191 protein-coding genes and 1 pseudogene (2 of these 192 cut by a window edge) are annotated in these 230,686 nt (G+C 63.8%); 95 read left to right on the top strand and 97 right to left on the bottom strand.

Features of this window, described 5'->3' with window-relative positions; all coding sequences use genetic code 11:
* Positions 1-437: the 3' portion of a TIGR03557 family F420-dependent LLM class oxidoreductase gene (locus tag ACZ1JC_RS01515; protein WP_465139669.1), read on the top strand. It extends 508 nt beyond the left edge of the window; the window shows 437 of its 945 coding nt (coding positions 509-945); the start codon falls outside the window, past its left edge; its stop codon occupies positions 435-437.
* A 68-nt stretch (positions 438-505) separates the two neighbouring features.
* Positions 506-694 carry a hypothetical protein gene (locus ACZ1JC_RS01510; protein ID WP_465139670.1) on the top strand — a complete coding sequence of 63 codons (189 nt, stop codon included), beginning with the start codon at positions 506-508 and terminating at the stop codon, positions 692-694.
* A gap of 152 nt (positions 695-846) precedes the next feature.
* Here ACZ1JC_RS01510 and ACZ1JC_RS01505 read toward each other — a convergent pair whose 3' ends face one another.
* Positions 847-1,110 (bottom strand): hypothetical protein, encoded by a 264-nt coding sequence (locus ACZ1JC_RS01505; protein ID WP_465139671.1) that lies wholly within the window; start codon positions 1,108-1,110, stop codon positions 847-849.
* Between the two features lies 1 nt (position 1,111).
* Positions 1,112-1,606 (bottom strand): DUF421 domain-containing protein, encoded by a 495-nt coding sequence (locus tag ACZ1JC_RS01500; protein ID WP_465139672.1) that lies wholly within the window; start codon positions 1,604-1,606, stop codon positions 1,112-1,114.
* A 126-nt stretch (positions 1,607-1,732) separates the two neighbouring features.
* On the opposite strand from ACZ1JC_RS01500, the gene ACZ1JC_RS01495 reads away from it, so the two are divergent.
* Complete coding sequence (locus ACZ1JC_RS01495; RefSeq protein ID WP_465139673.1) at positions 1,733-1,936, top strand: helix-hairpin-helix domain-containing protein; 204 nt, start codon at positions 1,733-1,735, stop codon at positions 1,934-1,936.
* Between the two features lie 248 nt (positions 1,937-2,184).
* Here the strand turns inward: ACZ1JC_RS01495 and ACZ1JC_RS01490 are convergent, their stop codons facing one another.
* Together ACZ1JC_RS01490 and ACZ1JC_RS01485 are read right to left on the bottom strand one after the other, a co-directional pair.
* Entirely contained in the window at positions 2,185-2,796 is a 612-nt protein-coding gene (locus tag ACZ1JC_RS01490; protein WP_465139674.1) for a hypothetical protein, read from the bottom strand.
* Between the two features lie 22 nt (positions 2,797-2,818).
* Positions 2,819-3,112, bottom strand: a complete 294-nt coding sequence (locus tag ACZ1JC_RS01485) for a hypothetical protein (RefSeq protein ID WP_465139675.1) — start codon at positions 3,110-3,112, stop codon at positions 2,819-2,821.
* A 131-nt stretch (positions 3,113-3,243) separates the two neighbouring features.
* On the opposite strand from ACZ1JC_RS01485, the gene ACZ1JC_RS01480 reads away from it, so the two are divergent.
* The 3 genes from ACZ1JC_RS01480 to ACZ1JC_RS01470 all read left to right on the top strand — a co-directional run bounded on the left by ACZ1JC_RS01480 (position 3,244) and on the right by ACZ1JC_RS01470 (position 4,596).
* Positions 3,244-3,654 carry a low affinity iron permease family protein gene (locus ACZ1JC_RS01480; RefSeq protein ID WP_465139676.1) on the top strand — a complete coding sequence of 137 codons (411 nt, stop codon included), beginning with the start codon at positions 3,244-3,246 and terminating at the stop codon, positions 3,652-3,654.
* A gap of 374 nt (positions 3,655-4,028) precedes the next feature.
* Positions 4,029-4,229 carry a hypothetical protein gene (locus tag ACZ1JC_RS01475; RefSeq protein WP_465139677.1) on the top strand — a complete coding sequence of 67 codons (201 nt, stop codon included), beginning with the start codon at positions 4,029-4,031 and terminating at the stop codon, positions 4,227-4,229.
* A 157-nt stretch (positions 4,230-4,386) separates the two neighbouring features.
* Positions 4,387-4,596: a hypothetical protein gene (locus ACZ1JC_RS01470; protein ID WP_465139678.1), complete on the top strand. Its 210-nt coding sequence runs from the start codon at positions 4,387-4,389 to the stop codon at positions 4,594-4,596.
* A 203-nt stretch (positions 4,597-4,799) separates the two neighbouring features.
* Here the strand turns inward: ACZ1JC_RS01470 and ACZ1JC_RS01465 are convergent, their stop codons facing one another.
* Together ACZ1JC_RS01465 and ACZ1JC_RS01460 are read right to left on the bottom strand one after the other, a co-directional pair.
* On the bottom strand, positions 4,800-5,462 hold the full coding sequence (locus tag ACZ1JC_RS01465) for a hypothetical protein (RefSeq protein ID WP_465139679.1): 663 nt from the start codon (positions 5,460-5,462) through the stop codon (positions 4,800-4,802).
* Between the two features lie 158 nt (positions 5,463-5,620).
* Positions 5,621-6,088 (bottom strand): DUF7079 family protein, encoded by a 468-nt coding sequence (locus ACZ1JC_RS01460; RefSeq protein ID WP_465148478.1) that lies wholly within the window; start codon positions 6,086-6,088, stop codon positions 5,621-5,623.
* A 309-nt stretch (positions 6,089-6,397) separates the two neighbouring features.
* On the opposite strand from ACZ1JC_RS01460, the gene ACZ1JC_RS01455 reads away from it, so the two are divergent.
* From ACZ1JC_RS01455 to ACZ1JC_RS01445, 3 genes are all read left to right on the top strand, one after another.
* Entirely contained in the window at positions 6,398-6,691 is a 294-nt protein-coding gene (locus ACZ1JC_RS01455; RefSeq protein ID WP_465139681.1) for a hypothetical protein, read from the top strand.
* Between the two features lie 566 nt (positions 6,692-7,257).
* On the top strand, positions 7,258-7,890 hold the full coding sequence (locus ACZ1JC_RS01450) for a tyrosine-type recombinase/integrase (RefSeq protein WP_465140247.1): 633 nt from the start codon (positions 7,258-7,260) through the stop codon (positions 7,888-7,890).
* A gap of 217 nt (positions 7,891-8,107) precedes the next feature.
* Positions 8,108-8,947 carry a hypothetical protein gene (locus ACZ1JC_RS01445; RefSeq protein ID WP_465139682.1) on the top strand — a complete coding sequence of 280 codons (840 nt, stop codon included), beginning with the start codon at positions 8,108-8,110 and terminating at the stop codon, positions 8,945-8,947.
* A gap of 249 nt (positions 8,948-9,196) precedes the next feature.
* Here ACZ1JC_RS01445 and ACZ1JC_RS01440 read toward each other — a convergent pair whose 3' ends face one another.
* Together ACZ1JC_RS01440 and infA are read right to left on the bottom strand one after the other, a co-directional pair.
* Positions 9,197-9,343: a hypothetical protein gene (locus tag ACZ1JC_RS01440; protein WP_465139683.1), complete on the bottom strand. Its 147-nt coding sequence runs from the start codon at positions 9,341-9,343 to the stop codon at positions 9,197-9,199.
* A gap of 32 nt (positions 9,344-9,375) precedes the next feature.
* Positions 9,376-9,645: a translation initiation factor IF-1 gene (gene infA / locus ACZ1JC_RS01435; RefSeq protein WP_465139684.1), complete on the bottom strand. Its 270-nt coding sequence runs from the start codon at positions 9,643-9,645 to the stop codon at positions 9,376-9,378.
* Between the two features lie 311 nt (positions 9,646-9,956).
* Here infA and ACZ1JC_RS01430 point away from each other — a divergent pair, with 311 nt between their 5' ends.
* The 4 genes from ACZ1JC_RS01430 (at position 9,957) to ACZ1JC_RS01415 (ending at position 11,553) form a co-directional block, all read left to right on the top strand.
* Complete coding sequence (locus tag ACZ1JC_RS01430; RefSeq protein ID WP_465139685.1) at positions 9,957-10,130, top strand: hypothetical protein; 174 nt, start codon at positions 9,957-9,959, stop codon at positions 10,128-10,130.
* 312 nt (positions 10,131-10,442) lie between these two features.
* Positions 10,443-10,709 carry an antitoxin Xre/MbcA/ParS toxin-binding domain-containing protein gene (locus tag ACZ1JC_RS01425; RefSeq protein WP_465169056.1) on the top strand — a complete coding sequence of 89 codons (267 nt, stop codon included), beginning with the start codon at positions 10,443-10,445 and terminating at the stop codon, positions 10,707-10,709.
* A gap of 360 nt (positions 10,710-11,069) precedes the next feature.
* Positions 11,070-11,276 carry a cold-shock protein gene (locus tag ACZ1JC_RS01420; RefSeq protein ID WP_465139686.1) on the top strand — a complete coding sequence of 69 codons (207 nt, stop codon included), beginning with the start codon at positions 11,070-11,072 and terminating at the stop codon, positions 11,274-11,276.
* 67 nt (positions 11,277-11,343) lie between these two features.
* Positions 11,344-11,553: a hypothetical protein gene (locus ACZ1JC_RS01415; RefSeq protein ID WP_465139687.1), complete on the top strand. Its 210-nt coding sequence runs from the start codon at positions 11,344-11,346 to the stop codon at positions 11,551-11,553.
* A gap of 29 nt (positions 11,554-11,582) precedes the next feature.
* Here the strand turns inward: ACZ1JC_RS01415 and ACZ1JC_RS01410 are convergent, their stop codons facing one another.
* Entirely contained in the window at positions 11,583-12,035 is a 453-nt protein-coding gene (locus tag ACZ1JC_RS01410; RefSeq protein WP_465139688.1) for a GFA family protein, read from the bottom strand.
* 10 nt (positions 12,036-12,045) lie between these two features.
* A complete protein-coding gene (locus ACZ1JC_RS01405) occupies positions 12,046-13,548 on the bottom strand; it encodes a DUF1254 domain-containing protein (RefSeq protein ID WP_465139689.1) in 1,503 nt (500 codons plus the stop codon).
* A gap of 382 nt (positions 13,549-13,930) precedes the next feature.
* On the opposite strand from ACZ1JC_RS01405, the gene ACZ1JC_RS01400 reads away from it, so the two are divergent.
* Positions 13,931-15,430: an arylsulfatase gene (locus tag ACZ1JC_RS01400; RefSeq protein WP_465139690.1), complete on the top strand. Its 1,500-nt coding sequence runs from the start codon at positions 13,931-13,933 to the stop codon at positions 15,428-15,430.
* Between the two features lie 150 nt (positions 15,431-15,580).
* On the opposite strand, the gene ACZ1JC_RS01395 is transcribed toward ACZ1JC_RS01400, so the two are convergent.
* From ACZ1JC_RS01395 to ACZ1JC_RS01370, 6 genes are all read right to left on the bottom strand, one after another.
* Positions 15,581-16,402 carry a hypothetical protein gene (locus ACZ1JC_RS01395; RefSeq protein WP_465140249.1) on the bottom strand — a complete coding sequence of 274 codons (822 nt, stop codon included), beginning with the start codon at positions 16,400-16,402 and terminating at the stop codon, positions 15,581-15,583.
* 95 nt (positions 16,403-16,497) lie between these two features.
* Positions 16,498-18,849, bottom strand: a complete 2,352-nt coding sequence (locus tag ACZ1JC_RS01390; RefSeq protein WP_465139691.1) for an arylsulfatase — start codon at positions 18,847-18,849, stop codon at positions 16,498-16,500.
* A gap of 693 nt (positions 18,850-19,542) precedes the next feature.
* Entirely contained in the window at positions 19,543-19,977 is a 435-nt protein-coding gene (locus tag ACZ1JC_RS01385; protein ID WP_465140250.1) for a DUF6911 family protein, read from the bottom strand.
* A gap of 191 nt (positions 19,978-20,168) precedes the next feature.
* A complete protein-coding gene (locus tag ACZ1JC_RS01380; RefSeq protein ID WP_465135341.1) occupies positions 20,169-21,371 on the bottom strand; it encodes an IS256 family transposase in 1,203 nt (400 codons plus the stop codon).
* 167 nt (positions 21,372-21,538) lie between these two features.
* The gene (locus ACZ1JC_RS01375) at positions 21,539-21,757 is read right to left on the bottom strand and encodes a hypothetical protein (RefSeq protein WP_465139692.1); all 219 of its coding nucleotides are present in this window, start codon (positions 21,755-21,757) and stop codon (positions 21,539-21,541) included.
* 527 nt (positions 21,758-22,284) lie between these two features.
* Positions 22,285-22,656, bottom strand: a complete 372-nt coding sequence (locus ACZ1JC_RS01370; protein ID WP_465139693.1) for a hypothetical protein — start codon at positions 22,654-22,656, stop codon at positions 22,285-22,287.
* Between the two features lie 258 nt (positions 22,657-22,914).
* Here ACZ1JC_RS01370 and ACZ1JC_RS01365 point away from each other — a divergent pair, with 258 nt between their 5' ends.
* On the top strand, positions 22,915-23,070 hold the full coding sequence (locus ACZ1JC_RS01365) for a hypothetical protein (RefSeq protein WP_465139694.1): 156 nt from the start codon (positions 22,915-22,917) through the stop codon (positions 23,068-23,070).
* Between the two features lie 201 nt (positions 23,071-23,271).
* On the opposite strand, the gene ACZ1JC_RS01360 is transcribed toward ACZ1JC_RS01365, so the two are convergent.
* From ACZ1JC_RS01360 to ACZ1JC_RS01345, 4 genes are all read right to left on the bottom strand, one after another.
* Entirely contained in the window at positions 23,272-24,102 is an 831-nt protein-coding gene (locus ACZ1JC_RS01360; protein WP_465169070.1) for a TonB-dependent receptor, read from the bottom strand.
* Positions 24,039-25,349, bottom strand: coding sequence for a TonB-dependent receptor (locus ACZ1JC_RS01355; protein WP_465139695.1), 1,311 nt, complete (start codon positions 25,347-25,349; stop codon positions 24,039-24,041). The genes ACZ1JC_RS01360 and ACZ1JC_RS01355 overlap by 64 nt, the downstream gene beginning before the upstream one ends.
* A gap of 383 nt (positions 25,350-25,732) precedes the next feature.
* Entirely contained in the window at positions 25,733-27,109 is a 1,377-nt protein-coding gene (locus ACZ1JC_RS01350; protein WP_465139696.1) for a sensor histidine kinase, read from the bottom strand.
* Positions 27,099-27,773, bottom strand: a complete 675-nt coding sequence (locus ACZ1JC_RS01345) for a winged helix-turn-helix domain-containing protein (protein ID WP_465139697.1) — start codon at positions 27,771-27,773, stop codon at positions 27,099-27,101. Before ACZ1JC_RS01345 ends, ACZ1JC_RS01350 begins: the two co-directional genes overlap by 11 nt.
* Before the next feature lie 129 nt (positions 27,774-27,902).
* On the opposite strand from ACZ1JC_RS01345, the gene ACZ1JC_RS01340 reads away from it, so the two are divergent.
* The 4 genes from ACZ1JC_RS01340 (at position 27,903) to ACZ1JC_RS01325 (ending at position 33,679) form a co-directional block, all read left to right on the top strand.
* Complete coding sequence (locus ACZ1JC_RS01340; RefSeq protein WP_465139698.1) at positions 27,903-28,220, top strand: PepSY domain-containing protein; 318 nt, start codon at positions 27,903-27,905, stop codon at positions 28,218-28,220.
* 61 nt (positions 28,221-28,281) lie between these two features.
* The gene (locus tag ACZ1JC_RS01335) at positions 28,282-29,622 is read left to right on the top strand and encodes a TolC family protein (protein WP_465139699.1); all 1,341 of its coding nucleotides are present in this window, start codon (positions 28,282-28,284) and stop codon (positions 29,620-29,622) included.
* Positions 29,619-30,644 (top strand): efflux RND transporter periplasmic adaptor subunit, encoded by a 1,026-nt coding sequence (locus ACZ1JC_RS01330; RefSeq protein WP_465139700.1) that lies wholly within the window; start codon positions 29,619-29,621, stop codon positions 30,642-30,644. The genes ACZ1JC_RS01335 and ACZ1JC_RS01330 overlap by 4 nt, the downstream gene beginning before the upstream one ends.
* A complete protein-coding gene (locus ACZ1JC_RS01325; protein WP_465139701.1) occupies positions 30,641-33,679 on the top strand; it encodes an efflux RND transporter permease subunit in 3,039 nt (1,012 codons plus the stop codon). The genes ACZ1JC_RS01330 and ACZ1JC_RS01325 overlap by 4 nt, the downstream gene beginning before the upstream one ends.
* 3 nt (positions 33,680-33,682) lie before the next feature.
* Here ACZ1JC_RS01325 and ACZ1JC_RS01320 read toward each other — a convergent pair whose 3' ends face one another.
* The 12 genes from ACZ1JC_RS01320 to ACZ1JC_RS01265 form a co-directional block, all read right to left on the bottom strand.
* The gene (locus ACZ1JC_RS01320) at positions 33,683-34,768 is read right to left on the bottom strand and encodes a glycosyltransferase (protein ID WP_465139702.1); all 1,086 of its coding nucleotides are present in this window, start codon (positions 34,766-34,768) and stop codon (positions 33,683-33,685) included.
* Positions 34,768-36,069, bottom strand: a complete 1,302-nt coding sequence (locus ACZ1JC_RS01315) for a lipopolysaccharide biosynthesis protein (protein ID WP_465139703.1) — start codon at positions 36,067-36,069, stop codon at positions 34,768-34,770. Before ACZ1JC_RS01315 ends, ACZ1JC_RS01320 begins: the two co-directional genes overlap by 1 nt.
* A 93-nt stretch (positions 36,070-36,162) precedes the next feature.
* On the bottom strand, positions 36,163-37,356 hold the full coding sequence (locus ACZ1JC_RS01310; protein WP_465139704.1) for a hypothetical protein: 1,194 nt from the start codon (positions 37,354-37,356) through the stop codon (positions 36,163-36,165).
* A 60-nt stretch (positions 37,357-37,416) separates the two neighbouring features.
* Positions 37,417-38,571 (bottom strand): glycosyltransferase, encoded by a 1,155-nt coding sequence (locus ACZ1JC_RS01305; protein WP_465139705.1) that lies wholly within the window; start codon positions 38,569-38,571, stop codon positions 37,417-37,419.
* Positions 38,572-38,574: 3 nt separating this feature from the next.
* The gene (locus ACZ1JC_RS01300) at positions 38,575-39,117 is read right to left on the bottom strand and encodes a DUF2141 domain-containing protein (protein WP_465139706.1); all 543 of its coding nucleotides are present in this window, start codon (positions 39,115-39,117) and stop codon (positions 38,575-38,577) included.
* Positions 39,114-40,040: a hypothetical protein gene (locus ACZ1JC_RS01295; RefSeq protein ID WP_465139707.1), complete on the bottom strand. Its 927-nt coding sequence runs from the start codon at positions 40,038-40,040 to the stop codon at positions 39,114-39,116. The genes ACZ1JC_RS01300 and ACZ1JC_RS01295 overlap by 4 nt, the downstream gene beginning before the upstream one ends.
* A gap of 45 nt (positions 40,041-40,085) precedes the next feature.
* Positions 40,086-41,249 (bottom strand): glycosyltransferase, encoded by a 1,164-nt coding sequence (locus tag ACZ1JC_RS01290; RefSeq protein WP_465139708.1) that lies wholly within the window; start codon positions 41,247-41,249, stop codon positions 40,086-40,088.
* Positions 41,250-41,308: 59 nt separating this feature from the next.
* A complete protein-coding gene (locus tag ACZ1JC_RS01285; protein WP_465139709.1) occupies positions 41,309-42,058 on the bottom strand; it encodes a DUF2334 domain-containing protein in 750 nt (249 codons plus the stop codon).
* Complete coding sequence (locus tag ACZ1JC_RS01280) at positions 42,045-44,369, bottom strand: TonB-dependent receptor (protein ID WP_465139710.1); 2,325 nt, start codon at positions 44,367-44,369, stop codon at positions 42,045-42,047. The genes ACZ1JC_RS01285 and ACZ1JC_RS01280 overlap by 14 nt, the downstream gene beginning before the upstream one ends.
* A 37-nt stretch (positions 44,370-44,406) precedes the next feature.
* Positions 44,407-45,366: a FecR family protein gene (locus ACZ1JC_RS01275; RefSeq protein ID WP_465139711.1), complete on the bottom strand. Its 960-nt coding sequence runs from the start codon at positions 45,364-45,366 to the stop codon at positions 44,407-44,409.
* Positions 45,350-45,973: an RNA polymerase sigma factor gene (locus ACZ1JC_RS01270; protein ID WP_465139712.1), complete on the bottom strand. Its 624-nt coding sequence runs from the start codon at positions 45,971-45,973 to the stop codon at positions 45,350-45,352. Before ACZ1JC_RS01270 ends, ACZ1JC_RS01275 begins: the two co-directional genes overlap by 17 nt.
* 89 nt (positions 45,974-46,062) lie before the next feature.
* Positions 46,063-46,755 (bottom strand): hypothetical protein, encoded by a 693-nt coding sequence (locus tag ACZ1JC_RS01265; protein WP_465139713.1) that lies wholly within the window; start codon positions 46,753-46,755, stop codon positions 46,063-46,065.
* A gap of 164 nt (positions 46,756-46,919) precedes the next feature.
* Here ACZ1JC_RS01265 and ACZ1JC_RS01260 point away from each other — a divergent pair, with 164 nt between their 5' ends.
* From ACZ1JC_RS01260 to ACZ1JC_RS01245, 4 genes are all read left to right on the top strand, one after another.
* Positions 46,920-47,918, top strand: a complete 999-nt coding sequence (locus tag ACZ1JC_RS01260; protein WP_465139714.1) for an endonuclease/exonuclease/phosphatase family protein — start codon at positions 46,920-46,922, stop codon at positions 47,916-47,918.
* 263 nt (positions 47,919-48,181) lie between these two features.
* The gene (locus ACZ1JC_RS01255; RefSeq protein ID WP_465139715.1) at positions 48,182-48,862 is read left to right on the top strand and encodes a Fe2+-dependent dioxygenase; all 681 of its coding nucleotides are present in this window, start codon (positions 48,182-48,184) and stop codon (positions 48,860-48,862) included.
* 23 nt (positions 48,863-48,885) lie between these two features.
* Positions 48,886-49,989 carry an alpha-hydroxy acid oxidase gene (locus tag ACZ1JC_RS01250; protein ID WP_465139716.1) on the top strand — a complete coding sequence of 368 codons (1,104 nt, stop codon included), beginning with the start codon at positions 48,886-48,888 and terminating at the stop codon, positions 49,987-49,989.
* A 58-nt stretch (positions 49,990-50,047) separates the two neighbouring features.
* Complete coding sequence (locus ACZ1JC_RS01245; protein ID WP_465139717.1) at positions 50,048-50,704, top strand: response regulator; 657 nt, start codon at positions 50,048-50,050, stop codon at positions 50,702-50,704.
* Positions 50,705-50,819: 115 nt separating this feature from the next.
* On the opposite strand, the gene ACZ1JC_RS01240 is transcribed toward ACZ1JC_RS01245, so the two are convergent.
* The 8 genes from ACZ1JC_RS01240 to ACZ1JC_RS01205 all read right to left on the bottom strand — a co-directional run bounded on the left by ACZ1JC_RS01240 (position 50,820) and on the right by ACZ1JC_RS01205 (position 63,578).
* Positions 50,820-52,154 (bottom strand): sensor histidine kinase, encoded by a 1,335-nt coding sequence (locus tag ACZ1JC_RS01240; protein ID WP_465139718.1) that lies wholly within the window; start codon positions 52,152-52,154, stop codon positions 50,820-50,822.
* A 138-nt stretch (positions 52,155-52,292) separates the two neighbouring features.
* Positions 52,293-54,713 (bottom strand): TonB-dependent receptor, encoded by a 2,421-nt coding sequence (locus ACZ1JC_RS01235; RefSeq protein WP_465139719.1) that lies wholly within the window; start codon positions 54,711-54,713, stop codon positions 52,293-52,295.
* Between the two features lie 291 nt (positions 54,714-55,004).
* Entirely contained in the window at positions 55,005-55,691 is a 687-nt protein-coding gene (locus tag ACZ1JC_RS01230; RefSeq protein ID WP_465139720.1) for a type IV toxin-antitoxin system AbiEi family antitoxin domain-containing protein, read from the bottom strand.
* Between the two features lie 405 nt (positions 55,692-56,096).
* Positions 56,097-57,443 (bottom strand): sensor histidine kinase, encoded by a 1,347-nt coding sequence (locus tag ACZ1JC_RS01225; RefSeq protein WP_465139721.1) that lies wholly within the window; start codon positions 57,441-57,443, stop codon positions 56,097-56,099.
* Positions 57,443-58,117, bottom strand: coding sequence for a response regulator transcription factor (locus ACZ1JC_RS01220; protein WP_465139722.1), 675 nt, complete (start codon positions 58,115-58,117; stop codon positions 57,443-57,445). The genes ACZ1JC_RS01225 and ACZ1JC_RS01220 overlap by 1 nt, the downstream gene beginning before the upstream one ends.
* Before the next feature lie 9 nt (positions 58,118-58,126).
* Positions 58,127-59,500 carry an efflux transporter outer membrane subunit gene (locus ACZ1JC_RS01215; RefSeq protein ID WP_465139723.1) on the bottom strand — a complete coding sequence of 458 codons (1,374 nt, stop codon included), beginning with the start codon at positions 59,498-59,500 and terminating at the stop codon, positions 58,127-58,129.
* Positions 59,497-62,598, bottom strand: coding sequence for an efflux RND transporter permease subunit (locus tag ACZ1JC_RS01210; RefSeq protein WP_465139724.1), 3,102 nt, complete (start codon positions 62,596-62,598; stop codon positions 59,497-59,499). The genes ACZ1JC_RS01215 and ACZ1JC_RS01210 overlap by 4 nt, the downstream gene beginning before the upstream one ends.
* Entirely contained in the window at positions 62,598-63,578 is a 981-nt protein-coding gene (locus ACZ1JC_RS01205; RefSeq protein ID WP_465139725.1) for an efflux RND transporter periplasmic adaptor subunit, read from the bottom strand. The genes ACZ1JC_RS01210 and ACZ1JC_RS01205 overlap by 1 nt, the downstream gene beginning before the upstream one ends.
* Before the next feature lie 183 nt (positions 63,579-63,761).
* Here ACZ1JC_RS01205 and ACZ1JC_RS01200 point away from each other — a divergent pair, with 183 nt between their 5' ends.
* From ACZ1JC_RS01200 to ACZ1JC_RS01190, 3 genes are read left to right on the top strand one after another with little or no spacing between them, the layout of a single operon-like run.
* Entirely contained in the window at positions 63,762-65,900 is a 2,139-nt protein-coding gene (locus tag ACZ1JC_RS01200; RefSeq protein ID WP_465139726.1) for a TonB-dependent siderophore receptor, read from the top strand.
* Between the two features lie 2 nt (positions 65,901-65,902).
* A complete protein-coding gene (locus ACZ1JC_RS01195) occupies positions 65,903-66,631 on the top strand; it encodes a hypothetical protein (RefSeq protein WP_465139727.1) in 729 nt (242 codons plus the stop codon).
* Positions 66,628-68,076: a PstS family phosphate ABC transporter substrate-binding protein gene (locus ACZ1JC_RS01190; protein ID WP_465139728.1), complete on the top strand. Its 1,449-nt coding sequence runs from the start codon at positions 66,628-66,630 to the stop codon at positions 68,074-68,076. The genes ACZ1JC_RS01195 and ACZ1JC_RS01190 overlap by 4 nt, the downstream gene beginning before the upstream one ends.
* Positions 68,077-68,105: 29 nt before the next feature.
* On the opposite strand, the gene ACZ1JC_RS01185 is transcribed toward ACZ1JC_RS01190, so the two are convergent.
* The 4 genes from ACZ1JC_RS01185 to ACZ1JC_RS01170 form a co-directional block, all read right to left on the bottom strand.
* Positions 68,106-68,237, bottom strand: a complete 132-nt coding sequence (locus ACZ1JC_RS01185) for a hypothetical protein (RefSeq protein ID WP_465139729.1) — start codon at positions 68,235-68,237, stop codon at positions 68,106-68,108.
* 517 nt (positions 68,238-68,754) lie between these two features.
* Entirely contained in the window at positions 68,755-69,408 is a 654-nt protein-coding gene (locus ACZ1JC_RS01180) for a TetR/AcrR family transcriptional regulator (protein ID WP_465148480.1), read from the bottom strand.
* On the bottom strand, positions 69,405-70,373 hold the full coding sequence (locus ACZ1JC_RS01175) for a YncE family protein (RefSeq protein WP_465139731.1): 969 nt from the start codon (positions 70,371-70,373) through the stop codon (positions 69,405-69,407). Before ACZ1JC_RS01175 ends, ACZ1JC_RS01180 begins: the two co-directional genes overlap by 4 nt.
* Before the next feature lie 54 nt (positions 70,374-70,427).
* A complete protein-coding gene (locus tag ACZ1JC_RS01170) occupies positions 70,428-70,751 on the bottom strand; it encodes a hypothetical protein (protein ID WP_465139732.1) in 324 nt (107 codons plus the stop codon).
* A gap of 131 nt (positions 70,752-70,882) precedes the next feature.
* Between ACZ1JC_RS01170 and ACZ1JC_RS01165 the strand changes: the two genes are divergently transcribed.
* Positions 70,883-71,506: a TetR/AcrR family transcriptional regulator gene (locus tag ACZ1JC_RS01165; RefSeq protein ID WP_465139733.1), complete on the top strand. Its 624-nt coding sequence runs from the start codon at positions 70,883-70,885 to the stop codon at positions 71,504-71,506.
* Here the strand turns inward: ACZ1JC_RS01165 and ACZ1JC_RS01160 are convergent.
* From ACZ1JC_RS01160 to ACZ1JC_RS01145, 4 genes are all read right to left on the bottom strand, one after another.
* Entirely contained in the window at positions 71,486-72,163 is a 678-nt protein-coding gene (locus ACZ1JC_RS01160) for a TetR/AcrR family transcriptional regulator (protein ID WP_465139734.1), read from the bottom strand. The genes ACZ1JC_RS01165 and ACZ1JC_RS01160 overlap by 21 nt on opposite strands.
* Before the next feature lie 125 nt (positions 72,164-72,288).
* Entirely contained in the window at positions 72,289-74,787 is a 2,499-nt protein-coding gene (locus tag ACZ1JC_RS01155; RefSeq protein ID WP_465139735.1) for a TonB-dependent receptor, read from the bottom strand.
* Between the two features lie 183 nt (positions 74,788-74,970).
* Positions 74,971-76,566: a cytochrome P450 gene (locus ACZ1JC_RS01150; protein WP_465139736.1), complete on the bottom strand. Its 1,596-nt coding sequence runs from the start codon at positions 76,564-76,566 to the stop codon at positions 74,971-74,973.
* Positions 76,567-76,623: 57 nt separating this feature from the next.
* Positions 76,624-76,941 carry a 2Fe-2S iron-sulfur cluster-binding protein gene (locus ACZ1JC_RS01145; protein ID WP_465139737.1) on the bottom strand — a complete coding sequence of 106 codons (318 nt, stop codon included), beginning with the start codon at positions 76,939-76,941 and terminating at the stop codon, positions 76,624-76,626.
* A 741-nt stretch (positions 76,942-77,682) separates the two neighbouring features.
* On the opposite strand from ACZ1JC_RS01145, the gene ACZ1JC_RS01140 reads away from it, so the two are divergent.
* From ACZ1JC_RS01140 to ACZ1JC_RS01130, 3 genes are all read left to right on the top strand, one after another.
* On the top strand, positions 77,683-80,934 hold the full coding sequence (locus tag ACZ1JC_RS01140) for a glycosyl hydrolase (RefSeq protein WP_465139738.1): 3,252 nt from the start codon (positions 77,683-77,685) through the stop codon (positions 80,932-80,934).
* A gap of 64 nt (positions 80,935-80,998) precedes the next feature.
* The gene (locus tag ACZ1JC_RS01135) at positions 80,999-83,680 is read left to right on the top strand and encodes a glycoside hydrolase family 2 TIM barrel-domain containing protein (RefSeq protein WP_465139739.1); all 2,682 of its coding nucleotides are present in this window, start codon (positions 80,999-81,001) and stop codon (positions 83,678-83,680) included.
* A gap of 32 nt (positions 83,681-83,712) precedes the next feature.
* Complete coding sequence (locus ACZ1JC_RS01130; RefSeq protein WP_465139740.1) at positions 83,713-85,233, top strand: GH39 family glycosyl hydrolase; 1,521 nt, start codon at positions 83,713-83,715, stop codon at positions 85,231-85,233.
* 56 nt (positions 85,234-85,289) lie between these two features.
* Here the strand turns inward: ACZ1JC_RS01130 and manD are convergent, their stop codons facing one another.
* On the bottom strand, positions 85,290-86,498 hold the full coding sequence (gene manD / locus ACZ1JC_RS01125) for a D-mannonate dehydratase ManD (RefSeq protein WP_465139741.1): 1,209 nt from the start codon (positions 86,496-86,498) through the stop codon (positions 85,290-85,292).
* A 93-nt stretch (positions 86,499-86,591) separates the two neighbouring features.
* On the opposite strand from manD, the gene ACZ1JC_RS01120 reads away from it, so the two are divergent.
* Positions 86,592-87,392 carry a FadR/GntR family transcriptional regulator gene (locus tag ACZ1JC_RS01120; RefSeq protein WP_465139742.1) on the top strand — a complete coding sequence of 267 codons (801 nt, stop codon included), beginning with the start codon at positions 86,592-86,594 and terminating at the stop codon, positions 87,390-87,392.
* A gap of 60 nt (positions 87,393-87,452) precedes the next feature.
* Here the strand turns inward: ACZ1JC_RS01120 and ACZ1JC_RS01115 are convergent, their stop codons facing one another.
* Positions 87,453-88,265: an SDR family NAD(P)-dependent oxidoreductase gene (locus ACZ1JC_RS01115; RefSeq protein ID WP_465139743.1), complete on the bottom strand. Its 813-nt coding sequence runs from the start codon at positions 88,263-88,265 to the stop codon at positions 87,453-87,455.
* A gap of 257 nt (positions 88,266-88,522) precedes the next feature.
* Between ACZ1JC_RS01115 and ACZ1JC_RS01110 the strand changes: the two genes are divergently transcribed.
* The 7 genes from ACZ1JC_RS01110 to ACZ1JC_RS01080 all read left to right on the top strand — a co-directional run bounded on the left by ACZ1JC_RS01110 (position 88,523) and on the right by ACZ1JC_RS01080 (position 95,092).
* Positions 88,523-89,275, top strand: a complete 753-nt coding sequence (locus ACZ1JC_RS01110; RefSeq protein WP_465139744.1) for an SDR family NAD(P)-dependent oxidoreductase — start codon at positions 88,523-88,525, stop codon at positions 89,273-89,275.
* A gap of 85 nt (positions 89,276-89,360) precedes the next feature.
* A complete protein-coding gene (locus tag ACZ1JC_RS01105) occupies positions 89,361-90,410 on the top strand; it encodes an NAD(P)H-dependent amine dehydrogenase family protein (RefSeq protein WP_465139745.1) in 1,050 nt (349 codons plus the stop codon).
* A 312-nt stretch (positions 90,411-90,722) separates the two neighbouring features.
* Positions 90,723-92,480: a TolB-like translocation protein gene (locus tag ACZ1JC_RS01100; protein ID WP_465139746.1), complete on the top strand. Its 1,758-nt coding sequence runs from the start codon at positions 90,723-90,725 to the stop codon at positions 92,478-92,480.
* A gap of 367 nt (positions 92,481-92,847) precedes the next feature.
* The gene (locus tag ACZ1JC_RS01095) at positions 92,848-93,411 is read left to right on the top strand and encodes a helix-turn-helix domain-containing protein (protein ID WP_465139747.1); all 564 of its coding nucleotides are present in this window, start codon (positions 92,848-92,850) and stop codon (positions 93,409-93,411) included.
* 63 nt (positions 93,412-93,474) lie between these two features.
* Positions 93,475-93,990: an N-acetyltransferase family protein gene (locus ACZ1JC_RS01090; protein ID WP_465139748.1), complete on the top strand. Its 516-nt coding sequence runs from the start codon at positions 93,475-93,477 to the stop codon at positions 93,988-93,990.
* A 261-nt stretch (positions 93,991-94,251) separates the two neighbouring features.
* Entirely contained in the window at positions 94,252-94,596 is a 345-nt protein-coding gene (locus tag ACZ1JC_RS01085) for an ArsR/SmtB family transcription factor (protein ID WP_465139749.1), read from the top strand.
* Positions 94,586-95,092 (top strand): SRPBCC family protein, encoded by a 507-nt coding sequence (locus ACZ1JC_RS01080; RefSeq protein WP_465139750.1) that lies wholly within the window; start codon positions 94,586-94,588, stop codon positions 95,090-95,092. Before ACZ1JC_RS01085 ends, ACZ1JC_RS01080 begins: the two co-directional genes overlap by 11 nt.
* A 353-nt stretch (positions 95,093-95,445) precedes the next feature.
* Here the strand turns inward: ACZ1JC_RS01080 and ACZ1JC_RS01075 are convergent, their stop codons facing one another.
* Complete coding sequence (locus ACZ1JC_RS01075; protein ID WP_465139751.1) at positions 95,446-96,453, bottom strand: GlxA family transcriptional regulator; 1,008 nt, start codon at positions 96,451-96,453, stop codon at positions 95,446-95,448.
* A complete protein-coding gene (locus tag ACZ1JC_RS01070; RefSeq protein ID WP_465139752.1) occupies positions 96,446-97,591 on the bottom strand; it encodes a DJ-1/PfpI family protein in 1,146 nt (381 codons plus the stop codon). The genes ACZ1JC_RS01075 and ACZ1JC_RS01070 overlap by 8 nt, the downstream gene beginning before the upstream one ends.
* 330 nt (positions 97,592-97,921) lie before the next feature.
* Between ACZ1JC_RS01070 and ACZ1JC_RS01065 the strand changes: the two genes are divergently transcribed.
* Positions 97,922-98,554, top strand: coding sequence for a tyrosine-type recombinase/integrase (locus ACZ1JC_RS01065; RefSeq protein WP_465139753.1), 633 nt, complete (start codon positions 97,922-97,924; stop codon positions 98,552-98,554).
* Positions 98,555-98,625: 71 nt separating this feature from the next.
* Here the strand turns inward: ACZ1JC_RS01065 and ACZ1JC_RS01060 are convergent, their stop codons facing one another.
* Positions 98,626-99,024 (bottom strand): ATP-binding protein, encoded by a 399-nt coding sequence (locus ACZ1JC_RS01060; protein WP_465139754.1) that lies wholly within the window; start codon positions 99,022-99,024, stop codon positions 98,626-98,628.
* Positions 99,025-99,059: 35 nt separating this feature from the next.
* On the opposite strand from ACZ1JC_RS01060, the gene ACZ1JC_RS01055 reads away from it, so the two are divergent.
* Entirely contained in the window at positions 99,060-99,614 is a 555-nt protein-coding gene (locus ACZ1JC_RS01055) for a hypothetical protein (protein ID WP_465139755.1), read from the top strand.
* 199 nt (positions 99,615-99,813) lie between these two features.
* Here ACZ1JC_RS01055 and ACZ1JC_RS01050 read toward each other — a convergent pair whose 3' ends face one another.
* Positions 99,814-101,112 (bottom strand): sigma-54-dependent transcriptional regulator, encoded by a 1,299-nt coding sequence (locus tag ACZ1JC_RS01050; protein ID WP_465139756.1) that lies wholly within the window; start codon positions 101,110-101,112, stop codon positions 99,814-99,816.
* Between the two features lie 24 nt (positions 101,113-101,136).
* Here ACZ1JC_RS01050 and ACZ1JC_RS01045 point away from each other — a divergent pair, with 24 nt between their 5' ends.
* The 6 genes from ACZ1JC_RS01045 (at position 101,137) to ACZ1JC_RS01020 (ending at position 106,703) form a co-directional block, all read left to right on the top strand.
* A complete protein-coding gene (locus tag ACZ1JC_RS01045) occupies positions 101,137-102,438 on the top strand; it encodes an efflux RND transporter periplasmic adaptor subunit (RefSeq protein ID WP_465139757.1) in 1,302 nt (433 codons plus the stop codon).
* A 15-nt stretch (positions 102,439-102,453) separates the two neighbouring features.
* Positions 102,454-103,131 (top strand): ABC transporter ATP-binding protein, encoded by a 678-nt coding sequence (locus ACZ1JC_RS01040; RefSeq protein ID WP_465139758.1) that lies wholly within the window; start codon positions 102,454-102,456, stop codon positions 103,129-103,131.
* An 11-nt stretch (positions 103,132-103,142) separates the two neighbouring features.
* Positions 103,143-105,563: an ABC transporter permease gene (locus ACZ1JC_RS01035; RefSeq protein ID WP_465139759.1), complete on the top strand. Its 2,421-nt coding sequence runs from the start codon at positions 103,143-103,145 to the stop codon at positions 105,561-105,563.
* Positions 105,556-105,933: a TolC family protein gene (locus ACZ1JC_RS01030; protein ID WP_465139760.1), complete on the top strand. Its 378-nt coding sequence runs from the start codon at positions 105,556-105,558 to the stop codon at positions 105,931-105,933. Before ACZ1JC_RS01035 ends, ACZ1JC_RS01030 begins: the two co-directional genes overlap by 8 nt.
* Positions 105,888-106,340, top strand: coding sequence for an MBL fold metallo-hydrolase (locus tag ACZ1JC_RS01025; RefSeq protein WP_465139761.1), 453 nt, complete (start codon positions 105,888-105,890; stop codon positions 106,338-106,340). The genes ACZ1JC_RS01030 and ACZ1JC_RS01025 overlap by 46 nt, the downstream gene beginning before the upstream one ends.
* Before the next feature lie 240 nt (positions 106,341-106,580).
* Positions 106,581-106,703, top strand: coding sequence for an SDR family oxidoreductase (locus tag ACZ1JC_RS01020; RefSeq protein ID WP_465139762.1), 123 nt, complete (start codon positions 106,581-106,583; stop codon positions 106,701-106,703).
* A 795-nt stretch (positions 106,704-107,498) separates the two neighbouring features.
* On the opposite strand, the gene ACZ1JC_RS01015 is transcribed toward ACZ1JC_RS01020, so the two are convergent.
* From ACZ1JC_RS01015 to ACZ1JC_RS01000, 4 genes are all read right to left on the bottom strand, one after another.
* Positions 107,499-110,213 carry a DUF5695 domain-containing protein gene (locus ACZ1JC_RS01015; protein WP_465139763.1) on the bottom strand — a complete coding sequence of 905 codons (2,715 nt, stop codon included), beginning with the start codon at positions 110,211-110,213 and terminating at the stop codon, positions 107,499-107,501.
* 302 nt (positions 110,214-110,515) lie between these two features.
* The gene (locus ACZ1JC_RS01010) at positions 110,516-111,382 is read right to left on the bottom strand and encodes an alpha/beta hydrolase (RefSeq protein WP_465139764.1); all 867 of its coding nucleotides are present in this window, start codon (positions 111,380-111,382) and stop codon (positions 110,516-110,518) included.
* A 72-nt stretch (positions 111,383-111,454) separates the two neighbouring features.
* Positions 111,455-113,377: a CocE/NonD family hydrolase gene (locus ACZ1JC_RS01005; protein ID WP_465139765.1), complete on the bottom strand. Its 1,923-nt coding sequence runs from the start codon at positions 113,375-113,377 to the stop codon at positions 111,455-111,457.
* 66 nt (positions 113,378-113,443) lie between these two features.
* Positions 113,444-114,394: a LysR family transcriptional regulator gene (locus ACZ1JC_RS01000; protein WP_465139766.1), complete on the bottom strand. Its 951-nt coding sequence runs from the start codon at positions 114,392-114,394 to the stop codon at positions 113,444-113,446.
* An 83-nt stretch (positions 114,395-114,477) separates the two neighbouring features.
* Here ACZ1JC_RS01000 and ACZ1JC_RS00995 point away from each other — a divergent pair, with 83 nt between their 5' ends.
* The 4 genes and pseudogenes from ACZ1JC_RS00995 (at position 114,478) to ACZ1JC_RS00980 (ending at position 119,856) form a co-directional block, all read left to right on the top strand.
* The gene (locus ACZ1JC_RS00995) at positions 114,478-115,278 is read left to right on the top strand and encodes an SDR family NAD(P)-dependent oxidoreductase (protein ID WP_465139767.1); all 801 of its coding nucleotides are present in this window, start codon (positions 114,478-114,480) and stop codon (positions 115,276-115,278) included.
* A gap of 48 nt (positions 115,279-115,326) precedes the next feature.
* Positions 115,327-115,410 (top strand): annotated as a pseudogene (locus ACZ1JC_RS00990) (autotransporter-associated beta strand repeat-containing protein); the annotation flags it as partial.
* A 937-nt stretch (positions 115,411-116,347) separates the two neighbouring features.
* Positions 116,348-119,572, top strand: coding sequence for an autotransporter outer membrane beta-barrel domain-containing protein (locus tag ACZ1JC_RS00985; RefSeq protein WP_465139768.1), 3,225 nt, complete (start codon positions 116,348-116,350; stop codon positions 119,570-119,572).
* Positions 119,557-119,856, top strand: a complete 300-nt coding sequence (locus ACZ1JC_RS00980; RefSeq protein ID WP_465169069.1) for an autotransporter outer membrane beta-barrel domain-containing protein — start codon at positions 119,557-119,559, stop codon at positions 119,854-119,856. Before ACZ1JC_RS00985 ends, ACZ1JC_RS00980 begins: the two co-directional genes overlap by 16 nt.
* Positions 119,857-120,098: 242 nt before the next feature.
* Here the strand turns inward: ACZ1JC_RS00980 and ACZ1JC_RS00975 are convergent, their stop codons facing one another.
* From ACZ1JC_RS00975 to ACZ1JC_RS00965, 3 genes are all read right to left on the bottom strand, one after another.
* Positions 120,099-120,455 (bottom strand): gamma-glutamylcyclotransferase family protein, encoded by a 357-nt coding sequence (locus ACZ1JC_RS00975; RefSeq protein ID WP_465139769.1) that lies wholly within the window; start codon positions 120,453-120,455, stop codon positions 120,099-120,101.
* On the bottom strand, positions 120,452-121,855 hold the full coding sequence (locus ACZ1JC_RS00970) for an aldehyde dehydrogenase family protein (RefSeq protein ID WP_465139770.1): 1,404 nt from the start codon (positions 121,853-121,855) through the stop codon (positions 120,452-120,454). The genes ACZ1JC_RS00975 and ACZ1JC_RS00970 overlap by 4 nt, the downstream gene beginning before the upstream one ends.
* 85 nt (positions 121,856-121,940) lie before the next feature.
* Positions 121,941-122,117: a hypothetical protein gene (locus ACZ1JC_RS00965; protein ID WP_465139771.1), complete on the bottom strand. Its 177-nt coding sequence runs from the start codon at positions 122,115-122,117 to the stop codon at positions 121,941-121,943.
* A gap of 493 nt (positions 122,118-122,610) precedes the next feature.
* Here ACZ1JC_RS00965 and ACZ1JC_RS00960 point away from each other — a divergent pair, with 493 nt between their 5' ends.
* Entirely contained in the window at positions 122,611-123,165 is a 555-nt protein-coding gene (locus tag ACZ1JC_RS00960) for a CHAP domain-containing protein (RefSeq protein ID WP_465139772.1), read from the top strand.
* Positions 123,166-123,177: 12 nt separating this feature from the next.
* Here the strand turns inward: ACZ1JC_RS00960 and rfbA are convergent, their stop codons facing one another.
* A complete protein-coding gene (gene rfbA, locus ACZ1JC_RS00955) occupies positions 123,178-124,146 on the bottom strand; it encodes a glucose-1-phosphate thymidylyltransferase RfbA (RefSeq protein WP_465139773.1) in 969 nt (322 codons plus the stop codon).
* Between the two features lie 442 nt (positions 124,147-124,588).
* Here rfbA and ACZ1JC_RS00950 point away from each other — a divergent pair, with 442 nt between their 5' ends.
* Positions 124,589-125,437 (top strand): LuxR C-terminal-related transcriptional regulator, encoded by an 849-nt coding sequence (locus ACZ1JC_RS00950; RefSeq protein WP_465139774.1) that lies wholly within the window; start codon positions 124,589-124,591, stop codon positions 125,435-125,437.
* A gap of 262 nt (positions 125,438-125,699) precedes the next feature.
* Positions 125,700-125,960, top strand: a complete 261-nt coding sequence (locus tag ACZ1JC_RS00945) for a response regulator transcription factor (protein WP_465139775.1) — start codon at positions 125,700-125,702, stop codon at positions 125,958-125,960.
* A gap of 31 nt (positions 125,961-125,991) precedes the next feature.
* Here ACZ1JC_RS00945 and ACZ1JC_RS00940 read toward each other — a convergent pair whose 3' ends face one another.
* The 6 genes from ACZ1JC_RS00940 to ACZ1JC_RS00915 form a co-directional block, all read right to left on the bottom strand.
* Positions 125,992-126,609: a 4'-phosphopantetheinyl transferase family protein gene (locus ACZ1JC_RS00940; RefSeq protein ID WP_465139776.1), complete on the bottom strand. Its 618-nt coding sequence runs from the start codon at positions 126,607-126,609 to the stop codon at positions 125,992-125,994.
* A gap of 118 nt (positions 126,610-126,727) precedes the next feature.
* Positions 126,728-127,720: a glycosyltransferase family 2 protein gene (locus ACZ1JC_RS00935; RefSeq protein ID WP_465139777.1), complete on the bottom strand. Its 993-nt coding sequence runs from the start codon at positions 127,718-127,720 to the stop codon at positions 126,728-126,730.
* A 77-nt stretch (positions 127,721-127,797) separates the two neighbouring features.
* Positions 127,798-134,319 (bottom strand): SDR family NAD(P)-dependent oxidoreductase, encoded by a 6,522-nt coding sequence (locus ACZ1JC_RS00930; protein WP_465139778.1) that lies wholly within the window; start codon positions 134,317-134,319, stop codon positions 127,798-127,800.
* A gap of 4 nt (positions 134,320-134,323) precedes the next feature.
* Complete coding sequence (locus ACZ1JC_RS00925) at positions 134,324-139,063, bottom strand: MupA/Atu3671 family FMN-dependent luciferase-like monooxygenase (protein ID WP_465148482.1); 4,740 nt, start codon at positions 139,061-139,063, stop codon at positions 134,324-134,326.
* Positions 139,064-139,271: 208 nt separating this feature from the next.
* Positions 139,272-140,204, bottom strand: a complete 933-nt coding sequence (locus ACZ1JC_RS00920; RefSeq protein WP_465139779.1) for a glycosyltransferase family 2 protein — start codon at positions 140,202-140,204, stop codon at positions 139,272-139,274.
* On the bottom strand, positions 140,201-141,376 hold the full coding sequence (locus ACZ1JC_RS00915; RefSeq protein WP_465139780.1) for a glycosyltransferase family 2 protein: 1,176 nt from the start codon (positions 141,374-141,376) through the stop codon (positions 140,201-140,203). The genes ACZ1JC_RS00920 and ACZ1JC_RS00915 overlap by 4 nt, the downstream gene beginning before the upstream one ends.
* 281 nt (positions 141,377-141,657) lie before the next feature.
* Here ACZ1JC_RS00915 and ACZ1JC_RS00910 point away from each other — a divergent pair, with 281 nt between their 5' ends.
* The gene (locus tag ACZ1JC_RS00910) at positions 141,658-143,034 is read left to right on the top strand and encodes an oligosaccharide flippase family protein (RefSeq protein ID WP_465139781.1); all 1,377 of its coding nucleotides are present in this window, start codon (positions 141,658-141,660) and stop codon (positions 143,032-143,034) included.
* Between the two features lie 28 nt (positions 143,035-143,062).
* Here ACZ1JC_RS00910 and ACZ1JC_RS00905 read toward each other — a convergent pair whose 3' ends face one another.
* The 3 genes from ACZ1JC_RS00905 to ACZ1JC_RS00895 all read right to left on the bottom strand — a co-directional run bounded on the left by ACZ1JC_RS00905 (position 143,063) and on the right by ACZ1JC_RS00895 (position 147,170).
* Positions 143,063-144,697: an O-antigen ligase family protein gene (locus ACZ1JC_RS00905; RefSeq protein WP_465139782.1), complete on the bottom strand. Its 1,635-nt coding sequence runs from the start codon at positions 144,695-144,697 to the stop codon at positions 143,063-143,065.
* Between the two features lie 2 nt (positions 144,698-144,699).
* Positions 144,700-146,103: a hypothetical protein gene (locus tag ACZ1JC_RS00900; RefSeq protein ID WP_465139783.1), complete on the bottom strand. Its 1,404-nt coding sequence runs from the start codon at positions 146,101-146,103 to the stop codon at positions 144,700-144,702.
* 155 nt (positions 146,104-146,258) lie between these two features.
* Complete coding sequence (locus ACZ1JC_RS00895) at positions 146,259-147,170, bottom strand: WecB/TagA/CpsF family glycosyltransferase (RefSeq protein ID WP_465139784.1); 912 nt, start codon at positions 147,168-147,170, stop codon at positions 146,259-146,261.
* Positions 147,171-147,599: 429 nt separating this feature from the next.
* Here ACZ1JC_RS00895 and ACZ1JC_RS00890 point away from each other — a divergent pair, with 429 nt between their 5' ends.
* From ACZ1JC_RS00890 to ACZ1JC_RS00875, 4 genes are read left to right on the top strand one after another with little or no spacing between them, the layout of a single operon-like run.
* Positions 147,600-148,235 (top strand): polysaccharide biosynthesis/export family protein, encoded by a 636-nt coding sequence (locus ACZ1JC_RS00890; RefSeq protein ID WP_465139785.1) that lies wholly within the window; start codon positions 147,600-147,602, stop codon positions 148,233-148,235.
* Positions 148,216-149,451 (top strand): hypothetical protein, encoded by a 1,236-nt coding sequence (locus ACZ1JC_RS00885; RefSeq protein ID WP_465139786.1) that lies wholly within the window; start codon positions 148,216-148,218, stop codon positions 149,449-149,451. The genes ACZ1JC_RS00890 and ACZ1JC_RS00885 overlap by 20 nt, the downstream gene beginning before the upstream one ends.
* 8 nt (positions 149,452-149,459) lie before the next feature.
* On the top strand, positions 149,460-151,028 hold the full coding sequence (locus ACZ1JC_RS00880; protein ID WP_465139787.1) for a GumC family protein: 1,569 nt from the start codon (positions 149,460-149,462) through the stop codon (positions 151,026-151,028).
* Positions 151,025-151,909 carry a CpsD/CapB family tyrosine-protein kinase gene (locus tag ACZ1JC_RS00875; protein ID WP_465139788.1) on the top strand — a complete coding sequence of 295 codons (885 nt, stop codon included), beginning with the start codon at positions 151,025-151,027 and terminating at the stop codon, positions 151,907-151,909. The genes ACZ1JC_RS00880 and ACZ1JC_RS00875 overlap by 4 nt, the downstream gene beginning before the upstream one ends.
* A 118-nt stretch (positions 151,910-152,027) precedes the next feature.
* Here ACZ1JC_RS00875 and ACZ1JC_RS00870 read toward each other — a convergent pair whose 3' ends face one another.
* Entirely contained in the window at positions 152,028-153,377 is a 1,350-nt protein-coding gene (locus tag ACZ1JC_RS00870) for a glycosyltransferase (RefSeq protein WP_465139789.1), read from the bottom strand.
* Positions 153,378-153,565: 188 nt separating this feature from the next.
* Between ACZ1JC_RS00870 and ACZ1JC_RS00865 the strand changes: the two genes are divergently transcribed.
* From ACZ1JC_RS00865 to ACZ1JC_RS00845, 5 genes are all read left to right on the top strand, one after another.
* Positions 153,566-154,708, top strand: a complete 1,143-nt coding sequence (locus tag ACZ1JC_RS00865; RefSeq protein ID WP_465139790.1) for a cell wall hydrolase — start codon at positions 153,566-153,568, stop codon at positions 154,706-154,708.
* Positions 154,709-154,843: 135 nt separating this feature from the next.
* Positions 154,844-156,091 (top strand): DegT/DnrJ/EryC1/StrS family aminotransferase, encoded by a 1,248-nt coding sequence (locus tag ACZ1JC_RS00860; RefSeq protein WP_465139791.1) that lies wholly within the window; start codon positions 154,844-154,846, stop codon positions 156,089-156,091.
* A gap of 11 nt (positions 156,092-156,102) precedes the next feature.
* Entirely contained in the window at positions 156,103-157,425 is a 1,323-nt protein-coding gene (locus ACZ1JC_RS00855) for a glycosyltransferase family 4 protein (protein WP_465139792.1), read from the top strand.
* A gap of 14 nt (positions 157,426-157,439) precedes the next feature.
* Positions 157,440-158,564, top strand: coding sequence for a glycosyltransferase (locus ACZ1JC_RS00850; protein WP_465139793.1), 1,125 nt, complete (start codon positions 157,440-157,442; stop codon positions 158,562-158,564).
* Between the two features lie 12 nt (positions 158,565-158,576).
* Positions 158,577-159,689 carry an acyltransferase family protein gene (locus ACZ1JC_RS00845; RefSeq protein ID WP_465139794.1) on the top strand — a complete coding sequence of 371 codons (1,113 nt, stop codon included), beginning with the start codon at positions 158,577-158,579 and terminating at the stop codon, positions 159,687-159,689.
* A 5-nt stretch (positions 159,690-159,694) separates the two neighbouring features.
* Here ACZ1JC_RS00845 and ACZ1JC_RS00840 read toward each other — a convergent pair whose 3' ends face one another.
* Positions 159,695-160,348: a DsbA family oxidoreductase gene (locus ACZ1JC_RS00840; protein ID WP_465139795.1), complete on the bottom strand. Its 654-nt coding sequence runs from the start codon at positions 160,346-160,348 to the stop codon at positions 159,695-159,697.
* 193 nt (positions 160,349-160,541) lie between these two features.
* Here ACZ1JC_RS00840 and ACZ1JC_RS00835 point away from each other — a divergent pair, with 193 nt between their 5' ends.
* The 4 genes from ACZ1JC_RS00835 to ACZ1JC_RS00820 all read left to right on the top strand — a co-directional run bounded on the left by ACZ1JC_RS00835 (position 160,542) and on the right by ACZ1JC_RS00820 (position 165,440).
* Positions 160,542-162,440: an FAD-binding monooxygenase gene (locus ACZ1JC_RS00835; RefSeq protein WP_465139796.1), complete on the top strand. Its 1,899-nt coding sequence runs from the start codon at positions 160,542-160,544 to the stop codon at positions 162,438-162,440.
* A gap of 91 nt (positions 162,441-162,531) precedes the next feature.
* On the top strand, positions 162,532-162,996 hold the full coding sequence (locus ACZ1JC_RS00830; RefSeq protein WP_465139797.1) for a MarR family winged helix-turn-helix transcriptional regulator: 465 nt from the start codon (positions 162,532-162,534) through the stop codon (positions 162,994-162,996).
* A 56-nt stretch (positions 162,997-163,052) separates the two neighbouring features.
* A complete protein-coding gene (gene cls / locus ACZ1JC_RS00825; protein ID WP_465139798.1) occupies positions 163,053-164,450 on the top strand; it encodes a cardiolipin synthase in 1,398 nt (465 codons plus the stop codon).
* Positions 164,451-164,531: 81 nt separating this feature from the next.
* The gene (locus tag ACZ1JC_RS00820) at positions 164,532-165,440 is read left to right on the top strand and encodes a LysR family transcriptional regulator (protein WP_465139799.1); all 909 of its coding nucleotides are present in this window, start codon (positions 164,532-164,534) and stop codon (positions 165,438-165,440) included.
* A 10-nt stretch (positions 165,441-165,450) separates the two neighbouring features.
* Here the strand turns inward: ACZ1JC_RS00820 and ACZ1JC_RS00815 are convergent, their stop codons facing one another.
* Positions 165,451-167,211, bottom strand: coding sequence for an SLC13 family permease (locus ACZ1JC_RS00815; protein ID WP_465139800.1), 1,761 nt, complete (start codon positions 167,209-167,211; stop codon positions 165,451-165,453).
* Between the two features lie 564 nt (positions 167,212-167,775).
* Between ACZ1JC_RS00815 and ACZ1JC_RS00810 the strand changes: the two genes are divergently transcribed.
* The gene (locus ACZ1JC_RS00810; protein ID WP_465139801.1) at positions 167,776-169,311 is read left to right on the top strand and encodes an FAD-dependent monooxygenase; all 1,536 of its coding nucleotides are present in this window, start codon (positions 167,776-167,778) and stop codon (positions 169,309-169,311) included.
* Positions 169,312-169,495: 184 nt separating this feature from the next.
* A complete protein-coding gene (locus ACZ1JC_RS00805; protein ID WP_465139802.1) occupies positions 169,496-170,848 on the top strand; it encodes an MFS transporter in 1,353 nt (450 codons plus the stop codon).
* A 20-nt stretch (positions 170,849-170,868) separates the two neighbouring features.
* On the opposite strand, the gene ACZ1JC_RS00800 is transcribed toward ACZ1JC_RS00805, so the two are convergent.
* Complete coding sequence (locus tag ACZ1JC_RS00800; protein WP_465139803.1) at positions 170,869-172,761, bottom strand: bifunctional sugar phosphate isomerase/epimerase/4-hydroxyphenylpyruvate dioxygenase family protein; 1,893 nt, start codon at positions 172,759-172,761, stop codon at positions 170,869-170,871.
* 87 nt (positions 172,762-172,848) lie between these two features.
* Positions 172,849-173,805 carry a LysR family transcriptional regulator gene (locus ACZ1JC_RS00795; RefSeq protein ID WP_465139804.1) on the bottom strand — a complete coding sequence of 319 codons (957 nt, stop codon included), beginning with the start codon at positions 173,803-173,805 and terminating at the stop codon, positions 172,849-172,851.
* A 121-nt stretch (positions 173,806-173,926) separates the two neighbouring features.
* Here ACZ1JC_RS00795 and ACZ1JC_RS00790 point away from each other — a divergent pair, with 121 nt between their 5' ends.
* The 3 genes from ACZ1JC_RS00790 to ACZ1JC_RS00780 are packed head-to-tail and all read left to right on the top strand — an operon-like array spanning position 173,927 to position 176,285.
* Complete coding sequence (locus ACZ1JC_RS00790) at positions 173,927-174,727, top strand: SDR family NAD(P)-dependent oxidoreductase (protein ID WP_465139805.1); 801 nt, start codon at positions 173,927-173,929, stop codon at positions 174,725-174,727.
* Positions 174,728-174,729: 2 nt separating this feature from the next.
* On the top strand, positions 174,730-175,245 hold the full coding sequence (locus tag ACZ1JC_RS00785) for a nuclear transport factor 2 family protein (RefSeq protein WP_465140254.1): 516 nt from the start codon (positions 174,730-174,732) through the stop codon (positions 175,243-175,245).
* Positions 175,242-176,285, top strand: a complete 1,044-nt coding sequence (locus ACZ1JC_RS00780; RefSeq protein ID WP_465139806.1) for a zinc-binding dehydrogenase — start codon at positions 175,242-175,244, stop codon at positions 176,283-176,285. Before ACZ1JC_RS00785 ends, ACZ1JC_RS00780 begins: the two co-directional genes overlap by 4 nt.
* A gap of 57 nt (positions 176,286-176,342) precedes the next feature.
* On the opposite strand, the gene ACZ1JC_RS00775 is transcribed toward ACZ1JC_RS00780, so the two are convergent.
* Complete coding sequence (locus tag ACZ1JC_RS00775; RefSeq protein WP_465139807.1) at positions 176,343-177,644, bottom strand: ATP-binding protein; 1,302 nt, start codon at positions 177,642-177,644, stop codon at positions 176,343-176,345.
* Between the two features lie 497 nt (positions 177,645-178,141).
* Between ACZ1JC_RS00775 and ACZ1JC_RS00770 the strand changes: the two genes are divergently transcribed.
* From ACZ1JC_RS00770 to ACZ1JC_RS00760, 3 genes are all read left to right on the top strand, one after another.
* Complete coding sequence (locus tag ACZ1JC_RS00770; protein ID WP_465139808.1) at positions 178,142-180,592, top strand: TonB-dependent receptor; 2,451 nt, start codon at positions 178,142-178,144, stop codon at positions 180,590-180,592.
* Positions 180,593-180,798: 206 nt separating this feature from the next.
* Positions 180,799-182,334, top strand: a complete 1,536-nt coding sequence (locus ACZ1JC_RS00765; RefSeq protein ID WP_465139809.1) for a DHA2 family efflux MFS transporter permease subunit — start codon at positions 180,799-180,801, stop codon at positions 182,332-182,334.
* Between the two features lie 268 nt (positions 182,335-182,602).
* Positions 182,603-184,774 (top strand): TonB-dependent siderophore receptor, encoded by a 2,172-nt coding sequence (locus ACZ1JC_RS00760; RefSeq protein ID WP_465139810.1) that lies wholly within the window; start codon positions 182,603-182,605, stop codon positions 184,772-184,774.
* Here ACZ1JC_RS00760 and ACZ1JC_RS00755 read toward each other — a convergent pair.
* Entirely contained in the window at positions 184,764-186,155 is a 1,392-nt protein-coding gene (locus ACZ1JC_RS00755; protein WP_465139811.1) for a sensor histidine kinase, read from the bottom strand. The two genes, ACZ1JC_RS00760 and ACZ1JC_RS00755, sit on opposite strands and share 11 nt — an antisense overlap.
* Positions 186,155-186,835, bottom strand: coding sequence for a response regulator (locus ACZ1JC_RS00750; RefSeq protein ID WP_465139812.1), 681 nt, complete (start codon positions 186,833-186,835; stop codon positions 186,155-186,157). Before ACZ1JC_RS00750 ends, ACZ1JC_RS00755 begins: the two co-directional genes overlap by 1 nt.
* Before the next feature lie 268 nt (positions 186,836-187,103).
* On the opposite strand from ACZ1JC_RS00750, the gene ACZ1JC_RS00745 reads away from it, so the two are divergent.
* From ACZ1JC_RS00745 to ACZ1JC_RS00730, 4 genes are all read left to right on the top strand, one after another.
* On the top strand, positions 187,104-188,330 hold the full coding sequence (locus ACZ1JC_RS00745) for a glycosyltransferase family 4 protein (protein ID WP_465139813.1): 1,227 nt from the start codon (positions 187,104-187,106) through the stop codon (positions 188,328-188,330).
* A gap of 6 nt (positions 188,331-188,336) precedes the next feature.
* Positions 188,337-188,999 carry a DedA family protein gene (locus tag ACZ1JC_RS00740; RefSeq protein ID WP_465139814.1) on the top strand — a complete coding sequence of 221 codons (663 nt, stop codon included), beginning with the start codon at positions 188,337-188,339 and terminating at the stop codon, positions 188,997-188,999.
* 117 nt (positions 189,000-189,116) lie between these two features.
* A complete protein-coding gene (locus ACZ1JC_RS00735; protein WP_465139815.1) occupies positions 189,117-189,449 on the top strand; it encodes a hypothetical protein in 333 nt (110 codons plus the stop codon).
* A gap of 43 nt (positions 189,450-189,492) precedes the next feature.
* Entirely contained in the window at positions 189,493-190,203 is a 711-nt protein-coding gene (locus tag ACZ1JC_RS00730) for a LuxR C-terminal-related transcriptional regulator (protein WP_465148483.1), read from the top strand.
* Between the two features lie 33 nt (positions 190,204-190,236).
* On the opposite strand, the gene ACZ1JC_RS00725 is transcribed toward ACZ1JC_RS00730, so the two are convergent.
* From ACZ1JC_RS00725 to ACZ1JC_RS00710, 4 genes are read right to left on the bottom strand one after another with little or no spacing between them, the layout of a single operon-like run.
* Entirely contained in the window at positions 190,237-191,073 is an 837-nt protein-coding gene (locus tag ACZ1JC_RS00725) for a hypothetical protein (protein ID WP_465139817.1), read from the bottom strand.
* On the bottom strand, positions 191,070-192,437 hold the full coding sequence (locus ACZ1JC_RS00720) for a lipopolysaccharide biosynthesis protein (RefSeq protein ID WP_465139818.1): 1,368 nt from the start codon (positions 192,435-192,437) through the stop codon (positions 191,070-191,072). Before ACZ1JC_RS00720 ends, ACZ1JC_RS00725 begins: the two co-directional genes overlap by 4 nt.
* Positions 192,437-193,153 carry a nucleoside/nucleotide kinase family protein gene (locus ACZ1JC_RS00715; protein ID WP_465139819.1) on the bottom strand — a complete coding sequence of 239 codons (717 nt, stop codon included), beginning with the start codon at positions 193,151-193,153 and terminating at the stop codon, positions 192,437-192,439. The genes ACZ1JC_RS00720 and ACZ1JC_RS00715 overlap by 1 nt, the downstream gene beginning before the upstream one ends.
* A gap of 39 nt (positions 193,154-193,192) precedes the next feature.
* On the bottom strand, positions 193,193-193,993 hold the full coding sequence (locus ACZ1JC_RS00710) for a nucleoside/nucleotide kinase family protein (protein ID WP_465139820.1): 801 nt from the start codon (positions 193,991-193,993) through the stop codon (positions 193,193-193,195).
* A 216-nt stretch (positions 193,994-194,209) separates the two neighbouring features.
* On the opposite strand from ACZ1JC_RS00710, the gene ACZ1JC_RS00705 reads away from it, so the two are divergent.
* From ACZ1JC_RS00705 to ACZ1JC_RS00690, 4 genes are all read left to right on the top strand, one after another.
* Positions 194,210-194,878, top strand: coding sequence for a response regulator transcription factor (locus ACZ1JC_RS00705; RefSeq protein WP_465139821.1), 669 nt, complete (start codon positions 194,210-194,212; stop codon positions 194,876-194,878).
* A gap of 10 nt (positions 194,879-194,888) precedes the next feature.
* Complete coding sequence (locus ACZ1JC_RS00700; RefSeq protein WP_465139822.1) at positions 194,889-196,262, top strand: sensor histidine kinase; 1,374 nt, start codon at positions 194,889-194,891, stop codon at positions 196,260-196,262.
* 155 nt (positions 196,263-196,417) lie between these two features.
* On the top strand, positions 196,418-196,762 hold the full coding sequence (locus tag ACZ1JC_RS00695; protein ID WP_465139823.1) for a hypothetical protein: 345 nt from the start codon (positions 196,418-196,420) through the stop codon (positions 196,760-196,762).
* A gap of 215 nt (positions 196,763-196,977) precedes the next feature.
* Positions 196,978-199,416: a hypothetical protein gene (locus tag ACZ1JC_RS00690; protein WP_465139824.1), complete on the top strand. Its 2,439-nt coding sequence runs from the start codon at positions 196,978-196,980 to the stop codon at positions 199,414-199,416.
* A 28-nt stretch (positions 199,417-199,444) separates the two neighbouring features.
* On the opposite strand, the gene ACZ1JC_RS00685 is transcribed toward ACZ1JC_RS00690, so the two are convergent.
* Entirely contained in the window at positions 199,445-201,430 is a 1,986-nt protein-coding gene (locus tag ACZ1JC_RS00685; protein WP_465139825.1) for an OPT family oligopeptide transporter, read from the bottom strand.
* Positions 201,431-201,543: 113 nt separating this feature from the next.
* The gene (locus ACZ1JC_RS00680; protein ID WP_465139826.1) at positions 201,544-203,877 is read right to left on the bottom strand and encodes an arylsulfatase; all 2,334 of its coding nucleotides are present in this window, start codon (positions 203,875-203,877) and stop codon (positions 201,544-201,546) included.
* 97 nt (positions 203,878-203,974) lie between these two features.
* Between ACZ1JC_RS00680 and ACZ1JC_RS00675 the strand changes: the two genes are divergently transcribed.
* Both ACZ1JC_RS00675 and ACZ1JC_RS00670 read left to right on the top strand, forming a co-directional pair.
* Positions 203,975-204,856, top strand: coding sequence for a LysR family transcriptional regulator (locus ACZ1JC_RS00675; protein WP_465139827.1), 882 nt, complete (start codon positions 203,975-203,977; stop codon positions 204,854-204,856).
* Positions 204,857-205,026: 170 nt separating this feature from the next.
* Positions 205,027-207,024, top strand: a complete 1,998-nt coding sequence (locus tag ACZ1JC_RS00670; RefSeq protein WP_465139828.1) for an AsmA family protein — start codon at positions 205,027-205,029, stop codon at positions 207,022-207,024.
* 3 nt (positions 207,025-207,027) lie between these two features.
* Here the strand turns inward: ACZ1JC_RS00670 and ACZ1JC_RS00665 are convergent, their stop codons facing one another.
* From ACZ1JC_RS00665 to ACZ1JC_RS00645, 5 genes are all read right to left on the bottom strand, one after another.
* A complete protein-coding gene (locus tag ACZ1JC_RS00665) occupies positions 207,028-208,320 on the bottom strand; it encodes a glycoside hydrolase family 130 protein (protein WP_465139829.1) in 1,293 nt (430 codons plus the stop codon).
* Positions 208,321-208,528: 208 nt separating this feature from the next.
* The gene (locus tag ACZ1JC_RS00660) at positions 208,529-209,287 is read right to left on the bottom strand and encodes an enoyl-CoA hydratase-related protein (RefSeq protein WP_465139830.1); all 759 of its coding nucleotides are present in this window, start codon (positions 209,285-209,287) and stop codon (positions 208,529-208,531) included.
* 73 nt (positions 209,288-209,360) lie between these two features.
* Complete coding sequence (locus ACZ1JC_RS00655) at positions 209,361-210,611, bottom strand: M24 family metallopeptidase (protein ID WP_465139831.1); 1,251 nt, start codon at positions 210,609-210,611, stop codon at positions 209,361-209,363.
* Between the two features lie 117 nt (positions 210,612-210,728).
* On the bottom strand, positions 210,729-211,832 hold the full coding sequence (locus ACZ1JC_RS00650) for a hypothetical protein (RefSeq protein WP_465139832.1): 1,104 nt from the start codon (positions 211,830-211,832) through the stop codon (positions 210,729-210,731).
* A 103-nt stretch (positions 211,833-211,935) separates the two neighbouring features.
* A complete protein-coding gene (locus ACZ1JC_RS00645; RefSeq protein WP_465169055.1) occupies positions 211,936-212,298 on the bottom strand; it encodes a hypothetical protein in 363 nt (120 codons plus the stop codon).
* A 130-nt stretch (positions 212,299-212,428) separates the two neighbouring features.
* Between ACZ1JC_RS00645 and ACZ1JC_RS00640 the strand changes: the two genes are divergently transcribed.
* The 6 genes from ACZ1JC_RS00640 to trhO all read left to right on the top strand — a co-directional run bounded on the left by ACZ1JC_RS00640 (position 212,429) and on the right by trhO (position 217,495).
* On the top strand, positions 212,429-213,379 hold the full coding sequence (locus ACZ1JC_RS00640; RefSeq protein ID WP_465139834.1) for a patatin-like phospholipase family protein: 951 nt from the start codon (positions 212,429-212,431) through the stop codon (positions 213,377-213,379).
* Positions 213,380-213,455: 76 nt separating this feature from the next.
* Positions 213,456-214,190 (top strand): pyrimidine utilization protein B, encoded by a 735-nt coding sequence (rutB, locus tag ACZ1JC_RS00635; RefSeq protein ID WP_465139835.1) that lies wholly within the window; start codon positions 213,456-213,458, stop codon positions 214,188-214,190.
* Positions 214,190-214,573, top strand: a complete 384-nt coding sequence (gene rutC, locus ACZ1JC_RS00630; RefSeq protein ID WP_465139836.1) for a pyrimidine utilization protein C — start codon at positions 214,190-214,192, stop codon at positions 214,571-214,573. Before rutB ends, rutC begins: the two co-directional genes overlap by 1 nt.
* Positions 214,566-215,348 carry a pyrimidine utilization protein D gene (gene rutD, locus ACZ1JC_RS00625; RefSeq protein WP_465139837.1) on the top strand — a complete coding sequence of 261 codons (783 nt, stop codon included), beginning with the start codon at positions 214,566-214,568 and terminating at the stop codon, positions 215,346-215,348. The genes rutC and rutD overlap by 8 nt, the downstream gene beginning before the upstream one ends.
* Positions 215,349-215,353: 5 nt before the next feature.
* Positions 215,354-216,442 (top strand): pyrimidine utilization protein A, encoded by a 1,089-nt coding sequence (rutA, locus tag ACZ1JC_RS00620; RefSeq protein WP_465139838.1) that lies wholly within the window; start codon positions 215,354-215,356, stop codon positions 216,440-216,442.
* A gap of 90 nt (positions 216,443-216,532) precedes the next feature.
* A complete protein-coding gene (trhO, locus tag ACZ1JC_RS00615) occupies positions 216,533-217,495 on the top strand; it encodes an oxygen-dependent tRNA uridine(34) hydroxylase TrhO (protein ID WP_465139839.1) in 963 nt (320 codons plus the stop codon).
* Positions 217,496-217,613: 118 nt separating this feature from the next.
* On the opposite strand, the gene ACZ1JC_RS00610 is transcribed toward trhO, so the two are convergent.
* Positions 217,614-218,831 (bottom strand): MFS transporter, encoded by a 1,218-nt coding sequence (locus tag ACZ1JC_RS00610; protein WP_465139840.1) that lies wholly within the window; start codon positions 218,829-218,831, stop codon positions 217,614-217,616.
* A gap of 152 nt (positions 218,832-218,983) precedes the next feature.
* Between ACZ1JC_RS00610 and ACZ1JC_RS00605 the strand changes: the two genes are divergently transcribed.
* A complete protein-coding gene (locus tag ACZ1JC_RS00605; RefSeq protein WP_465139841.1) occupies positions 218,984-219,703 on the top strand; it encodes an AraC family transcriptional regulator in 720 nt (239 codons plus the stop codon).
* A 110-nt stretch (positions 219,704-219,813) separates the two neighbouring features.
* On the opposite strand, the gene ACZ1JC_RS00600 is transcribed toward ACZ1JC_RS00605, so the two are convergent.
* The 3 genes from ACZ1JC_RS00600 to ACZ1JC_RS00590 are packed head-to-tail and all read right to left on the bottom strand — an operon-like array spanning position 219,814 to position 225,623.
* Positions 219,814-221,247: an efflux transporter outer membrane subunit gene (locus tag ACZ1JC_RS00600; protein WP_465139842.1), complete on the bottom strand. Its 1,434-nt coding sequence runs from the start codon at positions 221,245-221,247 to the stop codon at positions 219,814-219,816.
* A 2-nt stretch (positions 221,248-221,249) separates the two neighbouring features.
* Complete coding sequence (locus ACZ1JC_RS00595; RefSeq protein ID WP_465139843.1) at positions 221,250-224,462, bottom strand: efflux RND transporter permease subunit; 3,213 nt, start codon at positions 224,460-224,462, stop codon at positions 221,250-221,252.
* A gap of 3 nt (positions 224,463-224,465) precedes the next feature.
* Positions 224,466-225,623 (bottom strand): efflux RND transporter periplasmic adaptor subunit, encoded by a 1,158-nt coding sequence (locus ACZ1JC_RS00590; RefSeq protein ID WP_465139844.1) that lies wholly within the window; start codon positions 225,621-225,623, stop codon positions 224,466-224,468.
* A 116-nt stretch (positions 225,624-225,739) separates the two neighbouring features.
* Here ACZ1JC_RS00590 and ACZ1JC_RS00585 point away from each other — a divergent pair, with 116 nt between their 5' ends.
* Positions 225,740-226,324: a TetR/AcrR family transcriptional regulator gene (locus ACZ1JC_RS00585; protein WP_465139845.1), complete on the top strand. Its 585-nt coding sequence runs from the start codon at positions 225,740-225,742 to the stop codon at positions 226,322-226,324.
* A gap of 823 nt (positions 226,325-227,147) precedes the next feature.
* On the opposite strand, the gene ACZ1JC_RS00580 is transcribed toward ACZ1JC_RS00585, so the two are convergent.
* From ACZ1JC_RS00580 to alr, 3 genes are read right to left on the bottom strand one after another with little or no spacing between them, the layout of a single operon-like run.
* On the bottom strand, positions 227,148-227,495 hold the full coding sequence (locus ACZ1JC_RS00580; protein WP_465139846.1) for a RidA family protein: 348 nt from the start codon (positions 227,493-227,495) through the stop codon (positions 227,148-227,150).
* Between the two features lie 35 nt (positions 227,496-227,530).
* Positions 227,531-228,781, bottom strand: a complete 1,251-nt coding sequence (locus ACZ1JC_RS00575; RefSeq protein ID WP_465139847.1) for a D-amino acid dehydrogenase — start codon at positions 228,779-228,781, stop codon at positions 227,531-227,533.
* Positions 228,778-229,899 (bottom strand): alanine racemase, encoded by a 1,122-nt coding sequence (gene alr, locus ACZ1JC_RS00570; RefSeq protein WP_465139848.1) that lies wholly within the window; start codon positions 229,897-229,899, stop codon positions 228,778-228,780. The genes ACZ1JC_RS00575 and alr overlap by 4 nt, the downstream gene beginning before the upstream one ends.
* A gap of 154 nt (positions 229,900-230,053) precedes the next feature.
* Here alr and ACZ1JC_RS00565 point away from each other — a divergent pair, with 154 nt between their 5' ends.
* Complete coding sequence (locus ACZ1JC_RS00565) at positions 230,054-230,530, top strand: Lrp/AsnC family transcriptional regulator (RefSeq protein ID WP_465139849.1); 477 nt, start codon at positions 230,054-230,056, stop codon at positions 230,528-230,530.
* Positions 230,531-230,562: 32 nt separating this feature from the next.
* Positions 230,563-230,686 carry the beginning of a 2-hydroxyacid dehydrogenase gene (locus ACZ1JC_RS00560; protein WP_465139850.1) on the top strand. Its footprint extends 806 nt past the window's final position, so only the first 124 of its 930 coding nucleotides appear in the window; it begins with the start codon at positions 230,563-230,565; its stop codon lies beyond the right edge, outside the window.

Raw genomic sequence — 230,686 nt, 5'->3', positions numbered from 1 at the left:
TGGGAGTGAGCAGCCCGGCGTCGCTCGAACTGGCAAGATCCAAGGCGGACGGCATCATGACAACCGATCCCAAGGCGCAGATTGCCAAAAGCTCTCCGGAGGGTCCGAGATACGTCGAGGTCGCTCTCGCTTATGCGCAAAGTGAGGAAGAGGGACGCAAGATTGCGCATGGGCGCTTCCGTTTTTCGGCGTTCGACTGGTCGGTCAACAGCGAGATCCCCACGGTGGAGGGCTTCGAAACGGCAACGAAATTCGTGCGCCCCGACGACCTTGCCGACAAGATCCCTGCCGGCCCCGACGCCGACAAGCACCTTCAAGCCATAAGGAAAGCCCTTGATGCTGGCTTCGACCACATCGTGTTGACAGGAATTGGCCCGGATCAGGCCGGGTTCCAGCGCTTTTTCGAGGAAAGCCTGCGTCCCCGACTAGGTGGATAGGCGGTTTGGCACCACCGGCGATTGCAGCGCAAGCCGCCGCGAAGCTTCCAGTTAGAGGATGAAGCGACATGACAGATAACAAGGAAAAGGACCTCGCGCAGGGCGTCGGCTCAATCGTCAAGGGCTATGCAAAGCGACTTGCAGGAGAAATCGCCCCGCGCCCCGACCTTGTGGTGGAAGGCGAAAGGGAACAGACCGAGGGCCTGCGCCGCATCCGCGACGCGCAACAGAAAACACAGGAGCAGAAGGCGGATTGAAATCAGGAGGACAGGACGCAATGTCCATTTCCTCCTCGATAAGTCACCCACCGGGCCAGGGGAAATGCTGCAAATGCGCGGCGCTCTTGATCAACGACATCTACCGGCGACTTGGCGGTTTGACCTAAGGGCCAAGTAGCCTGGCCGGTTAATCAGGCTCCGGTTCGCGCGCCAACGATAAGATAGCGCCATACCCCAACCGCGTTGATTGCGAGCAGGACCAGGTTCTGCCAGCCGATGCCCTCGCTGTCCGGATTTAGGAAGCCCCAGGCGATAAGGGCAAGTGAGCTGGAGACAAATATGACCATCGCCCACCCGGTCCACATCCTGCCCAGATTGAGCGATACAAGCAGCGATGCGACCACTGCGGCGCCCGCGCCGTAATATTGAAGCGCATCTCTCAACCAATCGGACATCTCAAGCCTTTCCACGCGGCACGACGCTGATCTTGCCGCCGCGCTCCAATGTGGCGAGTCCCACGTTTTCGACATGCGCGACCTGTTCCATCCGCAGGCCTTCCATCAGATCGGCTGTGCTGATGCCATGGCGTTTCATGGCTTCTGCGTCGATCCGATCATCTTTGACGAGTACTGTCGAACGGCCTTTGACGAAGCTCGCCAATGGGTTCCAGCGAACTGTGGCCATTGCGAAAAGGCGGTGCAGCACGACCAGCAACAGCGTCGCGGCCAGGGTTGGAAGGAATGGCGCCTTGCCGGTCATGGCGCGACTGATGTTCGATCCCACGATAATGGCCACGACGATATCGAGCGGCGTGAGGCTCGAGAACGTGCGCCTGCCCGCGACACGGATGCATGCAATACCATAAATGAAAAGGATGATCGCCCGGACACAAAGCTGAGCGGTGCCAGGCGATCCTTCGTCCGGACCTATGATCGATTGCAACCATTCCATCTCCGCTCTCCCGAACAATCTACCCGGCGGCGGCCAGCATCGCGGCGTCAGCGCCGGTTAGTGCCTTGGGATCAAATTGGCCGAAGCGCCATTGTTCCCTCGAAGCACTTCACGAGGAGGACAAAAATGCCGGTTCCCGGGACCCTTGATGTCAATGAAGCAACCGCGGAGGAACTCGACGAGGTGCCATGTCTGAAAGGCCGCGGATTCGAAATCGTACGTTACCGCGAGGAAAGAGGTCGGTTCACTGATCGACGGCAGCTTGATGAAGTCCCCGGATTATCAGGGAAGGTGGACCCTTCGGCAAAACTATCGGTACGAACGCGATAACGGCTTGGCGGCCTCGTCCCCGTCAGGGATGCTCAGAAAGTGACACCGACCCCGGACAGCTAAGCTTGTTTCAGTAGAGAGCAATTCCACGGGTTCCCCTAAGAGCGCCCCCTTTCACGACGCGGGGGATGGCGTACCCCAGCGCCGAGGATGGCGCACATCCCCCCTTCACCAAGCGACGTGACAGTTCGCCCCTTAGGAGCGAACTGTCACAGTCCGGGATCAAATTCTCCGCTTGCGTGGGTCAATCAATAGCGAGGCGAGAGTCCGTATCGCACCCTCTCCTGTTCGACCTCCTCAGCCGTGTAGGCAGGAGCATTCTCGTCGAATCGCGTCCAACCATTCTCCCGGTAACGGGCTCCGCGCGCAGCAATATCGACGGAACCGACGGTATCGACTGCAGCATTGGCGCGATCGACTTCGGCATCGTCAACCTTCGCACTCAAAAGCACTCCGCCGCGCCGCACGCCCTCAGAATAGACCTGCGCCTCCTCGTCGCTGTGTCCGGCATGTGTGAGCGCACCGACGATTCCGCCAGCTGCTGCGCCGCCGACTGCGCCAACGCCTGCACCGACCGCAGCAGCGGCCAGCCATCCGGCGGCAACGATCGGACCGAGCCCCGGAATAGCCAGCATACCCAACCCGGCAAGAACGCCGCCAGCGCCGCCCAGCACAGCGCCGGCGGAAGTACCTGCAGCGACTGCGCCGCCCTCGCTCACACCCTCACGGATATGTTCCCCGCGGGAATTGTTGGCAATGACGCTGATATCGTCCCGAGGCACACCAATGCTTTCAAGCTCGCGAATTGCCTCCGCGGCATCCGCATAGTTGTCGAAGAGACGAGTGATTGTCTTTGTCATGATCTTTCTCCGCGCTGGGGGGTCAGTGGACGGTGACATTGCCCTTGTAATCGAGTGCAACCGTCACGGGCTTGCCGTGCCGCATGGCCTTCCCCTGCCAGACGCCATTCTCGTTTTGTGTAAGCTTGCCGATGTTCGTGTAGCCGGCCTTGGCAATCCGGCCTCGTGCCTGATCCTCTGTGAAGGAGTTGTGCCCCTTCGCAGCGTTTCGCGTGGTGGCTACAGTGGGGTCCTTAACCGCCGGGTTGTGCGACTGCGCGTAGGCAGCAGAAGACCCCAGCGCGGCAGCAAGTGCCGCGGCAATTACAATTTTCATGATGTTTCTCCTCTCTGCTGACCTAACGAATCCGCGCGCTGTTGGTTGCCCGGAGAGGTCGCTGCAGAGAAACGTTTTGCCGTCTCGTCGGCTCTTACTGCAGAGGTTCAGACCATCGGCAAGGACCGACTATGGATCAATTGTTCACAAGAATCGCAACGGCAATCGCGGGCGCGGCCGGAAAGCCGATCACGTTTGCTCTGGCCTTGTTGATGATAATCGTTTGGGGCGTATCGGGCCCTGTATTTGCTTATTCCGACACCTGGCAGTTGGTCATCAATACTGGCACAACGATTGTGACCTTTCTGATGGTTTTCCTTATTCAAAACAGCCAGAATCGCGATGCGGCCGCGATGCAAGCCAAGCTTGATGAAATGATCCGCGCGCTTGACGCTGCCCGCGAGCAATTCATCGGAATAGAGCATCTCACTGCGGCGGAGGTCGAAAAAGTGCGCTCAGCGCTTGAGAAAGAAGTGGGCGAGAACGAGCCAATGGCCGGAACTGCGCACGAGAGCGTCAAGAATATGCAAAAGAGGTTTTGAGGTATTTGCGGCGCAGGCTTTGGAATGGGTATTCGTCAGCGATCGAAGAAACGACAAAGCCGCTGACGCGCCGTTCGCCGGTAAGTATGCGCCCGTCGCGGTTGGAGTCAGAAAACGCCCCCATCTCAGTCGTTCGGCAACCATTTTGGCGATCCTATAAGCCGCCTGTCCGCTTTTCTATAGGACTACACCGGGAGCCCAGCGCAGCAGCTGTGCACAGTGTGCGAAACTGCGCAAATTCTGACAGTAGGTTGCGAGGTCTATCGCTTCGGACTCTCGTTCCATCGCACAGTATCTGGACCGGTCCGACTTCAGATTCAAAAAATGATGGGTCGTTTAGTGAAGCGGGCACGGGCCCGTGCGTGGAGAGCGCTATGACGATATATACGCTCAAGTTTGCTGAAGATCGCCACGGTCCTGCCAAGAACATTCAATTCGAAGCCAGCGATCCCGCCGCAGCCCTGCAATTGGCAGAGAAAGAACCTGCCGAACGTCGTGCCGAACTCTGGGAAGGATCCCGTAAGCTCTGCGAGATCAAACGCACGGTCGGGAACGTCTGGCCAGTAGGCAAGTAGGCACGTAGTCCGAAGCCCATCAAGCGCTAATATATCCGTAACGTGACCCCCGGCTTGAATGCTGGTTCTGGCGCAGGGGCAGCGCGTGGGCCGGGAACGAAACAATCAGAAAGAAGATTAGGACCGCGACTGTGGGTATGCAGGTTGGAGGAGAGAGATGAATATCTACACGCTACGGTTTTCAGACGACGAAGAAGGCGTCGCGCAGCGTCTGGAATTCAGGGCAGATGATCTGACCTCTGCGCTGATAATCGCACACCGTGAAGCTGCGCGCAGGAGCGCCGAGCTTTGGGAAGGTGCGAAGAAGCTCTGCACGATCCGCAAGCCGCAGGAAGTGGCCGCGAGTTTGACTCATTACGCTTTCTAGCGGTCCCCCGTCGTTCCAGTGCAACTGGCAGGCCACATAGAGGTACGCCAAACGGAACGACCGCTCCGCTTAACCACGGAAATCGGGTTGTCGACGCAAAAAGCGGGCCCATCCGAGCCACCAGCTATTGCTCAGCCGCGTCAAAGGCTTGCCTGCATGCTTCCATGTGCGGCCAGTTTTCCCGGATCCAAGAGGTAAAACCCTCAAGGGCAGGGAGCATGCTTGCGCCCATTCCGCCTCGCTCTCGTTCTCTGCCGGGCCTTCGCTTTCCAGAGCGGCGACAGCCATTGGACGGGCCGCGACCGTGCAGCCCCCGCAGCGCGACGTGTAGTTGGATGGCGGGAAGGCCATCCAGCGCGGCACCAAGCCCTCTCGCCGGATACGCCCGCCTCGCCTGTAAGATGCCCGCGAATGATCGCGCGCAAGGTCTTCGCCTTTTCGTTTGCATTGGCGTCCGCCACCAGCTTTCCTACTACTTCCGCCACCATGCCCAGCAACACCTCGCGGTTCCGCAGCGTGTCGAGGAAGGCATCGTCCGCCTCCCACCACTTGGCCATATCGGCACCGATTTCGGTACCGACTGCCTCAATTGCCGCGCTTCCTGAATCCAGCGCCCCGCCCATGACGAGGGTCAGGAGTTCCATCACTTGCGAGTCGGGCAGTGCGATCAGGCGGGCGAACAGCCTGCACAGATGGCACTGCGTGCCGCACATCCCGTAGCCCGTTCCGCCCATGATCGTGGATACGTTATCGGGCAGATCGAGAAGCGCCAGAACCGCGCGCCGCCGCTCGTCGAAGACGGCTTCCGCCCAGCTATCGTGAACGCGGGCCTTGACCGCGTCGCTCTTTGCGGTCTGCGGTTCCACTAAGATCCGCCAGAGGGGCAAGCCTGCAATCGCACGGGCCACCATCAGGCGCAGCGCGACCCCCGGCCGCTCTATCAGCCCATCCGGCGCGGGGCATAGAGCGCCATCCCGCCCATGCGGGAGGCGCCAAATCAATCCTCGATCAGATCGGATCGTCCTTACGCCCCGTCGCTGGAAACGCTTCCACTTCCTCCGGCATTTCCAGCCTCCCGGGCAATTCCCTCTTGCCGAACACTGCCGGCCTGGGCCGCCTGGGCGCGGCTACACTCCAGCAATGGCAGGACACGGCTCCATTCCATGAGGACAGCTCTCTTCACGGGCAGCGCAGTCAAGTCCGCCAGCCGCCTCCCGAGATAGCCCCGGCGCTCCGCCTTCTCCATGATCGAACGCACTTCGCTTTCGCTCCAGCTCGTCCATTCGCCGGCAGGAGCAATCAGATTGGGCGCAAAGGCCGGCAAGACCTCTTCGACAAGGATGCGCTCAAGCTCTGGGATTTCGTAGGGCGCACGGGCCAGAAGGTCGGCAACCCGAACGATGTCGCCTAGCGAAAGCTCGGTATCGAGGAAAAGCTGACTGAGCGCTGTCCAGACCGGCAGCCTCTCATCAATGGGACTGCACAGGTTCATGACACAACCATGCCCGTATCCTGCTCCACACGCCAGCGCGATCTCGGCCCGCAATAACCTCGGCTAATCCCTTTGGCTCATTGCCCAAACTGCCAGGGGGTCCATGGTGACATTCTTCGGTGGAGGTGGAGGGCCAACTTCAGCGAAGAGAAAGGGGCTGGGGCGTGCGACCCGACCCAGCAACGGCGGCCGGCTTAATCTTACCCCTGGGCCCGCCGCCGGCCCTGACTTTCCCGGTCATATCGCCTCCGACAGTCGCATGACCAGGCCGGATCGGCGGCATCACCTTGCGTTCCAGCCGTCTTTTGCATGAATGCTGCGATGCACAATTCGACACGGTCAGCACTGACGCTGGGCTGCTCCCTCCTCTTTGCGGCATGCGGCGCGATTGGCCGCTTCACCTTACAGATGGTGGAGACACGCTACCAGATCCTGACATTCTGCCTGCTGGCAGCACTCCTGGAATTGTCGGTTTCGTCGAGAGATCCTGCCCCCGCGGTCTGGCGGATCATGGTGAACTCCACTGCGGCGGCTGTAGCGATCATCGCCGTAAAATGGCACCTCGAGGGCATTTCGCCGCTATTGCTGCAGGTCCTGAGCTAACGCTAGGAAGATCGTTCCGCCCGGAAGGCCGTAATCAGCCCCCCGGACGGATGCAATTCGTCAGAAGTCGGTCCAGTAACCATCGTCCTGAGCCGAAACCCGCGACGCGACAGCCCGTAGAGGCGGCCCTGACCGACGAGACGACGCTGCAAGCGCCGACAACCTGCGGACGGAAGCCAGCAGAGCCGGCGCCGATCTTGAAGTCAGTTGCATGCTCGGAGAGCATGGAAATCTCGCTGGAAAGATTGCGCGCAGCGGCCGAGGTTTCTTCGACCATGGCCGTATTCTGCTGCGTGGACTGGTCCATGGCACCAATGGCTGCGCTGATTTCAATAGTCGCCGTCGATTGCGCCGTTATCCGCCGCCCTGGTGCGGAGCAGGCCGTGGACTTCGCCGAGATCGGCGGCGATGGCCTCGAGCGTCCGGTCATCCTCGGGAAGCAGGCTCAACTCAGATGGCAGCTATCTTGTTGGTGCCTGTCAGAACCACACAAACTGGAAGCGGCCAACGAAAGGTACTCCTCGATAGTTTTCCCTTCGGCCACCACCGGCCACAGGAGAAAATCGATGGGAATGTCTGAATATGATCCCCGCGCGGAAGCGCGCAAGGCGTGGAATGCTGGACGTAAGCTTGGCGCAAAACGGCCGCTGAAGCCCAAACAGGTTTGGGCGATCCGCTTCTTCTTGGATCAGCACGGACGCGTTCGGGACCGCGCGTTGTTCGATCTCGCGATCGACAGTAAATTGCGAGGCTGCGATGTGGCTAAAATCAAGATCGGCGAGCTCGTCGTGGGCGGACAAATCCGGACACGGGCTATCGTAATCCAACAGAAAACGGGACGACCGGTCCAGTTTGAACTGACCGCCGATGCTCGCGGCAGCCTTGAGTTTTGGCTGGATCGTCGAGGCGGCACTCTTGACGATTTCGCGTTTCCAAGCCGCATAGATCACGCCGCCCATCTGAGCACACGGCAATATGCTCGCCTTGTCGACGAGTGGGTGACCGGCATCGGCCTTCGCCGCGAAGAATATGGTACGCACTCGCTGCGACGTACGAAGGCGTCGATCATCTACAAGGCGACGGGTAACCTGCGGGCGGTTCAGATCCTTCTTGGACACACGAAGATCGAAAACACTGTGCGCTATCTCGGCGTTGATGTGGAGGACGCCCTTGCCCTGGCAGAAGGTACGGAAATCTGAGCGACTGGCTCCTCGTCCTGACGAGGAGCCAGATCAACAGCGATCGCCTAAGTCAAAACGTGCAGCATCCTTTTCGTCGATTTCAAGCTGACGGTCGGCTTTGTAGCTGCGGTCGCCCCCCGCAAAGTTGAGTTGCGGTACAGGTAGGATAAACATTCTTTTGAGATCAAACCGATCTGATTGATTGGATATGGAGAGCCACGCGATGAAAGTGTGTATGACCGCAATCGCCGGATTTGCGTCGGCGCTGGCAGCGCAAGTCGCCCTCGCGCAGCCGCCGTCCGGGCTGGCCGATCTTATTGGGGCGCGGGCCGCAGGCGGTGAAACGCAAATGAAGGCACACGGCTACCAATTCGTGAAGGGTGAGAAAGGCGACGATCGAAGCTATACGACATGGTGGAATCCCGAAACGCGTCAGTGCGTCACGGTGGCGACGATGAACGGTCGCTATGATTCGATCGCCGAGACGTTGCCTGTCGATTGCGGACAAAGCGCTGGGCGCGGTGGTTCCGAAGCACGCCATGATGATCGTGATCATGGCTATCATCCTGACATCGGTTATGGCGCATCATCGGGCGGACAGCGCCAGTCGCCAAGTTTCGTTGAGGATCGTGACCGCTATCAGGTGAACAACCGCTACGTCGACCTTGGCTTGGTATGTTTCGGTGACGGCCAAAGGGCCGGAGTATCCACAACGTATGGCTGGTCCTGGAACGCGCAGACCGACCGGTACGATTATGGTAATCGCACCGAGATGACGGGACAGCAGTTCGATGCATCTTTGATGCTTCAGTTCTGGGAAGGCGGCGGTCGCATCCGGCTACCCAAGAAGCTGGTTCCGCCAATCAACAGTCGAGGCAATGACGGCTGGTGGGATCTCTATGATGTAGAAATGGGGTCTGACATCATCCGGGCAAAATACCGGCTGAATGGCCTAAACAAACCGTCGGTGACGATTGACCGCCGCAGCGGCCAGATCAGCGTCCAGGGGATGGCGCCTTACGCATTCCGTGGCACTTGTGACCTGATCGACGGTCGGGAGCATCGCCGTTTCTGAGGGGGCCCAACTGCCCATTTACAAAACCCCCGGTCGCGAGCGCCTCGTTTCAGGCACTCAATAGTCGGCTTCCCCTCCCCGTAAGCCGCCACAACCAGGCCGCCTCCTGATCCGAGTTGACCACACACATTCCAGGGCGATGACCTCGGCCGAATTTGCCGCATCGGCCGGGGTTAAGCCCGACCGATGAATTGCCTGATCCCTTGTTCTGGACCGTGTTAAAACCGGACCAGGGTCAAGAGAACGAGATCAGTCGACCATGGTGGCGACTAACCGCCGAAGGTTGTCGCGGCTAAGAAGGCCGGACGATTTTTGGGGCAGAATGTCACGCCCGATGAGCTGATGGTACGTGGCATTTTCAGGGCGCTTCTGCGCGCCCGATGTGATGATTTGCATGGTATCCTACGGTGCGGAATGTGTTCCGCCTTTTATCTTCTGAAACCGCTGCGCCGTCTGGGCGGCCCTCCGGCCTGACCCGGCGTTCTCTCGCGAAACACGATCCGACCTTTGGTCAGATCGTAAGGCGTCATCTCGACATGCACACGGTCGCCGACCACTGACCGGATGCGGTATTTTCGCATCTTGCCTGCCGTGTAGGCGATAATCTTGTGCTCATTGTCGAGCATGACTGCAAAACGTCCATCGGGGAGGATTTCCTCGATGTAACCTTCCATCGTCAGCAATTCTTCCTTGGCCAATCCATGATGTCCCGAATACGAGCGCGCCAGCCGTCATGCATGCGCAAAACGGCGATCATGAAAGGCAAGCTAATGCTTGAGGAAAAGCCCGCATAATATGCAGGTGAGCGTTCGGTAAATACGACGCAGCGATGTTCATATACACGTAAAAATCCATTTTTCAACAGCTGAGCGTAATTTTAATATTTTCTCCGATTTCCGGAATACGCTCGCTGAATCGCTGAAAATCGCGTACAAGAATTTTATTGTCGGCAATTTTCGCACGTCGACGACTGAGAGACCGAGCGCGCTCCCGCAAAAGGAGAGGCCGCATGGATCTTAATCAGCTACTTTTTCATCATCAGGTTGCGCTTATCGACTACGCTGCGCGCGACAAAAGCGATGATCACTGTGGGTCGCGTTTTGATCTGGTGCGACATTACGAAACACGGATCGCGCGGCTGCGTCATGACATGGGTGTCGCGACATATCCGCGCTGGGCATGAATTGGCCACCGCCAAACTCCTCTACGTGCCTTCGTTCCCGACCGACCGGCGTGGCGCCATGTGGGCGGCTTTGGAGTCGCAGAGCTAGAGCCGATCGATCTTTGCAGCGGCGCAGTGAGATAGTCGGCCTTGCCTTCGCATTGCTTGGCGGTCGCTTAGCTGCGCGGAATTTTCTTTTCAGCCCCGGCCCCGGCTTTGGGCAAACCATGCTTGAAACAGCCACCGCTTCTGAAATCGGTCAAATCCAGATCACCTCTCTGCTCTGGAAGTTCGCCGCGCACCGGATGCGGCCCTATCAGTAGGACATCGAAAGTGGACAACAAGGACAAGCCTGGCCAACCGGCGCGGCCGAAAGCGCGTTGGTCGGATAGTACAAAGCTGGCACCTGATGCGGCGAGGCGGCAAGGTCAGGTGACGAAGCTCGCGTTCGAAACTCTCGGTGGGCGAGACGCGGCTATTGCCTATCTCAACACCCCGTGCAGCACGTTGGGCGGCCGTCCGCTCGATCTTGCGATTGGGTCAGCCGATGGCCTGGACCGAGTGGGGCGCGCTCTTTCAAGCTTTAAGCGAGCAAGCTGATCGACCATCGAGTGTTGGGTCGCGTTTATCTGCGTCAAAATGCGGGATGCCGAGTTTTTGGAACCCTCATCGCAGTTGATCTCATTGAAATTGATCGCCTGTGATTAGACGTATGTTTGAACGGGATTTATGGTTTTGCGCATCATGTCGATGCGATATTTTGGATCAAAGTCGTAAAGATATCTCGAATATACCTATCTAATTTTCTCTCATGCGCGTAGAAGGGATGGGCTGACACGTCGCCTGCGACGGATATCGGGCCGCCAAGGCTCCCCTTTGTCCCTTACTAGCCTCACGAAGCCGGGATGCGCCAACGTTGGCGCATGCCCGTCATACCTGTATTGGGCAAAGGATTCCCAGATGATTACCGGCACCGTCAAGTTCTTCAACGCCGACAAGGGCTATGGCTTCATCGCTCCCGAAGATGGCAGCGGCGACGCTTTTGTTCACATCAGCGCCGTTGAACGTGCAGGGATGAGCACCCTCACCAAGGACCAGCGTGTTTCTTACGAACTCGAAACGGATCCTCGCGGCAAGACCTCGGCAGTAAACCTCCAGTCGGCCTGATCCAGCGTGACCGGCGGGCCTTTTCCAAGGCCCGCCGATTTTAGCCATCAGTGCCGGAGTAGTCGAGATGTCATCGCTGACGTTCTATCGTGAACAAGCCGAATTCCAGATGACTGCGGCCGATGCAGCAAGCTTGCCGCAAGTACGCGGCCGCTGCCTGAGAGCTGCGTCTGCATGGACAGAACTAGCTGACCGTGCTCAGAGACTTGAAGAAGCCCGCAAGGTGAAGGCCGCGCAAGAGCAACTTCGCCTTAGCGAATTGGCTGGGGTGAATTGAGCAGAAATGGCTTTGGGCCTTCGAAATCTCTAATGGCCTCCTGCTTGGCCAGGCATCTGCGCGAACTGGGGCAAGTCGTCGGTAATGGTAAACCAGGGAGCCTTGTCTGCCACAAAGACGTGTACCGCTGGCGCCAAGCCGGGGTCGTCGTCCAGCCCTCCCAATTGAATTCCAAGCATTGAAGGTTCTCCGGCAGGGTTGAAGCTGCCAGAAACCGCGTTCGTGTCGACATGGTTCACGATCGGCGAGCCGCATTCCCGGCAAAACCCTCGACGGGTCCCTGGGGACGATTCGTAGAATTTGACGAGATGTTCGCCCTCGATCCACCGAAAGTCGGCTGCTTTGACTCTGGCCCTTGAGCGGAAAGCTGCTCCATGCTGCTTGCGGCACATCGTGCAATGGCAGTTGGCTGGCCCCAAGATCGGCCCGCTGATGGCGTATTTGACGCCGCCGCAGAGGCAGCTTCCTCTGATTTCTGACATCTTTTACCTCTCAGCGAATACGTTCGACGTTTGGCAGAACATAGCTTCCGCTCAGTATCGCCTCGTTTGGTACGTAAGTGCGCAATAGCACGGCGAACTGGTCATCGGGAGCAGGGAGCCAATTCGCCCTGCCCTCCGCATCGGCGGGCTCCTCATGCGACAACACCAGAGTCAACGAGCCGTCAGCGCCGAACGCCAATTCGTTTGCGTCCAGGCTCACCGTTCCAATGTTGTGCCGCCCATTGGGGCTGGTGGGCATCATGAAATAGTCGCGATCGTACATGGTCAGCGACCAGAAGCCGCCTTTGGCCGTATCGATAGGCGGCAGTTGCCCTTTCTCGAAGCGCATCGTGTAGCGGTACCGGCCTTGCAGCAGCGCCCCTTCGGCATCGGTCCCGCGGATCAGGTAGACCGCTTCGCGGTAGTGGTTGACGTAGATGTAGATCACTGCCGCAAGCGCCCGCCCGTACCAGTCGGTGCCCCAGTCGGCGCCATTCTCCTGCCGCTGCCACCCATTGCCGGCGTCGGTGCCCACCTGATCGTACCGCGCGCCCTCGTAGAGTTCGGCATCGGCGGTCAGCGCAGCGCGGTCCAACAGCGCTTTCCAGCGCGGATCGCTCTGGCGCAATCCCAGCAGAGTCCGCGCCTGAGCCGCCATGGCCGCATCGTTCACGCCCACCTTCGGATTGGCGTCCAGAGCCTTTTCCAGATCGTCCCAGAAGCTCGCACCGTGCACCGGCCGGATACGCAGCAGATCCGGATCGGCGGCCAGCATCTCAGCGGTCAGCCCAGCGGGGTAGACCTTGTTGCGCGCGCTTGCCTCGCAATCGAACTTGCGCCGGCCCGGCGCATCCGCGCTTAGCGGATAAGCCCCCATCTGGTTGAGCACCGCCCGCGCCCTGGCCTTCCCCTCCGGCGTGCGCGCGGCAAAGCTACGCGCCATGGCCACACCGATGTTCGTCGGCGAGCGCAGCACATCCACGAACCCTTCGGGTGTACTGCCCTGCCAATCGGGCCCTACCCATAGGTACTTACCCGCCGGCGTCGCCGATGCCGAGCCCAATTGGTGCGTCACCGTGGTGAAGGCATCGACGATCTGGATCGTCCAGTAATGCCCCTGGGGCACGTCGTCCGGCGTCTGGATAACCACCGGCTCATCGCCCAGATCGGCGAAACAGGCGCCGTAGATCGTGTCATTATTGGGCGTCACCACTTTGCGCTGGGCAGCGGGCAGATAGTCGTCGACATAGCCCATCCAGTTCTTGGGGCAGCCGGGAAAAAGCCCCATCGCCATACCGGGCCCATGCCCTTCCATAAGCGCCCAAGTGCTGGTCCGCCCCACGGTGTTCACCAGTGGATGCCCCCAGACGTAGACCACGCGGGCCAGCGCTTCGACATAGTGCTCGCTGGTCAGGCTGGCGGGCACGCCGGCACCATTGGCCAGCGCCGGATTAGCCGGCGTGAACTGGCGGACTAGGTATGGTGCATTTGAACGGGGCGAGGTGTCGACCATGACGGAAATCTCCTGGCAATCGCTCGCCGGAGCCTATCGACCTTCGTTCACACCAATCATTGGGATCAACCCGCAAAACAGGGCAAAATGTCGTGTAGGAGACAGGCAAATGCACAAGCCTGCCCCGTTCTGATTGCCGGACGGCAAGGCGATTAACTCCGGGTGAGGAAAGCCAAGGACTGCGCTTCCCGATATCCAGCGATGTTTGCGTTTCTCATCACGGCAACGCCTGGGCTGTGAGCACGTCCCTTGAGGCGCAGCCTTCCCGGAAATGACAATCCAAAGCCTCGCCATGGGGAGACGCCTCCCTCCGGCCGGGGGTTTTACCCGATGTTTTTCCAGTCGGCAGCGAGGGAAACAGAGCCGAATGCAGGAGAATGTGATGGCCGCTGATTCCACTCGTCCGAACATCGTCGCGATCATGATCGATGACATGGCTCCCATGGACCTTTCCGCCTACCACCGCGGCCTCGGCGCCGTGAGCACACCCAACATGGACCGTCTGGCCCAGGAGGGCATGATGGTTTCCGACTACTACGCACAGCCGAGTTGCACGGCCGGTCGCGCCGCCTTCCTCACGGGCCAGTATCCGATCCGCACCGGCCTCACCTCCGTCGGCCAGCCCGGCGCCAAGGTCGGCCTTCAGGACGGAGACGTCACGCTGGCCGCGCTGCTCAAGGATCTGGGCTATGCCACGGCGCTGTTCGGCAAGAGCCACGTGGGCGATCGCAACGAATTCCTGCCCACGGTCCACGGCTTCGATGAGTTTCGCGGCTTTCTCTATCACCTCAACATGATGGAGATGCCCGAGCAGCCCGATTTTCCCAAAGACCCGAATTTCGCCGGCCGCCCGCGCAACATGATCCACGCCCGCGCGAGCGATAACGACGATCCGACGGAAGATCCGCGTTGGGGCCGTGTCGGCAAGCAGACGATCGAGGATCTTGGGCCCCTCACCACAGATCGGATGGGCACCATCGACGACGAATTCACCGATGCTTCAATCGAATATATCAAGGCGCAGAAGGGCGCCGGAAATCCGTTCTTCCTCTGGTACTGCCCATCCCGAATGCACCAGCAAATCCACGTGTCACCCGAATGGCTCGGCAAGAGCGGGCACACGCCCTATTTCGATGCGGTGCTGCAACTCGACAGTCTGGTGGGCAAGCTGCTCGATACCCTCGACGCGGAAGGGCTGGCGGATAACACCATCGTGTTGCTGACTTCCGATAATGGCATCAATCTGGCGCACTGGCCGATGGCGGGAACGGCATCGTTCCGCGGCGAGAAAGGAACGACGTGGGATGGCGGCTTCCGCGTTCCCATGCTGATCCGCTGGCCGGGCAAGATCGCGGCGAACAGCTGGACCGGCGAGTTCATGACCAGCGAGGATTGGGTGCCGACCTTGCTGGCCGCCGTCGGCGAGCCGGACGTGAAGGAGCAACTCGTCGCGGGCAAGAGCATCGGCGGGACCGACTACAAGGTTCATCTGGATGGCTACAACCAGATCGACATGCTGACCAAGCCCGATGGCAAATCGCGGCGCCGCGAATTCTTCTTCTTCGCGGAGACCGAGCCGACCGCAGTGCGGATTGACGATTGGAAGATCCACATCGCGATCAAGGACAAGTGGCTCGACGCAGCAACCAAGATTCCGGGCGGCCTGGTGATCGACATCAAGGCCGATCCGTTCGAACGCAGCCCTGATACCGGCGGCCAGTTCCTCTGGATGAAAGAAAAGAGCTGGATCATGCCCGAACTGACCGAACCTATCGCCCGGTTCGTACAGAGCCTGCATGACTTCCCGCCATCGCAGAAGGGAACCGGCATCGGCATGGCCGCGGTTCTTGCGGGGATGAAGGAACAAGCGCCAACCGACTGAAGACGCGCAAGAGCGGGGCTCTGGCCAAGGCCAAGCCCCGCCGTCAGGTCAGGTCGAAATCTAAAAAAGCAAAGCGTGGTCCGTTCATCCTGAACCGGACCACGCTTTGCTTTTGTCGTCGCGTAGTGCGCTGGCAAACTTGAGCCAGCGCTAAACCTCGCTCTTGTGCAACCGCTTGAGAAACGGGATCGCGATCAGCGTATTGACCACCGCCGCCAGAATGATCGCGGCAGGGGCCAGCTTTGCCTCCGGGAAGCTTGTCGTCGCGATGCCGATCGCGACGCCAGGGTGACGGGCAGCGGAAGCCAGCGCCAGCACGATCTGATTGTCCCGATCGTCTCCAGCCAGAAACCAGCCAGCGGCCAGACCGACCAGGCTCATTGCAACCAGCGCCACAATCGTTCCATCACCCAGCAATTTGCCCACCGCCGGCGCCAGCGCGACCAGCAGAGCCAGCACGCTGACCGCAAACAGGACGTTTGCGACTTTGCTGAGCGGCCCCGAGACCGCCGCGGCCCTCGCGTCACCCAGCACGCGCTGGCCAAGCACGCCCAGCAGCAGCGGCAAGGCGATGGTCAGCCCCAGCGTGGTCGCCATGCCGCTGCGGGAGACCTGCGTTTCCACGCCGTAGATCGCTCCTGTCACCGAGAGCCCGATCGGCGCCAGCACCAGCGATGCCAACGCCGCAGCGACCAGAAGACCGGTGATATACGATGCGTCTCCGCCCGCCTTGGCCTGCTTCCTGGGCAAGAGAGGCGGAACCGGCGAGAAGGCCAACGCCACCAGCGCAACTTTCACCGGGCCCTTCAAGTCGAAGACATTCGCCATGAGAATCGCAATAGCTGGCACGACGATGAACATCGCGACCACTGCACGCAAACCAAGGCGCCATTCGCGGAACAGATACAGGAAATCCCCCGCCCTCGCCCGCAACGCGAGGGAAAGGACGGTGAGCATCACGCTCAGCAGCACGAGCAATTTCATGGCCTGCACGAGAGTCATGTCGATCTCCGATCCGGCCCGAAATCGGGTGCGCCGGAATGATTGCCTTTGCGCGTTCCGAAAGCTCACTCGATATGCTGGGCGAAGGCCAGATAGCGTTCGTGCAGTTCGTCTTCCTCGCTCTGGCTGAGGTTCCGGGCCGCGAGCTTGATATCCACCCGCTCGATCTTGCCGCCCTTGAAGGCGAACGGCGGCTTGTAAGCGTCCGACACCGGCGATCCGCTGTCCGCGCCGACTCCGAAAGTATCGATCCCGAATCTGCCGGCGACGGTCTGTTCGATGCGGCCCCGACCTACTTCCTCGCCATTGAGCAACAGCACGGCCTCGCCGCCCTTGCCCAGCCCCCCGCCGTCATAGGCGAAGGCCACTTCGATGGTCGACTTGCCCTTGGGAAGCGGTTTGCTCGACACGACGTTCAGCCGGTCCTTTTCGAAGAAGTTGTAGTGATACACCGGCTTCCCATCGAGAATGTAGATGGAATAGCCGGCCGACCCGCCGCCGGCCGCAAGCAAGACGCCCTCAGCTTTGCCGGAACGGTTGTCGACCGCCACCTTGATCGAGTGCGAGCGGTTCTTGGTGTTAGGCGCGGCCGTCTCCGGCAGGCGCGCGGCACCTTCGTAATAGGTGAAGTCGGTGCGGTTCGGATCCGCGCCGCCCGGTGACGGCTTGGGCTCCGCCAGACGGCCCGCACCACGATCGTCGAGCGGGTAGACGTTGTATTTCTCCGCTTCCTCGTCGAAGATCCGCTTCAGTTCCTCCACCTTGTCCGGGTGCTCGGTAGCCAGATTCTTGGCCTCGCTGAAGTCCTTGTCGATGTTGTAGAGTTCCCAAACGTCGTTTTCCCAGTGGCCCGGTGCGAAGTCCTGCCGCCAAGGGAATGTGTGCTGCGCGCAGGCGATCCAGCCTTTGTCGTAGATCGCCCGGTTCGAGAATATCTCGAAATACTGCCGCTCACGAACGGCATGGGCATCAGCGCTTGCGAACGTGGATTGGATGGACACCCCGTCCATCGGCTTCTGCTCGACGCCGTTGACGTAATCCGGTGCGGGAATGCCGGCCGCTTCCAGCAAGGTCGGCACTATATCGATCAGGTGGCAGAACTGCGGGCGCAAACCACCCTTGTCCTTGATCTTGTCGGGCCACGAAATCACCATGGGATTGCGCGATCCGCCAAAGTGCGAGGCGACCTGCTTAACCCATTGGAAAGGCGCGTTGCCGCTCCAGGCCCAACCGAGCGGATAGTGCGGTTCGCTATCCGGGCCACCGATCTCGTCATAGGCGGCCAGATTGTCCTCGATCGACGAGGGGATGCCGTTGAGGTTCATCACCTCGTTCACGGTCCCGGTCATGCCGCCTTCGGAACTCGCGCCGTTATCGCCGACGATATAGATGATGATCGTATTGTCCGCATCGGGCAGTTCGCGCACGGCATCGATCAAGCGGCCGCATTCGTGGTCGGCGAAAGACAGATAGCCCGCAAAGTTCTCCATGAACCGTGCGAACAGCTTCTTCTCATCGTCCGAGAGGCTGTCCCAGTCCTGCACCCAGTCCGGCTTCGCCGTGAGTTCGGTGTCCGGCGGGATGATGCCGGCAGCGAGTTGCCGCTGATAGGTTTCCTCTCGGACCTTTTCCCAGCCCTTGTCGAACTGGCCCTTGAACTTGTCCCGCCATTCGGCCGGCGGATGATGCGGCGCATGGGCCGCGCCTGGCGCGAAATAGCAGAAATAGGGTTTATCCGGCGCGACAGACTTCGAATAGCGGATCCAGTTGATCGCCCGGTCGGTCATGTCGGTCTGGAAATGGTAGCCTTCTTCCGGCGACCTGTCGGGCTCGACTGCGACGGTGTTCTCGAAGAGGACCGGATAATATTGATGCGTCTCTCCGGCGATAAAACCGTAGAAATAGTCGAAGCCCATGCCGGTCGGCCAGCGGTCGAACGGCCCGGCGACGCTGCTTTCCCAGTCCGGCGTGTTGTGGTTCTTGCCGAACCAACTGGTTGCGTATCCGTTTTCCTTCAGGATTCGCCCAATCGTCGAGGTCGATTGCGGAATCATGTTGTTGTAGCTGGGGAAGCCCGTTGCCCATTCCGAAAGGAACCCCGTGCCGCAATTGTGGTGGTTACGCCCTGTAATCAGCGCCGCGCGCGAGGGTCCGCAGATCGCCGTCGTGTGAAACCGCGTATAGCGCAAGCCGCCACCCGCCAACTTGTCCAGAGCAGGCGTTGGCACCGGCCCGCCAAACGAACTCGTCTGACCGAAGCCCACATCGTCGAGCAATATGAGCAGGACGTTGGGCGCACCCTTTGGAGGCTTGGGCAGTTCCGGCCACTGGCTTTCGGAATCCTGGTAGGTCTTGCCGATCTTGCCGGTGAACGGCGGCCGTGGAAGCGGAAGGCGGCTGCGATCGATCTCGGGCATGGGGCTACTCACATCCTTGGGAAAGAAGACGCATCATGGCGCGTTTGACCTTCGCAGGTATCAGGGATGTCCCTAGTGACGTCAGGTACAAGACCTGAAAGCGGTTACTCGCCAACGCGCTCAGAAGGACTCATACGCCCAGTCAAAAATCCAAGCCTTCCCCCTAACCGTAGCAATGGTAACTATTCTCTATAGTTATCCGTACCAGGCAGGAGTCAGCCAATTTCCGACCAACCGCCACCTCAAAATGCCGATTGAGCTGGGATCCTGCCATTGGGAATATCCCAGAGAAAATATCACAAGAGAGGGGCAGCAGAACGGCAGCTATCCCATGTCGGCATCCAAAAGCTGCCAGACCGTTTACGGCCAGAGTTGGGCGTCCAGAATGGGAAAGCGGTCCGTCCGCACCTGGGAACGAAAAACTGGCTGCTGAACGGCCACAAAGGATCGCCGGCCGATTGGCCGCTGCGCGCCCATTCAAGACGCTCCACAACCATTTCGACGACCCCGAAAGCTGACCTGCGGCTTTGCTTAGACAGCACCTGACTGAACGGCAGCAAATGGCGAGCAGGCTTCTCGGTCCGAATGGCTCGGATGTCGGGGGAAGCGGACCTTACGTTGGACAAAAATCCCATAGGCGCTGCCTAACGGTGCAGCGATACTTTACTTGAATTTTCCGAGCAGCATCCATTGCTATTGGCGCATTGCATTCCATGGCGATCTAAACTTTAGAAACGTTTCATGTTTTAATGAGCCATCCTCACATAACTCATGAAACAGCTCTTTCGTTGAATCTAAATCAATACAAATTGTTCGCGCATCCCAGTCATCATCACCGAAGCGAATGGTTCCTCGAAATAGACTTGGCCCAGCCTCGCACCATTCGAAAATCTCGCTCTTAAAATCTTCGTCTCTGGTGGAGATAACTATTCTGTGCCTTCTTGCAAAGGATGTCATCTGCATTGTCTTAATGTATGAGGTGTCCGGCCTTAGTATCTCTAGGCAAACTCGACCATCATAATAATGGGCATCATTTAAGCTGACTTCAATATCGCTCCAGCTAGGTCTTTCCATTTTCAAAGAAAGCGGCGATTGCATAGATTTATTTCTAGTTATCAACATTAGCATATGCACGTCAAACTCCTCGTATACAGCCAACGATGATAACCGGAAGCGCTATCGTACATTTGAGAATGTCCGCAATGTCAGCGCGTCCGGAACGGCCGGTTTCGGATTAAAACTCTGAAAATCGACTGTGTCCCGGGGCGTGGTGTAGCTGAAGCCGAGGCGCCGCGCATTTCGGCATCCGTCTGGGCCGTTCATGCTCCTGGGACTGCTGAGAGCATGGTGATTGGATTGTCGCTGACCGGCGCCATGGTTTCAAGGGTCATATAGCGGGCACGCTGGACGGCCCATTCGTCTGACTGTTCCATGAGGATAGCGCCGATGAGTCGGGTGATGGCAGCCTCATTGGGGAAGATGCCGACGACATCCGTGCGGCGTTTGATTTCGCCGTTGAGGCGCTCGATGGGGTTTGTGCTGTGTAATTTGGCGCGATGCTCGCGCGGGAAGGTCATGTAGGCCAGCACATCGGGTTCGGCTTCATCCATCAGGTTTGCCAGTTTGGGCAGTTTGGGTCGCACCTGATCGGCCACGGCACGCCATTGCTGGCTGGCGGCCTCGGGTGTTTCCTGAGCGAAGGCGGTGGCGATGAAGGCGGAGACAACCCTGCGGCCGCTTTTACCGGCATGAGCCAGCGCATTGCGCATGAAGTGAACCCGGCAGCGCTGCCACGTGGCACAGAGCAGTTTGGAGACGGCTGCCTTGATGCCTTCGTGCGCGTCGGAGATGACCAGCTTGACGCCGCGCAGTCCTCGGCGCGTCAACTTGCGCAGGAAGGCGGTCCAGAAAGGCTCGGCTTCCGAGGCGCCGATGTCCATGCCCAGCACTTCGCGGCGACCGTCGCTGTTCACGCCTACCGCGACGATCACCGCCACCGAGACGATCCGCCCATTCTGCCGAACCTTCACGTAGGTTGCGTCGATCCAAAGGTACGGCCAATCCCCTTCGATCGGGCGGTCCAGGAAGGTATGCACGCGCTCGTCGAGCTCCTCACATAGGCGGCTCACTTGGCTCTTGGAGATGCCGTCCATGCCAAGCGCTTTGACCAGATCGTCCACTGAGCGGGTGGAAATGCCCTGGATGTAGGCCTCCTGGATCACCGCAGTCAGCGCCCGCTCCGCCATCCGACGTGGTTCGAGGAAAACGGGAAAGTAGCTGCCTTTGCGCAACTTTGGGATCCGCAGCTCGACAGTGCCGGCCCGCGTCTGCCAGTCGCGCTCGCGGTGCCCGTTGCGCTGAACAAGCCGGTCGGGAGACTTCTCGCCGTAGCCAGCGCCAGTCAGGTTGCCGACTTCCATCTCCATCAGCCGCTCGGCGGCAAACGAGATCATCTCGCGTAGAATATCCGCGTCCGGGGTCTTCTCTACCAGCGAACGCAGGTGCATCATCGGATCGGTCATCGTGATTCCTTCCGTCAGGTTCGAGTTTCGCAACCCAAACCTATCCGAAAATCACGGTGACCACCTCAACCCTCAGCTACACCACCTCCCGGGACACGATCTGAAAATCCGCCATTCCGCTTGTTGGAGGCTTTGTGAACTTGCTGCGGCACCTAGGTTGCCAGATATCAGGTGTTATCGTTTGGAATTCCGCGCCAGCAATCCAACACAGTATCATATTTTAGGCGGCCTACAAATTCCAGCTCATTAGGCATGTACAAGATGACTTTCGCCCCATCTCGCTGTTCGGGCGGAATTTGGGAAATATCCTCGCGAGACTGGTCGAACCACAAAATGTAACCACTCTCATGAGTGCCAGCATTGCTATCAAAAAACACGCGGTACATCAGCATTCCCTTTTTTTGGGCCGATGGCCGATCGGTGACGCCTGCGGAATTCGGCAGTTGCTTGAATTTTGTGACAGCGGAACGGCAACGTCGGGGCAGCGAACATTGACCAGCGTGTGCCTCTCGTTCACCCTACGACTATGTTCTATGCAGCGTTCGCGGTCATTCTCGGGCTGTTCTTGCTGACTTGGCCACGTAAGATAGTTGCGTGGGCGATGCGCAGGAGAGCTAACCGGCTTCGCGAGCTGCAGAATGGTAACCCCGAAGAATTCTTTGAAGAGCGGCGCTCTCTCGAAACATACTCCTGCATGCCCCGCCTTTTGCGGTGCGCGTTTTTGGCCGCGCATGGGTGATCTTCGGAATTGTGTGGGTAGTGCGCGCGGGGCATTAACGTCCGCCAAGTCGGCGGGTCCGGAACGGCAAGTTTCAGATTAAAACCTGAAAATCTGCCATTCCGCTTTCGGTAGCGCTGCACGGCGTCTCGGATGACCGGGATGTCGGGGCTAGCGGTCTGTCCGCTGCGTGCTTCAGGTGCGGGTTTTCTTCTCGATCATCCACTCTACTATCGTAAGCGCAATTAGTGTCGCCACGAAGCAGATGAAAATGCCGTTCCCGATAGCCGGGCCGATATGAACCAGTTTCCAGTAGGATGCTGCAAAGATTGCGGAGAAGATCAGACCCATAGCACCGATAATTTGCCGAACCGCTCCCATGCCCAAATCCCTAATGGCGTCATTCAGCGGGCAAATTGAGTGATGGCGTGAAAGTCCGCAAGGTTGGCGTGTCCGGAACGGCGGCTTCCGGATTAAAATCCTGAAAATCTGCCATTTCGCTTTCAGGAGGGGCTGCGGGGCGTCGCGGATGACCGGGCTTATGGGCGAGCGGACATCGCCGGCCAATCGACATTTGATTGGGAAACGCAACACAACCTTCGACTGTCGCGGTACAGCGACATGGATATTAGAATTTTATAGCGTTGCAAGTAGAATCAACATCAATTCATTCCAGCGCGACGATACAATCCAATAAATCGAAGATTTTTACATTTCTGCGACCTCCATCGGCCATTTTGGGAAAAATAACCCCGTCCTCTTCGCGGTTTTGCTTTTGCGATCCCACTTCAGACGCCCAGCAGCAATCGGGCAAATGCCGCAGTGGTGGGCAAGCGGATCGAGAACGTATCGAAATTCTCGGGTTGGATCTTTGCCGAATACCGCGTGCCGGTCGTCGAGGGGCTGCGGGTCTCTGCCGGCATGTTCCATGTCGGCCGGCGCGCGGTGAATGCGCTGATCCAGGCCTTCCTGCCGGGGTAGGAGACGTTCGATCTGGGCGCCAGCTACGGCTTCGACCGTGCCGGCAGCCGCACCACCGTGCGCGTCTATGCCGAAAATGTCACGGGCAAGCGCAATTGGGCGTCCACCGGGTCGAGCTTGCTGGCGCAGGGCCTTCCGGTCAGCAACACCACGCGACCAGTCGCGGCCCGGCGTGAGGAATTTGCCGGGCCGCGAAACGCCTCAGAAGTCGGCTGAGAGGGAGGCCTTAAAGGTACGCGGCTGGCCCTGCAGAACTGAGGTCGAGAACGTGTCGAATGCCGAAGCCCAATAGGCCTTGTTGGCCACGTTATCGACATTCAGGCGCAGGGTGACCGGCACGTCGCCTGCGGCAAGCACGTAGCGGGCACCCAGGTTGAACACGGCCCAGTCAGGCAGCCGGATGGTGTTGGCCGCATCGACCCACTGTTTGCCAGTATAGGTTACGCGCCCGGTCAGCGTCAGGCCCGGGATCATCGGCGTATCCCATTCGACATTGGCGTTGGCCGTCCAGTCCGGCACGCCCTTTGCGTCCTTGCCCTCGGTGGCGGCGACATCGGTATGCACCTGCTTGGCATCGTTGATGGCAAGGCCCGAAATCAGGCGCAGGCCCTTCGCCAGTTCGCCGTTAACGGTAAATTCCAGGCCCCGGTTGCGCTGCAGGCCGAACAGGCCATAGGTCAGGATATCCTGTCCATCGTCAGGCGTCAGGTCGATCGAGTAGGCGTTGGGCTTCTTGATCTGGTAGAGCGCCAGCCCCACGAACATCGGGCCGATCTTGGCCTTGCCGCCAACTTCGTACTGGGTGGACTTGTACGGCGGAAAGATCTCGTTGGCGTTGGTCACGTCCAACGGCGCAGTAGAGCCGGGCTGGAGCGCCTCGATCCGATTGGCGTAGAGCGAAATGCCCGGCACCGGCTTGACCACCAGGCCGACGACCGGCGTGACGGCGTTGGCTTCGTACGTGCTGGTCAGATCGCCCGCCAGATAGCTGCCGTCAAACGCGTCGTTCGCGGCGTAACCCTTGGTCTCGATCGACTGGAGGCGCAGGCCCCGGTCAACAGGATGCGATCGTCCCAGAAGCCGATGGTGTCCGACGCGAAGACAGACCACAGCTTGTTGCGCGTGATCGGGAATGGATCATCAAGATCGCCACCCACCAGAAGCGATGCCGGCAAATCGATCTGCACCGGGTTGTACAGATTGTTGGGCACGCCGTTAAAGCTGGTGCCATAGCGGAAATCATAGGCGTTGCGGTTGACCTGCCAGTTCATCGACGCACCGATGTTGAATTCGTGCGTGATCTGGCTGCCCAGCTTGATGCGGGTGCCGAATTCCAGCGCCTCATTATTGTCGGTGCGGGGCACATAGAGCGCGGTGACGTAACCGTCGCCGGTCTCCGCATCGTTCACCCTCACACCGCCGTAGATGCCCTGTTCCGAACCGTCACGCGCGCCGCCTTTGGCGTAAAGCAGGACGTTGTCCGCCAGATCATACTCGACATTGAGCATGCCGAAGACGTCGCGCAGCTTGGTATAAGTGTAGTCCTGCGCGTAGTTGGCACTGGCCTTGGGCACGCGCGGCAGCGTGGCCGAATTGATCGTCACCTTCGGGCGCAGATTGTCGACGCGGACCTGCTGATAGGCAAGGTCCAGCGAGACGCGCAAGTTGCCACCATCATAGTCGAGGCCAGCGCCCAGCACGCGGGTGCGGCGCTTCTCGTCATTGATGGCCAGATTGCCGTCTTGGTAATTGGCGTTGACGCGGACGCCCCAGCGACCATCGCTCGAACGGCGGGCGACATCGAAGCTGCCGCCGAAATGCGAATCCGACGTGTAGCCGAGCGTCACGCGGTTCAGCGGCTCGTTACCGGCACGCTTCAACAACAGGTTGACGCTGCCGCCAAGGCCGGATCCTCCCGGTGCGGCGCCGTTGAGGAAGGCCGAAGCGCCGTTCAGCACCTGCACGCTCTCAAACAGCTCCGGCGCAATCAGCTGGCGCGGGGTGATGCCGTAAAGGCCATTCAGGCCGATATCATCGCCATAGAGTTCGAAGCCGCGGATCACGAAGCTCTCGGCGGCATTGCCGTAACCGTATGTCGTGCGCACGGTGGGATCGTTGTCCAGCACTTCACCCAGCGATCGGGGCTGCTGGTTCAGAATCAGCGTCTCGTCGAAACTCCGCAGGTTGAAAGGCAGATTTTCGGCCGCTTTGTTGCCCAGCACACCGGCTCCGCCACCGTTTTCGACATGGGTGGCATTCACACGCTGCGCGGTGACCACGATGTCCTCTGACTTCGCAACCAATTCCTGGGCCGCAGCATGACCGGAAAAAGAACATAGTGCTGAAGCGATAAGCAACCCGGCGGAGTGACGACGCATCGCCGGGTTGTTCAAATTACTCATGGGATCCCTCATCATGCTGCGATTCTCGCTATTGCGAATAACTTGCATATATACAGGGTCCGTTCGCCAAAGCTATCCACGCTGCAGAGCGCGGTGGGCCCGACTTTGGCTTGCAGGAACAATCCTTGCCCCACCAATTACACCTCGGCGGCACGCGGCCCGGTGCCTCAACAAACGTACCCGACTCTGCCGCCTTCAAGAATCGACAAGAGACGGCGTCGTGCGCGATATCCGGAGCAGTTTCGGCGCCATCCAGCCCATCAGGAAAGAGCGGACGGAAAAGTTATCCGGACTGTCAGCCCGGCAGCGTGCTGCGGTATAGTGCACGATGCCTTGTGCAGGGCCGCAATCGCAGCGACCAGCGCCAAGCCTAGTCCCGAGCCTTCGGTATGGCGACTGGCATCGAGGCGATAGAACCGCCTGAAGACGTTGGCGCACTCCGATGCGGGAATGCCTTGCCCGGTATCGGATACCTCGGCCACGATGCCACCATCGTCGACGAAGAGCCGCGAGGTGATCGTCGTGCCTGCAGGCGTATGGACGATGGCGTTCTCCACCAGGTTGGTGAAGAGCTGCGCCAACAGTTCGCCGTCGCCGTCCACGACAATACCCGGCGCATGGTCGGCAAGGTAGGTATGCTCCGCATCCTCGGCCACGGGGGCGTAAGCCTGTTGGACGCGGTCCATCAATTCGCTGAGGTCGACCCACGCGAAGCGCCTGCGCCCAACCCCGCCTTCAAGAGTGCCGATCCGCAGCAGGGCCTGAAAGGTCGCAAGGATAGCCGAGGTCTGCTCAAGGGCATCGTCGATCATCGCCGGGTCGCCCTCGGTGCTCTCCTGCATCTGTTCAAGCCGCTGGTACAGGCGGCTGAGCGGCGTGCGCAAGTCGTGCGCGATGTCGGTCGAAACCTGCCGCAGAGCCTCCATCGCAGCCACATTGCGATCGAGCATCCGGTTCAGGTTCCGCGCCAGTTCGTCGAATTCCGGGCCGAGGCCGATCATCGGCAGGCGCTCGGCACGGTCGCCCTCGACGATGCGATCGACTGCGCGGTTCACCCGGTCGAGACGGCGCAGGAATAGCCGGCCGGTAAGGTATCCGCCCAGCAGCGCGAATAGGGTGATGCCAATCCCGCTGAACAGCGTAAATCGGCCGAGCCGGTGGCGCAGCATCTGGACGTCGTAATTGTCGCTGGCCACGACAAGCCTCAGTCCGTCAGGCAGCTGCGCGCCGAGCGTCGTCATGCTTTCCTGGCGCGTGCCTTGCTGGCCCGGTGCGGGCTCCGTTACGTTGACCGTACTCCAGCCGTCCTCCATTGCCGCCGCGGGAAGATCGCCGAACAGGTGGCGGCCTTCGGCATCCAGCAAAAGGTAGCGATAGGGCGCCTCGGGGCGAACCCCTGCATGTCGCGCCATCGCATCGGTCAGCCCGGATTGCCCGAGTTGCGCGTATTCGCCCTTGAGCACGGTCATTTCTGCCTGCAGGCCGCCGTTCGTCGCTTCGGCGGCATAACGCCCGATCTGCTGTTCGACGACGATCAGCAGCGCGGCCGCACCGATAGCAAAGACGCCGGCGAGAAGCAGCGCAAAACGGAAAGCGGCGCTGCGAATCGGGCCAGATGCCCGGCGCTCAGGCGTCACCAATACGATACCCCGCGCCTCGCACCGTCTGGATCAGTTCCTTGCCGAACCCGCGATCCACTTTCGCGCGCAATCGGCTCATGTGGCTTTCGATCACATTGGTCTTGGGGTCGAAGTGAAATGACCAGACATTTTCCAGCAGCATCGCCCGCGTCACCACTTCGCCCGCGTGGAGCATGAGGTATTCCAGCAACTTGAGTTCCTGCTGCTGCAGGTCGATGCGCAGGCCGCCGCGCATCACGGTCCGCTTCACCCGGTCAAGTTCAAGATCGTCTATCCGCAGCAAAGTCTGCAGTTCGACGATCGGCGGACGCCGCGCGAGCGCATTCACCCGCGCGAGCAGTTCGCTGGCCGCGAAGGGCTTTGCGAGGTAGTCGTCGCCCCCGGCTTCCAGTCCCTCGACACGGTCCTCGACGCCGTTCATCGCTGTCAGAAACAGCGCCGGACTGCGCACGCCCATTGCCCGCAGAGCCTTGAGCGCGCCCAGCCCGTCGAGCCCCGGCACCATGCGGTCGAGGATCAGCACCGCATGGTCGCCGGTCGAACCCAGGAAAATCGCATCCTGCCCGGTGGAACAGACATCCACGACATGCCCTGCCGCGCTCAGTACACGGTCGAGGTGCGCCTTGGTCGCCTCATCATCCTCGAGAAGCAGGATCTTCATATCGTATCCTTTCTCGCTCGCATCGGATGCATCTGCAAGTTGGCAAAAAACAATGTTTCAATCATGCTGAGCGAAGGTTCGCCCCATTATCCTCACGCCACGTAGAGCAGTCCCGCTCTTGAGGATGCCATGATGAAAACTTCCAGCATCATCGTCGCACTTGCACTGATCGGCGCCGGATCTTCGACAGCCTCGGCCAAGCCTGCCGCGCTGAAGGGTGCGCAATACGCCTCTCAGGCCAAGGTCAGCCTGGCATCGGCGCGTAACATCGCGCTGAAGGCACGGCCCGGTACGATCACCGACCAGGAACTCGAGAAGGAGAAGGGTGGCAGCGGCCTGCGCTATTCCTTCGACATTACCAGCCACGGCAAGCCGTTCGAGGTCGGTATCGACGCCAAAACCGGCGCAATCCTGGAGAATGCCGCCGAAGGCAAGACTCCGGACTGACACATTCTCGACGGGACGGTTGCGCAGCCGCCCCGTATTTTCGCAAAGACACTCTACCGGTATGGACAGGCATCGTTCTAGGCACTCCGTAGCTATCTTGCTTGCCGTGGCCCTTTCCGGTTGCGCGCGTTACACGCCGCTTCCGCTTTCGGCCGCAGCCCCGCTCGCACCGAGCCTGGGCGCCCTCGATGCGTCGATGTCGCAAGCCCCGCTGACCGTCGATCAGGTGGTGACGCTCGCACTCGCCAACAACCCCGACCTGAAGGCCGCGCGCCTGCAACGCGGCATCGCCGCCGGACAGATGGAGCAGGCCGGACTGCTCGCCAATCCCTCGCTCAGCGCAGCATTCCTGCCGCTGCTGTCGGGTTCGGGAACCGTCCCGGCCTGGAACCTCGGCATCGCGCAGGACATCAAGAGTATCCTGACGTACAAGTCGCGCCAGCGCGCGGCCCGCGCCAGCGAGCGGCAGGTGGATGCCAGCGTCGTCTGGCAGGAATGGCAGGTCGCCGGGCAGGCGCGCCAGATCGCCACCGATCTGATCGTCGGCGCCCGAGGCCGCCAAAGCTATCTCGCCGCCTATCAACTCATGGCCGAACGCAGCGCCAAGCTGGACAAGGCGCTCGCCAGCCAGACCGTCACGCTGGTGACCGTCGCCCCCGATCGCGTAGCGCTGCAGACCGCCCGCTCCGCGCTGGACACGCTCGACCAGCAGCAGCTGAACCTGCGCCACCAGCTCAACGCCTTGTTGGGCCTGTCCCCCGAAGTCGTCGTCCCGCTCGCCACCGAGCCCGACCTGCCGCCATTCGATCCCGCGCAAGTGCGCGCCGAGATCGCCACCCTGCCCGATCGACGACCGGACCTGCTGGCGCTGCGCATGGGCTATGCGGCGTCGGACGAGCAGTTGCGTCAGGCGATCCAGTCGCAGTTCCCCGACCTCATCCTCGGCGGCAGCGTCGCCAGCGACAATGCCAAGGTCATCAACGGCGGTCCGAACCTGCAGATCGGCCTGCCGATCTTCGATCAGGGCCAAGCCGCCGTCGCGACGGCCCGTGCGACACGCGCACAATTGCATGCCGACTACGACGCCCGCCTCTCCGCCGCGATTGGCACGGTCGGCGCGCTGCTGCGTGAATACGAGCAGCTGTCGGCGCAACTGGCGATCGCCACGCGCGACCTGCCGAACGCACGCGTCGCGGCTGCCCACGCGCAGGCCGCGTTCGGCGCATCAAATCTGGACGAGCGCAGCTATGTCGATCTCGTCCTGAACCGCTTCACCAAGGAACAGGAAATCATGACGCTGGAGCTTGCCCTGCTCGATCGCCAGATCGCGATCCAGACGCTCGTTGGCGCCGGGCTGCCGACCATCGATCTTGCATCGACGACTTCGGCGGACGCCCGATGAAAAGGCCCTTCGCTCTCTCGGCCGTGGTACTGCTGGCGGGCTGCGGCTCGAATGCGCCGGCCCCCGCACCCACGCCCAGCGTACTGGTCACGACAATTCCCGCCCGGCAAGGCTCCCTGCCGGCGACGGTGGTAGCCTACGGATCGGTCGGCCCGGCTCTCAACGGCACGATGACCTTCAGCGAGGCGCAGCCCGGACAAGTAACGGCGCTGGCCGTCGCGCCGGGTATGGCCGTGCACGCAGGCCAGGCGCTTGCGACGTTCGCCACCGCGCCCGCATCGCGCAGCGGCTACCTGCAGGCCAAGACCGCCCTCGCCGCGGCACGCAAGCAAGAAGCCAGCACCGCGCAATTGCTGTCCCAGCAGCTCGCCACCCGCGACCAGCTGACACAGGCTACCAAGGCCGTCACCGATGCCGAGACCGCCCTCGCGGCGCTGCAGGCGGACGGCGCCGGACGAGCGAACCACATCATCGTCGCGCCATTCGATGGCATCGTAACGACCGTCGCCGTCGCGCAGGGGGACCGTACGCAGGCGGGCGCGCCGATCCTTACCGTCGCCAGAGCGGGCGGTATCGTCGTGACCGTGGGTGTAGATCCGGCGGCGCGGACCGGGGTCGCCGTCGGCCAGTCCGCCAGCCTCAAGCGCCTTTCCGGCGGCGGCGAGCTGCGCGGCAAGGTGATCCGCGTGGATAGCGCGCTCAATGCGGCGAGCCGTCTCATCGACGTCGATCTCAGCTTCCCCGCCGGTACGCTGCTGCCGGGCGAGTCGATGCAGGTCGCGATCGAGACGGGCGCAGTCCAGGGCTGGGTCGTGCCGCACAAGGCCGTGGTCACCGCCGGGGGTCCGCCTCGCGTGTTTCAGGACGTCGGCGGCAAGGCCAGGGCCGTGCCGGTTCGGATCCTGCTCTCATCCGACAAGGGCGACGTGGTTGAGGGCCAGCTCAACGCCGGCCGTCCGCTCATCGTGGATGGCGCCTATCAGGTCGATGACGGCGGAGCCGTACGCCGGAGCAACCGATGATCGAGAAATTGCTGGGCTCGCAGTCGCGGGCCATCGTTCTGGTCGCGCTGGCAATGGCGCTCGCCGGAATCGCTGCTGCCCTCGCACTGCCGATGGGGCTCTTCCCGCAGGTCTCCTTCCCCCGCGTCGTGATCGACCTCGATTCCGGAAGCCGCCCCGCCGACCAGACAGCGCTGACCGTCACCCGCCCGGTGGAAGAGGCGATCCGCGCCATTCCCGGCGTGCAGAACGTACGGTCGGAAACAAGCCGTGGCTCGGCGCAGATTTCGGTCGATTTCGGGTGGGGCCGCGACATGATCGCCAGCACCCTCCTGGTCGATACCGCCGTGGGCCGGGTCGTGCCCACACTGCCTGCGGGCACGCAGTACGACGTGCGGCGCATGGACCCCACGGTCTTCCCGATCATCTCCTACGCGCTTGTGTCCGACAAGGTCGATCCGGTCGCCCTACAGGATTTCGCCAGGTATCAGATCACCCCCCTGCTCTCGTCGATCAGCGGGCTGGCGCGCATCGGCGTGCAGGGCGGCGACACGGCAGAAGTGCAGGTCCTCGCCGACCCGCACCGCCTGGCCGACTACACCCTGTCGATGACCGACCTCGCCACCGCCATCAGGAACGGCAACGTCCTGAGCGCGGTAGGACAGGTGCAGGATCGCGGCCGCCTTTCGCTGGTGATCGCCGACCGCAGCGTCACCAGCGCGGCGCAGATCGGCGACATCGTGGTCAAGGCCACCCCCTCCGGCATAGTGCGCGTGCGCGACGTCGCGACTGTGCAGGACGGCGCGCTTCCGGTCTGGCAGCGCATCGTCGAGGATGGCAGGCCCGCCGTCCTCTTCAACATCTACGAGCAGCCGGACGGCAACGCGGTGAAGATCGCGCAGGAAGTCGAGCAGAAGCTCGCCGGGCTCAAGCTGCCGCCGGGCGTCAAGCTGGTGAACTGGTACGACCAGAGCCAGTTGGTCACGCAATCCGTCTCCAGCGTTCGCGACGCGGTGCTGATCGGCCTCGTTCTCGCTGGTCTCGTTCTCCTGTGGTTCCTGCGCAACTGGCGCGTGACGCTGGTGGCGGTGATCGTCGTGCCGGCGACGCTGGCCATCACCGTGCTGGTGCTGAGCATTCTGGGGATGAGCTTCAACATCATGACCCTTGGCGGCATTGCCGCTGCGGTCGGCCTGCTGATCGACGACGTCATCGTCATGATCGAGCATATCGCCCGCCGTGCAGGCGCCCGGGACGCCGACGGCAAGCTGGCCGGAGACGCTGCCGTCATGCCCGCCGCGCGGGAGTTCATGGCGCCGCTGACCGGATCGAGCATGGCGACGCTGATCGTCTTCCTGCCGCTCTCTTTCCTGACCGGCGTGACCGGCGCCTTCTCCAAGGCGCTGTCAGTGACGATGGCAACGGCTCTGGCGATCTCCTGGGCCATGACCGCCTTCGTCGTGCCTATCCTCGCCCGCCGACTGGTGGACTTCGACAAGTGGCACGATCCCGGCGAGGCCGGAGAAGACCGGCTCACCCGTGGCCATGAGGGCGCGCTCGATCGCCTGTCCGCCCATCCCTGGCTGCTCGCGGTGATCGCGGTGCCGCTGCTGGTCATCGGCTACGTGGGCTATTCCAATGTGCCCACCGGCTTCATGCCCAAGGTCGACGAGGGCGGTTTCGTGATGGACTACCACACGCCGCCCGGCACCTCGCTCGACGAAACCGGCAGGCAGGTCGGCCAGATCGACGCGATGCTGCGCGCCAATCCCGAAGTCGCGACGTTCTCCCGCCGGCTCGGCACCGGCCTTGGCGGAGACCTTGGCCAGAGCTACCACGGCGATTACTTCGTGCGCCTCAAGCCCGACCACAGCCGCCCCACCGAGGAAATCGCCGCCGCCGTGGCCGACGACATCACCGTCAAGGTACCCGGAGTGCAGGTCGAGGTCGCACAGCTGATCGAGGACCTTATCGGCGATCTCACCGCCGTGCCGCAGCCGATCGAGGTCAAGCTCTATGCCTCCGACCCGTCGATCCTCGAAGGGGAAGCGCAGAAGGTCGCCGCGACGATCAGCAAGATCTCCGGCGTGGTCGAGGTCAACGATGGCGTCCAGCTCGCGGGTGACGCCCTCAACGTCCACGTCGACCCGGTACGCGCCGGGATGGAAGGGGTCGTTCCCGCCGACGTCGAGAGCCAGTTGTCCACCGCGCTGACCGGCACCGTCGCGACAACCCTGGCTCAGCCCAACAAGGCCGTCGACGTCCGCGTGCGCCTGCCCGACGCCATGACCATGAGCGAAGCGGGCCTTGCGCAGCTGCCGATCCGCGCCACCGACGGCCATGTCTTCCCGCTGTCACGCGTGGCGACGATCGAGCCGGTGACCGGACAGCCGCAGATCGGCCGCGAGAACCTGGAACCGATGATCGCCGTCACCGGCCGTATCCAGGGCCGCGGCATCGGCGCAGCGGTCGCCGACGTCACCGCCGCGCTCGACAAGCCCGGCACCCTGAGCCCCGGCGTGCGCTACGAACTGGGCGGCCTCTACCAGCAGCAACAGATCGCGTTCTCCGGGCTCATCAAGGTGTTCGCCGCCGCGCTGGTCGCCGAGCTGGTGTTGCTGCTGGTGCTGTACCGCCGCTTCTGGCTGCCGGCGATCATCATCGGCTGCTCGCTGCTGTCGACCACCTCGGTGTTCACGGCGCTGTGGCTGGCGGGCGTCGATCTTAACATCACGGCGCTGATGGGCATGACGATGATCATCGGCATCGGCACCGAGATGGCGATCTTCTACGTCTCCGAATTCGAGGAACTGGCTCACACCATGCCGCCGGAGCAGGCCACGCGTGAGGCCAGCCGCAACCGTCTGCGGCCGATCACGATGACGACGCTCGCGGCGATCCTGACGCTGCTACCGCTTGCTTTCGCGATCGGGCAGGGATCGGGCATCCAGCAGCCGCTGGCCATCGCGATCATCGCCGGCCTGTTGCTGCAATACCCGCTCGTGCTCTTGGCAATGCCGGTACTGGTGCGGCTGACCCTGCCGAAGACCGTATGACGGTTATCCCAGGCGCGACCAGATGGCCCTGCCAGTCCATTCGAAGCGCGCCTGGGAATATTCGTCCAGCATCTGCGTCCGCGCCTTTCGCCCCAGTTCCGCCAGGGCATCGGGAGCGGACAGCGCCTCGCGCAGCGCGGCGGCAAGCGAAACCGGATCATCGGGCTCCGTAAGCCAGCCGTTGACCCGCGGCTTGACCGAGAAAGCCAGTTCGCCGACGCGCGATGCGATCACCGGGAGTCCGGCGGTCAGCGCTTCGTGAGCGGCGATGCAGAACCCTTCCCGCCGCGAAGGCTGGATGTAGAGGTGCAGGGTCTTGAGGAAGTTGCGGGCATCCGTCGCGTAGCCCACCAGACGCAGTTCATCGACACCGGCCTCGGCAGCCAGCGCTTCCAGCCGGGGGCCTTGCCCGCCATCTCCGGCAATGGCGATCTCGAATGAGACCGAGGGACGAAAACCCTGCGCGCGCAATCTTGCCAGCGCCGCGATCAGCACATCATAGCCCTTTGCCGGGTGGAGCCTGCCGAGACTGCCAAGGCGCAGGACCTCTCCCGGTTGCCAGGACTGCGCCTGCGACATCGCGGGATCGGCGGCATAGATCGGCCAGGTCGCCAGTCGGGTCGCAGGCACGCGGAGCCGTTCTGCCGTGAGGTCCGCGACCACGCGCGAATCCGCCACCCACATCGCCGCGCGCGCCTGAAGCATGCGTAGAAGGCGCTCGTTCCAGGGCTTCAGGTACGCATTATGCTGCCACGCGATCACCGGGATTCCCAGACGCGGCCCCAGCGCCAGCCCGAGGATCGTCGCGCGGCTCAGCGAGGTCCACAGATGGGTCGCGCCCCACCCACGAAGTTCGCGGGTCAGCCACCGCGCGGCCGCGAGATGGTCGGTCTCTCCGCCTTCGCGCACCACCACTTCGAGGCCCGCTGCCTCCATTGCCGGCAATGCCCTGCCGTCACGGCGCGTGAGGGCAAGGACGCGAACTTGCGCACCGGCACCCCGCAGCACCGCGAGGATAGCAGGCACCGGAAGCGCCGCGCCGCCGCCCTCCAGCGAATTGATGACATAGGCGATCCGGGGACCCGTCATCACTGACCGCTGGTGCGCCATACGAGGACCGCGAGCAAGCCGTTTGCCACGATCGCCTGCGCTACCGCCTGAATGCCCGCGCCCATCAACCCGAAAGTGGTCAGGAGCCAGGGAAGAAGCGGCAGAAAAGCGAAGCTTGACAGCAGGTTGGCCCACATGGATCGGGCCGGGTGGCCGAGCGCCGTGAGTGCGGAGGTGCACGGCGGGCCTATCAGCGACACTGCACGCGCGGCGACCAGCGCGATCATTACGCCCGCAGCGGCTCCGAAGGCCGGACCTGCCATCAGCCGGATGATCTGGGCCGGAAAGATCCCGACGATCAGCACGACGGGAACCGCCGCCAGCACCGCAATGCCGACGACCTTTAGAAGCGTATGGCGCAGCGCCCTGCCCCCGTATCCACCCGCAACGATGTGAGCCAGTTCTGCGTAGGACGCATTACCGAGAATTTGTGCCGGCTGCGCAAGAATGACGGTGGCGCGCTGCGCGACTGCGAAGAGCCCCGCCATGGCCGGTCCCATCACCCACCCGATGACCAGCGGTGCGACGCGGCCGGTCAGGTCTCCAAGGGTCACGTCAGCGTTGCTTGCCAACATGAAGCGCCAGATTCCGGCGTTGTCTGCGGTTACCCGGCCGGGTTCGGGGCGCAATATCGCACTGCCGAGACGCCGCACCGCCATCCACAGGCCAAGGCCCCACATCACGCCGAACTCCGCCAGCGCAGCGAGCAGCCATGCGAAGAGGAAGGACTTCACCCCCCAGCCGCAGGCGATGACCACCAGCGTCCCGATCAGGCGCACGGTCGGCTGCACCAGATTGTGCAGGCCCAGAAGATCGAAACGGCCGCACAATTGCAGGTAGCCCGAAGGCGTCGAGCGCACCGACCCGAGTACGGCGAAGGCGTAGTACGGCGCGAAGGCCATCGCCTTGGGCGACCATCCCAGATGAGGGCCGACGAACGGGACCAGCGCCATCGCCGAGATCACCGCCAGAACGCCCCCCGCCAATTCGACCTTTGCCCCGAAATGCAGCAATCGCGAAAGTCGGTGGACTTCCCCATCGCGGTCAGCCTCGGCGCCATAGCGCACGATCGCCTGCCACGAGGGGAATTCGATCACCCCGCACACCGTGGTCACATAGGCATGGACAAGGACCAGCACGCCGTAGTCCTTCGGCCCCAGGTAACGCGTCGCCAGCAGCAGATAGCCCAGGCTCATGATGCCCGCGCCCGCCTTGCCGCCTAATACAAGGCCAAGGCTCGCGAAGATACGGCGGACCCTGCCCGCCGGTCGATCGGTCATCTTTCGAGCATCAGGATTTTCGGCGCGAGGTGCGGTTGCCCATTCATGGTGCGCTTCTAGCGGCTTGCTATCGGACATGACCAGCCTTCGCGCTCATGCCGGAACCAGCTTGAGATGGCGGTTTTCCCGGCGGCGGCGCTCCGCGAAGGCAGCAACGGCATTCGCCGCACGGACGGAGGACGGCGTATCCTGAAGATCGAAGCTCTGCGCGAACAGATCCTGCTGCACCGCGCGGTAGCGGGCCAGGTGAAGCTCTTTGGCGCGCTCCAGCGCCTGCGGCAGCTCTTCGGGCCGGGTGATGACCTCGCCGGCCGTCCAGTGGCGAAAATTGGGATCGCCGCGCCATTCGTGGCCATGGCTGTTGAGGAAGATGCAGGGGCGCGGCTGCAGCAGGAACTCATATATCTGGCTGCTTGCGTCGCCCAGATAGATGTCGGCCGAGAGGGTATAGCTCATATCGGTCGAAGCCCGGCTTCCGAGATCGACCTTGATGTTGTCGCCCCGCAGGAAACGCGGGGGTATCTCTCCCGCCCGATCGACCGTCAGCCTGTCGATGGTGACCACGTACTGACGCTGGAACAGCATGACATGCGGCGCAAAGAGCAACCCCTGGTCCGCGCGGCCCACGAACTGCTCGAAAACACCGTGACCGTGGCGATACCATGAGGAAAGGTGCGGCGACGGGTGCGGGTTGTAGAGCACGACCTGCTCCACGGTGGGAAGGAAACGGACCTGCCGGGTCTCGCGAACGAGATCGAATTTCGGGTAGCCGACGATGGTTATCGCCTCGGGGGCCATGCCCGCTTCCCGAACCAGCCGGTCGCGAATCTTGGGGCCGGAGCACAGGACATGATCGAAGCAGGCGCTCGCCTTGTTGAAGCCGATCGCCCTGTCGCCAGCACCGTGCCGGGTATGGACGATACCCAGATTGGTGAGGCCGTAGCGCTTCTTAAGGATCAGCGAGGTCTTCTCGGCCACGACCAGCACGTCAAGGCTGCGGAAGAACGCTAGATTGTCTCGGTAGATCAGCAGCTTTCCGGCAGGCACCACTTTCCCGAGCAGCGCGTCCACGCGGCGCGACAGCGGCGAAGGTTCCAGTTCCACATGCTCGATCGTCGAGCCGATATGCGTGCCGCCGATGCGTCGCACCTCGGCCGCCAGAGCCGCGTTCGTGGTCGCGACCACGATCTGCCCCCCGAAGCCGATCTCGACGAGGGCCATTGCGATCGGGAGGCTATGGGCGACCTGGTGTATCTGGTCGTGATTGAACAGGAATCCGATGCGCATGCTCGCTTGACTCCGCGACCTGCGAAGACCCGCACCCCGAGCATTGCATTTTTTCCTGTATCACGCGGCCCTGACGCCGCGCCCAAGTTCGCCGTAAGCGCTGAAAAGTCTTTCGAAGTGCTGGACGTTGCTGACGACCCGGCACTGCCCTTGCGAGACGTGCGGGCTCTCGCAGAATTTCACGATCGCGTTCGCCAGCGAAAAACGATTGCCGGACTTGAAGGTCAGCCCGCCGCCGTGCAGCGCATGATCGGCAGCCCCGCCTGCGTCGGGAACGATCACGGTAGTTCCGCTGGCCCGCGCTTCGGCGCCGACCATGCAGAAAGTCTCGGCTTCGCAGCCATGCACGACCGCATCGGCGCTCGCGAGGATCGCCGCGAAGGCGGAGCGATCGCGCTCGGGCTCGAACAGGCGGACGTGGGGATTCCCGGCGATGGCGCCGCGGATCGCGCGTTTTTCGCGGCCCTCGCCGAACAGGACCAGCCCGACCGGCACTTGCGCGCTGGCGGCGGCGACAGCATCGACCACCATCGGCCAGCGCTTTTCGGGCGCCAGCCTGCCCGCCGCCACCAGCAGACGGGCACCGGGATCGAGATCGCACAAGGCCAGCAGCCGCGCCCGTAGCTGCGGATCACGCCGCTGGGGCGTAAAGACACCGGTTTCGACGCCGAGCGGATGAACGCGGACGCCGGACACCCCGCCCTCGCGAAGTCGGCCAGCAAGGTCATGATTGGCACAGACGGTCATGTCGAACGCATGGCCGAGGTCGCGCAAATGATCCCAATAGCGCTCGAACCCGCGATCGATGCGGGCACGCGCGAGGAACGGCTCGAACCAGCGATAGGCGTAAGCGGACAGCGGATCGGCATGCATCACGAGGCTGCGGCGCGCATCGCCCCGCCAGCGGGCGACCATGGCCGGGCTTCGCCAGGGCGAGGACACTTCCACCATATCGGGCCTTTGCGCGTACAGCGCGGCATGAAGTGCGGCCTCGTCGGCGAAGTAGCCATACTTGCGGTCCAGCGGGAACCGGGGCGAAGGCAGGGTCACGATCGATGCGCCGGGGCCACGCTCGACGACGGCGTGCTCCTCCCCCGGCACGATGACGACGATCTCGTGTCCGAGTTGCGGCCCGATCCTCAGCTTCTGCTCGATATAAGTGCGCACCCCGCCGCCCTGAGGACTGTAGAACGCGCAAACATCGACGATTTTCAAAGGTCAGCCCTTTCGCTTGAGCGGCGCGACGCCCATGCCGCTGCGGTAGTTCATCACGATGGAAAGCGGCGTCGGTCCCGCCCCAGCCGAGATCGCGACCTTTGCGGCCTTCGGCTTGCTCCAGCCAAGCCTGGGGTTGCCCGAAAAGCCGATCCCGTCGACGGTCCATCCGAACTTGCGATTGCCATCCCTGTCGTGCAGCAACGACACCGCATAGGTGCCCGGGCCGGGCAGGCGTATGCACAAGCGCACCTCCCCGCTCGGCGGCACCGGAACCTCCACCCGGCGGAACACCTTGCCCGCGTTCAGCAGCACGTTGTCATCCGCGAGGAAGTCTTCGTCGTTGGCGGGGTAGACCTCCAGCTTCAACGTGCCCTGCCGGTCCTTCAGCCCTTCCACACCGACCATCAGCGACGGCCCGTGCTCGTCACGGCGACATTGCCCCTCCTTCTTGCCCAGGTCAGGCGAAGACGGCAGCGTTGCACCGCAAACCAGCAGGCCGGTCATGGAGAACGTCATGAAAAGCAGGGCCGCGCGGATCATCATGCATCGACCGCCCGGCGCAGGAGATCGGACATCACCAGCCCCAGCCCGAGCACGAGGTGCACCAGCAGGATCGCCGAGGCCATCATGGTCATGAGCGCGGCGACATCGGTCTCGTGTCCGAGAGTGAAGACGGCGACGCCCGCAAAAACCACGTCCTTGTTGGGGATGAACGGCAGGCGCGAGATCAGCAACCGCATCGTCGCCAGCAGCAACCACCACATCGCCGGGACCGAGGGGAGCACCATGTGCCAGAGCACTGCCGAGAGGATCGTCGTGATGACGATGCGCCACAGATGCATGATGGTGATGAACCTTAGCGCATCCCGGTCCAGCGAGAATATCCGGCGCCGGAACGCCATCGCCAGGATCGAGGTCGCCAGGACAACCGAAAGCGACAGTATGACCGCGCGGTTCTCGAAGCCGATCGTGGATGAGCCGAGGAATGGCCACAACACCACCAGCAGGACGAGCGTCACCCCGTTGCCCGCCATGGCGGACAGGATCGACACGTCCTTGATCGCTCCGAACGGCGCTGCGGTCATGGTGCTACGCTGGCGCGCCCAGGCGTAGAAGTAGGCCTCGCCCAGATAACCGAGCAGAAGTTCGTTGCACACCAGCTTGCGCAGCAACGCCCCGAAGCCCTCGACGGGCAGTTGCCACAAGCGGCGGTAGATGAACCACTCGCTGCCGGGACCGGCAAGATAGCTGAGCGCGAAGACGATCCAGAACCCCGGATCGCGAGGGACCATGGACAGGATCCTGACCGCGTCCATGCCGCGCAGCTCAAGGACCACCCCCAGCGCGATCAGGATCGAGAACAGCACCGGCAGCAGCGCGGTGCGGCGCTTCCACGAAAGCGTATCCTGTGCACGAAGCAGGATGTTCGGTCGTTCCGCCATGGAAAGAGAAGGTGGCTGAAGCACAAGGAATTCCTTGAGAGTGAACAGGATGACCGGGAAAGCGCGCGATTATCGCAAAGTCGGGGAGGCCATCAGGACCCGCATCCGCCTGGCCGAAGCGATCGCCCGTCGCATCGTCGCCACGTAAGCACCCGCAGCGATCTCGACAGTGAAGCGGTGCGAATACTCGCGCTGCATCGGGCCGGGTCGCGGAAGCTCGTCTGCGCGGGCTATCTCTCGTGCCAGCGCGTCGATGTCGCCCACCGGGACCAGCCTTGCACGCACCCCCCTGCCGGCCAATTCCTGCATGCTGGAGGAACAATCGGTAGCAACGATCTGCAGGCCCGCTGCGATCGCCTCCAGAACGACAGCGGGCACGCCCTCGTAATTCGACGAAAGCAGGAGGCAGTCGGCATCCCGCAGATAAGGGTCCGGATCGATCACGTGACCGCGAAAGCGTACCTTTTGCTCGATCGCCAGGCCGCGCACGAGCGCTTCCAGCCGCTCCCGCTCCGGCCCGTCGCCCACGATCGTCAGTTCGTCCCCCGGCCGGAAGCCGGCCGCGAACGCGCGCAGCATGACTTCGAGGTTCTTCTGCGGCACGAGGCGCGACAGCGCCAGGAACCGATAGCGATGGCGGCTCCTTTGCACCCGAGGGATCGCGGCAAGGCGATTGTAACGCGCCTGGGTCAGCGCCGGATCATGGATGGTCGTGACCCGGTGCCCGCCCACCGACATGCATTTGACGATCTCGCCATGCATGGGTTCGGCCAGCGCCACGAAGCGGTCCAGGGTCATCCCCTGCACGCGCAGCCACAACTGGTAGATGCGGCGCCGGAAGATCGACTTGTCGCTGCGCACCAGATCGTTGCTCACCTTGCTCACGACGGGCGGGCAGCGCTCACCCAGCAGGAGCCGCGCAGCGACGCAGACGATGGCGTAGGTGTTGCCGGGGCAGAAGATCACGTCCACCCGCTCGCGGGACAGGTGCAGGAAGAAGCACCAGATCATCCAGATCGTCTCGAACCGCGCGGTCGGTACGGGGCTCGAGACGATCCGGTAGTCGAGGTCCGCGCTGACGCGGCCCCGATCCGAACCTTCGTCCCTTCCCAGGACGATGCAAACCTGGTGGCCGGTCTGCTGCCAGCGTTCAGCCAGATTGAGAGCCACACGCTCGACCCCACCGGGTTCGAAACTGTGGATGGGTATTGCGATCCGCAAGGGCTCCGTCATGCCCATGGGACTCCGCGTCCCGGCAGGACCCGCACCATGGCGATGCGGGCATAGGCAAATTATTTCAGAAGGTCAGCATAGCGGCCCGGAACGTGGCGGCGGGAAAAGGCGCACAAGGTGGCGTCGATGCTGGCGAAGATCGAGGCCTTGGTGACGTCGCCGGGATGGACGGCCAGCCGCAATGTGCGCAGCGGCTGCAGTGCCGGGCGCGCCAGAGCCGCGAAGGCGAGCGAGGACGCCGTGCGCATCGTGCTGCGCGAAGCCCAGGTGACCACCGGCCCGCGCGCCAGTGGCTTGTCTTCATGCCCCGGCCGCCACACCCGCATGTGGTCCTCGGCGAGGGCAAAGCCGCATTCGCCGAGCGCCTGCATCGCACCCGGGCCGTAGAGCCATGCAGGCGCGATGAAGCCCGCAGCCGGTCGGCCGATGATGTCCTCGACCAGCGCTTTGCCGTCACGCATGCGCTGCAGCGCCTCGCCATGCGAAAGGCCCAGGAACTCGCCCTCGCCCGCCGTCATGTGCCGGGCCTTGAGGCTGGCGGCGGCGCCCTTGTGCTCGGCGGTGTCGCGGTGGAACCAGCCGTGCACGAACATCTCGACCCCGTTTTCCGCCCAGGCGCGCAGGCGGGCCTGGAACGCGCGCGCCTCGGCAAGCGGAGCGCGGCCCCAGTGGTCGGGCACGACCAGCATGGCATAACGCGCCGGGCCGAGCCGCGCCTCGATCAGATCGGCGAGCCGGTCCACCTGGCTTTCGAAGCAGGGGGCGACGTCGTGGATCGAGGCGAGCAGGCGTTTCTCAAAAACTTGCATCGAAACCTATCCTGACCGATCGCGGGCGCATCGGCGTCTGCTGCAGTCCCTCCGCGACGGAGAAGGGATTGCCGTACGCGAAGGTGTTGGCGCGGGTATTGAGCAGGTTGTCGACGTCGAGTGCCAAGCCCCACTTGCCGAAGCCCAGCCGCGCGCCCGTCGAGACGTCGTAATAGCGGCCCTGCCCCAACGCGAACGGCGCCCGGATCGCGAGCTTAGAATGGCCGACATAGCGTACCGCGGCATCGAGCGTGATCCGCGCCCATGAGAGTTCCCGGTCGTACTTGGCCGCCACGCGCCAGCCTTCGTCGGCGATGTTGGGCAAGTCGCGATCGGGCGCGTCCGCAAAGTCGGGCGCGGGCCTGGACAAATCGCTGGAATTGAGGAAGCCCGCCGCCTCGAACGAGAGATGGTCTTGCGCGCGCCATGCCAGCGAGAACGCCACATTCTTCACGCGGCCGGAACCGATGTTGGCGATATACGGCAGCCCGTCCAGGCCCACGAGGTCGGCCTGCACGTCCCGCCACTGCGCCAGCGAGACCGCGAGACTTCCCGAGAGGCGCGTGTCCTTTTCCATCCCGAAGCGGATTCCCGCCTCGACGGTGCGGATGCGGTCGGCGCCGAAACGCTCGGCGCTCTGCGAGTTGGAGGAACCCGTCACTTGCAGTCCGCCAGGACGATAGCCCTGCTGGAAACGACCATAGACGAGCAGCCCCGGCCGCGCCGTCCACGACAGCGCGGCGGAAGGCAGAAACCGCTTCTGGGTGCGTACGGGCTCGAAGTCCTCTGCGGCCATCTGCCCGATGAACTGGCTCGTCTGCCGCACATAGCTCAGCCGCCCGCCTGCGGTCAGCACGAGCTGTCCTGTTACCGGCACTCCGACCTCGCCGAAGCCAGCCAGATCCAGCGTCGTGTTGGACAGACTGGTGAGAAGGTCAGGCGACCCCGGCGTTCCCATGCGCCGCACGACCCGGTCGTCGTTGTGCACGGCGCCAATGCCCGCCAGCCAGGTCCCGGAACCGCCCCAGCCGCCGGACAATCGCGTCTCGTGCGACAGGAGATGCACGGTGATCTCCTCGGTGAACTCGACCGGCGATGCGGATCCAGCCGGGGTCGCGTCGAACGTCGAATCGATCGTGTGATCGGCATAGCCAGTGGAGGATACCAGTTGCACCGCGCCCCAGTCCCGCCGTACCGTGACGTCGGCCAGCCGATAGTCATTGTCGAACGGTTGCGCGATCGCCGCTCGGCGGGTCAGGTCCGGCTCGCCCCGCAAGGTGTATTGCCCGTCGCGAGAGGCAATGTCCTGGCTGAGGACTGACAGGTCAACAGTCCACGCCATGTCCGGCTGCCAGCGCAAACCGGCGCGAAAGCCCGAGGTCTTGTTGCGATTGATGTCGCGCAACCCCCGCTGGAGATCGTCGATATAACCGCCGTCGACGATGTCGTAGGCGACCGCGCGCAGTGCCAGCTTGCCTTTGGCCAGTACGAGATTGCCGGTCATCGCCCCGTCACCGCCCGGCGCGCCGTCCTGCGTCAAGCGAACGCCCGCAGATACGTCAAGGGTATCGGCCTGCAGATCCGGTGCATTGGGTACCAGCCGGATGATGCCGCCCAGCGTCCCCGCGCCGTAAAGCGTACCCTGCGGCCCTTCGAGCACTTCGACGCGGGCTATGTCGTAGAGCGCAAGATCGGGATCGGGCGCGCTGTAGATCAGACGCGTTTCACCCAGGTACTGGCTGATCGTCGCCTGGCTCGCACCGTTGAAGCTGCTGTCGGCGATGCCGCGAATGAACACCTTGTTGCGGCCCGGCCCCAGGTTCGTGGAGGAAAGCTGGGGCAGCTTGCCGAGGATGAAGCCGGTTCCCTTTCCCCCGGCGCGTGCAAGCTCGGTCTGCCCGGGTTCGACGACCGAGATGCTGGCCGGATAGTCGAGCAGGCCAAGACGCTGCTTGGTCGCGGTGACGACAATGTCGGGGCCGGAACCCTCTGGCGGCGGGGTGGAGGAGGACGGGCGCGGCGGGCGCACGATGCTCGTACGCGGCGGCGGGGCCTGACGCACCAGCTTCACGGTCCGGGCATCGACGAACTCGAATCCGTAACCGCTGCCCGCCAATAGCTTGGTCAGCGCCTGCGCCGTGTCATAACGGCCTCTGATACCCCGCGTGCGCAAGATATCGAGGCGGCTGTCCCCGATCGCGATCGAGATACCCGCCTGCTCCGACAGCACGATCAGCGCGTCGGACAAACGCCCGGCCGGGACAGAGAACTGCTGTACGGTGCGCGCCTGTACCGATGCGGAAAGCGCCATTGCAGCAACCGTCGCCAGGTTCGCGCATGCCCATCTGCTACCGCGTAATCGACCAACCATCGGCAGTTGCCGTCACCTTCAAACCAAGCAGAGTGCCGAGGCGTTCTTGCAGCGCAACGTCATCGCCATCAAGCTGAATGACGCCGGAAAACCGGCGCTGCGAAATATCCGAACCCAGTTCAACGCTAATGCCGCGCGCACGGGTGATATCCGCCACGACCTCAACCAGCGGCGCATCGTGATAGACCAGTCGCCCGCGCGTCCAGCCGCCAATCTCCGCCGCCGGCCTGGAACCCTCGACGATGGTGCCGCTGCTCGCATCGAGCGTGTCCCCGGCATTCAGGCGCACGTGCGTCATGCCGTCCTCGAAGCGCACCGCGCCTTCGGCCACCTCGACCCGGATCGCGTCCTTGCCGCTGCGCACATTGAACACGGTGCCCACATCGACGATGCGCTGATCGCCGACCGACAGCGTGAAGGGCCGCGCGGCGTCATGATGGACCGTGAACTGCGCCTCACCGCCCTTGAGCGTGGCGACCCGCGGGTTGGACTTGTCCAGCATGATCTCGGTCCCGCCGTTGAGGACGATCCGAGTACCGTCGGACAGTGCGAAAGTCCGAGTCTCTCCGGGGGCGGTACGCACCGCGTAATCGCTCGCCAGAAGGCCCGATCCGGCCCAGGTGCCGAGAGCCACGAAGGCGACGGAGGCGGCCATCGCCGGCCACATCCAGCGCCGCGCGGCGCGCACCGGCGCGATCTCCGGGAACGGTTCGGCCTTAATGGCGGCGGGGATTTCGATGGTGGCAGCGCGGGCGATCTCCGCCGCCGGCTCCAGCGCCAGGTCGGCATCGCAGACGGCTTCGTAGATGTCGTTATGGCGCGGATCGGCTTCGAGCCAGTCGGCAAAACCGTCCCAGTCCGCGTCCGAACCATCGGTCAGGCGCAGGTGCCAGGCGATCGCTGCATCGCGCATGGTCTGTTCAGCGAGCGGCTGCATCGGTGCCTCCTGCAGTGTCGAGGGCTGACGAGCCCGAACCGGTCGAAGGCATCGCTTCCGGGTTCAGGTGATTGCGGATTTCCAATACGGCGCCGTAGGCCCGCTGGAGATGTTTTTCGACTGCGCTCAGGCTGATGCCAAGGTCCCGCGCGATCTCCTTCTGCGACACGCCTTCGATACGGTATTGTCGGAACACGTAGGCCGTTCGTTCCGGCAGCTTCGCCAGCCGCGCTTCGACGCGGGCCAGATGGTCGCGGGCGAGCAGCGTCTTCTCCTGGTCGGGAGCAATGTCCGCCATCTCGGCATCCGCCGCGACCGGGCCGGAAGGCGCGCCCAGCCAGTCCGCATCGCGGGCCTGCTGGCGCGCTTCGGTACGGCGGCGGGTATGCGCCATGTTGTTTAGCATCTGGTAGAGATAGGCTCTGGGCGAGCGAACCGGTCCGGTGACGCTCGTCTCCACCCGAAGGAACAGGTCCTGCAGCAGGTCATCGACGTCCGCCTCGCTCACCCGGCGCGCGAGCAGGAACCTGCGCAGTTCGGGGCGCAGCGTCAGGCACAACTGGTGCAGGCCGGAATCGGCCGGAACTTCGTGCCCATCGGATGTCATGGCCCGTCCAGTTTCGGCAAATGCATTCTCCCCTCCAAGGTGGACCAGATGCTTACGCGAACGCGCTGCAGGTGTCATCATCGGGTCCATCAGAACATCGACGTCAGGGTAAGCCCAACGTCGCTCGCATGACGCATTCCTGCGCCCGCACCGACCGCGCGGCGGCCCTCGCGAGCCTCCAGCGTCAGCCAGGTGTGCGTTTCGTCGCCCGCATCGCCCAGGTTCATCCGCAAGGCGGCACGCATGCCGCGCGCGGCGGCCGGTTCGCCATTGCCCATCCGCATAACGTCGAAGTCCATCTGCCGGCCGCCCCAGCCGCCCTGCCGAAACCATCCGGTCGAGACGGACCACCTGCCGCGATGATCCCAGATCACTTGCGCAGAGGCGTAGCCGGCTGTCGACTTGGCCGGAAACACCACGGGCGAGATACTGCGGCGACTGGTCTTGCCGATGTCGGCGACCAGCCCAACGGCGTCCCCGTCGCCCACGGCATGCCAGGCCCGCAGCGCCGCCTGATGATTGATAAAACTGTCGCCCGAAGCGCAGCAATCCACGTCCCCGACGCGCGCGGACCGCAAGGATAACAGGTCGAGACTCCATCCCGCATCCCCGCCGTCGACCGCAAGACTGGCGGCCTTGCCACGATCCACGACACCGCGATCGTGCCCGCTCCAGCGCACCTGCTCGGGCAGGAGCGACACCGCGCCGGCGCCGTGCACTCTAGCAGTGCGCGCCTCAACCCCGGCTGGAGCGGTTGCTGCCAGCACGCAGAATAGACTCAATGTTCCGGTTCCGCGCATCCGCACCGCTTCCCTTCCGTTGTCGCCCGCCAAAGCCGAGACGATGATGGGACTCCGCCGCATGCAAGCAACCGCACATCGAATTTCGGGGGTGCGGATCGCACCGGGGCGCGGGGTCTAACGCGTGAACCTGTGGAGTATCTCGCGTGAAGCGCCTGCACATGCTGACCGCCGCCGCCCTGGCGGGGATTCTGACGCTTAACCTGTCCCTGCCTTCACCCGCCGCCGTCTCGCCCGGGCCCGTACACGCCCGTCCCGGCGGCGCCGGAGCGCTTTCGGTCATGACCTACAACGTCAAGGGACTTCCCTTTCCCGCCGCCTACGGCCGCGCGGGCAAACTTGCCGAAATCGGGCAGCGGCTAAGCTACTTGCGCCGCGCCGGCTCCCAGCCGCACGTTGTCTTGCTGCAGGAAGCCTTCATTCCGGAGGCCAAGGCCATCGCCCGGGCCGCCGGATACACCCACGTCGCACTGGGGCCGCAAATCGCGGACGTAGGGAACAAGCCCACGGATCTCGCCGGGAGCGCTTCCTGGTTGAGGGGAGAAAGCATCGGCAAATGGGTGGATAGCGGGCTGGTAATCCTGTCCGACTATCCCATCGTCCGCACTCGCAAGATGGCATTTCCCGCCGACATGTGCGCCGGTTTCGATTGCCTTGCCGCGAAGGGTGTGTTGCTCGCATGGATCAAGGTGCCGGGGCACAATGCCCCCATTGCCATCGCCGACACGCATCTCAACTCGCGCAGCGCTTCCGGTGTCGACTTGGACCGGGCTAACACGGCCTACGGGCTGCAAGTCGCCGCCACGCGGAATTTCATCCGCTCTAACGTGCCCGCAGACGCCGACCTCATCTTTGGCGGGGATTTCAATCTCGGCCATGATCCCCGCCGTATCGCGGACGAGGAAGCCCAGGGCGGCATCGTACCCGGAGCGCAGGAGGCGACGTCTCTCGCAAACGAACGGGCCGGCGCGGCCGCGCGCGATTGCGCCGCTATTCTCTCACGCGCCAAGGACAAACAGTACTTCCGCGCGGGCACCGACGGCGGCCTCACCCTGCTCGATCTGGATATACCGTTCGGGATCAGCAACGGGGGATTCGCGCTGTCCGACCATTTGGGCTTTATCGGCATCTACGCCGTCCATTGACGCTCAGCATCGTACATGGAGCGCTAGATTGTCGCCCCGCCTCCATTGAACGGCCGCGCGGAACTATAATTGCTCCTTGCCGAAAGCAGGCGGTCAATCGCGCAGCGAAGTCCATTTGCGACACCGACCAACGTCAATGCTCAGCCAGGAACAGCCATGGCGCTTCGAATTTGCACGCAGGCGCTTGCGGAAACGCGATATACCGCTACGGCATTTTGCCTGAGATATACGCTGTTGCGTAGGGTAAAATCGGCAAAAAGTCCATGATTCTGCACATTCCCGACCTCTTCAACCCATCTGAAGTTCACGATATTCGCGCGGCGCTGGAAGGCGCAAAATGGACCGATGGACGGAACACTGCCGGGCACCGGGCGGTGACGGTAAAAACCAACCAGCAACTGGCCGGAGAGGATCCTCTGGCGGCAGATCTCGGGAACCGCATCCTCGACCGCCTAGGCGTTTCCCCCCTGTTCATTGCCGCAGCGCTTCCTTTGCGTGTGCTGCCCCCGCGGTTCAATCGATATGCTGGCAATGGCGCGTATGGAAATCATGTCGACAATGCCATCTTGCCCATACCGGGAACGTCGCTGCGCTTGCGCAGCGATCTTTCAGCGACGCTGTTTCTGAGCGAACCGGATAGCTACGAGGGCGGCGAACTTGTGATCGAGGAGCTATCGGGTAGCCAACGGGTCAAGCTTCCCGCGGGGCACATGGTGCTCTATCCCAGCACAAGCCTTCACAGGGTCGAGCCGGTATCCAGCGGCACACGCTATGCGGCCTTTTTCTGGACGCAAAGCCTTGTGGCCTGCGAGATCGAGCGCAAAATGATGTTCGAACTCGACCAATCGATTCAAGATCTGACGGCTGACCACCCGGATCATCCTGCGATCGATCGGTTGACCGGGCTCTACCACAACCTGCTCAGGAAATGGTCGGTCACGTGACGGTGCCGAACGAGGCGGCTCCGATGCCGGCACTGTCCCATATTCCCGAAGACATCGTCACGCTTGCAGACTACGAGCGACACGCTTCTGCCCATGTCGAGCCGGCCTCTTGGAAGCATATCCAAGCGGGCACCGGCGCCGAAGCGACGCTGAGAGAGAACCTTTCGGCGTTCAACCGATTGCGGCTTCTGCCCCATGTGCTGCGCGACCTGCGGCAGGCCACTAGCGAGTTGGACCTGTTCGGCGAACGGCACGCCGTGCCGTTCGTTCTTGCTCCTATCGCTTACCAGAAGCTGGCGCACCCAGATGGGGAACTTGCCATGGTTCGCGGCGCGGTGGCCATGAATGTTGGTGTGACGGTCAGCACGCTTTCCAGTGTCTCACTCGAAGAGATCGCCGATACCGCGCGCAACATGGCGACGGAGCTTGGCCGACAGGTGCCGCCATTGTGGTTCCAACTCTATTTCCAGGCTGATCGGGCACTCACTCTGCAATTGGTACGACGCGCGGTGAAGGCGGGCTACTCGGCCATAGTCGTCACGGTCGACGCGTCGATCAAGCTCTCCAATTTCGCACTGCCCGGAGGTGTCGAGGCAGTGAATCTGCGGGGAATGCCCAGCCAGAACCAAGCATCCAGCCCTGCTGATGCCAATATTCTCTTCGGCACCGCTCTCGCTCAGCAGGCACCCCGCTGGGAGGATCTTGCCTGGCTGCGCGAGCAGACGCGCCTACCCATCATCCTCAAGGGAATCTTGTCGGCCGACGATGCGGAGCGCGCCTGCCAGTTGGGGCTGAACGGCGTTGTCGTTTCAAACCACGGCGGCCGGGTGCTCGACGGGCTACCCTCACCCCTTGCGGTTCTTCCCACGATCGCCGATCGCGTAAACGGCCGGGCGACGGTGCTGTGCGACAGTGGTATCCGCACGGGTACGGACATCGTCAAAGCCATCGCTTCAGGCGCCGATGCGGTACTCGTCGGTCGGCCCTACGTTCATGCGCTGGCCGTAGCCGGGACGCTTGGCGTCGCACATGCGCTTTACCTGCTTCGGGTCGAACTGGAACTGGCCATGGCGCAAATCGGGTGCGCCACCGTTTCGGAAATCGACCGATCACGGTTGTTGCCGTAATGCATACGACCGAAAGCGGCATCTCGGCCGCTCGATAGCAAACAGATGGAAAGGCTAGATGCGCGTCCTCGTTGTTGAAGATGATCAGAAATTGGCCGACGAGATCGCAAAAGCGCTCCGCTCGGAGAATTTCGCCGTCGACCTGGCGAGCGATGGAGAGGATGCGAAGCATCTTGGCGCCACCGAGCCATACGATGCGGTCGTGCTGGACCTGGGCTTGCCGAAGATCGATGGCGTGTCCGTGCTGCAATCCTGGCGCTCGGGCGAAATCATGGTGCCCGTCCTGATCCTCACCGCGCGGGAGACATGGGCCGAGAAAGTCGTAGGATTCAAGGCCGGTGCCGACGATTACCTGACCAAGCCATTTCGCGTACAAGAACTGGTAATGCGCCTGCGCGCGCTGGTGCGCCGTTCGCGCGGCCACGGCGCCAGCCTGATAAAGTGCGGCCGCCTCACATTCGACGTGCAGCTAGGCCATTTCGAGCTGGACGGCCTCGCATTGAGGCTGACCGCCTTCGAATATCGCGTTCTGTCAGAACTCATGCTGCGCAAGGACACGGTGGTGGAACGCCGCGAATTGATCGACAAAGTCTATGAGTATGACGCCGACGTCGATTCAAATTCGCTGGAAGTGATTGTCGGGCGCCTGCGCAGGAAAGTGGGCACCGACCTGATTCATACGGTTAGGGGGCGCGGCTACAGCCTCAACGGCTGAGAACTGCCCACTAGAGCATTTTCCAATCAGATGGAATCATCTGATGACTCGGAAAATGCGTCCAACCAAAAGAGCTTAGAGCAGTCGATCCGACGCAGTCGGGTCGAAAACTGCTCTAGCGCGGCAGATTCAGGCACGCTTCCAGGCCGCCCAGCGGAGAGGCGCCAAACTTCAATCCGCCGCTGTAGAGTTCAGCCAGTTCGCGGGCAATTGGAATGCCAAAGCCATAGCCGTCCTCCTTCTCGTCCAGACGGCCGCCGGGAAGAAGAGCACTGGTCAGCGCTTCCGAACCCAGTCCCGGCCCATCGTCGGCTATGCAGATGCGCAGGCGATTGCCGTCTTCGCGCGCAGTGACCATGACCTTCGTGCGCGCCCACTTCGCGGCATTGTCGAGAAGGTTGCCCAACATCTCGCTCAAGTCCTGAGGGTCGCATTTGACGCCGACGCCGGGCGGCACGTCGATCTGAAAAGTTAGCTGGCGGTCGGCGTGAATGTGGGACAGCGCCCCCACGATCTCGGCAGCAGCCGGTTCAAGCGCGGTAAGCAGCTGGCCGGGAGCGCCGGGTGAAGCCGCGCGCGCGCGGCGTAGGTGGTGGCGGATGGCCCGGTCGATCTCCTCGACCAGTTTACCGAGTTCTCCTTCCGGCTCAGGGTCCAGATCCTCGATCTTGATGGCCAAAGTTGCCAGAGGGGTCTTTAGCGCGTGCGCGAGGTTCGCAACATGGCTGCGCGCCCGCGCGAGGGATGCGGCATTCTCGTCCAGAAGCTGGTTGAGCTCTTGGGTTAGGGGCAGCAATTCCAGAGGCTGATCCTCCGGCACCCGATCGATGGAACCGGAACGGATTCTGCCCAAAGCCTGCTCCAGACGTTGCAAGGGGCGCAGTCCGATACTGAGCTGCAGCCAGGACGCCGCCAGCAGCAGCACCCCCAGCAGAGCCAGCAAGGTCAAGACCGGTGTAACGGCGGCAGTGCGAAGTCGTTCGTAGACCGCGCGCGGCGCCGTGGCCGTGATCGTGACGAGACCCGCCGGTGTTTCCTTTTTCAGGATCCGCACATAGAGGTCGCCCGCGCTGCCGGTCAGCAGGACGTTAGGGGGCGCGCGAAAGTGCCCCTCGCGCCCGCGATCGCCTTCTTCGCGAAAGTCGATCTTTCCGATCTCTTCCGTCGATTGAAAGGTCTGTTTGGGTGTTTCGATGCGCCAGGCCCAGCCACGCCGATATTGGCTGTAAGGGCCGATCTCGCGCAGCATTGCCCTGTCGACAGCGCCGTCCGACCGGACACTTATCGCCAGAAGCCCGATTTGCCCGTCAAGGCTTTGGTTAAGGCTTCGCCGGACGAACCGGTCCAGCACGGTATCTATCGAAATGGACGCGGCAAGCAGAGCCGCTCCGGTCAACAACAGACCTATCAGCAGGAGGCGTCCACGGATCGATATCGGAATGATCTTCATTGCGCCGCGCTTGATCGTGGTTGGATGCCGATTTGTCAAAGCATCGGGTTGTTCAACTTGCAATCGAAGGTGCTCCCCAGCGACAGAGGCCCGCCTTCCGATCGGAAGGCGGGCCAATGAAGGGCTGAAGAGTAGACGTCAGTACTTTACGTTCAGCGTCAGGATCGCGGTGCGACCGGGCGCCTGGCTGGCATAATGCGCCGTATAGGCCTTGTCGTAGTAAAGCTCGTTGAAGACGTTCTGCACGTTCAGCTGAACCTGCGCCATATCGTTGATCTTGTACGACGCGCTGGCATCGAAGCGCCAGTAGCTGGGAACCATGCGCGCCAGGGTGCGCGGCAGGACCAACTGGCCATTGGTGATGGTGCGCGCGCCCACTTCCTGAATGCCGCCGTAGACCTTGCTCATGTAGATGGCGCCGCCACCCACAGTGAAGCGCGAGGTCACGTTGTAATTGGTGAAGGCGGTGAAGCTATGCTTCGGCGTATTGGGGAACGGCGTGCCGGTGCTGACCGCCGGGGCATAGATCGTGACGGTCTGGCCGGTCACGGTGTCCTTCGCAGTCGTCGTGGTGGTGCCGCCGTCGACGATCTTGGCATCCATGTAGGTGTAGCCGCCAAAGACGTTCCATTCCGGCGTGATGTTGCCGTTGAAACCGAATTCGATGCCGCGGATGCGGCGATCGCCTGCGAACACGACCGTGTTATTCTCACCGGTGGTGCGTGCGTTCTTGGTGCGGGTCTGGAATGCAGCAAGGGTCAGTGCAAGGCTGTTGTCGAACAGGTTCCACTTGGTGCCAATCTCGTACGACTTCGTGCGTTCGATCTTGAGCGCGTCGGTCAGATCCTGCGACGTCGTGTTGAGCGCGTTCCCTTCGCTACCCTGTGCGAGGTAGGACCCCGGAGGCGTGGCCGAGCTGGACGTCGAGATATAGATGCTGCTGTCGGCAGTCGGCTTGAAGACGAGACCAGCCTGATAGTTCCAAAGGTTGTCCGTCCGCTCGATCCAGGTGCGATTGGCCGTCGAAGTGGCCGCAAGCCCGGGGCTGACTTCCGTCTTGTAGTGATCGTAGCGACCACCGAGGTTCAGCAGCAGATTGTCGGTGATGGTGACCGTGTCGAACAGCGAGACGCCCCAGCTGTCGACGCGCGAGAGCGTCCAGGTCTTTGGCGCGCTCCGCTGGATAGCTGCCGTCGCGTTCGAGGTGTCGCTGGCGTAGCTCACCCAAGGATCGCTCGGGTTCGGATTGTCGACGGTGGTGCAGTTATAGCGGTCGAGCATCGCGGTGCTGCAGCGGGGGCTGACCGTCGACCCCGTGGCGATCGCCGTGCCGGTTGCCGGATTCGACACGTAAGTGCCGTTTGCCGCCTTTTCGCGCGACCACTCGAAGCTGGCCGCGAAATTGTTCTTCAGCCCGAACGGGGTAACCTCGCCGAAGAGATCGGTCTGATTGATCATGCCTTCGGCATAACCGTATCGCGTATTGGCACGGCGCCAAACCTGACCACCGGGCGCAGTGATGACGCCGGTGGTGGCGTTCTTCACGCCATAGACGTTGCCCTGCTGGTCGTCCGGCTGCGTCCAGACATAGCGCTGATCGCTGCGACCGTAGCGCGAGGTATTCCGCAGCGTAATGCCGTTGTCGAATTCATGTTGGGCACGAATGGTCAGATTGTCGACGTTGCTCTTGCGAAAATCGCGATCCTTTAGCCCGTAGTAAGCACCGCGCGGACGATCGATCTCGACACCGCTGATCGTCGTGTAATGCTCTGCCGGTGCCGTTTCGGTCACGCCCACCGGCACGTTGCCGCTGGTGTAGAGATAGGGAATACCGGAGTCTGGCAACTCGTCCGTTTCGAGGTGATAATAACCGATAGTCAGGCTGGTCGGGCCATTGAGGCCGAGCTTGATCGACGGTGCTACACCCCAGCGCTTGGACCAGATCGCATCGCGCCCCGCGACGTCCTGATCGTGGTACATTGCGGCCAGGCGTACGCCGACAAAGTCGTTGAGCGGCTGGTTCACATCCAGTGTAACCCGCTTGTAATCGTCCGTGCCAAGGCTGCCGCTGGCGGCGGCGAAGCGATCCGCGGTCGGAACCTTGGATACCAGGTTCAGGCTGCCGCCAGCACTGCCGCGCCCGCCCATGGAACTGTCAGAGCCCTTTACGACTTCGATCTGTTCCACGGCGAAGACTTCACGGCTCTGCGCGCCGATATCGCGCACACCATCCAGATAAGTGCTTGCCTGGCTGTCGAAGCCACGGATGAACGGACGGTCACCAAGCGGATTGCCGCCTTCGCCCGCCCCCATGGTGATGCCCGGTACAGTTCGCAGGGCTTCGGTCAGCGACGCCGAGGCGGTGTCCTTGATGACCTGAGCGGGAATGACGGTGATCGAGCGCGGCGTGTCCACCAGCGGCGCTGTATACTTGGGAGAATCGACCTTGTCGGTCTTGTAGCTGCCCTCTTCGATGGCCGTGTCCGAGACCGTCACACCGCCAAGACGCTGCGCGTTGGCGTCCTTGGCGTCCTGGGCGAGAGCCGGTGTAGCCGCCAAGCCGACAACGCCGAGCGCAATGTACGCAGGCGACGAGGCCGAATTCCGAAAACGAGATAGAGACATGAAATCCCCCCTTGTTGCAAATGAGTGTCAAAATCGAACGCGCTAATGCGAACGATTTGCGATTCATTCAAGGATTAATTTCACGATCACGCAAATATGGCTAAATATTGCTACCCAATAACCTCGAAAATGCACAAACAAAAAAGGCGCCTATGGCACAACAGCCAAGACGCTTAGCAAATATATCATTCGCCAGGTTTTAGATTTACTGCATTATCGCAGCAGCTAGATTGTTCTTGACACCTCCCGTTGGAGTTCGGGCCGGCGGTAAAGGCCGTGACTGGCCCGCTCGACATAGCCGTGCTTCACAAGCAAGCTGAGATGGTAACAGTTCAAACCCGCCTTGCTGAACTGCGCAGTCGTAACGAGAGACCTCCCTCCGAACAGCGCCGTGGCCTTGGCCACCGTGTCGCCGTGTACCAGCTGGCGTTTGCTTCCCTTGCGCAGCTGGCTTTCAGCGGTAGGCTGATCACTGTCCGCATCTTGCGAACAGGCCGCATATTCTATTTCGAAGCACGGATTAGCGGACGCATGTTCCTCGCGCACCATAGGGCGAGGCGGAAGCCGCCGGCCGGCATCGGCCAGTGTATCGGCGCATCGTTTCAGGGCCCGCTGAAAAGGGCTCGTGATCAGCCAACGTTCGGACTGCAACGGGCGCTGCATGGCGGAAATGCGATAAACGATCATATTTTCATCGATGCTCGCAAAGGCGGCGCCCGGCGAAAAAACCGTCAGATCGTTTGCGCCGGCTTCCATCGCCAGCTCTGCGAAAGCGGCATGCACGCTTTGAGGTAGATTGTCGTAGGCACGACGCTCGGCCGAATAGGATTCACCGTCCGGGAACATTGACCTGCGCAGAAGAAAGACCACACGGCGCTCGCGAAACGCGAAGGAACCGAGCGGGAAGACCATCAGCCCTCGAGAATGTCTGCCAGACATGGTGCTTCTCACCGCAGCCGGAGCGCAGGCGCAAAGGCGCTCAAACAAACCAGTGCTGGATGCAGAATTTTCGAGAGCGGAAATTCCATTGGCCTTGAAGTCCGAGCGTCAGTCGATCAATTCGTTACCAGACTGCCCCCGATGCACCGTGAATGCGGCCATTCAGATTGGGTTTAACTTTCAAGCCTGAGTTGATCATCAAGCGGCTGATCTCGCTGGAGGCATAGTGCTCCCCTTCCCGACGGCTTCGTCAGTTCAGCACGTTTTGCCCCGCACGCAACAGGGCTGGTTCCACCGCATTTGCCGAACCGGCGGCAAGTTACAGCACGGACGTTGGAGAGTGGGTATCGAGATTAGCCTCCACACCGCGAAAAGGCATCAGACGGTCAAGGGAAAGCTCAGAACAACACTGAAACCCGGCTCGCGAAGGTTCAAATCCGCTCGTCCGCCGTGCGCCTGTGCAATTGCACGAACCAAACTCAGACCCAGGCCATGCCCCGGACTTGAACGGGACTTTTCGCTGCGCGCAAATCGCTCGAACAGGCGCGGACCTGTATCCTCTGCTACTCCCGGTCCATCGTCAGCCACGGCGATCTCTATAGCGTCGGTGACGCGTGCGCCCGTCAACCGAACAGTCGTACCGGGCGGGGTATGCCGAAGCGCATTATCGAGAAGGTTGGCAACGGCCTGACTGACAAGGCGATGATCGCCTGTCATTTCCAGGCCGGTGGCGATATCGACCTCCAGAATGCGCCCGCTGTCTTCCATGTCGGGCCGGTAGCTTTCGACCATCCGCTCCAGAAGGCCCGACAAATCCACCTGATGGCGCCGCATGCGGTCGGAAAGCCCTTCGATCTCCGCCAGACGCAGCAGCGCCGCGAACAATTCGAGCAGATCGGTGGCTTGCGCCTGCGCATCGCTCAGAAGGCGTGCGCGCACTTGGTCGTCCGGCTCCCGCGTCGCCTCATCGAGCTTGTTATGCAGCCGCGTAAGCGGCGTGCGCAGATCGTGGGCAACATCGCTGGAGACCTGGCGCAGATTTTCCATCAGTCCCTCGATCCGATCCAGCATGTGGTTCAGCGTGCTGGCCAATCGATCGAATTCGCTGCCGGAATCGTCCCGAGGAATGCGGCGCGCCAGATCGCCGCCAATGATCGCCTGCGCCGTGGTATCGATCCGGCTGAGCCGTCGCCGCGTCACCCAGCCGATCACAAACGCGGCGCCAAGCCCCAGAGCCAGCATCGCCGCCAGCGAACCCGCGAATAGGGCGGCCAGCGTGTGGTCGATCTCATCAAGGTCGGCACGATCAGCGGCGACGACCAGTGTTCCGCCCCGAACCTGCGTGGTCAGCGCCTGCGCCACACCGCCCTGTCCCCGCGTTCGGTAATGTAGAAACTCCTCGAAACCCGTCTTGCCCGGCACGGTCGCATCCAGCGATCCCGCGACGTGTGCCCCATTCGCGTCCACCAGCAGATAAAACGGACTGGCGGCAGAACGCGCCGCCTCGCGCTGTCGGATCGCGGCCGTCAGCGCGGAGAGCCCGCCGCCCTTCGCTTCCGCCAGCAACCCGGCGGTTTCGGCGGCGATGCGATGGTCGAGTTGTTCTTCAAGCGCCTCGTGCGTGACTTCGTAGGCAATCGCGCCAATAGCCAGCGTCGCGAGCGCAAACACCAGCGCGACGATCCCGACCAGCCCCGATGTGGTTCTCCAGAGCCTGCCCAGCATCACCCGGCCCGGATCATGTAGCCTGCGCCGCGTATGGTCTCGATCGCGTCCTCTTCGAACCCGGCATTGAGTTTGGTCCTGAGGCGGCTGAGATGGGTTTCGACGATATTGGTCTTGGGATCGAAATCGAAATCCCACACCCGTTCCAGCAGCATCGTGCGTGTCATCACGCGCCTGGGATTGCGCATCAATTCGGCAAGCAGCGCGAATTCGCGCGGTTGCAGGACCACCCGCATGCCCCCGCGCTTGACGGTGCGGCGATGGAGATCGAGCACGATGTCCCCCACCGTCAGAACATGCCCCTCCACGCGGGCCTGCGGACGGCGGCCCAGCGCATTGATCCGCGCCGCCAGTTCCGAGAATGCAAAGGGCTTGACCAGATAATCGTCGGCTCCGGCCTCCAGTCCATCGACGCGGTCGGCAATGCCGCCGATGGCCGTCAGCATCAGCACCGGAGTCGCGTCCGCCGCTGCCCGCAGCGCCTTGAGCAGCGAGAGGCCGTCAAGACCGGGCAGCATCCGGTCCATGACGATGACATCGAAGCCGCCGCCGGTCGCCTGAAACAGCCCGTCCCGCCCGTCGCCGCTCAGCACGATGGCGTGGCCCGCTTCCTCCAGCCCTCTGGCGATGAAGCGGGCAGTTTCTTCGTCGTCTTCCACGATCAGGATTCGCATCGGGCCAGCCTAGCGCGCCTGAGGGGCCGTACGCCAGCCGCCGCCAAGCATCCGGAACAGCGTAACTTCCGCGCGGGCGACGGCCAGATCGCTGCGCACTTTGGTCAGACGTGCGCTAGCCAGACCACGCTCGGCATCGACCTTGAGCAAAGCGTCGGCATCACCCAGACGGACGCGTGCCGATGCGCGGCGGGCATAAGCCTGCGCTTCGATCACCGCTTCGGTGAGATCGCGATTGCGCCGCTGCTCGGCATCGTAGGCGGCAAGCGCGGTCTCGACTTCGCGCAGGGCCTTCAGAACCGCGACGTCCCAACCGGCCAGCGCAGCGCGTTCCGCTGCGCGCGCCTGCGCCAGTTTCGCCCGCGCCGGGCCCTGATTGGGGAACGCCCAAGTAACCAAGGGTGAAAGGGCCGCATCGAAACCACCCGACAGCAGGCCCAGCGCGCCGCCCAGATTGACGCGCGGATAGAGATCCGCGCGCGCCACTCCGATCCGCGCCGTCGCGCCTGCAAGCTTGCGCTCGGCTTCGCGTATGTCCGGGCGGCGGAGGAGCAGCGCGGTGCCGTCTCCGACAGGCGCGGGCGATGTCAGGCGCGGCGGCGCAGGGCATTTCAGGCTGTATCCGCGTACCTCGGCAGGCGGGCGCCCCTGCAGCGTGGCGATACGATAAAGCGCATTGGCACGTTCCGCATCGAACGGCGCGATTTCCGCGCGCGAGGACGATGCCAGAGCCGAAGCCTGCGAGACTTCCAGCGGCGAGACCTCACCCGCCGAAAGCTGCTCACGAACCAAGGAAAGCGAGCGAGCCTGCGCGGAAGCGACCGCCCTCGCCTCGCCGATGGCCTGCGTTGCGGCGCAGAAATCGACATAGGCCTGCACGGTATCGGCAACGACCGCCACTCTCACACCGTCGAACGCGGCCTGCTGCGCATCCGCATCGGCACGGGCAGCAAGAGCGCCGGAGCGCAGGCGGCCGAACAGGTCGATATCCCAGCTTGCGGTGGCAGCGATGTCCCAATCGCTGGCCGAAACAGAGGCGGCGCTGGGCTGGTTGCTCGGATCGTCAACGGCCAACGCGCTTTCGAGCGTCATGGCAGGCAGGCGCGCCGCCTGCGCTTGCCGCAGCGCCGCGCGCGATCCTTCAAGGTTGGCGTAAGCCACCCGCAGGTCGGCATTGGCGGCAAGGCTGGCCGCAACAAGCGCATCGAGCGCCGGATCGTCGTAGAGCCGCCACCAATCCTCCGGCACCGGGGCGAGCGTCGCCACCGGCAGGTTCGCGAAGGAGCCTGTTGCGGCAGGCGGAAGGTCCGGGCGAGGCGGCTCGGCCACGGTCATGCAGCCACCCATGGCAAGCGCGGCAAGCGCGATGCTCCAACGGATCATGCCGGCATCTCCCGTCCGGCCACCGGCCGTGCGCGGCGCTCCGCGCCGAAGCGGGCATAAAGCGCGGGCATCAGGAACAGGTTCAGCACCGTCGAGGATATCAGCCCGCCCAGGATGACGATGGCCATCGGATGCTCGATCTCATGCCCCGGCGCATTGCCGGCGACGATCAGCGGAACCAGCGCCAGCCCTGCGCAGGCGGCGGTCATCAGGATCGGTACCAGCCTCTCCTCGGCTCCGCGCAGCACCAGATCGCGGCCGAACGCCATGCCTTCCTCGCGTTCGAGGTGGCGATAGTGCGAAAGCAGCATGATGCCGTTGCGCGCGGCGATGCCGATCACCGTCACGAAGCCCACCAGCGATCCCAGCGACAGCACGCCGCCCGTCAGCGCCACCGCCATGACCCCGCCGACCAGCGCAAACGGCAGGCTGACGGCGACCAGCGCGGTAATCCGGCGCGAGCGGAACTCGATCCACACGAGCAGCAGCACGCCAACCAGACAGAGCGCCCCGGTCGTCCAGAGCCGCTGGCGCGAGTCCTTCAGCGCCGCGTATTCGCCCAGCACTTCGGGATGATAACCCGCCGCGAAGGGCACTTTGGCAACCGCAGCCTCGACACCGCGCGCCACCGTGCCGAGATCCGCACCCGATACGTTCATCGTCACATCAAGGCGGCGCTGGCCGTTCTCGCGCTTCACTTCGTTGGGCGCGGGCACCACTTCCACATCGGCCACGTCGGACAGCCGTACCGGAGCCTCTGCGGGTGACTGGATCATCAGATCACGCAGGGCGTGAATGTTGCCGCGCACCGCAGGTTCACCCCAGAGCGCGACGTCGAACGCCTTCTGGTCGCGGTAGATCTCGCCCACTTTCTGCTGCGCCACCAGCGTCTGCGCCTGACGCCGCACCTCGCCGGCAGTCAGGCCCAGCCGCGCAAGATCCTGCGCGCGGGGGCGGATGCGCAATTGGGGCACCATGACCTGGCTTTCCAGCTTGAGGTCGGAAACGCCCGCCACGCCAGCCACGGCATCGCGAACCCGCTGTCCGGCGGAGCGCAGTTCCTCCTGATCGGGGCCATAGATACGCACGACCACGGTGGCGCCGGCACCGGTTAGCACTTCCTTGATCCGTTCACGCAAGTACGTCAGCACATCGCGGAACAGGCCGGGATAGCCGTCGATCACGCTTTTGATGCGGGCGACCGAGGCATCGTAGTCGGCATTCTCGTCAAGGCTGATCCACAGTTCGGTGAAGTTGGGGCCGACCACTTCATCTGCCTGCTCGGCGCGGCCGATATGCGCGCCGAAATTGCGCACGCCGGGGATGGCGCGCAGTTCCTTGGAGGCCCGCATGGTGATGCGGTCCATCGCTTCGATCGAAGTGCCGGGCTTCTCCACGAAGTGCATGAGGAAATCGGTCTCGCGGAAGTCCGGCAGGAACTGGTCCTTGAAGCTGGCATAGCCAATCCCGCTGAGCAGGAGCCCGCCCGCGACCACGCCAACGGCGGCCCCCGAGCGCGTGACTATGCGCGGCAAGGCAGCGGAATAACCGCGCTTCAGCCAGCGCACGAAGCGGGTATCGCGCTCCTCCTGCATCGGCGCATTTGGCAGCAACAGAAGACACATGGCCGGGGTCACCGTGAGGGCGACAAGCAGCGAGGCAGCAATCGCCAGCACATAGGCGACCGCCAGCGGCTGGAAGAACGTGCCTGCAACGCCGCCGAGGAAGAAGATCGGCAGGAACACCAGCATGACGATCAGCGAAGCGAAAACGACAGCCGAGCGCACTTCGAGCGAGGCGGCCAGAACGACCGCAAAATCGGATTTCGGCGCGCTCGCCTCACGATTGAGCCGCAGGCGGCGGGCAATGTTTTCCACGTCGATAATGGCATCGTCCACCACTTCGCCAAGCGCGATGACAAGGCCCGCGATCACCATGACGTTGATCGTCGCACCGCTCCACAGCAGCACCAATCCGGCACCCAGCAGCGAAAGCGGAATCGCGGTGAGACTGATCGCCGCCTGACGCCAGTCGCGGGTGAACAGGAACAGCACGGCCGCGACCAGCGCGCAGCCGGTGAGCAAGGCGCGGGTCAGGTTGTCGATCGAGCGTTCGATGAAAGTAGCGGGTCTGAAGATCGTTGTGTCGACCTTCACGTCCTTTAGACCCGGTTTCAGTTCCGTCAGCGCAGCCTCGACCGCGCGGGTCAGTTCCAGCGTATTGACGGTCGGTTGCTTCTCGACGATCAACATGATGCCGGGAACGTCGTCGATGATGGCATTGCCGATCGGCGCGGCGTGACCATCGATCACGCGGGCGACATCGACGATCCGGACTGCCGCACCGCCGGACTGGCGCACCACCGCCTGCCCCAGCGTGGCGGCATCCTGCACCATGCCCGTCTGCTGGACGGCAAGGCGCTGGTTCGGAGTATCGACGAAGCCGCCGCCGCCCACCAGCACGGCATCACCTGCCGCCACACGCACTTCGGCCAGTGTCACGCCTGCCGCACGCAGCCGGTCGGGATCGACCAGAACCTGAAGCTGCCGGTCCCGCTGCCCCCAGACCGCGACATTGGCCACGCCCGGCACGGCCATGAGCCGGGGCCGGATGGTCCAGCGCACTAGCTCCGAAAGCTTCATCTGATCGAGCTTCGTGGACGTCAGCCCGATCTTCATCGCCCGGCTGGTGGAGGACAGCGGCGGCATCAGCACCGGCTGACGCGCGGCCAGCGGCAGCCGGGCCTGCACTTGCGCGATACGCTCCCCCACCATCTGGCGCGCGCGCACGACATCGGTCCCGCGCGCAAACAGGATCTGCACCGAGGACAGGCCCAGCACCGACTTGGAACGCAGCGTCATCAGGTCCGGCACACCGTTCACCGCCGTCTCGATCGGCACGGTGACAAGGCTTTCCACTTCCTCGGTGGAGAGGCCCGGCGCCTCCGTCTGGATTTCAACCATGGGCGGCGCGAATTCCGGAAAAACGTCGAGTGGCACGTCCCGTCCGGCTCGCACGCCCAGCACGACCAGCAAGGCCGCAAGCGCAAGCACGAGGACGCGCTGCACCAGCGCGAAGCGAACGAGACCGGCCAGCATCAGTGTGCCGCCCCGAATTCGGTGCCGAACAGTTCCGCCGCACCGACCGTGACGACCTCGGCGCCCGCTTCCAGCCCTCGCGACAGCAAGGCCATGCCCGCGTTTTCAGACGCGACTTCGACGCGCTGCCGCACAAAGCTGTCCCCGGCCACCCGGCGATAGACCCATTCCCCACCGTAAATGTCGCGTACCAGCGCCGAGGACGGGACCGACAGGCCCTGCGTGCGACCGGCAAGCGGCAGATCCAAGGCCACGCGCTGGCCGACCCGGAAGCGGAGATCGCGATTGTCGAGCGCGTAGTAGAGGTCCACCGTTGCCGCCGCGCTGTCAGCGGAAGGCGGTGCCTGTACCGGACGGGCGCTGCGGGGGGTGGCATCTCCGCCAAGAGGCCGGATCATGGCAGATGCGCCACGTGAGATAGTGGCAAGGTCTCCGGCGAAAACCGAAGTCCTGACCCATACCACCGCTCGTTCACCCAGACTGCCGATCGCAGGGCCCAACAGCGCCCGCTGCTGGCGGGCAGCGACGGAGGCCGCCTGCGCCGCGGCAAGGGCCGCCGCCGCCTCGTCCCGCGCGCGGATGCTGCCGGCTTCCTCACGCACGAGATTTTCGGCTCGAGTCAGGGCGATCCGGGCCAATCGTGCCTGTGCTTCCGTTCGTGCCACTTCTCCGTCGGCGGCAGCCTGCTGCGTACCGATCTGCTGCAGGTTGGCCAACGAATTGGTCGGCACACCGTTGGCACTGGTTGGCGGAACCACGATCTCGCCGGACAGGTGCCGCACCTGACCAGCGGCAGCGCTGGCGACTTTGACGGTTTCGATTCCAAGCCTGCGCTGCGCATCGTGCGTCAGCGTGAGCTTCAGCAGTTCGCTTTCGTGGGCAACCGGCTCCGCATGAGCGGGCGAAATCGGCTTTTTCGCATCGGTTTCACCGCAGGCTGAAAGGGCGATGGGAAGGGTGAGATAGACAAGCTGGCGCATGCCTGCGGCCTACCAGCCGTCGATTGGGGCAGGCTGGAAACAACTATACAATTTCCCAATGTACGACGGAAAAATGCCGTTTCGGCGATTGATGCCGCGCTCAATGCAATCGATTCTATTGCAAATAATTCGCAACAGCATTAATCGCAGCGATCAAGAGGGTCGCAACAGGGATTTTTCCGAATGTCAGATTATGCCGTGGGCCGCCGCGCCCACTCGTTCACGCTTGCCTGGGTTCTGGCGCTGGGCGCCGCACTGCCGCAATCCGCTTATGCTGAGGAGTCAGATGCCGCTTCCGATCCGGTGAAATCGTCCGAAATCACCGTACTCGGTCAGCGCAGCGAAGACTACAAGGTCGAGCAGCTCACCACCGCCACCCGCACCGGCACGAACCTCATGGACGTGCCGCAGTCGATCCAGTTCGTGCCGCGCGATGTGATCGACGACCAGCAGATCCTCGACCTGACCAGCGCGCTGCGCAACGTCAGCGGCATTCAGGCGGGCACCAACGCAGGCAACCGCTCGGAAAGCTTCACCATCCGCGGTTTCCGCTCGTCGTACTACGCGGTCGACTCGATCATGCTGAGCCCGGCGATCGAAACCAACGACAGCTACCGCGACATGGCCAATATCGAACGCATCGAAGTGCTCAAGGGCCCGGCCTCGGTGCTCTACGGGCGCGGCGATCCGGGCGGCCTGATCAACATCGTCACCAAGCAGCCGCGTTTCGAACGGGGCATGAACTTCTCGGTACAGGCCGGCAGCAACAATTTCGCGCGCGGCCAGATCGACGTGACCGGCCCGGTCGATGCGGGCAAGACGCTGGCCGTCCGCTTCATCGCCGCCGCCCAGACCGGCGACACTTTCCGCGATATCTTCGTGCCTTATCGCCGCCAGTTCCTCTCCAGCTCGGTGCTGTGGGAGCCGGACGACAAGACCCGCGTGATCGCCAGCCTGACTTACGCGCACCAGTATAACCAGACCGACCGCGGCATCGTTGCCACCACCGACGCGGACGGCGATCTCGTCGTCGATCTGCCGCGCACGCGCTTCCTTGGCGAGAGGTGGGCCACCACCGAATCCGACCGCTACGAATTCAATTACCGCATCGAGCGCGAACTGACCGACTGGCTGACCATCCGCCAGATCGGGCACTACGACGAAGGCAAGCTGGACCTGTTCGGCATCAACTACGGCAACAGCGTCACCACGAACGCCGCTACGGGTGCCCGCACGATAACCCGCACCGCCGTCGAGCAGCACGAGAACAACCACAACTACGACGCGCAGGCCGACATGGTCGCCCGTTTCGGCACTTTCGGCATCAACCATACCGTGGTGCTGGGCGGCGAATACGTGAAGTCCTACCGCTTCCGCACTTTCGCCCGTGCAACGCTGGCAGCCATCGATATCGACAATCCGGCCTATGGCGCGACGCCCGGGACATTCGTGCCCGCGGCCGATCGCAAGGTGCAGGCCAAGTCATGGTCGGGCTACTTCCAGGACCAGATCGACATCGGCGATCACTTCAACCTGCTGGCCGGCGTGCGTTATGACCATGCGCAGCAGTCCGACTTCGGCACCACGCAATATGCCTCGGACGACAAGGCATGGTCGCCGCGTGTCGGCCTGGTCTACAAGCCGATCTCGAACGTTTCGCTGTTCGCCGACTTCACCCGCTCGTTCCAGTCGAAGCCCGAGCCGACCATCGACGGCAAGCCGATCGATCCCGAAAAGGGCAAGCAGTACGAAGCCGGTGTGAAGGCCGAACTCTTCGGCGGTCGCCTTGGCACCACTCTCGCGGTCTATCAGCTGACCCGCGAGAACGTGACGCAGCAGGACCCCAACAACGTTGGCTACAACATCAATGCCGGCGTGCAGCGTTCGCGCGGCGTGGAGCTGGACATGTCCGGCTCGATCAGCCCCAGCGTGAAGGTGATCGCCAACGGCGCCTACACCGACGCGACGGTGCGGGAATCGACCGACTACGCCCGGGGCAACAAGCTGATCGGCGTCCCCAAGTGGAGCGGCAGCGTGTGGCTGACCTGGGAACCGACCGATGGCCCGCTGCGCGACTTCGGCGTGGGCGGCGGCGTGTTCGCGGCCAGCAACCGGCAGGGCAACCTTGAGAACACCTTCTCTATCGGCGGCTATACCCGTCTCGACAGCAGCCTGTGGTACAAGCTGGCCGACAAGGTGCGCCTGACGCTCAACGTCAAGAACATCACCAACGACTACTACATGGAATCCTCGGTTTCCCGTTCGCAGGTCGTGCCGGGCGAAGGCCGCAGCTTCCTCGTCGGCCTGAGTGGGAGCTTCTGACAATGCGAGGGGCACTTGCCGTCGCCCTGCTGCTGGCAGGCGCCATGCTTCCTGCCTCCGCCCAGGCGGCGGAGGCAGGAAAGATCCTGTTCCTGATGCGCGCGGACCCTCCGGGCGGCTCGGCCGATCCGCAGGTGAGGGTGCATCTGGAGCAGCTAGGCTACACGGTCACCGTCAGCGAAGGCCTGCCGGCGATGCCCGATCCCTGCGGGTTCGATCTTATCGTGATGTCCTCAACGGTGCGGTCCAACCAGTTCACCGCGCAGCACCGGAGCGTCGAGCGCCTGCGCGACATGGGCGTGCCGCTCGTTACCTGGGAAAACGACCTGCTCGACGATCTGTGGATGACTGGCCTGCGCCGCGATGCCGACTTCGGCGAACTGGAGGCGGGCCACTACTTCTGGCTGGTGCGCGCGCCCCATCCGATGGCGGCGGGCGTTCCGGCCGGGCTCGGCACCTGGACCGAGGCACGCACACCTGCCGGTTGGGGCAAGCCGGGCCTTGGCGCAGATGTGATCATGACCTGGCCGGGTGAACCGGACAAAGCCACGCTGTTCGGCTACGAAGCCGGTGCGACGATGGACCACGACCACCTCGCCCCGGCCCGCCGCGTCTTCATCGGCATGGAAAACAACAGCTTCTCCCGTATGACCGATACCGGCCACAAGCTGTTCGATGCGGCAATCGCCTGGGCCAAGGCCGGACGCAAAAGCTGCGGAGCGAAGAAATGAATCGGATAGGCAGCATCGCTTTTGTGGTCGCCGGGCTGCTGCCGTTCTGCGCCTCCGCGCAGGAAGGCCCGATCCCCGAGCCGAAGCCGCTGGTGGCCCGTTACAGCACGCAGGACGGTCACCTGACCATCGGTGGCGGCCCTGAAGCCGAACAGGTTGCCGCCGTTCTGGCGGACAGATTAATCGCGCGCATTTCCGGCCCGACCGGTGCGATTCCCTTGCTGACGCAGGGCACCGTGCTGTTGGCCGTGCTTCCGCGCGAACTGACGCCAATCGAAAGCGCCGCTGTCCGGCGCTTTTCCGGCGGAGCGTCGCTTGCCGTGCCGATTATGCAGGATCTGCGCGTCTACGTTCGGCGCGACAAGACGGGTGCGATCGACGCTAAGGTTTTGCCGATCCTCACCGCCCTGCTTGCGGATGGCGGACAAACGGCGCTGGCGAATTCACTGTCGCTTTACAAGCCGCTCACCCCGGCAGAACTCGACGAAACGCGGCGGCTCATAGCGGCTCTTCCCACTGCGACATATCCCGAGGGGCCTGCCGGCTATCGTGCGGCCGACGGCAGCATGGCGATCGTAGGCAGCGACACGCTGACCGAACTGCTCCCCGATCTGCTGCAAGCCTACGCCCGCCATGCGCCGCAAGACCGCTTCACCACGGACTTGCGCGGATCGTCGACGGCAATGCCTGCGCTTACCGCAGGAACCAGCTTGATCGCCCCGATGGGGCGCGAGGCCTGGGATAACGACCTTGACGCATTCCGTCAGGTGAAAGGCTATGCCGCCACCCGCATCCGCATCGCCTATGCCAGCCACGGCCCTCGCCCGGATGGCAAGACACCGCCTGCCATCTACGTGAATGCGGCAAGTCCGCTGAAGGGCCTCTCCATGGATCAGGTCCGGCGGGTGTTCGCTGCCGGAGCGGAAGGCGGCGACATTGGCGACTGGAGCCAGTTGACCGGCTCGCCGGGGCCGATCCACGTCTACGGCGCGCGTGATGACGGCGGTTTCGGCACCGCCATGCGCCAGTCGAAGCTGGACGGCCTCCCGTTCAGCGCCCGCTACCGCGCCATGCCGAGCGGCAAGGCAATCCTCGCTGCAGTGGCCAACGATCCACTCGCGATCGGTTATGCGACATGGATAGACGCGGGCGATGCCCCCGCCGGGGTCCGCGTGGTGCCACTATCGAAGCGACAGGGGCTTCCTTACGTGTTGCCGGAAGCGGGCCCGCATCGCGGCGAATGGCCGATTTCCTACTTCTTCAACGTCTATGTCGACAAGCGCCCCGCCACGCCGCTGACGGACGAGGCCAAGCGCCTGCTGCGTTTCCTCCTCTCCGACGAAGGGCAGGCTGTCATCGCCCGTCACAGCAGTGAAGACGATGGCTATGTGCCGCTCGACAAGGCCGATCTGGCTGCCGAACGGACTCTCCTCGAAGCGCGTTGATGGGAGGCCCTCATGCAGGAGTGCTCCATTCACGTTCTGGGCAACATCAGCCGCACCTGCTCCGGTATGGTCGGCATTACCTGCTGATATTGCAGCACCAGCCCAGCGATAATGGCGATGGCCAACGGTTGCTGGATGCCGAAGCCCTGCCCGATCGCCAACGCAAGTGGCGCAAGGTCAGGATTGCGCCCAATGCCGCCGTGGAGCGGATTTGTCCCGCCGCTCGAAAGCGGTCATTCGTTCTGACTGGCCTCGTGCCCCTGCGGCGAAAAAAGCTGCCTGACGGCAGATGCCCCCATTCCAGTCGTTCCCCGACCGCTTTGATGATCCCAAAACAGGCCCGTCAGCTTTCCGGTCCTGGCCCAAGAGGAATGACTGGATGAAGAGCAGTCGATGACAAGATCATCGCTGACAGTAGGTGTGTGATCCACGTCCGCGACCAGTCCGAGGGGATAAAGTATGTGAATGTCGCAACCCAAACAGTCGGCGCCTATCCATTCCACCGCATGGCGATACTACGCGACGACCGTGCGAGAGGCGGCCCAGCGGATCTCCAAATTGGGGGAAGCCGGGTCCGAGTTCAATCGGCAATCCGAACGATGCCCTGTATCCCCAGCATGGCTTCGCACACTGCATGGCGTTCGAGGATGGCTTCGACATGAGCGTTCCGCCCGCTGGTTAGCGATTGACCCGGTTTGCTGCGGGTCCGATCACCAGATTCTGCAAAGCTTGCACAATTGTCGAGACAGGATAATTCGGACCCTGATCCAGCCACCAGGCAAGGACGTCGAAGACGCCGTGCGCAACAAACGTGGCCGCCAACGCAGGCGGCATATCGGCGCAGAAAGTCTCGAGATCCAAATCCATCCCGATGATCGAGTGAGTAAATTCGTTTCTCATGGATGTTGCCGCTCCATGTGTGAGCAGCAGCTTCCAGAGGTCGCGTTTCCCGTCGACAAGCGCGCAAAGGTCTCGCAGGTCGCCGGCATTGTCAGAACTGACGATTGCCGAACGGATATGCTCGATGACGAACCGAGTCTCATCACCTGCGATGTCGGCGAGCAAAGCCTCTTTCGAGGCAAACTGCCGGTAGAACACCGGCACGGTCACTCCGGCTTTGTCCGCAATGCCTGTGATCGCGATATGCTCAAGCGGAGAGGATTTCAGCAGGTCGAGAAATGCGCTGCGCAAGGCATGATATGATTTCGCGACCCTGAGATCCTCAAACCGGCTCTTTTGCTCGTTGCGGCGGTGGCGGCTTGCATGTGCCGGCTGCGCGGTGGATTTGTCAGCTTGATCGACGTTTTCCGCCGGACTCCGAAATGCTTTCACGGCGATATGGCCACCCCATCGCCGCCTTTGCCGGCCGCATACCGTCTGACGACTTTTCCTTCTGCTACCTGCACTTCCGCTACAGTGTCCCGGCCGGTTTCCGCCACGAGAACTCGATCATCAGAATCGGCAAAAATCGCCGTTACCTGAATCGCATCGACCGCCCCGCTCACGGAAATTGTGCGCAGCAGCTGCCGCCGAGGCACAGAGTAGATACCGAGCGTTCCGGCCCCGATATTTGAGCTGACCGCGGTCTTGCCATCTCGGCTCATCACAACTCGGATCGGCACCGGGTCCGCGGGCAGAACGGCGAGCGTTTTGCCTTTTGCGATGTCGACGACACGCAGGCGCGGCGCCGAGTTATCGCCAACCCAGAGTTCCGTGCCATCTCGGCTGACTGCCAGCCCCTCCGGGTTACCACCCACTTTGAGATCAGAGCGCTTTCGCATTGCACGAAGGTCGACGATGCTGACCGTCCCGGCCACAACATTGGAAACATAGGCGGTCCTGTGATCGGGAGAGAGGACCACCATATGCGATCCCGCCTGCTCAAGGGCTACGGACTGCAAGCTGGCATCAGTCACATCCACAACAACCAGACTGCGCGACTTTTCAGCAGCAACCACAAGGCGCTGGTCCGAAATCCAGGCGATCCCGTGTGGCGCTTTGCCCGGCGATATGTCGATAGTCTTGATGTGCCTTGCTGTGCGGGCATCGAACAAGTCGATTGTCGAGCCACCATAGGCGGCGACGGCTGCAACTTTGCCGTTTGGCGAGATGCTCACCTCGTGAGGCGAAGGTCCGGTCGGCCGGCGAGACCATTCCTTTCCCGTCTCCATATCGATGAAGCTCGCGGTGTTCTCTCCCTTGTTGGCAACTATCATCGTTCGGGCGAGCCCCGTTACGCTTCCTGCAGCCAACGGAAGGACAAGGCCTGCGGCAAACACACGCAAAAAAGGTCCCAAGCGATATCTCCAGCTAGCGGAGCCGGCCACCGGGCTGCCGGCTCCTTCATTGGATCACTTTTGAGCCGGGACCTTCGCGAGTTCAGCGTCGACCTTTGCGAGCACTTCATCGGTGACCGTGTCGGCAGAGTATGACTGAATCTGCTTCAGGGTCATGCCCCGCGCCATCTCGATCTGAGGGTTGCTCACCAAATCCGGGAGATACTTCGTGAGAATGACCTTGGTTGCCGGATTGTCCAGCAGAGTGCCGATCGAGCTGGTCGAGGTCGAAAAGGCCCCGGCTGGTGCCGAGGCTGTAGCGGGCTCGGCGGCGTTGACCGACAGCGGCGCAGCTACGGCGAGAGCGAAGGTTCCGGCGGTCAAAATCTGACGAAGCATAAGTTAAATCCTCTCTTCATTGATATCATCCCGATCCAATTCGATCAGGCATTGACCCTTTTTGCTCGGCCTAGCGTGGCAACCAGCTACCTGCTTGCGCTAACCAGCATTTTTGCGTCACACACGATGGGATGGCCGAGAACAGCAAACCGAATCGCAAGTTGGGCGACACAGTATCGCATAAAACCGAGCCGCTGGCATCATCTAGATCGACCCACGCGCGTGCTTTGCGATCAGGCAAGGCACTGCAGGAAGCCATGTTGGCCCTGCTCCAGCGCAAGCCATTCGACCAGATCAGCGTCCGCGACATCTGCGCCGAAGCCAAGGTCCACTACGCCACGTTCTTTCGGCATCACGAGACCAAAGAAGCGCTGCTCAATGCCATCGCCAAGGACGAAATCGCGCACCTCAACCAGCTGACTCTGTCGATTCGCAATGCCGAAAGCTACGAGGCCGGGTTTGAAGCCTTGTGCGCATACGTCGCCGACCACCGCGCTCTTTGGGCAATCCTTCTCAACGGCGGTGCCGGCAGCGCAATGCGCGAGGAATGGCTGCGGGTCTCCATGGTCGTGGCAAAAAGTGAGAAGCCCATCAACGCCTGGTTGCCTACCGAACTTGGCACGATCTGCGCCGCCACGCTCATTGCCGAAACGCTAGCGTGGTGGGTCGGCCAACCCGAAGAGGCCTACAGCGTCTCCGAAATCGCCAAGATCCTCTACCGACTTCTTTCGACCTCAATCATGGCGCCGGATTGAGTTCTGCGTAGGTACCAGGGTCAGCAACCGCTCAATGGGCCGAAGAACGCGTACTGCTGAATCGTTCTGCCGGTCGTCGGCGGCCAGGTCGATAATGGGGGCCATGTACTGAGCTGCGAATATCATGCTGAGGATGGAAAAAGCGGCAAACTTGGGGGCACCCAGGTCGGAATTCCCGTAACGCTCGGCATCGTGAATGATGGGCAATACCGAAGCGAGAAACGGGCTCCAGATCTTTTCCAGGACGTATTCCTGCCGCTCTCCCGGCTCGGACATCTCGCCTATAAACAGCGGGGATAATTCCGGTATCTCTATGGTAAGCAACACGAAGTGCCGCAGCGCCGCACTGGCGCGATCGGGAAACGGCTGGGCCAGTGCGTAAGTAGAATCGATTGCGGCGCATGCCAAATCGACGCGCTCACCCAATTCATCGACCAGCGACCTCCACAATGCCAGTTTCGAGCCGTAACGATAGAGGATCAAGGTCGGTGCGATGCCCACCGATGCCGCAAGTTCGCGCAGGCCAACATTCTCGAAACCGCGTCGCGAAAATGCCGACAAGGCACAACGCTCAAGCTGCTTGAGATCGGGCCCCTGCCCTTTCCTTGGCCGCGCGCGTTCCCGACGAGAGACAGGACCGCTATTTTGAGTTCGCATTATGGTCCTCCCTGCTCGCTTACCTGTCAAAGCCAGGGGCTCCGCCATCACCGGAGCACATTGCAAATCCAAGGCCGGAAGGACTGCGGTTGGGAGATCCCACAGCCCTTCCGTTCGGAAGCTTCTTACCGCGAGCCGAATGCTGCCCGGAAGGTCACACCGAATTCACGCGGAGCGGTTACCGAGACACCCGCATAGCGGCTGCTGTAGACCGTCGATCCGATGCCCGAGACAGCGAAGGTAGGCGGGCGGAGATAGACGTCGGTGACGGAGGTAAACTGGGCCAGATCGTCCTGACTGATCAGCTTCGTCGTATCGAAGATGTTCTTGGCATAGACCGACACTTCCCAGGCACCATCCTGCGAGCGCAGGCCGCCGAACAAATTGACGATGCCGTAAGCCTTTACATCATCGTAGGGGTTGTTCGGATCCGTCTTGGATTTGCCCTTCCAGCTAAACAGCCCGCGCAAATAGCCATCCATCTTGTTGCCGACGGGCAGAGTGTACTCGGCCCTGAACACGCCCGACCATTCCGGCTGGAAGGTCGCCGATTGTCCGCCGCCGGGACATTGCGCCACGCGCTCATCGCCGTAAGCCTGCTCCATTTGCGCAAGCGTGGGCGTGACCGTATCGGGAACCCCATCCGAACCCACAGCCCCGGTCTGGTTGTTGAGTGCATCGGTACAGGCCAGCAGGGCATTACCGATGCGGCTGCGCGCGAAGTTGACCGTAGCGCCCAGGTTCCAGCGCGATGTCGGCGTGAACGCCAGTTCGGCCTCGACCCCGTTGACCTTGATCGGCACTGCGCTCACGAAATTGAAATTGCCGATCGTCGGCGCGCCCGCCGAGTTGATGTTGATGTAGGCAATACCTGCACCGCCGGCCCGGTAGGGATAGTTCTTGTAGTCCTGGTGATAAGCAGTGAGGTTGAACTGCAGTTTGCGGTCAAACCAATCCGACTTCAAACCGATTTCGTAGGACTTGGAGCTTTCCGATGGCAGCGAGATATGGGCAACTTCGTTGGGCGTGTAATCGGCATGGGTGAAGTTGCCGATGGCCACGACAGGAGGGCGCCACGAACTGCCGGTCGAAGCATAAATCATCAGCCCCGGCGTGAAGCGGTGCTTGATGCTGGCGCTGTAGATCGTGGTGTTTTCGTTGACGTCCGATTGCGTGCCGTTCTGGCGCGTACAATCGCCTGCAGCGTACATGTCCGGCGTACAGCTGATGAACAGCCCGTCCCGATTATCGGTGAAGTGTATGCGCCGCAGTCCGCCCGAAAGTTCGGTGGATTCGGTCAGATGGAATGTCAGGTTGCCGAAGAACGAGTCTTCCGTCGGAGTGCCCTTCGCAATGTAGATGGGCGTGTCGGTAACGCTCGGGGCCGCGATCGGAATGCCGAGACCGGCAAGACGGAGCTGGGTGATGCTGAGATCGCTTAGATTGGTCTGCGACGGGACCGAGTAGCGGAAATAGCCCACCACATAGTCGAATAGCCCTGCGACCCGATCAAGGTTCTGCAAGCGCACTTCGTGGCTGCTGGTCGTCCCCTTGGTATCCGCGATCTGTGCGATCTCGAGGTCAGGGAAGAAGTTGGCAAGGTCGCGCACGCCGTAGCTGTGGTATTTCTGAGACGTAGCCGAACCCACGTAGATGAGGCGCTGCCCCAGGAAGTCCACTTCGGCGTTCCAGTTGTAGAACTGGAACTTTTGCGTGGTCGTGCTTGGGCGTGACTGGACCGAAAGCCGGTCGCTCAGGCCGATCTCGCCATAGTCAGGAGCACCGACGCTGGGCACATAATCGGGATCGTACTGGCTGACGGACCGCACCTGATCGAAGCGGGTCCCGTCATTCTGCATGCCTTCGTACAGGAAGCCCAGGCGAAGCCACTGGATCGGTTCGAAGCGGACCGCTGCGCGGATCGCATTGGTTTCGCTGCGCGGCTTCTCGTCGCTGTTCACGCTTGTCACGCGGTTACCGCGATCGAAGCTGTGCAGTCCTGCCACGCGTATACCCAGTACATCCGCGATAATCGGAATGTTCAGAGCAGCATTGAAATTGGTTGCGGAAGCCGAACCAAGCGTTCCGGCAACATAGCCCCCTGCTTCAACGAGGTCAGGCTCTCTCGTGGTCACGGTAACCGAACCGGACGGTGTCGAGCGCCCCCGCAACGTGCCCTGCGGACCGCGCAGCACTTCGATCTGCCCAACGTCGTACATCGTCTGCATGACGAAGTTCGACGGTACGGGAGCATCGTTGCGGTAGTACTGGATCGTGCCGTTCTCGGCGCTCACGTTCACGTCATGATTGACCCCGCGGATCGAGGACGAGGTTCCGATGCCGTTCGCATTGGGCGTGAGCTGAAGACCAGGGACAACCGAACTGATTTCGGTGAAGTTGCGGATGTTCAGCTTGGAGATCGCATCCGCAGTAACGGCATTCACCACCAGCGGCACGTCCTGCAAGCTCTCGTCGCGGCGCCGAGCCTGAACGATGATCTCATTCACCGCCGTTGCGTCAGCCGGTTCAGCAGGCGCCGCCGAAGTCGCATCCTGTGCAAACGCCGGTGCGGCCATGGCCAGCGTACTCACTCCAACGAATATGAGCGCATTCTTCCTACGCATCGAATCCCCTTCCCTACCTGATATTTTCTATTTGTTATTTTGTGCGCCACACTATCGCATTGGTCAATCCATTTAAGAAATATGGATTGACCTTTCGCTCAGGCGAAGTCTGTTGATCTGGTATTTGAACGGAGCCGGCAGACGCCTCGCGGTTCTGCCGGCTCATCACTCTGATCGTTCGGTTCAATCTGCCGGCAGAGCGGCCAGGTCCCGGTCGGCGGCATCGAGTGCTTCATTGGTGAACTGGCCCGGCGCGAACTTCTGAATAGCCCGCAGCGTCATCGACTTCGCCATCCCAATCCGTTTGTCGGTGGTAATTCCCGGGAAGTGTTGATCGAGCACCGCCTTGGCACCAGCATCCGCCAGGAGAATTGCCAGCTTCGTTGCGCCGGTTGAGTACCCCGCGGTCGGTGCGGCAGCAGGCACGTCAGTTGCTACGGGCGCAGCCGAAGCTACTTCCGACTTCTGGATCACCGATGGCCGGTCCGACGAAAGATCGACGCCGGCGGCCGGCGTCAGCTTGAGGTGCAGTTCCGCAAGACCGCGGATGATGAAGCTCGGCTCGAAGTTGAGCTTTCTTGCGCCGCGCGGGCCATGAACTTCGGAATCGAGATCGATGTCCGAGGTATACTGGAGCAGCTTTTCCAGGATGATCCGCACTTCCACACGCGCAAGCGGTGCACCCGCGCAGGTATGCGCACTGCGCCCGAAAGCCACGTGTTCGCGGATCTTCGGCCGGTCGAGCTTGAATTCCTTCGGATCTTCCCAGCGTGCGGGGTCACGGTTGGCCGCAGCAATCGACAGCATGATCTTGGTCCCGGCCGGGACCGGAATATCGCCGATCTTCGTGTCACGGCGCGCCAGCCGGGCCGTCTGCTTGGTCGAACCCTCGAGCCGCAGCACTTCCTCGATCAGTGCGGGGATGAGTTTGGGATCAGCCCGAAGCTTGTCCTGCAGGCCCGGCTCATCGACGATGTAGCGCATCGCATTGCCGAGGAGCTTCGCGCTGGTATCCTGGCCAGCACCGAACATGAACATGCCCAGCTTTACGATCGCCATTTCGTCGGGAAGCGTGCCATCGGGGTAGAGCGCATTCGCCAGTTCGGAGAGAATATCCTCGCGCGGATTGGCTCGACGATCGGCGACGTATTGGGCGAAATAGCCGCCCATGATCATGAACGGGTGGTCTTCGGCATTGAGGTCGAGTTCGCCGTCAAGATTTCCGGGAGGCGGCGCATCCTGGATAAGGTCGATGAACCTCTGCCGATCTTCGGCTGGAATACCGAGCAGGTCGGCGATGACCAGCGTGACGAAGGGCGTAGCGATTGTCCTGACCAGTTCGACCCCGCCATTCGCCACGGCGTCCCGAACCAGTTCGTCCGAGAAGGCCTGAATGAACTCCTCGTTCGCCTTGAGGCGCGAAGGCGTGAACAGCCGATTGACCAGCGAACGCAGTTGCAGGTGCGGATTGTCGTCGAGATTGACCAGCAGGTCGCCGCCATGGAACTCGTCGCGGTGCGCCTCGACCTGGGCTGTGATGTCGGATCCGTGCGGCGTGAACGGGAGAGGTGCAGAAGCCCCCTGCAGGCCGATGATCGCCGAAAAATCCTCCGAATTGCGCATGATTTCGAGGGTTTCTTCAAACCCCATGACCATCAGATAGTCCTTGCCCTCGGGCTGATAGACCCTGCCCTTGCCCCTCACCGCTTCGAAGTAAGCGTAAGGATCCACGAGGATTTCGTGGTCGGTGAAGTAGTCGCGATCTGCCAGTTCAGTCATTTTTCCCACTCCTGCTTCCTGCCTGCTCTTTCGGCAGGCAAGCGATGTCCGTTCGGTTCAATCTTCCGGTGCGATCCTCACGCGCAGCCCATCGAGCGCATTGGTAATCGGCAACTGACACGACAGGCGCGACTGCCCGCCACGGTGGCTGGACGAGTCGAGAAGGTCGTCCTCGTCGTCGCTCATCAACGCGAGAGCGTCGGCAGGGCCGGCTTCGACATGGACGTGGCAGGTGGCGCACGAACAGCACCCACCGCACAGGGCCAGCATTTCGTCGAAGCCTGCGTCGCGTATGACTTCCATGACGGTCTGTCCGGGCCTTGCCTCGAGAACCTTTTCCTCTCCCGAGACACCCACGACGGTAATTGATGCCATTTCTCAGCCCTCTTCCAGGTTCTGACATATTGTGTGCTCATGGCTGCGATCATTGCCGTCGGTGCGAACTGCACTCCGCCGGCTCGCGGAAGGCCGAAAAGAGCACATCCATTTTTATGCGATACAGTGTCGCATACGTCCAACGCCCTGAGGACGTCAACTGGGAAGGCTTGCGGTCGCGCAATGCAGAAATGGCCCGCTCAAGGGGCATCGGTCCTGATGAAGCCAACCTGATATCGTGGTCATCCGCTTAGAAACTCTCGAACCTAAAGAGCTCCACCGGTCGGGCTGACCGCGTGATTGTTCCGCCGCGAACCTCAGGACCGAATGGCACTTTGACAGGTTTGATCGCTGCAGCGTTATCCATAGCGCCCGAGGTACCTTCCAAGGCCTCCGATGCCGAAACCTGGTGAATGCAGCCCCCTTCTCGGATAGGCACCTTCCAAATTGGTCTGACCGACTTGACAGTATGGACCCGCGATTATAGGCGATACTATGTCGCACAAAGAGGCGATAGTGAGAGAATAGCGGGATGCGCTTCGATCATGCGCGCCCGCTGATGAGAACGTCGGGCGAAAATCAGATATGGCGAAGAACAACCCATTTCGAGCCTCTGCCGTATCGGTGAAGTTGGCGCTTTTGCTGTCGGTCGCTGCGTGCCCATCATTGGCACGCGCGCACAAAGAAGAAGCACCCCCCACCGCATCGGATAATCTCGAAGCGGAATTCTCCGACCCGCCGATGGATGCTCGCCCTCGCGTGTGGTGGCACTGGATCAACGGCAACATCACCGAGGACGGACTGCTCAAGGATCTCGCCTGGATGAAGCGCGTGGGGATTGGCGGCGCGCAGGCGTTCGACGTCAATCTCCAAAGCCCGCAGATTGTAGATCAGCGCCTAGTCTACATGACACCCGCATGGCGAACGGCTTTCAAGGCCGCCGCCCGGGAAGCGGATCGCCTGGGCATTGAACTGGCCATTGCCTCTTCGCCGGGCTGGTCGGAAACCGGCGGGCCATGGGTGCCTTCAGCAGACGGCATGAAAAAGCTGGTCTGGAGCGAAGTGACGGTCAGCGGCGGAGCGCGTGCGCCCTTCAGCCCTCCCGCCCCACCATCCGTGACCGGACCCTATCAGTCGATCGCCGCGACGTCGGGGACCAACTCGACCATCAACGAGAAAGCGCCTGATGTCCCGGCACCGTTTTATCGCGACGCCGTGGTTGTCGCAGTGCCCACTTCGCCCGGAGACACTTCGGCCCTTCCCGCATTCGCCGACGCCGCAGGGAAAGCCATCGATGCAAGAGCCTTAACCGACAGCGATCTCGAGACGGGCATCGCCCTTGCCAAGGCAGGCAAGGGAGCGACGCTCCTTGTCGCTCGTTACCCAAGCGCTCAAACGATCCGCGCGGTCACGCTGTTTGTTCCCGGAGGCGCGGGCAAGTTCATCGGCGCCAACCTCAAGGCGAGCCTCGAAGCGGAAGTCACTGCGGGAAAATGGACCTCCATCGCCGACATTCCGATGGGCCGAGTCCCCACCACGCTCAGCTTCGCGCCCGTGACTGCCCGCAATTTCCGCATTTCGTTTCAGGAGGTCAGCAGCCTTCCCAACATCGCCCCGCCGCCTGCCGGCGTGGACCTCTCGGCACTCGCTGCCGGCTTTTCAGGCGGAAAACCCAACACCTCGATCCGCATCGCCGAATTCGTGCTGACCGGCCAGGATCGGGTCAATCGGGTCGAGGCCAAGGCGGGCTTCGATGTCGTTCCCGATTACTACGCGCTCGACAGCGGCCTTGCCAATTCTGCCGGCGTGGCACCGAACAAGGTCATCGACCTCACCAATCGCCTGAGGCCAGACGGCACGCTGGACTGGACGCCTCCCGCCGGGCGCTGGCGCATCATTCGTTTCGGCTATTCGCTTGTCGGCACGATGAACCATCCCGCTCCGTTCGAGGCGACCGGGCTTGAAGTGGACAAGTACGATGCCGATGCGGTCCGGCGCTACATGGACCACTACCTTTCGACTTACCGCGAAACGGTCGGTCCAGACCTCATGGGCGGCAAGGGCATCCGGGCCATACTCACCGACAGCATCGAGGTCGGTGCCGCAAACTGGACGCCGCAAATGGTGGCCCAGTTCAAGCGGCTGCGCAGCTATGATCCGATCCCCTGGATGCCCGCACTGACCGGGACGATTATCGGATCGCGGCAGGAAAGCGAACGCTTCCTCTACGATTTTCGGCGAACCCTGGCGGACCTACTGGCAAGCGAGCACTACGGTACAGTTGCCAAGGCAGCGCATGACAATGGCCTTGTCGTCTACGGAGAGGCGCTGGAGGATCATCGACCACAGCTCGGCGATGATATGGCGATGCGCAGATGGGCTGACGTGCCCATGTCCGCCATGTGGTCGTTCCAGCGCGACCGCGGGCCCAAGCCGACCTACCTTGCCGACATGAAGGGCGCTGCATCGGTCGCACACGTTTACGGGCGCAAGTACGTCGCAGCGGAATCCCTGACCTCGATGCTCTCGCCCTGGGCATTTGCCCCGAGCGACCTGAAGCGGATGATCGACCTCGAGTTCGTGAGCGGCATCAATCGCCCTGTCATCCATACTTCGGTCCATGTTCCGGTAGATGACAAGAAGCCGGGCCTGCGCCTTTCCATCTTCGGACAGGACTTCAACCGCAACGAGGCCTGGGGCGAACTCGCGCGCCCGTGGATGGACTATATCGCGCGCAATTCCCTCATGCTCCAGCAGGGCACCAATGTCGCCGATATCGCCTATTTCTACGGCGAAGAGGCCCCGCTGACATCGCTGTTCGGCGACAGGCCGGTCGCTGACGTTCCTGCCGGCACCGCATTCGATTTCGTGAACGCCGATGCCCTCCTCGGCGCCCTGTCCAACGACGGAGGCGATCTCGTGAGCAGCGGAGGAGTACGCTACCGCGCGTTCTATCTGGGAGGCTCTGCCGGCAAGATGAGCCTTGGGGTTCTCAACCGGATTGCCGAACTGGTGGAAGCAGGCGCGACGGTCATCGGCCCTCGCCCTGTCAGCGACCCGGGTGTCTCGGCTGATCCTGAGCGCTACCAGGCATTGCTCGAAAAGCTGTGGCCCGGATCGGGCGTGAACCAGGTCGGACGAGGCAGGGTGATCGCGACAAGCGATCTCGCCGGAGCTCTGCCCCAGGCTGGCATCCTGCCCGATTTCGTCTTCGAAGGTGCCCAGCAGGGAGCAGCACTCCCCTTCGTCCACCGCAAGCTGGCGGATGGCGATACCTATTTCATCGCCAACCAGAACGATCGCAGCGAAACGATCACGGCGCGCTTCAGAGTGACCGGCAAGGCCCCTGAACTCTGGCATGCTGAGACGGGCAAATCGGATCCCGTCAGCTTCTCGGTTCAGGGTGGGATGACCACGGTTCCCTTGACTCTGGGGCCGGACGAGTCCGTGCATGTGGTCTTCCGCAGGAACACTGCAGAGACCGAACAAAAAGTCGCTCCGGTCGAGCTGACGGAAGCAGCGATCCTTGGTGGTCCATGGGATGCCGCATTCGAACCGGGTCGCGGCGCACCGCCCCAAACCCGCCTTCCCGAACTGTCTCCGCTGGGCGAAAACGCCGACGCGTCCATCCGCTACTTTTCGGGTATCGCCACGTACACGAAAGAGTTCGCGGCTCCGCGCGGATGGAAGAAGGGAATGCCGCTGTTTCTCGATCTCGGCGAGGCGCGCGAGATCGCAGAGATTAGCGTGAACGGGCAGCGGGCAGGCTATGCCTGGCACAAGCCCTACCGCATCGACATCTCGGGCCAGATGCGTTCCGGCAAGAACCGGCTCTCGATCCGCGTGGCGAACCTGTGGGTCAATCGTCTCATCGGCGACGCACAACCGGGCGCCACGAAAGTGACATGGACCGCGACCCCGACCTACCGGAAGGACGCGCCCTTGCGCCCATCCGGTCTGCTCGGCCCGGTACGGCTGCTGAACAACCGGTAATTCCGAATGAACACAAGTCGGCCGGCCGCAAGCGCGGCCCCTCAACTAACCGGGAGAATGGCAAGTGGGCGATATCAAGCGGGTGCTGAAAACAATGCTGCTGGGCTCGGCCATCGTGAGCGCGGCATTCGCTTCGCCTTCTGTCGTTGCCAAGGATCGCACTGCGGCCCAAACCACCGCCGCCCGGCCCGCAATCGACCTGTCGCATGGCTGGCGCTTTCGTTTCGGCGATGAACCCGCGTCAGTTACGGGAAGCGACTTCGACGACCGCGACTGGCAGCAGGTCTCTGTCCCGCACAGCTGGAACCACATCGGCGCCTATACCCTGACACGCGGCGCCGAGACCGATAACCGGCAGGGGGTGGGCTGGTATCGCCTCTGGGTCGATGGACCCAAGGCGAAGCCGGGCGATCGCCAGTATCTGGACTTTGCCGCGGTCAGCAAGCTGGCCGAAGTGTGGGTGAACGGCCGTCACGTCGGCACCCACATGGGCGCGTTCGCCCGCTTCCGCCTTGACGTTAGCGACGCATGGAAGCCGGGCCAGCGCAATCTGGTCGTGGTCAGTGCCGACAACAGCAAGGTGGAGCCCGGCAGTTCCACCGCCGAAGTCATACCGCTGTCCGGCGATTTCTTCGTGCATGGAGGCATCTACCGCGAGGTTTCGCTGCTCCAGCTTCCGGCTGCCTCGATCGACCCGCTCGATTTCGGCGGCCCCGGGGTCTACGCGCACGCCACAAGGATCACGCCGGAAAGCGCAGCCGTCGAAGTCCGCACGAAGCTGCGGAATGCAGGCCCGACGCCTCGAAACCTCACGCTTGCAACCGAGATCCGCGACGCGCGTGGCAAGATCGTGGCCCAAACGGTTCAGCCCGTCATTTTGGCGCCCGGAGCCAGCGAGCAACACGTAGCGCTGGACATTGCCCACCCCCATCGCTGGGACGGCAGGGCCGATCCCTACCTCTACTCGGTCACCTCCATCCTTACGGACGGCAAGACACAGCTAGATCGCGTGACGCAGCCACTGGGTCTTCGCACGTTCCGCTTCGATGCGAATGCCGGCTTTTCCCTAAACGATCGGCATGTGAAACTACGCGGCGTCTCCCGCCATCAGGACGCGCTAGGCTCTGGCTGGGCTCTCACACCGAAACAGCATGCCGAAGACATGGCGCTGATCGAGGAACTTGGCGCAAACACCATTCGCCAGGCCCATTACCAGCATGCCGACGCCTGGTCCGATCTGGCGGACAAAGCGGGCATGGTCGTCTGGGCCGAGCTGCCTTACGTCACCACGCCCAGCGTATCGGGAGGTAAGGGCTCGGACGCTCTGTGGACCAACGCCGAGCAGCAACTGCGCGAACAGATCCGGCAGAACTACAACCATCCCTCGATCCTGATGTGGTCGGTCGGCAATGAAGTGGATTCGGCCAAGGGCTTCGGCCAGAAGGGCGCGCCGCCGCAGCCGCTCGCACTACTCCAGCACCTCAATGCAATTGCAAAAGAGGAGGATCCGGACCGTCCAACGACATTCGCGGACTGCTGCGAGGGCCTCGGCCTTATCCAGACCGCCGGCGAGAAGCTCGCCGGAACGGCGGACCTCATCGGCTACAACCGCTATTACGGGTGGTACTATCCCAACCCGCTGCAGGCACGGGCGGACCTTGGCGACACGCTCGACAAGCTCCACCGCGACCATCCCGCGCTGCCCCTATCGCTGAGCGAATACGGCGCAGGCGGCGCGATCAGCCAGCACAGCGACGACGTGCTGAGCGGCTTCGTCAATTTCGTCGGCCGCCCTCACCCCGAAGAATATCAGGCATGGGTCCACGAACAGACATGGCCGAGCATCGCCAAGCGTGATTTCGTCTTCGCCAGCTGGGTTTGGGCCATGTTCGATTTCTCCAGCGACCTGCGCAACGAAGGCGATGCCGTCGATCTCAACGACAAGGGTCTGGTCACCGCAGACCGCAAGGAGCGCAAGGACGCCTTCTGGTTCTACAAGGTCGCCTGGAGCGATACCCCTGCCCTGCATTTCGCAGGCAAGCGCTATGTCGACCGGGCCTACCCGGTCATGGATGTGAAAGCCTATTCGACTGCCCCGTCCGCGACCCTCACGATCAACGGCAAATCGATCGGCTCGGCGCCTTGCACCGATTTCGTATGCGAATGGAAGAACGTCGTCCTTCGCCCCGGCGCGAACGCGGCAGTGGTCTCAACGACAACGGACGGCAAGACCCTGCGCGACACGGCCACCTGGAACGGCCCTGATCTCGAACGCAATGGCCTGCGGATCAATACCGGCAGCCTTGCCGGGCTGGACCTTGGCACGCGGCATTTCGGCTCGGACACTTTCGTGAAAGGCGGCAAGCCTGTGGTGCTCAACCTCGTGGGCTTCGGCGGCCGCTCGATGGCGCCGATCCGGCAGGTGCAGGCCGCCGACCCGGCGCTGTTCGACTACTGGCGCGATGGCGATGCCTACGCCTACGACATCCCGCTGCCCAACGGCCGGTGGACGGTAACCCTTCATCTGTTCGAACCGCGCAAAACCGCCTCGCCCGATCAGGCGCTTACCGTGAAGGCAAACGGTCAGGCTGTCATCCAGGGCCTCAATATCCTGAAGGAAGCCGGCGCCCCGCTCAAGGAACTGGTCCGCAGCTTCCCGGCCACCGTCGCCGATGGCCGCCTGATCCTCGATTTTTCAAGCGTCTCGGGAAATGCCGCCTTGGCCGGGATCGAGATTTCGCAGTGAACGCCGCAAGCCCGAATTCCTTGGAGAGCAGCATGTTTGACAGGCGCACCTTTCTGGCATCGAGCGCGGCGGCGGCCGCGCTTTCGGCCGGCGGCGTGAGGGCCGCTAATATTCCCGGTGAAATGGTCCAGGTCGATACCCGCACGATTGCCGGCGCGCTGCCGCATGTCTGGGAGGAATGCGTCGGATCGGACCGCGCGGCGATCACCATGCGCGAGGAATGGCGGCAGGACATGCGCTTGGCGGTGACCGAAGCCGGCATCAAGCGCGCCCGGTTCCACGGCATCTTCAACGATGAGCTCGGCGTCTTCGGCAAGAGCATTCTGGAGATGCGCCGGAACGGCGGGCCGAACTGGCTCAATGTCTACCGTGTCTACGACGGCCTGCTCGATGTCGGCGTCTCGCCTTATGTCGAACTCAGTTTCATGCCCGGCAAGCTCGCTTCAGGCAAAACCCAGTTCGGCTTTTACGGCGGCAATATCACGCCGCCGACTTCCGATGCCGAGTATGCCGCCTTCATCAAGTCGTTCACGGCGGCGATGGTGGATCGCTACGGCATCGAAGCCGTACGCAGCTGGCCTTTCGAAGTTTGGAACGAACCCAACCTCTCCTTCTTCTGGACAGCTGACAAGCAGCGCTACTTCGAGATGTACAAGGCCGCCGCGACCGCCATCAAATCGGTCGATCCGCGCATTCAGGTCGGTGGTCCTGCAACCTCGAAGACAGCGTGGATCGGCGATTTCGGGCAATGGTGCGCTGCGAATAACGCCCCGGTCGATTTCTTCGCCACCCATGTCTACGCCGGCGACGATCAAGACGACGTCTTCGGCAAGGGCAGCCCCCGACGCGGCATCAACGACGTCATCCCCGATGCCCTTGCCAATGCCCGGCGCACGATCGATGCCGGTCCCTTCGCGGGCAAGCCGATGTGGCTGTCCGAATGGTCGTCCGACAGCCCGGCGATGATCGCTCACGTCATCGCCAACAGCATGGTGCACTGCGCTGGCATGTCGCAGTGGACCCTCAGCGGCATGTACGAGGAACTCGGCGTCGACGACTACATGCTCAAGGAAGGCTCTATGGGATGGAGCATGATGATCGACGGCATCGCCAAACCCTCGTTCAGCACCTATCGCCTGTTGCATCGCCTCGGGACGCAGCGCCTCGCCGCTCAGGGGCCGGCACTGGCTTCAAAAGACAGGAACGGGCGGATTTCCGTACTCGTCTGGAACCTTGCGGAAGTCGACCAGCCGGGGGGAATCCCGGGCATGACCTCGGAGCGCAAGATCGCAGGTGGGCCCAAGAGGCTGACTCTGCAGCTTGACGGGATCAAGGACCGCAAGACGGCCGAAGTCCGGTTTGTCGATTGGGAACGCGGATCGCCCATGCCGACCTGGCGGGCGATGGGCTCGCCCCGTTATCCCTCGCGCACCCAGATCGCACAGCTGCGCCAGGTTTCTCGGCCGGTGGTGGAAACCCGCCGTCTGAATGCGGACGGCACCCTCACACTCGAACTGCCTCCAGAGGGCCTCGCTCTCGTCGAGCTCGCCTGACCCATGCGCCCCGGCATCAACCCACGAAGGGATGCTGCCGGGGAGCGGCGTTTGCCTCACCAGTTCCACATCGTTCCGTCGTCAAGGCGCGCCACCGGAAGATAGGCCGGCTTGTACGGATACTTCGCCGCCAGCGCCTCGTCGATGTCGACGCCGTGGCCCGGCGTCTCGCCGCAGAACAACTCACCCTTTTCGAAGCGGTAGTCGTGCGGGAACACCGCGTCGGTCTCTTCGGAGTGGCGCATGTATTCCTGGATGCCGAAATTGGGCACCCAGGTATCGAAGTGCAGCGCGGTTCCCATGGTGACGGGCGAGAGGTCGGTGGCGCCATGGCAGCCGGTCCGGATCTGGTAGAGGCCGGCAAGGTCGGCGATCCGGCGCAAGTGCGTCAGACCTCCGGCACCGACTATCGTGGCGCGGATATAGTCGACCAGCTGGTTCTGGATCAGGTCCTTGGCGTCCCAGATCGTGTTGAAGATCTCGCCCACAGCCAGCGGCGTCGTGGTGTGCTGGCGCACCAGCCTGAAGGCTTCCTGGTTTTCGGCAGGTGTGCAGTCCTCCAGCCAGAACAGCTGGAAGGGCTCCAGGGCCTTGCCCAGGCGCGCGGCTTCCATCGGTGTGTAGCGATGATGTCCGTCGTGCAGCAGGTGATGATCGAACCCATATGTTTCGCGAAGCTTTTCGAACAGCTTCGGCACGTAATTCAGCGCCTTGTGCGTATCCCATCCGGTTACCGAAGGCAGCGCCGCGTCGGCAGGCTCGTAGTAGAGCTTGCCCCGGCCGACACCATAGGCATCGCGGATCCCGGGCACGCCGGTCTGGGCGCGGATCGCCTTGTAACCCATGTCGATATACTGGCCCACCGCCTCCACCGTTTCGGCGATGTCGCTGCCGTTGGCATGGCCATAAACCATCACGCCGTCGCGGCTGCGGCCGCCCAGCAGCTGGTAGAGCGGCATGCCCGCCATCTTGGCCTTGATGTCCCACAAGGCCACATCCACCGCCGCGATCGCGCGCATCGTCACCGGGCCGCGCCGCCAGTAGGCGCCGCGATAGAGGTATTGCCAGATATCCTCGATCCGGCGCGGGTCCATGCCGATCAGACAGGGCGCCACGTGATCCTCAAGATAGGCGACCACCGATTTCTCACGCCCGTTGAGCGTGGCATCGCCGATCCCGTAGACGCCCTGGTCGGTCTCGATCTTGAGTGTGACGAAATTGCGGCCCGGACAGCTCACGATCACTTTGGCCGATTGAATTTTCATGTGTCGACTTGATCCCGGCTAGTTTAAAGCACGCTAGATTGCGTTTACCAGTTAGAGAATATTGGTCTTACCACAACGATAAGGTGGAAAGCTATGCCAGGTATCATGGGGGCGAAGCCGCCGCTTGGAGCGGATCCGGCGGCCGACGATGACGGTCGGCTATACCGCCGCGTGGCCAAGGCGATGATCGCCGAACTGCAATCGGGAACTTATGCGGTGGGCGACCGTATGCCGGCGGAGCGCGACATTGCCATCAGCATGGGCGTAAGCCGGCCCGTCGTGCGCGAAGCCATGCTCGCGATGGAAGTACTGGGCCTTGTCGAGGCCCGGCTGGGTGCTGGCACATTCGTGATCCGCCTTCCCGGCGAAGTCGACAACGAACCGGAATTCGCGGTCAGCCCATTCGAACTCGTGGAAGCCAGACTGCTCATCGAGGGGGAAAGCGCGGCTTTGGCGGCGCGCCATATCAGCGATGAGGAACTCCAGCGACTGGAAGAACTCGTCAAAGCCATCCAGCAGGAGAACGCCGAAGAAAATGGCGGCGAGAATGCCGACATGGCCTTCCACATGACGATCGCCAGGGCTGGCCGAAACAGTGCCATTGCCCGGACTGTCGAACAGCTCTGGACACTGCGGTCCACCTCGCCGGAGTGCCGACTGCTGCTTGAGCAAGCCCGGACGGCCAATGTGAAGCCGGTCGTAGAGGAACACCGCGCCATCCTGACCGCGCTGCGAAAGCGTGATCCCGTCGCCGCACGTGAAGCCATGCACGCCCATCTCAATGCAGTGCTTCAGCATCTGCTGTTCGCCGTAGAGGAAGAAGCGGTCGCCGCTGCACGCCAGTCGGTTGCTGCCACGCGCGAACGGTTCCTGCGCACCGGAAGGGACTCGTAGTCGCTTCAATTCTGCGAACTGCGGGCCCCAGACGCATTGCGCTCCGGGGCCCGGCAAAATTCAGGCAGCCATTCCGCCGTCGAGCAGCAACGTGCTACCGGTCATGAACATGGCCATGTCCGATGCGCAGAAAAGAATGGCGCGGGCGATATCGTCTGCGACGCCGACCCGTCCCAGCCGGCTGCTGCCGATGCCGGGGATCGGGCATGCCTTGATGGTTTCCTCATCCCAGTCGGCAATGAACATGGTCTTCTCGGTGAGCGAGAAGCCTGGGGCGACGCCGAGCACGCGGATGCCTTGCGAACCCAGTTCGATTGCCAGCTGCTTCGTCAGTCCCACGACGCCGTGCTTCGAGCTGCAATAAGCGGCCTGACCTTCGGAGATGCCCCGGACACCGGCCAACGAGGCGACATTGACGATCACGCCCCCCTGCCCCCTTGCAATCATCCGCCGCGCGGCTTCCTTTGCGCCAACGAAAGTGCCGCGCAGATTGATCGCGAGGACGTTATCGAACTCTTCGACGTCGAGGTCGAGCAGGGGAGAAAACGAAGGTATGCCGGCGTTGTTGACCCAGATATCCAGCTTGCCGAACCGGCTTTCGGCCAGTTCCGCAGCCGCAACGATTGACGCGACATCGCCTGCATCCAACCGGGTCGAAGTTACATCGGCCGAGTAGAGTTCAGCCAGTTCCTTTGCCGTCGCAGCAGCGGCATCCTCATCGATATCGGCAATAAGAACGGCTGCTCCAGCCTCCGCAAGGCGCCGCGCAGCGGCTTTTCCAAGCCCCCAGGCTGCACCGGTAACGACCGCGCTCCGCCCCTTGAGAGAGATCAGTTGATCAAGCGAGCGATCCGAAACGTCTGGCACTGGCATCCCCATTTCTCCTGTTTTGTTGAGCCCGGCACGGCTGCAGTATTGTTCCAGGAACTGGGACGCCTGGAGGTCTCCTTGGCCAGTTCCTGACTGCACCGCGAAGTCGAATCGCGGCTCAGGCCTGCCTATCTGCAGGCTGGACAGGTTTCAAGTTGTGCGCCACAATATCGCACAAACTGGCATGACCGAAGATTGTTTGCCGGACACGAAAAGGCGCAGGCGAGCTCTTGCCGAGCGCCACAAACGGGAGAGAAGAAATGGTTGCCAATCGTGTCGTCGTCGTCACGGGCGGAGCGTCGGGCATCGGGCTCGGAGTCTCGCGGCTATTTGCGAGCAAGGGCCACCCCGTCGCAATGCTCGACGTCCAGGAGGAAGCCCTGGAACGCGAAAGTGAAGCGCTCCGGGCGCAGGGCGCGCGCATTGTCGCCCGCAAAGTCGATGTTTCCGATCGGGCGAGTGTAGAAGCCGCTTACGCTGCGGTACGCGAAGAACTCGGCCCGATCGCGATCGTGGTCGCCAACGCCGGCATTTCCGAAGGCATTCGCTTTCAGGACGTGACCGTCGAAACCTGGCAGCGCATGATCGACATCAACCTGACCGGTGTTTTCCATACGGTTCAGGCAGCCCTGCCCGATATGGTCGATGCCAACTGGGGCCGGGTTATCACCATCTCGTCTCAGGCGGCGCAGTCCGGGGCAGCAGACCGCGCGCATTATTCCGCCGCCAAGGCCGGCGTGATCGGGTTGACGCGCTCCCTCGCCCGCGAATTCGCCGGCCAGGGTATCACCGTCAACACCATTCCCCCCTCGGTCGTCGCCACGCCCATGGCCGAAGCCGGTATTGCAGCTGGCACCTTCCCGCCGCTGGAAGTCATCTCCCAGCACATCCCGATCCCGCGCCCCGGTACGCCCCACGATATCGCAGCGGCCTGCGAATACCTCGCCTCGGACGGCGCCAGCTACGTCACCGGCCAGGTACTCGCCGTCAATGGCGGGATGTTCATCGGATAAAGGTGGATCACCGGCGACGGCATCGGGCGAGGGTCTTGCTTGGCACTGTCGCCGTTCCACCTGAAAATGCCTGGGAGCGAATGCAATGAGCAAGCCATCAGAAGCCCGAAAGCTGCGCGTGGTGCAATGGGCCACCGGAACAGTTGGCGCAGCAGCCATGCGCGCCGTTCTGACTCATCCCGACATGGAACTTGTCGGGGTCAAGGTCTACTCGCCCGCCAAAGAAGGCAAAGATGCCGGAGAGCTATGCGGAATGCCGCAAACCGGAATCAAGGCGGTTCACGATCTGGCGTCGGTACTGGCGCTCAGGCCAGACTGCGTACTCTATATGCCCGAGCACACCGATTTTAACGATGTCTGCGCTCTTCTGGAAAGCGGCATCAATATCTCGTCGACGCGGGCGGAGTTCTTCCATCCCGGCAGCATGGATGCGGCCATTCGCGAACGTATCGAGGCAGCCTGCGCCGCAGGGAATGCGACGCTGCACAGCTCCGGCAGCAGCCCCGGCTTCATAACCGAAGCTCTGCCTCTGGTCCTCCTGTCACTGGCCCGGCGCCTCGACCTTCTCACCATCGATGAGTTCGCCAATTGCATCGACGGCTGCTCCGAGGAAATGCTGGTCGGCATTATGGGCTTTGGCGAAACGCCAGAAGTGTTTGCCCAGCGTCCGTTTTACGAGCGCGACGAGGTCTTCAATCACTCATTGCGTGCCCTCGCACAAGCAGTGGGTATCGAGATCGAGCGGTTCGAAGTTTCCAGCGAAGTGGCGCTCGCCAAAGTTCCGGTCAAACTCCATGAAAGCACTATTCCGGCAGGCTCCGTTGCGGGGCAGCGAATGGTCACCACCGGCTATCGCGGCGGAAAGCCCGTCATGCGCTTTCGGTGCAACTGGTTCGTGACCGACCAACTCGATCAGCACTGGGAACTTCGCGGAGACGGATGGCGGGTCACGGTTGAAGGCGACACGCCGCTCGACATCAGCATCGGCTTTCCCATCCCGCATGGTGAACGCCAAGGCACCCTCCCCAACCTGACGGCGCACCGCCCTGTCAACGCAGTACCCGGCATCTGCGCCGCTCCGCCTGGTATCGCCACGACTGCGGCCTTGCCGCAGGTGCTCGCACACTTGGGTTGAACAAACGCCCTTCCGTCTTGGCCCGCATTACCGTGTGGCAATACCAAAAGATTTCCGGAGAGAACCGATATGCCCAGAACCGAGCGTGCGCGCCTGCGCCGACCGGCAGGTCAATCCGCGAGCGTGGCCATTGCATTGGCCTGTTTTGGCGCAGGGATTGCGTCGATTTCCGTCTCGTCGGCCTCTGAAGCAGCACCACCGCCCCCGAAACCCGAACGCGTGGACATCGTAACACTTCCCTTGCCTCCCACCGCGCCATCCGAAGCCGCCGGTGCCTGCTCGTCAGACGTCAATCCGCGAGGAACCGGCTGCATGACCGCCGCCGATGACGGCATTGTCGAAGGCCCTGCCTACATGGGAGATGCCAGACACGTCCTTCTCACCGTCCAGTTTACCGGGGCGCCTGCGGCACCGGGCACTGGCTCCATGTACGATGGCCCACAGGTCATCGCCATCAAGACCGACGGCACAGTGTTTTCCAATGGCGACGCCTGGAAATGCATAACGTGCGGCGTGCCGGCCGAGGCCCGCCGCGACGCGAACCCCGCTTCCACCAACGAACACGGGCGCCGCGTCCCGCAGGGCGCCGGGTGGTTGAGCCTGGACCATCCCCAGGCATTTCCCGGCGATACGAAGATCATCGCGGGGACCAACGTCGTCGACTGCGGCAAATACAAGCTGACGGAGGATCGCTGTACACCCGATCGCATCCGTATCTATCCGATCCGCTGGAATGCAACGGCAGATGGAAGCGGCCCCGGCGGCTCGATGCGCGAATTGCGCCTCAATCCCGATGGCCAGCATCTGATGTGGAGCCATATGAATGCCACCGGGCCCGACATCGACCAGCACGGTCTCGTCGGCAAGCTCAGGTTCAACCCAGCGCCGCGCAGCGGCCTGCCGTTGGCACCTCGCTACGAGCTAGACGATGTCTGGGTACTGACCAATGCCACCTCGCCGGACTTCGCTCCGTTTCGCGAAGACCCCAAAAAGCCGGGTCGCCTGATCCATAATCCGCCCAAAGGCGTGATTGGCGAGGCAAGAGGATGGACGCGTGACGGAAGAAACGCCGTCGGCATGGGCATGCCCGCATCCGGCAACGTGGACATGTTCATCACCAGCCTCCAATCCGGCCAGTCGCAGCGGCTGACATCGGCCCCCGGCTATGCCGATCCCATCCTGATGTCCCCCGACGACAAATGGTTCGTGGTCTTCGATAACCGCACGGTTGATCGGCACATGTACTACGGTGCCATGCAGGACATCCCTCCTCTGACCGATGAGCTGACGCGCATCATCATGCTAAGTGCTCAGTTCGGCTATCGCAACGGCATGCGCCGCTTCTTCCAGCCAATCCTCATCGACAGGTGGGGCGATCGAGGGGACTATCGCGGTCAACAGCTTAATGCTGGCGACGGTGCTCCCGGCAGCCCCAGCGATCCCAACTGGAACGCGCGCGCTGATCCGGCATGGTCGCCCGATGGCACGAATGTCGTCTATTGGCAGGCGCTGGTGACTTCGCCCGACTGCGGCGGCGCAAATCCATTACCCTGCCCGATCTCGAACGAACCGGGCGGAAGGCATACGCGGCTGATGATCGCACGATTGCCCGAGCGCTCCCCCTTACCTCTTGGCCGCAAAGTTGCACCGGCAGTGCTCTCTGTGCCCTGGGGGACTCGATATCGCGCAGGAGATCCGATGCCGAAGCGGTATCCTTCCGCACCCGCTGGAAAGTTCACAATGGAAGGCTGGAAGGGCGGCAAGGCTCTTGTCGAAATCCGCAAGGCCGCGAATGGTCGAATTACCTATGTTTCGGCAACATACAGCGGCTTCACAGACGATGGCACTCACATGATCGATGGAACGGAGAGCGCCGAACTATTGATGCAGGAGGGGCGCCCCCGGATAGTCTGGCATTCGAATTTGCGTTCAAGCGGCGCGCAAACCGGTACAAAAAGGACTTCGGAACCAGGCGGCTTCATCATCAGCCCTCTAGGAGAGCCGTTGGAAGGTGACCTGACTACGACCATCGACGGGAAGACGTTCAGGAAACCTGCTCCGGGGACTTAAATCACCGATCCAGATTTCGGTCAGTGGGATTGATGGTTGGGTTGCACCGACAGGTAATCACCGCCCTCGAAAGAGAAAACCGTAACCTTCGATCCCATACTCCCCCGGATATGCAACACCAATAACTTCCGAGCGGAGATGAGCGCGCGGTCAACCGCCCTCATCCAAGCCAAAACCTGCTGCTCTTTGATGTCTGACGCCTAGTTGCCCGATTGGCTGAGGCTGGGACTTTCCCGCCCGGCAGCTACCCGGAACACCAAAGCGATACCTGCCGCTGCCATTCCGTGGGCTATTTCGAAACCGATGGCATAACGGGCAAAGAAGGCGCCCCCTATCGGAGCCGCCACGTTCACTATAGTAGCAGGGTGTGAACGACCGCGATTTCGACAAGCGCCTCGGCGCCCGCGTACGCACCGAGCGCAAGAGCCGGGGTTGGTCGCTCGATGCGTTGGCGGAACGCGCCTCCGTGTCGCGCGCCATGATCCACAAGGTCGAGAACGGCGACAGCAGCCCGACCGCCAACCTGCTCGGCAAGCTCTCGGGTGCATTCGGCCTCAGCATTTCGACGCTCATGGCGCGTGCCGAAAACGGGCAAGGACGGCTGCTTCGCCGGGCCGACCAGTCAGTCTGGGTCGATCCCGAGAGCGGCTACCGGCGCCAGCACATCTCGCCCCGCTCCGATCTACCGCTCGACCTCGTCGAGGTGACGTTGCCGCCCGGAGCATCCGTGCCGATGCCGGCGTCAGCCTATGCCTTTCTGCGTCAGCTCATCTGGGTGCTGGAAGGCGATCTCGTGTTCCTGGAAGGCGACACCCACCATGCTCTCGGTGCTGGCGATTGCCTCGAACTCGGCCCTCCGACCGACTGCGAATTTCGCAATGCGACCGGCGTGGAATGCCGCTACGCCGTCATGGCGCTTCGCGCGTCATGAGCCTTGCAAGCATTGGTCCACTATATTAGATGGCGATGGCCACTATGATGGACGAGGCCTAGCATGAACATTCGCGATGCCGTTCCGGCCGACGCCGATGCGATCACCGCCATCTATAACGATGCCGTCGCCAACACGACGGCGATCTGGAACGACACGCTCATCGAGCCGGCCAACCGGCTCGCCTGGCTCGCTGATCGCGCTAAGCAGGGCTATCCCGTCCTCGTCGCCGTCGATGAGGCAGACGCGGTGGTCGGTTACGCTTCATTCGGCGACTGGCGGGCGTGGGACGGTTATCGCCACACCGTCGAGCATTCGGTCTATGTGCGCGCCGACCAGCGCGGCGTCGGCATCGGCAAGCTGATGATGGTCGCGCTGATCGATCGCGCTAGCTCGATCGGCAAGCACGTCATGGTGGCCGGCATCGAGGCGACGAACACCGGCTCGATCAAGCTGCATGAAAAGCTGGGCTTCGAGAATGCGGGCGTGCTGCGGCAAGTCGGCATGAAGTTCGGCAAATGGCTCGACCTCACCTTCCTCACCCTGGCGCTGGACGCCCGCCCGACCCCAGACGTCTGATGGCGAGGCTCGTCCTGGCGCTGTTGGTCGCGGCTAGCGCCGCGCTCGTGACGAACTCGGGCGTCGGGCGACTCGTCCTGCCGAATAACCGGACCGTCTGCACCTTGGCACCGGCTTTTGGCGGCTGAGTGACCGACAGGGGTCGAGGACAGCCGATCCTGGGTCCAAATTGGTGTTTGCGATTGCCCGCATTCAACGTCAGCGCGCGCAGGAAAAACTTAGCCATTGATCTAACTTTTCGGACTGGCTATAGTTAGCTATATGGATAACCAATCTGTAGAGCTAGATGGCATTTTCCATGCGCTGTCGGATCCGACACGCAGGGCCGTGCTCGCTCGTCTGGGCAGAGGCACCGCCACAGTCGGTGAGTTGGCGCAGCCGTTCGACATGGCTCTGCCGTCGTTCATGAAGCACATCGGCGTCTTGGAGAGATCGCGCCTGATCGTCTCCCGAAAAGCCGGCCGGGTCCGGACCTGCGCGCTCGATCGTGAGCGACTAATCGCCGCCGAACGCTGGTTCGGCGAACAGCATCTGCTCTGGCAGACCCGCTACAGCAAACTCGACAGCCTTTTGGCGAGCATTAAGGGAGACGATAATGACGTCTGATCTACGGTTCGATTTTAACGCCGACCAAGCGAGCGGTACGCTGACGATCGCACGCGAATTCGATGCCGGGCGCCAACTCGTCTGGGACTGCCATACGAAGCCGGAGCTTCTCGACCAGTGGTTCGCGCCGAAGGGCCTGACCACGCGGACAAAGTACATGGATTTCCGCGACGGGGGCTACTGGCATTACGCGATGATCACTCCGGACGGGCAGAACTTCTGGAACCGCCTCGACTATCTGTCGATCGACCCGATCGACACCTACACCGCCATGGACGGCTTCTGCGACGAGAGCGGCGCGGTGAACCCTGACATGCCGCGATCGAAATGGAGCGTCGCATTCACCGATGCGGATGATCGGACCCTCGTGACGACCATCGTTCAATACGATTCTCCGGACGGCCTCCAGAAGGCAATCGATATGGGCCTAGAGGGCGGCATGGCGTCGACGTTGGAGCGTTTGGATGACCTGCTGCCGGCGCTGAAGGGGCACTGAGCTCGAACCATTCCAGAGTGCACCTGGCCCGCGAAGTGTCTTTCTCTCAAGCCAAGCGAGCGTCCGCTTTTGGCGGCGCTCGTTTGGTCGCTCAATGACCAGCATGGGTCGACGGCGGGAAGGCCGCAAGGCGCCCAAGCCGTCCATTCGGCAGTCATTTTGCCGACCCTGAAAATGGACGGTGAGTTCTGTTAAAGAAGCGTCCGGACGAATGGCTGAAATGGCGAATTGGCTAGCCAGTCCGAACGGCTCGGCGTAAATTCCGACGCTGATTGTCGCGCCTTATCACCGCAAAATGTTACCACGCGGCAGGTCATGCCATCTCGGGCGGGTTTGATCTTCAGGAAAGCGCCCTAGTGACGGGAGAAGCGCGCGCGGTGGGTTGTCGGGGTGGAGCTGAGGTGGCGTTGGAATGCGCGTCGAAGCTTCTGCTCGTCACCGTAGCCTGATTGGACGGCGACACTCTTGAGCGGAAAATTCGTCTCTTCAAGGGCCCTGCATGCAGCCTCCAACCGCATCCGCTCGACCGTTTTGGCAGGCGTTTGACCAACCTTTTTCAAATAGGTGCGCGCGAAGGTGCGCGGAGCCATGCCTGCTTGGTCCGCAAGGCGGGGAACCGACAGGTCCGATGCGAGATTGGCGGCCATCCAGGCGTGCAGCTCGACGAAACCGTTGTCTCGTGTCTGCGCGGCAAGGGGTACGCTGAACTGCGATTGCCCGCCCGCTCGCTTCATGAACACCACCATCTGCCGTGCGGCATCGATCGCTACTCGCGGGCCGAAATCTTCCTCGATAAGGGCAAGCGCAAGGTCAATGCCAGAACTGACACCCGCGGATGTCCATAACGACCCGTCCCGAATGAAGATGCTGTCCGCATCAACTTCGAGCGTGGGATGTCGCCCCTTCAACTTGTCCAGCCATGCCCAATGCGTCGCCACCTTGCGACCATCGAGTTGACCTGCCGCCGCCAATAGAAACGCACCGGTGCACACCGAACACAGACGCCGTACCGAGTCCGCGCGAGCGAGGATGAAGTCGCGCAGCGCCGGGTCGACGTCGTATTCGTCACCCCAGCACCCGCCCGGTGCGATCAGCGTGTCGATCGGCAAGTCTGCGAGAGACGCAGTCGAGACCGTGACCACGGGCAGCCCCGAACTGGTGACGATCGCGCCGCCGAAACCTGACGCGACAATCGTCTCATAGCGGGCGACATCTCCCACAGCGGCGCTCCGATTGGCAGTGGTGAGCGCCTGTAGCGGTCCGGCAAGGTCTAGAAGGTTCATACCGTCATGGGCGAGGAGGACCACCCGCAAGGATCGTGCAGTGCGTCCAACAGGCATGTCGATGGCAGCGTCAATCATGGAAGCCGGGATACTCGAATCCGAGTGCTACACCATAGGCCGTCTGCCTGCCGTATGACCGGGCGATATCGGTCAGTACGTTGTCCAGGGCGAGTGCAGGCTTGTCGGTGGGAACTGCTACGGTGCGCATATTCTGTCCCTCGGCAGGAGCATCGGGCAGAACGGTCAAGCCGTGCAGTGTCTGCACGGGCGCCTGACCGGCACCGATTGCATAAGCCCGCCCCCGGCCGGTGCGGCTATAAGCGTCAGCTGCAAACGCCAAAGCGACCTCGTCCACGCCCGTGCTGACCGGAAACCCGAAGGCCTGCGTCTTGTGGAACCAGCGATTGAAATATTCTGTCACTGCAAAAGCCGACAGATTGCGGCCGAGTTTTGGATGAAAACGCCGACTGTCATGGACCAGGCTCCAGTCCGATGCGCCGATCTTCGATGCAATCGAAGCGGCGCGCTCATGCCCCGCAATCGCCTCTACCAGTGCCAGTGACGTGGGTATGGCGGCACTGATCCCCGCGCTGGAAACTATCGTTCCATCCGCAACGTAGCGGCGGTTATCGACCCAGTGAATATTTGGATATTGCTTGCGGCGATAGCCTGCCGTTGCCCAATGCGCAGTGGCGCGATGTCCGTCCATCACGCCGCTGCCAGCAAGCACGAGTGCGCCGTCGCAGATGCTCACCAGCGTAGCGCCCTTCGCCGCCTGCTCCCGGATCCAGGCAAGCAAGGCAGGGGCATCGCGCCGGGATACCGCCGGGACCACCACATAGTCTGCCCCCTCCGGATATTGCCCATCGAATTCGGCCGTGGAGGCCTGCGGCTGAAGGCGTAGGGCAGGTCGCATCGTCATCGGCTCTTGCTTGGTCGCAACCGCGATAACCTCTCCGATATCGGCTTCGCGCAGAATTCCGTAAGGGATGACATAGTCGGTCAGTTCGGTTCCACTGTTCTCTCCGACGACGGCGATGACAGGCCGCGTGCGGCCAATGCGCGCCTGATAGGGCGTGATACGCTCGTCGACTGTTTGCGGGGCGGCACGATTCTGTTTGGCCGTTGCGCTCGCTGCCATTGAACCGCAACCGATGATCAGGCTTGCTGCGGAGAAGAGAGCCATTGAGGCGCGAACACTGCGGTTGAAATACATGATAGAGCCGTTCCGAGTGAAAGTAGCTACTCTCATGGGCTTAAACACGGACCGCTCAAATGCCGATGTTCCGTCATTTTCTGCCAGTGTGGTCAGCCACAACCACGGCGGAACAGATCAAGCTCAACTTCGGATGGCAGCGGAATGGCACCTGTGCACATATCCCGGGCGAAAAGCTGTCGCGCAGAAAACGGCCATCTTGAGCACCCAGGATCGCAAAGCGGACGGGCTGCACCTAAGAGTCGAAAATTAAGGGCTGAAAGTCTTGAATGGGTCGGCCCTTCTCTCACGCGTTCTACCTGTGGCCATCATGGCCCTAGGAGATGTGTCATGGGACTATCAGAGTTTGATCCCGCCGCTCGCGACCGGGTATCATGGAACGCTGGGCGGAAGGTTGGCGCGAAGCGAGCGCTCAAACCCCGTCAAATCTGGGCAATCCGTTTCTTTCTCGATCAGCATGAACGAGTTCGGGACAGAGCCCTCTTTGACCTCGCCGTAGATAGTAAATTGCGCGGATGCGATCTGGTGAAGATCAGGATCAGCGACATCGTTTGTGACCGGAAAATTCGGACGCGGGCAACGGTGGTTCAGCAAAAAACCGGCAGGCCAGTACAGTTTGAACTGATGGACGATGCTCGTGCCAGCCTACTCAAATGGCTGGAACTGCGGGGTGGGTCCTTGGAGGACTTTGCTTTCCCTAGCCGAACCGATCACGCGGCCCACATAAGCACCAGGCAATATGCTCGCCTTGTTGACGAATGGGTCACGGGAATCGGACTGCCCTGCGAAGATTATGGCACCCACTCTCTGCGGCGAACCAAGGCGTCGATCATCTACAAGGCGACTGGAAATCTCCGCGCCGTCCAGATTTTGCTTGGGCACACGAAGATCGAAAGCACGGTCAGATACCTCGGCATGGACGTGGAGGATGCTTTGACGCTCGCAGAAGGCACTGAAATCTGAGATTGGCTGGCTCCTTGCGGGTGCGAGGAGCCAGGCCCTTGCCGTAGCCGCTACCGCCTATTCTCAGCCATTCAGCGGTTAGGTAATCGATCTTGAAATCCGCCGTTCATGGGAAATGGGGGCCGATCAACAGAATGAGTTCGCTCTGGCAAAAATAAACGAAATATCGTTTGGTCGGCCCGGTGCATCGAGAGTGTCCCGCCATGGGCATGGGCGATCTGGCGCGCGAGGCTGAGGCCGACACCGGTACCTTCAGCCTTGGTCGTGTGGAACGGCCGGAAAATCGCGTTTTCATTGCCGGGCGGGATGCCGTTACCGTTGTCGCGCACTTCCAGACTAGACCCGCGTCTGAGCGGCGCACGGTGATCTCGATGCGTGCACCGCCGCCGCGATCGGTCGCCGCCGCTTCCGCGCCGTTCTGGATCAGCGCCCAGAGAGCCTGACTGACCTGATCGCGGTCCACCGGCCATGAAGATACATCTGCCACGTCAAGTGACAGCGCCACGTGCGGCCAGCGGACCTCGAACAGCCGGGCAATGTCCCCAACCAGTTGCATGATCGGGACCGGACGGATGCTCGGTTCGGGCAATCGCGCCAACAGGCGGTAACCTTCGACGAAACGTTGGAGCCCTTCCACATGGCGAGTCAACGTGCCCATGATTTCGCGCAGCAGCGGCTTGTCCGTAACCGGACGATCGATGGCGGCAAGACCGCTTTCGGCCAGCGAGGCGACCGGGGCGAGGCCGTTCAGCAATTCGTGGCCGAGGACCTGGATCATTTCTGCGGTCGCCCGCGCTTCCGCCGCGCGTTCTTCCTGCTCGATGTCGATAAGGGTGACCACGGTGTGGTTTTCTGCCGGCAGTTGGACCCGATCGATCCGCCAACTACGTCCTTCGTGGCGGAAATGGCTGGTCTCGCCATCGGTCAGCGCAGTCGGCAAGGGCAGCACTCTGTCGTCGGTCGCGAAAATCCGTCGCGCCGCCCGGTTCAGCGCCCGCGCACTCCCGCCCTCAATGGCGAGCATCGGCGTGGGTGCGGCATCGAGCAACAGGCGATGTGAATCGATCCGCTTTGCCAAGGGTGCCGCTGTCATGACTACGGGCGCGCCGTCGAGGCCGGAACGCCAGGCGTGAAGCAGTACGATCCAGACCGCGACCAACCCGGCGCCGGTCAGCGTGCCCCACATACCCCGGTGCCAGGCCTCGCTCGCCACCACACCGCTGAGAGCAAGCGCGATCCCGGTCAGGATCGCTCGTAACCTAGAGCCCATAGCGCGCCATGCGGCGATAGAGAGCCCCGCGGCTGAGACCCAGGGCACTGGCAGCGTGCGTCACATTGTGGCGGTGTTCGCGCAGGGCCGCCTCGATCATCGATTTTTCGGCATCGGTAAGGTCGAAACTGGCTTCCACCACGCCGCCAGCGACCTGCAGCACGGGCAATGCCAGCGCGGCAGCATCAATCGTGCCGTTTTCCGCCAGTAGCACCGCGCGTTCGATGGCCAGAGCAAGACCGCGCACTTCATCCTCCCACACCGTCGCGCGGATCGCCTCTTCGGCCGCTGCCGTCAGCTGGGGTGTGGGCCGCGCGAAGCGTTCCGCCGCCAGGCGCGCAAAGTGCCGGGCCAGCAGGACGCTATCGCCCTCCCGCTGGGCGAGCGGCGGCATCGGGATTTCGATAGTCGCGATGCGCCGCCGCAAGGCCGGCGTCAGGTCGGCAAGATCGTCAGCAATCGCAATGCAGCGGGCGGAAGGCGGCAGGCGATCCAACAGGCGCGCCTGCACCACTTCGCCGAGCTTGTCAGGATAGCGCAGGATCACCGTGCCGACACTGTCCTGCAAGCGGGACCACGCACTCTCATCGCGCAGATCGATCCTTGGTGGCTGCCCCAAGGCCTGCCCCGAAGCGGCATGAACCGCCATTGCCGTAAGCGTGCGTCCGCTACCGGACGGTCCGGTTACCGTCACCCCGGCAGGCGTCGGCCCAACGCGCTGGACAAGTTCGCGCAGAGCCTGCATCGCCGTGCTTTCACCCAGCAAGCGAACGGGTTCTGCATCGACCGCCGTGAAAGTCGGGACGGGGCCGGCAGACGCCTCACGCGCAACGGCAGCCTCCACTTTGGCCACGAGTTCGCTGTTCCGCCAAGGCTTCATGACAAAGTCCCGCGCCCCCGCCTGCATCGCCGCAACCGCGATCCGAATGCCGCTGTGCGCGGTAATGACGACAACACAGGCTGCCGGATCGTCCGCCATGATCCGCGCGAGCAAGGCGAGCCCTTCCTCTCCGTTCGATTGGCCGGGGGTAAAATTCATGTCGAGCAGGATGGCGTCGAACCGCCGACTGGCAAGGCGCGATAGCGCCTCTTCCGGTCCGCCGGCAGTATCGAGCCGGCGCCCGGCCATGCGAAATGCGATCGCCATGGCCCCAGCCACGGCAGGGTTATCGTCGATCAGGAGAATCGCACCGTCGCTTGACAGGCCGCCCGACTGTCCATTTGCGGACAGTGTGTTCGCCAGCGGACGGTCATCGGAACCGGCATGTTCAAAAACTCCAGCATTCATCGGTGTTTAGGCTTTCCGGCGGAGATGAGTGACACTGCCTCCATGATGACCGAACAGCCCGTACATGCAACCGTTTCCCCCGGCGCGGAGATGGATCGCAAAGTTGAGCGCCGCCGCGCTCCGCTATGGCGGCGGCCCGCCGTTCTGGCGATTGCCGGGAGCGTGGTGGCTGCGGTGCTGCTTTGGCGGTTGCTCCCCGCCAGCGGATCAACCGATATTGCTGCTGCCCAGATCGAAATCGGCACCGTAAGCCGCGCGCCTTTCGCCGACTATCTGCCGGTGCGCGCGACGGTCGCACCGAAAGTCACCACGCTGGTCGGCGTGCTCGCAGGTGGGCAGGTTGAGAAACTGCTCGTGCAGGACGGCGCCATGGTTTCCGAAGGTCAGCCGCTGGCCTCGCTGGCTAACCCCGAACTCCGGCTCGACGTGCTGACCCGCGAGGCGCAGATCGCCAGCCAGCTTGGCGGCTTGGCGGGCGAAAACCTCGGCATCGAGCGCAACCGTATCGATCGCGCCGGACAAGTCGCGCAGGCCAATTACGATCTCATCAAGGCGCGCCGCGAACTGGCGATCCGCCAGCAGCTTTACGATCAAGGCTATCTCTCCGACGCCGGCGTGCGCAGCTATGCCGAAGAGGCGGCCTACCAGCAGAAGCGACTGGCCCAGTTGCAATCGGGTAGCACGCGGGAGGCGGGCATCACCGCCACCCAGGGGGCCCGGCTCAATGACACGCGCGGCAGGCTGGAAAGCAATCTCGCCGCCGTGCGCGCCAGCCTTGATGCGCTGACAGTCCGCGCGCCGATGGACGGTCGCCTCACCAACTTCACGATCCAGCCCGGACAGGCACTGAAGCCGGGCGATCCGGCCGGGCAAGTCGATAGCGAAGGCTCGTGGAAGCTGACCGCCGATGTCGACGAATATTACCTGCGCCGTGTCGCCGCAGGTCAGAGAGCCGCTTTGGACGGCGCCCGCCTGACCGTCTCGAAAGTCCTGCCCGCCGTGAAGGATGGTCGTTTCCGTACGGAACTGGACTTCGCAGGCGCCCCGCCCGCCGGGCTCAATCGCGGGCAGACGCTCGATATCCGCATCACTCTGGGCAGCACCGCGCCTGCGCTGGTCGCCCCGGTCGGCGGCTGGCTGGAAGCGAGTGGCGGCACCTCGGTTTTCGTACTCGACGCCGATGGCGCCCATGCTCGCCGCCGTGCGGTGAAAACCGGCCGCCGAAATCCCGAACAGGTCGAAATCCTCTCCGGCCTTCAGCCGGGCGAACGCATCGTCACCTCCAACACTTCGTCGGTCACCGGCGACATCCTCAATCTCCGCTAACAGGGAACTACACCCATGATCCGACTGGAACAGATCCAGCGCCGCTACGTCTCCGACGAAGTGGAGACGACCGCGCTTCGCGATATCGACCTTGAGGTCGCTGCCGGCGAATTCCTCGCCATCATGGGGCCTTCGGGCTGCGGCAAGTCCACCCTGCTCAACACGCTGGGCACGGTCGACCGGCCCACCGGCGGCCGCTATCTGTTTGGCGAACAAGATCTGGCCGCAATGGGCGAGAAGGATCTGGCGAAGTTTCGCGGCTCCACGCTCGGCTTCGTGTTCCAGAGCTTCAACCTGATCGACGAACTGACCATCGAGGAAAACGTCGCCCTCGGCCTCGCCTACCGCGCCAATGGCGGCGACCGCCGCGCGCGGGTTTCGGCGGCGATGGACAAAGTCGGCATCGCCCACCGCGCCCGCCACTTTCCGCACCAGCTTTCGGGCGGCCAGCAGCAGCGCGCCGCCATCGCCCGCGCCATCGTCGGCGATCCTAGGCTGATCCTGGCGGACGAACCGACCGGTAACCTCGACACCGCCAATGGCGAGCAGGTGATGAACATCCTTCAGGCCCTCAACGACGAAGGCGCGACCATCGTCATGGTCACCCACTCGCCCAGCCATGCCGACATGGCCAAGCGCCGTATCGATATGCTCGACGGGCGCATCGTCGCCTCGGCCATGCGATCGATCTGAGGGGGCCAAGGATGAACCGCTTCGCCCTGCTTTCGCTCTACCGCTCGCTCACTCGCCACAAGCTCTATGCCGCGCTCAACGTCGGCGGACTGGCGGTGGGGATCGCGGTGTTCCTCGTCCTCAGCCTCTATGCCCGGTTCGAGACCAGCTACGAAAAATGGCTGCCCCGCCATGACGGCATCTATGTGGTGCAGACCGTGTGGAACATCCCGGAAAGCCCGTTCAACGGCGCCTATTCCTACACGATGGGCGGCCTGCTGGAACAGATGCGCGAGGATTTTCCCGGTATCGTCGGCACCCGCATTCTCGGCGGCGAGGGCGGCGGCGCCGTCATCCGGCGCGGCGCGGCGCATACCGTCGATCTGGCCCTCGTCGATCCCTCGTTCTTCGAGGTGTTCGATCTTCCGATGCTAAGCGGCAGTGGGAAGGCCCTGGAACAACCGGGCAATACGCTGATCAGCGAGACCCTCGCGCATCGCTATTTCGGTGAAAGCGATCCCATCGGCCAGGTGCTGACGATCGGAACCGACAGGACCGAAAACTACCGCGTTGCCGGCGTCTTTCGCGATCTGCCGAAGAACAGCGACCTGAAGCTCTCCGTACTGGTGCCGATGCGTAAGGGAGCGCTGAACGATAACTGGTACAATTGGGGCGGCACGTCCGTCAAAACCTATCTGCGTTTCGGCACGCCCGCCGATGCCCGGGCATTCGCGCAGAAGCTGCCAGCCTTTGTAGACCGCCGCGCGCTCAGGGACTTGGGCAAGGATGCATGGAAAACGCTGCAACTCTCGTTTCTTCCCATCGCAAAGGCCCATCTGGAGCCTGAAGGACGTGCCAGCGCGTCGGGAAAAATCACCGTCGTCACCCTCGCCATCGTCGGTCTGCTGACCTTGCTCGTCGCCATCGTGAACTACGTGAATCTGTCCACGGCCCGCGCCGCCTTGCGCGCACGCGAAGTCGCCATGCGCAAGGTCCTTGGCGGCGACCGCAATGCCCTTTTGCGACAGTTCCTCAGCGAAGCCATGCTAACCGTTGCCGTGGCGGCGCTGTTCGGCCTGATCCTCGCCGAACTCGGCCTGCCGCTGGTCAATGCCGCAGGCGGGCTCTCGCTCGCCATTCCCTACGGGCAGGTCATCCCCGCCCTGGCCGTGCTGATCGTCGTCGTGGGACTGGCCGCCGGTTTCTATCCCGCCATCGTGCTTTCCCGCTTCCCCGCCGCAGCGGTCCTCGCCTCGGCCAGAAGCCCCGGCGGCGGACGATCCGGAACCCGTCTGCGCGAAGCGCTCGTCGTTCTCCAGTTCGGCCTCGCGATAGCCTTCATAATCGCCACGACCGTGCTGGTTACGCAGACACGCCATGTCCGCCAGTCCGATCTCGGCTTCCAGCGCGAGGGGTTGCTGGTAGTGCGGTCGTTCACCACCGATCTCCTAGACGCTGCGCAGCGCCGCGCGATCGTTTCCGAGATGCGCGCTTTGCCGGGAGTTCGCAGCGTCGCCATCGCCAATAGTGCAGCAGGCGGCAGCGGAGAGAACAACGCCATCAATGTCCCGCTGCCCGGCGTCGCGGGATCCGGACCTTCGCTGCGCTGGGTCGCGACAGGCCCTGATTTCTTCGCGGTCTATGGCGCGAGGCTGCTCGCCGGGCGGCTGTTCGACGAGGCTCACCGCGACGACGATGTCCGCTCCCACGGTTCCGGCGAAGCGATCAACATCGTCATCAATCGCCGTGCCATCTCCACGCTGGGCTTCCGCTCCGCGCAGGATGCCGTGGGCAAGACCGTTGGCGGCGGCACCCCCCGCACGATCATAGGCGTCGTCGAGGACATGCGTTTCTTCTCCCCGCGCGAGCCCAACAGCGCGGCTTACTATATCTATTATCGCGAGCCGGAGAGGCTCAGCACGCCGGTCGTCTCCGTGCGTTTCCAGGGCGACCCACGCGTGACACTCGACCGCCTGCGCCAACTGTGGCAGCGGATGGCCCCGCAAGTGCCGTTCGACGCTGCGACCGCTGACACCCAGCTTGGCAAGTTTTACGAGGCGGACGACCGTGCGACCCGGCTTTTCGCCATCGGCGCAGGACTGGCCGTGCTCATCGGCTGCGTCGGTCTCTGGGGGCTGGCTTCCTACAACACCCAGATGCGGATCAAGGAAATCGGCATCCGCAAGACGCTGGGCGCATCCTCCGGCGATATCGCCAAACTGCTGGTCGGCCAGTTCCTGCGCCCAGTGCTGCTGGCCAACCTGCTTGCCTGGCCGCTTGCCTTCGCGGCGATGCGGACCTGGCTGGCCGGGTTTGACGACCGCATCGCGCTTTCCCCGCTCTTCTTCATCGGGGGAAGCCTGTTGGCGACAGTGATCGCGGTGCTGACGGTTTTGGGGCAATCGCTTCGCGCCAGTCGTGCGGCTCCGGCCTGGGCGCTTCGTCATGAATAAGCGAGCGGTATGGTTGGTTGCCCTGCTGATCGCCTCTCCGGCCTCGGCGGAGACACTGGGTGATGCTATCGCGGCAGCATACGAAACCAATCCGCAGCTTGCCGCCGCCCGTGCTCGGCAGGAAGCCTTAGCCGGAACGCCCGAGCAGGAGCGCGCGCTGGCCCGCCCGACGCTGTCGGTCGATGGCGACACCGGTTACGACCGTCAGGGCTATGGCAAAGCAGCATCGCTGACTGCGAATGTTGCTTTACCGATCTGGACCGGCGGCCGGGTCTCCTCGGCGGTGCGTGCCGCAAACGGCGATGTGCCGCCAAGGTTGATAGGGTGCTGCATGACGGAGACACAGTCTCGCTGGGCAATGTCACGCTGACCGCACTCAACACGCCCGGTCATACGCGCGGCGACACCACCTGGATCACCACGGTCACCGATCACGGCCAGAGCTACAAGGTTGTCTGGCCCGACGGGACCAGCGTAAATCCGGGATACCGGGTCACCACCAATCCATCCTATCCCGGCATCGGCGACGACTATCGCCGGACGCTTGCCCGGCTGCAAGCGCTGCGGCCGGACATCTGGCTGGTATCGCACACCGACCGCTTCAATCTGGATGCCAAGCGCGCTCGCGCTGTGAAACTTGGCGCCGCAGCCTATGTGGATCCGGAAGGTTACCGCCAATACATCGCCAGCCAACGCGCCGCCTTCGATCAGGAAGTCGCCCGAGAGAAGGCCTCGCCCTCTGGTGACGACGGTGTGCGCCGCGGCCCCGCTTCATGACCTCTTGCCGCAACTTGGCTGGACCTTCAATTCGACGAACAGCGCGCACAAAATGTAAACCTCGGCTACTTTCTCCGCGCGGAAACCGACACTTATTTTGTGGCCTTTGCGGCGGCAACCGCCCGCATTTCAGACGGTAAACGATTTTTCGGCGATCCTGAAGCCCGCCCGTCAGGCTTAACGGTCAAGCCAGCCCTGCCTTATTTGAAGTCGGCCTTACAGCGATGAGAGGTGCTCTGCATGGCGCAGCCTCGCCATGGCAAGCCCGAGGAAATCGCCAACCTCGTCACCTGGCTGGCCAGCGAGGAAGCCGAATTCGTGACCGCCGGCCTCTACACGATTGATGGCGGCTTCGCGGCTTGATCAGAATGAAATCGGTAAGGTTCAGCTCCCGATCGCCTCTAAATGATCTGTCGATCGGGAGTTCTTCAGCAACAGATGGGCTGGTTTCGGTGCCGAACAGCCTGTCGGCAAGCGCTCCCTCATGACGTTCCGATAATGACTTTGGCTGCCGAGTTGCGGATCGTCCCGTTCATGGCACTGGCCACCATCGCCGATCTCTTTTCCATGGTCATGCCCGAGCGAATGTGTCGGTTTCAAACGTCCGGAGGAAACGGTCGATCACGGTAGCTGCTTTCACCGCGCCTCCGCGCTTCCCATGCGTTTTCTCGCTCCCGTGCGTAAGCCTTTTGCACGCGGACCCTGCTGATACCATACTTCTCGGCAAGCTGCCCGAAGGTCGCCCCATCCATTACGGCAACATAGATTGCCGCGTTGCGCTCTTGCTCCGGACTCGAACCATTCTGTTCCATCAATTCACTCCATCCGAAAGCGTGCTCAGGTCAGCGGTGCCTATCTTGCCCAATTTTCCAGCCGCCATGCTGCCCAGAAACCGGGCCGATTCAGACTCGAACCGGTAGCGGCTCTGCCCAAGTCATCGATCTCAATAATACTACCTTCGGTTTGAACGCGATCCGGCTATTTTTGCCCCGCAAAAGACCGGCATGTTGCAGGAAAGTGCCTCAGGATAGACGCCCTTCCCCCGTCACCACGGCAGATGTCGCCTGCCGATCTGGCCCCGTCGTCAGGCGCGCAGGACGTAATGGCCGCTCATGCCGTAACCGCCGTCGGCGCACTGCGCAAACTGACCTACCCGGTTTAACCGGCTCGAGCGTTTAGGCTGGTTCGCAGCGCGCCTTCTTTTACTCTGATCGCGTATTCCCCAGGGCGCAGGCGGGCCGCTCCTGCTATTTTCCAACGCATGGCATTGTCGTCCGAAATCAGCAGGCGCAAGGTGCGAGCCGGCCCGGCTGAGTGTTCGATCTCGAACCTACATTGATCGAGCCGAGGGCTGACCTGAATGGGCGCGTCAGGCGCGAAGCGGCCGTCGTCAAGCAAGTGAATATCGAGGGAATGCCCTGAGAGCCGCGCATGAAAGCGACGGCGCACACCGTCGCGGGGATAGATCAAAAGCTGATCATTGCGCTCTTCCAGCACACCGGAAAGGGCAATGCGGCCGAACAGCTCATCGTCCACCAGCGTGGTTGCTGCCGCACGCAGGGCTCCGCAGAAGCCGAGGTCGATTTCGCAGGAATAGTACCACGACCCATGCCGATTGGGCTGGTTCAGCCATGTCTCGCTCAGGGCAGCAGGCTCAAAGCCGCCCCCGGCGCCGCCGTCATTGGCCTTGCCAGGGTACCAGTAACCGTAATCGCTCTCCGGCGTGCCGCTGTTCAGAAGTGCCCAGCTGCTCAGCGCCGAGGCATGGCCGAGGCGCAGCAACGGACGGTAATCGGACGCATCGTGGAGGGCATGATCGAGGATGGCCCAGCCGCCCATCTGCGCCATGTAGCTCAAGGTATAGGCATCGCCCGCCTGCGCGCGGTAATCGCTGCCAAGGGTATAGTACGAGGGCTGCAACCACCCCCGGCAGAACAGGTTGGCATCCATCTGACGTTTCGCGAAAGCGTGCGCACGTTCGGGCGGGAAGCGCTCCGGCCGGTCGAGCGCATAGCGGGCAATCGCTTGCGTCGATTCAAAGCCAGTGGAATCGAAAGCGTATTCCGAGGCGAAGAGATCGTCGACCTCGTTCACGAAGTGAGCGACTTTGCGCTCCCAGTGCCCGGCCAGTTCGTCAGCCTGCGCCGTGAGCCCTTCCCGGCGCAGCGCGTCGATCACGTCCGGAATCACCAGTTCGTTATAGAAGCCGGTGGAATCCGCTTCCCAGCCAACGATTTCCTTGGGGATGGTGAACATGGCCCGCGCAGTGCCGAAAGCACGCTCGAGATAGTCGGTTGCGGTGAGGCGGGTGTGGAAGCCGTGCCGGTCGCGTGCTATGCGATAGAGCGCGAAGTACATCAGCGCGATGTGCGGATAGTCGTAAGGGCGCCAAAAGTGCTTGCGGCCCTTGTCGCCCGGATCGGCACTGTCGCGATTGCGCTTCCAGTCCGGAATTCCGTACAGTGCGTAAGGCCATGGCTCTTCGGTCGTGCGCTGAAGTCCGCCCCAGACGAAGTGCTCGACATAGTCATCCAAGGCGTCGATTTCGGCCTGCACCGGATATTCCGCGTTCTTGGCGGCAAGGAAGGCGGGCTTGGAGAGGCCCGGATCATCGCAAGTCACCTCGTAGATACGCCAGCCTTTGATCCGGTCGTAATTGTCCGGGCCGAGAAGGGTTTCGCTCTCCATGTTCCACTCGGCGAGCAGGCCATCGTACCACTTCGCCGGATCGCGATGACGGTGCCCGGCGATGAAGGCCCCGCGCTTGGCGATCATCGTCTCGATCGGTTCGGTTACGAAGAATTCCAGCGTGGTCCGCCCCCCGTCCGCCTGGTGCAGCGTGACGTGGTTTTCGCCAAGACGAGCGAAGCGAAGGCGGAATAGCTTTCGCCCGGCCCGTTCACCCAGTGGGGTCAATTCGGTGTGCGCGGAGTGTTCGGGCTCCAGCCGGACGACCGGTACACTTGAGTCCAGCGAAAGCGTCACTTCCAGATCCGTCGGCACGGTCATGCCGGGAATGACCTCTACGTCGATCAACCCGTGCCGGGCGATGGTCCTGCGCATCGCGGCGTAGCCGTCCACGAGCAGGAAGCGAACGCCTCTTTCAGCGGATTCTCCCGGAGCCAGTGCGAGGCTTGTTGCCGGCAGACGCCAGCGCGAACCCGCCCCCTGAACGGCTGCGACTTCCGCGGCAGCGTGGAAAAATACACGGTAGAGGTCCGGCGAATCCTTGGGGGCATCCCAGTACTCAAGCGCGGCTCCAGCTTCGGGGAGCATGGCAAGCCAAGGGGTGAGACTGTCCCTGCGCTGCCAGAAGATGTGCGAACTGCGGCCGGAAATGAAGCTATGCTTGAGAACCGCGTTAGGATCCTCTTTTGCCGCGTGAATCATGTTTATCGGCAGCGGAAGTGCAAGATCACCGAACTCGATCGGCAAAGCTGTGTCGTTGGAAGGCGTGATGGTCAGGCGTAGCCCATCGCCCCCGAGGACAAGGCAGCAAGTGACGGAGATTCCCGGCGCAAGGAAATAGCGTGCCTGCAACCCATCTTCCGTCGTCCTGACACGCTCGGGCTCCAGCTTGCGCGTGTCGAAACGCTGCCACGGGCCATTTGCGATGCGGTAGGTTCCCGCAGCATTTCCCAAACCGGCGCCAGCGTGGATGAAATCTCCCGGAACACTCTGCGATGCGGCAGAGAGGCTCGTCACGCGCCCGCGGTCGAAGCCCAGCTTGAACGGTTTGCCGGGTCCGCCGAGGATGGAACTGACCGTCCGCGAAACTGGCGGAGGCGACGCCGCGGCCAGCAGCGGCGCTTCAAACGCGGGCAGGAACAGGCCCGCGAGCCCCGCACGGATCAAAGTACGTCGATCATGCATACCCGCAGGCTTGCTGCGCACCTGGCGCTTAGGGGTACTGCGGCTTCTGAACGGTATGTCGAGTGCGTCATCGTCAGCGCTGTCCAAGGCTCACCCCCGCCAAAGACACAAAGGTATATCGTATATTTTAATTCAGGCAACGATGATGATTGCCGTAATATCAAACGATGGCCAAACTGTCTGAACCGCCTCATCGCCGGTCTGTTGCGGACGAGGGATCGGCCGCAAGCCTCGATAGCGGACATTCTGACCTGCTTTGCGGGTTCAACCGGCAATTTTGCGTCAGCATGGTGTTTGGTCAGTCAGAGCCATCGCATGAAGAAGTCCGAAATCACGGCAGCAGCCTCTTCCACCGGGCGCTTCTGGTCATAGAGATCGACGTGCGTGGCACCTTCGATCGTGTGGAGGCATTTGGGTTCCTCCGCCTGATCGAAGGCTTCGTGTGTCATCCATGCCGTCACTGCCTTCTCTGCGGTAATCATCAGGACCGGACGCGGCGCGATCATGCCAATGAAGCGGAAGGCGTCGAATGTCGCCATCCTGTCGATACTGTCCCAAGTGAGCGCCTTGGCCGCACGCGGGTGATCGCCGCGCGGCGTACAGTAATAGTGCCAGCCTTCGAAGACATGCTCTCCGCTGGCGCGCGCCGCGGGTTCGTCCGCAGGGAAGATCGGGAATGCGCCGATTTCGCCGCGCATCGCCGCCTGGGAACGGGCCTCGGCGGCGCTGGCGAGCAATGCGTCGAGGACGGCGGGATCCTGCTGCCCGTCGGCACCGGCGCGAATTTGCCGGCCAACGTCCACTGCCGCGACTGTCGCCACCGCGCCGATGCGCCGATCTCCGGCTGCGGCCTGAATGACATACCCGCCCGACGCGCAAATGCCGAGGATGCCAATCCGTTCCGGCGCCAGATCAGGCAGGGTTCGTAGCCATGACAAGGCCGCCTTGAAATCCTCCACACGCTGGGCGGGATCTTCCAGTCCGCGCGGCTCTCCACCGCTGGCACCCTGATGAGCGGCATCGAACGTCAGCACATGAAAGCCCTGCTCGCAAAGTTTGCTGGCATAGAGCGCGGGCGATTGTTCCTTCGTGGAGCTGCCGGGATGTCCGACGATGAGCGCGCGCCCGTTCGGCAGGTCCGGTGTGTAAAGACACCCCGCAATCGTCATGCCGGCGCTCGTGAATGCAATATCCTGTTTCATGAGATGGTCGTCTTTCAGAGGGGGATGGATGGAACGGCATCACGAACGCGCCGCGAGCGGTAGCAGAACCTCGCTGCGCGCATCGGGTGCATGGAACAGGCGCTGCGTGGCCTTGACGTAATCCCCGGGTGCGGCGCGGAATACATTGGTGACGTAGCTCTGCGGGTTACGGTCGTAGAGGGGGAACCAACTCGACTGGATCTGCACCATGATCCGGTGACCCGTCAGGAAAACGTGGTCCGCATCGGGCAGGACGATATCGTAGCGCTCGACCCGGCCGGGGATGATAGGTTCAGGATGCTCCGGGTTCTTGCGATACCGTCCGCGCAAGATGTTCATGGAGATCGGCAACTGGTAGCCGCCCATGGCGGGCTGCTCTGGCACGGCGGCCGGATAAACGTCGATCAGCTTGACGACCCAGTCCGCGTCGCTCCCGGTGGTCGAGGCATAGAGATGGGCGATCGGCTGCCCGGCAATATGCTGCGGTGCCGTGAGTACGGGCGATGTGTAGGTCAGGACATCGGGGCGCGATGCGGCAAAGCGCTGGTCATCCACCAGCCATGTATCCCAGCTTGAATCCGGGCCGTAGATGGAAAGGTCCGGCTGCGGGCGGTAGGGCACGGGCTTGGCCGGATCGCTGACGTATTCGTCGTAGCCGGAGGATATATCCTGACCGCCGATGGACAATCTGCCATCGGTATCGAGGTAAAGCGGAAGCGCGCTGCCTCCCGGCGCAGGCCAGTCCGGCAGGTTCTCCCAACGGTTGTCACCGCTGGCGAAGGCGACCACCCGCGCGATACCGGTTTGCGGTGCACCGTCCTTGAGATGTTCGTCAAGGAAAGGGATCAGGACATGCGCACGAAACCATTCGGCAGTGCGCTGGCCCCAATCGAGCGGGCCAAGTTTGGCGCCCGAACCGTTCTGCTGCCCGTGATACCACGGCCCCAGTACCAGATGCACTTCGCGGGCATTGGCCTTCACCGCCTGATAGACCGCCGGTGCGCCGTAATTGTCCTCCTGATCCCAGAGCCCGTCCACGAGCATGGTCGGCACCGTCAGCGGCTTGCGTGCCAGAATGCGGTCGAGCGCCTGATCCTGCCAATAGGAGCCGTAATCCGGATGCGCCGCCAGGCGGTTCCAGAACGGCAGTTGGTCCATGCCCATGGCGCCTGCCAAGGCCCCGGCCGAACCGTAATGCAGGAACGTCTTGTAGTCGTCCTGTGCGGTGACGGGCCAGCGCACAGCTGAGTGCTTGTCTGCCGTCTGGTTGTAGATATAGCTCAGCATCTCCTGACGGAAGGCGCCGTTGTGGAACCAGTCGTCGCCTTTCCAGGTATCGACCATCGGGTTCATTGGCACCGAAGCCTTGAGCGCCGGATGCGGATCCACAAGGCTCATCAGCGCGGTGAAGCCATCGTAGCTGCCGCCGATCGTGGCGACCCGTCCATTGCTTTCGGAAATATGCCGGACCAGCCAGTCGATCGTGTCCCAGGCATCGGTCGAATGGTCGGTGCGGGTCGGGTTCAACGGGCCGCGCAAGGGCCGGTTGACCACATAGTCGCCGCCGGACGCGAACTTGCCGCGCACGTCCTGCGCCACGATGATATAGCCGTGCCGCGCAAGGTCGGCATAGCTGGGGAACAGGATATCACCCAGTTTGGGGCCGTCTTGCTGCTTCGTCATCGCATCGGCGCCATAGGGCGTGCGATCGAGCAGCATTGGCGCCGACGTCAGCCCTTTCGGGATGATGACAACCGTGTGCAACCGGATGCCGTCACGCATCGGGATCTCATAAGTGCGGCGCTGATAGTCGCGCTCAATCGCTGGCGGAACGAAGGCCGCGGGAATGTCGGAGGCGGACGCTCTCCCCTGCCCTATGGGCGTCAGGCCGGTCGCGGCGGCCAAAAGGGCTGCACCCAATCCGAGAACGAGCCGGATTTTAGCTTGATAGCGCCGGGACATGGATTGCCTCTGCTGCTGTGGTGGCTGTGGCCCTCCGACTTGGCAAAGGATGGGCAAAAACGCCCGTTATGCTCTGTTAGAAGCTGCGAACGCCTCCGCATCCGCCGCCCGGGTCATGTTGCGGATCACATCGACCAGAGCCCGCAAAGCCGAGGAGGTGTTGCGGTTATGGGGGTAGTAGAGGGAGAGAGGCGGTGTCTGTGGCATCCAGTCGTCCAACAGGCTTCGCAGACGACCGGCCGCCAGCGCCTCTTCGCACACCGATCGGGCCAGATAGGCTATCCCCAACCCCCTGCGAGCAGCTTCGAGAAGCAGCAGTTGATCGTCCAGCACCAGCGATCCGGGCACATCGAGAGCCATGGCTTCTCCTCCGCGCTCGAACTCCCAGCGATAAATCGCCCCGCCGGGCATCATGGCCCGGAGACAATGATGGCGCATCAGATCCGCCGGATGTGTGGGTGCCGGGTGCATGGCCAGGTAGTCCGGCGCCGCCACCACACAGAAATCGAGGCCGAAGGGCAAGGCCACCGAAACCATGTCTGCCGGCACCGAATCCGCGATCCTTATCCCCGCATCGCATTGCCCGTTCACGATATCGATCAGGCGCGTTTCCGTTGTCAGTTCGATGGCGATCTTCGGATATCGCTTCAAAAACGGACCCATGATCGACGAGAGGATCTGATAGGCGCCCGTCACCGAACTGTTGATCCGCAGCACGCCGGATGGTTCGGCGCCCTGATTGCTTGCCTCTTCGGCAGCGCGCTCGATCTCCGCCAGAGCTGGGGAAACCCGCGCCAGAAATGCCTTTCCCGCCGGTGTCAGGGCCACACTGCGCGTGGTGCGATTGAACAGCCTGACGCCGAGCCGATCCTCCAGCGATCGTATGGTGCTGCTGAGCGCCGTGGGCGAAGTTCCCAGCGCCTCTGCCGCTGCCCTGAAGCTGCTCCTGCCTGCGACTTCGAGCGCGGCCTGGATCTCGCCCAGACTGTTCCGACCGATTATCCTGTTATTGCGCATGATGCATCCCGATTAAGTAGCCTAATCAATACAGTCTTCTGCTTCCATTTTCCTGTTCTCAGCAAGAGGCAGGATGCATCTCCATGAACACCAATCTGAATTCCCGCCGTGCCCTCGTAACCGGAGCATCATCCGGCCTTGGCGAAGCGATCGCCCGTATGCTCGCCGAGGAAGGCGCAGCCGTTGTCGTCCATGGCCGGGACGAGGCCCGCGCGCACAGTGTCGCTGATGGGATCAGGGCAACGGGCGGCCGGGCGGATGTCGCGATCGGCGACCTTGCCACGGATGAAGGGGCTGACGTGGTTCTCGCTCAGGCACTTGCCGGCGGCGACGTGGACATCCTCGTCAACAATGCTGGTTCCTATCATCACCATGACTGGCACACCGCCACGCCCGACAAATGGAGCGAGGCATATGCAGTGAATGTCCTGTCCGGCGTCCGCATGATCCAGCGGATCGTCCCAGCCATGGTTTCGCGCGGATGGGGCCGGGTGATCCAGATCGGCGGCGGGCTGGCCGAGCAGCCCACGGCTATGCTCCCGCATTATCAGGCTTCGCTGGCCGCACGCCACAATCTGGCGGTATCGCTGGCACGCAGGCTGAAGGGCACTGGGGTCACATCGAACGTCGTCGCGCCGGGGGCCATCCTTGTGCCTGCGGTGAAGACCTTTCTGGAAAACATGGCGCCGCAGCAGGGGTGGGGCGAGACCTGGGAAGAGATCGAACGCGGCTGCGTGGCCGACATTGTTCCGAACGACGTTGGCCGGCTTGGTCGGCCGGAGGAAATTGCCGGTGCAGTTGTCTATCTTGCCAGCGGGTTGGCCGATTACATCAATGGCGCAACAATCCGAGTAGACGGTGGGACTGTGAAGTCGGCGTTTTAGCAGCGTCAGGCCATGTAGAGCCATACCCACTGGGCCTATACGGGCAAGATTTCCGGCGCAGGCAATTTCACCAAGAGTGGCACGGGAACGGTCACGATGACTGGCGCCAACACCTATACGGGATCCACCGCGGTGAGCGGCAAGATCCTGCTGTCGGGCGGCCAGATCAACGGCACATCCTCGATAACGATCTCGGCCGGCGGATCGATCATCGTCGATGGCGCCACCGCGCTGCTGAAATCTGTTGCCGGTCTTTCGATGGCCACCGGTTCCGGGAACACGCTGATCGTGCAGAACGGCGGCGATGCCTCGGTCAGCAACATGACGCTGGCTACCGGCTTGGGTTCCGCCAGCACCGTGAACGTGATCGGTGCCGGGTCCACCTTGACCAACACCGGCACGGTCACTGGCGCATCGTTCGGCGCGCTGACGCTCAATGTCCTGGACGGCGCCCAGATGACCAGCACGGGCGCGGTCACGCTGGGGAATGGAACCCTTGCGACCGCGACGGCCATGAGGACGGACGTCACCGTTTCCGGCGCTGATACGCAGTGGAGCATAGGCGGCGCCCTGACCCAGCGGCGCGGCACGATAACCGTGGCCGATGGCGGTGTGCTGAGCGCGGCCAGCGCAGTACTCGGCTATGCCACCGGAAGCAGCGCCTGCAATCCGACCGTTGACGTGCTGGTGACCGGCCAGAATTCGCGCCTCGTCACCACCGGCGCACTGTCGCTCATCAACACCACCGCAAACGCCAACAGCCCCACGCTGACGATCGCCGATGGCGGCACCGTAACCGTCGGCGGCGGCACATTCGACATGGGCATGGGCAATGCCGCGCTCAACATCGGCGGCGCCGAAAGCGCGGTGGCGACCGGCGCAGGCACGCTCGATGCCGATTTCGTGACCACCAGCGCATCCAGCCGGATCAATTTCAACCACACCGATCCGCTCTATACTTTCGGCGCGCTGATCAGCGGTGCTGGCACGGTGAACCAGGTATCCGGCACCACGGTCCTTACCGCGAAACAACACCTACACCGGCGCGACCACGATCTCCGGCGGCACCTTGCGCATCAATGGCGACCAGTCGGGCGCTACCGGCCTCACCAGCGTGCTCAATGGCGGTACGCTGGGCGGCAGCGGCATCATCGGCGGCGATGTGGTTGTGGCCGATGGCGGCACGATCGCGCCGGGCAACAGTCCGGGCACGCTCACCATCAACGGCAACCTGACGCTCAACGACGGTTCCCTGCTCGATTACGAGTTCGGCCAGTCGAACGTGGTCGGCGGCCCCCTCAACGACCTTACGCAGGTGAAGGGTAACCTCACTCTCGACGGTACCATCAACGCGACCGTCACCACGGGCGGCGAGTTCAACACCGGCGTCTACCGCGTGGTCAGCTATGACGGCACCTTGACCGACAACGGCCTCGCTATCGGCACCATACCGGCGGGCAGTGCGGTTTCGGTGCAGACCTCGGTTGCGGGGCAAGTGAACCTCGTCAACTCGGCCGGCGCCAACGTCGATTTCTGGGACGGCGCAGCCGGACCGAAGCTGAACGGCGCGGTCGACGGCGGCAACGGCGTATGGCAGGCCACCAGCGGCAACGACAACTGGACTGACATCACCGGCACCTTCAACACCGGCTATACCAACGATTCCTTCGCCGTGTTCATGGCCGCACCGGGCACCGTCACGGTCGATGACAGCCTGGGCGCCGTCACCGCATCGGGCCTGCAGTTCGCCAGCGACGGATACCTGCTGACCGGCGACGCGATCACGTTGACCGGCACGCAGTCGCTGATCCCCGTGGGCGACGGCACCACCGTCGGCGCAGGCTTCACCGCGACGATCGACAGCGTGCTGAAGGGTTCGGCGCAAGTGGTGAAGTCCGATCTCGGCACCCTCATCCTCACCGGCGACAATGCCTATACCGGCGGCACCTCGATCACGGCCGGCACCCTGCTCGTCAATGGCGATCAAAGCGCCGCGACCGGGCTCACTTCCGTGCTTTCCGGCGCCACGCTGGGCGGCACCGGCACCTTCGGCGGCGATGTTGCGGTGGCCGATGGCGCCACGCTCTCGCCGGGCGCCAGCGGGGCGGGCACGCTTGCCATCGCGGGTGACCTGTCGCTATCCTCGGGCAGCAAGCTGGCGTTCTCCTTTGGCGAGGCGAACGTTGCCGGCGGCGGGCTCAACGATCTGGTGAACGTGGGCGGCGATCTGACGCTGGACGGCACCGTCGACGTGTCGATTACGGCAGGCGGCACCTTCGATGTCGGCGTCTATCGCCTGTTCAACTACGACGGCACGCTGACCGACAACGGCCTGAGCTTGGGCACTTCGCCGGCCGGCAGCGAGATCACGGTGCAAACCGCGATCGCCGGGCAGGTCAACCTGGTGAACAGTTCCGGCCTCACGCTCAATTTCTGGGACGGCGCGGCCGGGCCCAAGAACAACGGGGCAATCAACGGCGGCTCCGGCCTCTGGCAGGTCAGCGGCGGCAACGACAACTGGACGGAGGCCAGCGGCAATGTGAACGCGGGCTATTCGAACGGCAGCTTCGCCGTGTTCGGCGGCACCGGCGGCACCGTTACGATCGACAACAGCCTCGGCACCGTCAGCGCCTCAGGCATGCAGTTCGCTGCCGACGGCTACACCGTGACCGGCGATGCGCTGGCGTTGACCGGCCCGACAACGACGGTCCACGTCGGAGACGGCAGCACGGCCGGGGCCGGCTTCACCGCCACGATCGCCTCCGCGCTCACCGGCGATACGCAGCTGGTCAAGACGGATGCGGGCACGCTCGTGCTTTCCGGCGCCAACAGCTATACCGGCGGAACGCTGATCAACGGCGGCACCGTGCAGATCGCGGCGGACGCCAACCTTGGCGCGGCGGCCGGCGGGGTAACGCTGGATGGCGGCACCCTCGCAACCAGCGCGAATGTGACCAGCGCACGCGACTTCGATCTGGCCGGCGCGGGCGCAATCGCCACGGCCAATGCCACCACCTTCACGCTGGAAGGATCCATCACCGGTGCCGGTGCTCTCACCAAGACGGGCCTTGGCACGCTGGTGCTGAGCGGCAACAGCGCCGCCTATTCGGGCGCGGCGACGGTTTCCGCCGGTACGCTGGCGGTCGACGGGCGGCTTGGCGGCACGCTGGCCATTGGTGCCGACGCTCGCCTGGAAGGCACCGGGGATGTCGGCAGCGTGACGAATGCCGGCACGCTCGCACCGGGCCGTGACGGCTTCGGCACGCTGACCGTCGACGGCGATTACACCGGATCCAACGGCAAGCTGGTGATCGAGGCGCAGCTCGGCGGCGACAATTCACAGACCGACCTGCTCTCTGTAACGGGCGCGACGGCTGGCACAACGACGGTGACGGTCGTCAATCGCGGCGGCCTTGGCGCCGCAACGGTGAACGGCCTCAAGGTCGTCGACGTGGCAGGCGTATCGAACGGAACCTTCGCCCTTGCAGGTGACTACACGTTCGAAGGCGATCAGGCCGTCATTGCCGGCGCCTATGGCTATCGCCTTGTCCAGAACGGCGTCGACACACCGACCGACGGCGACTGGTACTTGCGCTCCAGCCTGCTCGACACGGGCGGCACCACGCCGGAAACCCCGCAAACACCACTCTACCAGCCGGGCGTTCCGGTCTACGAGGCCTACGGCCAGACGCTGCTGGCGCTTAACGACATCGGCACGATGCGCCAGCGCACCGGCGACCGGCAGTGGATGGCGAATGCCGATGGCCAGCCGTCCGGCGTGTGGGGCCGCATGGAGGGCCAGCGTTCGCGCCCCAACGCGGTCAGCTCCACCAGCCTCAGCGATGTGAACATCGATACGTGGAAGATGGAACTCGGCGCCGATCACGTCCTCAGCCAGCGCAGCGACGGTGCGGCTCTGATCCTGGGCGTGGTCGCGGGCTACGGCCAGGCAAGCGCCAAGGTCTCATCCGTCTTTGGCGATGGCAGCATCAAGACCAAGGGCTACAGCCTCGGCGCGACACTGAGCTGGTTCGGGCCGCAGGGCTTCTACGTCGACAGCCGCGCGCAAGTCACCTGGTTCGACAGCACGCTGAAGTCGGCAACGCTGGGCAAGCTGGTGGATAGCAACGACGGCCGCGGTGAGGCCTATAGCGTCGAAGTGGGCAAGCAGTCGTCGCTGGGCGGCAAGCTGTCGATCACGCCGCAAGTGCAGATGGTCTATTCGACGGCCAGCTTCGACCATTTCGTCGATCCCTATGGCGCCAGCGTCTCCTCAAGCTGGGAGACGGCCTGAAAACCCGCTGGGGCTTCTCGCTCGACCGGCAGGACGCGCAGAGCCATCTCTACGCCGTCGCCAATCTCAGCTACGAATGGCTCGACGGAACCGTGGCGGAGGTCTCCGGTGCCGCGATTGCCCGCCAGACCTATCGTTTGTGGGGTGAGTTCGGGCTGGGCGGCACGGTCATGCTCGGCCATGGCGTCAGCCTCTTCGGCGAAGCCTCCGGCAAGACGGCGATGCGCGACATCGGCCACAGTTACGGCCTGAAGGCCGATGCCGGCCTCCGTCTGGAATTCTGATAATGGAAGGGGCGCCTCCCGGCGGAAGGCGCCCTTTCGTCCTCTCCACTGCCCAGAGGTATCGACTTCCCTTGCTGTTGAGCTAGCGGCAGCTTCTAGGGATAACTCATCTCAAGCGGACGGCCTCTTAACGGCCAGGATGCAGACCGCCGCGATGGATACCAACCGTCCTGCTATCCGCGGCAGGATCGAGCCGCGAACCGCGAAGGCGACTTCCCAAAGGCCCGGCTTGGTGCGGACGACTATTCGTCGGGATCGCCGTAGATGAACGCCACCGTGCCGGAGCGCAAACGCACCTCGCGGCGCTCATAGTCTACCTCGTAGGCATCGGCGCTAGCGATATCGGCCGGCGAAAGCTTGAACAGCGCGCCTTCCACCGCGTCGTCCGGCTTGTCGCTGCGCTCCACCATCGGGTGCCAGCGTGTGCCGCTTTTGGCGATGACATCGGGATCGGTAATCTCGATCATGCGCTGCCGCCAGCCCGGAATGGCGTCCACCTCGCCATCAAGCAGCCGGCCGAACAGCGCCTGCTGCACGGCCGGATCACGCAAGGTGCCATAGGAGAACAGCAGGATGGTCTCCTCGTCGATCCCGTTCACGAAAGCGCCACGTTGACGATGCGCGGCTGGGTGAAATCCTCCATCCCTTCGATCCCCTGCTGACGGCCGATTCCGGACTGCTTGGCGCCGCCGAACGGCACGTCGAAGGGCAGGTCGAGATGGCGGTTGACCCAGACGGTGCCGCTTTCGATCCGCGATGCCACGGCCATGCCGCGCTCCACATCGGAGGTCCAGACCGTGGCGCCAAGGCCGTAGTCACTGTCGTTCACGCGCGAAATCGCATCGTCCAGATCGTCATAGGCCAGCACTGGCAGAACCGGACCGAACTGCTCTTCCCGCACCAGGCGGGCATCGTCGGGCAGATCACGCACGATGGTCGGGGCGATGAAGTAACCGTCGCTTTCGATTGGCTCACCGCCCGCCACCAGCGTGCCCTGCCCCTTGGCTTCTTCGATGAAGCTCAGCACCTTTTCGTACTGGGCGCGGTTCTGGATCGGCCCCATCGTGGTGCCCTGTTCAAGTCCGTCGCCGACGACCGCCGCGCCCGCCTGCTGCGCCAGCGCGTCGCAGAGCGCATCCACCATGTCGCGCGGCGCATAGACTCGCTTGATCGCCAGGCAGATCTGGCCGGAATTGGTGGTTGCGCCGGCGAAGATGCGTGGAGCAACGCGGGCCACATCGGCATCGTCAAGCACCAGCGCGGCATCGTTGCCGCCCAGTTCCAGCGTGAAGCGCTTCAGCGTGTCGGCAGCGCTGGCCAGCACTTTCTTGCCGGTCGGCGTCGAACCCGTGAAGCTGACGTGGGCGACTTTGGGATGGGCGCTCAACAAGGCGCCCAGATCGTTCTGGTCGGCCAGCGTCTGGAACACGCCTGCGGGCAGGATTTCTGCGGCAACCTCGCCGAGCAGCAGCGTAGTCAACGGAGTTGTCGGCGCGGGCTTGGCAATTACGGTGTTGCCGGTGATCAGCGCCGGCGCCATTTTCACCACCAGCAGCAAGAGCGGATAGTTCCACGGCGTAATCGCAGCCACCACGCCCAGCGGATAGCGCTGCTCCACGATCCGCACATCGTCGGTTTCGCGCAAGGTGCGCGGCGTCAGTTCCTGCTCGGCATAATAGGCAATGGCCGCGATGGAGGCGCCCACTTCGCCGCGCGCCTGATCGATCGGCTTGCCCTGTTCCTGCGTCAGCAGGCGGGCGAAATCTTCTGCCCGCGCGGTCATCGCCGCCGCAAGCCGCTCAAGATAGCTGCGACGATCCGCGTAACCAAGCGCCGCCCAAGCGGGAAAAGCCCGTTCCGCGGCGGCAATCGCGGCCTCTGCTTGCGCTTCGTCGGCACGCGGGGCCAGCGCCAGGGGGCTACCGGTTGCCGGGTTGACGACTTCCATCGTGGAAGCGCCCGGCACCAGCTGGCCGTCGATAAGTAGTGCGTGTTCCATGCGCGATGCGTCCTAAGGCCTTGGTTTGGGGGGAATGACGACATGAGCCCGCAGCCCCCGCAAGGCAAGTGCGCGCGGCGAAGCCTCAGTTGCGCCGGGCGGCCTTCACCAATGCATAGCTGCTGATTCCGCAAAGCGTTGCCGCAAGGACGAAGCCGATCCCCGCTCCCCACCGTGCTCCTGCCGCGCCGCCCAGAAATCCGCCGATCACAAGGCCCAACAGCGGCAGGACGACAAGCGACAGGCATCCGATGGCGACCACGAGCTTCCCTTCGTTGAGCGCGACGCCGCGCCTCTAAGAGTCCGTTTGAAAAATGCCCGCAGGGGCATTTTTGAGGCGGCACCGGCCCGCTCCCCACCCTACCACCCGCAGGATACTACCGATGGGTGGGAGGGCGGGGAGCGGGCCGGTGCCGCAAAATTCGCATTTCGCGAATTTCAAACGGTCTCTAAGGCCAATACCTGTTGCGTACCTGAACGACACCTAACCGCACATTGGTTCCCGCCAAGGCACTCCATTCGCCGCGCCTGTGTCTCTATCCAAGGCATGGCGATGGCCAATTGTTCGGCCGGCTGCTTTTCCAAGTCCACCGGACGAATCGGCTCCTTCGATCAATCGCGATCGGAACAGGGCAGACCGTTCGGAAACGCCTTCCTGTCCGTGATGTCATCGCGACATCGTCAGCGGGTCGCCGGGAGGGCATCTTGAAAGAATTGCGGGTGGCGTCTCTCTTGTCAAAGCATCTTCGGGTAGCATGAACAACACGATCAATACTTCGGCGCGCTCGTTCGGGCTGCGCGCGCTGCTGGCGCTGGCCGCCACCCTGGGTCTTGCAGGCGGTTTTTCCTCGCAGGCCCTCGCTTCGCCGCTGCAGTGCGTGCCTTATGCCCGCGACCATTCCGGTATCGAGATCCACGGCAATGCCTGGACCTGGTGGGACAAGGCGCGCGGCGTCTACGCCCGCGGCAGTGCGCCGAAGATCGGCGCGGTGCTGGCGATGGCCCCTTCGCAGGCAATGCCGCTGGGGCATGTCGCCGTAGTAGAGAAGATCGTGGATTCGCGCCACATCCTGCTGGACCACGCCAACTGGTCGTCGCCCGGCCGGATCGAGCGCGGCGCCTTGGCGGAAGACGTTTCCGCCGCCGGTGACTGGAGCGAAGTGCGCGTTTGGTACGCCCCCTCCGGTGGGCTGGGTTCGCGCAGCAATCCGGTTTTCGGCTTCATCTATGCCGAAACCAGCACCGACGCGAACGGCACGACCAGCACCGTTATCGCCGCCGCCGGCGACGACGAAAGCGACGCCGGCTGATTTTGAAAGGCTCTAGCGGGAGCCTACCAGCCTGACCGGCGCGGCTTCCTCTTCCACAACGCCATCCGCAAGACGCCCCTGCGCCAGCACCCCTTGCAGGTACCGCGCATAGTCCGATTTGCCGAGCCGCACGATCGACCGTTCCAGTTCGCGATCGTCGATGAAGCCGCGGCGGAACGCGATTTCTTCCGGGCAGGCGATCTTCATGCTCTGGCGCTTTTCCAGAATGCGCACGAATTCGGCGGCGTCCATCAGGCTTTCCGGCGTGCCGGTATCGAGCCAGGCATAGCCCCGCCCCATCAGTTCCACCGACAGTGCGCCGCGCTCCAGATAGATCCGGTTGACGTCGGTGATCTCCAGCTCGCCGCGCGGCGAGGGGCGCAAGTCGGCGGCGATATCCACCACTTGCGCATCGTAGAAGTACAGCCCGGTTACCGCCCAGTTCGAGCGGGGCAGTTCCGGCTTTTCCTCGATGGTGACGGCATTCATCTCGGCGTCGAATTCCACGACGCCGTATCGTTCCGGATCCTGCACGTGATAGGCGAAGACACTCGCCCCCGCACGGCCCTGCCCTTTGGCCTGCCCTTTGGCCTGCCCGTTGGCCTGTCCTCCAGCACGCGCCAGCAGTTCCGGCAACCCGTGCCCATGGAAGATATTGTCCCCCAGGATCAGCGCCGATGGGCCGCCGGCCACGAAGTCGGCCCCGATCACATAGGCCTGCGCCAGCCCTTCGGGCCGGGGCTGTTCGGCATATTCGATTTCCATGCCCCACTGGCTGCCGTCACCCAGCAGGCCCTGGAACGCCGGCAGGTCTCGCGGCGTGGAAATCACCAGCACCTGCCGGATCCCCGCCAGCATCAAGGTGCTGAGCGGGTAGTAGATCATCGGCTTGTCATAGACCGGCATGAGCTGCTTCGAAGCGGCCAGCGTCATGGGGTAGAGCCTGGTGCCGCTTCCGCCGGCGAGGATAATGCCCTTCATGCGAACTCCCGACAGTGAGCGAACCGTACCGGACACGGTTACACCGTGCATGGCAACACCGATTTCGCACCATTCCCGCCGATTAAAGCCAAAAAGCGGGCCAGTTGCCCATACCCACGCTAGGGACCACCATACCCCATCCCGATTTTCACCACCCTGAAATCACCAAGGGAATGGCATGCATGCCTGCGCCTGCCAGATCGGTCGACATGGCTCTTTCCGCCGAAAATCGATCCGCCACCGAAAGACGCCAGCCCCGATTTGGACAAACGGCAAAGCATGTGCCGATTGCGACGAACCGTTAATAACTATAGGATGAGGCGAAATTAGATCTGTAATACCATTGCCCGAATATTTCTGCTTGGCGGAGCAGCACATACGGCCACCTCGTCTGAGGCGCTGCAATTCTTGGCGCATTGGAGAACAGAGGCGATCGACCCCTATGGCTACCGCAGTCTCCCTGGCAATACGCAATGCACTCGTCCGAGAGGGCGTGCGCCGTATTCTTTCGGATTCCTGGTTCGAGATCGTCGAGACCGTGGACGATCTGGCAGAACTTGGCCCGGCAAGCGGGCAAGGTCAGGGGCAGGCGCTTTCCCCGCCCGCTTCCCTGAACCCGGCCGCGCCGCCGCCCACCGGCGATCCCCATATCCTGGTGATCGACCGATCGCTGCTGGGCATCGATGGCGCCGGTACCGTATCCGCCCTGCGGGACCGCTTTCCCGGCACGCGCATCGTCACCCTGGTCGATAGTTTCGACTTTTCGCAGATGGTCGCGATCTATGCGGCGGGCGCCTATGCCTACTTTCTGGACCATGTCCCCTACCAGTCGCTGGTGGCGATGATGCAGATGGTGGCCGTTGGCCAGAAGGTGGCACCGCCCGAACTGGTCGATCTGCTGGACAGTATATTGCTCGTCACGAGTTGTCCGCCCCAGCGCCCCCAGATCGATGTCTACAATCTGAACGATCGGGAACGGCGCGTGCTTGCCCATCTGGGGCAGGGACTACCCAACAAGGCGATCGCCCGTGATCTGGGGGTCAGCGAATCCGCCATGAAGGCGACCGTGAAGTCGATCCTGAAGAAGCTGGGCGTGCGCAACCGCACCCAGGCAGCGGTGATGGCGGGTGAACTGGCGCTGGCAGAACCTTTGCGGCGCCAGCGCGAGGTGACAACCGGCGTCACAGCGCATGGCGGCAGCGGGATGCATCACCAGGCTCGATTCGCCGCCGCGGCAGAACGGATCGCCCCAAGGCGCAAACCCTTCCATCGCGGCGATTTTGTTAGCTAACAGCTGCCGCATTTTTGCGCCATTATCCCAACACGCTCGTCGATTTTCATCCCTGTCTCGGCGACGGTGAGCTTTCCTTGTGTGCAAACGTCAACATAACTCTCACGGAGCAGGACCTACGCTCACCCGGCGATTTAGTATGAATTGCCCAGGCTCATGCGATGCCAAAGATACCTTCGTGCAAATCCATCCGGAAGTCCCGTTGCCCAAAATATAGCGTGACTCGCCCCGGTCACTAGGTAACACTACAGAGGAGGCCAAGTTGACCTCATCAATTAAATGGGGGAATTTCATGCATAGATTTGGCAATGATGATGCCGTGCAACTGACTGCACGGGAATTGGACGTTCTGCGTTATGTTGCGATGGGTCGTTCGGCAAAAGAAACGGCCATCGAATTGAATATTGCGCCCTGCACGGTTGAACGCCACGTGGAAAACGTGCGCCTGAAGACCAGGACGCGCAATCGGGCCCACATGATCGCGCATGTCATTCGCGAAGGCCTGCTTCAGCCCCAGCAATAAGCCAACAGGCAGTTCATGCCGATGGTCCCGGTCAGCCCACCAGGCGCCGCCGGGCCCAAGCGACCGCAAGGTCGCCCTTCAGGTCGTAATTACCGCAATCGATGTGGTGTCCTTCGACTTCCACGGCGCAAGTTCCGAAACAGGACGTAAGGCCGTGCCCGATACCGCAGTCGAACGATGACGGCGGACATGCGAACCCCTTGCCCAATGCCTTCATGCAGGCCTCCTTCCTGACCCACACGCCCAGGAAGGCGAGATCGGTGAGCGGACCAGCCGCTTCCAGAGCCGCCCGCTCGGCCGAAGTGCAGTGGAGCGCCACCAGGTCCGCGGCATCCGCGATGGGACGCACCGTTTCCACATCCACACCGATTTCGCAATCGGCCGACCATGCGATCAATATCGCTTCGCGGCTGTAGCTGATGCTGCACTGCGCCCCGCCGGCACCGGACAGACAGGGCTTTCCGAATGCGTTCGGCACGTAGCGCTGGCGCGCTGCCGGCACCCCGAAATAGTATTCGCCCAGCACCCGCAAGGCGCAATGCGCGGCCAGATAGCGGCGGGACAGAAAGCCATTGATGAAACGTCCGGCCCGGGCGCTTTCCGCATGGTCCAGACAGGCGACGAGATCGCTGTCGAGCGCGTCGGGCACTGTCACCAGCCACAACGGGAATGGCGCCGCTATCCGCGTCCCCGCAAGGCCGGCTCGTTTCAGCGCGCTGCCCGCACGCCACGCTCCTGCCCCGTCCCCCATCCATGCAGGCGAAGCGCTATGCACGGCCGAATCCGCGCCCCTGCTCTCGCTTTCGATCGCGCGCCCATGGCGGCACCAGTGCACTGTGGCGGGCAAAATCGCGCATAAACCGGTAGGGATCCGTTTGCCGCTGCCGCGAAAGCCGCCGCTTGACCTCGAATATCCCGCGCGCAACCATCCAGGCCATGTCGGCCACCATCGCGTAGGCGCGCCCATGGTTCTTCACAAAATAGTGACGGCGCGAATCGAACCAGTATTCCGGCATGCGTCGCCGGCCGGAATCCCCCTCCTTCACCCCTGTGCTCTGTCCGGCAATGTGCAGCACCAGCGCGTTCGGCAGATACCAAGATTGCCAGCCTTCGGCGCGGGCCATCCGGCAGAAGTCGGTTTCTTCGTAGTAGAGGAAAAAGTCCTCATCGAAACGCAGGCCGGCCTCCAGCACCTCCCGGCGGATGGCCATACTTGCGCCGCTCACCCAGTCGACCGGCATGGGGGCGCTGCCCATGGGGCGCAGGACGGCGCTATCCGCCAGCACGCGCGAAGCCAAACTCCAGCGCAGCCCCCCCTCCAGCTCGCCCAGGATGCTGGGAAAGCGGAAGGCGTAGGGCCAGGGCTGCCCGTCACCTTCCAGCAGCCCGGTTCCGACTATGCCGGCGGCCGGCGCGCGTGCCATGAAACGTGTGAGGGTCCGTGTCGCGCCGGGCATCACGCGGGTGTCGGGATTGAGCAGCCAGACCGTTTCGGCCGGGGCCTCTTGTGCCAGCAGCTCCGCAAAGCCCATGTTGTTGCCCGCGCCGAAACCGCCATTCACGGGCGAGCGGATCAGCCGCGCCCAGTTCCAGCCGCGGCGTTCTATGGCCTCCTCGATCACGGCGGCGGAATCGTCGGGCGATGCATTGTCCACCACGAAAGCCCGCAATTGCAGATCGGGCGCGCGCTCGGCGGCAAGGCTTTCCAGGCAGGCGACCACCAGCGGCCCGGTTCGATAATTCACAAGGACGACATCCACGCACGATGTTGGCCCTGATTTTGGCCCCGATGTTGGGCTGGCTTTCGGGGCGGCCGCGTCTGGCACGGGAACCGCCGTCATTCCGCGGCAACTCCCAGCATTTCGACGGGCATGATATCGGCGGACATTCCGATGGGTTCGCGCCGCGCATCGGCGGATCGCAAGGCGGTTTCGGCCAGCGCGCTATCCAACGCCTCCTGGAACAGGGGGGCCAGCGTATCGACATGGGGCTCCTGCAGGTTGCTGCCATGTCCGCCCGGCACATCGACGATCACGATCTCGTCACGCACCCGCTTGCCCCAGCCCAGCGCATAATCGCGATAGGTCATGCGGTACGGCAGATCGTCCGGCAGATCCGTCAGGTGGCTGGCCTTGAACAGGGCCACCATGCCGCCTTCGAAAATCCCCTGCGGCCGGTGTTCGCGGTGCGCCACTTCGTAAAGCTTGAGAAACGACATGGCGGGCCGAGGCGCCGGGCCGGCCGGTGCGGGACCGCTTCCGGCGCGCAGCGACTGGACTTCGCGGCGATCGCGGATCAGCCGAACGCGCGATCCCACTTCCCAACGCGCCATGTTCCATCCCCGCCGCGCCAGTTCGGACAGCACCTGCTTGCCGCCGAGCCCGGCCACCCGCGCACGCACACGCGCCAGGCGCAGGCGTGAATTGCGGAAGCGCAGCTTGCGCGCCTCGACATCGGCGGCATCGATGATGCCCACGAAGGCCACCTGCTCGCCCAGATCCTGCAACTGCCGCGCAACCTCGAAGGCGATCACGCCGCCGGCGCAAAGCCCGCCCAGCAGATAGGGCCCGGTGGCCTGCGCTTGCCGGATCCGGCTGACGAAATGGGTCGCCATCTCGTCTATCCGGGTATGGGCATAATTGCCGTCCGCCTTGCGCAGCGGCTCCAGCCCCAGCACCGGGCGCGAGGTATCCAGACGCAGCGCGAGCCCGCGATAGAGCAGCGTTTCGCCCAGCCCGTCATGGATGAGGAACAGCGGCGTGCCCGGCCCTCCCTTGCGGATGGTGATAATGCCGTCTTCGGCCGTATCGACAGCGGCGGCATCGCCGACATTGCCAATGGCCCGGCTGTCCGGATCGATGATCGCCGCCAGATTGGCCACGGTCGGCTGCCCCAGCATCGCCGCCAGCGGCAGCGTCTGCCCGGTCTTGCGACGCAAGCGGTTGGTGAACTGCACGGCTAGGAGCGAATGCCCGCCGAGATCGAAGAAATTGTCGTGCCGGCCAACCGATTCTATGCCCAGCAGGTCGCACCAGAGATCGGCGATGGTCCTCTCCGCTTCGGTGGCGGGAAGGTCGGCAGGATCGGCGCCGCTGCCGCTTGCCGGGGCGCGCCGGGTCGGTTTGCGCAGACGCGCCAACACGCCGGCCAGCGGGTAGGGAGAGATCACCGTATGCGAACGCCCTGGCCCGGACAGCAGGCGATGCACCACCTGCACGCCCTCTTCCGGCAGGATCGCTTCGGCCAGGGTTGCTTGGGCCAAGGTCGCGTGAGCACCGGGCGTGCCGGCAGCGGCGCCTTGCGGGGGGGCGCCGTCACGGCCCAACTGCCCGGTATCGGCAACCCGCATCATCGTGAATTCGCAGACTTCGGCCAGCACCATCCCGTCCGGATCTGTGATCGTGACGTTGAACACGGCCGTGTGCCCACCGTCCTCTCCGCCGCGCAGCCGCACGTGGCTGACGATCTCCGCCGGCAGCGGGGCGTGGAGCAGGAACCTGCGATAGGTGAATGGGGCGTGGAAATCCTGCAGCGGATCGCGGCCGGGGATCAATGCCTGCGCGCCCGCAGTCGCGAAATCGAGCAAGGCGGGGTGGAGCGCGATCTCTTGAAGATCGCCGCGAAACCGCTCGGGCAATTCCAACTGCAACAGCGCCTCTCCCCTGCCCAGTAGCGTGCGGGAGAGGTTTTGCCAACGCGGGCCGAACTGCATTTTCGGCTGATCGGCGCTGCCGCCGCTGCCCGGCCGGCAACGCTCCGCAATCGCGTCCAGATCGAGCGCGGCGTTCAGCGGCGCGGCGGCGTGACTGCGCACCAGCCCGCGCGCATGTTCTACCCAGTCGCCACCCGTTTCGGGTCGGCCAAGGATGGCCACGCGCCATCCCCCTTCGGCCCGGCGCCGGGCGTGGATGCGCAGCGCACGCGCCTCCCCATCGGCGACGCGGAACGGGCGCAGGAACGAGAAATCCGAAAACTCCAGCGGTCCGGGCATTGTCAGGGCGACCGCCGCCCGGGCCAGTTCGAGATAACCGGTCCCGGGCAGCAGCGCCCCCGCATCGGCGACCCGATGCTCGTCAAGCACCCAGTCCCGCTGGGGAGACAGGGTGCCGGTGACAACGAATTCCTGGCTGGAGATCCGGTGGATCGCATCCAGGAAAGGATGGCTGATCGCCTCGGCCGGCCCAAGGTTCGCCGGCATCTCGCCGACTGCGCTGTCCTGCCGGTTGAGCGCGGCGGCCATGCCGACTTCAGCCCATTGGCTCCACCCGATCGACAGCACGCGCGTAACCGGATCGTGCCGGCGCGCGCGGGCATAGGCGTCCAGGAACGCATTGGCGGCGGCATAATCGATCTGGCCGGGAATGCCGGCAAAGGCGCTGATCGAGGAGAACAGCGCGATGAATTCGGGCTCGTGCCCCTGCAATGCCTGTTCCAGCGCCAGCGTGCCGTCCACCTTGGGCCGCAGCACCGATTGCATGTCCGCCCGGGTACGCGTTTCGATCAGGCCATCGTCCAGCGTGCCGGCGGCGTGGAAGACGCCGGTGATCGGCCCGAACCGCGCCTCTGCGCGGCGCAGGCCCCGCCGCAAAGCGCGGACATCGGCCACATCGGCCGTGACCAGTTCGACTTCCGCGCCCGCCGCCTCCAGCGCCAGCAGCTTGCGGACGCGTTCCTCGCTCGCCAGCGGCAATTCTCCACGAGCCAGCAGCGTGGCCCAGCGATCGCGCGGGGGCAGCGGGGTCCGGCCGATCAGCACGATCCGCGCACCGAACCGGCTTGCCAGATCGCGCGCGATGGTCAGGCCGATGCCGCCAAGGCCGCCGGTGATCGCGTAAGTGCCACCCTTGCGCAGCCAGCCCGGTCGCTCTGCCGGAAGCGCGCCTGCGACCATGCGATGATCGAGCGTCCAGCCCTCCCCGCCGCGCACTGCCAGATCGCGGCCATCCGGCTCGGCGATGGCGGCGATCACCCAGTCGGCAAGCGCAGAAACCGCCTTGGGGTGCGCGCCTGCGACATGATCGACGTCGATGGCGCGCAGGCGCAGCCCCGGATACTCGGCCGATACCGTGCGTGCGGCGCCGATGGCAGTTGCCTTCAGCGGCGCGCTGACGGCTTCGCCGCCGATGCCTTGCGCATGATTGGTGACGAGCGCCACGGCCACCTCGGTGCCATCGCAGGCATCGGCCAATTCGGGGGCCAGCGCCGCAAGGCTGTAGAGCCCGCGCTCAAGGCACTGCTCCGTGGATTGACGGACAATCGAGTGCCCAGGGCCGGCGTCGTCCGATACCAGCCAGCAATGATGCACCTGGCGCGGCAGCAGATCCCGTTCCGCCAGACGGCCGAGCAGCCAGCCCCAGTCCATCCGCTGTCCCGGCCGCACGACATAAGCGCCTTCCGCCGTTTCCAGGCAGCGCTTGCCGGCCCGCACGGTGGCGACGTAGACCCCCTTGGCGCGCAGACGTGCCGCCAGACGATCGCCAAAGCCGGCCTCATCGCAAAGCACCAGCGCCGGGCCTTCCATCGGCTCTCCCGCCGGAAAGTCGCAGCGCGACCAGACCGGCTCGTTCGCCCAGTCGACCAGGTCCAGCCGGGTATCGTCTGCCGCATCGGCCGCCGCGCTCATCAGGCTCTGGCCCGGCTCGATCCAGTGGCGCTGCCGCTGGAAACGGTAAGTCGGCAGCGGAATGCGCAGCCGCCTTTCGCTTCCCCACCATGCCTTCCAGTCCACATCGACGCCGGCGGCCCAAAGCTCGCCCAAGGCCTGCATCCAGCAGGCATCGTCCGCCACCGCCTGATCGCGATGGCGCATCGAACTCACGACCGGCTGCGTCGCCGGGCGTCCGGGATGATGGCGGGCAAGGCTGGCCATCGTGCGGCCCGGCCCCACTTCCAGAAGCAGGCGCTCGGGATCGTCCAGCACACGCTGCAAGCCATCAGTGAAGCGCACCGGTTCCCGCAAATGGCGAACCCAGTATTCGGGATCGCGCGCCTCTTCGGTGCGAACCCAGTCGCCGGTCAGGTTGGACGCGAACGGGATCGTGGGCGCCCGCAAGACCATGCCCTGCAGCAGACTGCGGAATTCGGGCAGAATGGGATCGAGCATCGGCGAATGCGCAGCCACGGTGATCGGGATCGGCTGGGTTTCGATCTCCTGCGCGGCCAGTTCTTCCTGAAACCGGGCGATAGCCCCCGCAGCACCCGACACGACGCAGAGGCGCGGCGCGTTGATCGTGGCGATGGACAAGTCCGCTGGCAGGATCGCCGCCAGTTCCGCTTCGGACAGCGGCACGCCCAGCATCGCCCCTTCGCCGGTGGTTTCGAACAGGCGGCCGCGGGCGTGCACGATGCGAAGCCCGGTTTCCAGATCGACCACGCCGGAAATGTGCGCCGCCGCATATTCGCCGCAGCTATGTCCGATCATCGCGGTGGGCGTGATCCCGATCGACATCCATAGCCGCGCCAGCGCGGTCTGCACGATGAACAAGGCGGGCAGCGCCATGGAGGGTCGCTCAAGCTCTTCCACGGCGCGGGCGCGGTCCGCTTCTTGCGGGAACAGCCAGCGCCGCAAGTCCGGCACGCCGATCCCTGCCGCCAGCGCCAGCCCCCGATCGACCTCGGCACGGAACACCGCCTCGGTCTCGTAGAGATCGCGCGCCATGTCCACATGCTGGGGACCACCGCCGCAGAACAGGAAAGCGACCGGCCGACCGGGAACACAGGGTGGCCGGGTCGGCATGTCCAGTGCTGCCGATTCCAGCGCGGTCACGGCACCCTCAGCGTCGGTCGCGACGGCAAAGCGCCGCGCCGGCAGATGGCGGCGCCCGGCGATCAGCGTGAACGCGGCATCGGCCAGCGAGGTTTCGGGGTGCCGCGCGAAATGGCCGCCCAATGCCGCAAGATTGGCGCGGGCGGCATCCGCCCCCTGCCCCGATGCCAACAGCAGCTGGCACCGGCGGCTGGTGCTGCCGGGTGCGCGAAGGGGCGCTTCCTCCATCACCACGTGGGCATTGGTGCCGCCCACACCCAAGGAGCTGACCCCGGCGCGTCGGGGGGCGTGAGCACGCCGGGGCCAGTGCACGTTCGATGCCGGCACCGTGAAGGGGCTGGCATCGAGCGCACAATCGGGATTTGCCTTGGTGAAATGCGGAACCGCCGGGATCTCCCCATGGCGCATGGCCAGCGCCACCTTGATCACGCCGGCGGCGCCCGCAGCGGTATCGGTATGGCCGATATTCGCCTTTACCGAGCCAAGCGCACAACGTTTCGCAGGATCGGCGGCGCCTGCGAACGAAGGGGCGAAGACCTGGGTGAGCGCGGCCACTTCGATCGGATCGCCGATCGGCGTGCCGGTGCCATGGGCCTCCACATAGTCGATCTCGGCAGGATCCACGTCGGAGACCGCCAGCGCCTCGGCAATGACGGCAGCCTGTCCGTCAACGCTGGGGGCGAGATAGCCCACCTTGGCGCTGCCATCGTTGTTGATGGCGGAACCGCGCAGCACCGCGTGGATGTGGTCGCCGCTGGCAATGGCATCCTCCAGCCGGCGCAGCGCCAGCACGGCAACGCCGCTGCCGAACACGGTGCCCTTCGATGCGGCATCGAACGGGCGGCACATCCCGTCTGGCGAAAGGATTTCCCCTTCCTCGTAGAGATAGCCCTGACGGTGCGGCAGTTCGATGGAGGCCCCGCCGGCAAGCGCCATGTCGCACTCACCCGAAAGCAGGCTCTGCATCGCCATGTGGATCGCCACCAGCGACGTGGAGCAGGCGGTCTGCACATTGATGCTCGGGCCCTTGAGGTCCAGCAGGTAGGAGACGCGGGTGGTCAGGAAATCCTTGTCGTTGCTGGTATGGCGCAGCAGGAACAGCCCCACGTCCTTTACCAGCTTGCCGTTGGTCAGCAGGTTGAAGGGCATGTAGGCATTGTGGCCCGATCCGGCGAAGACGCCGATGGTGCCGCCCGCTCCCGCGCCGGTATCGGCAGCGAAACCTTGCGGGGTGTGGCCGGCATCCTCCAGCGCCTCCCACGAGCATTCCAGGAAATGGCGGTGTTGCGGGTCCATGATCGCCGCATCGCGCTGGCTCAGGCCGAACAGCGCGGCATCGAAGCATTCCATATCGGCCAGCGGGGCGGCGCGGCGCACATAGTCCGGGTTGCGCAGCAGGGCTGCGGGGACGCCGGCGGCCAGCAGGTCCGCCTCGGCCAGTGTCTCTATCCCCTCTCGCCCATCCCGCAGCAGGGCCCAGAATTCGTCCGGATCGCGCGCGCCGGCGAAGCGACAGGACATGCCGACGATGGCGATGGACGAACCGGCAGCGGCAAGCGTGCCATCGTCGAAGGAGCCGAACGACTGGTGCATGATCTCAGAACCCCGATCCGATTGGCGTGCCCACGCGCGGACCTGCCCGCACCGCGCCGCGCCGCATCAGCGCGGAACGGCGGGCCAGCGCGCGCTCGTTCATCTCGCGCGGCGCGGATGGATCGCTTGCCTCTCCGGCGGAAAGGTGCGCGCCCAGGGCGGCGATGGTGGGAAAACGAAATACGTCGGTCAGCGCCAGCGGACGCGGCGCGATGGCGGCAAGGCGGCGATGCGCCTGAATGGCCAGCAGCGAATGGCCGCCGATGTCGAAGAAGTTCTCTCCGCGGCCGACATGCGGCACTTTCAGCAGATCGCACCAGACGGCGGTGATCTGCGCTTCGATCTCCGTCAGCGGCGTGGCTTCCGCAGCGCTTGCCTCTGCGCCGGTGTCGGTCTGCGGGACGGCGGGGGCCACCGTTGCCGGATCGGGCAGCGCGTGGCGGTCGATCTTGCCGTTCGGCGTGCGGGGCAGTGCGTCCAGCACCACGAGCGTGCCGGGCACCATGAATTCAGGCAGGCCGGCGCGCAGATGTTCGCGCAGCACGTCCACCTGCACGGGGGCATCGCGGAGCGAGAGATAGCCCACCAGCCGCGTCGCCGCGCCGTCCCGGCGGGCCACGACGACCGCCTCGGCGACGGCAGGATGCGCGGTCAGCGCGGTCTCGATCTCACCCAGTTCGATGCGATAGCCGCGTATCTTTACCTGATGGTCCAACCGGCCAAGGAACTCCAGCGTGCCGTCGCTGCGCTGGCGGGCAAGGTCGCCGGTGCGGTAAGCCCGCTCTCCGGCCGTAAAGGGGTGCGAGACGAAGCGCTCTGCGGTCAGCTCGGGCCGCGCATGGTATCCGCGCACGACGCCGGCGCCGCCGATCACCAGTTCGCCGGGCGTTCCGGGCCGGACCGGCTGCTGCCGGCGGTCGAGAATGTAGATCTGCTGGTTGGCCAGCGGTCGGCCGAGCGGCGGGGCGGCTTCGCCCGGATCCAGAACGTGGACGGCGGACCACACCGTCGTCTCCGTCGGCCCGTACATGTTCATGACGCGGCCGTGGACCAGCCCGGCCATGTCCTGCGCCAGTTGCGGCGGGAATGCCTCTCCGCCCACCATCAGCCGGCGCAGTGCGGCCAGCGCTGGGCGTGCAGCGGGATCGCCGGCCAGCACCTGCAGCAGCGAGGGCGTGCACTGGAGATGCGTAACCCCGTGGCGCGCCATGAGTTCGTGCAGCGAGGTGTCCGCCGCATCCTGACCGCCCTGCCCCTCCTGCACACGCGCGCGCAGCCGGTCCAGCACCGGCAGGTGGCCGATCACGGTATCCACCGCCACGCCGAAATCGATCAGGCAGCCCACTTCATTCACGCCAACTGCGGAGAGCCGGGCGATAAGCTCCAGATTGTCCTCAGGCGTGCCGAACAGGCCGCTGGTTTCGAAATAGCGATCGAACGCATGTTCCAGCAGCGCGTCGGTCTCTTCCGCGCTCAGCGTGTCCAGGCTGATCGCCTCCACTTCGCCGCCCGGCCGTTTGAAGGCCGGGAAGGACCAGGCATACTGGTGCAGCAGGTTGGTGGCCGTGCGCAGGTATTCCATCAGCGGCTCGCGCACGATCTCGCGCACGGTGGCCTCGTCCTCGCCCAGGAACGTGTGCAGCATCAGCGTGGCATGGCCATCGCCGGGATGCCCTGCCTCACGCCACGCGGCGCGATAGGCGGCCAGCTTTTCGGCCACGTCCTCGATCGACTGGCCCAGCAGGTGGGTCAGCACATTGGCGCCCACGCGGCCGGCCTCGATGAAGGTCGCCACGTTGCCGGCCGAGGTGATCCATACCGGCAGTTCGGGCTGAACGGGGCGCGGATAAGTACGGATTTCCACATCGTTGCCCAGCGGGCCGGGGTAGGACCGCGCCTCCCCGCGCCAGAGCCCGCGCACATCATCCATGCAGCGGCGCAAGGTGCCGGCCTTGTCGGCGAAGGCGGCCGGGTTGAACACGAAGTCGTCCGGCTGCCAGCCGGACGCGAAGGCAATGCCCACGCGGCCGCCCGAAAGGTTGTCCACCAGCGCCCATTCCTCGGCAATGCGCAGCGGGTGGTGCAGCGTGCCCACCACGCTGCCCGCGCGGATCTGCACCCGCGTGGTGCTGGCGGCGATGGCAGCGGCAGCTACCGAGGGATTGGGATAGGGCCCGCCGAAAGCATGGAAGTGCCGTTCCGGCGTCCACACCGCCTCGAACCCGTGGGCGTCGGCAAAGCGCGCACCTTCCAGCAGCAGACGGTACTGCTCCGCCGCGCTGCCCGCGCTGGAACTGGCGAAGTAGAACAGGCTGAAGCCTACGTGGCGCTGTGCAGCCGCCGGCCTGATATCGCCGCGCACTTCGCGCTCATTGGCGATCACCACATGATAACCGTGCATCAGCGGCCAGAGCAGCTCCAGAACCGAGATGTCGAAGCTGAGGCTGGTGACGGCCAGCCAGGTGCCGTCATGCTCCAGCTTGGCATCCATGCCTGCGAAGAAGTTCAGCAGGTTGCGATGCTCCACCATCACGCCCTTCGGCAACCCAGTAGAGCCCGATGTGTAGATCATGTAGGCAAGGTGATCGCCGCCGGACCGGCGCTCGACCGGGCTGTCCGGAAACGCGGCAAGCCCGGCGCGCAGATCCTCTATCCGCACCACCTCGGCATCGCCGGTGACCAGATCGCCCACCAGCGCCGCTTCGGTAAGGATCAGCGTCATGCCCGAATCCGCGACCATGTGGGCAAGCCGGTCGCGCGGATAGGCAGGATCGAGCGGAACGTAGGCACCGCCCGCCTTGTGAATGCCGATCAGGCAGGCCAGCATCTCCACCGAACGGGAAAGGTGCAGCCCCACCAGCACATCCGGCCCGACGCCGCGCGCGATCAGGGCATGGGCGATGCGGTTGGAAAGCGCGTCCAGCGCCGCATAGGAAAGCGCAGCGCCGCACGCGGTCACCGCCGTCCGCTCGGGCGTGCGGGCTGCCTGCGCGGCGAAGCCCTCATACCACGTCGTCAGGGGCAGCGGGGGCGCCTCGGTCGCGTTCCATTGCACGATCACGCGATCGCGTTCGGCTTCGGTCAGCAGCGGCAGACGGCCCACCGGCAGTTCGGGCGAAACGGCAGCGGCGGACTGCATCGCTTCGAAAGCGCCGCGCAGATCGTCCACCTCGTCCGGCAGGACGCGGGTGGCATCGAAAGTCCAGCGCCATGTTGCGGATGCTGCGCAGATCGCGATGGCCAGCACAGTGCCCTTGGACGGTTCCGCATCGGCAAGGCTGTCGACCAGATCCACGCTGACGGGATGAGCGAAACCCGCACCGCCCCGCAATTCCGGGCTGCGCGCGATCAGATCGCGGGCCACGGCGACATGGCGATGCAGGTCGGCGATTTCGCGTTCCACCGTCTCGCGCAGAACCGCCAGCGGCGCATCGAAATCCACCCCGACCTTGAACGGCACTTCCCCGGCAAACCACGGGGCGACATCCTCCAGCCGCGAGCGCCCCACTTCATCGCCATAGCCGATTTCCACGCTGTCCCGGTCTGCGCAGCGGGCAAGGCAGGCGATCATCGCGGTCAATGCCGCCATCGCCCCGCACCCTTCCGGCAACGGCATGTCGAGCGAGGTCCAGACCGGTCCGCTCTCTGGCGAAGGCGGGCGAAAAGCGGGGAGTTGCAGGCTTTCACGCTGGGCCAGACGGCGGCGCCACCACGCCTCGAACCGACCGGCGGCCGCATCCAGCGTCTCAAGGCTGGCGCGCCGGTCCGCACCAAGGGTGTCGAACACGCCCGCTTCCAGCGCATCCAGCGGCGCGCCGTCGAGATCGGCCAGCCCCTCGATCCGAATATCGCCATGACCCGTCGCAACGATGGGTGCAGGGCCGGAATGCAGGATCGTACCCGGCAGCGCGCCCGAATGCCCCCCCGAATAACTGTCGAGAACGGTTGCTCCCCTCACCAGTACCAGCCGGTCGCCCAGCAGCGCCTTCGGGGCGCCCATCGGGTTGGCATAGGCGCCATAGTCCAGCGCCCCTACCAGCCGCGCGATTTCTGCAGCCGGGCGCGTCCAGTCGATCGTTGCGGCAGCGGCCGGGCGATCTGCCCGGCCGAACATCCGCAGGGGCGGTTGCTCCTGCGGAACGGCCGTGGCCACCGCGCCCTGCAGATCGGCCACGATCGTTGCAAAGCTGCGCAACCCGGCCTCGAAACAACGCGTATTGAGCGAAAGCGCGGTTTCCCCCTCGGCAATCGAGAAAGTTTCCGCCGCCAGCACCGCGCCGCGATCGACCTCGCGCGTCATCAGGTGCCAGGTCACGCCGTGAGCCGCTGCATTGTCCAGCAGCGCCCAAACCGGCGTGTTCAGGCCGGCCCGATCCGGCAGAGGACCATCATGGAAATTGACCGCGCCGCGCGCCGCCAGCGCCAGAACTTCGCCGGGAAGCACCGAAAGGTTGGAAATGCTGAACAGCCAGTCGACCGAACCGGTCCCGCCTGCCAGCAAGTCGCGTTGGCGAGAGAACAGCGGAATCCCGGCGCGCCGCGCCCAGGCCGCCGCCGGAGAGGAAGGCGATGCCAGCACTGCAACGATCGCATGGCCATTCGCCCGCAGCAATTCCCCGCATTCGGCAAGAAGCGTCTCGTTGCCGACAAGTATCGTGCGCATTTGCGCGCGATCACTACTGCCGGGTTCGATACTGGAAGCTGCAACAAGAGGATCGATAGTCACGTCAGTCGTCCCACCCATGGACTTCCTCCTTGTCCAAACAGCCTATCGGCTCCGTCACGGAACGGCCATTTCATCAACTCAGTCCGGAATTTCATGGTGGGGGTACCCGCAGGCCAAATTGGCGGCGGCATCGGCCAAGATGAAATGGGCGCGAAATCCGCCGCCAGGTTGGTGACTGGCCCCGTTATCGATCGGCCCTGTTACCGATTGGACCGGCAAGGCACGGTCACTTGTATTCGATCAACCCCGTGGTGCGGGGCCGCTCTGCCTTGGCGCGGCGGCGGCGCCACCAATAATCGGACTGACCCTGAAGGTGCGGCAGCTTGCCCAGCGTGATGAAGCTGGCGTCCAGCGGGCCGCTGCGCAGGCACACCCGCGTCCACAACACCGGCCAGAGAAGCCACATGGGCGGCAGGGCCCAGATCAGATTGCTGATCACTTTATGCCGCAACCGGGGATCGTATGCGCCCCGCAGCGCCAACCCTTCCGCCATGGCATAGCCACTGCGGCGGTTGCGCTGCCACCACTGCGAAAAGCGCATCATCGCCGCGTCGTGGATCGTCATTTCGGCATCGAGCCGCCTGATCTTCCACCCGTTGCGGCGGATGCGGCAGCACAGCTCGGGCTCCTCACCGGCGATCAGATCCTCCCGATATCCGCCCACCGCACGCAGCGGCGCAACGCGGAACAGCGCATCTCCGCCGCACGACGACACGAGGCCGACCGGCGTGTTCCACTCATTGTCGCAAAGCTGGTTGTAAGGGCTGGCGTGGGGATCGCGTTCCCGCCTGCGGCCGCATACGGCGGCAAGATCGCCATCGCCGCGCAGCGCGGCCAGAGCATGGTCGAGCCACCCGGGTACCAGTTCGCAATCGCCATCGATGAAGTGAACGAACTCCAGATCGGGATATCGGCGCACCAGCCAGTCCAGCCCGGCATTGCGCGCGCGGGCGGCCGTGAAGGGAGTGGCGGGATCGAGTTCCACTACCGGCAAGCCGCGGTCTGCGGCCCGCCTCACGCTGCCGTCTACCGATCCGGAATCGACATAGACCGCGCGGGTGGCCTGACGCTGCACGCTGGCGATGGCCAGTTCCAGCCGGTCCCCCTCATTACGGCCGATAATGACGAAACCGACCTCGTCGTGCGTCCCACCGATCATGGCTGCCGCTCCGTCCTTATCCAGTTGCGCTCACGCCGGGTTACGAATTGCGCCAGCAGCGGCAGCTTCCACAGAATGTAGCCCGGTATCCGGCCCAAGCTGGCGACCGGCAGAACCGCGCGGCCATGCCGCCACCACGCGGCGGCAAGGGCGATGGTCAGCGCCAGTGTGGCACTCAGCAGCAGCAGGGTCGGGCCGGCAAGACCAACGGCCGCCAGCGAAAGCCCCACAGCGCCGGCAAGCACCGCGACCAGCAGCACGGTGGGCGGCACCAGCAGATCCAGCGCAACGAAGGCACGGCGGGGACGCCCGGCAAGGCCGGCCACGATCAGGCGCGGTGCGAAACGGATGGCGCTCTGGAGCATGCCATGTTCCCACCGGCGGCGCTGCCCGGCAGTGCCTCTTGCGGAACTGGCGGCGCTGACAAATCCGGCCGAGCCTTCGAACCGCACGTGCCGACCGGCAAGCAACAAGTCCATGCCCATGTCCAGGTCTTCCACCAGCGAGGCGGCGGACCAGCGCATCCCGGCAAAGACCGCGCGCGGGAAGGCCATACCGGAACCCTGCAACAGGGCCGCGCCGGCCAATCGATCCAGCGCCAGTTGGCGGACCAGATTCTTGATCAGGAAGGCAAGGCAGGACACGCGCACCACCGCCTCCGCATCGGCCGGCGGCGTCATCAGATAGGCCCCCTGCACAACCGCATCGCGGCGCACCGATGCTGCAGCCAGCGCGGGAATGGCGCCCGGCAGCGGCAGACAATCAGCGTCGATGACGATGACGGTCGCGAATGCATGCCCTGCCCGCTGGCTGTCGATGAAAGCGCGGCCGAATTCCAGCGCATGTCCCTTGCCGCGCCGCGCCGGATCCACCCGCTCGATGACCGTTGCCCCCAACGAGCGGGCAATGGCGGCGCTATCGTCGGTGCAATTGTCCGCCACCACCACCAGTTCGTCCTGCGCGCGCAACTGCGCCAGCACCTCTGCAACCACGGCTGCGATCCCGCTCGCCTCGTCATGCGCGGGCATGAGCACGATGCAGGGGCGGCTATCCGCTTCCTCCGTCTGGTGGCCCTGCGCGGAGCGACCGGCACCTACAGCGCATTCCAGCGCAAGCACCAGGGCCGGCAAGGCCACCGGAACGGCAAGCGTCCAGGCGAGCGCAAGGATCATCGCTTCAGGAAAATCCAGCCCATTTCCGCAACAGCCATCGTCGCACCGCCTCCCAGCTTGCCGCCACGGCCTGCGCACGGGGCACCCCCGCGCAGCACCTTATGCTTCAGAATAGATCGCAATGGATGGGCCGCGGCAGACCTGAAACTCCCTTGGAAGTTCTCATGATCGACAGCCGCCATGGCGCCCCATAGAGTTTTCGCACGAGGTTCGGACGGAGAGTTGCGCGTGCCCTTCGAAGCAGGCTCACCAGGCGAAGAGTGCCCCCGGGTCGCCGCCTGATGCCGTTTCCCAATACTGCGGAAGCCGGCTCGCCGCCAAAGCCATCGCTGATATCGCGCGCCCGGGCGCTGGTCCTGCGCGATACCAATGTGGTGGTCGTATCCGTCATTCTGAACAACCTGCTGCGCGCCGTCAGCGGGATGATTCTGACACGGCTGCTGGTGCCGGAGGTTTTCGGCATTTCCGGCATCATCGGATCGATCCAGTTCACCGTCACGCTGGCAACGGACCTGGGGTTTCAGCCCTTCGTGGTGCGCCACAAGGACGGGGACGATCCGCGCTTCCTGGATACCGTGTGGACGGCCGCACTGGTGCGATCGATCTTCCTGGGGCTGACACTGGTCGCCTTGGCCCAGCCGCTGGCGATGCTATTGGAAAAGCCGGAACTGACGCCGGTAATCGCCGCCTCCAGCCTGACGTTCCTGTTCGACGGACTTTCGTCCACCTCCCTGCTGACCGCACTGCGCCAGCGCATGGTGCTCAAGCTGTCGATCATCGATATTGCCGCACAAGTGGTGCAGATCGCGGTGAGCGCCGTGCTGGCCTATTTCTGGCGCAGTTACTGGGCGATCCTGGTCGGAATGCTGACGAACGGCGCGTTCAGGATGGTCCTGAGTTATGCCGCGTTCGACAATGCCTTCCGCAAGTTGCGCCTGGACGGTGAAACCCTGCGCGAACTGTGGTCCTTTGCCCGCTACGTCACGGGTTCCAGCATCATCTTCCTGATCATCTCGCAATGCGACAAGCTGGTTCTGGCCAAGATCATGCCGCTGGACGATTTCGGCTTCTACGTGCTGGCCGGCAACCTCGCATCCGCACCGCTTGGCTTCGCGGCTGCCTATAACACGCGCGTGCTCTATCCGGCCTATGCGCAAATGTGGCGCGAAGGGCAGGCGGATCTCAAGGCCCGGTTCTATGCCCGGCGGCGACTGCCTGCCTTGCTCTACGTCTTCGCCAGCGGCGGCATCATCGGCGCCGCGCCCGCCATCGTGCGGTTCCTGTACACCGCGCGCTATGCGGAGGCGGCCGTCTACCTGCAAATCCTGGGCATATCGTCGCTGCTGGCTCTATCGTCCTATGCGGCGCACGAAACGCTTACCGCAGTGGGCAACGCGCGCGCGTTTCTTGAGGCGAATACGGCCAAGCTGGTGTGGCTGGTCGTCGCCGGCGGCATCGGCTTTCTGACCTATGGCGCGTTCGGGCTGATCGTGGCGGTGGGCCTGATGGAAGTGCCCGCGCTGCTGCTGCGCTGGCAACGGCTGAGCACATTCGATCTGCTGGATCTGCGGCAGGAACTTTTGATCCTGATGGTCGCCCCGGTGGGCATGGCGGCGGGGCTGTTGGTCGACGTGGTCGTCATCCGCCTGCTGGGCTGACGCGCCGCCTCGGCCATTTTGAAAACCTTCAACGCGCGAGAACGGCTTCCGGCGCGACATGCGCGAGCGATGCGCGCAGCGGTTCGATTTCACGCACCGTTCGGCTGCGAATCTCGATACCGCGCAGCGCGCAGCCGAAACCGAAAAGGGCGAAAGTGATGCTGGCCGGGCGCGCACCGAACGAAGTGAAGGCGAACATCACGATCAGCATCGCCAGCGAGGCGAACACGAACGCGCCCGCATCGCTTTCCTGTCCATCGCGCCCCTGCCCCACGGTCCAGGTCCGGCAGCGCGTCCAGGCATGGAGCATCGGGGCCGCGAAACTGCCGACGAATAGCGCCAGCCCGCCGATGCCCGATACCAGCGCCACCCAGATAAAGCTGTTCACGTAGTCGATGATCCCCTCTCCCTGGCGCAAGTCCCCCAAGACGATGTCCAGCTGGCCCATCGAGTATCCCGTGAAGGGACGAAGCATGATCTGCGCCGTGCCGCGTTGGAACAGCATCTTGCGATATTCGGCAGTGTCCGCCGATCCGGCAGAAAACCCCACCGCATTCGCAAAGGTCGATGACACGCCGGCCAGCACCAGAACGAACGCGGCCAGCACCGCAATCACCATGCACCGCCTTGTCAACGAGGCGTAATCGCGGCGATAGATGTCGATCAACAGCCAGCCGATCACGACGCCCATCCAGGCCCCGCGCGATTGCGGCACCGACGTGCCCAGGAACAGTATGGCCAGAAGCAGGTAATGCCGCAGGCGCGATCGGAAATCGTCCCGGAGCAGCCACAGCCCCGCCATGCACACCGCCAGCACCAGCGCGGCCGAGGTCGATTCCATGAACGGCCCCGCCGCGCGCACGATGCCGCCGCGCACCTTCAGGTAGAACATGCTCGGCACGCCGTAATGCTCGTAAAGTTCGTTGTAGAGGCTCCAGGCCCGCGCCGCCTCGAAAATCATGAAAGCGGCCAGCGCCATGCCGCCGCAAGCGAACCAGCGGATCGTGGTGCGAAGCTCCGCCGCGTTCGCAATGCCCCGGCTCAGTACGTAGTACGGAAAGCCCAGGTGCAGCACCACGCTGCAGCCGGTGCGCAGCATGTTGGTGGCGCTCGTATCGCGTCCGAAAGCCAGCGTGAACAACACGATCAGCGCCAGCACCCAGCGGTCTGCCACGAACCTTCCGGGGTGGCGAACCGGATTGCGGGCGATCGCAATGACGCTGCCCAGCGCCAACGCATCCTGCACGCCGAAGGGGATCAGTTTCAGCTGACCGATCTCGATGGGAACGTCCAGCCCCGGCAACAGCAGGAGGCAGAACAGGTAGACGCCGGCGATCCGGTCCCGCCGGCCCGCCATCACCGGAACCCAGAAGCACATGACGAAAAACAGCAGCAGAAGGTTCGGCAGGGTCCAGGCGACGATCGGCGCCAGAAGGGCGCCGAGCATCGCACGGATCATCATGTCCTGCCGAAACTCACGCCGCAGCGAACATACGAAGAGGGCGACGCCGGACATGCCGACCAGCGCCGCATAGACGGCCATGTGGCTGGAAACCCAGACGCCCGCGACAAGCCCCGGTACCGCCAGTGCAGCCACGCAGGCCAGCAATGGCCGGAGGTTCAGTTCGCCCGGCCTGGCGGGGCCGGATCGCGCTTCGATCATCTCTATTCTCGCAAAAAGCGGCGCACGGCCGCCAGTTTCGGCGCATCGGCCACCGGCTGTCCGGCATATTCGCGCAGCCCCCACGAACCGAAGCCGGCAATGGGCGCGGTGGCGGCATAGAGCATCAAGGTGTCCCCGAAGCGCTGCTGCCAGCCTTCGATGTAGCGGGCATAGATCGCGCCCATGCGCGGATCGCGCTGGACGGCGCGGGCCAGCGCCAGATCGTCGGTAACGAGGTGCTGACCGCCTTCGTATGTCACGAAGCGCTTGCCGAATTGCGCGGCGACTGCCCGATTGGCGTCAGCCAGCGCGTAAGCATGGTCGATCGCGTTGGGCAGGCCCGCGAAGATCCGGTCTACATCCTGCGGGGTAGCGGCAAAACCGGCAAGATCGAAACCGATATAGGGCGCCGCGGCCACCGCATCGACCCACCGGGCCGCATCGCGATGGCTCAGCTCGATGCGCACCATCTCCGGATTGCCGTTCTGGGCCGAACAGACGCGCACCAACGCCTGCGGCCGGTCTGCATAGACCGCCGACCAGATCTTCATCGTTTCCACCATGCGTTCGGAATAACGCTCGGCCCGCGCGGCGAACGGATTGCCCTGGCCAAGGCCCAGCGCCATCCCCTCCCGCTCCGCCTGGTGGGTGGCCTCGAACATGCCGTTCCACACCTCATTACCGAATTCCACGTAGACGGTGCGGCCGGGATCGAGCCGGCCATGCACCAGCCGCGCGAAATTGCGCAAGTATTCGGCATCGGCATTGTAAGGCATCACGAACCATGGGTCGGCGCCGACCCGATTGGCCAGGTCCACCATATCCTCGATGGAAGCGCCTGCCGGTCCCGCCTGCGATGCGGACGACGGTTTGGGCCGTGTCGCCCAGTCGACTTCCGGATTGCCGTTGACAGGCTGCCAGTCCAGAAAACGGATGACCTTGAAACCGGAAAGGAACGAGAGGAATTCCGGATCGAACCTCGCCTTGGGGGACACACCCTCCTTGCGACAGTCAATGTTGCGGATGGGATCGTCCGGATCGGTGCGGAGCAATTCGATCCACGCCACCTCTTCCTCATTGCCCGTGGGGGCAAGCGCCAGGGTCATGCCCTGCGCGTCGCGCGCGGTGATTCTCGCTGCCCCGCCCGCGCCCAGTTCGCCCTTGCCCGCGAAGCTGCAGCGCACCGTGATCGGGCGGAAAGGAGCGGCCGGCAGCATCAGCATATGCGGCGCGGTCTCATCGGGCCGGAGGAAACGCACCCATCCCGATGCGTCGATCTGTTCTGCGGGCAACAGGGTCCAGCTTGACCCGCGCGAGGACATCCATTCGGCCTGTGCCAGCAGATTGGCGAAGACCGGCTGGCGAATGAACGTCTGCAAGCCATAGAGATTGACGCCCAGCACCATCGGCCGCCTTCCCCGCTCCGGCGCCGGCGCCGGAGCGAGTGCCGGAGCGGGTGCGCTGGCTCGGACAGTTTCGCGCCCTGCCGCGCAGAGGTGCATCGACAGCGCGGCTCCGGCGACGGCAACCACAAGCGCCGACGAAAACAGGATCCGACGTTTCAGGACGGGTTTCCTCCGGCGATGCCCTGGACCGGCATCTGCATCACGCTGGCCGCCATGGGGGGGGCGTTGCGGCGCCACGCCCGGTGGATGCTGAAGATCTGCGGCCCTTCCACCAGATAGCGCCGCCACAACCGGTGCGGATCGGAACAGAGCCGATAGAGCCATTCGAGCGCCATGTGCTGGATCACCACGGGCGCGCGTTGTTGTTCGCCGGTCAGGAATTCAAGGCTGGCCCCCACGCAGAATCCGATGCCGCTTGCGCCCCGCGCCTTGGCGACGCGCCGCGCGACGATCTCCTGCTGGGGCGATCCCACGGCCAGGAAGCTGTAGCGGGCCTTGGCTTCCACCAGGAAGCGGACCGCCCGCGCCAGTTCACGCGGATCGCGTACGAAACCCATCGGCGGATTGTAATGGCGCACGTCGGTCAGGCCGAAGCGCCGCGTGATTTCCTCCACCTTGGCGCTGCTGCCGCCCAGGATCGCCACCGATCCCTCCGCCGCGATCCCGCGTTCGAACAGGGCGGCGGTCAGGTCGCTGCCCGGCACGACCGGCAGATCCCGGCCCACCGTACGTGCCAGCCGCGCCAGGATGCGGCTGTCGCACAGCGTCATCCACGCACCGCGATAGGCGGGCCACAAGTCGGAACGGCGATATTGCAGGCGCACGACATGATCGACATTGGGCGTCACCACATACGTGAAGGGTGCCGAGGGCGCCCGCCGCACAATCGCGTCCAGCGCGGTTTCCATGTCGATCGGAGTGAAGGCCAGTTCGAGGAATTCCACCGTATCGCGTGCAGTCGGTGCCGGTAGTGGGGTAATGCTGAGCTTCGGGCCCAACTTCGTGCCCAATGCCGGCCCCAGTGCTGGAATGACGGGTGCCTCGAAGTCCTGCTGCATGCTGTACATGGTCGCGCTCGACCTCCCACGCGCACTATGCCGCGCGCGCGCCGTACGATCTGCTCGCCCAACTGCGCACCGCATAGCGCCTACAGGAAATTGCTTCGGAGAAGTCCTCCACAAAAATCGGGACCAAATCCGTGGATCGGGGACCGCCGCCGCTCCCATCCACACGCCGCTTTTCCATCCGGACGGCAGGTATATCGCAGGCTCCTTGCGATTTCTCCGAGGGGGGAAGACGGCACCTTCTTCGAACGATTTCACCGTTTTTCCCAAATCGTTATGCTTTCCGGCAGGATCGGGGACAGGCTTTCGCGGCTCTTGAACCGGTTCTGCATCAGGGAGGCTCAAGTGCGCGATGCAAGCGACCCGTTTCCGTACCGACAGCGTATTTCGCACGGGCTGGGCAGGAGACCGCGAAGAACGGCCCGGATCGCGTTGATCGCACCGTTCCTTGCAGCCTCGTGCCTTACCTCCCCCATCATGGCCCAGCAGGCAGGCACAGTGGCCGATGCGGCCGCGATGGGCGCCGCCGTCCCCCCGCCGCTCACCGGACTGGCCGGTCCGCGCTACACCGTGAACGCGGGCGACGAACTGGACGTTTTCGTCTGGGGCGAGGATCGCATGCAACGCGCGGTGCTGGTCCAGCCGGACGGCACATTCGCTTTCCCGCTGGCCGGAACCATCCGCGCCAGCGGCCGCAACGTATCCGACATCGCCAGCGAAATTCGCGAGCGCATTTCCCTCAATTATCGCGGCACCGTGCCCGACGTCACCGTTTCGGTGAGGGAGGCGACGGGGATGCGTTTCTATGTGGTCGGCAAGGTCCGCTCTCCCGGCAGCTTCACCAGCGGCACCTCTCCGAACATCTTGCAGGCCCTCAGCATGGCTGGCGGAACGTCGGACTTTGCCGACGTGAAGAACGCGGTGATCCTGCGTCAGACCCCGCATGGCGAAGTGGTCGAGCCGGTTGCGCTCAACAAGCTTCTCAAGGGGAAGCGCGCGCTGGAGGCCGGTGGTCTCGACAAGCCCCTGCCGACACTCTCGAGCGGCGATGTCCTCGTCATTCCGTGAGGGGCGCAAGCATGAACCGATCCAGGGCTCTGCCGCAGATGCCCCCACCGCCATTCCCGCCCTCGCGCTGGCCTTCGCGGTGCTCCTCCCCGGTTCCGCCGCCGCCCAGTCCCAGCCGGCGCCGCTCCCGTCCTATCAAGCGCCTTTCGAGGTGGATGTGACCGCGCTGGCCGCCCGAAATCCGTTCCTGGTGGACGATGACGATGCCGTTACCGCGGCCATCGCGATTGCCGCGAAGGGACATGCGGACTGGCAACTGGCGCCCGGCACCGACCTCGACGCAGACGGCGGGGTGGCATTTCGGCAGTACAGCCGCAGATACGGCAATTTCCTGACCGGGCGCGCCGCCATGGCCCTGAATCACCGGCATAACGAATATCTCACGTTCCTGAGCGAGGCATCCTACGAGCGCGTGCTGCCGACCACTGCGCAGGAAAGCAGCATCGATTCCGCCGTGGATCCGCTCAGCCTCCAGGACAATTACCAGTTGGCGCAGACAGTCACCTGGCACAGCGATGCGCTTTCGACAGTCAGCGGCACGCTGGGCTGGACCCGGCTGGACCCGCGCGGCTCTACCTTGCTTCAATCGACTTCTGCCCTTGCTCTGACGCTGAATGCACAGCGGCGGATCGATCCGGTTACCACGCTGGGCGCAGTTGGCACGATGACATGGTCGCGTTCCGGTTCCAGTTCCGGCTCAAGCGCGGGCGGCGACCCTCATGCCTGGACCGCCCAGCTTACCGCTGAGCGGCGGATGGGCCATGGCTGGCGCGCGCGGATCGGACTGGGCATCACCCGCACCTCGCAACTCAACGATCTTGGCGAGCGGCGGAGCGGCGGCGTGCAGTTCGCGGGCGATGCCCTGCTCTGCCATGACCCGGGGCGGGTCTCGGTATGCGTTACGGCCTCGGTCCAGCCGGTGATCAGCTCCTATGGTGGCATTCAAAGAGAAACGGCCGTGGGCGCCACGCTGAACTGGCGGACGAGCGAACGCGGCACGCTGACCGGCAGCGCCGACTACCGGCGATCGCCCCAGCCCGCGCCCAGCGATGACATCGACACGATGCGGCTGGCCCTGCGCTACGATTACCGGCTCAACGGGCAAGTCTCGCTGTTCGCCGGGCCCGAATATTACCGCCGAACGGACCTGACCGGTCGGGCGGTGGATTCCGCCCAGTTCCAGATCGGCATTGCAATCGGGGTGCCGCGCCAATGACGCTGTCTATGAAGCCTCCAGTCCTGCCCAAGACCGATCCCGACGGGCTCGGCATCTACCCCCGCGAGATTTTGGCCATGCTGCAGCGCCGATGGCGCTGGCTGATCGCGCCACTGATACTGGGACTGTTGGCAGCATGCGTCGCCATCGCGATGCGCAAGCCGGTCTATCAGTCGGCAGCCACGCTGCTGATCGATTCCCCGCAGATTCCGACGTCGCTGGTCGCGTCCCCGCTGACCGACATCGCGGACGAGCGGATTGCCAAGATCCGCCAGCAGATCGTCAGCCGCGACAGCCTGGCCGGGCTGATCCGCGCCAACGACCTCTATCCCGCCGAACGCGCGAAAGTGGATGCACCGACGCTGATGGAGATCATGCGCGCCAATATCGGCGTGGACCTTGTCGCCGCCAACCATGGGCACAACGGCGGCAGCACGATCGCTTTCACCCTGTCCTACAAGTACCCCGATCCGCACAAGGCGCAGGCCGTGACCGAGCAACTGACGCGGATGTTCCTGGTGGAAGACAAGCGTTTCCGCACCGAGCAGGCCACTGGTACCGCCTCTTTCCTCGAGCATCGGTCGGAAGAGCTGCGCCGCCAGCTGAGCGCGCTCGAAGACAAGCGCCGCGATGTAGAGGCGCGCTATGCCGGCGCGCTGCCCAGCGACGTGGCGCTCAGCTCGCAATCCAGTTCGGCGCTGCGGGCGGAAATCTCGCGCACCGATTCCGAGACGCAAGGCATCATTCAGCAGAACGGGATGCTGGCGTCGCGGCAGCAGGATCTGGCGCAAGGTCCGCCCCCGGGCACCGAAGGCCTGCGCACCGCCGAAATCCGGCTGGCGCAGCTTCAGTCCACCCATTCGGACACTTTTCCGGATGTGATTGCCGCCAAGGCCGAAGTCGAACGCCAAAGAGCGCTGGTCAACGCGAATCCGATCCCGCAATCCACCTTGGTGCAGACCGAGATTGCCTCCGGTCGCAACCGTATCGACGTCTTGGCCAGCCGCCGATCCGAACTGGTGCGCACGATGGCCGAAATGGACCGCCGCGCCGCGCAGGCGCCGGAGGCGGCCTATGAGCTGAACATGATCGAGCGCGAGTACGACAACATCAAGCGCCAGTACGATTCGCTCCGCGAAAAGCAGCTGGACGCGCAAGTCGCCGCCAACCTGCAGACCGAGGACAAAGGGGAGCGTTTCACCGTCGTGGACCAGCCTAGCCTGCCGCTGGAGCCCCTGGGCGCCAAACCGCTGTTGCTGCTCATGATGGGGGTGGTCGGCGGTGCCGGTCTGGGGCTTTGCCTGATCTTCGTCTACGAATTCGCGAATGGCACGATCCACGGCGAGCAGACGCTGGCGCGGACGACGCAGATTCCCACCTTGGGCGTGGTGCCGGGGCGGCGACAGGCGGGCCGGCTGAGCCCCCTACTGAACGGCTTGACGGAGTGGCTGCGGAACCGGCGGTTCCCCGGCTGGCTGGCGGGCCGCCTTCCCGAGCAATGGCGCAGCGCCCTGTCCGGCGGAAGCCCCGCAGCGGGCGCTGCGGCCAAGCCGGATACCGCAGGAGTAGCCCGATGAAAGCCGATACCGGCATCACCTCACCCCGCTCGAACGCCGTATCCGGCGCGAAGACGAAAACCCGATCGCGGGCGAAGCCGAAAACGGCCGGCGTGGCGCCGATCGCCGAAACCTCGGCGACGCCGGCGGCCGCTGCGGCTCCCGCGCTCACTCCGGCACCGTGGATTCTCGATCCCGCAGTGCTTGCCGACAACCACATCGTCGGCTTCGGTTCCATGAATGAGGATGTGCATCCATTCTTCATGCTGCGCGCGGCGCTGCTGCACCATACCGTCGCCACGCACCAACGCGTCTTCGCGATCACCTCTGCCCAGGCCGGCAACGGCAAGACCCATATCGCCGCGAACCTTGCCGCAACGCTGAGCCGTATCCATCCGACCGTGCTGGTCGAGCTGGACCTGCGGCAACCGCAACTGGGCACCCGGTTCGGCCTGCCCACCGACAGGATGGGGGTGGACGATTACCTGTCCGGAGAAGCGGAATGGGCCGACACGGCCGTGCCGATCGAAGGCTTCGACCTCACCGTCCACCGCGTCCGGCGGGCCCGCGTCAATGCGGAGCCGCTGCTGGCATCCCCATTGTTGGCGCAGATCCTGCGGCAGTTCCGCGCCGACGCGAGTGGGCCGATCTGCATCCTCGATACCCCGCCGGCTCTGGTCAGCGACGATCTGGTGTTGATCTCACGCGGGATCGACGGCGTGCTGCTTGTCGTTGAGGAGGCCCGCAGTCGCAAGGGCGACATCGTAGAGGTCATCAACGCCCTGAACCCGACGCCGATCATCGGATCGATCCTCAACAATTCGATCACCCGGCCGCGCAGCCAGAACACCTATGGCTACCACTACTACCGCGATGAGCCCGGCTCCGCCTCTCTGGATTAGCGTAGCGGAGAAAATCAGGATGACCGGCAGCCCTATAACCGCATTCGACCGGCGCGCGAACTGATCGCCCGGCAAAGGGCTGGCAGCCCCTGCTCAAGGCCCGGGTCGTGCCCCTAGATTAAGAACGCATTGCCAAAGGTTTCAGCAACGCCGCCAGATCCGCCGCGATGCGATCGGGATCGTGGCGTTCGAGGACGCGCTGCCGCCCGCGCTCGCCCATTGCCCTCCGCGCTTCCGGCGGTGCATCGGATGCTGCGACCAGCGCCGCGGCGATCCCTTCCACGGATCCGGAAGGCACCAGCCAGCCCACCGCATCGTCGACCAGTTCGGGAATACCGGCGATGGCCGTGGCGATCACCGGGCGGCACAATGCCATCGCCTCCATCAACACGACAGGCAGGCCTTCGGCAAAGCTGGGCAGCACGAAGACATGCGATCGCGCCAACGCGCGGCGAATTTCGTCCGGTCCGGCCCAGCCCAGCAATCTGACCCTGCCCTGCAGGCCCAAACGCTCTATCTGACTTTCGATAGCGGCCCGGTCCTCCCCGTCGCCGATCACATCCAGCGCGATCGACCGCTGCCCGACAATGCGCGCCATGGCCTCTATCAGCAGGGGCAGGCCCTTCTGGGCGCTCAATCGCGCCACGCAGAGGAACCGGGTGGCCTTGCCCTCACCGGCAACAGTGGCGCCATCGGCAAGGAACACTGGGTCTGGTGCGCAGCGGATCACGTGGATCCGGCCCCAGTGCGCCGGATCGGACCACCGCATCAACTGGCCGCGTCCGAAGCTGGAGACTCCGGCCACGAAAGCGGCATCGGCAATCTTGCCGGGTAGGTCCAGCGCCTGCGGCGCATCGAACTCATCCGGCCCGTGAACCGTGAAGCTGTAGCTTATCGGCGCGAGCCGCGCGGCAAGCCGCGCCACCATCGCCGGATTGGTGCCGAAATGGACGTGGAGATGCCGGATCCCCTCTCGTTCCAGTCGGCGCGCCAGCAGTGCAGCCTCTGCAAAATAGGCCGCGGCACGATGCCGATTGCCGGACCCGCAGACTTGCCACGAAAGCCGCAGCGCGCGCCACGCCGCCTGCGGCCGCGTCACGAAGCAGGCCGCCGCCGCGCCGGCCAGCGCCATGCCGTGATCCAGCAGGCCCACCGTCCTGGCCGCCTCTTCCCGATCCTGCGCGCCGGGAAGCGGCTGGTCCGATCGGCGCACGGTATACCGGCTGACGGCAAGGCCCTGCCGTTCCAGAGCCGCGATCTCCGTGCGAATGAAGCTGTGGCTGACCTTGGGATAGACATTGGTGAGATAGGCGACCCGAAGCCGGGTATCCGCTTCCGCCGGCTGTTCCGTCGCCAACGTTTTCCCGGCGCCGCGCGGCCGCCTTGCGTGCACGGCATCCTCGCGCACGAGCGCGGACGTGGAATCCCATGTCAGCGCGGCTTCGGGAGTGCCTGCAATTTCGGTCATAGCGGCCACTATGATCGAGCCGCCGCCCGGACGTCATTGCGAATTCTTCCAATGCGTTTTGACCTCCGGACTTTGGCTGGGGCGCTTGGGCCAATGAACTTAACCCAGTGGACTGTAGGAACCTCAAGGCCCGGATGCGCCCGCGCGCGCGCCATGCGAACTTTTGCGTGATCAACGGGAGGCTTGCCGTGGCGGCACCACGTCATCGCGGATGGCACGGCGCATTGTTATTGGGCGCGGCGATCCTGTTCGGCCCCGGCGCGGGCGCCCCTGCGGCGCGGCTGGCGATGAGGCCAGCTACGCCTTCTGTCACGCCGGCGATCGCGCCGGGTATCCCCTATCGCCCACAGTCGAGCACGGACGATCAGGCCCGACTGGCCCGTGCCTTCAATGCCGCCACTCCCTTGGCGCGCGGTGCGTTGATCGCGGCCCAGCCGTTCCATCTCGACGCTTCCTTTGCCGACCGTGCACGGGCGCTGGACTGCCTTGCCGCCGCCGACTTCTATGAGGCGGGGGGCGATCCGGCCGACCAGCGCGCGGTGGCGCAAGTGGTGCTGAACCGCGTGCGCCATTCCGCATTTCCTTCATCGATCTGCGGCGTCGTGTTCGAAGGCGCGGAGCGGCAGACCGGGTGCCAGTTCACGTTCAGTTGCGACGGTTCGCTGGTTCGCCGCAGGCCGAGCCCGGCGGCATGGCAACAGGCGCGTCGCACGGCGGCGGAAATGCTGCTGGGCCGCGTTGAGGCCACCGTGGGCCAGGCCACCCATTACCATACCGATTGGGTGAGCCCGCCGTGGGACCGCACGATGGACAAGCTGGCGATCGTCAAGACTCACTTGTTCTTCCGCTGGCGCGGCGCCACGGGCTCGCCGGCTGCGTTCACCCGCCGCTATGCCGGCGGCGAGCCGCAGATCGCGCGGCTGGCGCAGTTGTCCCCCGCCCACGCCCCCGCCTCCGGCGACGATCCCGGCCGGCAAGATCTGGCGGCGATTTCCGGCGCCCCCGCCGACGCTTCTCCGGCCGCGCCCCCATTGCCCCCCACGCTGCAGGAACAGGGCGTCTTCCTCGTCTCGCTCCCCCTCGGGGCAAATCCGGACAGCTTCGTGCGTCTGGCAGAGCAGCAATGCGCCGGACTGGCGGATTGCCGCTTCGTCGGTTGGACGGACCCGGCCCGCCGCGCCACCGCATTGCCGCTTCCGGGAAGCGCGGTGGATGCCATATCGTTCACTTTCGTACGCCATGCCAACGGTCAGGGCAGTGCTTTGGCGCGGTGGAATTGTGCGGAGTTTCCCCGGGTAAACACCGCGGAATGCCTGCGCAGGGCCAGTTGAAGGGGCCAGTTGAAGGAGCAGGCATCCGCTCGAAAGAACCCTCCCCTTGAAAATCTGTACTGGCATTGCAGACTGCCCCGGCTTCTTGCCCCACGATACTCTTGCCCCATGTTCCGTTCATGGTTGGGGGCGGCAATGGAATTGCACCGAAGCACGAGTGACGACCGCCCTGCGAGCGAAGACTACACGCTTGTCGAACCACCCGCCGTCGCCCGCGCGCCCCGGCCCAAACAGAAGCGCCGCGCGCCGCCGATCGATCTGGACGACGCGCCGGTCACCCGGCCGTTCCTGCCGCCGCTGGATGAATTCCTGCCCTATCTGGAGGGCATCTGGGCCAATCGCTGGCTGACCAATGCTGGACCCTATCACCAGCAGTTCGAGGAAGAGCTGGCCGCCTATCTGGGCGTGGAGCACGTGGCGCTAACGTCGAACGGCACCAGCGCGCTGGAACTGACGCTGCAGGCGCTGGATCTGACAGGTGAGGTCATCACCACGCCCTTCACTTTCGTGGCCACCGCCCATGCGTTGAAATCGCGCAATCTGCAGCCCGTATTCGTGGATATCGACCCCAAGACGGGGAACCTAGACCCCGAAATGGTGGAGCGCGCGATTACCGAGCGGACCAGCGCGATCCTGCCGGTCCACTGCTTCGGCCACCCGTGCCGCACCGATCGCATTGCCCAGATCGCGAAGGCCCACGGGCTGAAGGTGGTCTATGACGCCGCGCACGCCTTCAACGTGCGCCGGGGCGGCGAAAGCCTGCTGCGCGCCGGGGATGCGGCCTGCCTCAGCTTTCATGCGACCAAGGTGTTCAACACGTTCGAAGGCGGTGCCGTCGTCTGCGCCGATGCCGCCACCAAGGCGCGCATCGCGCGGCTGCGCAACTTCGGCTTTTCCGATGCCTATTCGGTCGACGCGATCGGCACCAATGCCAAGATGAGCGAATTTCAGGCGGCATTCGGCTTGCTCCAGCTGAAATACGCGGATGAGGTGATCGCCCGCCGCGCCCACATTGCCGGACTGTATACGGCAGGCCTGCGAACGATCGATGGCATCGCACTGTTTCAGCCGGAGGCCGATTGGCAGCTCAACCACTCCTATTATCCGTTGCTGCTTGACGGTCGGCTGGCCGCGCGACGGGACGAACTTTGCGCGCGCCTGCTGGCCGCGGGGATCCATGCGCGGCCCTATTTCTGGCCGCTGGTCTGCGATCATTCGGTCTATCGCGACCTGCCTTCCGCCAGCGCGCATATGCCGGTGGCCCGTCGCTTTGCGAAAAGCATCCTGTGCCTGCCGCTCTATCCCGATCTCGCCCCGCGCCATGTCGAGAACGCGATCGGCATCATCGCCGATTTCAGCGCCCGCAACGGTGAACGGCCCTGAGGGCGCGTGCCATGACAGCCATGCCGACCTCTTCCGACTTTCCGGATGGTGGCCATGCCATGCTCAACATCCTGATGGTCGCGGAAAACGTCTCCCGCAACCTTAGCGGAGAGACCATTCTTCCCTATTACTACCTCACGCATTTCCTGGCCCAAGGGCATGAGGTTCGCGTCATCTGCCACGAACGCGTGCGCGAACAGCTGAAGGCCGAACTGGACGCGGCCACCTTCGCGCGCTTCACCTTCGTCAAGGACAGCGCACTGCAGAAAGCGCTGCACCGGGTCGGCGGCCTGTTCCCGCACCGCGTGGCGGACCTTGTGTTCAACCAGCTGATCCAGCTTCTGACGCAGATGCGGATGCGCGGGCTGGCGCGCGACCGCGTGGCGGACGGCGCGGTGGACGTGGTGTTCCAGCCCGCCCCCATCGCCGTGAAGGCGGTGAGTTCGATGTACAACCTGGGCGCGCCGGTGGTGATCGGGCCGATGAGTGGCGGAATGGACCTGCCCCCGGCCTTTCGCCGGATGGATGGACCGCTGGTGCGGCTGGCGATCTCCGGATCGCGCAGCGCCACCGGGCTGCTGCACCGGCTGATCCCCGGCAAGCGCAAAGCCGCCATGCTGCTGGTCGCCAACAAACGCACGCGGGCGGCGCTGCCCATTCACACCACCGGCGAGGTCCGCGAAGTGATGGAAAGCGCCGTCGATCTGGGCCGGTGGCAGCCGCGTAGTTCCGACCCGGCGCTGCGCGGGCCGATGTCCTTCATCTTCTGCGGCCGCTTCGTCGATTGGAAGGGCATCTCACTGCTGGTGAAGGCTTTCGCTCCGCTGGCGCGAGCGGGCAACGTGCGGCTGGACCTTGTCGGTGACGGCGAACTGTTCGGGGAAATTGAACGGTTGATCGAGGACGAAGGCATCAGCCGGAACGTCGTCCTCCACGGCCGTGTACGGCTGGAACGCTATATCGAACTGCTGCACGATGCCGGCGCCTTCGTCTCGCCATCGCTGCGCGAATGCGGCGGCATCGCGATGATGGAGGCTATGGCCATCGGCGTGCCGGTGATCGCCACGGACTGGGGCGGCGCCGCGCAATATGCCAGCCGCGACTGCGCGATCCTGGTGCCGCCATCGTCGCAGGCGGACTTCGTGGAAGGGTTGACGGCGGCGATGCGGCACCTTGCCACCTCACCGGACCTGCGCCGCGATCTTGGCCGGGCGGGGCGCCATCATCTTGAACGCGAAGGCCATGACTGGGCCGTAAAGGCGCGCACCGTCGCAGAAATCCTGCAAGGCGTTTCCCGGCCGCGTCAGGCACCCTCACCCCAACCGGCAACATGAGCAGAAGGCCCGCCATGGAAAAGACCGACAATCCGGACATCGTATTCTATGCCCGGCAGCTGTACAACGGCGGAGTGGACCGGGTGGTCTTCAATCTGGCCGAGGAATTCCTGGCGCGCGGCCTCAAGCCGGTGATCGTGGTGGACATGGACAATCCCTGGTCCCCCTTCCGCGACCTGATCCCCAAGGATGTCCCCTACGTCGTGCTGGATGCGAAGGGCGCGCTGGCGCGGATCGTCAAGCTGCGTGCCTATTTGCGCCGCACACGGCCACGCGCGGTGATGTGCACCGGCTTCGGCTTTCCCAATATCTGCGCGATCATGGTGCGCTGGATCGCCGGTTTCCGCTTCAACCTGATGCTGACGGAACACTGCTTCCCTTCGGTGGATCTGGACGCGGCCAAGCCTTGGCAATCGCGTTTCTGGTTCTTCCGGCTGGCGCATCTGTTCTATCCCTTGGCCGACACGATCGTCGCAGTGTCGAAAGGAACCGCGCAGGATCTGGCCAAAGTGATCCGGATCGATCCGAAAACCATCAACTGCATCTACAATCCCATCGTCAGCGACGGCCTGATCGCATCCGGGCAGGCGCCGGTGGACCATCCCTGGTTCCACGATCCCGACGTGCCCATCGTGATCGGCGTCGGCCGGCTGGAGCACCAGAAGGATTTCGGCACGCTGATCACCGCTTTCGCCAAAGTCCGCCGGCAGATGCGCTGCCGCCTGATGATCCTGGGCGACGGCACCGAGCGCGAGATGCTGGCAAGGCTGGTTGAGGATCTTGGCCTGTCGGACGATGTCGCGCTGCCAGGCTTCGCGCCCAATCCCCATGCCTATACCGCCAAAGCCAGCCTTTTCGTGCTCTCTTCCCGGTTCGAGAGCCTGGCCAACGTGGTGATAGAGGCAATGGCATTGGGCACCCCGGTGATCGCCACGGACTGCCCCTCGGGCCCGGCCGAAGCGCTGGACAACGGCCGGTTCGGCCGGCTGGTCAAAGTGGAGGATGCCGAGGAACTGGCGAGCGCGATGCTGGATACGCTGCGCAAGCGCCCGGCCCCGGTGCCGAAATCCTGGCTGGAGCAATTCACCACCCGCGCCTCTGCCAGCCGCTATCTCGAATTGCTGACGCCGGCGGTTTGAAAGGGGCTTTCCATGCAGGTGGTGGAGGGCCACAGGCGGCTGGCACAACTGACATCGCTGCGCTTCTTCGCGGCGCTGCTGGTGCTGCTTTCGCATCTGGTGTTTCTGGAGCAGAGCCGCAGCCCCGTGCTCCGCGCCAGCTATGACCTCTTCCTGCGGCAAGGCGCCTGTGGTGTGACGTTTTTCTTCATCCTTTCCGGCTTCATTCTCACCCACGCCTACGAGCGCGCGCTGGCAGCTGGAGACGTACCGGTTGGGGTTTACCTCTACCGGCGGGCAGCGCGGATATTTCCCCTGCACATCGTGGTCGCTCTGGCGGTGCTGGCCTATCTGGTCTGGCGCGGAGACCCGCCGCCGATGCGGACGATCTTGCTCAATCTGGGGCTGCTGCACAGTTGGTCGCCCGACCCGCTGGTCCACTATTCCATGAACGGACCGTCCTGGAGTCTGTCCGACGAACTGTTTTTCTATGCCCTGTTTCCCCTGCTGTTGAAGCTGGACCGAAAAGTCCTGGCCCGTGCCTTCGTGGTGGGGATCACCGCGATCGCAGCCGGCGCCGCTTTCGCCGCGCAGTGGGTCGGCGGCTATTCACCCTATGTCGACTGGCTGTTCTACGTTTTCCCGGTAACCCGGCTGGTGGAATTCGTGGCGGGCGTCCTGCTTTACCGGGCGTGGCAAAACGGCTTCGGCGGTTCCTGGGCCGGCAGCAAAGCGGAAATCCTGCTCACCCTGCTGGTGCCGGCCGTGATGGTCGCAGTCGAGGTGTTCCGGGTGCCGTTGGTGTTTCGCTATCAACTGGTGTTCGTGCCGCCAATGGCCGCGCTGGTGCTGGTCTACGCCCACGGCAAGGGCGCGCTGTCACGCCTGCTGCGCGATCCGCGCCTGCAACTGCTGGGGGAGGCATCCTTCGCGCTCTATCTGATCCATCGGCCAATGGTCATCTTCATGGCGCGCTGGGCCGGGCAAAGCGCCGTTGGCGACGTGGCACTGGCAGCGGCAATGCTGCTGGTTACGCTGGCCGCCGCGATCGTGACCTATCGCGGGTTCGACCGGCCGGTCGACCGATGGCTGCGCGGGCGGGAGCGGATGCTGTTTCCCCGCCGGTTTTCCAGTCTGGAGGTGTGATCCGATCAGGCTGCCATGGACTGCGCGATCTGCCGCAGGGCCTGTTCGAAATGTTCCGCCGGCTGGCCGCCGGAAATGAGATAGCGGTCGTTCACGATCACCGCCGGCACGCTGCTGATCCCGCGCGAGCGCCACAGATCCTCGTCGCGGCGAACCTCTTCGGCGAATTCGCCGCCTGACAGCACTTCCGCCGCCCGTGTCCGGTCAAGCCCGGCCCGGCCGACCAGGTCGATCAGCACATCGCGGCTGGAAACGTTTTCGCCGCGCGTGAAATAGGCTTCGAAAAGCGCCATCTTCAGCGCCCGCTGGCCGCCGGTTTCAGCCGCCCAATGCAGCAGCCGATGGGCATCGAACGTGTTGTAGATACGCGAACCCGGCGCCATCGTCATGGTGAAGCCCACATCGTCGGCGCGCTTGCGGATCATCTCACGATTGGCGGCCGACTGTTCGGGCGTGGAGCCGTACTTCTGCGCGATGTGTTCGCCGATATCCTGCCCGTCCGGCCCCATATCGGGATTGAGTTCGAAGGGCTGGAAATGGATTTCCGCCTCCACCACGCCTTCCAGCGATTGCAGAGCCTGCTCAAGACCGCCCAACCCGATCACGCACCACGGGCATACGACGTCCGAAACGAAGTCGATCTTCAGGTGGTGGGGCATGGCGTCATGTTCCTGTCGGGACTGTTCTGGGGGCGGACGAATCCGGGATAGCCAGCATAGGCTCAGCGGAAGCGATTGGGAAACCGGCACAGTCCTGATCGCGTTGACCTCACGATTTACGTAGTATACTACTTATATCGAATCAAAGGCAGCCCTCCCCCCATCGAGGCCGCCGCACGCAGAGGATGCAGGCATGCAATTTCACCTGAACGGATTCCACACCGGCGACCCGGATGTCCACCCGGCCGCCCCGCAGACCGGCAGCGACGCCGATGTCGATGTGCTGATCGTCGGCTGCGGCCCTGCCGGCCTCACGCTCGCCGCCCAGCTTGCCCGCTTCCCGGCGATCCGCACGCGCATCGTCGAACGCAAGGCGGGGCCGCTGGAACTCGGCCAGGCGGACGGCATTGCCTGCCGCACCATGGAAATGTTCAACGCTTTTGGCTTCGCGGACCGCGTTTCGCGTGAGGCATACTGGGTCAACGAGACGACCTTCTGGAAGCCGGACGATGCCGAAGCCGGCAGGATCGCCCGCCACGGCCGCATCCGCGATACCGAGGAAGGCCTGTCCGAATTCCCCCACGTGATCCTCAATCAGGCCCGCGTGCATGACTTCTACCTCGAATCCATGCGCAATTCGCCCAGCCGGCTGGTGCCGGACTATGGCATGGAAATCGTCGACCTGACGGTTCCCCAAGACCCGCAGGAGCCCGTCACGGTTCGCCTGCGTCCGGTCGGCGCGGAAAGCGACGCTGCAACCGAAACGGTGCGCGCGCGCTATGTCGTCGGCTGCGACGGCGCGCGCAGCCAGGTCCGCAAGGCCATTGGCCGCGAACTGAGCGGCGAATCCGCCAATCAGGCGTGGGGCGTCATGGACGTGCTGGCCTACAGCGATTTTCCGGACATTCGCCTGAAGAGCGCGATCCACTCCGCGAACGAGGGCAATATCCTCATCATCCCGCGTGAGGGCGGATATCTGGTCCGGCTCTACATAGAGTTGGACAAGCTGGGCAAGGATGAGCGTGTTTCCGCGAAGAACATCTCCTTGGAGCAGCTTGTCGCCGCTGCGGGCCGCATTCTGCAGCCCTATGTGCTCGATGTGAAACAGGTTGCCTGGTGGTCGGTCTACGAAATCGGCCAGCGCCTGTGCGACAAGTTCGACGATGTGCCTTTCGGCGAGGAAGCAGACCGCCTGCCCCGCGTCTTCATCGCCGGTGACGCCTGCCACACGCACAGCCCCAAGGCCGGCCAGGGCATGAACGTATCGATGCAGGATACCTTCAACCTCGGCTGGAAGCTGGCGGCCGTGCTGCAGGGGCAGGCAGAGCCCGCACTGCTCCACAGCTATTCGGCGGAGCGTCAGGCCATCGCCAAGGAACTGATCGATTTCGACCGCGAATTCGCCGCGATGTTCAGCGCCAAGCCGAAGACCGCGGAAGACGAGGACGGCGTCGATCCCGCCGCCTTCCAACGCTATTTCGTAAAGCAGGGCCGTTTCACCGCCGGCACGGCAACGCAGTATCGCCCCTCTGCCCTCACCGGCGGGGCGGAGCATCAGGGGCTTGCCCAGGGTTTCACGGTGGGCATGCGTTTCCACTCCGCCCCGGTGGTGCGCCTTGCCGATGCCAAGCCGATGCATCTGGGCCATGTGGCAGAGGCGGACGGCCGCTGGCGCATCTACCTCTTCGCGGGCAAGGACGGGCTTGCCGCCGGATCGCAGATCGAAACGCTCTGCCGCTTCCTTGAAGGCGATGCCGCGTCCCCCGTCGCGCGCCATAGCGCCGCCGGAGCGGATATCGATTCCGCGATCGACGTGCGCGCGGTGTTCCAGCAGCCGCACCAGTCGCTTTCGATGGACGAACTTCCCGGCCTGCTCTGGCCGCGCAAGGGCGCTTTCGGCCTGCGCGATTACGAAAAGGCGTTCTGCGCCGATGCACAGGCGGGCGACATCTTCGACATGCGCGGCATCGATCGCGATCGGGGTTGCATGGTCGTCGTCCGTCCGGATCAGTACATCGGGCAGGTCCTGCCGCTCGGCGCCCATGCCGAACTGGCGGCCTACTTCGCCGGAATCCTGATGCCGCAGTCCTGATCATGCCTTTCGGCGGGACCGGACGCACGCCGATGTGTGCGAACGGTCCCGCGGGCTTGAGGCGATCGCAGATTTGCAGTTAGGTGCGGATATGAGCCACCGTGACCTCGAAACCTTGCCCGGCCACCTGATCCGCCGTCTCCAGCAGATCGCGGTGGCTCTGTTCACTGCCAGTATGGCGGAAGCGGACATCGATCTGACGGCGGTGCAGTTCGCCGCCATGCTGACCCTGCGCGATCATCCGGGGCTGGATCAGCAGACGCTGGCCGGCCTGATCGCCTATGACCGCGTGACACTGGGCGGGGTGATCGACCGGCTGGTCCAGAAAAACCTTGTCGCCCGCGAAACCAGCCCGAGCGACCGACGCGCCCGGATCCTGACGCTGACGGGCGAAGGCCGCGCCGTGCTGGACCGGGCAATCCCCTTCGTGGATCAGGTGCAGGACGATATCCTGGCCGGGCTCACCGATGCCGAGCAGGAGACTTTCGTCGGCCTGTTGTCCAAGCTGACGCGCGCCGGCAACGAACTCAGCCGCGCACCCTTGCGCGGACGCTAACGCCCTTAAGAACGCAACCGCTGGCATTTACGGGTAGAGCCCGATACCCTGCGGCCATGTTCGATCCCGAGCGGCTTGCACTCTATTACCTGCTGCTGGAATGGGCCATCCGGCTGGTGATGGTCGCGGTGCTGCCGATGCGCCGGTCTCCGGAAGCGGCGCGCAGTTGGCTGCTGCTGGTGTTGTTCCTGCCAGTACCGGCAGTCCTCCTTTACCACTTCATCGGCAGAGCGCAGTTTCCGGGCTGGCGCCAGCAGCGCTTCGCCAGCGACCGGCCTTATCGTGAACAGGCCGCGCTGGCACTGGCCGCCCACGCCGCAGAGCCCACGGAAATGGCGCAACTGGCCGAGACGCTGGGCGGTTTCCCGGCCTGCACCGGCAATGCGATCCGCCTGCTTGCCGACTATGAAGGCTCCATCATGGAAATGGTCCGCGCCATCGACGCGGCGCAGACCAGCGTGCGGCTGCAGACCTATATCTTCGCGGACGATCGCACCGGGCAGACGATGACGCAGGCACTGCTCCGCGCCCGGGAGCGGGGCGTGGCGGTGCACGTGCTGATCGATGCGCTGGGGTCGCGCGCCTGGGCCAGGCGGAGCATGAAGATGCTGCGCGATGCCGGTGTATCCGCGCGGCTGGTTCTGCCAGTGCACTTCGCTGCCCTGCACCATGCGCGATCCGATTTGCGCAACCACCGCAAGCTCTGCCTTGTCGATGGCCGGATTGCCTTCGTCGGATCGCAGAACATTGTCGACCGGGACTTCAAGCCGCGCATCGTCAACGACGAACTCGTGGCCCATGTCGAAGGTCCGGTGGTTGCCGCATTCGATGCGATGTTCGCCAGCGACTGGTATCTGGAAACCGCCGAAAGGCTGGTATCCCTGCCGATCCCGGCGCCGGTGGGAGAGGCGCTTGCCCAGGCGATGCCCAGCGGACCGGACTTCGGCACTGCCGGCTACGAACGCCTTCTCGTGGAACTGGTCCATCGCGCGCGGCGGGACATTACCATCGTCTCACCCTACCTCATTCCCGATCAGGCCCTGCTGACAGCCGTCAAGAACGCGGTAGCGCGGTCCGTACGAGTGAACCTGATCGTGTCGCAAGTGGTGGATCAGCGGCTGGTGGGCTACGCGCAGCGATCCTATTATCAGGAACTGCTGGAATCCGGGGCGCGGATCCACGGGTTTCGCCTGCACCTGCTGCACGCGAAGGCCGTGGCCATAGATGGGACTTTCGGCGTGGTCGGCTCCAGCAATGCCGACATGCGCTCCTTCGCGCTCAATGCGGAAATCAGCTTGCTGCTGTACGGCGCCGAACCGGTCGCGCAACTGGACGAGGTGATGCGCGGCTATATCGCCAGAAGCGATGAACTGGATTTGGCGGAATGGCGCAATCGTCCCCGCACCGCCCGTTTCGCCGAAAACCTTGCGCGGCTGGTAAGCCCGCTGCTCTGATCTGCCCGCGCAATCTCTGACGCTCTGGCCTTCATCGTCGCAAAGATTGCCCCGCGCCCGTCCCGCGTGTTAGCCGGGCCCATGCTGACGATCAGGCAGATCGAGATTTTCCGCGCGGTGATGATCACCAAGACGGTAAGCGGTGCCGCGCGGATGCTGGGCACCTCGCAGCCCGGCCTCAGCCGTATGTTGGGGCATATGGAGGATCGCCTGCGCTTCCGCCTGTTCGACCGGACGCGCGGCCGGCTGGTGCCCACGCAGGAGGCCCGTGCGCTGTTCGAGGAGATCGAGCACGTCTACAAGGGCTTTGCCGATCTGGAGCACGTCGTCCAACGTCTGGCCAAGGGTAGCGACCGGACCTTCCGCGTGGGCGCCTCCCCCTCGTTGGGGCATTCGGTGGTGCCGCAAATGCTCTCTCGCCTCACTGCCAATTATCCCGGCCTCACCATCCAGTTCGACATTCTCTCGGTGGAGCAGGCGGACGATTACCTTGCGCTTCAACGCGGCGACTATGCGCTGACGGTGTTTCCCATCGACCATCCCAATGTCCTGTCCAGCCGCATCGGCAGCGGCCGCATGGTTTGCGCCGTGCCCGCCGATCATCCCCTGGCGGAGCGCGGGCAGATTGCCGTCGCCGACATCCGGGGCGAGCGCATCCAGTCGTTCCGGGCAGACACGCCGCACGGCCGGATCATCGCCGACATGTACGCGGACGCCGGTGAGGAACTGGAAGTAGCCACTTACGTCCGTTTCGCGGAAACCGCCGTGGCGTTCGTGGCCAATGGCATGGGGCTGGCTCTGGTGGACAGCTTCACGGCAATGCAGGCCCATGCCGATACCGTGCGGTTTCTGGAATTCGACGCGCCCGGCGTGCTTCCGGTCTACATCAGCCGCAATGTGGAGGCCGCACGGCCGATCATCGGCGAAACGTTCGAAGAGATCGCCCGCAACGTGATTTCGGCAAGCCGGTCCCGACGATCCGCAGCCTGAGGCGCCCTCCTTACAGCGGCCAGCACGCAATGATCAGCGGCGGCCCCACGATCAGCACGAGCAGCGACAAGGGCGCACCCAGCCGGGCATAGTCGGTGAAGCGATAGCCGCCCGGCCCCATCACCAGCGTGTTGCACTGATGGCCGATGGGCGTCAGAAAATCGCAGCCCGCGCCGATCGCGGTGGCCATCAGGAAGGCATCGGGGTGGTAGCCCAGATCGTGCGCGAAAACGGCGGCGATCGGCGCCATGACCAGCACCGTCGCCGCATTGTTGAGGAACGGCGTCACCGCCATGGAGATCAGCAGCACCAGCGCCACCGCACCCCATGGCGGCAGGTGCGTGGCCAAATGGGCAAGGTGCACCGCCAGAACGTCCGAAGCACCGGTGGTCTGCAGCGTTTCGCTGACCGGGATCAACGCGCCCAGCATGATCAGGATCGGCCATTCCACCGCTTCATAGGCATCTTCCGCAGGCAGCGCGCCAGTGATCAGGACCAATCCGGCCCCGGCGAAGAAGGCCAGCGCCACCGGCACCAGCCCGGTTGCAGTCGCCACCATCGCGGCCGCCAGAATGCCCAGCGCAAGCCATCCCTTGCGCTCCCGCCCCAGCCGGATCGGCCGTTCGGCCAATGGCAGCACGCCAAGCTGGCGCAACTGGCCCGGCATGGCATCCAGCACGCCCTGAAGCACGATGATGTCGCCTGCCTGCAGCGCCACGCCGGCGGGCTTGTTGTGCAGCCGCTCACCCTCCCGCGCGACGGCGATCAGGCGCAGGCCCATACGCTCCTTCAGCATCAACCGGCCCGCCGTCGACCCGACCAGTGCCGATCCGGCCGTCACCACCGCCTCGATCACGCCGACATCGTCGTGGACGGGCTCGCTGTCGTCCGGTTCGTGCAGGGCCAGCCCGGTTCCGGCGATTGCGCGCTCCAGCGCGTCGGGATCGCCCGCCAGGATCAGCACGTCTCCTTCGGCAATTTCCGTGTCGGGCTGCACTTCGGCGCGCAGACCGTGGCGCAGCACGGCCGTAACCTCGATGGCGCCGTCCTGCCCCTCAACGAAAGCGGATACGGTATCGCCGATTACCGTTGCCTCGGCCGTAACGGTCGCCTCGGTGGTATAGGCGGAAATGTTCAGCGCCTCTCCCATCGTGGTCCGTGCCTGCCGTTCGGGCAGCAGTCGGCGACCCAGATACAGGAACGCCAGCCCCACGATCAGCAGCCCCAGCCCGGTGGGCAGATAATCGAACATCCGGAAAGGGTGCCCGGTCATATCCTCCCGCACGCGGCTGACGATGATATTGGGCGATGTCCCGACCATCGTCGTCAAGCCGCCAAGCAGGGAGGCGAAGGCCATGGGCATGAAGAAGCGGGAAGGATTGGTTTCACTTCGGCGGGCCAGTTGCGATGCGGCCGGCATCAGCATCGCCAGGGCGCCGATGTTCTTGATCAGGCCGGAGGCTATGCCCACGATCGTGGTCAACGCGAAAAGCTGCCCGCCCGGGCGGCGCAGGCGGTGCCCCATCCTGTCTACCGCCCGCTCCACCAGACCGGAACGCTGTACGGCCGCCGAAAGCACCAGCGCCGAGGCGACGATGATGACGATATCGTCCGAAAAGCCGGAGAATGCCTTGTCCGGCGGCACCAACCCGATCGCGACGCCGGCAAGCAGGGCGATAACGGCAGTGACATCGAAGCGAAAGCGCCCCCAAATGAAAAGCCCCATCATCGCGCAGAGGAGTGCCACCGAAAGCCACTGCTGCAGATTCATCTCACCCCACGAAGCCATTGCGCATCGCAAATGGAAATGCGCCGCGCGCCGAATTGTTCATACCGCGCCACAAGTTTGGCGAAGAAGCCCAGCAGGATGCGAAAAAAATCGGCCTCGCGGACTATTATCCCTCCCCGCGAGGCCAGTCTGGGTCGTCTTGACAACCGCCGCGGACCCAACGGGCCAAGGCAGTGTCAAGGAACTCAGTCAGCATTGTGGTGAGGGAACTTGCCCACCGAGCCCCGTCAATCAACGCGCGATGTGGCGAATGGTTCCGAACTTCCTGATGCAAGCACCTAGATCCATGCGATTTTAACTTACTCAAAGCCGCTTTTCAGCGCCCCGTTGCGATATCGGCAGGCGCCGGCTATCTAGGCGGGGTCGGAAAAGGCAGACTTGGTCTGGTCAGCCCAAGTCCTTTCGGTAACGAAAGCTCTGGTCTTTGGCTTCGCGCACAAGGCCCCCACGGCGAACACCGGGCGCAAGCGATTGCGCTCCATCGTTCGCCCGTGGTGGTCCCTGCATGGAGAACGCTCCGGTCGAACATCGACGCAGGAGCAGCATATGACCCCGATTTACCACGACGTGATAATTGCCGGCGCCGGCCCGGTCGGCCTGTTTCTTGCCACCGAGCTTCGCTTGGGCGGATGCTCCGTGCTGGTGCTGGAGCGCAGTGCGGATGCCACTTCGCCAATGAAGACGTTGCCATTCGGCCTGCGCGGCCTCTCGGTCCCGACCATCGACGGTTTTGACCGGCGCGGCATGTTGGAGGCCCTCAGGGACCGCGCCGTCGGCCGGGACGAGCCCGCCGCCGCACACTGGCTGCGTCAGCCGCGACGGCCCGCCGGGCATTTCGCAGGCATCCAGTTCTACCGCGACCGGATCGACCCGGCACACTGGCCCTATCGCCTGTCGGCGCCGGTCGACACCATGGCCGCCGACATGGCGGGCGTGGAAGCCGTGCTGACGGCAAGAGCCATCGCCCTGGGCGTGGAAATCCGGCGGGATTGCAGCGTCGAGGGTTTCGACCAGGACAATGACGGCGTCGTCGTCCAAGCCGGGGCGTCGCACTTCCGGGCAAGTTGGCTTGTCGGTTGCGACGGCGCGCGCAGTACCGTGCGCAAGGCGGCGGGGATCGCGTTCGCCGGCACCGATCCCGAATTCACCGGCTATTCCATCCAGGCGGACCTGGCGAATGCGGACCGGCTAAACCCCGGCCGCCACTATACCGCCACGGGTATGTACACCTATGCGCATCCAGGCATCATCGGCATGGTCGATTTCGATGGCGGCGCCGGTCATCGCAAGGGCCCGATCGCCCGCGAGCATATCGAAGCCGTGCTGCGCAGGATTTCCGGCGTCGACGTTTCCGTGGAGTCGCTGGCCATGGCCGCCACCTGGACCGATCGCGCCTTTCAGGCAGGCGCCTATCGCAAGGGCCACGTCCTGCTGGCGGGCGATGCCGCGCATATCCACTCCCCACTGGGCGGACAGGGGCTGAATCTGGGACTTGGCGATGCCATGAACCTGGGCTGGAAGCTGGCCGCGACGATCCGGGGCCATGCGCCGCCGGGCCTGCTAGACAGCTATGAGCGCGAACGCCACCCGGTAGGCGCACGCGTGCTGGACTGGTCGCGCGCGCAAGTGGCGCTGATGCGCCCGGCACCGGCGTCGCGCGCGTTGGAGGGGATCATCCGCGATCTGATCGATACACCGGACGGGGCCACCTATTTCGCCGATCGCGTCTGCGGCGCCGGGCTGCGATACGATCTTGGCGGCGATCATGCGCTGGTGGGCCTTGGTGCGCCCGATTTTCGATTGGACGACGGCGGGCGACTTAACGAACATCTGCGCGATGCGCGCGGCCTGCTGCTGGATTTCGGCCATGACGAGGCGCTTCGCATGCTTGTCGCCCCGTTCTCTCGGAAAATCCGCTATCTTGCCGCCGACGCCGAGGATCGCCTGGGCCTCACCGCAGTGCTGGTACGGCCGGACGGCGTCGTAGCCTGGGCCTGCGATGGGCGGGCCGAGGAAGCGGGTGCTCGTGATGCGGTGGAGCGGTGGTTCGGGCACGGCGGTCTGGAAACACCGCGCCGGTAATGCCAGAAGATGCCGAACGCCTCTGGCGCACATGCATAACATAAGGTTATGAGAGACCCAGTCATGCTCACTGGCAATGCCCTACCCCTTGCCACACCCTTCCAATGCCCGTGATCCGCAGAATGGCGGCGGGCAGCGAGTCCGGCGCAGCCAAGCGCCGCCGAACATGGGAAGAGGCAAGACCATGGCCACATATTCCGCAGCCGGATCGGTTTCCGTGCGCCCTTTCGTGACCGTAAGCGGGAAATCCGCCGTTGCACCGGCCGATGGCTGGAGCGCGCGGCAAATCCTCGTCGTGGCGATCTGCTTCGTGCTGAACATGCTGGACGGCATGGATGTGCTGATCCTGTCCTACATTGCCCCGGCTCTCTCGGCGGACTGGAAGATCAGCCCGGAAAGCCTGGGCGTGGTGTTCAGTTCCAGCCTTGCCGGCATGGCTGCCGGCGGGTTGTTGATCGCCCCTCTGGCGGACCGTTTCGGACGACGCCGGCTGATCATCGCCGCAATCTTGATGATGACGGCGGCCATGTTCGGATCGGCATTCGCGCATGACATCGCCGAACTGGTTGTCTCCCGCTTCGTAGTGGGCATCGGCATCGGCACCGTGCTGGCGACGATGGCTGCGTTGACTGCGGAATACGCCCCGGCCAAGCACCGCACTTTCGCGGTCGGCTTCCTTCAGGCCGGCTATCCTGTGGGCGCGACGATCACCGGCTTCGTCGTGGCCCGGCAGATCGAAGCGCATGGCTGGCAGGGAATGCTGCTGGGCGCCGCGATCCTTTGCGCGATTGCTCTGCCTCTGGTTTGGGCCCTGCTGCCCGAATCCATCGATTTCCTGATCGCCCGCCAGCCGGCCAATGCACTGCAACGTGCGAACCGCCTGCTCGTCTCGATCGGCCGCGCGCCGCTGGACGCCCTGCCCGAGCGCCGCGTTGCCGAACGGGGCGAGGTCGGCCTGCGCGGCGTCTTGGGCGAAGGCCGCCGCAGCGGCACGATGCTGCTGTGGATGGCCACGATTTTCGGCTTCATGACGCTCTACTTCGTGATCAGCTGGATCCCCAAGCTGGCGGTAGAGGCCGGCCTGCCCGCCACGCAGGCGATCTATGCCGGCGCGGTGTATAACATCGGGGCGTTCGTGGGCATCACGTCCATCGGCCTGATCGCAACGCATATCGACCTGCGCCGCCTGATCCTTCTCTACATGGTACTGGCTGCGGCAGCGCTGGTCATTTTCGGCGGGATCGCGATGCCTGTCGTCGCCACCCTGCTGGTAGCGTTCCTGATCGGCGCCTTCATCCAAGGCGGCTTCAACGGCTGCTATCCGCTGGCCACCAGCTTCTACCCGCCCGCGGTGCGCAGCACCGGTTTGGGCTGGGCGATGGGCGTGGGCCGCATCGGCGCCGTGATCGGCCCGATGCTGGGCGGCCTGCTGCTGGCATGGCATGTGCCGCTGCCGATCATTTTCGCGATCTTCGCGGTGCCGGCCGTGATTGCAGGGCTCTGCGTCTCTTTCATCCGCCTGCCCGCCGATCGGTGATCCAATCGAGAAGAGGCGCTCTAACCGAGCGCCTCTTTCGGTCCGCGAAAGCGGTTCTGCGCGGCCAGCCTGATCCCCGCATTCGGCGCGCCATAGCCGGCATAATCCCCGCCCCGTTCGACAAATTCGAAGAAGAACAGCTTGTCGAACGCGCGGCTGTAAAGCTGGCGATAAGGGTTTCCGGCGAGATCCTCGTCATAGAGCACACCGGCCTGTTCCATGCCTTCGCACGCTGCCTGATCGAAGCCGAAGCGAGCGGCGAGATCGTCATAGTAGTTCGCCGGAATGTCCAGCAGTGCAGCCCCTCGCGCACGCATTTCGGCAGAGGCGGCCATGATGCTCTCGCACGTCAGCGCCACATGCTGGAACCCGCCGCCTAGCCCTTGTGCAAGGAAGCGCGAAGACAGCGTCTCACGCGCGTCCGACGCGTTGAGCGTCAGGCGGAAACCGCCGCCCGGCGACTGCAGCGCCTGACTGTGGACGAGACCCGACGGATCGATCACATCGTTCGCATCGCGCCCTTCAAGGCCGAACAGCGCACGCCAATAGAGCTGCCAGGACAGGAACTCGTCATTGTGGACCACGGCGGCAAGGTGATCGATGCTGCACACACCGGCATCGTGAACCTCGCCACCTTCCAGCGCCGGATCGGCCGGCAGCGCGGCGAATTCACGCGCCCACAAAGCTTCCGCGCCGTCATCTTCCACCAGATAGACCAAGCTTCCGCCCACGCCGCGCAGCGCCGGCATCGCCATGCGACCCGGCCGTCCTTCGGGGCTGTAGGCACGAATGCCGAGCGCGGCGGCGCGGTCCATCACCGCTTGCACGTCTCTCACCCGCACGCCGATCGCACAGATAGAGGTGCCGTGAACGATGCGGTAAGACCGGGCGAACCCCTTCGCCTCGGCATTGATAACAAGGTTCACCTGCCCCTGCCGCCAGCGCGTCACCTTCTTGGTGCGATGGCGCCCCACTTCGGCAAAGCCCAGCGTGGCAAACGTCTCGCCCAGACGCGCCACATCGTCCCCACTCGCGGTGAATTCCACGAATTCGGCGCCCAGCGGGGCCTGCGGCGCGGGCATCACCGTTTCCGCGCCCAACAGGCGCTGGGCAGCGTCGCGCACATATTCCAGCGATCGATATCCGTCCTGCGCCACCAGACGCGATGCGGTTGAGCGGAACCGGTCGTTGAAGATCTCCAGCGAAAGCGGCCCGTCATAGCCCGTGCGCAGGATTTCGGCGACATAGCCGGGAAGATCCAGCCCGCCCTGCCCCGGCAGGTTGCGGAAGTGGCGGCTCCAGTAGAGCAAGTCCATGTCCAGCAGCGGCGCGTCGGCCAGTTGGACGTAGACGATCTTGTCGCCGGCAATCTCGCGGATGCTCTCGCTGGGAATGCGGCGCGACAGCGAATGGAAGCTGTCGAGGATGATGCCGATGGCCGGGTGGTCCACCTCCTTGACGATCGACCAGACATCGCGGTGATCGTTGACGTGGCGGCCCCATGCCAGCGCCTCGTAACCGACTAGGATGCCACGCTTCGCGGCGCGATCGCCCAGCTCGCGGAAATCGTCGACGATGCGCTGGCGGTCGCCCAGCGAATGAGGCGAACAGTTGGAGCAGACGAGGATACGGTCGGTGCCGAGTTCCCCCATCAGGTCGAACTTGCGCTCTGCCCGTTCCATGGCGCGGCGGCGCATGTCGCCGGGCATCCCCTCGAAATCGCGGAACGGTTGGTAGAGCGAGCAGGCGATGCCCAGATCGGTCATCAGCGCACGCACCTCTGCAGGGCGCAGGGCCGATCCGATCAGGTCGTTCTCGAAAATTTCGACGCTGTCGAACCCGGCATCCGCCGCGGCTTTCAGCTTTTCTTCCAGCGTGCCGCGCAGGGATACAGTGGCAATGGCGTTCGACATGACGGCCTCCTTCGATGTTCCGTGCCGATATCGGTTGCGTCGTCAGCCGATTGAAGCGCTCCTGTTGCACTATGCCATACCGTCTTGTTATGGTTTTCGCGCTATACCGCCTGTGTTGGCATCGGTGGCGCCGCCGGAGTCCGTATCATCCGGCCGCAACTGCGATGCGACGACGGCCATTACCGCCTGCTGCAACCTGTCGAAATCACCCTTTCGCGCTCGGCGGTGTCGCCGGAAGGCGATATAGAAACCGATCGTCGGTTCCGGATCGATCAGATCCCACCCGCCGAAGCGCCCCTCCGTAATTCCCTGCGCACAATAACTGCGCGGCAGGATCGCATAGCCCGCCCCTTTCGCCACAAGGTCCTGCGTCAACCGTGCCGCATCGACATGCATGTGGACGTTCGGCACAAGGCCCTGCGCGGCGGCGGCGTCCTCTATCGCACCGCCGATACCCAGATGATGCGACGGCACGATCAATGGCAACCGCGCCGCATCTTCGAACCGGACAGGAGCTGCCAACGCGGCATCGAGCGGGCCGATCAACCGCAGCGGTTCCTGGTGCAGCAGGCACTCCTCGATCCTGCCGTCGCGCGCGGCGTCTTCCAGCAGGGCCAGATCGATTACCCCGCGATTGAGCCAGTCGACCAGGCTGCCCGTGGGGCCCTCCACCATGCGCACGGCAATATCGGGCACGCGCCGTTCCAGCCCCATCGCCAGCGGCAAACCAAGCAGGTCCGCCAGCCCCGGCGGCAGCCCGATCACCACGGTGGGCCGCGTGCCCTGACCCGGCCGCCGGATCCCGTCCAGCGCCAGTTCCAGCTCGCGCAGCGGTGCGGCTACGGCGGCACGAAGTTGCTCGCCATCTTCGGTCAGGGTCATCCCCCGAGAGGTTCGGACGAAGAGCTTGACCCCCAAATCCTCCTCCAGCAGCCGCATCTGGCGCGTCAGCGCCGATTGGGCGATCCGGAGCATTCCCGATGATCGGGTGAGCGACCCGTCCTCGGCGATCCGCAGGAAGTAGCGCAGACGTCTGATCTCCATGCCCGTGGTGCTATCTCATATTGAGATGGCAGTCTGCCGCATATTGAAGTGGCGGCATGGCCCCGTGCTTCGATATCCTCCCGGCGAACGGCAACGATCCGGCACGGAAATGGGAGTGGACATGACGATCACGCGGGAACGCTATGGGCCTTGGGCCCTTGTCGCGGGGGCATCGGAAGGAACCGGCGCGGCCTTCGCCCGCCAACTGGCGGCGGCGGGCTTCGACCTGATCCTGATCGCCCGGCGCGAAGCGCCGCTGCGCGATCTGGCCGACGAACTTGCACGCGATCACGGGGTTTCCTGCGTCACCGGCTCCATCGATCTGGCGCAGGACGACGCCGCCGATCGCATGATCGATCTGACTGGCGGGCGCGAAGTGGGTCTGCTGATCCTCAACGCCGGCGCCGATCCCTATGGCGCGCCGTTCCTGGACGGGGCACTGGCGGGCTGGGAGACGCTGGTTGCGCGCAACGTCATGACCACGATGCGCGCCTGCCATCGCTTTGCCGCTCCCATGCGTGAGCGCGGACGCGGCGGCATCATGCTGGTGGGATCGGGCGCATGCTATGGCGGACTGCCGGGCATCGCCGCCTATGCCGGCAGCAAGGCTTTCGATCTGGTCTTCGGGGAAGCGCTCTGGGCCGAGCTGAAACCGCACGGGGTGGATGTGTTGAACCTGATCATGGGCCGCACCGACACTCCGGCGCATCGTGAGCTGATGGAGCGGATGGGCCGGCCCTTCCCCGCCGACTGCGCCTCTGCAGAGGATGTCGCCGCGCTGGGCCTTGCCCGACTGGCGGACGGACCGATCTGCAACTGGGGCCTTGCAGACGACGAAGGCGGCTATGCCGGTATCTCGGCTGCCGCGCGCCGCGCACGCATTCTCCAGATCGCTGCCGCCATGGCCGGACAGGCGGCGTGAGCATGGATAGCGAAGCGATCTTGCGCGACCTGGCGGACAAGGACGCGATCCGCGATCTGATCCACCGCTATTGTCGTGCGGTAGATAGGATCGACGTCCCACTGGGTCATTCGATCTGGCACGAGGATGGATATGCCGATTATGGCGAAGACTTCTATCAGGGCCCCGGCAAGGGCGTGATAGACCGAATCTGCGCCGACCATGCGCGATTGCTCAGCCATTCGCATCAGGTGGCCAATGTGCTGGTGACCGTCGACGGGGATCGGGCCGGCAGCGAGGCCTATGTGAGCGGCACGATGCGGGCACGGCGCGGTGAGGATGTGCTGCATATCGCCGTCTGGGGGCGTTATTGCGACAAATGGGCACGGCGCGAAGGGCGCTGGGGCCTCGTCCATCGCACGGTCGTGTTCGATCACGAGGAAATGCGGGTGGTCACGCCGATGGAGCACCGCAACCGGGGCCTACGCGATCGAAGCGATCCATCCTACGCGGCACTCATGGTGGAGGGCGGACTATGAGAGCCGCCATTATCGAGAACGGCGCGGTCCATGTCGGATCCGTGGACGAGCCGGTGCCGGGCAAGGGCCAGGCATTGGTGCGCACGCATAGCTGCGGCATGTGCGCGTCCGAAGCGCATTTCCTGCACGCCGGGCAGAACGTGATCGACCTGTCCCGCCGCTTCGGCGGGCCTTATGCGGCGCTGGATTTCGCGCGGCCGTTCGTGCCCGGGCACGAATTCGTGGGGGAGGTTCTGGACTATGGCCCCGGCAGCGCGCGCACGGTCAAGACCGGGCGGCGCGTCACCTCCGTGCCGATCATGCGCGCAGGCGGCGGTCATTCGGTGATCGGCTTCAGCCACGAATGCCCCGGCGGCTTCGGCGAACTGATGCTGCTGGACGAAGCCATGCTGATCGAAGTGAGTGACGGTCTGGACGATGATCGCGCCGCGATGATCGAGCCCCTCGCAGTGGGGTTGGAACATGCACGGCGCGGCCGGCCGGAAGCGGGCGACGTGCCGCTGGTACTGGGATGCGGTGCCATTGGCCTTGGGGTGATCGCCGGGCTCAGGCTTGCCGGGATCGGCCCGATCGTCGCTGCCGATTTCCATCCCGGTCGGCGGGAGATCGCGCTAGCCATGGGTGCGGATGTGGCCGTCGATCCCCGCGAAACCAGCCCCTATGGCCCGCTTCCCGGCCTCGGCGGGCGCCGCGTCAATCTGGTCTACGAGAATGTCGGCCAGAAAGGCATGCTCTCGCGCATCATCGCCGATGCACCGTTCGACGGGCGCATCGTCATGGGCGGGTACTGCATGGAGGAAGAGGCGTTGTTCGTCTTCGCCGCGCAGAACAAGCGGCTGAACGTGCAGTTCGCCGGCGGTGAGGAACCGCAGGACATGGACCTTGCCATGCGGGCCATCGCCGATGGCAGGATCGACGTATCGCTTTGGTTGGGCGACCGCATCGGTGTTGACGGCGTGGCCGACGCTATCGCCGCGATGTCGGGGCCTAACGCGCCGGTCCGCACGGTGGTCGATCCGCGTCTCCAGAGCATTTTCTAAATCGGGTGGAATCACCCGATGACTCGGAAAATGCGCTGAAACTGCTCTAACGCGGTCTCAGTCTTCGGCCGCCTCCGGCACCCGGATCCGTGCAACGAACCCGCCCTGCGGTCTTGCCTCGAAAGCAAGCTCGCCGCCGAAACGCATCATCAGTCGGTGCGCCGTCGGAATGCCCAGCCCAAAGCCAGGCACATCCCGACTGCGCGCCTCGTCCATCCGGAAGAACGGTGTCAGCACATCGGCGAAATGATGTGGCGGGATGCCGGGGCCGGGATCGTCCACCTCGATGGTCCAGCCTTCGGCGGCGCGTTCAAGCCCGACTTGCGCCGCGCCGCCGAACCGCACGGCATTGTCCACCAGCGCGCCCAGCGCCAGTTGCACCGGCTCCACATAGGTCGTGGCGATCGCGTGATCCGGTCCGGAGACCTGCACGCGGTCCCCATGCTGCGCCGCGACGGCATCTGCCAGTGCTCGAAGGTCAACTTCGGAGGGATCGCTGGCAACGTGCTGCGCGCGCAGGTAGCCCTGAAGCGATCCGATCAGGCCTTCCATCTCGCCGATACTGGCACCCATGATCTCTGCCAGTTCCCGATCCTCCACAAGATCGGCGGCCACGCGCTGGCGCGCCAGCGGCGTGCGCAAATCGTGGCTGATCGCCTCGAAAGAACGGGCCTGATCTTCGACCAAACGGGCGATACGTTCCTGCATCACATTCATGGCGTGGGCCAGATCGCGCAAGTCCGCCGATCCCTGCTCATCGATTTCAACGCGCTGGCCATGCCCGATGGCATCCGCCGCACGGGCCAGCCGCCGCAACGGCCGCGTCAGGAAGCCCAGCGCCGCCAGCCCAACAGCCAGACACGCCAGCGCGGTCAGCAGGGTCAATACCATGGCCCGCGTCGCCACCGGCCACATCGAGCCAATGTCGCTCGACCGGAAATTCAGCCACGACCCATCCGCAAGGCGCATGGAGCCGACAAGGTCGCGGCGCCCGTCCGGCCCGCCCGAATAGGCCAGGTGAAGTTCGCGGCCCGCCAGCCCCGGCTCCCAGCGTACCACCTCCTTCGCGATCGATCCCAGCGGCCGGGCCGTGGTGGCATGGGTTACACGCGGGCGCGCGGCCACTTCCGCCTCAAGGTGCCGGGTGGACATAACCTCCACCACCTGCTGCGGATCGTTGGCGTGGATCCGCTCGCTCACCACCAGCAGTTCGGCAATGCGCCGGGCATGATCCTCGCGCAGGGTCTGGCGATCGATCGACTGATAGAACAGCAGGCTGCCGGCCAGTTGAACCAGGCCGATCAACAGGATCAGGATCGCGGCCTGCGCCGGCAGGCGCCAGGGGCGGAAACGGGGCACAGGCACCTCTCTCGACCGATACCGCAGTTTCTTGTGCATCTCACGGCAGCGGCATCTTCTGCAAGGCCCTCTCACTGCAGGCGGGATGCGTCAATCTGGCAGGGCGCCCCGGCAATGTTTTGACACAGGCCGAGTCGCCACGACGACAGTTCCGCCGCCGGGCGGTACCTCGCGATATCCAAAAAATTGTACAAAACCGGACATATACGATCCACCCGCAATCACATCCCGCGCCGGCCCATCATCACTGCGATCAGTCGCATGCTGCATACGATCTTCATTGCCCGGATGGCGGGCGCCTGCCTATGGGCCAATTCCACAATCACGAATAGAATTCATATCTCCCAGTATAAATCTGGGTCGCCGTGGTGAGGGCGAAATATTTGACAATTCCAGAATATAAGAATGGAGAGAGCCGCGTGGCCAGTGCATTCAAGTCTCTACCTATAATGTCAGGCGTAAGCCTTATTGCCTTCACCTTGGCATCGGCACCAGCGATGGCGCAAGCAGATAGCAATGCGGAAGCTACCAGCAACGACATTATTGTTACCGCACGCCGCGTTGAGGAACGCCTTCAGGACGTTCCCATCTCCATTACGGCATTCAATCAGGAGCAGCTGGCAGACCGCAACGTCGTCAATGCGCAGGATCTTGCGCGATACACGCCCTCGCTCTCGGCCAATTCCAACTTCGGCAACGAGAATTCCACCTTCGCGCTGCGCGGCTTCGTGCAGGATACCGGCACCGCTCCCTCGGTCGGCGTCTACTTTGCCGACGTCGTTGCGCCGCGCGGTGCATCCAATAACGTGCCTGTCGGCGACGGTGCCGGGCCCGGCAGCTTTTTCGACCTTGCCAATGTGCAGGTCCTGAAAGGCCCGCAGGGCACCCTGCAGGGCCGCAACACCACCGGCGGTGCGGTCATTCTGGTGCCCCAGAAGCCGACCGGCGATCTGGAAGGCTATGTCGAAGGGTCTATCGGCAATTACGACATGCGCCGCATCCAGGCCGTGCTGAACATTCCGGTGATGGACTCCCTGCGCATTCGCCTGGGCGTCGATCACCAGTCGCGCGACGGCTACATCCACAACAACAGCGGCATCGGCCCCAAGGATTTCGGCGACGTCAACTATACCGCGCTGCGCTTCAGCGCGGTGGCGGATCTGGCGCCCAACCTCGAAAACTACATGATCGTTTCCTACAGCCGTTCGAACACGAACGGCACGATCCAGAAACTGATCGCCGCCGATCCCGCGGAAGGCTTCGGCGCTTTCGCCGGCAACCAGCTGACCAAGCAGGGATCAGGCTTCTACGACGCCTGGCAGACGATGGAGACCCCCTCCTCCAAGATCGAGCAGTGGCAGATCATCAATACCACCACCTGGCAGGCCAGCGACACGCTGACCGTGAAGAACATCGCCAGCTATGCGGAACTGCGTGACAATCTGAAATCGGCGCTGTTCGGCACCGATCTCAACACCGCCAACATCGGCCTGCCCAACGGCGCCTTCGGCTTCGCCACCGTCAACCCGATTCCGGGCGGCGCGACCGGCAGCCAGTCCACGCTGACCGAGGAACTGCAGCTTCAGGGCCACGCGCTTGACGATCGGCTCACGTATCAGGGTGGCGGCTATCTGGAAGTCAGCGATCCGCTGGGCCTTTCGGGCTCGCAGTCGCCGGTTTACGGCAACTGCACTGATGTGACGGCGATGATCTGCACCTCGCCGCTGTCGATGCTGCCGGTGCCGGGAATTCCCGCCGGCGTCGTCAACTACACCGCGTCGCGCACCTCGTTCCGCGACGTCGGCCTCTATGCGCAGGCCACCTACAAGCTGACCGAGCAGCTGAAGCTGACCGGCGGCTTCCGCTACACCTGGGATCGCGTGTCCAACGACAGCCAGCTGGTGACCTACACCGGCTTCCCGGCAGTGGGATACGGCGCGCCGACGGACATCTATTGCAGCAACCCCGCCACCAGCAACGCGGCCACGGTGACTTTTGCCAACTTCAACGCCGCCACCGATTGCCGCATCAACCTGACGCAGAAATCCAGCGCCCCCACCTGGGTGATCGACCTGGACTACAACCCGATGCGCGACCTGATGCTCTATGCGAAGTATTCGCGCGGCTATCGCACGGGCACGGTTTCGCCGACGGTTCCGTTGAGTCTTGCCTATGTCCAGCCCGAGAAGGTGGATACTTACGAAGTTGGCATGAAGGGCAGCTTCCACGACTTCCTGCGCAGCACCCTGAACGTCGCGGCGTTCTACAACGACTTCTCGAACCAGCAGATCCAGCTGGACTTCCTGCAATATTCGGACCCAACGGGCGCCACCAACCCGCCCAGCGTCTCGCCCACGACCGCACCTGCCAACGCTGGCAGCTCGCGCATCTGGGGCGTGGAAGTGGATGGCTCCCTCAAGCCGTTTCATGGCCTGACGATCCAGGGTTCCTACGCCTATCTGAATACAAAGATCCGCTCGATCCAGACCTTCTCGGTCGACGGGCCGACCACCGGCTTCGTCGTCTACGGCCAGGCCCGCGTCGGCGATCCGCTGCTGCTTTCGCCGAAGAACAAGTACACGGTGACCGCGACTTACGAACTTCCGCTCGATTCCGAGATCGGTACCGTCTCGTTCGGCGCCACGTTCACCCATTCCGACAAGGCGCTAGGCAACTATTCCAGCCGTTTCTACACCAGCCCCGATCCGGCCACCCAGGCGGAATTCCGCAGCCTGAGCTGGTTGCCTTCCAGCAATCTGCTCAACCTGAACGCCAGCTGGGATTCGATCGGCGGATCGCCGGTGGACCTTTCGCTGTTCGCGACGAACGTCACCAAGGAAAAGTATTACACCTTCCTGCCGGGCGTTTCGGGGACCGGGCTGATCCTCGCCTCACTGGGCGAACCGCGCATGTATGGCATGCGCCTGAAGGTTCATTTCGGCCGCTGATCTTGCGCGGCTGAACGGCAAACAATCCCTCCTTACGGGTGAGCGGTCTTGCACCGTTCACCCCATTTTTTTGCGCCGGCGTGAGTTCGACAGTTCGCCTAAACGAAACACCTGATGCATAGTTCGATCGCTTCGAACGCTCCGGATGGGTCTATGAGGCGCATAGTGATTTTGCGTAACCATCCGATTCGCCGGGTTTCCATCCCATGTTGAGGCCGCGCCGGCGCGGTATCGCCTCGGTCAATGCCGAAGTGCGCGACGGTATCGTGCCGGCGGCCGGCGCCATTGCGATGACGCCGGAGATGGACGCCGCCCCGGCCGCGTCGAACTATCGGCTGATCGCGCTCATTATCGCATCCGCCCTGTTCATGGAGTTCGTCGACGCGACCGTGCTGGCCACCGCGCTGCCGACCATGGCGCGCGATTTCGGCGTTCGCCCGCAAGACATGAGCGTTGCACTCACATCCTACCTGCTGGCGCTGGCGATCTTCATTCCCGCCTCCGGTACGCTGGCGGATCGGTTCGGCTCACGCACCGTTTTCCGCACAGCGATCGGGCTGTTCATGCTGGGCAGCCTTGCCTGCGGCCAGTCGGGATCGCTGGAGCTGATCGTGCTGTCCCGCTTCGTGCAGGGGATCGGCGGTGCCATGATGATTCCGGTCGGCCGTCTGGTGCTGCTGCGCTCCGTCGCCAAGCAGGACATGGTCAGCGCGATGTCCTGGCTGCTGGTGCCGGCGCTGATCGGCCCCATCGTCGGGCCGCCGCTGGGCGGGCTGATCGTCACTTACCTGGACTGGCGGTGGATCTTCTACATCAACCTGCCGATGGGCCTGTTGGGCCTGTGGCTGACCGGCCGCTTCATCGCCAACGTTCGCGAAGAGCGACCCAATCGCTTCGACACCATCGGTTTCGTGCTTAGCGGGATGGCGCTGGGTTGCCTCCTGTTCGGGTTCGAAATGGTCAGCCGGCCGGGACAGGGCGCCTTCGCTGCCGCGCTGATCGCGGTCGGCATCGTCGCCGGCGCGTGCTACATCCGCCACGCCCGGCGTCACGAGGGCGCGATCCTGGACCTTGCCCTGCTGAAGGACGACACATTCCGCCTTTCGGTGATCGCCGGTTCGATCACACGCATCACGCAAGGCGCACAGCCGTTCCTGCTGCCACTCATGATGCAGGTGGGCTTCGGCTATTCGGCGGCCCGCAGCGGCACAATCACCGTGGCCACCGCGATCGGATCGCTGGCGATGAAAAGCTTCGCCCCGCGCATTCTGCGCCGGTTCGGGTTTCGGCAGGCGCTGATCGTCAACGGCGTGGTGGCGACCGCTGGCTATGCGGTCTGCGGCCTGTTCAGCCCCGAGTGGCCCACCTGGGCGATCTTCACGACGCTGGCGCTGGCCGGCTTCTTCATGTCGTTCCAATTCACCGCCTACAACACCATTGCCTATGACGGTATCGACAAGCACCAGATGAGCAGCGCCACGGCGTTCTATTCTACGTTCCAGCAACTCATGCTGTCCCTGGGCATCTGCGTGGCGGCCGTGGCGTTGCACCTTTCGATGGTGGCGCATGGACACGAGACGCCCGTGCTGACGGACTTCTCGACCGCATTCTGGATCGTGACGGCGATTTCGCTTTCCGCGACGCTGTGGAACCTGCGTTTCGCGCCCCATGCCGGCGCGGAAATCAGCGGCCATGCCGCCGAGCCCCGCGCGACGAGCGGGCAGTTGAAACAACAACACTGACGCCGCCAGTCCGGGCGCCAGCCGGGCGACTTGAGCCCGGTGGCGCTCAAGTCGCTGGCAGCTTTCGGCAATTGCGCTTTGCAACGACAGCCGACTCCCCAACGCAGCGAAATCGCGTGGCCCGGTGGCTGGAGTTGTGCCGCTTCTCACCCCTGTGTGCCCATTTTGCTTCGGTCTTCCAGCAATCGCAAGACGGAGCTTCGGTACATCTTGCGAGCCAGTCGCATTATCACTAACAGCCGCCGCGACTCATACCGAAAGGCATCACATGGTTCGAACGACGGTCCGCAGCCGCCTCCTTGCAGGCGCGGCAACTGGCATGGTGGCGATTGCCATCCTTCCCGCAGCGGCACACGCGGCCGCAGCCGATGTCGACGACATCATCGTTACCGGCGATCGTCCCGCCACCGTTGCCCTGTCGGGTACCAAGAGCGATACGCCGATCGTCGACACGCCGCAGTCGATCTCGGTCATCGACGCTTCGACCATCGCCGATCTCGGCATCCAGAACCTCAATCAGGCCCTGCGCTTCGTGGCTGGCGTCACCCCGGAAACGCGCGGTGCCTCGGCCGAAGTCTACGACCAGTTCAAGCTGCGCGGCTTCGACGCACCGACCTACCTCGATGGCCTGAAGCTGTTCGGCAGCGCCTCCGGTTACGCCGTCCCGCAAGTGGACATGTCGCGTCTGGACCGCATCGAAATCGTCAAGGGCCCGGCATCGGCGCTCTACGGTTCGTCAAGCCCGGGCGGTTTCATCAACCAGCAGAGCAAGCTTCCGATCGACCGTGATTTCTACGGTGCAGTCTCCGGATCCTACGGCAACTACAACAATTACCGGTTCGATGGCGACATTGGCGGCAAGGCGGGCGAATCCATTCTCTGGCGCATCTACGGCAGCGTCAACGGCGCCGATGCGCAGCAGGACTTCGGCAAGCGTCGCCGCCAGACGGTTTCCGGCGCGGTGACCTTCGGCGCCGGCAGCCCCACCACCTTCACCGTGCTGGGCGCCTATTCGCATGATCCGTTCAACGGCAACTATGGCGTGTTTCCCGCCAGCGGCACGCTGTTCGACAATCCGAACGGCAGGCTGCCCACCAGCTTCTACGGCGGTGAGCCGGGCGACTTCTTCAAGCGCGAGCAGGCGGCTGCCACCTACATCTTCCGCCATGAATTCAATTCGGACTGGGCGTTCCGCTCTTCGGGCCGATACCAGTACGTGAAGAGCAAGCTGGGCATCGTCTATACTTCCGGCTCGCTGGTGACCGGCAGCACCACCGATTTCAACCGTGCGTCCTATGCGACGACCGAACACCTCAACAACTGGACGTTCGACAACCAGTTGACCGGCAAGTTCGATACAGGCCCGCTGCGCCACAGCGTTCTGCTGGGCGTGGACCGTCAGGTTGCGCATTCGGACGAACTCTTCGCGTTCGGCTCGGCCTCGACGATCAACGGCTTTGCGCCGGTCTACGGTACGATGCCCACGCCGCAGAACCCTTATCTGGTGCCGGGTTACGACGCAGACTTCAACTACGATCCGAACACGCTGGTAACGCCGACCTACACCGAAGTCCGCCAGCGCCAGCAGGGCGTCTATCTGCAGGACCAGATCTCGGTCGGCGGCCTCAACGTGACGCTCAGCGGCCGTCAGGACTGGGCCCGCCAGGAGCAGGACGGCGCCGTCCAGAAAAACAAGAAGTTCACCTGGCGTGCTGCGGCGCTCTATAAGACGAGCCTCGGCATCTCGCCCTACGTGACTTACTCGACCTCGTTCGAACCGCAGTCGGCGCAACTTGAAAGCGGCGATCTGGCCAAGCCTTCGCTCGGCAAGCAGATCGAGGCTGGCGCCAAGTACGCAATCCCCGGCACGGACATCCTGCTGACCGGCGCGTGGTTCCAGATCAACCAGACCAACGTGGTGGTCTACAACCCGGTCTCGTTCGCCGCCTTCCAGTCGGGCGAAGTACGCTCGCGCGGTGTCGAGTTCGAGGCGAGCGGCTCTCTGCCTTACGACTTCAAGTTCCGCGCGGCCTTCAGCACGCAGAACGTGAAGGTGCTGGAAGACGAAAACCCCGCCAACGTCGGCAAGGGCCTTGCCACCGTGGGCAAGGGCGGCATTTCGGCAAACCTCGCGTGGGAGCCGAAGGATGGTTCGCTCTCCGGCCTGTCGATCGGCGGCGGCGTTCGCCATGTCGACAAGGTCTACGCCGGCAGCCTTGACGGCACGACGTCGATCTACACCCCGTCCTACACGGTGTTCGACGGGCTGATCCGTTACAACCTGGCGAAGGTGAGCCCCGATCTTGCCGGGGTGACGCTGGGCCTCAACGCCGCGAACATCTTCGACAAGAAGTACCTGACCAGCTGCTTCGCAGCCTATTCCTGGTGCTGGTACGGCAACCGCCGCACCGTGCAGGGCACTGTCGGCTTCACCTGGTAATACGCGCGCCCGCATGGCCATCCAGGCCATGCGGGCGCTCCGTTTCGGACGGTCGAAACCTCAGCGTGAACACCGTGCCTTTCGGCACATTCGCGCAAACCTCCAATCGGCCGCCGACCTTGCGCATAAGCTCGCTGGCGATCGCCAGGCCAAGTCCGGAACTGCGTGAAAGATCGCGCCGAACCGCCTCGAAACGCTGAAATATCTGCGCGTCCGACGCGTGCAGGCCCGGCCCGGTGTCGGCAACATGCACTTGCGCACCGGGGCCGACCGTCACCGTGACATCGGTACCCGCCGGCGTATGCCGCGCCGCGTTTTCAAGCAGCGAATCCAGCGCCCGGCCCACCAGATGCTCGGACGCGCAGGCCATGACGCAATCCTCCCCGACAATCTCCACCCCGTGGTCCGTTGCGATCAGCAGGGGCGCGATCGCCGCAACGCGGTCCTCCACCACGGCCCGCAAGTCCACCACGTCGTCCGGATCGCACGCCATCGCATCGACTTCAGCCACCAGCAGCAGCCGCTCCACGATCGCCTCCACCACATCGATCTGCCGCAGCATCCTTGCCTGCACGTCCGACGTGCCGCCCAGTTCGCCGGTCTGCGCCACCAGCAGGCGCAGGATGGCCAGCGGCGTGCGCAGTTCGTGCGCGGCATCGGCGGCGAATTCGCGCTCGATCCGGTAGGCATCCTCCACCCGGTCCAGCGCCCCGTTGAAGGCACGCAGCAGTGGCAGAACTTCCTCCGGCATCCCTTCGGTGTCGACGCGCTGTTGCAACTGATTGGGAGAAACCTGCTCCACCTCGCGAGAGGCGCGCTTCACCGGTGCCAGCGACTGACGAATGATATAGGTATCCACGGTAAGCAGGCCGATCAGGAAGATCGCCAGCAAGCCGCCGCCCACCATGACGATCTGCGCGCGAAGATCGTCGAAGATCACGTCCGGATGGTCCAGATTCTGGACGATGACGATCCAGCTTCCAGGCTCGCGCGCCATCGGCACGCTGACTCCGGAGTAGATCTTGGAGCCGCGAACCCGCCGGAAATAACGGGTCGTCCGCCGCGTCGGCACGGCCAGGGAGGGATCGGATTTCAGATTTTCGATCGCGATGCGATGCCCGCGGTCCTCCACCCAGAAGCTGAAGCTGCTGCCCCCGCCGCGCAGTCCGGCGGCGGCAGCCTCCGATATCGTCCAGCCGCGGGCATTGCGCTCAAGCCCCGCCTGCATCTTCTGCACGTATTCATCCAGGATCTGCCGCTGCAACCGGTCGCCCGTACTATCTATCAGCACCCACGCGCCCACGGCGGCGACAACGGCGGTGATCAGCGTGGCCGCCGCATGAAGGACCAATATCCGCCGCAAGACGGACGGTGTGCGCATCAGGCCTCCAACTCGGCACGCAGCAGGTAGCCGAGGCCGCGCACGGTGACGATCTCCGCCCCGCCGTCCAGCGCCATCAGACGTTTGCGCAGGCGGTGTACGGTGACTTCGGCCGCGTTCGAAGAGAATTCGTCCCCCAGGCCGAAAAAGGCGGATTCAATCTGGGTCTTGCGCACCACCTTGTCCCGATGGCGCATCAGCAGGTCCAGCAGTTGCACCTCTCGCGGGGCGAGCACGATCGTCGCATCCGCCACGCGCAGGGTCTGGGAGGCGACATCGTAGCGCAGGCGGCCGCAGGCGATCTCTCCCCCCTGTTCGCCCATGGCCCGGCGCAGCAGCGCGGCAACGCGGGCAATCAGTTCCTCCGCCGCGAAAGGCTTCGAAAGGTAATCGTCCGCACCGGCATTCAGCCCGGCCACCCGATCCGCGATGGCCGATCGCGCGGTCAGGGCCATGATCGGCAGGAAGTGCCCGGCGGCGCGCAATTCGCGCAGCAGCACGATGCCATCCTCATCGGGAAGCCCCAAATCCAGCAGCATCGCCGCATGATCGCCGGCGGCAACGAAAGCGCGCGCATCCTCTGCATTGGCGACGATGTCGTTGGCGAAGCCCGCCTGTGTCAGATGCTGCCCGATCAGTTCGGCAAGCTCTGCATTGTCCTCTACGATCAGCAGCCTCATCCGCGCCCGCCGCTGGGTCGGGGCAAGCGCGCACGGGCCACGGCCGGCGCATCGAAGCCTTGGTTCGCCATCATCCCACCCCTATCGCGGCGATACGATCGGCACGCAACAGATGCATCGAAAGAACTGCCCGCTGCCGTAAAAATGACCCGAAAACGCATATATACGCTCCATAATCGCAAGCGGTCTTGTAAGGTTGCCGTAAGCTGGTTGCGGATAGCTGAACCGGGTGGCCGCGTCTGGCGGCCGAGCCTTTGCAAATCGAAAAATGATACCGAAGATCGACAACTTGCCCGATGGCCTCCTGACAGGCAATGCGTACCGCCACCCTCGCATCGCGCTGTTTTCCGGAAACTACAATTACATACGCGATGGCGCGAACCAGGCGCTGAACCGTCTGGTAAACTATCTGGAACGGCAGGGCTGCGCCGTCAGGGTCTATTCTCCCACATCAACAGTGCCCGCCTTCGCGCCGGAGGGCACGCTGGTATCGGTTCCGTCGATCGCCATTCCCGGCCGCGGCGACTATCGCCTGGGGCTGGGACTGCCGCGCGCCATCTGCGCCGATCTGGACAGCTTCGCGCCCGACCTGATCCATGTTTCCGCCCCCGATTGGACCGGAAGCGCCGCCCAGCGCCATGCCCGCAAGGCCGGCATTCCGGTCGTGGCCAGCCTGCATACGCGGTTCGAGAAATATGCCGCCTTCTACGGCGCCAGACTGCTGCGCCCCGCCATGGAGCGCCACCTTGCCCGCTTCTACCGACGCAGCGATCGCATCCTGGTACCGACGCCCGGCATCGCCCGCGAATTCGAGGAAGCAGGCCTGGCTGCCCGCACTCGGCTTTGGGGTCGCGGTGTCGATCGTCGTCAGTTCAGCCCGCAGAATCGCGACATGCGCTGGCGCCGCGCGGCCGGCATTGCCGATGGCGAGATCGCCGTGCTGCACTTCGGCCGCCTTGTCCGCGAGAAGGGGCTGACCGAATATGCCGCGCTGTGTCGACGCCTGCTGGACGAAGGCCTGCCGGTGCGCCCCCTGGTGGTCGGCGACGGTCCCGAGCGTGGCTGGCTGGCGCGCAAACTGCCGCAGGCGCGCTTCGCCGGACATTTGATGGGCACGGATCTCGGCCGCGCCGTCGCCAGTGCAGACATCTTCCTCAACCCCAGCATGACCGAGGCGTTCGGCAACGTGACGCTGGAGGCCATGGCCGCCGGCCTGCCCACCGTCTGCGTGGACGTGCCAAGCGGGCGCAATCTGCTTCAGGACGGACCGGGCGTGCTGTTCGCGCCGGGCGATCTGGATGCCGGACTGACCGCATTGCGGCAACTGGTCACCAACGCGGAAGAACGGCGCGCGATGGGCGCCTATGCTCGCACCGCCAGCGCCGCCTATGACTGGGACAGCGCCTCGCACCAGGTATTGGAATGCTATCTTGATGCGCTGGGGCGGCGGCCATATTGGCATGCCGCGCGGCGTGCCATGGCGGCAGCTGCCTGACCGCCGATGGAGAACCTGATCGATCAGGCCGGCCAGTTCGTCGCGACCCACGGGATTTGGGCCGGCCCGGTCGTGGGCCTGCTCTGTCTGGGTGAATCGCTGGCCATCGTCGGCCTGTTCGTTCCGGCTACTGCGGTAATGCTCGCCATCGGCGGCCTGATCGGGGCGGACGCTCTGGATGCCTGGCCGATCTTCCTCTGGGCCGTGGTCGGATCGATCGTGGGAGACTGGCTTTCCTACCTGTTCGGCAGCAGGATCGGCCCCAAAGTCTATCGCCGCTGGCCGCTCAACCGGCATCGTCCGGCAGTGGCCCGCACCCGGCTGTTCTTCCGCAAGTACGGTTTCGCGGCCGTTTTCATGGGCCGCTTCCTTGGTCCCATCCGGGCGACGGTGCCGCTCGTCGCCGGGGTGCTGACAATGCCGAAACGTCCGTTCCAGATCGCCAACATCGCCTCGGCCGTGCTCTGGGTGCCGCTGATGTTCGCACCGGGCTATCTTGCGGCAGGTCCGCTGGGAGAGATGCTGTCGATCAACGAGGGCCATCTCGTGCTGTTCGGCTTCGGGGTTGCCGGGATGGCGATGGCAGCGACGCTGCTCGCTTCGCGCCGTCTTGGCCGCAGGACCCGCAAGCGCGGGACGGAGCGGCCCACAACCGCGAAGCCCCTGTAAGGTCGCCGTAAGCCAAGCAGGGGTAGAATCGAAGGGCAAGGCGCGGAATGGCGGGGGATCTGCCCGGCGCGTCAAGCAATTGTCCAGGCGCCATCCGCGCCAATGGCTGGGGACATCATGACCCACGAGCTGATTTCGACGACGTGCGTATCCGCAGGCGACGGCTTCTATGTCTCGCCCACCATGCAAGGCCCCATGGCGCACGAAGGGCCAAAGGACATTTCCGCTCCCGACGGCATGGACCAGGTGATCGCCTGGCGCATCGACACATTCCGCATCGCCGGCGACGAGGTGCCGATCTCGACGATCTGCCCGATCACCATCAACGGATCGATAGACACCTCCGATTTCCGCATTTTGCGGCCAGACGGCAGGGTCGAATATCCGGACGGGTCCTCTCCCCGCGGCGGCCAGCCATTCCTTCACCTGGTTCACGGCAAATCCCGCTGATCCCCTCCTCCCGAATTGCGCCATGACGAAGGGCCATGCCATCATGTCTACCGCGATATTCGTTTCCGTAAGAAATTCCCTCGCCCACGAAGGGCTGTGCCGCATTCTTTCCGATGCCGGCTTCCCGCACATCGAAGCCGTCAAGAATCTGGCGAACTTCTCCCCTTCCGCAGCGGCGCGATACGAGAACCCGATCCTGATCGTGGACCGATCGCTGTGCGAGGTCGATGGCCCCGGGGCCCTGAACGCCCTGATCAAGCATTGCTCCCGCCTGCGGGTCGTGGTGCTGGTGGAAACTTTCGACTTTGCCGAAATGACGGCGCTCTACATGGCCGGCGCCCATGCCTATTTTCTGATCAACTCACCCTGCCAGGCGCTGGTGGCCATGATGCAGATGGTGGCCATCGGGCAGAAGGTGGCGCCGCCGGAGATCATCGATCTGGTCGGCCATATGCTGATCGTCACCAGCCGGACTTCCCCGAACAAAGCGAACCTTGCTGCCTTCAACTTCAACGATCGCGAGCGGGAGGTTCTCGAAAGCCTTCGTGACGGCCTGCAGAACAAGACCATCGCCTACGACCTCAAGGTCAGCGAGGCAGCGATCAAGGCCACCGTCAAATCGATCCTTACCAAAATGGGCGCGCGCAACCGTACGCAGGCGGCCGTGATGGCGCGCGAAATGGCGTTCTACGAACCGCAGATGCCGGGCATGGTTTCGCAAGCACAACTGCGCCAGGGCAGCCGCGACCACTAGGGTCGCGCACTGCGCGTTCTCATTCAGGGCCGGTCAGGCCGCCTGGAACGGATTGCGGGCGACCAGTACCTCCAGCCGGTCCGCAATATCGCGCGGCATCGGGAAATCGTCCGCATGATAATCGCGCTGCCCGGCACCCGCCTGCTCCACCAGATCGTCGTGCATACTGCCCATTAACCCGTTGATCGCACTCAGAAAGCGAGACATGCGATGGACCCGATCGTCGGGCCGCAGAGTGCGCATCGCGTCATAGAACGAGACCTGCCGGCTGACCACCTTGCGCATCATATGGAAACGATGACCGGTCAGCGGCCCATCTTTCAGCCAGCCCTGCAGGCGCTGGAATTCCGCCTTGTGAAAGGCGCGAAAGCCTTGCGCGTCATCCAGTTCCACGCGTCCGACTTCGTGCTGCACCGCCATCCAGACCGGACGCGAAAGCAGTATCCGCAATGCCAGCGCATAGCCGGTTACCGCCCATCGCCGGCGGCTGCGGAAGGCATCCTGCAGATGGCCCATGGCAGCCACGGTCACGCCGAACAGCAGCGGAACCTTGTGCCGCCGGCCGTAGAGTACCAGCGCGAAGCGCATCTGCTTGTACGCCGCGCGAATATTCTTGTAGCGAACCCGCGCATCATGCGGCAGGTCGCCCGAAAACAGCAGAGCGCTGACGAGATCGCGCATCTGTACCCGGTCCGCCCCTTCCCGCCAGAACTGCAGGCAAAGTGCAAAGCAGTTGCGCATCACCTCTTCATCGCAGACGACCGGGATCGGATCGGGCAGGCTGACCTCCGGATCGACCACATCGTTCATCTCGACCGCCAGGAACATCGCATCCAGTGTTTCCCGCGGGAAAGTGCGCGCCGCCGTCATGCCCGCGCGCCTTGCGTCATCACCGACACCAGCTTGTCCCGGCCGTGATAGGCGCGCACCGTGGGCAGCAGCATCAGCAGTGCCTTCAGCGACACGCCGGCCACATAAGCCAGACCCGCGCCGGTAATCCCGAACAGGTGAATCAGCACGAACAACAGCAGCGCATAGCCTGCCGCTGCCGTCCCCTCCGCCGCCAGTGCCGACCGCTGGCGCCCGGCCATGTAAAGCAGCGATTCAAGCGGGAAGCTGGCCATTGTGACGATGAGCGACGCAGTCATCAACTGCAGCAGGTCGTAAGCCTCGACATAGCGCTTGCCGAAGACGAAGCCGATCACGGGCTCTCCCCCCAGGATCACCACCAGCAGGATCAGCAGACCCATGCCGCCCGAGATCAGCGCGCTGCGAATGGCCAGTTGCCAGGGGTGACGGCTGGCCGGGTCGAGCCGCATGATCTCCGGATAGAAGCTGCGCGACATCAGATCGGCCGGCTTGCTGGCGGAATCGAAGAAGGTTGCCGCGATCTTGAACAGGCCGGCACTGGTCGGCCCCAACATGGCGCCGACGATCAGATTGCTCACCGGCCCCCATGCGGCCCATACCGAGTGCGCGATATTGGTGGTCCACACGAAGTCCCACGCTGCCGGAAGCCGCCGTCCCGGTCCCATCAGCCCCGGCCGCAGCGCGCCGCGAATGCCGCGCCGGCGCAGTTCGATCACCGACATGACCCACAGGCACAAGTCGCCGGCAAGGTCCGCCACGAACCAGGTCACCATGAAGCCAAGGAAGCCCAGATTGCCGAAATAGGATATGGCTCCGCCGATCGCGCGCAAGGCAGGAGTCACCAACTGCTGCAACGCCAACTGGTCGAACCTGTCGAGCACGCGCAGGATGCCGGTGGGCGTGGCCGCCGTCATCGTCGGGATGAGCAGGCAGTAGAACATGGCCATCTGCACATCTTCGGCCGGAATGTCGAACCAGTCTGCCAGGAACGGCAGCAGCACCAGTCCGCCCACCAGTCCGACAAGGCCGCTGGCAAGGTCCAGCCCGAAGGCAAAGCCGGTAACATCGCGCAGTTCGTCGATATCGCCGCGCCCCATCGCCGGCGTGCCATAGCGGACGATGAACTGCCAGGTCTGGAACTTGACCAGCGCGCCCACGCCGTTGGCGTAGGAATGGATAATCACCAGCGTGCCGAACAGCGCCGGCGTCATGCCGCGCCCCGCGCAGGCCAGCGCCACGAGGCCCAGCAGCGCCGCCACCAGCTTGCCGGATCCAAGATAGGAGGCATTGCGCACGATCGTGCGGAACACCCCGTCGGCAAACCAGTGTTTCACGGTGAAGGATTTCGCGGTCAGAGACTTCATCAGGCCGCCTTCCGTCCCGCCGCCGGCTCAAGCAGGGCAAGGCGCGCAAAGACTGCGGCCTTCGCCTGTAGCAGCACCTGCTCCAGCGGTTGTTCGGCATCGATCTCCACGATCGGCGCGCCCTCGAACGTCAGGCGCGGCACATCCGCGACCTTGCGCGCCAATGAAGACTGGCGATGATCCGGCTTGCGCGAGATCGCTACATCCAACGACACGTTCAGGCGCAGCACCAGATCGGGGCGCGTTTCCGCCATGGCCCGATACTGGTGCAATTCGCTGCGCGCCAACAGGCCGACAAGCCCGGAGCGCGGCGCAGCCACATTGCAGGCAGACAGGCCCAGCCCGTCCATCGGGCCGGGCAGGTTCACTTGCGGAAACCTGTCTGCAACGATGGCATGGCCGGCGCGGCGCAGCCGCATCATGCGGTTGAACCGCCGCACCCGGCGCATCGAAAAGGCATAGATCACCAGCGCCGCAAGCAGCCCCGGCCCGGTCTCCGCCTGGGCCTTGCGCGCCTTTGCATGAATGGATTTGTCCAACTTGCCGCCCAGCAACGGCAGGCGCGCGATGCGGCGGCCGATATTGCCGGACTGTTTGCCCAGATGGCAGAGCCGCGTGGGCCGATCCTCGTTCATCCAGGCGCAGAGCGCCTCCGTCACGGTGGACTTGCCGGAACCGTCGCAGCCGACGACGGCGATAAGGGGGGGAAGGGTCATGGCGTTACGCGTGGTGCTTCTTCATCGTGGGGAAGTTCATCAGCTCTGCAGCCCATGGCGGCGCAGCACGGCAAGGACGGATGCCAGCACCTCGTGATAGGGCCGCGTGGCATCGACATCGACGATCTGGGCCCCGGCGAAGCGCAGCGTCGGCACGACGGCCAGCTTCTTTTCCAGCATGGCGCGTTCGTGATCGGCCTTGCGTGCAAGCGCCGTATCCACATCGACATTCAGGCGGATAACCACCGTCGGGCGATAGGCGGCCATGCCATCGTATAGCGCGCGTTCGCGCCGGGCGAGGCGCTCCACCAGAGCCGATCCCTTGCGCGTCCATGACAGGCCGGGGCCGTCGAAACTGCCGGATACTTCGGCCTGCGGATAGCGGTCTGTCACCACCTGCACGCCGTTGCGGCGGAAATCGATCACCTGCTGAAAACGGCGATGCCGCGCGAGCGAGAAGCCGAACATCGCCAGCGCCGTCACCAATCCGGGCAAGCGCTTGTCCGGGCCGGAGCTGCTCTTGCCGTCATGCGCCTTGCGCGCCTTTCCGGTCAGGAATCCTTCGACCAACCGGCCGATCACCGGAACTTCGCCGATCTTGCGGCCAAGGTCGCCGGTGCCCAGCCCCAGATACATCGATCGGGTGGGCGCTTGCCGGTCCAGCAACATCACCAGATCGCGCGTCAGCGTGGATTTGCCCGAACCGTCGCAGCCGATCAGCGCGACGCAGGGTGCCAGGCCGGATTGCGACCGGGCGGATGGTTGGGTGAATGAAGTGTCGAACGATGTATCGAGTGAGGAACGGGTCGCGATCTCACGCGGAGACTTGTGAAGGGTCATGATATCGTTGGCCGGTCCTGCCGTCGGGCCGGGGCGGTATCGCCGCGGCGGGGGCTCATGCGTTCGGGTCGAGCAATCGTGCCTAGGCCGCGAAGCTGATGCGAAGCTGATGGCGCGGAAATGTTTTTTCGCCATTTGACGGTCGGCCCGAAGCTGGCGTAATCCGGCCTCTCGCGCCCCTTCCTGCGGCGCTCAACCTGGCCCGGAGAGCCGATCTTGCCCCGTCTGCTGGTCGCGGAAGACGATGCCGATCTTGGCCCCGCAATGAAGCGGGCGCTGGAACTCGACGGCTATGTCGTCGATCTCGTCGCGCGCGGGGATGACGTGCTCGCCGCAATCGGCACCGCCGCTTATGACGTGATCCTGCTGGATCTCGGCCTACCGCACACGTCCGGCATAGAGGCGCTGCGCACGCTGCGTTCCGCCCGCAACGAAACTCCGGTCATCGTCATCACCGCGCTGGACCGCACCGCACACCGCGTTGCCGGGCTGGATGCCGGCGCCGACGACTATGTGGTCAAGCCGGTCGATCTGGAGGAACTGGCCGCCCGCATCCGCTCTCAACTGCGCCGGCGCGACCGCCGCCATGGCGACAGTGCGAGTGTGGGCGGCGTCACTCTGGACTTCGCCGGCCATGTCGCCAGCCGTGATGGCGAGGAAGTACCGTTGACCGCCAAGGAATTTCGCGTCCTCGCCCTGCTGATGCGGCGCGCGCGGCGGTTCGTCTCCAAGGCCGATCTGGAAGGCGAGCTTTACGATCAGGATCAATGGGTGGAATCGAACACGATAGAAGTCGCCATCTCCGCCCTGCGGCGCAAGTTCGGGCGCGACTTCATCCGCACCGCGCGGGGCCTTGGCTACATGGTCGGAGGATCGGATTCATGAGGCGCAGCGCATGAAACGCGCTTCGCTTTCCACCCGGCTCTATCGCCGCGTGCTGGTGCTGCTGGCGCTGACCGGCCTTGCCATGGGTGCCGTGCTCTATTCGGTGGCGGCCAAGGAAATCGGCCGCGCGTCCGATGCCCAGCTCGTGAACGCATCGCGCCTGCTCTACATGATGATGCAGGACGAACTGACCGCCGGCGTGCTGGCCGCCCGCGGCAAGGGGCTGGAGGGCACCACCGACCCCCTGCTGTCCTCGGAAGAAAAGCGCGCGTTCCACGCCTCCTACGACTGGTGCATGTTCGCGGTGTTCTGGGAAGGCCGGCCCGTGGCCCAGTCCGGCTGGGGGGCGCCGGTCGACCTGGTGCCGCGGCAGCCCGGCCTGCACGATTTCACGGCAGTCGGCGATCGCTGGCGCAGCTATGGCCTGCCCGGCCGCGATGCGCGGCTGCTGGTGGTCGTGGCGGAACGTGACTCCATGCGCGAATTTCCACTCGCGCCGATGCTGCGCAAGCTGGCTCTGCCCTTGCTGCTGCTGATGGCGGCGGCGATGATCGTGCTGTGGCTGACCTTGCGCAAAAGCCTGTCCGAAGTCGAAAGGTTGGCCTCGTCACTCAACGCACGTTCGCTGGCCGATCTGACGCCGCTGGTTCCCGAGGACTGGTCACGCGATCTGGGTCCGCTGATAACCGCGCTCAACAAGCTCTTTGCAAGGCTGGAACAGGCCTATGAACTGGAGCAGGCCTTCACCGACGATGTGGCCCACGAACTGCGCACGCCGCTCGCGGCGATCCGCGCACAGGCGCAAGTTCTGGCCCGGACCGCGCCGGATGCGCTGCGTGACGAGCTTGCCCGGCTGTTGGCGACGGTCATGCGCGCCAACCAATTGGTGGGTGGCATGCTGACGCTGGCGCGCCTGAACGCCACTGCCGTTTCCGCCCGGTCCATCGATGTGCACGCCATCGTTGCCGACGTAGTGGCCGAAGCGGTGGTCAACCTGCCCTGCGACGCGATCGAGTTCGCCGTCCTGCCCGATCACGTGGTGCGCTGGCAATGCGACCCCGGATCGCTGCAGATCGCGCTGACGGCGGTGATCGACAATGCCGTGCGCCATGCCGGCGATGGCGGCCGCATCGACATCGCCATCGTGCGGACGACCGATCACCTCGTCATCACGGTAGGCGATCGGGGCAGCGGCGTCGCGCCCGATGATCGCGCGCGATTGCTGCGCCGCTTCGAGCGCGGGCCGTCGGTCAGTCCGGGCAGTGGCCTCGGCCTGTCCATCGCCGTCAAGGCGATGACGCTGGCCCGAGGGACGATCCGCCTGGAGGACCGTCAGGACGGGCCGGGCCTGTTGGTGGTCCTCACTCTTCCGGCTCCCGATTGAGCACAATGCAGCCGACCAAATTTTAATCGCCAACGCGGTTATTCCGCGCGATGGGGACGCTTGCCCGGCTTTGGTGCGGCCAATATAACCGCGCATGATCGTCCGTCACGCGGGCCTTCATGCGAACAAGTCTCTGATTTAAGGGATGCAAGGCAATGAAATCGACGTTTCGCCAGTTCCTGCTTGCCAGCGCCTGCCTGATCGGTAGCGCCGCCGCGCTTCCGGCTTCGGCCGCCCCTGCACCTGCTGCGGCGCCTGCTGCTCCTGCGGCAACGCCTGCTTATTCCTCGGCCACCACGCCGATCGGCGACCTTCTGGACAATCCGGCCACCAAAGCCGTGCTGGTCAAGGACGTTCCCACGCTTGTCGCCAATCCGCAGATCGACATGGCGCGCGGCATGACGCTGAAGCAAGTCCAAGCCTATGCCGGAGACGTGCTTTCCGACAGCGTGCTTGCGAAGGTCGACGCCGATCTCGCGCAGATTCCGGCCGCGAAATAAGACGAAACGGGCCATTTTACCGGGCCATTTACCGGGCCATTCTACCGGACCGGGCCGCTTTCCGGCGATGCGGCCCGGAAATGGCGGCGGAGCATCGATCCGCCTCTCCCGAACCACCGCGCCCTACCCCCGCGAACGCCCGAACCGACGATTTTTTGGGCGATCGCCCCGTCCAGTCAGGCAAGGGTCAGGAAACAGTCGCTTTGCCTGCCTGTATGAACGAAGACGATTCGCTCCGCCCGCGCCGGTCCCGGTTGCTGTCCGCCTCGGCCCTGGCGGTGCTGGCCGGCATGGTGGCGGCCTCTCCCGCCGGCGCCGATCCCGCTCCGTTCGAACTGACCGGCCCCGACCTGACGATCGAGGTGACGCGCGGGCAGCAAACGCTGCCGATCGCGCAAGTGCCCAGCCTTGCCGAGGGAGACAAGCTCTCCATCCATGCCGCCCTGCCCGCCGATCAGGGCCTGAAGTTCCTGCTGGTTTCCGCCTTCCTGCGCGGGGCGACCAATCCGCCGCCAAAGGACTGGATCGCCACGGCCAGCACCTGGAAGGAGAAGGAAAAGGACAAGGCGCTCTCGCTCACGGTGCCCAAAGGCGCGCGTCAGGCGGTGCTGCTGATGGTGCCGGACACAAATGGCGCTGAAGGCGCGCTGATCGATGCGGTGCGCGGCAAGCCGGGCGAATTCGTGCGCGCCGGGCAGGATCTGAACCAGGCCTCGCTCGACCATTCGCGCCTCACCGCGTTCATGGATGCGATCCAGGCACAGGATAACAATGCCCCGGAATACCTGCGCACGGTAGCGCCCGTGCTGGCGCGCAGCCTTTCGATCAAACTCAACGAGGATTGCCTTTCCAAGGTGATCGAAATGCAGGCGTCCTGTCTGCTGGAAAACCGCGAACAGCTGGTCCTCAACGACGTTCATTCCAGTTCGATCGCCGACACGCTGACCGGCGCCCCCACAGATCTTGCCCTGCAGCTTAGCGCCACGCCGCAGGCAGGCGCCGGCTACTACAGCGCCTATATCGGCGTCGCCCGCGACATTGCGCGTATCTTTGGCGCTTTCAGCAACCCGCAATTCGGCTACCTGCCCACGCTGGCCGTGCGGCGCGGCGATACGATGTCTCTGCTGCTCAACACCGCGCCCTCTTTCCAGAAGCCAAAGTCGGTCATGGTCGCGGCGCTTCCGGCCGTGGAAACCGACATTCCGCCGCAACTGCGCAGCACCGCCAAGGCGCCGGTCTGCCTGGCCCGTCCCGGCGCGGTGCTGGGCGTGGAAGGTGCACCGCTGATCTTTTCCACCGCCCTGGCACACGACATGCGGGTCAAGCTTACCAATGCTTCGGGCCAAACGACCGACGTCACCGTGCTGCCGCGCGCCGACAGGGGCGGCTATGCGCTGGCAGGCGATGCGCTGCCCAGCGCGTTTACCGGATCGATGCGCGCACAGCTTCACGGCAATTGGGGCTTTTCACCGTTCGATGGGCCCGACTTCCTGGTCCAGCGGCCGGACGGCGATGCCTGGAAAGTGTCCGGCGATGCAGACGGGCTGGTGATCGGCCGCGACAACGAGGTCGTGCTGGAAGGCAATGCCCCTTCTTGCGTGGACGAGGTTACGGTGAGGCAAGGCAATGGTGTGCCCCGCCCGCTCGAATGGAAAGTGCGGGATGGCAATCACTTGGCAGTCACCGTCCCCAAGGGCGCGACCGGCCCCGGCGAACTGCAGATGGAACTGCGCCTTCTGGGCGCGAAGAACCCTGAAACGATCACCCTGCGTGCCCGCACGGAAGCCAGCCGGATCGACGGTTTCGAAGTTCACGCGGGTGACGGGCAAGGCGTATTGACCGGCCAGCGGCTCGATCAGGTGCAGTCGCTGACGCTGGGCGATATCGAATTCCGCCCGGATGGCCTGACGCGCGAAGGGGCAGTCGATCACTTGCGGCTGACGGCACAAGGCACCGCACGGGTGCCCGCGCAGGGCGCGGCGGACACAGCGAATAAGGCCACAATTCGTCTGGCCGATGGCCGCACGCTCTCCCTGCCCGCCAAGGTCGCCGCGCCCCGTCCGCACGCCGAATTGCTAAGCCGTACGGTCTATCCCGGCCCCGCAGCACCGGGTGCGCGGCCACTGGAACTGGGCGATTTGCTGCCCGACAACGGCGATCTGGTGTTCTCGATCAAGGCCGCGCCCGGCAACCACTTCGATGCCGGAGACGCCATCGAAATCGGCACCGGCGGTGATGCCGCCGCCGCGCGGCTTACGGTAGGCAAGGGCCTGACACTGGAAAGCCAGCAAGTGCTGGTCGCCCGCCTCAAGGCCGCGGACCTGCCCGCCGGAACCTTCGGCCCGCTCCGCTTCCGGCTGCTCGACGGGGAAACCGCAGGAGACTGGACCCCGCTGGCAACGCTTGCACGGCTTCCGCGCATCGAAAACCTGACTTGCGATGCCAAGGGCAAGGCCAAGGAAGCAGCGCCCTGCACGCTTTCCGGGCGCGATCTTTTCCTGATCGACGCGGTTTCGGCAGATGCCGCCTTCGCACAGCCCGTTGCGGTGCCGCCCGGCTTCACCGGCGCAACCTTGCAAGTGCCGCAGCCGGTAGACGGCAAGCTGCATCTGCGCCTGCGCGACGCGCCGGACAATCCGGTCATCCTGCGCTGACGGCCCCGCCTGGCGGGGCCGAAATCGCTTAGGGTTTTGCCGCCAGCTTGCATGTCCGGCGGTAAAGCACCGCGACGAGGATGGCGAACACCGCCGTGCCCAGCACCAACGGCAACTGGCCCAGATCGCCGACCAGCGCCAAGGGGCTGTCGCTGCCCGAAGCCGCCACGATCCCGGCAAAACCGACGCCCCACAGGCTTTCGCCCACGATCAGGCCCGTCGCCGTCAGCACGCCCATGCGCTTGCTGAATTCCGCGTCGCTCTGGCGGTCGGCCCAGCGATCGTAGAACCAGCCGATAACGGCACCCGTCACGGTGGGCAGGATCACACTCATCGGCAGATAAATGCCGATACCGACGGCGAGCGGGGGCAGGCGCAGCCGGCCCATCACGCCCAGCACTTCGTCCAGCACCACGAAGACCACGCCAGCACCCGCGCCCCAAAGGATCATCGTCCAGTTGAGATCGCCCCCAAGCACACCCTTGGCAAGCGCCGAGATCAGCGCAGCCTGCGGCGCCGGCAGCGCTTCCGGACCGGCACCCGGCGCCCCGGCGAAACCGAAGGCGGTATTCAGCAGGTCCAGCACCGGAGGAATCACCAGCGATCCGAAGACCACGCCGATCACCAGCGCCACCTGCTGCTTCCACGGCGTGGCGCCAACCAGTTGGCCGGTCTTCAGGTCCTGCAGATTGTCGTTGGAGATCGTGGCCACGCCGAAAACCACGCCGGTGACGATCAGCGCATAGGCGATCAAGGCCGCCGTTGCATCAGGCGTCTGCTCGCGTCCGAACAGGCCGGCGAGCAGGAGCGATGCGGCCACCACCGAGAGAATGCCAATGCCCGAAACCGGCGAGTTGGATGCGCCGATCAGGCCCGCCATGTAGCCGCAGACAGCCGCGATCAGCAGACCCATGACAAGTACGAACAGCAGCGCGCCGCTTACCAGCAGAACCTGCGAACCTGCCAGTGCTCCGCCCGAAAGTACGCTGGAGAGCAGGATTCCGATCGGAACCAGCATCGCCAGAGTACCGATCAGCACGATGCCGATCGGCAGGTCCTGTTCTTCCAGAGCCAGCGCTTTGCCGGCCTGGCGCGCACGGCTGGCCGCCAGTGCCGAGCGGATGCCGCCCAGCACTGGTCCGGCGATGCGCAGCAGCGTCCAGATCGCCGCCACGGCGATGACGCCGGCGCCGAAGAAGCGCACGTCCGCGCTGAATACGCTGGTCGCCCAGGTTTCCACACTGCCGCCCGGCATCGGGTGCTGCGCCGTCAGCATCGGCAGCAGGACCCACCAGCCGATCACGAGGCCAAGGAACATCGCCATGCCGACGGAGAGGCCGACGAGATGGCCTACGCCCATCAGCGCAAAGGACAGGCCGCCGGAAATCCCGGTCGCGCCCGATCCCGCGCGGAACCATACGGAGGCTTCGGCCACCATCAGACGAGTCTGCGTCAACACCGCGAAACCGGCCGAAGCGACCGCGTTCCACAGCAGGACAGACAGCCCCTTGGCGCTTTCTTCGGCGCCCTGATCGCTCGCGAAGCCGACGCGCAGCACTTCGGCGGCGGCGTGGCCCTCAGGATAAGGCAGCGGCGTATCGACCACCAGCGCACGGCGCAGCGGCACCGAGAACAGCACGCCCAGAATGCCGCCGGTGCCGGTGATCGCCGCCGTGGTCCAATAGGGGAATCCCTGCCACCAGCCGATCATCACCAGACCGGGCAACACGAAGATGATCGCGGCCAGCGTGCCCGCCGCGCTGGCGACGGTCTGGACGATGTTGTTTTCGAGGATCGTGGAATTGCCCAGTGCGCGCAGGATCGCCATCGAGATGACCGCCGCCGGGATCGACGTTGCGAACGTCAGGCCCACTTTCAAGCCAAGATAGACGTTGGCGGCCGTGAAGAACAACGTGATCACGCCGCCCAGCAGCACGCCGCGCACAGTAAGTTCCGCAATCGGCCCCGCGGGCGTTTGGCCGCGGGCGGCCTTGGTATTATCGATCCCAGTCATCTTCACTTCGCTTCAAACCCGGCCTTGCGCCGCGCCCCTGATGGCACGGGCCATCCAGTCAGGCCAGTGAAACGATTGCCGAAATGGAATTTGCCGGGCCCGCTCGGCGTGATTCAATCGAAATCGAGCGTCACATGCGGAATGTCGCCCTCGATCCGGCCTTGCTGCGTGGCGTATGCCGTAACCGGCACGCCCAGATCGCGCCCAACATCCATCGTCTCGCCATTGCCGGCCGCCATCAGCATGGAGCTTGGCACACGTATGGAGGCCAATTGCGCCGCGTCCGCACTCAAGGTGACCGTCGCCGGCCCTCCCGGCATGTCCACCGCAAAGCGCATGGTCAGCTTGGTCGCCCCTTGCGGCAGCGCCTTGTCCGCCACCACGCGGGTGATCTCGTCCGGATCGGTTGAGCGCGCCGCAACGAAAGCCGGCCTTCCCTTGTCGAGATAGAGGCTCCAGCCGCCAAACCGGCTTCCATATGCAAACACCGCCCCCGATGCCGCACCGCTTTCCAGCACGAGATCGGCATTCAGCGTAAAACTGCGCGCGATCGGCACGGGTTCGGTGTTCGAAGGCAGGCTGACATCCTTGCCCCAGAAGTCGAAATGCTTGCGCCCGCTGCCACGCATCATGGCCGCGCCGCGCGCCATGCCGAAGCGATGATCGAGCGGGAAGACGTTGTTGCGCGCGGCCTCCTGGTTCCACAGGTCCATCATCGCCTGAAGCCGTGCCGGCTCCTTGGCGGCCAGATCGGTAGACTGCGAAAAATCCTTGTCGAGATTGTAGAGCGACCATTCCATCGGTGGCCGCGTGCCCCCCGGCGGCAGGTTCTGCCATGCCATGCGGCCATCGTCGCCCGAGAGGAACCAGCCGTCATGGTAGAGCCCCACCTTGCCGCCGATCTCGAAATACTGGGTGCGGGGTTTCGCGGCATCGCAAGTGGCAAGGCTGGCCAGCAGGCTCTGCCCGTCAAGCGACTTCTGGCGAATGCCATAGACCACTTCCGGCGCCGGCAGATGCGCGGCGTCGAGCACGGTCGGTGCGATATCGACAAGGTGGGAGAATTGCCCGCAAACCGCGCCGGGATGCGCGACATGGCCCTTCCAGCTGAGGATCATGCCATTGCGGATACCGCCCAGGTACGATGCATATTGCTTGGTCCAGCGCAGCGGCGTGTTCATCGCCCAGGACCATCCGGCGGGATAGCTTTCATACGTCATCGGGCCGCCAAGCCGGTCGATATTGGCCTCCATCCAGGCCTCGCTCTCGTCATGCTTACCCATGGAACGCAGCTCGTTAATGGTCCCACGCGGTCCGGCTTCGGCGCTGGCGCCATTGTCCCCGATCACCAGCGCGACGATGGTGTTGTCGAGCTGCCCCATGCGTTGCAATTCGGCGATCACGCGGCCGATCTGCTCGTCCTGATAGGCCAGTTGGGCGGCGGCGACTTCCATCGTGCGCGCAGCGAAGGCCTTCTGGCCGGAGGTCAGGCTATCCCAGGCAGGAATTTCGGCGGGGCGCGGCGTCAGTTTCGTGTCTTTGGGGATGATCCCCATCGCCAGCTGACGGCGCCAGGTCTGTTCGCGCTGCACGTCCCAGCCCCGATCGAACCTGCCCTTGAACCGGGCGATATATTCGGGCGGGGCCTGATGCGGCGCATGGGTGGATCCCGGCGCCATGTAGACGAGGAAGGGCTTGTCCGGCGCGGCGGCCTTCTGGTTATGGATCCAGCGAATGGCATCGTCGGCCAGCCGGCTGTCAAGCAGGCGCCCGTCCCCATCGTCGCGCTCAACTCGCTGCGTACCCCGATAGAGGATCGGCGAATATTGATCGCTGTCGCCGCTGACGAAGCCGTAGAAATAATCGAAACCAAGTCCCGTCGGCCAACCGTCGAAAGGGCCCGCCTCGCTGCGTTCATTGGATGGCAGGTTGTGATGCTTGCCGAACATCGCGGTGCTATAGCCGTTCAGGCGCAGCACCTGCGCAATCGTGGCGGTTTCCGGCAGTATCCGCCCGCCATAGCCGGGGAATGGCGAAGGCACGTCGCTCAGCCAGCCGACACCAGCGGCGTGGTGGTTCCGCCCGGTCAGCAATGCCGCGCGGCTGGGCGAACAGATTCCGGTGGTGTTGAAGCGGTCATATCGCTGCCCTTGCGCGGCCAGCGCCTCGAAATTCGGGGTGGGCACCGGGCCGCCGAACGCGCTCGACATCGCAAAGCCGACATCGTCGCTCATCATCAGGAACACATTGGGGGCGCCTTGCGGTGCCTGGACCTGCGATTGCGCCATGCCCCTCGCATCGAGCGCGTTCTCTGCCACGGTGCCACCGAACGGTTGCGCGGGGACGGGCAGGATGTTTCGGGATACCTGATCCTGAGCCCCGCTGGCCGTCGCCACTGCCGATGCCGTGGCCGCCGCTGCCAGCAGCCATCCGAACTTGCGCGTCATCGTCATGATCCCCCTGCCTTCGCAGACAAGATAGCTCTCGCGAAATCATAACGTCCAATGCATATATGAGCATCATTACATGCATACTGGGAATGGAATGGACCTCACCCGCCTGCGGCATATCCTGGCCGTTGCCCGCAACCAGAGCTTCTCGCGAGCGGCAGAGGAACAGGGCATCACCCAGCCTGCACTCAGTCGCAGCGTGGCCGCATTCGAAGCACGATACGGCGTCTCCCTGTTTGACCGCGGCCGTGGCGGCGCTCTCTTGACCCCGGCAGGCCGCCATGTGGTGCAACAGGCTGCCCGGCTCCTTGATGCCGCCGGTGATCTGGAACGCAGCCTGAAGCGCTATCCCCTGGGGGAACCGGCGCAGGTCTCCATCGGCCTGGGGCCGCTGATGGCAGGTCTGTACCTGCCGCGCATTGCCGGTTCGCTGCTCAAGGCATGGCCGGCGATCCGCATCCGCACACAGGTTCGTGCGCCGGACCAGCTTGTTGCCGAATTGCTGAACGACCGCATTGAGATGGTGCTTGGCAACAACTGGAACCTCGGCCGTGTCCCGGGCACCGAAGTGGAACGACTTGGCCGGATCGCAGTAGCCTACATGGTACGATCCGGCCATCCGCTGGCGAACCGGGGCAGCGTGAGCACGACCGAACTTGAAGACTACCCGATAGCCAGCGCCGTGGACCTGCATGCATCCGGCGCGCAAGTCGGAAGCGGACAAGCAGGCAGCTTCGTCTGCGACAATTTCCATATCCTGCGTGAAACCGTTCTGCGCAGCGATTGCGTATGGGTCTCATCACCGCTGTTCCTCGCGAACGACTTGCGCAAGGGCCGGATCGCCCAACTGACCGTGAACGGTTTCGCACCGGCGTATAGCGACATTTGCGTGGTCACGCGGCGCGGTCGCACCCGGTCACCCGCCGCGCTGGCCGTGGCGGCAGAACTCAAGGCTCTTCTGAGTGAAGACAGCTAACACGCCGGCATTTTCGACCAATCGTTCGTAAATACGGGCAGATTGGGAAACAAATTGCCCCGATTGAATGCTTTCCAGTCGTTATGGACGCGACCTCGGGCATACACGGTGCGAAGGAACGCCAGGGTGGCCTCTGGCCTCGACCGGCGGGCTTCGGTTCGCCGCGTGGCTTGCGCATAGCGCGCAACATAGCGCTGGCGATAGTCGCTTCTGTCTTCGCTGTCTGGCTGGTTCTGTTCGTCACCAAAGGGCGCTTTCTAAAGCATCCGTTCGAACGCATTGCCTCGTCCATGGCAGATCGCCAGATTTCCGTCGACGGTGATTTCCAGCTCTATTTCGCGCCCTTGCGCATCAAGTTCGTCGCCGAGGGTTTGCAGGTGGCCAACCCGCCGTGGGCAAGCCAACCGGACCTTTTTTCGGCAAAGCGCATCGATGCGCGGATCGCACCGCTTTCGCTCATCTTCGGGCGGCGCCACATCTACACGCTGGACCTCGACCAGGGCTTTGCCGATCTGGAATGGGACGCGCGCCACCAGGGCAATACCTGGACCTTCGGCACGCCGGGCAAAGGCGGTCCGCTGGAATTGCCACGCATCGATCGCGCCACCATTACCGGCACGAAAGTGCGCTACCTCGATCCCCGCATGCAGATCGTGGCCAATCTGCAGGTTGATCCGATCACGTCAACCAATGCCAAAATCGGCAAGGCCATCGCCATGCGGGGCGACGGCACGCTGCGCGACACGCCCTTTCGCGTCTCCGCGCGCCTGCTTTCGCCGGATGAAACGATCGGCAACGGTGAAAACGCGTTGCAACTGCGGGCATGGGCCGCGAATAACGTGATCGACGTTTCCGGCAAACTCCCGTCCATCTCCGATATCGAAAATGTGCCGCTCCATGTCCGCTCTGAAGGGCGCGACCTGTCGGATCTGCTGGGCATCATCGATGTCGTGATCCCGCATACCCGCCGCTATACCCTGACGGCGCAATTGGTGAAGGACGCAGAACGTTACCGCTTCACCGGAATGTCCGGCCGCTTCGGCAATTCGGATCTGGCCGGGACGCTCACCGTGACGAACGGCGAACGCCTGCGGCTGGATTCCGAGTTGAAGACGCGGCGACTGGATATTGTCGATGCCGCACCCTTCATTGGCTACAACCCCGATATCGTCGCCGCCCAGGGCGCCGTTGCTGCCGCGGCGGCAACCGGCGCCGGCCCGCGCAGGGTCATGCCCGACGCGCGCCTTCCGGTTGACGCAATGCAGCGCTTCGATGCCACCCTGAAATGGCAGATCGGCGTAGTGCGGTCGCGCAACGTGCCGGTGCAGGACATCGCCCTCAAACTCACGCTCGATCGCGGCCGGCTGGCGCTTTCACCGCTGACATTCTCTATGGCGCGCGGCACGGTTTCGTCGGACCTGATCTTCGACACGCGGCGGCGCCCTTCCGCCGTCAGCTACGACATCCGCCTCTCGCAGACGCCGATGGGTCGCCTGCTCGCGGGCTACGGCGTGGCACAATCGGGAACCACGGGCTCGATCAAGGGCCGCATTCAGTTGGAAGGGCGCGGTGACACCATCCATGACTCACTCGCCAGTTCCTACGGCCGCATCGCCTTCGTGATGCCGCGCGGCACATTGTGGACGCAGAATGCGCAACTGGCCGAACTCGATATCGGCACGTTCGTCACCAAGATGTTCGAGGGCAAGCTGAAGAAGCCGATCGAGATCAATTGCGGCTTGCTCGGCTTCACCGTGCGCAATGGCATCGCCGCGGCCGATCCTATCCTGATCGACACCAGCAAGAACGTCGTCACCGGGCGCGGTGGCTTCAGCTTCGACACCGAGGCGGTAGACTTGGCCTTCCGGGCCGATGGCAAGAAGTTCAGCCTGTTCTCCGGCCAGTCCCCGGTCGGCCTGCGCGGCCACTTCGCCGACCCGTCGCTCGACGTGATCAGCCCGCAACTGATCGGTCGGGCCGGCGTTGGACTTGGGCTGGCGGTAGTCGCCACGCCCGTCGCCGGCCTGCTGGCCTTCGTGGACATTGGCGATGCGAAGTCCGCCGCCTGCGGCCCCGTGCTGGCGGGCGCCGGCGCCGCCGCCCAGCGCACCGCTTCCGGCAAGCCACGCAAGGACGTGGGCAATGGTAGAGCCGGTAAAATAGATTAGGCTCTAAGCTGGCTCCATCACACCCAGCAAATCGCCCAGATCGGCGACGGCGAACCCGGTGAACTGATCCCCGATGCCATAGGGCAGCAGCACGCGCCGCCGGTGGACCAGCGCCCCGCAACTGTAGGTGACGTTCGGTACGTATCCGCCATGCTGTTCGGCACTGGGAAACACCAACGGCGCGCGGGTGCGGAGAAGCACTTTCGAAGGATTGTCGCGGTCCAGCAGGCAGGCGCCGATGCAATAACCGCGCACCATGCCCACACCATGCGTGAAGACCAGCCAGCCCTCATCGATCTCGATCGGCGATCCGCAATTGCCCAGTTGCACGAACTCCCACGGATAGCGCGGGGCCATGATGGGACGGCCGCAATCCCACCGATAGAGATCGTCCGACCGGAGAAGCCAGATGTTCTCGCCATCCTGACGGCCCAGCATGACGAACTGGCCATCGATCTTGCGTGGGAACAGCGCCATGCCCTTGTACCCGCTCATCGCGCCCTCCAGCGTGCGCATTTCGAACGTTCGCAGGTCTATGCCGCGCAAGAGCCCTTGCCGCGCGGTGCGGCCGTCGAAGGCAGTATAGGTTCCAAGCAGCGTCTCGCGGCCGTCATCGCCCTCGAAAAGCACCATGCGCAAATCCTCCACGCCTTGCCGCTGATCGGGAAGGATCGGGAAGATCACCGTTTCCGACACATTCTCGCTATCGTCGCATTGCAGGCGAACCCAGCCTTCGTCGTCGCTCTGGATGTCGGGGGTCATGCAGTGCGGGCTGGCGGGGTCGATCGTCAGGCCCGATCCGCAATCCCATGTGCCGGTGCGGAAGGTGACGGAGGATACATGCCCTTCCCCAATGCCCCGCAGCGAAAGGAGGAAGCGCACATGGTCCTTGCCGGCGCGATCCCGGCCATCCCTTTCAGGCAGGGCCACGATGCTGGGATTGAACAAGGCCGCCGCCTCGAACGCGAATTCCTGGCTGAAATAGGCGCCCAGCAGCAGACGGTCACTCTTCGAAAGGCCGCTTGTGTCGATCTCTTCCGCAAGGCTTTCCACCTGCCGCAGAAACGTTCGTTCCGCATTGCGATGGCGGGCGCGCATCGGGCCCATGACGAAGGCCAGCATCCGTTCCCGGACGTCCGCATCGAGTGCCTCCAGCCGGTCGACGACCGCCTGCGCACGCGTTGGACCCTGCGCGAAGGCTTCGGGATAAGCGAAACGGAACGGCCTTATCACCGTGCGCGCGGGATCCGGCTGCAATTCCGGCTCCAGCTTCGTGAACACGTCCGCAGTTTGCATCGCCGGCGCCTTTGCTTCGATCGGAGAGGCCCGCCGCGCGGCAGGGTTCCCGACGATCAACGCAGCAGACGCGGCATGGTTCGGCGCTATACCGATGCAGGCACCTTAGAGCGGTTTCCGATCCGATTGCATCGGATCAACTGCTCTAAGTTTGTGGTTTTCCGCGTTTTCCGAGTCATCAGGTGATTCCACCTGATTAGAAAACGCTCTAATCGCGGCGAAAGACGGGCGGGCGCTTCTCGAAGAATGCGGTGAAGGCCTCTCGCGCTTCGGCCGATTGCATCGCCGTGCGGAAAACGCGGGCTTCCTCTTCGATCCGGGCAACAACTGCCGCCGGATCACCCTTCATCAGCCGGCGCGTCGCCAACAGCGCCTGCGGCGGTTTCGCCATCAGCACCCCGGCCTTGGCGCGCGCATGGGCAAGCAACTCCCCACCCGGCACCAGCGCGGTGACGAGGCCCGCAGCATCCGCCGCTTCCGCCGCCATCGGCTCACCCAGCAGCAGCATTGCGGCCGCCTTGGCATAGCCCAGCGTGGCAGGCGCCAGCAGGCTGGATCCCGCCTCCGGCACGATGCCCAGATTGACGAACGGCATTACGAACCGTGCATCGGGCGCCGCATAGACGAGGTCGCAATGGAACAGCATCGTCGTCCCGACACCGACGGCCAGACCCTGCACGGCAGCGACGATCGGCTTGTCGAACAGAGCGATGGCGCGGATGAACGCGAATGCGGCCGCAGCCCCTTCCGGGCCGGAGATGAAATCGGCCAGGTCGTTGCCCGCGCAGAAAGCGTCGCCCTTGCCCGCGATCAGCACGGCGCCGATGTCGCTGCGCGTCGACGCGGTTTCCAGCGCCGCAATCATGGTGCCATACATCGCGGCGGTCAGCGCGTTCTTCTTTTCGGCACGATCGATATGGATTTCGAGAATGCCCTCGTTCTCGACGATCTCGATGCCTGTGCTCACGCCATACTCTCCATTTTATTTCCGTCCCGCCGTTCGCACGCGGCACGGGACGGAGCAAGAGGATATGCCGCCCTTACACAGGCTGATCGATGGACTTGGCCAAGGGCGTGAACAGCTTGGGCCCGGATGCGGTCATGTACCAGCAATCCTCCAGCCGGATGCCGAATTCGCCCGGAATGTAGAGGCCCGGCTCGTCGGAAAAGCACATCCCCGCCTCCAGCGGCGTGTCGGCGCCGTGCACCAGATAGGGCGATTCATGCCCGTCCAGACCGATGCCATGCCCCGTGCGGTGCGACAGGCCGGGAAGACGATAGCCGGGGCCCCAGCCCTCGCGAGTGTAGAACCTGCGAACCGCATCGTCGATCGCGCCGACCGGCACGCCGACCTTGGCCGTCTCCAGCGCGATATCCTGCCCGCGCCGGACCGTGTCCCACACCTTTCGCTGGCGAGCGGAGGGTTCGCCGTAGACCCAGCTGCGCGATATGTCCGACTGGTAGCCGAAGACTTGCGCGCCGCAATCCATCAGGATCACCGATCCCTCACGCACCGTCTGCGGCTGATGCGATCCGTGCGGATAGGCGCTCGCCTCGTTCAGCAGGACCAGCGAGAATTCCGGCGGCCCGCCCATCGCGGCGGAGGTCTTGTCCATCAGGTCGGCAATGTCGCCCTGCGTCATCCCGGCGCGGACCTGGCCGTGAACATACTTCAGCGCGGCCATGGTGATGTCGTTCGCGCGCTGCATCAGCGCCAGTTCCGCGGGAGACTTGATCTGGCGGCACTGGTTGACCAGCGCCTCTCCCGAGACGACTTCCCACTTGCCCGGCTCGTGCTGCAGGGCATCGACGATGAAGAAGCGCGCAGTCGGCTCAATCGCGACCTTGCGGCCGGCAACCTTGCGATCCACCAATACGCCGGCCATGCGCGCTTCGGGATCCTCATCCTCGTTCCACGCGCGCACTTCGGCCGAGATGCGCAGGGTTTCGCGCACGCTCGGCTCCTCGAAGGCAGGCGTAACGATCACCGTGTCGCCATCCGCCGGGATGACCGCCGCCGTGACGCGCTCGGAACGGTGCCATTCGACACCGGTAAAGTAGCGCAGGCTGGATCCGGACTCGACGATCAGTGCGCCAATTCCGGCCTTGCGCATCAGCCCCTGAACTTTGGCGATGCGCGCGGCGTGCTCCTCGCGAGAGATCGGCTGAACCGGGGGCCCGGCCGGTGCAACGATCGCCCCCGTCCCCGTCCCTGCCGCATGGAGGCGCGAGGTCACTGCAATACCGGCCGTGGCCATCGCGCCGGCCAGAAAACCCCGCTTCGAAATCATGAAGAATCCCCCTGAACCGCAACCCGAAAACGCCCGTGGCGAGCGCGCCTTTGATCGGCCCCTTCGATGCCGCAAACCCATCCGGGAGACAAGCAGGCGTCTGCGCCTTTAACGGCGTTATTTTCCGCGTTGGTACCGCCCCCGACCGAACGCAATCGGGACCAGCCCATTCCCGTCGATGTGCAGTGTCATCGTGACGAAGGGCGCCGCATCCAGCGACGCGGCATCGATGGAGAATCGCAGCACGCCCCGCGTGACGGGCGCAAACGTGAACGACGCATCCCTGTCCGGGGCGAAATTGGCCTGCAATTGCGCCCCGACCACCGCGATGGGCGGCGCGCCGTCCAACAGGTCCATCCCGTCGCCGCCCGTCGTGGTCACTTCCGCCTCGCGGCCGTCCGCCAACCGCAGCGTGACGTGAATGTCGCGCGCGAACCGGCCTGTGGCAGGATCGACCACGCCGACGGCGATACCGCCCCGCCACGCCTGCGGACCATCCGGTACTTGCGGACGCGCCGGCAGATCGCACGCTGGGGGTAAGGCGGGTGCGCGCAATGCCGGCGGCGGCAGTCCGGCGGCAACCGCTTCGGCCTTCGCGCTGTCGTGCGCGGCCGTCCACTCGGCCATCGCGCGTTCGATCTCGCTGGCGGTGGCCCCGTCGATCGTCGTCAAGGCCATCGCCCGCCGGGCAAGCGCTTCCACGGCCGTTCGCGCGGCAACCGCACGGTCAAATGCCAGTGATGCCGCATCGCGCCCTTCGGCGGAAGCGGGGGCGGGAACGGGCTCGACAACCGGGGCGACGGCATCCTCGGGTTCCAGAAACGGACAGCGCGCGCGAACTGCATCCACGCTTTCCTCATAGCGTGCGTTCAGAAGGCGGGTCTCCGCCGCCACCGACCATGGATCGGCCCCCAGCCAGCCGAAAAGCGGCCTGTCCTTCGCTGGATGAGACGCGGCCAGAATGATGTCATCCCCCTCACGCCGCCAGGTTCCGTCGGCGAACTGGTCGAGTGCGCCGTATGACAGATACCATTCGAACGTTCCGTCCGGCCGCAGCAAAAGCTCCGATCCGGTTTCCATGATGCCGGTCAGGTAATAGTGCCCGGCGAATGCCCCATCAGCCGCCGAAGCGGCACCCTCTTGCCGGGCGGAGATCGGAACCGCGATGAAGGCCATGGCGATGGCAGTGAACGCGCCAAGCAAGCGAACACACGCACCCATATCGGTCTCTCCCCAACCGCAAGTCGGCCCGGACACCTGAACTTAGAGATCGTTCGGAAGTTCGCCAAAAGCGAATTTCGCGGCAACGCCCGCCACGATCGCCTCAGAACACGAAAGAAAGCTGATCGGGGTGTGCCGCGCGTCGCCGAGCGCCGCGTTCACGCACGTTATCCTGATCCACGGTTCCGAAAACCACCTTGATCATGGTCAGCGCCCGCGAATTGACCTGGCGCGACGCCTCAAGCCGGCGCACGGCACGGGCAGGATCGCGATAGCCAATGGCCTTGCCCAATTCTGCTTCGGTCAACCCGCGATTCTTGCGGGCGAGAGCCAGTTCGGCCCCGGTCATGAGGATCTCCGTGGACACCTTGTACAGCGCTCGCCCCCGGACGGCGAACACCTGCCAAGCCGAAAAGCGGATGATTTTCCTAGCGCTGGCGAATCCTCGGCGCCAGCCGAATGGCAAGCTGTCCACAGGCTATGCACAGCTTGCGGACAATGCGGCGGCGGGCGTAGGTCCGCTTCGGGACGCCCCGGAGAGTTGACGAGCGGACGAACAAGGAAGAGCCTTTCAATACCGTATCCGGAGAAAAGCGATGGCATCGAGACTTGCTATTGTCCTGAGTGGCGGCGGCGCCAAAGGCGCGTTTCAGGTTGGAGTTCTCGATGGCCTGATAACCAAGCACGGCGTCACACCTTCGATCGTTGTCGGAACCTCCACAGGCGCAATCCAGGCGTTGGGGGTGGCACAGAACGACGTCGCCGGCCTTTTGAATGTATGGCTTGGCCTCAAGGGCGATGACGATATCTACAAGAAGCGCGGCGGGATCGCGGGCGCTGTCCTGTTCGGTGAAAAGGCCATTTACGACGCCGCTCCGCTGCGGCGCCTGCTCAAGCAATTCGCAGACCCGGCCAAGCTGGCCGCCTCCGCCGTCGATCTTCGTCTCGGCGTCGTCAGCCTGCAGTCGGGCGAATTCCGGACGATCGACAAGAGCGTGCCGGACATCCACAACTGGGTCTACGCCAGCTGCGCCATGCCGGTGTTCTTCGATCCGCTGCAGACCAGCGACAGGCAGCAATGGGTGGACGGCGGCGTTCGCGACGTAACGCCCCTGGGTGCGGCGCTGGAGCTTAACCCTACGGGCGTCATCGTCATCCGCGCATCGCCGCTGGGCAAATCGTCTTCCACGAAAAACTTCGGCGGCCTGATCGATGTCGGGCTGCGGGCCGTAGACCTTCTGCAGTCAGAGGTCTCGCGCAACGATCTGGCAAATACGTCGCTAATCAACGACATGCTTGCTGCCCGTGACCAGATGTTCACGGCGCTGCAGGCGAATGGCACCTCGGCCAGCGACGCGGCAAGGCTGCTGCTTCCACTGGACAAGCAAATCTCTCACTACCGCTTCGCGCAAGTTCGGGTGATCGAGCCCCGAGAGGAATATTCGGATACGCTGGAATTCAATCCCGCCAAGATCAGGAAGGCCATAGATGCCGGGCGCGCGGCGGTGGAGGAACAGTGGCCGGCCATCCAATCGCTGGTCACGTGACGCGGTCGGTCCACTGGGGAGTAGCGTTCCGACAGGTCCTCTTGACCATTCGCTGCAACTGCACAATCCTGCGCCGGTGAGCGAAGCAATCGTCGATCCCGTCCCCTCGCGTTCCGGCCCATCGGTGGTGCTGCCGGCGCGGCCCGAAGCGATCCGGCTCGATGCCGCGACAACGGCTGTGATCGTCGTCGACATGCAGAACGCCTATGCCAGCAAGGGCGGCTATGTGGACGAAGCCGGCTTCGACGTCGGCCCGGCGGCCAGCGTTATCCCGAAGATTTCAGAGGCCCTCGATGTGGCGCGGACGGCGGGAATGCCGGTTATTTTCCTGCAAAACGGCTGGGATTCCGGCTATGTCGAAGCGGGCACGCCGCTTTCGCCCAATTGGCACAAGTCCAATGCGCTCAAGACGATGCGGGCCCGGCCAGAGCTTGCCGGAAAGTTCCTGGCCCGTGGCGGCTGGGACTATGAGCTTGTAGAGACCCTGAGCGTACATGAAGGCGACCTGCGCGTGCACAAGCCGCGCTATTCGGCGTTCTTCAACTCGCAACTCGATTCCGTACTGCGGGCACGCGGCATCCGGACGCTGATCTTCACCGGCATCGCCACCAACGTCTGCGTGGAATCGACCCTGCGTGATGGCTTCCACCTCGAATACTTCGGCGTGTTGCTGGAGGACGCGGTACATCACCTGGGCCCGGATTTGATCCGCGAAGCCAGCCTTTACAATGTCGAGAAGTTCTTCGGCTGGGTGAGCAGCGTGGCCGATTTCCGCACTGCCGTCGGTCAACTGCCATCAAAGGAAGCGTGATGCCCTTCGAACCGATCAATCCGCCGCAGTTCCCCACGCCCATCGCCCCCTATTCCGCCGGAGCCAAGGCCGGCAACGTGGTCTACGTCTCCGGCGTACTTGCGCTTGGCGAGGGCGGCGCAGTGCTGCATGTCGGCGATGCCGCCGCGCAGACCCGCCACGTGCTGGATGTGATCAAGACCACGGTCGAGGCGGCTGGCGGCACCATGGCGGATATCGCCATGAACCACATCTTCCTGAAGGACCTGAACGATTACGCCGCCTTCAATGCGGTCTATGCCGAGTACTTTCCCGGCGACAAGCCGGCGCGCTATTGCATCAAGTGCGAACTGGTGAAACCGGATTGCCTGGTCGAAATCGCCTCGGTCGCCCATCTTGCCTGAGACCGGCGGGCTCTATTACGAAATTCACGGCAGTGCGGATGCTCCTGCACTGATCCTGTCGAGCGGCCTGGGCGGCTCGGCCGGCTACTGGACGCCGAACCTCGCGCCGCTGGCCGAGCATTTCCGCGTTCTCACCTACGACCATCGCGGCACCGGCCGCAGCGACCGTACGCTGCCTGAGACGACCTCGGTCGAAGACATGGCGAGCGATGTGGTCGCGCTGATGGATGGCTTGGGCATTGAGCGCGCGCATTTCATCGGCCACGCCCTCGGCGGCGCCATCGGCATCGAAACCGCCATCCGTACCGGCCGGATCGATCGGCTGATCGTCATCAACGGCTGGAGGACGCTGTCCCCGCATACCCGGCGCTGCTTCGCCGCCCGCCTTGCGCTGTTGCACGGAGCGGGTGAGCGCGCCTTTCTCGAAGCGCAGCCGCTGTTCCTCTATCCTCCCGACTGGATCGCCGCGCACGATGGCGAACTGACGGTAGACCTCGATCATCACCTTGCAACCTTCCCCGGCACGGCCACCACCGCCAAGCGCATTGCCGCCGTGCAAGCCTACAGGCCCGATCCGACAGGCCTCGCCGCGCTCGAACATTTGCTCGCCATCGCCACGCGCGACGATTTCCTCGTGCCATTCGCCACCGCGCTCGATCTCGCCGAGCCGGTGGAGCGCGCCGATGTCGCCACATTCGACTGGGGTGGCCACGCTTGCAACGTGACCGATCCGGAAGCCTTCAATCGCCTTGTTCTCGAATTCCTAAGGAGCTGAAGCTCATGCAAGTCGGCGTTTTCGTTCCCATCAACAACAACGGCTGGCTGATCAGCGAGAACGCCCCGCAATACTTGCCCAGTTTCGATCTCAACAAGGAAATCGCCCAGCGCGCCGAGAAATACGGGCTCGATTTCCTGCTCTCGATGATCAAGCTGCGCGGTTTCGGCGGCAAGACGCGGTTCTGGGAATATGGCCTGGAAAGCTTCACGCTGATGGCCGGGCTGGCGGCAGTGACGGAGAAGATCAAGATCTTCGCCACCTGCCCCACGCTGATCATCCCGCCCGCCTTCGCCGCGCGGATGTGCAACACGATCGACAGCATCAGCCATGGCCGCTTCGGGCTGAACCTCATCACCGGCTGGCAGCCGCCTGAATATACGCAGATGGGCCTCTGGCCGGGCGATGAACACTTCCGAAACCGCTACGAAGTCCTGGGCGAATATGCACAAGTGCTGCGGGAGCTGTGGGAAAACGGCCGCTCGGATTTCAAGGGCAAGTACTACCAGATGGAGGATTGCCTCGTCCGTCCGCAGCCCGAAGCCGACATGAAGATCATCTGCGCCGGCTCCTCCGACGCGGGCCTCGCCTTCTCGGCCAAGTGGGCGGACTATGCCTTCTGCCTTGGCAAAGGCGTCAACACGCCGACGGCTTTCGCCTTCAACAACGACCGTCTTGCGAAATTCACGGCGGAAACCGGGCGCGACGTTTCGGTCTTCGTGCTGGTCATGGTGATCGCCGCCGAGACGGACGAGGAAGCGATGGCCAAGTGGCAAAGCTACAACGACGGCGTCGATATCGAGGCGATCGCCTGGCTGGCCGACCAGGGCGCCAAGGATACCGTGAACACCGATACCAATGTGCGCCAGCTCGCCGCACCGGAGGCGGCGGTGAACATCAACATGGGCACGCTGGTCGGCAGCTACGAAAGCATTGCGCGCATGCTGGACGAGATGGCCGAAGTGCCCAACACCGGCGGCGTACTGCTCACCTTCGACGACTTTCTGGAAGGCGTGGAGGCTTTCGGCACGCGCATTCAGCCGCTGATGAAGAGCCGGCGAGAACAATGCGCCAGTGTAGCTTCCCAGTCCTGAGCGCAAAAACCGGTTTCGCATAAGCGGGGCACTCCGCCATATATCGCAAGCCTGCTGACGAAGGCCGCGCTTCCCGCTATGGGGCCCGCCATGGATACGCCCCGCCCCACCCTCTCCGAACCCTGGCAGGTTGCCGCTCTGTACCGTTTCGCCCGTTTCGACGATTGCGCCGCCTTGCGCGAACCGATCGAGCAGCTTTGCCGCGAACAGGGCATTCGCGGCACGCTGCTGCTGGCACATGAAGGGATCAACGGCACGATCGCGGGATCGCCGCAGGGCATCGCCACTGTCGTCGATTACCTGCGCAGTCTGCCCGATTGCGCGGAGCTGGACGTCAAACTGTCCACCGCCGCCGACATGCCGTTCCATCGTATGAAAGTGCGGCTGAAGCGCGAGATCGTGACCATGGGGGAGCCCGATATCGATCCCCGCGCCAGTGTCGGCACTTACGTCGATGCGCAGGACTGGAACGCGTTGATCAGCGATCCGGACACGATCGTGATCGACACGCGCAACGACTATGAAGTGGCCGTTGGCACATTCGAAGGCGCGATCGATCCGAAGACGGCCAGTTTCCGCGATTTCCCCGAATGGTTCCGGCGGGAGCGCGAACGGTTGCTGGACAGTGGCAAGCCGACAAAAGTCGCGATGTTCTGCACCGGCGGAATCCGCTGCGAAAAATCCACCGCTTTCCTCAAGCAGGAAGGGGTGGAAGATGTCTACCACCTCAAGGGCGGAATCCTGAAATATCTGGAGACGGTGCCCGAAACCCAGAGCCTGTGGCGCGGCGAATGCTTCGTGTTCGACCAGCGGGTAACGATCGGGCATGGTCTGGTCGAAGGCACTTATGCCCTGTGCCATGCCTGCCGCCGCCCGGTTGACCAGGACGACCGCCTTTCACCGCTCTACGAAGAAGGCGTCAGTTGCCCCGCGTGCCATTCGGAGCGCAGCGACGCGCAGCGGGCTTCGTACCGCGAGCGGCATCGCCAGGAAACGCTCGCAGCGGCACGGGGTGTTGCCCATGTCGGCGCCGTTCGCGATCAGGCGGACTGATCGGCCGCCAATCCCATTCATCGCAGCCTGATGGTGGATCCGGCGCCAACGGATCCACCACTCAAAGGGTAGGGTTTGCCGCGTTTCCGGGGCAAACCCTAGCCAATTGGCGAAAGCCTCAGGCTTTCTCCAACCGCGGCAGGAACGCCGTCAGCAGGCCGATTGCCGGCAGGAAAGCGCAGACCTGATAGACCGTCTCGATGCTGGTGTGGTCGGCCAGCCAGCCCAGTGCCGCCGCGCCAAGGCCGCCCATCCCGAACGAGAAGCCGAAGAACAGCCCGGAAATCATCCCGACTTTGCCGGGTACCAGTTCCTGCGCGAAGACGACGATGGCGGGAAACGCCGAAGCCAGGATGAGGCCGATCGCCACGGTCAGCGGACCGGTCCAGAACAGGTTTGCATGGGGCAGCAGCAGGGTGAACGGCAGAGCGCCCAGGATCGAAAACCAGATTACGTATTTGCGTCCGAAACGATCGCCCAGCGGACCGCCCATTACCGTGCCGACCGCCACCGCCGCGAGGAAGGCGAACAGGTGCAACTGCGCATTCTGCACCGACAGCCCGAAGCGGTGGATCAGGTAGAATGTGAAGTAGCTCGTCAGGCTGGCCAGATAGACGTATTTGGAAAAGATCAGCGACAGCAGGATGGCGATGCCGCGCCCCGCCTGTCCCTTCGGAAGGGAGGCCGACAGGTTCGCCTTGCGCCCTGCGGCAAGGCGTTCGAGGCCGTGGCTGCGATACCACGCCGCAACGTTCCACAGCACCGCGCCAGACAGCAGCGCCAGCATGGCGAAGAACGCCAGGCTCGATTGCCCCCAGCGTACGACCACGAGCGCGGCGGCGAGCGGCCCCAGGGCCTGACCGGCATTGCCGCCGACCTGGAACAGCGATTGGGCAAGACCATGCCGCCCACCTGCCGCCATCCGCGCCACGCGCGAGGATTCCGGATGGAACACGGAAGAGCCCATGCCCAGCAACGACGCGCCGACAAGGACCAGCCAATAGCTGTGCGCGGCGGAAAGCACGGTCAGCCCGGCAAGCGAGAACAACGTCCCGACCGGCAGCGCCATCGGCGTCGGCCGCTTGTCTGCATAAAGGCCGATCAGCGGCTGCAGGATGGAAGCGGTGATCTGATAGGCCAGCGTCACCAGCCCGATCTGACCGAAGCTAAGCTTCAGGTCGGCTTTCAGGCCGGGATAGATTGCCGGTAGCAAGGATTGCATCATGTCATTGAGAAGATGACAGAAACTGATGGCGATAATGACGCCGAACACGGTTCCGTTCACCGTTCCCGTCGCGGCGCCAGTCATCGGCGTGCTGGACCTGCTGGCAGCCATTCTGCGTGTCTCCTTTGCATGGCTTGGCTTCTCGAATTGCCCCTATGCGCTTTGAAAGCGTCCCGCTTTGTCGTATGGGTCAATCAATTATGCAAATGGGACATTCCCCTCCACACCGCCAGCCCGATGACTTCGAGGATGTGCCGCGGCCTGTGGTCGGTATCGGCAACGACTATCCGCCGTCCTTCGAATTGGCCGAACACAGCCATCGGCGGGGGCAGTTTCTCTATGCGGCTAGCGGCGTGGTTGCGGTCGGTACGCCGGAAGGCGCGTGGGTCGCCCCGCCGGAGCGCGCGGTCTGGATCCCGGCGGGTACGCCGCATTCGGTGCGCATGGTCGGTGCAGTGCAGACCCGCAGTGTGCTGATCGACCAGACAGCCGGGGCGATGCTGGCACGCACCTGCCGGGTCGTATCGGTCACTCCGCTGCTCCGCCAGCTTCTGGTCGCGGCGTCGGAGGTGCCGGCCGAATATGATCTGGACGGGCGGGACGGTCTGGTGATGGCGCTGCTGGTGGCGGAAATCGCGCAGGCACCGGTCATTCCGATCGTCGTGCCCTTTCCCCGCCATGCCGCCTTGGCGCGGCGCTGCCACCGGTTCCTGGAAAGCCCGCGCGCGAGTGAGACCATCGATCAATGGTCGGATGCGCTGGCCATGAACCGCCGCCGCTTCACGCGGCTGTTTCGGCGCGAAACGGGGATGAGCTTTGCCGAATGGCGGCAGCAGGCCTGCCTTTCCGCAGCGCTGCCACGGCTGGCGGCCGGCGATTCCGTCACTGCTATCGCCCTTGATCTCGGCTACGACAGCCCGGGCAATTTTTCGACGATGTTCAAACGCGTGCTGGGGGCGCCGCCAAGCCGTTATCGCCCATGAGTGGCCACGAACCGCCCCGCTGAAGAACCGAACGGACCGGGCTGGGAAAGCCCGATCCGTCCGTCTTATCACTCTGCTCTACGCATACGTATCGCGCGGAGTTCGGCGGCCTATTTCAATCCGCCGCCGATGGCGCGGTAGATCTCCACCATGTTGCTGGCGCGGGTCAGCCGCGTGGCGACGAGGGTCTGTTCCGCATTATGCAGCGTGCGCTGCGCGGCCAGTGTCGACAGGAAATCGTCCACCCCGGCCCGAAAACGCGCATCGGACAGCTTGTAGCTGCTGCGCGCCGCATCCCGCAGCGACGTCTGCGCTTCCAGCTGCGCGGTCATCGTGGCGCGGCGGGCAAGCGCGTCGGCCACTTCCCTGAAACCGGTCTGGACGCTCTTTTCGTACGTCGCGACCATCGCGTCATAGGTGGCGCGGGCATAGCGCAAATTGCCCTGATTCCGGCCGAAATCGAAGATCGGCAGGCTGGCCGAAGGCGCAACAGACCAATAATCGCTGCCGGATTTGAACAAGCCCGACAGACCGAGGCTCATCGTCCCGAATGCCGCAGTGAGCGAGATTTTCGGGAAGAACGCCGCGCGCGCCGCGCCGATATTGGCATTGGCCCCGATCAGCTGGTGCTCGGCCGCCGCAATGTCCGGCCGCCGCAGCAGCAGCGTGGAAGGCAGATCGGCCGGCAGATCGTTGAGTGTCACGTCTGCGGTAGGCAGCTCGGTAGGCAGATCCGCCGTCGGCACGCTGGTGCCCGCCAGCAGATTCAGCGCGTTCTGGTCCTGCGCGACCAGCGTGGTCGCTAGCGCAATGTCCGATCGTGCCTGATCGTAGCTGGTCTGTGCCTGACGCACTTCCAGCTCAGAGGCGATGCCCTTGGCGAAACGAGCCTTGGTCAGATCCAGCGTCTGCCCGAAGGCCTTCTGTAGATCGCTGGCGATCTTCAGCCGTTCCTGATCGGCGGCCATCGTCAGCCATGCATTGGCGGTTTCGGCGATCAGCGCGGTTTGCGCGGCATTGCGGTTCTCGACCGAGGCGAAGTAGCTTTCCTGCGCCGCCTTGGTCAGATTGCGCACCCGGCCGAACAGATCGATTTCCCACGACGACGCGCCGATGGAAGCCGTATAGATGTCCGTACGACCGGACGCTGCGCCCGCGCCCCCCGCCGCAGCCTGTGCGAAGGGCTGATCCTGATAGGTGGCACTGCCACCGGCAGCGACAGTGGGCAGCAGGTCGGCGCGCTGCACTTTGTACTGCGCGCGTGCCTGTTCGACATTGGCCACCGCGATGCGCAGATCGCGATTGTTGTCGAGCGCGGTCTGGATGACCCGCGCCAGGCGCGGGTCGGTGAAGAAGTCCTTCCAGGCCGTATCGGCCGAAACCGTTGCCGCGCCTGCGCCACTGGCCTGCGCGGTGCCGTCGGCCGGCCCCGAAGGGCTGGTCGCGGGAACGGGAAGATCCGGGCGGACATACTTGGGCGCCATGTTGCAGGCCGCCAGCGCGAGCGCCAGCGACGTGGCGGTAAGCGCTTTCACATTACGCATTTTCATGCCTCCTGCGGCTCGGCCGAAGCCGTACCGTCGAGATTGTCTCGATCGCTGCGCCCACCCGTGCCGTGGTGTTCACGGAACAGGCGCTTCACCACGGTGAAGAACACGGGCACGAAGAAGATCGCGAGAACGGTGGCGGACAGCATGCCGCCGACCACGGCCCAGCCGATCGCATTCTGACCACCGGCGCCGGCGCCAGTCGAAAGGGCGAGCGGCAGCACGCCGAAGATGAAGGCGAAGCTGGTCATCAGGATCGGCCTGAGGCGCAGCTTGCCCGCTTCCAGCGCGGCCTGCACCGGAGGCAAGCCGTCCCGCATCTTCTCTTCCGCGAATTCGACGATGAGAATCGCGTTCTTGGCCGAGACACCGATGGTGGTGATCAAGCCCACCTGCAGGTAGATGTCGTTGTTGAGCCCCACGATGGTGGCTGCAATCACCGCACCCAACACGCCCAGCGGCACAACCAGCATGACCGCGATCGGCACCGACCAGCTCTCGTAAAGCGCGGCAAGGCACAGGAACACGATCAGCATGGACAGCGCATAGAGCGCCGGAGCCTGGCCGCCGGAGGTCTTTTCCTCGTAGGAAATGCCGCTCCATTCAAGGCCGACACCCGCCGGCAACTTGGAGGCCATCTCCTCGACAACCTTCATCGCATCGCCGGTGGAGACGCCGGGCGCAGGCGCCCCCATGATCTGCAGCGACGACACGCCGTTGAAGCGTTCGAGCTTGGCCGGGCCGTAAGTCCACTCCGTCCGGGCGAAGGAGGAGATCGGCGCCATCACGCCGGTGCTGCCGCGCACGAAAAACTGGCCGATCGATTCCGGGGTGGAGCGGAATTGTCCATCGGCCTGAACGAACACGCGTTTCACGCGGTCGCGATCGATGAAGTCGTTGACGTAAGTGCTGCCCATCGCCGTGCTGATAGTGGCGTTGATGTCCGACTGGGCGATGCCAAGGGCACCGGCCGCGGCCTGGTCAACGTCCAGCTTCAGCTGGGGCGTATCCTCAAGACCGTTGGGTCGTACCTGGGCGAGGCGCTTGTCCGCCATGGCCATGCCGAGAAGCTGGTTGCGTGCCTCCAGCATTTTCGTATGGCCCAGCCCGCCACGGTCGACGAGCTGGAACTCGAAGCCGGTGGCATTACCCAGTTCCTGGACGGCTGGCGGTGCGAAGGCGATCGCCATACCGGCCGAAATCTTCTGGAACGCCTGATTGGCACGCAGCGCAATGGCACTGACGGTATTGTCCTTGCCCTTGCGTTCGGACCAGTCCTTCATGCGAACGAAGGCAAGGCCCACGTTTTCGCCCTGCCCCACGAAACCGAAGCCGGAAATCGTGAAGACGTCGGCGACATTGGCCTTCTCGTCCTTGAGGTAGTGATCGCGCACACGGGCGAGCGTGCGTTCGGTTTCCTCCATGGTCGTGCCGGCGGGCAGCGAGACCTGGTTGATCAGGATGCCCTGATCCTCGTCCGGCAGGAAGCCGCCGGGCAGGCGCAGGAAGATCAGGCCCATGCCCACCACGATCAGGCCATAGACCAGCATCGTGCGGCCCCAGTTGCGCTCCACCTTGTCTACGGCCTTGCCGTAGCGCTCAACACCCTGGTCGAACGTGGTGTTGAACCAGTGGAAGAAGCGATTGAACAGACCGGCGATGCCGGTCTGCTTGCCATCGCCGAGACCCGTGCCGTGGCCGTGGCCATCCGACGCACCCTTGAGGATGGTGGCGCAGAGCGCCGGCGTCAGGATAAGCGCCACCAGCACCGACAGCACCATCGAGGAAACGATGGTGATCGAGAATTGGCGGAAGATCACGCCGGTGGAACCGCCGAAGAACGCCATCGGCAGGAACACCGCCGAAAGCACAAGGCCGATGCCGACCAGCGCGCCGCTGATCTCGTCCATGGAGCGGCGCGCCGCTTCCTTCGGGCTCAGCCCTTCGGTCTGGATAAGGCGTTCGACGTTTTCGACCACGACGATGGCATCGTCGACCAGAAGGCCGATCGCCAGCACCATGCCGAACAGGGTTAGCGTGTTGATGGTAAAGCCGGCCAGTTGGAGCACGGCCAATGAGCCGAGCAGGACGACCGGCACGGCAATGGTCGGGATCAGCGTCGCGCGCCAGTTCTGCAGGAACAGGAACATGACGATGAACACGAGCACGACCGCTTCGACGAGCGTGTGGATCACCTGCTCGACCGAGAGCTTGACGTAAGTCGAGTTATCGACCGGGAACTTGTACTTCACCCAGCTCGGGAAAGTCTTGGAAAGCTGGTCGATCTGCGTCTTCACCGCGTCCACGGTGTCCAGCGCGTTGGCGCCCGGCGCCAGCTTGATGCCGAAGCCTGCGGCAGGATGGCCGTTCAGCTTGGCGCCGAAGCTGTAGTTTTCCGCGCCCATTTCGACGCGCGCGACGTCGGAGAGATGGACGACCGATCCGTCGGGATTGTTCCGCAGCATGATCTGGCGGAACTGCTCCGCCGTGCGCAGGCGCGACTGAGCCGTGATCGTGGCGTTCAGCGCCTGCCCCTTGGGCGAAGGCGAAGCGCCGATCTGGCCGGCCGAAACTTGCGCGTTCTGTGCCTTGATCGCGGCGGTTACATCGGTCGCAGTGACGCCGAGCGTGGCCATCTTGAAGGGATCGAGCCAGACGCGCATGGAATATTGCGCACCCAGAAGCTGGGTATCGCCCACGCCGTTCACGCGGCTGATCGGGTCCTGCAGCGAACTGGCAATGAAGTCGCCCGCGTCCTGCTGATCGTGAATGCCATCATCGGCATAGACGGCCATGACCATCAGGAAGGTCGAGGTCGACTTGGTGACGCGCAGGCCCTGCTGCTGCACTTCCTGCGGAAGCAGCGGCGTTGCCTGCGAAAGCTTGTTCTGCACCTGAACCTGCGCGATGTCAGGGTCGGTGCCCTGTTCGAAGGTCAGGGTGATGCTCAGGTTACCGGCACCGTCGCTGGACGATGCGAAGTAGCGCAAGTGGTCGATGCCCTTGAGCTGCTGTTCGATCACCTGCGTCGTCGTCGATTCCAGCGTCTGGGCATTGGCGCCCGGATAGCTGGTCGCGATCTGCACGGCAGGCGCCGCGATTTCGGGGAACTGGGCCACGGCAAGGGAACGGATCGCCAACATGCCTGCCAGCATCATGACGATAGCGATGACCCATGCGAAGATGGGCCTGTCGATGAAATAGCGGGACATGGATTACTGGGCCCCGCCTGTTGCTGCTGCTCCAACCGTGATCTGTTGCGGCATACCCGGCTTGACCACCGTGCCCGGACGGAGGTTTACCAGGCCTTCAACGATCAGCTTGTCGCCGATGTTCAGGCCCTTGGTGACGATCCACTTGTCGCCCACGGCGCGATCGACTTCAAGCTGACGGACTTCGACCTTGTTGTCCTTGCCCACCACCATCGCGGTAGCGCGGCCGCGCGGATCGCGGATCACGCCTTGCTGCGGGGCGAGGATGACGTTGCGGCGCAGCCCTTCGACAAGCTTGGCGCGCACGTACATTCCCGGGAGAAGCAAGCCTTTGGGATTGGGGAACGTCGCGCGCAGGATGACCGAGCCGGAGCTGGGATCCACGGTGACGTCGGCGAACTTCAGCTGGCCTTCGATCGGATAGACCGAGCCGTTCGGCAGGATCAGCTGGATGCGCGCGCCTTCGGCCTCGCTCACGCCGCCCGATGCCATCGCCTGCTTCAGATCGATGATCTGCGCGGCGGACTGGGTAACATCGACATAGACGGAGTCGGTACGCTGGATGACGGCAAGCGCATCCGCCTGTGCGGCCGAAACAAGCGCACCCGGCGTGAACAGCGAACGACCGATCCGGCCTGAAATCGGCGCACGGATGCGGGTGAAGTTCTGATTCACCTGCGCCGCCTGCAGGGCGCCCTGCTGCGCCGCAACATTGGCGCGGGCCTGCTGCGCGGCGGCAGCGGCATCATCGTATTGCTGCTTGCTGACGGCGTTGATCGCGATCAGGTCCTTGTAGCGCTGGGCCTGCAGCGTGGTCGAGTTGATCGTCGCATTGGCTGTCGCTAGCGCGCCCTTCGCCTGGGCGACTGCGGCGCGGTAAGGCGCATCCTCGATCTCGTACAGCAATTGACCGGCCCGCACCTCACTGCCTTCGGTGAACAGGCGGCGGCGGATCACGCCAGTGATCTGCGGGCGTACGTCTGCGGTTTCCAGCGCTGCAACGCGGCCGGGGAGTTCGTTCGTCAGCTCCGCCGAGTCGGTCGTGAGAGTGACTATTCCTACGGCTGGCGCAGGCGGCGCGGCAGGCTGTTGCTGCCCGCAGGCGCCCAGCGAAAGCGCCGAAGCGCAAGCCAGAAGCCCGAAAATCATCGCCTTTTTCATTGGTTCATCCGATGCGGTCTTGGGGGGAGACGGATGAATGAATACTCATTCACCTTGCGACGCACCTAGAAATCTGCCAAAGAGAATTCAAGAAAAAAGAATGCAGAGAACGAAATATGGTTGCACCGCAACATAAGGCCTCCAGCCCGGATCGCATACGCGTCGCGGCCAAGGAGCTCTTCGCCACAAAAGGATTCCATCAGACGTCTATGGCGGAGCTTGCGGCTGCGGCCGACATGTCGGTCGGGCTGATCTACCGCTCGTTCAAGAGCAAGGGAGAGATCATCGAAGCCATTGTGCGCGCCGATTTCGAAGAGAAGATCGCAGAACTGGATGAACTGCGCGGCCGATTGGAAAGCGGCAAGCTGACGGTTCTGGAAACGTTTACCGAACTGTTCCTTCAGGTCATCGACACGAAGGAGGAAGCACTGTCGTTCGACATAATCGCCGAGGGCTACCGCAACGATCGGGTCGGCCAGACGATCGGCGAGATGTGCGGCCAGTTCCGGGACTATCTGGATGAATTCGCGCGGGCCGCCAACCCGGCGCTGGAGGGCGACGAACTGGCCGGCGCAACGGAATTGCTACTGGGATGTCTGTTCGGGCTGGGGCATCGCAGCATCTCCGCCCCAAGGCTGGACGCCGCGCGCACTGCCGAATGCAGCGCGCGCATGATCGTCGCCGCCTTGATGAGAGGGTGAGACGGCAGAAAATCTCCGCGCCGGATCTGTCGGCCTGCCCCGCTGAACCTATTCTCGCGGCGCCTATTGAGGGAACTGGATGATGCCCAATCGAACGAATGGGCAGCGCGTCCCGGCTTTCAAGTCGGCACGATCGCAGATCGAAAAAACGCTAGAAAGGCGGCCTTGGTTACAGCCATGCAAGATGAAACAGGCCGCCGGGGATATGCGGCCCGGCCAACCCAGCCCTAACGGCGCCCAGCCCTAACGACGAAGATCTATCGGGCGAAGGGCAATGCACCCCAACCGCAATGCGTGCTGCAAGAGGGAGCATATGCCGCATAAGCGGGCGCTTCGGCAGCCGCCTGCTGATCGACAGCGGGAGGGGTCGCCTTCACCGTTTCCACCGAAGTCGAATTCGGGGCCACCGCCAACGCCAATGCGCCTGCAACCAATCGTGCGAGAACCATCAGACTCTCTTCCCGTATATTTTTATTACCTTTATGCTGTCATAATAATGCAATTCGCTCAAGCACGCGACAGAAATCGTACTATAAAATCAATTTTGTTATTCGCTCTGACAAGGCAAATCAGCCAGTCGCCGGAACCGGGCGCACCCCCGAACGGCCGAGACAACTCTCTATCGTACAAGCAAAATCTCATCACCCACAGTACGATTGGCGTAGGACGCGGGGCAACGTGGACCGGATCGCGCGCGCGATGACGCGCCAGATCGACACGCGCCGCAACGACGAAGCCCGCCAATCGCAGCGGATCGGCGGGCCTCGATGATTTTCAATCGGTCGTGCCGGGTAGTTCGGGCAAGACGCCCTCCCCGCGGCGATCAGGCCTTCGCGGCGATGACGATGATTTCGACCTTGTATTCGGGTGTAAACAGCTTCGCCTCACCCGTGGCGCGAGCCGGCGCCGGGTGGCCGGCAATCCACGAATCCCAGACGGCGTTCATTTCGTCGAAGTCCGCCATGTCGGCCAGCCAGATCGTGGCCATCAGCAGGTGATCCTTGCTGCTGCCGGTCTGCGCCAGCAGCGCCTCGATCTCGGCCAGCGCAGTTTTTGTCTGCGCGGTAACGCTTTCCCCCGGCGCGCCGATCTGGCCGGCCAGGTAGATAGTGTCTCCATGGATCACGGCCTCGCTCATGCGCGGGCCCTGGTCGATGCGGGTAATGGTCATGTCTGGTCCTTGCGAGAGAGGGGGGATTTGGGGATCTAGTAGCGGCTGATGGCCAGATCGGCGGTCTCGATCGCCGGTTTGCGGCCACCGATAATGTCGGCGATGACATGGGCCGACCCGCAGGCCATCGTCCAGCCCAGCGTACCGTGCCCGGTGTTGAGGAACAGGTTCGGCACCTTGGTCGCGCCGATCACCGGCGTGCTGTCCGGCGTCATCGGCCTGAGACCGCACCAGAAGCTGCCTTCCGCCATATTGCCTGCGCCGGGGAACAAGGTGCCCGCCGAATGCTCCAGCGTGGCGCGGCGCGCAAGCGGCAGATCGCGCGAGAAGCCAGAGATTTCGGCCATGCCGCCGATGCGGATACGGTCGCCCAGGCGGGTGATCGCCACTTTGTAGCTCTCATCCAGCAGGGTGGAGACCGGCGCGCGCGGCTCGTCGACGATGGGCACCGTCAGCGAGTAGCCCTTGACCGGGTAGACCGGCAGACGAATGCCCACCGGCGCCACCAGTTGCGGCGAGAAGCTACCCATGGCGACGAGGTAGGCATCGGCCGCGAGTTTGCCCTGATCGGTCTCCACATGGGTGATCCGCCCGCCTTCTTCGACCAGACGATGGATCTTCGTGCCGTTCAGGAAACGCACGCCCTTGGCGGCAGCCATCGCCGCCAGGGCATTGGTGAACTTGAAGCAATCGCCCGTTTCGTCGTTCGGCAGGCGCAGGCCGCCCGCGATCGGTGCGCTGCTGGTGGCCAGCCCCGGTTCGGCACCGATGCAACCGGCCTTGTCCAGCACTTCGAAGGGCACGCCGTCCGCTTTCAGGACCTCGATATCCTTGCCGATACCGTCCAGTTGCTTCTGCTCGCGGAACAGTTGCAGGGTACCCTGCATCCGCTCGTCATAAGCGATGCCGGTATCCCGGCGGAGCGCGATCAGGCAGTCGCGGCTGAACTCGGCAAGGCGCACCATGCGGCTTTTGTTGATCGCATAGTCACGCGCATTGCAGTTGCCCAGCATCGCGAAAAGCCAGCGCAGCATCGCCGTATCGGCATGGAGGCGCAGGATCAGCGGCGCGTGCTCCATCGTAAGCCAGCGCACGGCCTTCATCGGAATACCGGGCGCGGCCCATGGCGAGGCATAGCCCGGCGAAATCTCGCCGGCATTGGCAAAGCTGGTTTCCAGTGCCGGGCCGTCCTGCCGGTCGATCACGACCACTTCGTGCCCGGCCTCGGCCAGATACCAGGCGGATGTGACGCCGATGACGCCGCTGCCGAGAATGGCGATCTTCATGGCGCAATGCTCCGAATACGCGCGCCGACGCTCGCGGGAAGATAGACACGTTCGTAGCGGCGGCTGAGTTGGGTGAGGATTTCGTAGGAAATGGTGCCGGCGTCCGCGGCAACCCGATCGATGTCCTGATGCGGTCCCAGCAGTTCGACCGGCGCCCCCGGATAGAGGTGCTGCACGGGCACGTCGGTCACGTCGAGCGTGATGCTGTCCATCGATACGCGCCCGACGATCGGCGCGCGGATGCCGGCAATATAGGCCGACCCCTTGTTGCCAAGGCAACGCGGCCATCCGTCGGCATAGCCCACCGGGATCGTAGCGATGCGGCTTTCACGCGCGGTCTGGAAAGTGAGCCCATAGCCGACGCCGGTTCCGGCCGGAATCGTCCGCAGCTGGGCGATGCGCGCTTCGAGTGCGACAGTCGCCCGCATCGGGTTGGTCGCATCGCCATGCGGCGCGCCGCCGTAAAGCGCGATGCCCGCACGCACGAGGTCGAAGTGGCCGCGCTCGTGGAAAATGCCGCCGCTGTTGTCGAGCGCCAGCGGCACGCTGGGAAAGCGGCCAGCGATCTCGCGGAAACGCTCTTCTTGCGCTGCATTCGCGCCATGACCGGGCTCGTCGGCACAAGCAAGGTGGCTGATGATGAAGTGGAGCTCGATGGGCCGGAGCAGGTCCGGCCTCTTCTGCAAGAACTCGATCTCGTCTCTGGGCAGACCCATGCGTGACATCCCGCTGTCGACCTGCAACACGCCCGGAAGCCGCTTGCCCCGTGCGACCGCTTCGGCCGACCAGCGTTCGATCTGGTCCAGCGAATTGAGCACCGGTATCGCCCCCAACGCCGCGCAGGCTGCTTCGCCGCCGGGCAGCAGACCGTTGAGAATGTAGACCGAAATACCTGCGGGAAGCTCTGGAACGAGGGCCTCCGCCTCGCCCTGCAAGGCGACGAAAAGATGCCGGCAACCTTCGCCGATCAATGTGCGGGCAACTTCCACCGCACCAAGGCCATAGCCATTCGCCTTGACCACACCGCCCACCACTGCCGGCGCCGCGTGGTCCCGGATCAGCCGATAGTTCGCGGCCAGTGCTGCAAGGTCGATTGTCAGGCGTGCTCCTGCAACCACGATCGTTCCTTTCCCAACCGGACGCCCTCCAACCGAATGGGTGCCGGCAGGGATCGAGGCTATCGCACCCTGTTTCAAATAGGCTGCCAATTATTCGCACGATCTGCTACGATATGCGAAATTTGGCACCATCATTTGAAGGTTGTGAAAGATCATGCCATGGACCCCCGACGACGTTGACCGCGCGATTCTGCGTGTGCTTCGTCTCGACGGGCGCAAGCCCAATGCCGAAGTGGCGCAGGAAGTGGGCCTTTCGCCCTCAGCCTGCCTGCGGCGGATCCGCATCATGGAGGATCGCGGCGTCATTCGCGGCTATACCGTGATTACCGGGCCGGAAAACGACGATGTGCGGGGGGTGGACGTGGTGGTGCAGGTAACGCTGGAGCGCCAGACCGAGGACTATCTTTCCCGCTTCGAAAACGCCGTTCGGCAATGCGCGGAAATCCGCGAATGTTTCCTGATGGGCGGCAATGTCGATTACTGGCTGCGCCTGCGCACCGAAAGCGTCGCCGCCTATGAGGCGATCCACGGCGAAGTGCTCTCCCGCCTTCCAGGCGTGACGCGCATCAGCTCCAGTTTCGCGATGCGCGATGCGTTGCGGCCCCGGCGGTTCAACCGTCAGGCCTCCTGACCGAAAAACGACCAATCAGAACTTTCCCGAAGATGACCGCGATCCTCCACGTCGGCCCCGAAGAACGGGGGCAGTTCTGGCAGGCCGAATTCCGCCGCTGCTTGCCCGAAGTGGAGTTCCGCAACTGGCCGGAAATCGGCGATCCGGCCGACGTTC

It is taken from the genome of Sphingomonas sp. BL-S-28, assembly GCF_055521515.1.
The sequence above is the reverse complement of the archived record's forward strand: the minus strand, read 5'-3'. Positions and strand labels throughout refer to the sequence as shown.

Bases quoted from the DNA above. Each gene is read 5' to 3' on its own strand.
- ACZ1JC_RS01510 (WP_465139670.1), top strand. From the start codon at position 506: ATGACAGATAACAAGGAAAAGGACCTCGCGCAGGGCGTCGGCTCAATC.
- ACZ1JC_RS01505 (WP_465139671.1), bottom strand. From the start codon at position 1,110: ATGTCCGATTGGTTGAGAGATGCGCTTCAATATTACGGCGCGGGCGCC.
- ACZ1JC_RS01500 (WP_465139672.1), bottom strand. From the start codon at position 1,606: ATGGAATGGTTGCAATCGATCATAGGTCCGGACGAAGGATCGCCTGGC.
- ACZ1JC_RS01495 (WP_465139673.1), top strand. From the start codon at position 1,733: ATGCCGGTTCCCGGGACCCTTGATGTCAATGAAGCAACCGCGGAGGAA.
- ACZ1JC_RS01490 (WP_465139674.1), bottom strand. From the start codon at position 2,796: ATGACAAAGACAATCACTCGTCTCTTCGACAACTATGCGGATGCCGCG.
- ACZ1JC_RS01485 (WP_465139675.1), bottom strand. From the start codon at position 3,112: ATGAAAATTGTAATTGCCGCGGCACTTGCTGCCGCGCTGGGGTCTTCT.
- ACZ1JC_RS01480 (WP_465139676.1), top strand. From the start codon at position 3,244: ATGGATCAATTGTTCACAAGAATCGCAACGGCAATCGCGGGCGCGGCC.
- ACZ1JC_RS01475 (WP_465139677.1), top strand. From the start codon at position 4,029: ATGACGATATATACGCTCAAGTTTGCTGAAGATCGCCACGGTCCTGCC.
- ACZ1JC_RS01470 (WP_465139678.1), top strand. From the start codon at position 4,387: ATGAATATCTACACGCTACGGTTTTCAGACGACGAAGAAGGCGTCGCG.
- ACZ1JC_RS01460 (WP_465148478.1), bottom strand. From the start codon at position 6,088: ATGAACCTGTGCAGTCCCATTGATGAGAGGCTGCCGGTCTGGACAGCG.
- ACZ1JC_RS01455 (WP_465139681.1), top strand. From the start codon at position 6,398: ATGAATGCTGCGATGCACAATTCGACACGGTCAGCACTGACGCTGGGC.
- ACZ1JC_RS01450 (WP_465140247.1), top strand. From the start codon at position 7,258: ATGGGAATGTCTGAATATGATCCCCGCGCGGAAGCGCGCAAGGCGTGG.
- ACZ1JC_RS01445 (WP_465139682.1), top strand. From the start codon at position 8,108: ATGACCGCAATCGCCGGATTTGCGTCGGCGCTGGCAGCGCAAGTCGCC.
- ACZ1JC_RS01440 (WP_465139683.1), bottom strand. From the start codon at position 9,343: ATGCAAATCATCACATCGGGCGCGCAGAAGCGCCCTGAAAATGCCACG.
- ACZ1JC_RS01430 (WP_465139685.1), top strand. From the start codon at position 9,957: ATGGATCTTAATCAGCTACTTTTTCATCATCAGGTTGCGCTTATCGAC.
- ACZ1JC_RS01420 (WP_465139686.1), top strand. From the start codon at position 11,070: ATGATTACCGGCACCGTCAAGTTCTTCAACGCCGACAAGGGCTATGGC.
- ACZ1JC_RS01415 (WP_465139687.1), top strand. From the start codon at position 11,344: ATGTCATCGCTGACGTTCTATCGTGAACAAGCCGAATTCCAGATGACT.
- ACZ1JC_RS01410 (WP_465139688.1), bottom strand. From the start codon at position 12,035: ATGTCAGAAATCAGAGGAAGCTGCCTCTGCGGCGGCGTCAAATACGCC.
- ACZ1JC_RS01405 (WP_465139689.1), bottom strand. From the start codon at position 13,548: ATGGTCGACACCTCGCCCCGTTCAAATGCACCATACCTAGTCCGCCAG.
- ACZ1JC_RS01400 (WP_465139690.1), top strand. From the start codon at position 13,931: ATGGCCGCTGATTCCACTCGTCCGAACATCGTCGCGATCATGATCGAT.
- ACZ1JC_RS01390 (WP_465139691.1), bottom strand. From the start codon at position 18,849: ATGCCCGAGATCGATCGCAGCCGCCTTCCGCTTCCACGGCCGCCGTTC.
- ACZ1JC_RS01385 (WP_465140250.1), bottom strand. From the start codon at position 19,977: ATGCTAATGTTGATAACTAGAAATAAATCTATGCAATCGCCGCTTTCT.
- ACZ1JC_RS01380 (WP_465135341.1), bottom strand. From the start codon at position 21,371: ATGACCGATCCGATGATGCACCTGCGTTCGCTGGTAGAGAAGACCCCG.
- ACZ1JC_RS01375 (WP_465139692.1), bottom strand. From the start codon at position 21,757: ATGTACCGCGTGTTTTTTGATAGCAATGCTGGCACTCATGAGAGTGGT.
- ACZ1JC_RS01345 (WP_465139697.1), bottom strand. From the start codon at position 27,773: ATGAAGATCCTGCTTCTCGAGGATGATGAGGCGACCAAGGCGCACCTC.
- ACZ1JC_RS01340 (WP_465139698.1), top strand. From the start codon at position 27,903: ATGATGAAAACTTCCAGCATCATCGTCGCACTTGCACTGATCGGCGCC.
- ACZ1JC_RS01335 (WP_465139699.1), top strand. From the start codon at position 28,282: ATGGACAGGCATCGTTCTAGGCACTCCGTAGCTATCTTGCTTGCCGTG.
- ACZ1JC_RS01330 (WP_465139700.1), top strand. From the start codon at position 29,619: ATGAAAAGGCCCTTCGCTCTCTCGGCCGTGGTACTGCTGGCGGGCTGC.
- ACZ1JC_RS01325 (WP_465139701.1), top strand. From the start codon at position 30,641: ATGATCGAGAAATTGCTGGGCTCGCAGTCGCGGGCCATCGTTCTGGTC.
- ACZ1JC_RS01320 (WP_465139702.1), bottom strand. From the start codon at position 34,768: ATGACGGGTCCCCGGATCGCCTATGTCATCAATTCGCTGGAGGGCGGC.
- ACZ1JC_RS01315 (WP_465139703.1), bottom strand. From the start codon at position 36,069: ATGACCGATCGACCGGCGGGCAGGGTCCGCCGTATCTTCGCGAGCCTT.
- ACZ1JC_RS01310 (WP_465139704.1), bottom strand. From the start codon at position 37,356: ATGCGCATCGGATTCCTGTTCAATCACGACCAGATACACCAGGTCGCC.
- ACZ1JC_RS01300 (WP_465139706.1), bottom strand. From the start codon at position 39,117: ATGATGATCCGCGCGGCCCTGCTTTTCATGACGTTCTCCATGACCGGC.
- ACZ1JC_RS01290 (WP_465139708.1), bottom strand. From the start codon at position 41,249: ATGACGGAGCCCTTGCGGATCGCAATACCCATCCACAGTTTCGAACCC.
- ACZ1JC_RS01285 (WP_465139709.1), bottom strand. From the start codon at position 42,058: ATGCAAGTTTTTGAGAAACGCCTGCTCGCCTCGATCCACGACGTCGCC.
- ACZ1JC_RS01280 (WP_465139710.1), bottom strand. From the start codon at position 44,369: ATGGCGCTTTCCGCATCGGTACAGGCGCGCACCGTACAGCAGTTCTCT.
- ACZ1JC_RS01275 (WP_465139711.1), bottom strand. From the start codon at position 45,366: ATGCAGCCGCTCGCTGAACAGACCATGCGCGATGCAGCGATCGCCTGG.
- ACZ1JC_RS01270 (WP_465139712.1), bottom strand. From the start codon at position 45,973: ATGACATCCGATGGGCACGAAGTTCCGGCCGATTCCGGCCTGCACCAG.
- ACZ1JC_RS01255 (WP_465139715.1), top strand. From the start codon at position 48,182: ATGATTCTGCACATTCCCGACCTCTTCAACCCATCTGAAGTTCACGAT.
- ACZ1JC_RS01250 (WP_465139716.1), top strand. From the start codon at position 48,886: ATGCCGGCACTGTCCCATATTCCCGAAGACATCGTCACGCTTGCAGAC.
- ACZ1JC_RS01245 (WP_465139717.1), top strand. From the start codon at position 50,048: ATGCGCGTCCTCGTTGTTGAAGATGATCAGAAATTGGCCGACGAGATC.
- ACZ1JC_RS01240 (WP_465139718.1), bottom strand. From the start codon at position 52,154: ATGAAGATCATTCCGATATCGATCCGTGGACGCCTCCTGCTGATAGGT.
- ACZ1JC_RS01230 (WP_465139720.1), bottom strand. From the start codon at position 55,691: ATGGTCTTCCCGCTCGGTTCCTTCGCGTTTCGCGAGCGCCGTGTGGTC.
- ACZ1JC_RS01225 (WP_465139721.1), bottom strand. From the start codon at position 57,443: ATGCTGGGCAGGCTCTGGAGAACCACATCGGGGCTGGTCGGGATCGTC.
- ACZ1JC_RS01220 (WP_465139722.1), bottom strand. From the start codon at position 58,117: ATGCGAATCCTGATCGTGGAAGACGACGAAGAAACTGCCCGCTTCATC.
- ACZ1JC_RS01215 (WP_465139723.1), bottom strand. From the start codon at position 59,500: ATGATCCGTTGGAGCATCGCGCTTGCCGCGCTTGCCATGGGTGGCTGC.
- ACZ1JC_RS01210 (WP_465139724.1), bottom strand. From the start codon at position 62,598: ATGCTGGCCGGTCTCGTTCGCTTCGCGCTGGTGCAGCGCGTCCTCGTG.
- ACZ1JC_RS01205 (WP_465139725.1), bottom strand. From the start codon at position 63,578: ATGCGCCAGCTTGTCTATCTCACCCTTCCCATCGCCCTTTCAGCCTGC.
- ACZ1JC_RS01200 (WP_465139726.1), top strand. From the start codon at position 63,762: ATGTCAGATTATGCCGTGGGCCGCCGCGCCCACTCGTTCACGCTTGCC.
- ACZ1JC_RS01195 (WP_465139727.1), top strand. From the start codon at position 65,903: ATGCGAGGGGCACTTGCCGTCGCCCTGCTGCTGGCAGGCGCCATGCTT.
- ACZ1JC_RS01190 (WP_465139728.1), top strand. From the start codon at position 66,628: ATGAATCGGATAGGCAGCATCGCTTTTGTGGTCGCCGGGCTGCTGCCG.
- ACZ1JC_RS01170 (WP_465139732.1), bottom strand. From the start codon at position 70,751: ATGCTTCGTCAGATTTTGACCGCCGGAACCTTCGCTCTCGCCGTAGCT.
- ACZ1JC_RS01165 (WP_465139733.1), top strand. From the start codon at position 70,883: ATGGCCGAGAACAGCAAACCGAATCGCAAGTTGGGCGACACAGTATCG.
- ACZ1JC_RS01160 (WP_465139734.1), bottom strand. From the start codon at position 72,163: ATGCGAACTCAAAATAGCGGTCCTGTCTCTCGTCGGGAACGCGCGCGG.
- ACZ1JC_RS01155 (WP_465139735.1), bottom strand. From the start codon at position 74,787: ATGCGTAGGAAGAATGCGCTCATATTCGTTGGAGTGAGTACGCTGGCC.
- ACZ1JC_RS01150 (WP_465139736.1), bottom strand. From the start codon at position 76,566: ATGACTGAACTGGCAGATCGCGACTACTTCACCGACCACGAAATCCTC.
- ACZ1JC_RS01145 (WP_465139737.1), bottom strand. From the start codon at position 76,941: ATGGCATCAATTACCGTCGTGGGTGTCTCGGGAGAGGAAAAGGTTCTC.
- ACZ1JC_RS01140 (WP_465139738.1), top strand. From the start codon at position 77,683: ATGGATGCTCGCCCTCGCGTGTGGTGGCACTGGATCAACGGCAACATC.
- ACZ1JC_RS01130 (WP_465139740.1), top strand. From the start codon at position 83,713: ATGTTTGACAGGCGCACCTTTCTGGCATCGAGCGCGGCGGCGGCCGCG.
- manD (WP_465139741.1), bottom strand. From the start codon at position 86,498: ATGAAAATTCAATCGGCCAAAGTGATCGTGAGCTGTCCGGGCCGCAAT.
- ACZ1JC_RS01120 (WP_465139742.1), top strand. From the start codon at position 86,592: ATGCCAGGTATCATGGGGGCGAAGCCGCCGCTTGGAGCGGATCCGGCG.
- ACZ1JC_RS01115 (WP_465139743.1), bottom strand. From the start codon at position 88,265: ATGCCAGTGCCAGACGTTTCGGATCGCTCGCTTGATCAACTGATCTCT.
- ACZ1JC_RS01110 (WP_465139744.1), top strand. From the start codon at position 88,523: ATGGTTGCCAATCGTGTCGTCGTCGTCACGGGCGGAGCGTCGGGCATC.
- ACZ1JC_RS01105 (WP_465139745.1), top strand. From the start codon at position 89,361: ATGAGCAAGCCATCAGAAGCCCGAAAGCTGCGCGTGGTGCAATGGGCC.
- ACZ1JC_RS01100 (WP_465139746.1), top strand. From the start codon at position 90,723: ATGACCGCCGCCGATGACGGCATTGTCGAAGGCCCTGCCTACATGGGA.
- ACZ1JC_RS01090 (WP_465139748.1), top strand. From the start codon at position 93,475: ATGAACATTCGCGATGCCGTTCCGGCCGACGCCGATGCGATCACCGCC.
- ACZ1JC_RS01085 (WP_465139749.1), top strand. From the start codon at position 94,252: ATGGATAACCAATCTGTAGAGCTAGATGGCATTTTCCATGCGCTGTCG.
- ACZ1JC_RS01080 (WP_465139750.1), top strand. From the start codon at position 94,586: ATGACGTCTGATCTACGGTTCGATTTTAACGCCGACCAAGCGAGCGGT.
- ACZ1JC_RS01075 (WP_465139751.1), bottom strand. From the start codon at position 96,453: ATGATTGACGCTGCCATCGACATGCCTGTTGGACGCACTGCACGATCC.
- ACZ1JC_RS01070 (WP_465139752.1), bottom strand. From the start codon at position 97,591: ATGTATTTCAACCGCAGTGTTCGCGCCTCAATGGCTCTCTTCTCCGCA.
- ACZ1JC_RS01065 (WP_465139753.1), top strand. From the start codon at position 97,922: ATGGGACTATCAGAGTTTGATCCCGCCGCTCGCGACCGGGTATCATGG.
- ACZ1JC_RS01060 (WP_465139754.1), bottom strand. From the start codon at position 99,024: ATGGCCGGTGGACCGCGATCAGGTCAGTCAGGCTCTCTGGGCGCTGAT.
- ACZ1JC_RS01050 (WP_465139756.1), bottom strand. From the start codon at position 101,112: ATGAATGCTGGAGTTTTTGAACATGCCGGTTCCGATGACCGTCCGCTG.
- ACZ1JC_RS01045 (WP_465139757.1), top strand. From the start codon at position 101,137: ATGAGTGACACTGCCTCCATGATGACCGAACAGCCCGTACATGCAACC.
- ACZ1JC_RS01040 (WP_465139758.1), top strand. From the start codon at position 102,454: ATGATCCGACTGGAACAGATCCAGCGCCGCTACGTCTCCGACGAAGTG.
- ACZ1JC_RS01035 (WP_465139759.1), top strand. From the start codon at position 103,143: ATGAACCGCTTCGCCCTGCTTTCGCTCTACCGCTCGCTCACTCGCCAC.
- ACZ1JC_RS01030 (WP_465139760.1), top strand. From the start codon at position 105,556: ATGAATAAGCGAGCGGTATGGTTGGTTGCCCTGCTGATCGCCTCTCCG.
- ACZ1JC_RS01020 (WP_465139762.1), top strand. From the start codon at position 106,581: ATGGCGCAGCCTCGCCATGGCAAGCCCGAGGAAATCGCCAACCTCGTC.
- ACZ1JC_RS01015 (WP_465139763.1), bottom strand. From the start codon at position 110,213: ATGCATGATCGACGTACTTTGATCCGTGCGGGGCTCGCGGGCCTGTTC.
- ACZ1JC_RS01010 (WP_465139764.1), bottom strand. From the start codon at position 111,382: ATGACGATTGCGGGGTGTCTTTACACACCGGACCTGCCGAACGGGCGC.
- ACZ1JC_RS01005 (WP_465139765.1), bottom strand. From the start codon at position 113,377: ATGTCCCGGCGCTATCAAGCTAAAATCCGGCTCGTTCTCGGATTGGGT.
- ACZ1JC_RS01000 (WP_465139766.1), bottom strand. From the start codon at position 114,394: ATGCGCAATAACAGGATAATCGGTCGGAACAGTCTGGGCGAGATCCAG.
- ACZ1JC_RS00995 (WP_465139767.1), top strand. From the start codon at position 114,478: ATGAACACCAATCTGAATTCCCGCCGTGCCCTCGTAACCGGAGCATCA.
- ACZ1JC_RS00970 (WP_465139770.1), bottom strand. From the start codon at position 121,855: ATGGAACACGCACTACTTATCGACGGCCAGCTGGTGCCGGGCGCTTCC.
- ACZ1JC_RS00960 (WP_465139772.1), top strand. From the start codon at position 122,611: ATGAACAACACGATCAATACTTCGGCGCGCTCGTTCGGGCTGCGCGCG.
- rfbA (WP_465139773.1), bottom strand. From the start codon at position 124,146: ATGAAGGGCATTATCCTCGCCGGCGGAAGCGGCACCAGGCTCTACCCC.
- ACZ1JC_RS00950 (WP_465139774.1), top strand. From the start codon at position 124,589: ATGGCTACCGCAGTCTCCCTGGCAATACGCAATGCACTCGTCCGAGAG.
- ACZ1JC_RS00930 (WP_465139778.1), bottom strand. From the start codon at position 134,319: ATGCACCAGTCGTTCGGCTCCTTCGACGATGGCACGCTTGCCGCTGCC.
- ACZ1JC_RS00925 (WP_465148482.1), bottom strand. From the start codon at position 139,063: ATGGGTGGGACGACTGACGTGACTATCGATCCTCTTGTTGCAGCTTCC.
- ACZ1JC_RS00920 (WP_465139779.1), bottom strand. From the start codon at position 140,204: ATGATCGGTGGGACGCACGACGAGGTCGGTTTCGTCATTATCGGCCGT.
- ACZ1JC_RS00915 (WP_465139780.1), bottom strand. From the start codon at position 141,376: ATGATCCTTGCGCTCGCCTGGACGCTTGCCGTTCCGGTGGCCTTGCCG.
- ACZ1JC_RS00910 (WP_465139781.1), top strand. From the start codon at position 141,658: ATGCCGTTTCCCAATACTGCGGAAGCCGGCTCGCCGCCAAAGCCATCG.
- ACZ1JC_RS00905 (WP_465139782.1), bottom strand. From the start codon at position 144,697: ATGATCGAAGCGCGATCCGGCCCCGCCAGGCCGGGCGAACTGAACCTC.
- ACZ1JC_RS00900 (WP_465139783.1), bottom strand. From the start codon at position 146,103: ATGGTGCTGGGCGTCAATCTCTATGGCTTGCAGACGTTCATTCGCCAG.
- ACZ1JC_RS00895 (WP_465139784.1), bottom strand. From the start codon at position 147,170: ATGTACAGCATGCAGCAGGACTTCGAGGCACCCGTCATTCCAGCACTG.
- ACZ1JC_RS00885 (WP_465139786.1), top strand. From the start codon at position 148,216: ATGTCCTCGTCATTCCGTGAGGGGCGCAAGCATGAACCGATCCAGGGC.
- ACZ1JC_RS00880 (WP_465139787.1), top strand. From the start codon at position 149,460: ATGAAGCCTCCAGTCCTGCCCAAGACCGATCCCGACGGGCTCGGCATC.
- ACZ1JC_RS00875 (WP_465139788.1), top strand. From the start codon at position 151,025: ATGAAAGCCGATACCGGCATCACCTCACCCCGCTCGAACGCCGTATCC.
- ACZ1JC_RS00870 (WP_465139789.1), bottom strand. From the start codon at position 153,377: ATGACCGAAATTGCAGGCACTCCCGAAGCCGCGCTGACATGGGATTCC.
- ACZ1JC_RS00860 (WP_465139791.1), top strand. From the start codon at position 154,844: ATGGAATTGCACCGAAGCACGAGTGACGACCGCCCTGCGAGCGAAGAC.
- ACZ1JC_RS00855 (WP_465139792.1), top strand. From the start codon at position 156,103: ATGACAGCCATGCCGACCTCTTCCGACTTTCCGGATGGTGGCCATGCC.
- ACZ1JC_RS00850 (WP_465139793.1), top strand. From the start codon at position 157,440: ATGGAAAAGACCGACAATCCGGACATCGTATTCTATGCCCGGCAGCTG.
- ACZ1JC_RS00845 (WP_465139794.1), top strand. From the start codon at position 158,577: ATGCAGGTGGTGGAGGGCCACAGGCGGCTGGCACAACTGACATCGCTG.
- ACZ1JC_RS00840 (WP_465139795.1), bottom strand. From the start codon at position 160,348: ATGCCCCACCACCTGAAGATCGACTTCGTTTCGGACGTCGTATGCCCG.
- ACZ1JC_RS00835 (WP_465139796.1), top strand. From the start codon at position 160,542: ATGCAATTTCACCTGAACGGATTCCACACCGGCGACCCGGATGTCCAC.
- ACZ1JC_RS00830 (WP_465139797.1), top strand. From the start codon at position 162,532: ATGAGCCACCGTGACCTCGAAACCTTGCCCGGCCACCTGATCCGCCGT.
- cls (WP_465139798.1), top strand. From the start codon at position 163,053: ATGTTCGATCCCGAGCGGCTTGCACTCTATTACCTGCTGCTGGAATGG.
- ACZ1JC_RS00820 (WP_465139799.1), top strand. From the start codon at position 164,532: ATGCTGACGATCAGGCAGATCGAGATTTTCCGCGCGGTGATGATCACC.
- ACZ1JC_RS00815 (WP_465139800.1), bottom strand. From the start codon at position 167,211: ATGAATCTGCAGCAGTGGCTTTCGGTGGCACTCCTCTGCGCGATGATG.
- ACZ1JC_RS00810 (WP_465139801.1), top strand. From the start codon at position 167,776: ATGACCCCGATTTACCACGACGTGATAATTGCCGGCGCCGGCCCGGTC.
- ACZ1JC_RS00805 (WP_465139802.1), top strand. From the start codon at position 169,496: ATGGCCACATATTCCGCAGCCGGATCGGTTTCCGTGCGCCCTTTCGTG.
- ACZ1JC_RS00800 (WP_465139803.1), bottom strand. From the start codon at position 172,761: ATGTCGAACGCCATTGCCACTGTATCCCTGCGCGGCACGCTGGAAGAA.
- ACZ1JC_RS00795 (WP_465139804.1), bottom strand. From the start codon at position 173,805: ATGGAGATCAGACGTCTGCGCTACTTCCTGCGGATCGCCGAGGACGGG.
- ACZ1JC_RS00790 (WP_465139805.1), top strand. From the start codon at position 173,927: ATGACGATCACGCGGGAACGCTATGGGCCTTGGGCCCTTGTCGCGGGG.
- ACZ1JC_RS00785 (WP_465140254.1), top strand. From the start codon at position 174,730: ATGGATAGCGAAGCGATCTTGCGCGACCTGGCGGACAAGGACGCGATC.
- ACZ1JC_RS00780 (WP_465139806.1), top strand. From the start codon at position 175,242: ATGAGAGCCGCCATTATCGAGAACGGCGCGGTCCATGTCGGATCCGTG.
- ACZ1JC_RS00770 (WP_465139808.1), top strand. From the start codon at position 178,142: ATGGCGCAAGCAGATAGCAATGCGGAAGCTACCAGCAACGACATTATT.
- ACZ1JC_RS00765 (WP_465139809.1), top strand. From the start codon at position 180,799: ATGTTGAGGCCGCGCCGGCGCGGTATCGCCTCGGTCAATGCCGAAGTG.
- ACZ1JC_RS00760 (WP_465139810.1), top strand. From the start codon at position 182,603: ATGGTTCGAACGACGGTCCGCAGCCGCCTCCTTGCAGGCGCGGCAACT.
- ACZ1JC_RS00755 (WP_465139811.1), bottom strand. From the start codon at position 186,155: ATGCGCACACCGTCCGTCTTGCGGCGGATATTGGTCCTTCATGCGGCG.
- ACZ1JC_RS00750 (WP_465139812.1), bottom strand. From the start codon at position 186,835: ATGAGGCTGCTGATCGTAGAGGACAATGCAGAGCTTGCCGAACTGATC.
- ACZ1JC_RS00745 (WP_465139813.1), top strand. From the start codon at position 187,104: ATGATACCGAAGATCGACAACTTGCCCGATGGCCTCCTGACAGGCAAT.
- ACZ1JC_RS00740 (WP_465139814.1), top strand. From the start codon at position 188,337: ATGGAGAACCTGATCGATCAGGCCGGCCAGTTCGTCGCGACCCACGGG.
- ACZ1JC_RS00735 (WP_465139815.1), top strand. From the start codon at position 189,117: ATGACCCACGAGCTGATTTCGACGACGTGCGTATCCGCAGGCGACGGC.
- ACZ1JC_RS00730 (WP_465148483.1), top strand. From the start codon at position 189,493: ATGTCTACCGCGATATTCGTTTCCGTAAGAAATTCCCTCGCCCACGAA.
- ACZ1JC_RS00725 (WP_465139817.1), bottom strand. From the start codon at position 191,073: ATGACGGCGGCGCGCACTTTCCCGCGGGAAACACTGGATGCGATGTTC.
- ACZ1JC_RS00720 (WP_465139818.1), bottom strand. From the start codon at position 192,437: ATGAAGTCTCTGACCGCGAAATCCTTCACCGTGAAACACTGGTTTGCC.
- ACZ1JC_RS00715 (WP_465139819.1), bottom strand. From the start codon at position 193,153: ATGACCCTTCCCCCCCTTATCGCCGTCGTCGGCTGCGACGGTTCCGGC.
- ACZ1JC_RS00710 (WP_465139820.1), bottom strand. From the start codon at position 193,993: ATGACCCTTCACAAGTCTCCGCGTGAGATCGCGACCCGTTCCTCACTC.
- ACZ1JC_RS00700 (WP_465139822.1), top strand. From the start codon at position 194,889: ATGAAACGCGCTTCGCTTTCCACCCGGCTCTATCGCCGCGTGCTGGTG.
- ACZ1JC_RS00695 (WP_465139823.1), top strand. From the start codon at position 196,418: ATGAAATCGACGTTTCGCCAGTTCCTGCTTGCCAGCGCCTGCCTGATC.
- ACZ1JC_RS00690 (WP_465139824.1), top strand. From the start codon at position 196,978: ATGAACGAAGACGATTCGCTCCGCCCGCGCCGGTCCCGGTTGCTGTCC.
- ACZ1JC_RS00685 (WP_465139825.1), bottom strand. From the start codon at position 201,430: ATGACTGGGATCGATAATACCAAGGCCGCCCGCGGCCAAACGCCCGCG.
- ACZ1JC_RS00680 (WP_465139826.1), bottom strand. From the start codon at position 203,877: ATGACGCGCAAGTTCGGATGGCTGCTGGCAGCGGCGGCCACGGCATCG.
- ACZ1JC_RS00675 (WP_465139827.1), top strand. From the start codon at position 203,975: ATGGACCTCACCCGCCTGCGGCATATCCTGGCCGTTGCCCGCAACCAG.
- ACZ1JC_RS00665 (WP_465139829.1), bottom strand. From the start codon at position 208,320: ATGCAAACTGCGGACGTGTTCACGAAGCTGGAGCCGGAATTGCAGCCG.
- ACZ1JC_RS00655 (WP_465139831.1), bottom strand. From the start codon at position 210,611: ATGATTTCGAAGCGGGGTTTTCTGGCCGGCGCGATGGCCACGGCCGGT.
- ACZ1JC_RS00650 (WP_465139832.1), bottom strand. From the start codon at position 211,832: ATGGGTGCGTGTGTTCGCTTGCTTGGCGCGTTCACTGCCATCGCCATG.
- ACZ1JC_RS00640 (WP_465139834.1), top strand. From the start codon at position 212,429: ATGGCATCGAGACTTGCTATTGTCCTGAGTGGCGGCGGCGCCAAAGGC.
- rutC (WP_465139836.1), top strand. From the start codon at position 214,190: ATGCCCTTCGAACCGATCAATCCGCCGCAGTTCCCCACGCCCATCGCC.
- rutA (WP_465139838.1), top strand. From the start codon at position 215,354: ATGCAAGTCGGCGTTTTCGTTCCCATCAACAACAACGGCTGGCTGATC.
- trhO (WP_465139839.1), top strand. From the start codon at position 216,533: ATGGATACGCCCCGCCCCACCCTCTCCGAACCCTGGCAGGTTGCCGCT.
- ACZ1JC_RS00610 (WP_465139840.1), bottom strand. From the start codon at position 218,831: ATGGCTGCCAGCAGGTCCAGCACGCCGATGACTGGCGCCGCGACGGGA.
- ACZ1JC_RS00600 (WP_465139842.1), bottom strand. From the start codon at position 221,247: ATGCGTAATGTGAAAGCGCTTACCGCCACGTCGCTGGCGCTCGCGCTG.
- ACZ1JC_RS00595 (WP_465139843.1), bottom strand. From the start codon at position 224,462: ATGTCCCGCTATTTCATCGACAGGCCCATCTTCGCATGGGTCATCGCT.
- ACZ1JC_RS00590 (WP_465139844.1), bottom strand. From the start codon at position 225,623: ATGAAAAAGGCGATGATTTTCGGGCTTCTGGCTTGCGCTTCGGCGCTT.
- ACZ1JC_RS00585 (WP_465139845.1), top strand. From the start codon at position 225,740: ATGGTTGCACCGCAACATAAGGCCTCCAGCCCGGATCGCATACGCGTC.
- ACZ1JC_RS00580 (WP_465139846.1), bottom strand. From the start codon at position 227,495: ATGACCATTACCCGCATCGACCAGGGCCCGCGCATGAGCGAGGCCGTG.
- ACZ1JC_RS00575 (WP_465139847.1), bottom strand. From the start codon at position 228,781: ATGAAGATCGCCATTCTCGGCAGCGGCGTCATCGGCGTCACATCCGCC.
- ACZ1JC_RS00565 (WP_465139849.1), top strand. From the start codon at position 230,054: ATGCCATGGACCCCCGACGACGTTGACCGCGCGATTCTGCGTGTGCTT.